The sequence below is a fragment of the Streptosporangium sp. 'caverna' genome (assembly GCF_003203775.1).
GTDB classification, from domain to species: Bacteria; Actinomycetota; Actinomycetes; order Streptosporangiales; family Streptosporangiaceae; genus Streptosporangium; species Streptosporangium subroseum.
Map to the genome: position 1 here is coordinate 223258 of NZ_CP029711.1, position 230686 is coordinate 453943.

Annotated in this window: 213 protein-coding genes, 3 tRNA genes and 1 pseudogene (2 of these 217 running past the window's edge); 114 read left to right on the forward strand and 103 right to left on the reverse strand. The window is 68.0% G+C overall.

Annotated elements, in window-relative coordinates; translation table 11 throughout:
- Window positions 1-276, reverse strand: partial view of a helix-turn-helix transcriptional regulator gene (locus DKM19_RS01110; protein WP_110694081.1) — the 5' portion only. Its footprint begins 591 nt before the window's first position; the window shows 276 of its 867 coding nt (coding positions 1-276); the start codon lies at window positions 274-276; the stop codon falls past the left edge of the window.
- A 49-nt stretch (window positions 277-325) separates the two neighbouring features.
- On the opposite strand from DKM19_RS01110, the gene DKM19_RS01115 reads away from it, so the two are divergent.
- Window positions 326-868 (forward strand): TIGR03086 family metal-binding protein, encoded by a 543-nt coding sequence (locus DKM19_RS01115; protein WP_162641179.1) that lies wholly within the window; start codon window positions 326-328, stop codon window positions 866-868.
- Window positions 869-1165: 297 nt separating this feature from the next.
- Here DKM19_RS01115 and DKM19_RS01120 read toward each other — a convergent pair whose 3' ends face one another.
- The gene (locus DKM19_RS01120; RefSeq protein WP_162641180.1) at window positions 1166-1393 is read right to left on the reverse strand and encodes a hypothetical protein; all 228 of its coding nucleotides are present in this window, start codon (window positions 1391-1393) and stop codon (window positions 1166-1168) included.
- Window positions 1394-1849: 456 nt separating this feature from the next.
- Between DKM19_RS01120 and DKM19_RS01130 the strand changes: the two genes are divergently transcribed.
- Window positions 1850-2341: a GNAT family N-acetyltransferase gene (locus tag DKM19_RS01130; RefSeq protein ID WP_089213513.1), complete on the forward strand. Its 492-nt coding sequence runs from the start codon at window positions 1850-1852 to the stop codon at window positions 2339-2341.
- Between the two features lie 226 nt (window positions 2342-2567).
- Here the strand turns inward: DKM19_RS01130 and DKM19_RS01135 are convergent, their stop codons facing one another.
- Together DKM19_RS01135 and DKM19_RS01140 are read right to left on the reverse strand one after the other, a co-directional pair.
- Window positions 2568-2924 carry a DUF742 domain-containing protein gene (locus DKM19_RS01135; protein WP_110694084.1) on the reverse strand — a complete coding sequence of 119 codons (357 nt, stop codon included), beginning with the start codon at window positions 2922-2924 and terminating at the stop codon, window positions 2568-2570.
- Window positions 2921-4834: a sensor histidine kinase gene (locus DKM19_RS01140; RefSeq protein WP_162641182.1), complete on the reverse strand. Its 1914-nt coding sequence runs from the start codon at window positions 4832-4834 to the stop codon at window positions 2921-2923. Before DKM19_RS01140 ends, DKM19_RS01135 begins: the two co-directional genes overlap by 4 nt.
- 335 nt (window positions 4835-5169) lie before the next feature.
- Here DKM19_RS01140 and DKM19_RS01145 point away from each other — a divergent pair, with 335 nt between their 5' ends.
- The 18 genes from DKM19_RS01145 to DKM19_RS01225 all read left to right on the forward strand — a co-directional run bounded on the left by DKM19_RS01145 (window position 5170) and on the right by DKM19_RS01225 (window position 22239).
- The gene (locus DKM19_RS01145) at window positions 5170-5508 is read left to right on the forward strand and encodes a hypothetical protein (RefSeq protein ID WP_110694086.1); all 339 of its coding nucleotides are present in this window, start codon (window positions 5170-5172) and stop codon (window positions 5506-5508) included.
- Between the two features lie 380 nt (window positions 5509-5888).
- A complete protein-coding gene (locus DKM19_RS01150) occupies window positions 5889-6875 on the forward strand; it encodes a DMT family transporter (protein ID WP_110694087.1) in 987 nt (328 codons plus the stop codon).
- A gap of 41 nt (window positions 6876-6916) precedes the next feature.
- Window positions 6917-7540, forward strand: coding sequence for a GntR family transcriptional regulator (locus tag DKM19_RS01155; RefSeq protein ID WP_110694088.1), 624 nt, complete (start codon window positions 6917-6919; stop codon window positions 7538-7540).
- Window positions 7541-7610: 70 nt separating this feature from the next.
- Window positions 7611-7961, forward strand: coding sequence for a hypothetical protein (locus tag DKM19_RS01160; protein ID WP_089213519.1), 351 nt, complete (start codon window positions 7611-7613; stop codon window positions 7959-7961).
- Between the two features lie 242 nt (window positions 7962-8203).
- Entirely contained in the window at window positions 8204-9658 is a 1455-nt protein-coding gene (locus tag DKM19_RS01165; protein ID WP_110694089.1) for a sugar transferase, read from the forward strand.
- A gap of 2 nt (window positions 9659-9660) precedes the next feature.
- Window positions 9661-10728 carry a glucose-1-phosphate thymidylyltransferase gene (locus DKM19_RS01170; RefSeq protein WP_110694090.1) on the forward strand — a complete coding sequence of 356 codons (1068 nt, stop codon included), beginning with the start codon at window positions 9661-9663 and terminating at the stop codon, window positions 10726-10728.
- Window positions 10725-11765 (forward strand): dTDP-glucose 4,6-dehydratase, encoded by a 1041-nt coding sequence (gene rfbB, locus DKM19_RS01175; RefSeq protein WP_110694091.1) that lies wholly within the window; start codon window positions 10725-10727, stop codon window positions 11763-11765. Before DKM19_RS01170 ends, rfbB begins: the two co-directional genes overlap by 4 nt.
- On the forward strand, window positions 11762-12652 hold the full coding sequence (gene rfbD, locus DKM19_RS01180; RefSeq protein WP_110694092.1) for a dTDP-4-dehydrorhamnose reductase: 891 nt from the start codon (window positions 11762-11764) through the stop codon (window positions 12650-12652). Before rfbB ends, rfbD begins: the two co-directional genes overlap by 4 nt.
- Window positions 12639-12767 carry a hypothetical protein gene (locus tag DKM19_RS52455; RefSeq protein WP_255415494.1) on the forward strand — a complete coding sequence of 43 codons (129 nt, stop codon included), beginning with the start codon at window positions 12639-12641 and terminating at the stop codon, window positions 12765-12767. Before rfbD ends, DKM19_RS52455 begins: the two co-directional genes overlap by 14 nt.
- Before the next feature lie 2 nt (window positions 12768-12769).
- Entirely contained in the window at window positions 12770-14005 is a 1236-nt protein-coding gene (locus DKM19_RS01185; protein WP_110694093.1) for a class I SAM-dependent methyltransferase, read from the forward strand.
- Entirely contained in the window at window positions 14002-14778 is a 777-nt protein-coding gene (locus DKM19_RS01190; protein WP_110694094.1) for a sugar phosphate nucleotidyltransferase, read from the forward strand. The genes DKM19_RS01185 and DKM19_RS01190 overlap by 4 nt, the downstream gene beginning before the upstream one ends.
- Window positions 14775-16091, forward strand: a complete 1317-nt coding sequence (locus DKM19_RS01195; RefSeq protein ID WP_239514027.1) for a DUF4910 domain-containing protein — start codon at window positions 14775-14777, stop codon at window positions 16089-16091. Before DKM19_RS01190 ends, DKM19_RS01195 begins: the two co-directional genes overlap by 4 nt.
- A complete protein-coding gene (locus DKM19_RS01200; RefSeq protein ID WP_110694095.1) occupies window positions 16088-17074 on the forward strand; it encodes a hypothetical protein in 987 nt (328 codons plus the stop codon). The genes DKM19_RS01195 and DKM19_RS01200 overlap by 4 nt, the downstream gene beginning before the upstream one ends.
- A 33-nt stretch (window positions 17075-17107) precedes the next feature.
- A complete protein-coding gene (locus DKM19_RS01205; protein WP_110694096.1) occupies window positions 17108-18001 on the forward strand; it encodes a glycosyltransferase family 2 protein in 894 nt (297 codons plus the stop codon).
- A gap of 258 nt (window positions 18002-18259) precedes the next feature.
- Window positions 18260-19036: a glucose-1-phosphate cytidylyltransferase gene (locus tag DKM19_RS01210; RefSeq protein WP_089213529.1), complete on the forward strand. Its 777-nt coding sequence runs from the start codon at window positions 18260-18262 to the stop codon at window positions 19034-19036.
- Window positions 19033-19680 carry a PIG-L deacetylase family protein gene (locus DKM19_RS01215; RefSeq protein ID WP_110694097.1) on the forward strand — a complete coding sequence of 216 codons (648 nt, stop codon included), beginning with the start codon at window positions 19033-19035 and terminating at the stop codon, window positions 19678-19680. The genes DKM19_RS01210 and DKM19_RS01215 overlap by 4 nt, the downstream gene beginning before the upstream one ends.
- Window positions 19680-20699 carry an NAD(P)-dependent oxidoreductase gene (locus DKM19_RS01220; RefSeq protein ID WP_110694098.1) on the forward strand — a complete coding sequence of 340 codons (1020 nt, stop codon included), beginning with the start codon at window positions 19680-19682 and terminating at the stop codon, window positions 20697-20699. Before DKM19_RS01215 ends, DKM19_RS01220 begins: the two co-directional genes overlap by 1 nt.
- A 10-nt stretch (window positions 20700-20709) precedes the next feature.
- Window positions 20710-22239 carry an oligosaccharide flippase family protein gene (locus DKM19_RS01225; RefSeq protein ID WP_239514028.1) on the forward strand — a complete coding sequence of 510 codons (1530 nt, stop codon included), beginning with the start codon at window positions 20710-20712 and terminating at the stop codon, window positions 22237-22239.
- Here DKM19_RS01225 and DKM19_RS01230 read toward each other — a convergent pair.
- Entirely contained in the window at window positions 22196-23401 is a 1206-nt protein-coding gene (locus tag DKM19_RS01230; RefSeq protein ID WP_110694099.1) for an acyltransferase, read from the reverse strand. The genes DKM19_RS01225 and DKM19_RS01230 overlap by 44 nt on opposite strands.
- A gap of 377 nt (window positions 23402-23778) precedes the next feature.
- Here DKM19_RS01230 and DKM19_RS01235 point away from each other — a divergent pair, with 377 nt between their 5' ends.
- Window positions 23779-24600 (forward strand): hypothetical protein, encoded by an 822-nt coding sequence (locus DKM19_RS01235; protein WP_162641183.1) that lies wholly within the window; start codon window positions 23779-23781, stop codon window positions 24598-24600.
- 5 nt (window positions 24601-24605) lie between these two features.
- On the opposite strand, the gene DKM19_RS01240 is transcribed toward DKM19_RS01235, so the two are convergent.
- Entirely contained in the window at window positions 24606-25472 is an 867-nt protein-coding gene (locus DKM19_RS01240) for a DUF6492 family protein (protein WP_110694101.1), read from the reverse strand.
- 207 nt (window positions 25473-25679) lie between these two features.
- On the opposite strand from DKM19_RS01240, the gene DKM19_RS49190 reads away from it, so the two are divergent.
- Both DKM19_RS49190 and DKM19_RS49195 read left to right on the forward strand, forming a co-directional pair.
- On the forward strand, window positions 25680-26399 hold the full coding sequence (locus DKM19_RS49190) for a hypothetical protein (protein WP_162641184.1): 720 nt from the start codon (window positions 25680-25682) through the stop codon (window positions 26397-26399).
- Window positions 26396-27751: an O-antigen ligase gene (locus tag DKM19_RS49195; RefSeq protein WP_162641186.1), complete on the forward strand. Its 1356-nt coding sequence runs from the start codon at window positions 26396-26398 to the stop codon at window positions 27749-27751. Before DKM19_RS49190 ends, DKM19_RS49195 begins: the two co-directional genes overlap by 4 nt.
- Here the strand turns inward: DKM19_RS49195 and DKM19_RS01250 are convergent.
- From DKM19_RS01250 to DKM19_RS01315, 13 genes are all read right to left on the reverse strand, one after another.
- A complete protein-coding gene (locus DKM19_RS01250) occupies window positions 27744-28643 on the reverse strand; it encodes a hypothetical protein (RefSeq protein WP_162641187.1) in 900 nt (299 codons plus the stop codon). The genes DKM19_RS49195 and DKM19_RS01250 overlap by 8 nt on opposite strands.
- A gap of 11 nt (window positions 28644-28654) precedes the next feature.
- On the reverse strand, window positions 28655-29479 hold the full coding sequence (locus tag DKM19_RS01260) for a glycosyltransferase family 2 protein (RefSeq protein WP_110694105.1): 825 nt from the start codon (window positions 29477-29479) through the stop codon (window positions 28655-28657).
- Entirely contained in the window at window positions 29476-30663 is a 1188-nt protein-coding gene (locus DKM19_RS01265; protein WP_110694106.1) for a glycosyltransferase family 4 protein, read from the reverse strand. Before DKM19_RS01265 ends, DKM19_RS01260 begins: the two co-directional genes overlap by 4 nt.
- Window positions 30644-31960, reverse strand: a complete 1317-nt coding sequence (locus DKM19_RS01270) for a nucleotide sugar dehydrogenase (protein WP_110694107.1) — start codon at window positions 31958-31960, stop codon at window positions 30644-30646. Before DKM19_RS01270 ends, DKM19_RS01265 begins: the two co-directional genes overlap by 20 nt.
- A complete protein-coding gene (locus DKM19_RS01275) occupies window positions 31957-32874 on the reverse strand; it encodes a glycosyltransferase family 2 protein (protein ID WP_110694108.1) in 918 nt (305 codons plus the stop codon). Before DKM19_RS01275 ends, DKM19_RS01270 begins: the two co-directional genes overlap by 4 nt.
- A 198-nt stretch (window positions 32875-33072) precedes the next feature.
- Entirely contained in the window at window positions 33073-34140 is a 1068-nt protein-coding gene (locus tag DKM19_RS01280) for a GNAT family N-acetyltransferase (protein ID WP_239514030.1), read from the reverse strand.
- Window positions 34119-35030 (reverse strand): glycosyltransferase family 2 protein, encoded by a 912-nt coding sequence (locus DKM19_RS01285; protein WP_110694110.1) that lies wholly within the window; start codon window positions 35028-35030, stop codon window positions 34119-34121. The genes DKM19_RS01280 and DKM19_RS01285 overlap by 22 nt, the downstream gene beginning before the upstream one ends.
- A 1-nt stretch (window position 35031) precedes the next feature.
- The gene (locus tag DKM19_RS01290; RefSeq protein ID WP_162641188.1) at window positions 35032-35697 is read right to left on the reverse strand and encodes a polysaccharide deacetylase family protein; all 666 of its coding nucleotides are present in this window, start codon (window positions 35695-35697) and stop codon (window positions 35032-35034) included.
- Between the two features lie 40 nt (window positions 35698-35737).
- A complete protein-coding gene (locus DKM19_RS01295) occupies window positions 35738-36346 on the reverse strand; it encodes a class I SAM-dependent methyltransferase (RefSeq protein WP_110705414.1) in 609 nt (202 codons plus the stop codon).
- A 332-nt stretch (window positions 36347-36678) separates the two neighbouring features.
- Complete coding sequence (locus DKM19_RS01300; protein ID WP_110694112.1) at window positions 36679-38460, reverse strand: DUF4082 domain-containing protein; 1782 nt, start codon at window positions 38458-38460, stop codon at window positions 36679-36681.
- Between the two features lie 539 nt (window positions 38461-38999).
- Complete coding sequence (locus DKM19_RS01305; protein ID WP_110694113.1) at window positions 39000-39983, reverse strand: 2-oxoacid:ferredoxin oxidoreductase subunit beta; 984 nt, start codon at window positions 39981-39983, stop codon at window positions 39000-39002.
- A gap of 82 nt (window positions 39984-40065) precedes the next feature.
- Entirely contained in the window at window positions 40066-41919 is a 1854-nt protein-coding gene (locus tag DKM19_RS01310) for a 2-oxoacid:acceptor oxidoreductase subunit alpha (RefSeq protein WP_110694114.1), read from the reverse strand.
- Between the two features lie 358 nt (window positions 41920-42277).
- Complete coding sequence (locus tag DKM19_RS01315; RefSeq protein WP_162641189.1) at window positions 42278-43774, reverse strand: polysaccharide deacetylase family protein; 1497 nt, start codon at window positions 43772-43774, stop codon at window positions 42278-42280.
- A gap of 224 nt (window positions 43775-43998) precedes the next feature.
- Between DKM19_RS01315 and DKM19_RS01320 the strand changes: the two genes are divergently transcribed.
- From DKM19_RS01320 to DKM19_RS01350, 7 genes are all read left to right on the forward strand, one after another.
- Complete coding sequence (locus tag DKM19_RS01320) at window positions 43999-44370, forward strand: NADH-quinone oxidoreductase subunit A (RefSeq protein WP_110694116.1); 372 nt, start codon at window positions 43999-44001, stop codon at window positions 44368-44370.
- Window positions 44371-44497: 127 nt separating this feature from the next.
- Entirely contained in the window at window positions 44498-44980 is a 483-nt protein-coding gene (locus DKM19_RS01325) for an NADH-quinone oxidoreductase subunit B (protein WP_218825804.1), read from the forward strand.
- Between the two features lie 266 nt (window positions 44981-45246).
- On the forward strand, window positions 45247-45786 hold the full coding sequence (locus DKM19_RS01330; protein ID WP_110694117.1) for an NADH-quinone oxidoreductase subunit C: 540 nt from the start codon (window positions 45247-45249) through the stop codon (window positions 45784-45786).
- Window positions 45779-46732 (forward strand): NADH-quinone oxidoreductase subunit NuoH, encoded by a 954-nt coding sequence (gene nuoH / locus DKM19_RS01335; RefSeq protein WP_110694118.1) that lies wholly within the window; start codon window positions 45779-45781, stop codon window positions 46730-46732. The genes DKM19_RS01330 and nuoH overlap by 8 nt, the downstream gene beginning before the upstream one ends.
- A gap of 163 nt (window positions 46733-46895) precedes the next feature.
- The gene (locus tag DKM19_RS01340; RefSeq protein ID WP_110694119.1) at window positions 46896-47834 is read left to right on the forward strand and encodes a hypothetical protein; all 939 of its coding nucleotides are present in this window, start codon (window positions 46896-46898) and stop codon (window positions 47832-47834) included.
- 225 nt (window positions 47835-48059) lie between these two features.
- Window positions 48060-48398, forward strand: a complete 339-nt coding sequence (locus DKM19_RS01345; protein WP_110694120.1) for a DUF6247 family protein — start codon at window positions 48060-48062, stop codon at window positions 48396-48398.
- Window positions 48399-48404: 6 nt separating this feature from the next.
- On the forward strand, window positions 48405-48659 hold the full coding sequence (locus DKM19_RS01350) for a hypothetical protein (RefSeq protein WP_110694121.1): 255 nt from the start codon (window positions 48405-48407) through the stop codon (window positions 48657-48659).
- Between the two features lie 199 nt (window positions 48660-48858).
- On the opposite strand, the gene DKM19_RS01355 is transcribed toward DKM19_RS01350, so the two are convergent.
- Complete coding sequence (locus tag DKM19_RS01355; protein ID WP_162641191.1) at window positions 48859-50163, reverse strand: serine/threonine-protein kinase; 1305 nt, start codon at window positions 50161-50163, stop codon at window positions 48859-48861.
- A 430-nt stretch (window positions 50164-50593) separates the two neighbouring features.
- Here DKM19_RS01355 and DKM19_RS01360 point away from each other — a divergent pair, with 430 nt between their 5' ends.
- From DKM19_RS01360 to htpX, 7 genes and pseudogenes are all read left to right on the forward strand, one after another.
- Window positions 50594-51724, forward strand: a complete 1131-nt coding sequence (locus DKM19_RS01360) for a 4Fe-4S binding protein (protein WP_239514567.1) — start codon at window positions 50594-50596, stop codon at window positions 51722-51724.
- Window positions 51721-52257 (forward strand): NADH-quinone oxidoreductase subunit J, encoded by a 537-nt coding sequence (locus DKM19_RS01365; RefSeq protein ID WP_089213549.1) that lies wholly within the window; start codon window positions 51721-51723, stop codon window positions 52255-52257. Before DKM19_RS01360 ends, DKM19_RS01365 begins: the two co-directional genes overlap by 4 nt.
- A gap of 1 nt (window position 52258) precedes the next feature.
- A pseudogene (gene nuoK, locus DKM19_RS52880) lies at window positions 52259-52555 on the forward strand (NADH-quinone oxidoreductase subunit NuoK); the annotation flags it as partial.
- A 221-nt stretch (window positions 52556-52776) separates the two neighbouring features.
- Window positions 52777-54714, forward strand: coding sequence for an NADH-quinone oxidoreductase subunit L (locus DKM19_RS01375; RefSeq protein ID WP_110694125.1), 1938 nt, complete (start codon window positions 52777-52779; stop codon window positions 54712-54714).
- A gap of 237 nt (window positions 54715-54951) precedes the next feature.
- Window positions 54952-56562 carry a NuoM family protein gene (locus tag DKM19_RS01380; RefSeq protein WP_110694126.1) on the forward strand — a complete coding sequence of 537 codons (1611 nt, stop codon included), beginning with the start codon at window positions 54952-54954 and terminating at the stop codon, window positions 56560-56562.
- Window positions 56559-58217 carry an NADH-quinone oxidoreductase subunit N gene (locus DKM19_RS01385; RefSeq protein WP_110694127.1) on the forward strand — a complete coding sequence of 553 codons (1659 nt, stop codon included), beginning with the start codon at window positions 56559-56561 and terminating at the stop codon, window positions 58215-58217. Before DKM19_RS01380 ends, DKM19_RS01385 begins: the two co-directional genes overlap by 4 nt.
- Before the next feature lie 74 nt (window positions 58218-58291).
- Window positions 58292-59143: a zinc metalloprotease HtpX gene (gene htpX / locus DKM19_RS01390; protein ID WP_110694128.1), complete on the forward strand. Its 852-nt coding sequence runs from the start codon at window positions 58292-58294 to the stop codon at window positions 59141-59143.
- A gap of 235 nt (window positions 59144-59378) precedes the next feature.
- Here htpX and DKM19_RS01395 read toward each other — a convergent pair whose 3' ends face one another.
- Together DKM19_RS01395 and DKM19_RS01400 are read right to left on the reverse strand one after the other, a co-directional pair.
- Window positions 59379-59954 carry a pyridoxamine 5'-phosphate oxidase family protein gene (locus DKM19_RS01395; protein WP_110705415.1) on the reverse strand — a complete coding sequence of 192 codons (576 nt, stop codon included), beginning with the start codon at window positions 59952-59954 and terminating at the stop codon, window positions 59379-59381.
- Window positions 59955-60103: 149 nt separating this feature from the next.
- A complete protein-coding gene (locus DKM19_RS01400; protein ID WP_110694129.1) occupies window positions 60104-61042 on the reverse strand; it encodes a LysR family transcriptional regulator in 939 nt (312 codons plus the stop codon).
- 164 nt (window positions 61043-61206) lie between these two features.
- On the opposite strand from DKM19_RS01400, the gene DKM19_RS01405 reads away from it, so the two are divergent.
- Both DKM19_RS01405 and DKM19_RS01410 read left to right on the forward strand, forming a co-directional pair.
- Window positions 61207-61602 (forward strand): hypothetical protein, encoded by a 396-nt coding sequence (locus tag DKM19_RS01405; protein WP_110694130.1) that lies wholly within the window; start codon window positions 61207-61209, stop codon window positions 61600-61602.
- A 10-nt stretch (window positions 61603-61612) separates the two neighbouring features.
- Complete coding sequence (locus tag DKM19_RS01410; RefSeq protein ID WP_110694131.1) at window positions 61613-62476, forward strand: alpha/beta fold hydrolase; 864 nt, start codon at window positions 61613-61615, stop codon at window positions 62474-62476.
- A 351-nt stretch (window positions 62477-62827) separates the two neighbouring features.
- Here DKM19_RS01410 and DKM19_RS01415 read toward each other — a convergent pair whose 3' ends face one another.
- The gene (locus tag DKM19_RS01415; RefSeq protein WP_110694132.1) at window positions 62828-63322 is read right to left on the reverse strand and encodes a YajQ family cyclic di-GMP-binding protein; all 495 of its coding nucleotides are present in this window, start codon (window positions 63320-63322) and stop codon (window positions 62828-62830) included.
- Window positions 63323-63621: 299 nt separating this feature from the next.
- Between DKM19_RS01415 and DKM19_RS01420 the strand changes: the two genes are divergently transcribed.
- Window positions 63622-63703, forward strand: a tRNA-Tyr gene (locus DKM19_RS01420).
- A gap of 1439 nt (window positions 63704-65142) precedes the next feature.
- Window positions 65143-65928, forward strand: a complete 786-nt coding sequence (locus DKM19_RS49200) for a hypothetical protein (RefSeq protein ID WP_162641192.1) — start codon at window positions 65143-65145, stop codon at window positions 65926-65928.
- Window positions 65929-66261: 333 nt separating this feature from the next.
- Here the strand turns inward: DKM19_RS49200 and DKM19_RS01425 are convergent, their stop codons facing one another.
- The 3 genes from DKM19_RS01425 to DKM19_RS01435 all read right to left on the reverse strand — a co-directional run bounded on the left by DKM19_RS01425 (window position 66262) and on the right by DKM19_RS01435 (window position 72035).
- Window positions 66262-67680 (reverse strand): HEPN domain-containing protein, encoded by a 1419-nt coding sequence (locus tag DKM19_RS01425; RefSeq protein WP_162641193.1) that lies wholly within the window; start codon window positions 67678-67680, stop codon window positions 66262-66264.
- 87 nt (window positions 67681-67767) lie between these two features.
- Complete coding sequence (locus tag DKM19_RS01430; protein ID WP_110694134.1) at window positions 67768-68664, reverse strand: hypothetical protein; 897 nt, start codon at window positions 68662-68664, stop codon at window positions 67768-67770.
- Window positions 68665-68723: 59 nt separating this feature from the next.
- Window positions 68724-72035: a type ISP restriction/modification enzyme gene (locus DKM19_RS01435; RefSeq protein ID WP_110694135.1), complete on the reverse strand. Its 3312-nt coding sequence runs from the start codon at window positions 72033-72035 to the stop codon at window positions 68724-68726.
- A gap of 524 nt (window positions 72036-72559) precedes the next feature.
- Between DKM19_RS01435 and cutA the strand changes: the two genes are divergently transcribed.
- A complete protein-coding gene (gene cutA / locus DKM19_RS01440) occupies window positions 72560-72820 on the forward strand; it encodes a divalent-cation tolerance protein CutA (protein WP_239514032.1) in 261 nt (86 codons plus the stop codon).
- On the opposite strand, the gene DKM19_RS01445 is transcribed toward cutA, so the two are convergent.
- On the reverse strand, window positions 72786-74279 hold the full coding sequence (locus tag DKM19_RS01445) for a helix-turn-helix domain-containing protein (protein ID WP_239514033.1): 1494 nt from the start codon (window positions 74277-74279) through the stop codon (window positions 72786-72788). The genes cutA and DKM19_RS01445 overlap by 35 nt on opposite strands.
- A gap of 664 nt (window positions 74280-74943) precedes the next feature.
- Between DKM19_RS01445 and DKM19_RS01450 the strand changes: the two genes are divergently transcribed.
- The 10 genes from DKM19_RS01450 to DKM19_RS01495 all read left to right on the forward strand — a co-directional run bounded on the left by DKM19_RS01450 (window position 74944) and on the right by DKM19_RS01495 (window position 82728).
- Window positions 74944-75231 (forward strand): hypothetical protein, encoded by a 288-nt coding sequence (locus tag DKM19_RS01450; protein ID WP_110694138.1) that lies wholly within the window; start codon window positions 74944-74946, stop codon window positions 75229-75231.
- 179 nt (window positions 75232-75410) lie between these two features.
- Window positions 75411-76106 (forward strand): GntR family transcriptional regulator, encoded by a 696-nt coding sequence (locus tag DKM19_RS01455; protein WP_162641194.1) that lies wholly within the window; start codon window positions 75411-75413, stop codon window positions 76104-76106.
- Window positions 76107-76228: 122 nt separating this feature from the next.
- Entirely contained in the window at window positions 76229-76654 is a 426-nt protein-coding gene (locus DKM19_RS01460; RefSeq protein WP_110694140.1) for a plasmid replication, integration and excision activator, read from the forward strand.
- On the forward strand, window positions 76651-76977 hold the full coding sequence (locus DKM19_RS01465) for a hypothetical protein (protein WP_110694141.1): 327 nt from the start codon (window positions 76651-76653) through the stop codon (window positions 76975-76977). Before DKM19_RS01460 ends, DKM19_RS01465 begins: the two co-directional genes overlap by 4 nt.
- Before the next feature lie 82 nt (window positions 76978-77059).
- Window positions 77060-78484, forward strand: coding sequence for an FtsK/SpoIIIE domain-containing protein (locus DKM19_RS01470; RefSeq protein ID WP_110694142.1), 1425 nt, complete (start codon window positions 77060-77062; stop codon window positions 78482-78484).
- On the forward strand, window positions 78481-78675 hold the full coding sequence (locus DKM19_RS01475; protein ID WP_110694143.1) for a hypothetical protein: 195 nt from the start codon (window positions 78481-78483) through the stop codon (window positions 78673-78675). Before DKM19_RS01470 ends, DKM19_RS01475 begins: the two co-directional genes overlap by 4 nt.
- Window positions 78672-80375: a replication initiator gene (locus tag DKM19_RS01480; RefSeq protein ID WP_110694144.1), complete on the forward strand. Its 1704-nt coding sequence runs from the start codon at window positions 78672-78674 to the stop codon at window positions 80373-80375. Before DKM19_RS01475 ends, DKM19_RS01480 begins: the two co-directional genes overlap by 4 nt.
- On the forward strand, window positions 80372-80626 hold the full coding sequence (locus DKM19_RS01485) for an excisionase family DNA-binding protein (protein ID WP_110694145.1): 255 nt from the start codon (window positions 80372-80374) through the stop codon (window positions 80624-80626). Before DKM19_RS01480 ends, DKM19_RS01485 begins: the two co-directional genes overlap by 4 nt.
- Window positions 80626-81795: a site-specific integrase gene (locus tag DKM19_RS01490; RefSeq protein WP_110694146.1), complete on the forward strand. Its 1170-nt coding sequence runs from the start codon at window positions 80626-80628 to the stop codon at window positions 81793-81795. The genes DKM19_RS01485 and DKM19_RS01490 overlap by 1 nt, the downstream gene beginning before the upstream one ends.
- Window positions 81796-82134: 339 nt before the next feature.
- The gene (locus tag DKM19_RS01495) at window positions 82135-82728 is read left to right on the forward strand and encodes a DUF4291 domain-containing protein (RefSeq protein ID WP_110694147.1); all 594 of its coding nucleotides are present in this window, start codon (window positions 82135-82137) and stop codon (window positions 82726-82728) included.
- Between the two features lie 166 nt (window positions 82729-82894).
- On the opposite strand, the gene DKM19_RS01500 is transcribed toward DKM19_RS01495, so the two are convergent.
- The 5 genes from DKM19_RS01500 to DKM19_RS01520 form a co-directional block, all read right to left on the reverse strand.
- A complete protein-coding gene (locus tag DKM19_RS01500) occupies window positions 82895-84037 on the reverse strand; it encodes a pentapeptide repeat-containing protein (RefSeq protein ID WP_110694148.1) in 1143 nt (380 codons plus the stop codon).
- A 287-nt stretch (window positions 84038-84324) separates the two neighbouring features.
- The gene (locus DKM19_RS01505) at window positions 84325-85008 is read right to left on the reverse strand and encodes a tyrosine-type recombinase/integrase (RefSeq protein WP_204358611.1); all 684 of its coding nucleotides are present in this window, start codon (window positions 85006-85008) and stop codon (window positions 84325-84327) included.
- A 64-nt stretch (window positions 85009-85072) separates the two neighbouring features.
- On the reverse strand, window positions 85073-86083 hold the full coding sequence (locus tag DKM19_RS01510; protein ID WP_110694149.1) for a phosphotransferase: 1011 nt from the start codon (window positions 86081-86083) through the stop codon (window positions 85073-85075).
- 43 nt (window positions 86084-86126) lie between these two features.
- On the reverse strand, window positions 86127-86309 hold the full coding sequence (locus DKM19_RS01515; RefSeq protein ID WP_110694150.1) for a hypothetical protein: 183 nt from the start codon (window positions 86307-86309) through the stop codon (window positions 86127-86129).
- 54 nt (window positions 86310-86363) lie between these two features.
- Window positions 86364-87548: a hypothetical protein gene (locus DKM19_RS01520; protein WP_162641196.1), complete on the reverse strand. Its 1185-nt coding sequence runs from the start codon at window positions 87546-87548 to the stop codon at window positions 86364-86366.
- 268 nt (window positions 87549-87816) lie between these two features.
- On the opposite strand from DKM19_RS01520, the gene DKM19_RS01525 reads away from it, so the two are divergent.
- On the forward strand, window positions 87817-88713 hold the full coding sequence (locus DKM19_RS01525; RefSeq protein WP_110694152.1) for a hypothetical protein: 897 nt from the start codon (window positions 87817-87819) through the stop codon (window positions 88711-88713).
- A gap of 184 nt (window positions 88714-88897) precedes the next feature.
- Window positions 88898-89257 carry a hypothetical protein gene (locus DKM19_RS51485; RefSeq protein ID WP_239514035.1) on the forward strand — a complete coding sequence of 120 codons (360 nt, stop codon included), beginning with the start codon at window positions 88898-88900 and terminating at the stop codon, window positions 89255-89257.
- Between the two features lie 90 nt (window positions 89258-89347).
- On the opposite strand, the gene DKM19_RS01535 is transcribed toward DKM19_RS51485, so the two are convergent.
- Window positions 89348-90352: a YafY family protein gene (locus DKM19_RS01535; protein WP_110694154.1), complete on the reverse strand. Its 1005-nt coding sequence runs from the start codon at window positions 90350-90352 to the stop codon at window positions 89348-89350.
- A gap of 70 nt (window positions 90353-90422) precedes the next feature.
- On the opposite strand from DKM19_RS01535, the gene DKM19_RS01540 reads away from it, so the two are divergent.
- From DKM19_RS01540 to DKM19_RS01560, 5 genes are all read left to right on the forward strand, one after another.
- Window positions 90423-91223, forward strand: coding sequence for a DinB family protein (locus DKM19_RS01540; protein WP_110694155.1), 801 nt, complete (start codon window positions 90423-90425; stop codon window positions 91221-91223).
- Between the two features lie 2 nt (window positions 91224-91225).
- Entirely contained in the window at window positions 91226-91912 is a 687-nt protein-coding gene (locus DKM19_RS01545) for an alpha/beta fold hydrolase (protein ID WP_110694156.1), read from the forward strand.
- 278 nt (window positions 91913-92190) lie between these two features.
- Window positions 92191-92757, forward strand: a complete 567-nt coding sequence (locus DKM19_RS01550) for a GNAT family N-acetyltransferase (protein ID WP_110694157.1) — start codon at window positions 92191-92193, stop codon at window positions 92755-92757.
- Between the two features lie 266 nt (window positions 92758-93023).
- On the forward strand, window positions 93024-94067 hold the full coding sequence (locus DKM19_RS01555; protein WP_110694158.1) for an amidohydrolase family protein: 1044 nt from the start codon (window positions 93024-93026) through the stop codon (window positions 94065-94067).
- Window positions 94067-94381 (forward strand): NifU family protein, encoded by a 315-nt coding sequence (locus DKM19_RS01560; RefSeq protein WP_110694159.1) that lies wholly within the window; start codon window positions 94067-94069, stop codon window positions 94379-94381. The genes DKM19_RS01555 and DKM19_RS01560 overlap by 1 nt, the downstream gene beginning before the upstream one ends.
- 241 nt (window positions 94382-94622) lie before the next feature.
- Here the strand turns inward: DKM19_RS01560 and DKM19_RS01565 are convergent, their stop codons facing one another.
- The 5 genes from DKM19_RS01565 to DKM19_RS01585 form a co-directional block, all read right to left on the reverse strand.
- Window positions 94623-95570: a LysR family transcriptional regulator gene (locus tag DKM19_RS01565; RefSeq protein ID WP_110694160.1), complete on the reverse strand. Its 948-nt coding sequence runs from the start codon at window positions 95568-95570 to the stop codon at window positions 94623-94625.
- Window positions 95571-95816: 246 nt separating this feature from the next.
- A complete protein-coding gene (locus DKM19_RS01570; RefSeq protein ID WP_110694161.1) occupies window positions 95817-96542 on the reverse strand; it encodes a S9 family peptidase in 726 nt (241 codons plus the stop codon).
- 213 nt (window positions 96543-96755) lie between these two features.
- On the reverse strand, window positions 96756-98468 hold the full coding sequence (locus DKM19_RS01575) for an amidohydrolase (protein ID WP_110694162.1): 1713 nt from the start codon (window positions 98466-98468) through the stop codon (window positions 96756-96758).
- Complete coding sequence (locus tag DKM19_RS01580) at window positions 98468-99436, reverse strand: GTP-binding protein (protein WP_162641198.1); 969 nt, start codon at window positions 99434-99436, stop codon at window positions 98468-98470. The genes DKM19_RS01575 and DKM19_RS01580 overlap by 1 nt, the downstream gene beginning before the upstream one ends.
- A gap of 163 nt (window positions 99437-99599) precedes the next feature.
- Window positions 99600-100019, reverse strand: a complete 420-nt coding sequence (locus tag DKM19_RS01585) for a RidA family protein (protein ID WP_110694164.1) — start codon at window positions 100017-100019, stop codon at window positions 99600-99602.
- 141 nt (window positions 100020-100160) lie between these two features.
- Here DKM19_RS01585 and DKM19_RS01590 point away from each other — a divergent pair, with 141 nt between their 5' ends.
- Genes DKM19_RS01590 through DKM19_RS01615 form a run of 6 tightly spaced genes read left to right on the forward strand, consistent with a single transcriptional unit; the run spans window position 100161 to window position 106875 of the window.
- On the forward strand, window positions 100161-100982 hold the full coding sequence (locus DKM19_RS01590; protein ID WP_110694165.1) for a fumarylacetoacetate hydrolase family protein: 822 nt from the start codon (window positions 100161-100163) through the stop codon (window positions 100980-100982).
- An 11-nt stretch (window positions 100983-100993) separates the two neighbouring features.
- Window positions 100994-101479, forward strand: coding sequence for a cupin domain-containing protein (locus DKM19_RS01595; RefSeq protein WP_110694166.1), 486 nt, complete (start codon window positions 100994-100996; stop codon window positions 101477-101479).
- Window positions 101476-102414 carry an acyl-CoA thioesterase II gene (locus tag DKM19_RS01600; RefSeq protein WP_110694167.1) on the forward strand — a complete coding sequence of 313 codons (939 nt, stop codon included), beginning with the start codon at window positions 101476-101478 and terminating at the stop codon, window positions 102412-102414. The genes DKM19_RS01595 and DKM19_RS01600 overlap by 4 nt, the downstream gene beginning before the upstream one ends.
- Window positions 102414-104072: an AMP-binding protein gene (locus DKM19_RS01605; RefSeq protein ID WP_110694168.1), complete on the forward strand. Its 1659-nt coding sequence runs from the start codon at window positions 102414-102416 to the stop codon at window positions 104070-104072. Before DKM19_RS01600 ends, DKM19_RS01605 begins: the two co-directional genes overlap by 1 nt.
- Before the next feature lie 11 nt (window positions 104073-104083).
- Window positions 104084-106459, forward strand: coding sequence for a bifunctional salicylyl-CoA 5-hydroxylase/oxidoreductase (locus DKM19_RS01610; protein WP_110694169.1), 2376 nt, complete (start codon window positions 104084-104086; stop codon window positions 106457-106459).
- Window positions 106456-106875 carry a thioesterase family protein gene (locus tag DKM19_RS01615; RefSeq protein ID WP_204358612.1) on the forward strand — a complete coding sequence of 140 codons (420 nt, stop codon included), beginning with the start codon at window positions 106456-106458 and terminating at the stop codon, window positions 106873-106875. The genes DKM19_RS01610 and DKM19_RS01615 overlap by 4 nt, the downstream gene beginning before the upstream one ends.
- A gap of 126 nt (window positions 106876-107001) precedes the next feature.
- Here DKM19_RS01615 and DKM19_RS01620 read toward each other — a convergent pair whose 3' ends face one another.
- On the reverse strand, window positions 107002-107811 hold the full coding sequence (locus tag DKM19_RS01620; protein ID WP_110694170.1) for a PaaX family transcriptional regulator C-terminal domain-containing protein: 810 nt from the start codon (window positions 107809-107811) through the stop codon (window positions 107002-107004).
- A 238-nt stretch (window positions 107812-108049) separates the two neighbouring features.
- On the opposite strand from DKM19_RS01620, the gene DKM19_RS01625 reads away from it, so the two are divergent.
- Window positions 108050-108640, forward strand: coding sequence for a DinB family protein (locus DKM19_RS01625; protein WP_110694171.1), 591 nt, complete (start codon window positions 108050-108052; stop codon window positions 108638-108640).
- A gap of 99 nt (window positions 108641-108739) precedes the next feature.
- Here DKM19_RS01625 and DKM19_RS01630 read toward each other — a convergent pair whose 3' ends face one another.
- Window positions 108740-109591: a 3-methyladenine DNA glycosylase gene (locus tag DKM19_RS01630; RefSeq protein WP_110694172.1), complete on the reverse strand. Its 852-nt coding sequence runs from the start codon at window positions 109589-109591 to the stop codon at window positions 108740-108742.
- Between the two features lie 346 nt (window positions 109592-109937).
- On the opposite strand from DKM19_RS01630, the gene DKM19_RS01635 reads away from it, so the two are divergent.
- From DKM19_RS01635 to DKM19_RS01680, 10 genes are all read left to right on the forward strand, one after another.
- Entirely contained in the window at window positions 109938-111200 is a 1263-nt protein-coding gene (locus DKM19_RS01635) for a glycosyltransferase family 2 protein (protein WP_204358613.1), read from the forward strand.
- A 1-nt stretch (window position 111201) separates the two neighbouring features.
- A complete protein-coding gene (locus DKM19_RS01640) occupies window positions 111202-113487 on the forward strand; it encodes a right-handed parallel beta-helix repeat-containing protein (protein WP_110694174.1) in 2286 nt (761 codons plus the stop codon).
- Complete coding sequence (locus DKM19_RS01645) at window positions 113484-115448, forward strand: right-handed parallel beta-helix repeat-containing protein (RefSeq protein ID WP_162641200.1); 1965 nt, start codon at window positions 113484-113486, stop codon at window positions 115446-115448. Before DKM19_RS01640 ends, DKM19_RS01645 begins: the two co-directional genes overlap by 4 nt.
- A 3-nt stretch (window positions 115449-115451) precedes the next feature.
- Window positions 115452-116648 carry a right-handed parallel beta-helix repeat-containing protein gene (locus DKM19_RS01650; RefSeq protein WP_110694176.1) on the forward strand — a complete coding sequence of 399 codons (1197 nt, stop codon included), beginning with the start codon at window positions 115452-115454 and terminating at the stop codon, window positions 116646-116648.
- 37 nt (window positions 116649-116685) lie between these two features.
- Window positions 116686-118017, forward strand: coding sequence for a UDP-glucose/GDP-mannose dehydrogenase family protein (locus tag DKM19_RS01655; protein WP_204359016.1), 1332 nt, complete (start codon window positions 116686-116688; stop codon window positions 118015-118017).
- 143 nt (window positions 118018-118160) lie between these two features.
- A complete protein-coding gene (locus tag DKM19_RS01660; RefSeq protein ID WP_110694178.1) occupies window positions 118161-119219 on the forward strand; it encodes an LLM class flavin-dependent oxidoreductase in 1059 nt (352 codons plus the stop codon).
- A gap of 247 nt (window positions 119220-119466) precedes the next feature.
- Window positions 119467-120543 carry an LLM class flavin-dependent oxidoreductase gene (locus DKM19_RS01665; RefSeq protein ID WP_110705417.1) on the forward strand — a complete coding sequence of 359 codons (1077 nt, stop codon included), beginning with the start codon at window positions 119467-119469 and terminating at the stop codon, window positions 120541-120543.
- Window positions 120540-121157: an FMN reductase gene (locus DKM19_RS01670; RefSeq protein WP_110694179.1), complete on the forward strand. Its 618-nt coding sequence runs from the start codon at window positions 120540-120542 to the stop codon at window positions 121155-121157. The genes DKM19_RS01665 and DKM19_RS01670 overlap by 4 nt, the downstream gene beginning before the upstream one ends.
- Before the next feature lie 331 nt (window positions 121158-121488).
- Window positions 121489-123327 carry a BTAD domain-containing putative transcriptional regulator gene (locus DKM19_RS01675; RefSeq protein WP_162641201.1) on the forward strand — a complete coding sequence of 613 codons (1839 nt, stop codon included), beginning with the start codon at window positions 121489-121491 and terminating at the stop codon, window positions 123325-123327.
- Window positions 123328-123860: 533 nt separating this feature from the next.
- The gene (locus DKM19_RS01680) at window positions 123861-127406 is read left to right on the forward strand and encodes a S8 family serine peptidase (RefSeq protein WP_239514036.1); all 3546 of its coding nucleotides are present in this window, start codon (window positions 123861-123863) and stop codon (window positions 127404-127406) included.
- 276 nt (window positions 127407-127682) lie between these two features.
- Here DKM19_RS01680 and DKM19_RS01685 read toward each other — a convergent pair whose 3' ends face one another.
- The gene (locus DKM19_RS01685; RefSeq protein ID WP_239514037.1) at window positions 127683-128063 is read right to left on the reverse strand and encodes a helix-turn-helix domain-containing protein; all 381 of its coding nucleotides are present in this window, start codon (window positions 128061-128063) and stop codon (window positions 127683-127685) included.
- A gap of 132 nt (window positions 128064-128195) precedes the next feature.
- On the opposite strand from DKM19_RS01685, the gene DKM19_RS01690 reads away from it, so the two are divergent.
- On the forward strand, window positions 128196-129068 hold the full coding sequence (locus DKM19_RS01690; protein WP_110694183.1) for an SDR family oxidoreductase: 873 nt from the start codon (window positions 128196-128198) through the stop codon (window positions 129066-129068).
- Between the two features lie 21 nt (window positions 129069-129089).
- Here the strand turns inward: DKM19_RS01690 and DKM19_RS01695 are convergent, their stop codons facing one another.
- The 7 genes from DKM19_RS01695 to DKM19_RS01730 all read right to left on the reverse strand — a co-directional run bounded on the left by DKM19_RS01695 (window position 129090) and on the right by DKM19_RS01730 (window position 133973).
- The gene (locus DKM19_RS01695; RefSeq protein ID WP_110705418.1) at window positions 129090-129695 is read right to left on the reverse strand and encodes a maleylpyruvate isomerase family mycothiol-dependent enzyme; all 606 of its coding nucleotides are present in this window, start codon (window positions 129693-129695) and stop codon (window positions 129090-129092) included.
- 111 nt (window positions 129696-129806) lie between these two features.
- A complete protein-coding gene (locus DKM19_RS01700; protein WP_110694184.1) occupies window positions 129807-130463 on the reverse strand; it encodes an alpha-ketoglutarate-dependent dioxygenase AlkB in 657 nt (218 codons plus the stop codon).
- Window positions 130463-131041, reverse strand: coding sequence for a hypothetical protein (locus DKM19_RS01705; protein WP_110694185.1), 579 nt, complete (start codon window positions 131039-131041; stop codon window positions 130463-130465). The genes DKM19_RS01700 and DKM19_RS01705 overlap by 1 nt, the downstream gene beginning before the upstream one ends.
- 241 nt (window positions 131042-131282) lie before the next feature.
- Window positions 131283-132041 (reverse strand): 2OG-Fe(II) oxygenase, encoded by a 759-nt coding sequence (locus DKM19_RS01710; RefSeq protein WP_239514038.1) that lies wholly within the window; start codon window positions 132039-132041, stop codon window positions 131283-131285.
- Window positions 132038-132655 carry a methylated-DNA--[protein]-cysteine S-methyltransferase gene (locus DKM19_RS01715; protein ID WP_110694186.1) on the reverse strand — a complete coding sequence of 206 codons (618 nt, stop codon included), beginning with the start codon at window positions 132653-132655 and terminating at the stop codon, window positions 132038-132040. The genes DKM19_RS01710 and DKM19_RS01715 overlap by 4 nt, the downstream gene beginning before the upstream one ends.
- Window positions 132656-132672: 17 nt before the next feature.
- Window positions 132673-133146 (reverse strand): RNA polymerase sigma factor, encoded by a 474-nt coding sequence (locus tag DKM19_RS01720; RefSeq protein ID WP_110694187.1) that lies wholly within the window; start codon window positions 133144-133146, stop codon window positions 132673-132675.
- 326 nt (window positions 133147-133472) lie between these two features.
- The gene (locus DKM19_RS01730) at window positions 133473-133973 is read right to left on the reverse strand and encodes a methylated-DNA--[protein]-cysteine S-methyltransferase (protein WP_110694189.1); all 501 of its coding nucleotides are present in this window, start codon (window positions 133971-133973) and stop codon (window positions 133473-133475) included.
- Window positions 133974-134290: 317 nt separating this feature from the next.
- Here DKM19_RS01730 and DKM19_RS01735 point away from each other — a divergent pair, with 317 nt between their 5' ends.
- The 3 genes from DKM19_RS01735 (at window position 134291) to DKM19_RS01745 (ending at window position 137499) form a co-directional block, all read left to right on the forward strand.
- Window positions 134291-135088 carry a helix-turn-helix transcriptional regulator gene (locus DKM19_RS01735; protein ID WP_204358615.1) on the forward strand — a complete coding sequence of 266 codons (798 nt, stop codon included), beginning with the start codon at window positions 134291-134293 and terminating at the stop codon, window positions 135086-135088.
- Between the two features lie 384 nt (window positions 135089-135472).
- Window positions 135473-136243 (forward strand): isocitrate lyase/phosphoenolpyruvate mutase family protein, encoded by a 771-nt coding sequence (locus DKM19_RS01740; RefSeq protein WP_110694190.1) that lies wholly within the window; start codon window positions 135473-135475, stop codon window positions 136241-136243.
- A 215-nt stretch (window positions 136244-136458) separates the two neighbouring features.
- Complete coding sequence (locus tag DKM19_RS01745; RefSeq protein ID WP_110694191.1) at window positions 136459-137499, forward strand: DUF4331 family protein; 1041 nt, start codon at window positions 136459-136461, stop codon at window positions 137497-137499.
- Window positions 137500-137694: 195 nt separating this feature from the next.
- Here DKM19_RS01745 and DKM19_RS01750 read toward each other — a convergent pair whose 3' ends face one another.
- Both DKM19_RS01750 and DKM19_RS01755 read right to left on the reverse strand, forming a co-directional pair.
- On the reverse strand, window positions 137695-137901 hold the full coding sequence (locus DKM19_RS01750; protein ID WP_204358616.1) for a hypothetical protein: 207 nt from the start codon (window positions 137899-137901) through the stop codon (window positions 137695-137697).
- Window positions 137902-138071: 170 nt separating this feature from the next.
- Window positions 138072-138383, reverse strand: coding sequence for a hypothetical protein (locus DKM19_RS01755; protein ID WP_110694192.1), 312 nt, complete (start codon window positions 138381-138383; stop codon window positions 138072-138074).
- A 307-nt stretch (window positions 138384-138690) separates the two neighbouring features.
- On the opposite strand from DKM19_RS01755, the gene DKM19_RS01760 reads away from it, so the two are divergent.
- From DKM19_RS01760 to DKM19_RS01795, 8 genes are all read left to right on the forward strand, one after another.
- Window positions 138691-138763 (forward strand) — tRNA-Thr (locus DKM19_RS01760).
- 204 nt (window positions 138764-138967) lie between these two features.
- Window positions 138968-139041 (forward strand) — tRNA-Met (locus DKM19_RS01765).
- Between the two features lie 77 nt (window positions 139042-139118).
- Entirely contained in the window at window positions 139119-139283 is a 165-nt protein-coding gene (rpmG, locus tag DKM19_RS01770) for a 50S ribosomal protein L33 (RefSeq protein ID WP_030921771.1), read from the forward strand.
- A 259-nt stretch (window positions 139284-139542) separates the two neighbouring features.
- Window positions 139543-139989, forward strand: a complete 447-nt coding sequence (locus DKM19_RS01775; protein ID WP_110694193.1) for a MaoC family dehydratase N-terminal domain-containing protein — start codon at window positions 139543-139545, stop codon at window positions 139987-139989.
- Window position 139990: 1 nt separating this feature from the next.
- The gene (locus DKM19_RS01780) at window positions 139991-140419 is read left to right on the forward strand and encodes a MaoC family dehydratase (RefSeq protein WP_089210639.1); all 429 of its coding nucleotides are present in this window, start codon (window positions 139991-139993) and stop codon (window positions 140417-140419) included.
- A gap of 100 nt (window positions 140420-140519) precedes the next feature.
- The gene (locus DKM19_RS01785) at window positions 140520-141971 is read left to right on the forward strand and encodes a hypothetical protein (RefSeq protein WP_110694194.1); all 1452 of its coding nucleotides are present in this window, start codon (window positions 140520-140522) and stop codon (window positions 141969-141971) included.
- 36 nt (window positions 141972-142007) lie between these two features.
- Entirely contained in the window at window positions 142008-143045 is a 1038-nt protein-coding gene (locus tag DKM19_RS01790; protein ID WP_110694195.1) for a UDP-N-acetylmuramate dehydrogenase, read from the forward strand.
- A gap of 361 nt (window positions 143046-143406) precedes the next feature.
- Window positions 143407-143976: a TMEM165/GDT1 family protein gene (locus DKM19_RS01795; protein WP_089210667.1), complete on the forward strand. Its 570-nt coding sequence runs from the start codon at window positions 143407-143409 to the stop codon at window positions 143974-143976.
- A 62-nt stretch (window positions 143977-144038) separates the two neighbouring features.
- Here the strand turns inward: DKM19_RS01795 and DKM19_RS01800 are convergent, their stop codons facing one another.
- Window positions 144039-144896 carry an alpha/beta hydrolase gene (locus DKM19_RS01800; protein ID WP_110694197.1) on the reverse strand — a complete coding sequence of 286 codons (858 nt, stop codon included), beginning with the start codon at window positions 144894-144896 and terminating at the stop codon, window positions 144039-144041.
- Window positions 144897-145469: 573 nt separating this feature from the next.
- On the opposite strand from DKM19_RS01800, the gene DKM19_RS01805 reads away from it, so the two are divergent.
- Window positions 145470-146447 carry a helix-turn-helix domain-containing protein gene (locus DKM19_RS01805; RefSeq protein WP_110694198.1) on the forward strand — a complete coding sequence of 326 codons (978 nt, stop codon included), beginning with the start codon at window positions 145470-145472 and terminating at the stop codon, window positions 146445-146447.
- A gap of 113 nt (window positions 146448-146560) precedes the next feature.
- Here the strand turns inward: DKM19_RS01805 and DKM19_RS01810 are convergent, their stop codons facing one another.
- The 3 genes from DKM19_RS01810 to DKM19_RS49210 form a co-directional block, all read right to left on the reverse strand.
- On the reverse strand, window positions 146561-149425 hold the full coding sequence (locus tag DKM19_RS01810) for a LuxR family transcriptional regulator (protein WP_110694199.1): 2865 nt from the start codon (window positions 149423-149425) through the stop codon (window positions 146561-146563).
- A gap of 110 nt (window positions 149426-149535) precedes the next feature.
- Window positions 149536-149688, reverse strand: a complete 153-nt coding sequence (locus tag DKM19_RS49205) for a hypothetical protein (protein WP_162641202.1) — start codon at window positions 149686-149688, stop codon at window positions 149536-149538.
- A 125-nt stretch (window positions 149689-149813) separates the two neighbouring features.
- Window positions 149814-149975 carry a hypothetical protein gene (locus DKM19_RS49210; RefSeq protein WP_162641203.1) on the reverse strand — a complete coding sequence of 54 codons (162 nt, stop codon included), beginning with the start codon at window positions 149973-149975 and terminating at the stop codon, window positions 149814-149816.
- 377 nt (window positions 149976-150352) lie between these two features.
- On the opposite strand from DKM19_RS49210, the gene deoC reads away from it, so the two are divergent.
- The 3 genes from deoC to DKM19_RS01825 all read left to right on the forward strand — a co-directional run bounded on the left by deoC (window position 150353) and on the right by DKM19_RS01825 (window position 153846).
- A complete protein-coding gene (gene deoC / locus DKM19_RS01815) occupies window positions 150353-151291 on the forward strand; it encodes a deoxyribose-phosphate aldolase (protein WP_089210649.1) in 939 nt (312 codons plus the stop codon).
- A gap of 3 nt (window positions 151292-151294) precedes the next feature.
- Window positions 151295-152719, forward strand: a complete 1425-nt coding sequence (locus DKM19_RS01820) for an aldehyde dehydrogenase family protein (RefSeq protein ID WP_110694200.1) — start codon at window positions 151295-151297, stop codon at window positions 152717-152719.
- 191 nt (window positions 152720-152910) lie between these two features.
- Entirely contained in the window at window positions 152911-153846 is a 936-nt protein-coding gene (locus DKM19_RS01825) for an aldehyde dehydrogenase (RefSeq protein WP_239514039.1), read from the forward strand.
- Window positions 153847-154071: 225 nt separating this feature from the next.
- Here the strand turns inward: DKM19_RS01825 and DKM19_RS01830 are convergent, their stop codons facing one another.
- From DKM19_RS01830 to DKM19_RS01865, 9 genes are all read right to left on the reverse strand, one after another.
- Entirely contained in the window at window positions 154072-155253 is a 1182-nt protein-coding gene (locus DKM19_RS01830) for a globin domain-containing protein (RefSeq protein WP_110694201.1), read from the reverse strand.
- Window positions 155254-155325: 72 nt separating this feature from the next.
- Window positions 155326-155754, reverse strand: coding sequence for an Rrf2 family transcriptional regulator (locus DKM19_RS01835; RefSeq protein WP_110694202.1), 429 nt, complete (start codon window positions 155752-155754; stop codon window positions 155326-155328).
- A gap of 47 nt (window positions 155755-155801) precedes the next feature.
- Window positions 155802-157193, reverse strand: coding sequence for an amidase (locus DKM19_RS01840; protein ID WP_239514040.1), 1392 nt, complete (start codon window positions 157191-157193; stop codon window positions 155802-155804).
- 62 nt (window positions 157194-157255) lie between these two features.
- A complete protein-coding gene (locus DKM19_RS01845; RefSeq protein WP_089210651.1) occupies window positions 157256-157453 on the reverse strand; it encodes a hypothetical protein in 198 nt (65 codons plus the stop codon).
- Window positions 157446-158297, reverse strand: a complete 852-nt coding sequence (locus DKM19_RS01850) for an SPFH domain-containing protein (RefSeq protein ID WP_110694203.1) — start codon at window positions 158295-158297, stop codon at window positions 157446-157448. The genes DKM19_RS01845 and DKM19_RS01850 overlap by 8 nt, the downstream gene beginning before the upstream one ends.
- A 316-nt stretch (window positions 158298-158613) precedes the next feature.
- Complete coding sequence (locus DKM19_RS01855; RefSeq protein ID WP_110705422.1) at window positions 158614-161343, reverse strand: ATP-dependent RNA helicase; 2730 nt, start codon at window positions 161341-161343, stop codon at window positions 158614-158616.
- A gap of 128 nt (window positions 161344-161471) precedes the next feature.
- Window positions 161472-161609: a hypothetical protein gene (locus DKM19_RS49215; protein ID WP_162641204.1), complete on the reverse strand. Its 138-nt coding sequence runs from the start codon at window positions 161607-161609 to the stop codon at window positions 161472-161474.
- Between the two features lie 73 nt (window positions 161610-161682).
- Window positions 161683-162354, reverse strand: a complete 672-nt coding sequence (locus DKM19_RS01860) for a response regulator transcription factor (protein ID WP_204358618.1) — start codon at window positions 162352-162354, stop codon at window positions 161683-161685.
- A gap of 22 nt (window positions 162355-162376) precedes the next feature.
- Window positions 162377-163576 (reverse strand): sensor domain-containing protein, encoded by a 1200-nt coding sequence (locus DKM19_RS01865; protein WP_110694205.1) that lies wholly within the window; start codon window positions 163574-163576, stop codon window positions 162377-162379.
- A 134-nt stretch (window positions 163577-163710) separates the two neighbouring features.
- Here DKM19_RS01865 and DKM19_RS49220 point away from each other — a divergent pair, with 134 nt between their 5' ends.
- On the forward strand, window positions 163711-163875 hold the full coding sequence (locus DKM19_RS49220) for a hypothetical protein (RefSeq protein WP_162641206.1): 165 nt from the start codon (window positions 163711-163713) through the stop codon (window positions 163873-163875).
- Window positions 163876-164012: 137 nt separating this feature from the next.
- Window positions 164013-165524: an alpha/beta hydrolase gene (locus DKM19_RS01870; RefSeq protein ID WP_204358619.1), complete on the forward strand. Its 1512-nt coding sequence runs from the start codon at window positions 164013-164015 to the stop codon at window positions 165522-165524.
- Window positions 165525-165635: 111 nt separating this feature from the next.
- Here DKM19_RS01870 and DKM19_RS01875 read toward each other — a convergent pair whose 3' ends face one another.
- The gene (locus DKM19_RS01875) at window positions 165636-166106 is read right to left on the reverse strand and encodes a helix-turn-helix domain-containing protein (protein ID WP_110694206.1); all 471 of its coding nucleotides are present in this window, start codon (window positions 166104-166106) and stop codon (window positions 165636-165638) included.
- 96 nt (window positions 166107-166202) lie between these two features.
- Between DKM19_RS01875 and DKM19_RS01880 the strand changes: the two genes are divergently transcribed.
- Window positions 166203-166856, forward strand: coding sequence for a DUF899 domain-containing protein (locus tag DKM19_RS01880; RefSeq protein WP_110694207.1), 654 nt, complete (start codon window positions 166203-166205; stop codon window positions 166854-166856).
- Between the two features lie 216 nt (window positions 166857-167072).
- On the opposite strand, the gene DKM19_RS01885 is transcribed toward DKM19_RS01880, so the two are convergent.
- Complete coding sequence (locus DKM19_RS01885; protein WP_239514041.1) at window positions 167073-168542, reverse strand: PLP-dependent aminotransferase family protein; 1470 nt, start codon at window positions 168540-168542, stop codon at window positions 167073-167075.
- Between the two features lie 118 nt (window positions 168543-168660).
- On the opposite strand from DKM19_RS01885, the gene DKM19_RS01890 reads away from it, so the two are divergent.
- Together DKM19_RS01890 and DKM19_RS01895 are read left to right on the forward strand one after the other, a co-directional pair.
- Window positions 168661-169248, forward strand: coding sequence for a TIGR03086 family metal-binding protein (locus tag DKM19_RS01890; protein WP_110694209.1), 588 nt, complete (start codon window positions 168661-168663; stop codon window positions 169246-169248).
- The gene (locus DKM19_RS01895; RefSeq protein ID WP_162641207.1) at window positions 169242-169649 is read left to right on the forward strand and encodes a hypothetical protein; all 408 of its coding nucleotides are present in this window, start codon (window positions 169242-169244) and stop codon (window positions 169647-169649) included. The genes DKM19_RS01890 and DKM19_RS01895 overlap by 7 nt, the downstream gene beginning before the upstream one ends.
- A gap of 245 nt (window positions 169650-169894) precedes the next feature.
- Here DKM19_RS01895 and DKM19_RS01900 read toward each other — a convergent pair whose 3' ends face one another.
- The 3 genes from DKM19_RS01900 to DKM19_RS01910 all read right to left on the reverse strand — a co-directional run bounded on the left by DKM19_RS01900 (window position 169895) and on the right by DKM19_RS01910 (window position 174361).
- A complete protein-coding gene (locus tag DKM19_RS01900) occupies window positions 169895-170734 on the reverse strand; it encodes an undecaprenyl-diphosphate phosphatase (protein WP_204358620.1) in 840 nt (279 codons plus the stop codon).
- A gap of 478 nt (window positions 170735-171212) precedes the next feature.
- Window positions 171213-172724 (reverse strand): M28 family peptidase, encoded by a 1512-nt coding sequence (locus DKM19_RS01905; RefSeq protein ID WP_110694211.1) that lies wholly within the window; start codon window positions 172722-172724, stop codon window positions 171213-171215.
- An 86-nt stretch (window positions 172725-172810) separates the two neighbouring features.
- The gene (locus DKM19_RS01910; protein ID WP_239514042.1) at window positions 172811-174361 is read right to left on the reverse strand and encodes a M28 family peptidase; all 1551 of its coding nucleotides are present in this window, start codon (window positions 174359-174361) and stop codon (window positions 172811-172813) included.
- 229 nt (window positions 174362-174590) lie between these two features.
- Between DKM19_RS01910 and DKM19_RS01915 the strand changes: the two genes are divergently transcribed.
- Window positions 174591-174776 carry a PspC domain-containing protein gene (locus DKM19_RS01915; RefSeq protein WP_089212554.1) on the forward strand — a complete coding sequence of 62 codons (186 nt, stop codon included), beginning with the start codon at window positions 174591-174593 and terminating at the stop codon, window positions 174774-174776.
- Window positions 174777-174791: 15 nt separating this feature from the next.
- On the forward strand, window positions 174792-175430 hold the full coding sequence (lipB, locus tag DKM19_RS01920) for a lipoyl(octanoyl) transferase LipB (RefSeq protein ID WP_089212546.1): 639 nt from the start codon (window positions 174792-174794) through the stop codon (window positions 175428-175430).
- 161 nt (window positions 175431-175591) lie between these two features.
- Here lipB and DKM19_RS01925 read toward each other — a convergent pair whose 3' ends face one another.
- Both DKM19_RS01925 and DKM19_RS01930 read right to left on the reverse strand, forming a co-directional pair.
- Window positions 175592-177151: an amino acid permease gene (locus DKM19_RS01925; RefSeq protein WP_110694212.1), complete on the reverse strand. Its 1560-nt coding sequence runs from the start codon at window positions 177149-177151 to the stop codon at window positions 175592-175594.
- Window positions 177148-178101: a phosphotransferase gene (locus DKM19_RS01930; protein WP_162641208.1), complete on the reverse strand. Its 954-nt coding sequence runs from the start codon at window positions 178099-178101 to the stop codon at window positions 177148-177150. Before DKM19_RS01930 ends, DKM19_RS01925 begins: the two co-directional genes overlap by 4 nt.
- A 75-nt stretch (window positions 178102-178176) precedes the next feature.
- Here DKM19_RS01930 and DKM19_RS01935 point away from each other — a divergent pair, with 75 nt between their 5' ends.
- Entirely contained in the window at window positions 178177-180900 is a 2724-nt protein-coding gene (locus tag DKM19_RS01935) for an FAD-dependent oxidoreductase (protein ID WP_162641209.1), read from the forward strand.
- A gap of 269 nt (window positions 180901-181169) precedes the next feature.
- On the opposite strand, the gene DKM19_RS01940 is transcribed toward DKM19_RS01935, so the two are convergent.
- The 10 genes from DKM19_RS01940 to DKM19_RS01985 all read right to left on the reverse strand — a co-directional run bounded on the left by DKM19_RS01940 (window position 181170) and on the right by DKM19_RS01985 (window position 189989).
- Window positions 181170-182477: an MFS transporter gene (locus DKM19_RS01940; protein WP_110694214.1), complete on the reverse strand. Its 1308-nt coding sequence runs from the start codon at window positions 182475-182477 to the stop codon at window positions 181170-181172.
- Window positions 182474-183079, reverse strand: coding sequence for a helix-turn-helix domain-containing protein (locus DKM19_RS01945; protein ID WP_110694215.1), 606 nt, complete (start codon window positions 183077-183079; stop codon window positions 182474-182476). Before DKM19_RS01945 ends, DKM19_RS01940 begins: the two co-directional genes overlap by 4 nt.
- Window positions 183080-183351: 272 nt before the next feature.
- Window positions 183352-183957 (reverse strand): HAD-IA family hydrolase, encoded by a 606-nt coding sequence (locus DKM19_RS01950; protein ID WP_162641210.1) that lies wholly within the window; start codon window positions 183955-183957, stop codon window positions 183352-183354.
- Window positions 183935-184636: a hypothetical protein gene (locus tag DKM19_RS01955; protein ID WP_110694217.1), complete on the reverse strand. Its 702-nt coding sequence runs from the start codon at window positions 184634-184636 to the stop codon at window positions 183935-183937. The genes DKM19_RS01950 and DKM19_RS01955 overlap by 23 nt, the downstream gene beginning before the upstream one ends.
- Window positions 184637-185278, reverse strand: a complete 642-nt coding sequence (locus DKM19_RS01960; RefSeq protein WP_162641212.1) for a hypothetical protein — start codon at window positions 185276-185278, stop codon at window positions 184637-184639.
- 332 nt (window positions 185279-185610) lie between these two features.
- Window positions 185611-186417: an STAS domain-containing protein gene (locus DKM19_RS01965; protein WP_110694219.1), complete on the reverse strand. Its 807-nt coding sequence runs from the start codon at window positions 186415-186417 to the stop codon at window positions 185611-185613.
- A 174-nt stretch (window positions 186418-186591) separates the two neighbouring features.
- The gene (locus DKM19_RS01970) at window positions 186592-187548 is read right to left on the reverse strand and encodes a hypothetical protein (RefSeq protein ID WP_110694220.1); all 957 of its coding nucleotides are present in this window, start codon (window positions 187546-187548) and stop codon (window positions 186592-186594) included.
- A 154-nt stretch (window positions 187549-187702) separates the two neighbouring features.
- Window positions 187703-188491, reverse strand: a complete 789-nt coding sequence (locus DKM19_RS01975; RefSeq protein WP_239514043.1) for an aminotransferase class IV family protein — start codon at window positions 188489-188491, stop codon at window positions 187703-187705.
- Window positions 188492-188578: 87 nt separating this feature from the next.
- The gene (locus DKM19_RS01980) at window positions 188579-188863 is read right to left on the reverse strand and encodes a YiaA/YiaB family inner membrane protein (RefSeq protein WP_110694221.1); all 285 of its coding nucleotides are present in this window, start codon (window positions 188861-188863) and stop codon (window positions 188579-188581) included.
- Window positions 188864-189026: 163 nt separating this feature from the next.
- Window positions 189027-189989 carry an oxidoreductase gene (locus DKM19_RS01985; RefSeq protein WP_110694222.1) on the reverse strand — a complete coding sequence of 321 codons (963 nt, stop codon included), beginning with the start codon at window positions 189987-189989 and terminating at the stop codon, window positions 189027-189029.
- A gap of 123 nt (window positions 189990-190112) precedes the next feature.
- Between DKM19_RS01985 and DKM19_RS01990 the strand changes: the two genes are divergently transcribed.
- Window positions 190113-190691: a TetR/AcrR family transcriptional regulator gene (locus DKM19_RS01990; protein ID WP_239514044.1), complete on the forward strand. Its 579-nt coding sequence runs from the start codon at window positions 190113-190115 to the stop codon at window positions 190689-190691.
- A gap of 610 nt (window positions 190692-191301) precedes the next feature.
- On the opposite strand, the gene DKM19_RS01995 is transcribed toward DKM19_RS01990, so the two are convergent.
- From DKM19_RS01995 to DKM19_RS02010, 4 genes are all read right to left on the reverse strand, one after another.
- Window positions 191302-192030 carry a lasso peptide biosynthesis B2 protein gene (locus tag DKM19_RS01995; protein WP_162641213.1) on the reverse strand — a complete coding sequence of 243 codons (729 nt, stop codon included), beginning with the start codon at window positions 192028-192030 and terminating at the stop codon, window positions 191302-191304.
- 59 nt (window positions 192031-192089) lie between these two features.
- Window positions 192090-193940 carry an albusnodin/ikarugamycin family macrolactam cyclase gene (locus DKM19_RS02000; RefSeq protein ID WP_162641214.1) on the reverse strand — a complete coding sequence of 617 codons (1851 nt, stop codon included), beginning with the start codon at window positions 193938-193940 and terminating at the stop codon, window positions 192090-192092.
- Window positions 193941-194128: 188 nt separating this feature from the next.
- Window positions 194129-195283 carry an ROK family transcriptional regulator gene (locus DKM19_RS02005; RefSeq protein WP_162641216.1) on the reverse strand — a complete coding sequence of 385 codons (1155 nt, stop codon included), beginning with the start codon at window positions 195281-195283 and terminating at the stop codon, window positions 194129-194131.
- Between the two features lie 226 nt (window positions 195284-195509).
- Entirely contained in the window at window positions 195510-197081 is a 1572-nt protein-coding gene (locus DKM19_RS02010) for an amidase family protein (RefSeq protein WP_204358621.1), read from the reverse strand.
- 398 nt (window positions 197082-197479) lie between these two features.
- Between DKM19_RS02010 and DKM19_RS02015 the strand changes: the two genes are divergently transcribed.
- Window positions 197480-197755, forward strand: a complete 276-nt coding sequence (locus tag DKM19_RS02015; RefSeq protein WP_239514045.1) for a hypothetical protein — start codon at window positions 197480-197482, stop codon at window positions 197753-197755.
- 262 nt (window positions 197756-198017) lie between these two features.
- On the opposite strand, the gene DKM19_RS02020 is transcribed toward DKM19_RS02015, so the two are convergent.
- Both DKM19_RS02020 and DKM19_RS02025 read right to left on the reverse strand, forming a co-directional pair.
- Window positions 198018-198872 carry a TIGR03619 family F420-dependent LLM class oxidoreductase gene (locus DKM19_RS02020; RefSeq protein ID WP_239514046.1) on the reverse strand — a complete coding sequence of 285 codons (855 nt, stop codon included), beginning with the start codon at window positions 198870-198872 and terminating at the stop codon, window positions 198018-198020.
- A 465-nt stretch (window positions 198873-199337) separates the two neighbouring features.
- Window positions 199338-199709, reverse strand: a complete 372-nt coding sequence (locus DKM19_RS02025) for a helix-turn-helix domain-containing protein (protein WP_110694229.1) — start codon at window positions 199707-199709, stop codon at window positions 199338-199340.
- 122 nt (window positions 199710-199831) lie between these two features.
- Here DKM19_RS02025 and DKM19_RS02030 point away from each other — a divergent pair, with 122 nt between their 5' ends.
- Window positions 199832-200782 carry an alpha/beta hydrolase gene (locus DKM19_RS02030; protein WP_110694230.1) on the forward strand — a complete coding sequence of 317 codons (951 nt, stop codon included), beginning with the start codon at window positions 199832-199834 and terminating at the stop codon, window positions 200780-200782.
- Here DKM19_RS02030 and DKM19_RS02035 read toward each other — a convergent pair.
- From DKM19_RS02035 to DKM19_RS02055, 5 genes are all read right to left on the reverse strand, one after another.
- Window positions 200779-201588 (reverse strand): SAM-dependent methyltransferase, encoded by an 810-nt coding sequence (locus DKM19_RS02035; protein ID WP_110694231.1) that lies wholly within the window; start codon window positions 201586-201588, stop codon window positions 200779-200781. The two genes, DKM19_RS02030 and DKM19_RS02035, sit on opposite strands and share 4 nt — an antisense overlap.
- A gap of 151 nt (window positions 201589-201739) precedes the next feature.
- Window positions 201740-202684, reverse strand: a complete 945-nt coding sequence (locus tag DKM19_RS02040) for a ribose-phosphate pyrophosphokinase (protein WP_110705428.1) — start codon at window positions 202682-202684, stop codon at window positions 201740-201742.
- Between the two features lie 306 nt (window positions 202685-202990).
- Window positions 202991-203245 carry a hypothetical protein gene (locus DKM19_RS02045; protein ID WP_110694232.1) on the reverse strand — a complete coding sequence of 85 codons (255 nt, stop codon included), beginning with the start codon at window positions 203243-203245 and terminating at the stop codon, window positions 202991-202993.
- Complete coding sequence (locus DKM19_RS49225; RefSeq protein WP_162641217.1) at window positions 203242-203628, reverse strand: hypothetical protein; 387 nt, start codon at window positions 203626-203628, stop codon at window positions 203242-203244. Before DKM19_RS49225 ends, DKM19_RS02045 begins: the two co-directional genes overlap by 4 nt.
- Before the next feature lie 35 nt (window positions 203629-203663).
- Window positions 203664-204350, reverse strand: a complete 687-nt coding sequence (locus DKM19_RS02055; protein WP_110694234.1) for a response regulator transcription factor — start codon at window positions 204348-204350, stop codon at window positions 203664-203666.
- Between the two features lie 218 nt (window positions 204351-204568).
- Between DKM19_RS02055 and DKM19_RS02060 the strand changes: the two genes are divergently transcribed.
- From DKM19_RS02060 to DKM19_RS02070, 3 genes are all read left to right on the forward strand, one after another.
- Window positions 204569-204823, forward strand: coding sequence for a cell division protein SepF (locus DKM19_RS02060; protein ID WP_162641218.1), 255 nt, complete (start codon window positions 204569-204571; stop codon window positions 204821-204823).
- Window positions 204824-204826: 3 nt separating this feature from the next.
- Complete coding sequence (locus tag DKM19_RS02065; protein ID WP_110694236.1) at window positions 204827-205390, forward strand: GNAT family N-acetyltransferase; 564 nt, start codon at window positions 204827-204829, stop codon at window positions 205388-205390.
- A 226-nt stretch (window positions 205391-205616) separates the two neighbouring features.
- Window positions 205617-206099 carry a GNAT family N-acetyltransferase gene (locus DKM19_RS02070; protein WP_162641220.1) on the forward strand — a complete coding sequence of 161 codons (483 nt, stop codon included), beginning with the start codon at window positions 205617-205619 and terminating at the stop codon, window positions 206097-206099.
- A 132-nt stretch (window positions 206100-206231) separates the two neighbouring features.
- Here DKM19_RS02070 and DKM19_RS02075 read toward each other — a convergent pair whose 3' ends face one another.
- Together DKM19_RS02075 and DKM19_RS49230 are read right to left on the reverse strand one after the other, a co-directional pair.
- The gene (locus tag DKM19_RS02075) at window positions 206232-206774 is read right to left on the reverse strand and encodes a GNAT family N-acetyltransferase (RefSeq protein ID WP_110694238.1); all 543 of its coding nucleotides are present in this window, start codon (window positions 206772-206774) and stop codon (window positions 206232-206234) included.
- A 40-nt stretch (window positions 206775-206814) separates the two neighbouring features.
- Window positions 206815-207174: a DUF1801 domain-containing protein gene (locus DKM19_RS49230; RefSeq protein ID WP_162641221.1), complete on the reverse strand. Its 360-nt coding sequence runs from the start codon at window positions 207172-207174 to the stop codon at window positions 206815-206817.
- A 385-nt stretch (window positions 207175-207559) separates the two neighbouring features.
- On the opposite strand from DKM19_RS49230, the gene DKM19_RS02085 reads away from it, so the two are divergent.
- Complete coding sequence (locus DKM19_RS02085) at window positions 207560-208393, forward strand: alpha/beta fold hydrolase (protein ID WP_204358622.1); 834 nt, start codon at window positions 207560-207562, stop codon at window positions 208391-208393.
- Window positions 208394-208623: 230 nt separating this feature from the next.
- Here the strand turns inward: DKM19_RS02085 and DKM19_RS02090 are convergent, their stop codons facing one another.
- The 9 genes from DKM19_RS02090 to DKM19_RS02130 all read right to left on the reverse strand — a co-directional run bounded on the left by DKM19_RS02090 (window position 208624) and on the right by DKM19_RS02130 (window position 223493).
- Entirely contained in the window at window positions 208624-211950 is a 3327-nt protein-coding gene (locus DKM19_RS02090) for an AAA family ATPase (protein ID WP_110694240.1), read from the reverse strand.
- A 139-nt stretch (window positions 211951-212089) separates the two neighbouring features.
- Complete coding sequence (fxsT, locus tag DKM19_RS02095) at window positions 212090-215980, reverse strand: FxSxx-COOH system tetratricopeptide repeat protein (RefSeq protein WP_110694241.1); 3891 nt, start codon at window positions 215978-215980, stop codon at window positions 212090-212092.
- A 4-nt stretch (window positions 215981-215984) separates the two neighbouring features.
- Window positions 215985-217214 carry a TIR-like protein FxsC gene (locus DKM19_RS02100; RefSeq protein WP_110694242.1) on the reverse strand — a complete coding sequence of 410 codons (1230 nt, stop codon included), beginning with the start codon at window positions 217212-217214 and terminating at the stop codon, window positions 215985-215987.
- 123 nt (window positions 217215-217337) lie between these two features.
- Entirely contained in the window at window positions 217338-219722 is a 2385-nt protein-coding gene (locus DKM19_RS02105) for an FxsB family cyclophane-forming radical SAM/SPASM peptide maturase (protein WP_110694243.1), read from the reverse strand.
- Complete coding sequence (gene fxsA / locus DKM19_RS52885; protein WP_110694244.1) at window positions 219646-219819, reverse strand: FxSxx-COOH cyclophane-containing RiPP peptide; 174 nt, start codon at window positions 219817-219819, stop codon at window positions 219646-219648. Before fxsA ends, DKM19_RS02105 begins: the two co-directional genes overlap by 77 nt.
- 1269 nt (window positions 219820-221088) lie before the next feature.
- Window positions 221089-221286, reverse strand: coding sequence for a hypothetical protein (locus DKM19_RS02115; RefSeq protein ID WP_110694245.1), 198 nt, complete (start codon window positions 221284-221286; stop codon window positions 221089-221091).
- A gap of 10 nt (window positions 221287-221296) precedes the next feature.
- Window positions 221297-221668: a hypothetical protein gene (locus tag DKM19_RS02120; RefSeq protein WP_110694246.1), complete on the reverse strand. Its 372-nt coding sequence runs from the start codon at window positions 221666-221668 to the stop codon at window positions 221297-221299.
- A gap of 191 nt (window positions 221669-221859) precedes the next feature.
- Complete coding sequence (locus DKM19_RS02125; protein ID WP_110694247.1) at window positions 221860-222396, reverse strand: NUDIX hydrolase family protein; 537 nt, start codon at window positions 222394-222396, stop codon at window positions 221860-221862.
- Between the two features lie 305 nt (window positions 222397-222701).
- On the reverse strand, window positions 222702-223493 hold the full coding sequence (locus tag DKM19_RS02130; RefSeq protein ID WP_110694248.1) for a neutral zinc metallopeptidase: 792 nt from the start codon (window positions 223491-223493) through the stop codon (window positions 222702-222704).
- Between the two features lie 143 nt (window positions 223494-223636).
- Here DKM19_RS02130 and DKM19_RS02135 point away from each other — a divergent pair, with 143 nt between their 5' ends.
- The 6 genes from DKM19_RS02135 to pgi all read left to right on the forward strand — a co-directional run bounded on the left by DKM19_RS02135 (window position 223637) and on the right by pgi (window position 229278).
- The gene (locus DKM19_RS02135) at window positions 223637-225091 is read left to right on the forward strand and encodes a pentapeptide repeat-containing protein (RefSeq protein ID WP_110694249.1); all 1455 of its coding nucleotides are present in this window, start codon (window positions 223637-223639) and stop codon (window positions 225089-225091) included.
- Between the two features lie 191 nt (window positions 225092-225282).
- Entirely contained in the window at window positions 225283-225639 is a 357-nt protein-coding gene (locus DKM19_RS02140; RefSeq protein WP_110694250.1) for a helix-turn-helix transcriptional regulator, read from the forward strand.
- Window positions 225636-226103, forward strand: a complete 468-nt coding sequence (locus DKM19_RS02145; RefSeq protein ID WP_110694251.1) for an SRPBCC domain-containing protein — start codon at window positions 225636-225638, stop codon at window positions 226101-226103. Before DKM19_RS02140 ends, DKM19_RS02145 begins: the two co-directional genes overlap by 4 nt.
- Window positions 226104-226113: 10 nt before the next feature.
- On the forward strand, window positions 226114-226896 hold the full coding sequence (locus DKM19_RS02150) for an alpha/beta fold hydrolase (RefSeq protein ID WP_110694252.1): 783 nt from the start codon (window positions 226114-226116) through the stop codon (window positions 226894-226896).
- 243 nt (window positions 226897-227139) lie between these two features.
- On the forward strand, window positions 227140-227472 hold the full coding sequence (locus DKM19_RS02155) for a hypothetical protein (protein ID WP_110694253.1): 333 nt from the start codon (window positions 227140-227142) through the stop codon (window positions 227470-227472).
- Window positions 227473-227643: 171 nt separating this feature from the next.
- The gene (gene pgi, locus DKM19_RS02160; protein ID WP_110694254.1) at window positions 227644-229278 is read left to right on the forward strand and encodes a glucose-6-phosphate isomerase; all 1635 of its coding nucleotides are present in this window, start codon (window positions 227644-227646) and stop codon (window positions 229276-229278) included.
- Window positions 229279-229595: 317 nt separating this feature from the next.
- On the opposite strand, the gene DKM19_RS02165 is transcribed toward pgi, so the two are convergent.
- Entirely contained in the window at window positions 229596-230069 is a 474-nt protein-coding gene (locus DKM19_RS02165; protein WP_110694255.1) for a hypothetical protein, read from the reverse strand.
- A 282-nt stretch (window positions 230070-230351) separates the two neighbouring features.
- On the opposite strand from DKM19_RS02165, the gene DKM19_RS02170 reads away from it, so the two are divergent.
- Window positions 230352-230686: the 5' portion of an N-acyl homoserine lactonase family protein gene (locus DKM19_RS02170; RefSeq protein WP_110694256.1), read on the forward strand. 583 nt of this gene lie beyond the right edge of the window; 335 of the gene's 918 nt are visible here — the first part of the coding sequence; the start codon lies at window positions 230352-230354; the stop codon falls past the right edge of the window.

Below are 230686 nucleotides of genomic sequence, written 5' to 3' on the forward strand. Positions count from 1 at the left end.
CACGCCAAGGACCCGGCCCCTGCCGGTGAGCACCTGGTGGAACGGCTCGCGGATCACGCCCTTGACGTTCGCCCCATCCGGCAGGAAGGTCATGTTCACGGCGGGATGGGGCAGCACGCACTGCTCGTACGGCTCCCGCAGATCCCATTCGACGTGCCAGTAATGGGCGACGAACGGGGTGAGGTCATCCGCCGGTGGCCGGCGGTCGATGTGGAAGCGGGCGACGGCGTTCGTGGGATTGAGGATGCCCCGGGTGCCTCCGTACTGCGGTCGCATGTCGCATTTCTTCAATACGGGGACGATGGACGTCCATAGCGTAGCCGCCATGGAGTTTTACGAGCTGATGCGTGAGGCGGCCCGAGGCGCCGTCACGGTGGTCGAAGGGGTCAAGCCCGACCGTCTGGGCGATCCCACGCCCTGCGACGACTGGAACGTGGGGGCGTTGATCGAACATCTGGTCACCTGGGCCGGGCACGGCTCGGAGCTGGCCGCACGCAAGGAGCCCTTCGACGGCACGCCATACCAGGCCGACGTCGCGGAGCAGCTGGAGAGAACGGCGGCGGCCTGGGAGGAAACGGGCGCGCTCGAAGGAATGAGCTACATGGCCATGGCGGAGATGCCGTCCCTGGTCGTCGCGAAGCTGTACCTGACGGAGTTGGTCGTCCACGGCTGGGACCTGGCGCGAGCAACCGGCCAGGAACTGGTCGTGAGCGAGGATCTCGCGGCGGCGACCCTCGAAGCGGTGACGATGACGGCCGAGCAGGGCCGCGCGTACGGCATTCTGGGCCCGGAGGTGACCGTCCCCGCCTCGGCCTCCACCCTGGACAGAGCCCTCGCCATGAGTGGCCGCGACCCCCATCCGTCGTGAACGGCCAAATCGGTCCCGCCCTGGACGGAGTCCCGGCCATGAGCGGGCGCGACCCTCATCCGTCGTGAACGGCTAGATCAGCCCCGCCCTGGGCGGGGTCCCGGCCATGAGCGGCCGCGAGCCCTATCCGTCGTGAACGGCGAAAAAACGAGGAACGACTCTCCTGCCATCGCTCAAACCATTGGGCAGACGACGTTCGAGGCAGCGCACGGTGATCTTCGAAGCAGGCGGGCGAAGGCCACCACCGGCCTGGTTCCGCAGCGCGATGTGCCGGTGGCGGAGTGATGCACGCAGGGCTCAGGTTTTGCTTCTCCGTGTGGTGGGAGTCCGCCGATCCGCCTCATCGGCGAGCTGGTTCTCCACGATCGCGCACCAGCGGTGCCAACGCGCCAGATCAAGGTGCTCCTCGATGTCACCCACACCCGCGTCGGCCATGAGCTGATGATTGTCGGCCGCGGTCTCATGCGCGTTGACCAGCGCATGGTGGCCGTGATTGGCGAGTGATTCGCTGACCGCCAGAGTCACGGCCACCTCTCCCATCGTCTTCGGCCGGTTCAAAGGTCCGTTGCCGACACGGTTTCCGCAGAAGTCATGGTTCTTCGAAGCGTCACTCATAGTTGCTGAGTGCCCGCCAGATCGTAGATCTATCTGGGATTTCCGATTCAAACGCCGACACGCCGCGTATCGCCCTCCACACGGCGGCTCCGAAAAGGAGCCTGGACCAGGTGACACCGCGCTTGGAGACGGGGGAGCCGCCTTTCGCGAAGATTCTGGATGTGATCGATTCGGGGGAGGTCGCAGACGCGAAGACCATCACGTCGCGGTGCGCGGTGCGCGGTGCGCGGTGCGCGGTGCGCGGTGCGCGGTGCCGTCCGGTCCGTTTTCCGGCCGAGGTAGGTGAGGGGGCCGGGGTCGGCGACCGGGATCTCATGGAAACCCGCCGGACTCCGTGGTCTTTCCAGGGCGAATAACCTGCACGGCATGATTGAAGTGGAATTGCGTGGGTGGCATCCCGACGACGCGCCGGCCCTGCTGGACGCGTTCAGCTCTCCGGACATGGCGCAGCAGGCGGCGCGCCCGGTCGACACTCCCGCGGCGGCGCTGGAGTGGATGGGGTTGTGGGGGTTCCGGGACGACGCGAAGGCGTTCGCCGTGGTGGTGGACGGTCAGGTCGTGGGGAACGTCGCGGTGAGCAACATCGACACGCACGACACCGGTTGGGTGTCCTACTGGACGTCACCGCACGCCAGGGGGCGCGGAGTGGCCGCGGCCGCGGCCAGGAAGCTGGCGGAGTGGGCGTTCAAGGAGCGGGGGCTGTTCCGGCTGGAACTGGGACACCGGCTCGACAATCCGGCCTCCTGCGCGGTGGCGACCAGGGCGGGTTTCCTGGTGGAGGGGATCGAGCGGGCCAAGCTCAACTACGAGGGCGTGCGATACGACGTGGAACGGCACGCCCGGCTGGCCACCGACTGACTTCCCCCGACCTCCGCCGTCGTGAGGTCACGTGCTCTGATCGGGCGGTCGAGCCGGAGTGCCGTATCCCTGATCGGGCGCCTGGGCCGGGGACGTCACGGTGTTCTGATCTGGTTGGGCCGGGGACCTCACGGTGTTCTGATCGGGTTGAGCGGGGGACGTCACGTATTCTGGTCGGGTTGGGGCGGGGACGTCTTGTTCTGATCGGGCGGCCGGGCAGGGGATGTCACAGTGCTCTGAGCCCGGCGAGTACGTCGCGGAGAAGGCTCTCCCTGGGAGCCGTGACGGGGCCCGTGGGGAGCCGGACGGTGATCAGGCCGGCGTCGCGCAGGTCGCCCAGGAGCACCTGGATCACCCCGATGGGCAGGCCGGTCTCCGCGACCACCTCCACGACCGAGGTCGGCACGCGGCAGGTGTTAATGATCGACATATGTTCGGGGGGCAGGTCACGTCGCGTGGTCCTGGTCGCCACCACCATGGCGATCAGGTCGAACTGCGCACCGGTGGCCTTGGTCCGGCCCCGGGTGACCGTGTAGGGGCGGACGATCGGGCCCGCCTCCCGGTCGAGCCAGCGCTCCGTCATGGCGCCCCGCTGTCCTGCTCGGCGCGGTGCCATCCCTCACGGAACGACGTCAGCGCGCTGTTCGACGCCGATGCCGGCGCCGGTCTGGATCCCGGTTCTGGCGCTGGTTTCCGCGTCCGCTCCGGTAAGGAATGGCGGGTCCGCCGGGGAAGGCCGCCCGAGGCGACCTGCTCCACCTCGACCGAGTGGGCGAACCGGGGCATGGACGTCTCGGCCATCAGTTCGCTCGGCAGGAGCACGATCGCCGTGGTGCCGCCGAAGGGGGAGGAACGGAGGGAGACGCGGATGTTGTGGCGGGCGGCGAGCTGGGTGACGACGAACAGGCCGAGCCGGTCGCTGTCGGCCAGGTCGAACTCCGGAGGATTGGCCAGTCGCTCGTTGAGCTGGACCATGTTGTCCGGTGGGATGCCGAGCCCGCGGTCCTCCACCTCGATGGCGTAGCCGTTGGCCACCAGCTGGCCGTTGACGCGTACCGAGGTGTGCGGGGGCGAGAAGACGGCGGCGTTCTCCACCAGCTCGGCGATCAGATGGATCACGTCGGTGACGACAGTGCCGATCACGGCGGGCCCCTGCGGCACGCTTACCGCCACGCGCAGGTAGTCCTCGACCTCCTCGACGGCGGCGCGGACCACGTCGTAGATCGTGACCGGCACCCGCCAGCCCCTGCCGGGGGTCGAACCGGACAGGATGATCAGGCCCTCGGAGTGACGGCGCATGCGCGTGGTCAGGTGGTCCAGGCCGAACAGGTCCTCAAGGGTCTCCGGATCGCTGGCCCGCTGCTCCATCGCCTCCAGCATGGCGAGCTGGCGGTGCAGGAGGGACTGGTTCCGCCTGGCCAGGCTCACGAATACCTTGTTGAGGCCCTTGCGCATGTGGGCCTGGCCGACGGCGGCCTCGACGGCGGTCCGCTGCACCGAGGAGAACGCCTCGCCGACGCTGACGATCTCGGTGGTGCTGCCGTAGTGGAGTTCGGGCACCTCCGAGCGGACGTCCTCACCCCGGCGGAGCCGTTCGACCACCTCGGGCAGCCGCCGGTCCGCCAGGTCGAGGGCGGCCCGCTGGAGGCCGACGAGCTCGGCACTGATCCGGCGGCCGAACCGTACCGAGACGAAGATGGAGACCGCGACCGCGACCAGGCCGAGGCCGCCGGCGAGACCGATCTGGATCAGGATGCCGACGGCGAGCGGCATGGATCGTTCGGTGATGCGCCTGCTGACGTCTCCGCCGAGTTTGTCGAAGCTGTCGGAGAGGGGCGCGGCGACCGTCATCCAGAAGGTTTCCGGATTCGCCTCCGCGGCGATGGCGTTCTCGATCCGTTCGAACGAGGTGTAGGCGGGGGAGTCCTGCAACTCCCTGTACAGCCCCCGGAACTCCTCGTCGAACTGGTTGAACCCCACCGAATAGAGCAGCCTGCGGCCGGTGACCAGCTCCCTGAACTTGGCACGTTCCTCGTCGCCCATGACTTTCGCGGCCACGGCGCCGGAGATCAGCGCGGCCTGCTGGCTGAGCATCTCGCGGCTCCGCCCGACCATGACGACGGCCCGGGTCTGGTCGTTCAGCTCGGTGTCCGAGGACACCCGGATCCTCTCGTAGACCTCGAAGGCCGCCGCGATGATCGCGTTGTAGCCGTTCAGGGTCTGCAACGGGGTGGCGGAACGGGCGTCCACTCCGCTCCGGAGCTCGGTGACCCGGCCCAACATGGTCAGCAACTGGTGCAGCCGGTTCCACACGGCCGGACTCAGGCCCGTCTCAAGCGCGGGCGCCAGCCGTTCCAGCTCTGTTCGCGCGGCGTTCGTCCGGATCCGCTGGGCGTCCAGAGCGCCGCGCGAGATCATGTCGTCGCCCAGCACGGACAGGGAGAGCAACCGCTCGTGCTGGAACGCGGTGGTCATCGCCCGGGTGGGGACCACCCCGTACTGGTAGCCCTTGCTGGCGCTGAGTAACTGTTGACCGTCCTGGACGGTAAGGGTCGCCGCAAATACCCAAATCGCTATAAGGGAGACAATCGGCACCAGTAGCAGGGTGAAAATCTTAGCCCTGATCGAGTGTTTGCGGCTAGCCATAATGCCTCGCATTACCGATATGCGCGTTTAACGGTGGCGAAACCCTAGCAACGTGGATGATCGGCGACCAGACGTGCGGGCGATTTAGATCAAGAAAGGATTTATACCTTCATATTGATCTACGTAGTGATTAGGAACCACCAGCCCTCCCGGTACGTCTTTCTAGATAGAGAGGGGCATCCATGCAGAGGATCGCGGATCTGATCGGAGCGGAGGCGGACCGCGCGGATCAGGTGACATTGGCGCACGGTAATGAGCTGGAGAAGTCGGGGGCGGTGCAGCTGGTCAGGTTCAGCCCGCCGCTCGTGACCGCCGAGGTGGCCGACGGTGCTGCCTGCGTGGAGTTCCGGATCGTCGACGGAGCCTTGCGCTGGTACTGCACCTGCCTTGAGGGCCGGAGTGGGACCTTCTGCGCGCATTGCGTGGCGACGGCCCAGTCGGTCAGGGTAAGGGCGGACAGAAAGGCTTCTCCGGAAGAGCCGCCACCGGCACCGGAGAGCACGTTCCCGATCGCGTCGTAGGCCGAGTGGCCGCGGATCGGCGGGTTGGCCGGTCGCCGCGGAGTAGATGCCGGGGCGTCCGTAACATCGCCTACGGGCATGCCTGCAGTGCCATGCCGTGACACATATGACCGTTCGATCGCGCGTATGGCCACGCCTGTAACACCACGCTGTGTCACATATGGCCGTGCCGCCACATGTATGGCCTCGTTGCCGCGCCACGCTGTGCCAAGTAACGCCACGCCAGGCCGTTCGGCAGCGGTGATGCGTGTCAAGGGCTGCGCCGAAACAGCCGGACAGTCGCGACTTTTCGGTCATAGCTTCCGTGTCTCGACAGGGGGACGGGCCTGTCGCCGGCAGAGGACTGGACAGATATTGTCTGGTTGTCAGACAATCCTTCTATGAAACTCGCTGTCGTCGGAGCCGCCGTGCTGTGGGGCACCGCGGGAACCGCCGGACTGCTCGTCGCCGGGGTCGATCCGGTCTCCCTGGCCGCGGCCCGCCTGGTGATCGGTGGCCTGGTGCTCGTGATCGCCGCCGGCCCGGCGATGCGATCGGCGGCCTCACGTCGTATCGGCACCTCCCCGCGGGCCTCGCTCCGTACCGGCACGCCTCCGGTCTCGCTCCGTACCGGCACATCACCGACCTGGTTCCGTATCGGCTCCCTGGCACCGGCCTCGCTCCGCCTCGGCGCGCTCCTGCCGGCCGCGGTGGCCGTGGCCGCCTACCAGCTCTGCTACTTCGCCGCGGTCAGCCGGACCGGGGTGGCCATCGGCACCGTCGTCGCCATCGGCAGCGGTCCCGTCTTCACCGGTCTGCTCTCCTGGATGCTCGACCGGGTGCCGCCCACCCGGCGCTGGGCGGGGGCGACCGCGGTGGCGATCACCGGCTGCGCCGTACTCACCGGGGGAGGAGGCGAGGCACGGGCGGACGGCATCCTGCTCGCGCTGCTCGGCGGCCTGCTCTACGCGTTCTACGCGGTCACGGCGGCCCGGGTGATCAGCGGGGGAGCCTCCTCCGACGCCGTGATGGGGGTGATGTTCGGCGGGGCCGCGGTTGTCATGGTCCCCGTCCTGCTGTGGACGGGCACCGGCTGGCTCGCCGAGCCGCGCGGTCTGCTCACCGCCCTCTATCTGGGCTGCGCCACCACCGCGCTGGCCTACTTCCTGTACGGCAGGGGCCTGCGCACCACCCCGGTCGCGACCGCCGCGACCCTCGCCCTCACCGAGCCCGCGGTGGCGGCCCTGCTCGGCGTGGCGGTGCTCGGCGAACGGCTCACGCTCGTCTCCGTCGCCGGGCTGTTCCTGCTCGGCGCGAGCCTGGTCGCGGTGGCCCTTCCCGAACGCGTAGGCAGGACGGCCGGTGAGACGGTGCCGGTCGCGCAGTGAGCAACGCGATAAGCGACGCGGCAAGCAATAAAGTCGTCGGCGTGACTCTTCCGCTCCATCCCGTCTCCGCGGTCGGAGCGCTCGCCGACGCCCTGCGACGGCGAGTGCTCTCCGGCGAGATCGCGCCGGGCACCGCGCTGCCGGAACAGGAACTCTCCACCCTGTACGGCGTGGCCCGCCCGACCGTCCGTGAGGCGCTGGCCGTGCTCGTGCACGAGGGGCTGCTCCGGCGCGAACGCCACCGTAGCGCGCAGGTGACCCAGGTGACCGAGGCGGACCTGGACGACCTGATGTTCGTCCGGCGCCCGCTGGAGGACCTGATGGCCACGGCACTGGCCGGACGCCGGGTCGAGGAGGCCGATGGGGCGCTGGAGCGGATGGCCTCGCTGCCCGGTGACGCCCCCTGGTCCGACGTGGTGGCCGAGCACATGGCCCTGCACCAGGCACTGGTCGTCGCGGTGGGCAGTCCGCGGCTGGAGCGGCTCTACGCCGCCCTGGCCGTCGAGACCCGGCTCGGCCTCGTGCGGCTGCGCACCGTCTACTCCGACAGGGACCTGCTGGTCGCCGAGCATCGCGACCTGCTCGACGCGATCGGCCGGGGCCCGGCGGAGGCCGCCAGGAGGGCCGTCGCCGCCCATCTGGACCACAGCTGGGGCACACCTTAATCGCCGGTTAACCGCCGGAGTTACACGCTTCTCTTGCACCGGACACCCTGAAGTCGTCACAATCGCGGCCATGCACGGCAACTCAGTGCCGGACTCCTACGTTTATGTCACCGAAGAAGGCGTTACCCGCCATTACGCGGACGGCAGCGTCGACGCCCTCGCGTGGGAGGACGTCGTCGAGGTGCGGGTCGTGGGCGATACGGACTCGGACATCCTGTACATCCTCCTCGACCGAGACGGCCAGGGCTGCGTGGTGCCCAAGTCGGCGACCGACGCGTCCTTCCTCACGCGTCTCCGATACCTTCCCGATTTTGATCTTGACCGGCTGGGTGCGGCGGTGGAGGCTGCGCATGATGACTACGTCGTCGTCTGGCGCAGCCCGGAACCCCCTTCGACACTCCCGGATTTCGAATATGACTAATCACTAGTTAATCGGCTAAATGGGACGGACAAACCTACACGTTTGGACCGTTCCGTCAAGGTGTTTTCCCTGCTCAAACTTGGGCCAGTAGTGGACAGGAGGCGCTGTTCCCCTGGTGGAAGTTGATCACTAGTATTTCCATGGGTATCCACGCTCTTGATGCATTCGGGAAAGCTGTCAACCATTGAACCGGGATGGGCGTCTACTTATCCGTTAACGCTGGGGTGTTTGGGCGGAGTGATATGAGGGTGGGGCTTGAGGAGCCTGTTGTTGCGCTCCTCGACAACGCGGTACGCACTGCTCCGAGCATCTGGACGCGGTCCTATGCCCGGATCCTGCTGGCCGGTGATCTTGCATGCGCGGTGGTGGCCTGCGAGTCGGTTCTGGGAGTCCGGCTCTGGCTGGGTGCCTTCATCCCGGAGACGGAGGCGCTGCTGGGGCTCTGTCTCGCCCTGGCATGGCCGCTGGCTCTGGCGGCGGGAGGCGCCTACCGCAAGCGCACACACGGCGAGGGAACGGATGAGTTCCGAGCGGTTTTCGACGGCGGGATCGGTCTGACGGCCGCCGTCGCGATCGGGGCTTATGTCACCCAGACGCCGATTGCCCGAAGTTTCGTCATGGCCATGTTCCCGCTGGCCCTGATTCTCACGGTCTTCTTCCGATACCGGATGCGCAAGCGGCTCCACCGGCGGCGCGCCCACGGCGAGTACATGCGCCACGTGGTCGCCGTGGGGCACCGGGAGTCGGTGCTCGACCTGGTGATGCAGCTCCGCAGGCAGCCGCATCACGGCATGACCGTGGTCGCCGTCTGCCTGCCCTCCGGTTCCGACATGGTGGAGGTCAACGGAGTCCCGGTGCTCGGAGGTTTCTCCGACGTCGCCGAGGTGGTGAGCAGGGTGAACGCCGACGCCGTCGCGATCCTGGCCTGTCCGGAGCTGGACGGCGCGGCGCTGCGCAGGCTCGCCTGGGGCCTGGAGGACGCCCGCACCGACCTGTTCGTGGCGCCCGCGCTCATGGACGTGGCCGGTCCGCGCATCAGCATCAGCCCGGTGGCGGGGATGCCGCTGCTCCACGTCGAGCATCCCGACTTCCGCGGTGCCAGACAGCTCGCGAAAAGCCTGTTCGACCGGGTCAGCGCCGGTCTCGCTCTTCTGGTGCTGGCCGTTCCCATGCTGGTCATCACCGCGCTGATCCGTACGACGAGTCCGGGCCCGGCGCTGTTCCGGCAGATCAGGGTGGGCAAGGGCGGCAAGGAATTCCAGGTCGTGAAGTTCCGCACCATGGTGATGAATGCCGAACGACTCAAAATGAATCTCGAAAGAGAGAACGAGTTCGACGGGGTCCTCTTCAAAATCAGGAACGATCCACGGATCACCCGGGTGGGCGCATACCTGCGCCGTTACTCCCTCGACGAGCTGCCGCAACTGCTCAACGTGCTGCGCGGCGAGATGTCGCTCGTCGGGCCGCGGCCTCCCCTGCCGGAGGAGGTCAGGCAGTACGGCGAGGACGTTCGCCGGCGCCTCGTCGTCAAGCCGGGAATGACCGGCCTGTGGCAGGTGAGCGGCCGTTCCGACCTGAGCTGGGAAGAGTCGGTTCGTTTGGACCTCCGTTACGTCGAGAACTGGTCGCTCTTCCTGGACCTGCAGATTCTCTGGAAGACCTGGAGCGCCGTCACCGGCGGAGAAGGGGCCTACTAGCCGTGAAAGCACTCGTGCTCGCCGGGGGGTCGGGCACCCGGCTGAGACCGATCACCCACACCTCGGCGAAACAGCTCGTCCCTGTCGCCAACAAGCCCGTGCTCTTCTACGGGCTCGAGGCCATCGCCGCCGCCGGGATCCGGGAGATCGGGATCGTCGTGGGCGACACGCAGGCCGAGATCGAGGCGGCCGTCGGCGACGGCTTCGCGTTCGGCCTGCAGGTCACCTACATCCGCCAGCAGGCCCCGCTGGGGCTCGCCCACGCCGTGCTGATCGCCCGCGACTACCTCGGCGACGACGACTTCGTCATGTATCTCGGAGACAACTTCATCGTCGGCGGCATCAACGACATCGTGGACCGGTTCGCCCAGGAGCGGCCCGCGGCCCACATCATGCTCACCCAGGTCGGCGATCCCCAGCAGTTCGGCGTCGCCGAGCTCGACGCCCGCGGCAGGGTGGTCGGGCTGGAGGAGAAACCGCCCAATCCCAAGAGCGACCTCGCGCTCGTCGGGGTCTACCTCTTCACTCCCGCGATCCACGAGGCGGTGGCCGAGCTCAAGCCGTCGTGGCGGGGAGAGCTGGAGATCACCGACGCGATCCAGTGGCTGATCGCCGAGGATCAGTGGGTCGAGTCGACCGTCATCTCCGGCTACTGGAAGGACACCGGCAACGTCACCGACATGCTGGAGGTCAACCGGCTGGTCCTGGAGTCCCTGGACGCGCGCACGGACGGCACGGTGGACGGCGCCAGCCAGCTGATCGGCCGGGTGGTCGTCGAGGCGGGCGCCGTGGTCGAACGGTCCCGCATCGTCGGGCCCGCGATCATCGGCGCCGGAGCCCGGATCCTGGACAGCTACATCGGGCCGTTCACCTCGATCGCGGCCGACTGCACGATCAGCGGCAGCGAGATCGAATACTCGATCGTGCTGCCCAGATCCTCGATCTCCGGGGTCTCCCGGATCGAGGCGTCCCTCATCGGTCACGATGTCGAAGTCACCCCCGCCCCCAACACCCCCCGAGCCCACCGTTTCGTGCTGGGCGATCACAGCAAGGTTCAGATCAGTTCATGAAGGTCTTGGTCATCGGTGGGGCCGGATTCATCGGCTCCCACTACGTCCGCGCACTCGCCGCGGACGGTACGGCTGTGACGGTCATCGACAAGCTCACCTATGCCGGCAACCCGGCGAACCTGGAAGGTGCCGCCCACGACTTCGTCCACGGCGACATCTGTGACGCGGCCCTTCTGGCCGAGCTGGTCCCGGGGCACGACCTCGTCGTCAACTTCGCGGCCGAGTCCCACGTGGACCGGTCGATCGACGGGGCCGCGGACTTCGTGCGGACCAACGTGCTCGGCACGCAGGCGCTGATGCAGGCGTGTCTCGACGCGGGCACCCCGAGGGTGGTGCAGGTCTCCACCGACGAGGTCTACGGGTCGATCGACATCGGTTCCTGGAACGAGGACGCACCGGTCCGGCCGCGCTCGCCGTACTCCGCGGCCAAGGCGGGGGGCGATATGATCGCCCGCGCCTACGCGGTCACCCACGGCCTGCCGGTGTCCATCACCCGCTGCGGCAACAACTATGGACCGAACCAATATCCGGAGAAGATGATCCCCCTCTTCATCACCAACCTTCTCCGGGGTCGCAAGGTTCCGCTCTACGGCGACGGCGGCAACGTCCGCGACTGGGTCCACGTCGAGGACCACTGCGCGGGCATCCGGCTCGTCGCGGAGCTGGGCGAGCCCGGCGAGGTCTACCACATCGCCGGTACGGCGGAGCTGACCAACGTCGAGCTCACCACCCGGCTGCTCGCGGCCTGCGGCGTCGGCTGGGACATGGTCGAGTACGTCGAGGACCGCAAGGGACACGACCGCCGCTACTCCCTGGACGACTCCCGGCTCCAGGCACTCGGCTACCGGCCGGCCGTCCCGTTCGAGCAGGGGCTGACCGACACGGTCCGCTGGTACGCCGACCACCCGGACTGGTGGGAGGCCGCCGTCGCGAGCGAGCACGGCGGAAACGGCGAGCACGGCGAGCACGGCGGGGACGACGGGGACGGAGCCCCGCCGGGCGCGAGTGGCGAGCCGTCACGGGAGGACGTTCGATGAGCCGGTGGTTGGTCACCGGTGCTTCCGGCATGCTCGCGACCGAGCTGCTGGGCCGCCTGGCGGCCGGGAAGCACTCCGTCCTCGCGCTCCGCAGAGAGGAGCTCGACCTCTGCGACACGTCCGCCGTACGTCATCTGGTGTCGGCGTGCAAGCCGGACATCGTGGTGAACTGCGCGGCGTGGACGGCCGTGGACGACGCCGAGACGCACGAGGCGGAGGCGCTCGCCGTCAACGGCCTGGGGGTGCGGGCGCTGGCCGAGGCGTGCGCGAGCCTCGGCGCGCGGATGGTCCAGCCCTCCACCGACTACGTCTTCGACGGGACCGCGCTGGACCCCTACCCCGAGGACGCGGCGACCTGCCCGGTCAACGCCTACGGCCGCACCAAGCTCGTGGGCGAGCGCGCCGTGCTGGAGCTGCTGCCCGACACCGGTTACGTCGTGCGGACGGCCTGGCTGTACGGCGCGGCCGGCCCGAACTTCGCACGCACGATGGCCGGCCTCGAAAAGGACAGGGCGACCGTGGACGTCATCGACGACCAGTTCGGCCAGCCCACCTGGACCGGTGACCTGGCCGACCGGATCGTCCGGCTGGCACTCTCCGAGGCGCCGCCCGGCATCTACCACGCCACCAACTCCGGCCGGACGAGCTGGCACGCCTTCGCCAGGGAGATCTTCACGCTGGTCGGCGCCGACCCGGACCGGGTCAACCCGGTCTCCTCCAAGGAGTTCCCGCGCCCCGCGCGACGGCCGGCCTACAGCGTGCTGGGACACGACGGGTGGAGCCGGGCGGGGCTGCCGCCGATGCGGGACTGGCGAGAGGCATTGCGAGAGTCCGATGTTTTTGCCGGCGGTCAGCGGCGACGGGATCGCCGTGATGACCAGCGGTGACGGAGCCGCCGTGACGGTCGGCGGCGACGAGATCACCGCGGTCGGCCACGCGCGCGCGATGGCCGATATCCAGTCGAAGACGAGTCGAGCCGCGTTCAGCGGCGAGGGAGCATAGTGATGACAGCATGCCGGCTGTGCGGCTCGACGAGCCTGGCCAGCGTCGTCGACCTCGGGGCGACCCCGCCCTGTGAGCGGTTCCTGACCGCGGAGCAGCTTGAGGAGCCCGAGGTCACCTACCCGCTGCATCTGCGGGTCTGCACCGGCTGCTGGCTGGCGCAGATCCCGCCGATGATCACGCCGGAGGACACCTTCACCGAGTACGCCTACTTCTCGTCGTACTCGACGTCGTGGGTGGAGCACGCGCGGGAGTTCGTGCACGGGGCGGTCGACCGGCTCGGGCTGGACGACGACTCGTTCGTGGTCGAGGTGGCCAGCAACGACGGCTACCTGCTGCGGCACGTGATCGACCAGGGGATCCGATGCCTCGGCATCGAGCCGTCGAAGAACGTCGGCCAGGCGGCCAGGGACGGGGGCGTGCCGACGCTCACGGCCTTCCTCGGGCCGGAGACCGCCGACACGGTGCGCCAGGAGTACGGGCCCGCCGACCTCGTGGTGGCCAACAACGTCTACGCCCACATCCCGGACGTCATCGGCTTCACCCAGGGCCTGCGCGCCCTCGTGGCCGACGACGGCTGGGTCTCCATCGAGGTCCAGCACCTGCTCACCCTGATGGAGTTCAACCAGTACGACACGATCTACCACGAGCACTTCCAGTACTACACGGTCGCCTCCGCGCAGCGCGCCCTGGCCAGTGGCGGGCTGACCCTCGTGGACGTCGAGACGCTGCCGACCCACGGGGGCTCGATCCGCCTGTGGGCGCGGCCCGCCGAGGTCGCCGGCGAGCCCGGCGAACGGGTGGCCGAGCTGCTCGCGGCCGAGAAGGCCGCGGGGCTGCACGAGCTGTCCGGCTACGCGGAGTTCCGCGAGCGGGTGGCCCGCGTACGGCGGGACCTGCTGAAGTTTCTCGTCGGGGCCGCCGAGGAGGGCAAGACGGTGGTCGGCTACGGAGCACCGGGCAAGGGCAACACGCTGCTCAACCACTGCGGCATCCGGGCGGACCTGCTCTCCTACACGGTGGATCGCAACCCCTACAAGCACGGCAGGTTCACCCCGGGCGCGCGCATACCGATCCTGCCGCCCGAGCGGATCGCCGAAGACCGGCCCGACTACGTGCTCGTCCTGCCGTGGAACCTCCGCGAGGAGCTCATCGGCCAGCTGTCCTTCATACACGCCTGGGGAGGCCGGCTGGTCTTCCCCATCCCGAGCCTGGAGATCGTGGAGGTGAATCCGTGAAGGTCGTTCTTTTCTGCGGCGGGTACGGGACGAGGATGCGCAACGGCACGCCCGGTGAGGCTCCCAAGCCGATGCAGCTCGTGGGCCCCCGGCCGCTCATCTGGCATGTGATGCGCTACTACGCGCACTTCGGGCACAAGGAGTTCATCCTCTGCCTCGGCTACGGGGCGAACCACATCAAGGACTTCTTCCTGCACTACCAGGAGACGACCTCCAACGACTTCGTCCTGCGCGAGGGCAAGGTCGAGCTGCTGTCCACCGACATCTCGGACTGGTCGATCTCGTTCGTGCAGACCGGGATCGAGTCGCCGATCGGCGAGCGGCTCCGGCGGGTCCGCGACCGCCTCGACGGCGACGAGATGTTCCTGGCCAACTACGCCGACGTGCTCACCGACGCGCCGCTCCCGGAGATCGTCGACCGCTTCGCCAGGTCCGACGCCGGCGCGTCGATGATGGTGGTGCCTCCCTCGGACACCTTCCACTGCATCGAGCTCGGCGAGAGCGGGATGGTCGACGGGATCACCCCGGTCAGCCAGATGCCGCTCTGGGTCAACGGCGGATACTTCGTGCTCCGCCAGGAGGTCTTCGACCACATCCCGGAGAACGGTGACCTCGTCGCGGACGGCTGTGCCGAGCTGGCCAAGCGCGGCCGGATGCTCGCCTATCCCTACCGGGGATTCTGGCGGCCGACCGACACGGTCAAGGAGCGCTTCGCACTGAACGAGCAGTACGCGCGCGGCCTGCACCCCTGGGCACTCTGGGAGAACGCGTGAACGATCCGGACAGAGCGGGTAAGGAGATGCACGCGCTGGTCGAGCGCCTGCATCCGATCTGCCGCAGCATGACCGGCGACGGCGTCCGGCGCACCCTGGAGATCATCGGCGAGTCGATCCCGCTGGACGTGCACGAGGTGCCGACCGGGACGCAGGTGCTGGACTGGACGGTCCCCCAGGAGTGGAACATCCGGGACGCCTACGTCAAGGACGCCTCCGGCCGCAAGGTGATCGACTTCGCCGAGACCCCGCTGCACGTGGTCGGCTACAGCGTGCCGGTCGAGGCGACGATGCCGCTGTCGCAGCTGCGCGAGCACCTGCACACGCTGCCCGACCAGCCCGGCCTCGTCCCGTACCGGACCGGCTACTACGCGGCGAACTGGGGTTTCTGCCTCAGCGAGGACACGCTGCAGGAGCTGCAGGACGGCGAGTACGAGGTCAGGATCGACGCCACCCTGGCCGACGGGCACCTCACCTACGCCGAGCACGTCGTGCCGGGCGAGCTGGACGACGAGGTGATAATCGTCTGCCACACCTGTCACCCCGCTCTCGCCAACGAGACGCTGGCGGGCATCGCGGTGGCGGTTCAGCTCGCCCAGGCTCTCGCCGAGTCCCGCCCCCGTCACACCTACCGGTTCGTGTTCGCGCCGGGCACGATCGGGTCGATCACCTGGCTGGCCCGCAACCGGGACAGGGTGGATCGCATCAAGCACGGATTCGTGCTGGCCTGCGCGGGTGACCCCGGCCATCTCACCTACAAGCGCAGCCGCCGCGGCGACACGCTCATCGACCGGGCCGCCGCCCACGTGCTGAGCACCCGCGAGCACGAACTCCTCGACTTCACCCCGTACGGCTACGACGAGCGCCAGTTCTGCTCGCCCGGCTTCAACCTGCCGGTGGGCCTGCTGACCCGGTCCCCCAACGAGGCGTACCCGGAGTATCACACCTCGGCGGACGACCCCGACTTCGTCACTCCTGAGGCGATGGCCGACACCCTGGCCGCGGTGCGGGAGATCGTCGAAGTCATCGAGGGGAACCGCACCTATCTCAACCTGCAGCCGTACGGCGAACCCCAGCTCGGCAAGCGCGGACTCTACCGTTCACCGGCCCTGCACAAGGACAACAAGCAGCATCAGATGGCCATCCTGTGGATACTTAACTATTCCGACGGTGACCATAGCCTTCTGGACATCGCGGAGCGGTCGGCGATTCCCTTCGCCGCCCTGGTGGAGGCGGCACGGGCACTGTCCGAGGGCGGTCTCCTGGACGAGGCGACCCAGCAGCCATCACAATCCCATGGGGAGCGAGCATGAAGGCCATGAAGACCGCCGAGTCCTTCAAAGTCGGCGATCTGGTGGAGGTTCTCAGCGCGGAGGACATCCTGGCGACGCTTGACGAGAAGGGCGAGCTCGACGGGCTGCCGTTCATGCCGGAGATGCTGGAGTTCTGCGGCAGGAAGCTCACCGTGTACAAGGTGGCGCACAAGCTCTGCGACACCATCGACCGCACCGGCCTGCGCCACATGACCGAGGCCCTGCACCTGTCCGGCTCCCGCTGCGACGGCGCCGCCCACGGTGGCTGCCAGACCGCGTGCCTGTTCTACTGGAAGACCGCGTGGCTGCGCAGGGCCGAGGGCGCCCTGGACCCGCCGCCTCCGGCCAAGCCGGTGGACGTGCAGATCCTGCACCGCAACGCGGTCAGGGAGCCGTTCGACGACGGCGCGCCGCGTTACGCCTGCCAGGCCACCGAGATCCTCCGCGCCGCCCCCGGTCGCCTGCCGCTCAAGGACATGCGCCAGTACGTCTGGGACGTGCGTTCCGGAAACGCCACCACCTGGGAGACCGTGCGGGCCTTCCTCATCGGCCTGTTCAACCGCGTGCAGAGCCTGAGCCAACGCGTTCTGCCCAAGCGCCTCCTGCTGAAGGAGGGACTGGCCTGGGGGTTCCTCAAGGGCCGCGCGATCGGCGGCACCCCGGTGGCCACCCTCGACCTGCAGCCGGGCGAGTTGGTCCGGGTCAAGTCCAAGGACGAGATCGCGGCCACCCTGGACCCGAACCTCCGCAACCGGGGCATGGGCTTCGAGGTCGGCCTCACCGCGTTCTGCGGCCGGACCGCCAAGGTCGTCGGCCGGGTGGAGCGCTGCATCGACGAGCCGACCGGCCGGATGCTGGAGATGAAGACCCCGTGCATCCTGCTGGAGGATTTCGTCTGCCCCGGCGTCCCCAATATGAACTGCCCGCGAGGGCACCTGCCGTTCTGGCGCGAGATCTGGCTGGAACGGGTCGAATCGCGCTGACCCCCTGATGAACGACCCCCCGAGGAGAGACAGATGCTAGTGTCCATCGGCCTGCCGGTCTACAACGGCGCCGACGTCATGGAAGGCGTGGTCCGATCGGTCCTCGCGCAGCAGTACGGCGACGTCGAACTGGTCATCTCCGACAACGCCTCGACCGACTCGACCGAGGAGCTCTGCCGGGGCCTGGCCGCGCAGGACAGCCGCATCTCCTACCACCGCCAGCCCGAGAACCTGGGCATGCTGCGTAACTTCGACTACGCCATCCAGGTGGCGAAAGGCGACGTCTTCCGGTGGATCGGGGACGACGACCGGCTCGACCCGACCTATGCCACCAAGTGCGTCGACGCCTTCACCGCCGACCCCCGGCTGCTGATGGTCACCACCCAGATCTCCTACACCGACACCCGTGACGGCGTGGTGCGGACCCAGCGCTACGAGGAGGCCAATCCCGGCTTCGGGCTCGGCTCCGACGACCCGGCCGAGCGGGTGACCGAGCTGCTCCGCCTGCTCAACGAGAGCTACCTGATCATCGACCCGCTGTACGGCATGGTCCGCCGCGAGCCCGTGGCCGCGATGACCCGCCGCAACATGCCGCGTGAGGACCAGGTCTTCGCCACCCGTCTGGCCATGGCCGGGCCGTGGGAGCACATCAACGAGGTGCTGGCCGAGCGCCACTGGGACATCAAGCACCGCGGCAAGCTGGCCCGCCGCCTCGGCGTGCCCACCTGGAAGGGCTACTGCTCCACGCTGCTGCAGTGCCGCGAGACCCTGTTCTGGGCGCACGCCCAGGTCGAGGACGGCACGCTCACGGCCGAGCAGTACCGCCGGATCCGCAGCGCGGTCCGCGCCCTGTACGTGCGCAGGCACCGGCAGACCGCGGTGCGCCGGGTTCGCAAGGTCACCCGGATGGCCGTCGGCCGTTCCTGACTCCTCCGGATCGGTGTGGGGCGGGCAAGACACAGGGGTGTCGGCCCGCCAACCTTTCCCGCCTCGGCCGCGTCATGGATATGCCGGCCGCGGGTCGGTCCCGCCGGTTGCGCGGGCGCCGGTTGTATCGCGGTGGATCGATCGGACGATGTATTGGTGCTCCCCTGCGAATGTGACGGGGGAGTTGGTGGAGAAGTTGTTTTATGTCCGTGAATGGGGAGGCAGACTTGTCTTCCCGGTTCCGTCTTTGGAGATCGTGTGAAGGTCGTCCTGTTCTGCGGCGGGTACGGCACACGGATGCGCAGTGGCGCGCCCGGTGACGTCCCCAAGCCGATGCAGCCGGTGGGCCCTCGACCGTTGATCTGGCATGTGATGCGCTACTACGCGCATTTCGGCCACACCGAGTTCGTGCTGTGCCTGGGCTACGGCGCGCATCACATCAAGGACTTCTTCCTGCACTACGAGGAGACCACGTCCAACGACTTCATCCTGCGCGGCGGCCGGGTGGAGCTGCTGTCCACCGACATCTCCGACTGGTCGATCTCGTTCGTGGACACCGGCATCGACTCCCCGATCGGCGAGCGGCTGCGCCGGGTGCGCGGCCATCTGGAGGGTGAGGAGATGTTCCTGGCCAACTACGCCGACGTGCTCACCGACGCGCCGCTGGACGACATCGTGGCGCGCTTCGCCCGCTCCGACGCGGGGGCCTCGATGACCGTCGTCCCGCCGTCGGACACCTTCCACTGCATCGAGTTGGGCGAGGACGGCAGGGTCGGCGGCATCACCCCGGTCAGCGACATGCCGCTCTGGTCCAACGGCGGCTACTTCGTGCTCCGCCAGGAGATCTTCGACCACATTCCGGAGAACGGCGACCTGGTCGCCGACGGCTGCGCCGAACTGGCCAAGCGCGGCAGGCTGCTGTCCTATCCCTACCGGGGATTCTGGCGCCCGACCGACACGGTCAAGGAACGCGTCGCGCTCAACGAGGAGTACGCCCGCGGCGAGCGTCCCTGGGCACTCTGGGAGCGCGCGTGATCGGCCTCAGGTCGCCGGGGATCGCCAGGGTCGCCGCGCTCGCGGCGCACTGCGACGACCTGGCCATCGGTGCGGGCGGCAGCCTGCTCACGCTCTGCAGGGCACGGCCGGGCATCCGGGTGGACGCGCTCGTGCTCTCCGGCGGCGGCACCGAGCGCGAGGACGAGGAGCGCGCCGCGCTGGAGGCGTTCTGCCCCGGCGCCGACCTGCGCGTCACCGTGCTCAAGCTGCCCGACGGCCGGTTGCCCGCGCACTGGGACGAGGCCAAGGCGGCGGTCGAGGAGCTTCGGTCGAGGACCGATCCCGACCTGCTGTTCGCGCCCTGGAGCAAGGACGCCCACCAGGATCACCGCGGTCTGGCCAAGCTCGTGCCGACCGCGTTCAGGAACCATCTGGCGCTCTCCTACGAGATCGTCAAGTGGGACGGCGACCTCGCCGCTCCCTCGGTCTACCAGCCGCTCGCCCCGGACATCGCCGAGGCGAAGGTCAGCCTGCTGCAGGAGCACTACCCCTCGCAGCGGAGCAAGCCGTGGTATGACCGCGAGGCCTTCCTCGGGCTCGCACGCATCCGCGGGATCGAGTGCCACGCGCGCTACGCCGAGGCGTTCCATGTCAACAAACTGACTCTCGATCTGGAGAACTGATGCGGGTATTGCTGACCGGACACCAGGGTTACCTGGGCAGCGTCATGTCCCCGGTGCTCGCCGCGGCCGGGCACGAGGTGGTCGGTCTGGACTCCGGCCTGTTCGCCGACTGCCTGCTCGGGCCGGCTCCGGCCGAGATCGAGACCTACGCGGTGGACCTGCGCGACGTCGGGCCCGAGCACCTGGCCGGGTTCGACGCGGTGATCCACCTGGCGGCGCTGTCCAACGACCCGCTGGGCGCGCTGGCCCCCAAGCTGACCTACGACATCAACCACCACGCCTCCTCCCGCCTGGGCAGGCTGGCCAAGGACGCCGGCGTCAAGCGGTTCCTCTACGCCTCCACCTGCTCGGTCTACGGCGCCTCCGGCGGCGACAGCCTGCTGACCGAGGACGCGCCGCTGCGCCCGGTCACGCCGTACGCCGAGTCCAAGGTGCGGGTCGAGGACGATCTGCTCGCACTGGCCGACGACGACTTCAGCCCGGTGTTCCTGCGCAACGCCACCGCGTTCGGTTTCTCACCCCGGCTGCGCGCCGACATCGTGCTCAACAACCTGGTCGGGCACGCCTACCTGAGCGGCCAGGTCAAGGTGATGTCGGACGGCACGCCGTGGCGGCCGCTGGTGCACGCCGAGGACATCGCGGACGCGTTCGCGGCCTGCCTGGTCGCGCCCAGGGACGCGGTGCACGGTCAGGCGTTCAACGTCGGCTCCGAGCAGAACAACCTGACCGTCGCCGAGATCGCCGCCGAGGTGGTCGAGGCGGTGCCCGGCTCGGCCCTGGTCATCACCGGCGAGTTCGGCGCCGACCCCCGCTCCTACCGCGTCGACTTCTCCCGTATCCGTACGGCGCTGCCCGATTACGAGGCCGGCTGGACGGTCAAGGCGGGCGCGGTCGAGCTGATCGACGCCTACCGGCGCTTCGAGCTGACGCAGGACGCCTTCGTCAATCGGTTCACCAGGCTCGCCCGACTCTCCGCCCGGCGCGCGGACGGCACGATCGACGATTCGCTGCGCCCGTGAGGAGAAGGTCGTGACCGGCGAACAGGCCGCACAAACCCCGGCGGCTGTAGCGGCTGTGACGTCCACAGCGGCCGGCACGGCCGACCCGCCCCCCGCGTCGCTGCGCCGCAAGGCCGGGCGCGGGCTGGGCTGGAGCCTGCTCGGCAACCTGGTGATGAAGGCCGGGTCCTTTGTCATGGGCCTGGTGCTGGCCCGCCTGCTGGCCCCGGAGGACTTCGGCATCTACGCGGTGGCGCTGGCCGCGACCAACATCGTCATGGTGGTCAAGGACCTGGGCATCATGGCCGCGACCATCCAGTGGCGCGGTGAGATCGAGGAGATGGCGCCCACCGCGACGCTGCTGAACCTGTTCTCGGCGACCGCGCTGTACGGGGTGTTCTGGGTGGGCGCTCCATACTTCGCGGCCACCGCGGGCAACCCCGAGGCCACGCCGGTGGTGCGGCTGCTGACCGCGGTCATCCTGGTGGAGGCGATCACCGCCGTCCGGACCGGGGCGCTGCTGCGGCGCTTCCAGCAGGACAGGAGCAGCATCGCGATCCTGGCCGGGTTCGTGGTCAACGCGGGCGTGGCGATCGCGCTGGCGGCCGGTGGCGCCGGGCCCTTCAGCTTCGCCTGGGGCCAGGTGGCCGCCGCCGTGGTCACCGGCGTGCTCGTGCTCTTCTTCGCCAAGATGCCGTTCCGGGTCGGCTTCGACCGGGAGATCGCCAAGCGGCTGCTGCGCTTCGGCATCCCGTCGGCGGCCGGGATCGGCCTGGAGACCGTCCTGGCCAACGTGGGCTACGTCATCGTCGGCAACATCATGGGCAACGACCGCCCGTGGCTCGGCTACTACCTGCTGGCCTTCAACGTCTCCAGCTGGGTGCCGGGACTGGTCGGCACCGCGATCAGACAGGTGTCGCTGGCCGGGTTCTCCCGGCTGGCGGAGGGCGAGGACGACGAGCTCTCGCGCGGCGTGCAGGGCTCGGTCGCCCTGCTGTTCGCCACGGTGTTACCCCTGGCCGTGCTGATGGGAACGCTGGCGCACCCGATCATCCACGTCCTGTACGGCGTGGAGTGGAGCCAGTCGGCCGGTGTGCTGCGCTTCCTCGCGCTGCTGATGCTGATCCGGATGATGACCTCCTTCGCGCTGGACATCCTCAACGGCCAGGGCGCGACCCGCTCGACGGTGTGGATGAACATCGGGTACGGCGCCGCCATGGTGCCGACCGTCATCGTCTGCACACAGCTGGAGGGCATTCGCGGCGCGGCCTTCGGCCAGGCCGCCGCCGCGCTGCTGGTCGCGCTGCCGCTGGCGATCCTGGCCGTCAACAGGGCCGGGGTGCGGCTGCTGCCGGTCCTGCCCATGCTGGTCCGGCCGCTTGTCGGCGGTCTGGCCTGTTTCGGCGTCGCGATGGCGCTGGCCTACCTGACCGCCGGCAACGCGTTCGTCACGCTGTTCGTGGCGGGCGGCGCGGGCATGCTGACCTACATCGTGATCGTGGTGCCGCTGGACAGGATCAGGTCGTTTGCCGAGCGGGGGATTCGTCTGATGGCGCGCTAGCCCGGTCGCGCCGCCGCCGTACCCGGGCCAGCATGGCCGCACGCAGGGCGGGCCAGTTCCTGTGCCGCTGGAAGGGCAGCTCGAACACGGCCGCGAAGCCGCGCGCCACCAGCAGCGTCACCGGCACGCACAGCGCCAGCGTGGCCAGGAACGCCGGCGTGCCCGGCGGCACGTTCGGCGCGATGACCAGCGCGTGCAGCGCGACCACGATCGGCGCGTGGGTGAGGTAGAGGCTGTAGGAGAACGACCCGAGGGCGCGGAGCGGCCGGGTGTCCAGCACCCTGATCAGCGGCGCGGGACGGCCCGCCGCGATCGCCGCGAGCAGGCAGCCGACGGCCGGGCCGAGCGCCAGGTCCACCCAGTAGAAGTTCTCCGCGGTCCAGACCGAGCCGCGCGTCACGACCAGCACCATGACCGGGATCACGGCCAGCACGGACAGCCGGCCCCATGGCACCCGCAGCCAGTGGCCCCCGGCCACGCTCGCCACCACCGCCCCGATCGCGAACAGCACCGCGAACTGCGGCGTGAAGCGCATCAGCATGTCGACCGCGGGAACCGAGGGCGCGAGCAGGCCGATGGCCACCACCACGACGGTGACCGCGCCCAGCATCACGACCATGCCCGCCCGGCGCACCATCAGCAGCAGCAGCGGGAAGACCAGATACAGCTGGGCTTCGATGGCGATCGACCAGAACGCGCCGTTCGGGCTGGGCGAGCCGAACACGTCCTGGATCAGCAGCCCGTAGAAGAGCACAGACTTGGCGTTCGGCGCGCCCTGACCGGGCTGTGGGATGAGCGTCCAGGCGATGATGAGGCTCATCGCCAGAGCCGGCCAGTAGGGCGGCAGAACACGCCACAGTCGCCGGTGCGCGAACCTGCGGAGGCCGCCCAGCTCCCAGTTGCGCCGGGCGGGGGCCACCGCCAGTGAGAAGCCGGACAGGACGATGAACACCGCGACCGCGAAATGCCCATAAAGCAACCAGTCTGTCCATTTTGGGCCGGTATTAAGTGGGAAACCGGGGAACGACGACAGCCAGCAGTGGTGCAGCACCACAAACAGGGCCGCCAGCCCGCGGATCCCGTCCAGCCCGACGAGGCGTCTCTGCCCGTCCTGGCCCGGTGGTGCCGACTCGGTCGCCGCACCATCCGTCGCTGACGTCATGTGGTCCTCTCCCCCGACAAGCAAGTCCTCCGTAGGTTTATCGGAGAAGACGCACCGCGTATAACCGTTGCAGGGAGTGCGTAGGCTAGAAAGTCGGTGGATAGTTGGTAGGTCAGTGGATAGCTGTAGATGGTCACTGGTGAGTTGCGGATGTAACGATCAATAGGTGTAGGGCGATTCCTACCGTGTAGGGTCGGGGCCGCCCGAGGCGCTCCCGTGCGCCATGACACTGGGCGGGGGAACAGATGGAGTTTTGGAAGATCATCCTCGGCCTAGCTGCACGGAAGATGGTGGGGCCGCCGTTGGTCCTGCTCTCCCTTGCCGTGGCCGCGGCCTCTTTTTATTTTGTACCGGTCCACTACACCTCGAACGTCTTGATGGTCTTGACCACATCGGCCAAGGGGGCGTTCACGGATCCCACCAAGCCGGCCGGGCTGACCAACCCGCTGCTGCAGTTCAGCGACGGGCTCAAGACGACGGCGAGCATTTTGATCCAGTCGATGAACACACCGGACATAAAGAGTGCTCTTGGAGCGCCGGTGGGTGGCACGACCGACCTGGTGATCGACGACGGCCGCACCGATCCTGATCTTCTTGACATCAGTGGCCCGTACATCTACATCTCGGTGGACGCCAGGACCGCTGCGCAGGCCAGTAGCGTGGTGGACAAGGCCCAGACGATGATCCGCGAGTCACTGGACACCCGCCAGAAGAGCCTGGGCGCGCCGCGCTCCACTTTCATCATGGTGGCCGGGATCGTCCCCGCCTCCGAGCCGGAGATGGAGCTGGGCGGCAAGTGGCAGGCCGCCGCCGTGGCGTTCGTGCTGACCCTCGCCGGGACCTTCGGCATCGCGTACGCGTTCGCGCGCTCGCGGATGGTCAAGCGGCCCGTGCCGGTCTCGCAGCGGCCGGACCCGGACATCTCCCCCTGGCCGGACCGGGAGGACATGACCGCCACCACCCAGTGGCGTGCCGACCGGCTGGTGCGTAAGCCGTACCCGCCGATGATCAGCAACACGACCGTGGAGCGGGTGGACGAGGAGAGGGTGGACGATCTCCGCGTGGCGCCCGTCGTCCGCGACGACGACCGCTACGACGACGAGACCATCGTCATCGTGCTCTCCGACGGTGACGACGGTGTCGGGACGGGCGGCTGGGTCACCAAGAACGGCTCCGCTCCCGACGATCGGCAGTCCTGACTCCTTCATTTTCTCGCGACCTCGACACAGCGCCGCTCGGCGGTCCTACGGACCTCGAGGGGCGTGTTCGAGTGTGAAGAGATCATCATGCCGACCGCGTCCTGGCCGATCCCGTCACCGAAGGCCAGCGCGCCCGCCTCGTCCATCGGCCGGCGGTCGTAGCTGCTGTGGCAGATGAGCGGGCTGCTCGGCGGGCGTTGTTTCATGAGCTCGTCGGCGTAGACGCCGTACACGATGAACTCGGAGATGTGCAGTTGCTGGGTGAACGCGTCCACCCAGTGCTTGCCGGTGATCTCGGCGATGCGGTCCTGCATCGCCCGGACGACGACCGGGTCCCAGAAGATCAGCGCGTCCACGTAGTCGTTCAGCGGCGGGGGCGGCGCGGCGGGCAGGCCGAGCAGGTCGCGGGCCACCTGGTGCCAGCGCACGTGCCGGTCCATGCCGTCGTGCACCGCGTCCGGCTTGCGGAACAGCGACAGCTCGCCGTCCACCCGGAAGTTCGCGGCCTCGACCGGGCGGACCAGCACCACGTCGGAGTCGGCGAGCAGGATCGCGTCGGCGTCGATCATCCCGGCGGCGGCGATCTTGGCGGCCTGCTGCATGACCCAGCCGCGGACCGGTGGCCACGGATGGCCCGCGTTCAGCCAGGTGCCGCCGGGCATCCGCCAGTAACGGCGGGGCAACAGCTCGGGATGCGTCCAGATCCGGCAGCGGGGGCCCGCGTATCCGCTGAAGGCGCTCTTGTGGGCGGCCGGCACGATCACGTGATGCACGGTGTCATCGGAGGTGAACTCCAGCACCGACCGGTGCAGCTCGGCGAAGAAGGCTCCGTCGGGCTTCCACGTCGGCGTGATGACGGCCAGCTCAGTCATGGGCCGGTGGCCTCCAGTCTTTCTGACGCTTTTTCTGTCGCGAACGTGCGACATCGACCAATGTTCAACGGTGAGCGAACGGCTAGGCTATGCCCCCTGGGCAGCTTCTCATCTGCTATCGGCCTCATCATCTGATTCGTTACGGATAGGCGTAACACCACCCGCATCAAGCCGCGATAGAAATGAGAGGTTCGGGGAAGGAATCATATGGACTTCTGGGGGACGGTCCTCGTCCTGGTCCGGCGCTGGTATATCGCCCTTCCCATGTTGCTTCTGGGGCTGGGCGGCGCGGCGATGGCCTATCTGACCATTCCGCCGACCTACATCTCCAACGGTGTGATCGTGCTGAGCATCCCGACCACCGGAGGAACGGTCCCGCCGGATCCGAAGCTGCCCAACCCGATCACCAACCCGCTGCTGAACTTCGACTACGGCCTCAACATGACCGCCTCGATCCTGATCCAGGCGATGGGCTCCCCGGAGATGACCGCCGAGCTCGGGGTGCTGCCCGGCGACCCGACCTCCTACAAGGTCACCAACGGCAGCACCAACCCGGAGAGCATGGCCAGCAGCCCGTTCGTGTTCGTGGAGGGCGAAAGCGACAGCGCCGAGGGCGCGCGCCAGATGGTCGCCAAGGTGCTGGCCAGGACCAAGCAGGAGCTGGTGCAGCGGCAGACCAAGGTGGGAGCGCCGCGGCAGACCTTCCTCACCGCGATCGAGGTGGTCGCCCCGACGACCCCGCAGCCCCAGCTCGGCAGCAAGGCCAGGGGGGCCGCGGCGGCGGCCGGAGTGGGCGCGCTGCTGAGCCTGTGGAGCACGTTCGCGGTGGAGAGCTACCTGGTCGACCGGCAGAGGCGCAAGCAGTCAGAGCCGGGCAGGTCGTCCTCGGAGCCGCGCGGCGCGCAGCCCCTGGGCGCGATGCGATGACGACGGCATCCCCCCGGATCCAGATCGCCTCCCTGGACAGCCCACTGCAACAGCGCGCCGACGGCGCGACCCTGATGTGCGTCTACGTCATGGTGATTCTGCTGACCCCCGCCCGGCTGATCCTGCGCGGCCTGCCGATGTCGCTGACCCCGGCCGACGTGCTCGGCCTGTTCACGATCACGCTGTGGTTCTGCGCGCACTTCACCACCACGCTGGGCGTCGCCAAAGGCCCGAACGCGGTCCGCCGCGGCATGTTCACCTACGGCTTCGCCCTCCTGTTCGTGTACGGCTACGCGACCTTCGCCTACCTGCCCAGCGACGAGCTCAATTCGGCCGACCACTCGCTGGTGCTGGTCGTCGCCAACCTGGGGCTCGCGCTCGGGATGGTCGACGGGGTGCGCGGGCGCGAGCGGCTGGACTTCGTGCTGAAGGCCATGGTGGTCGCCGGGGTCGGGATGGCGTTCATCGGAGGGGTCCAGTGGATCTCCGGGATCGACCTCACCGTCTACATGGAACTGCCCATCCTCCACGCCAACGACGTCGTCGTCCAGGCGGTCGAGGCCAGGTCGGGCATCCAGCGGGTGCCGGCCACCACCGGCCACCCGATCGAGTTCGGCGTGATCATGGCGATGATCCTGCCGTTCGCCGTCCACTACGGTTTCCACGCCCGGGACCGGGGACAGTCCCCCCGCCGCTGGTGGATCGCCGCCGTGATGATCGCGATGGGCCTGATGTTCGCGGTCTCCCGCTCCGGCATCCTGGCCATCGCCACGGTCGGCATCGTGCTGTTCATCGGCTGGTCGGGCCGGCGCAGGCTGCAGGCGATGGGGGTGGTGGGGGCTTTCCTGGTCGTCGTCCAGGTGCTGTTCCCCGGCCTGCTCGGCACCTTCTACAACCTGTTCACCAGCATCGGCTCCGACGACAGTGTGCGCTACCGGGTGCACGACTATCCCAACGCGACCGCCGAGTTTCTGCGCCGCCCCTGGTTCGGCCGCGGCATCGGCACCTGGTACGCCCCGAAGCACCAGGTCTTCGACAACCAGTATCTGCTCACGCTGGTCGAGGCGGGCATCGTGGGCATCACCGTGCTGGTCGGCATCGTCCTGATCGCGGCGTACGGCGCGTCCAAGGCCCGCTACCTGAGCGTCGACCCCCGCGACCGCAACCTGGCCCTGACCCTCGCCGCGACCGCGATCGTGCCCCTGGTCGGCGCGGTCACCTTCGACCTGCTCGCCTTCCCGCAGGTCACCGCGCTGATGTTCTTCCTGATCGGCGCCTGCGGTGCGATGCTGCGCATCGTCGAGGACGAACGCAAACAGTCGCGGCAGCAGGCGCCGTCCGCGCCTAGGTAGGACAGGCCAGCGGCCCGACGGTGGAGGTGACGTTGTAGTCGTCGTCGATGGTGACCAGGGAGTTGCCGGACCAGTCGGTGTTGGCGCAGTCGATAGAGGCCGGGCCGAAGTCCCACGAGCGGTCCACCACGGCGTTGTTCCGGGCGACCGCACCGGGCGCGGTCCTGATCTGCACCGTGTACGTTCCACCGATCAGCAGATTGTCGGTGACCGTGACGCCCTGGGTGCGGTCGACCAGGAAGACCGGGGCGGTGTGCGACGGAGCCTTGCGCTGGTCGACCGTGTTGTGGTGGAAGGTGAGGTTCTTGCTGGCGCCGACACTCTGGATGCCGTCGGAGTGGTCACCCGAGTTGCTGCACAGCAGGACAAAAGAGTCCTTGATCGTCACATTGTCACCGGAGACGCTGAATCCGTCACCGTGGCCGCGGATGTGCACCCGGGTCGCGGTGAAGCCCGCGTCCAGGATGCCCGGCGCGGTGTCACAGCGGTCGGTCGGGCCGACGGTGGAGTCACTGACGTCGAAGGTGTAGCGCTTGTTGTCGTAGACGCCCATGATCTGGCCGTCGATCTGGCTGTTGGTGATCGTGACGTCATTGGCGGTGATCAGCAGGTTGCCGGGCACGTGCACGGCGTCGAGGACGGTTCCGGGCTTGGTGATCCGGAGCGTCTCGCCGTCCATGTTCAGCTTGAGCTCGGTGAGCTTCGTGCCTGGCGGCACGCCTGTGCACGCCGGGGTCGGATATTTGCCGCAGCCGGCACTGGGGCTGGGCGAGGGAGTCACCGTGACCGTGGGGGTCGTCGGCGGGCTGGTGGTCGGTGGCGGAGACGTCTGGGTGCAGGCCGTGGCGAGGAGCGCGCCGGCCAGTAGTGCGGCCATCAACGGCCTCCGCATGTGTGATCCCTTCACCGGCTGCTGACGTCCGTCGCCCACGATACTCGGGTACCGCGCCGGGCGAGCGCCTTGTCCGCGAGCAGCACGGCCAGGTAGCAGGCCGCGTCCAGCGGGCTCACCGACCGCCGCCGGACCAGCACGCCCAGCGCGCCCAGGCCCAGCCTGCCATCGGGGGCGGCGAAGCCCAGCTCGGTGAGCTGGCGGTTGCCCTGCCTGACCCTGACCCTGCGGCGCAGGTGCGCGCGGACGGTCCTGGCGGGCCGGACCAGCGACCTGGCCTCGGCCACCACCGCCCGCTCGGCGGGGGCGAAGTTGCGGTGCACGAGCTCGTCGTCGGCGACCACGTCGGGCATGGGGAAGACCCGTGCGTGGCCTCGCTCGTTCAGCGCGTACGCGCCGACTCCGGCCAGCGCCCGGCGCGGGCCGATCAGCCGGTCGTGCACCCGGTGCACGCGCCGTGCGACCGGACCCGCACCGGCCAGCTCCCAGTCCGGCGAGGGAGCGGCGGCCATCACCCCGGGTTCGGCCAGCGCGGTGGCCAGCGACCGCACCGAGGCGGCGGAGAGCTCCACGTCCGCGTCGAGATAGACGCGGGGGAACGCCCGGCATTCGGCGTCGCCGAGACGCAACGCGTGCGCCTTGCCCGGCACGGCGGTCTCGACCACCCGCACGCCCGCGCGCCTGGCCACCTCGGCGGTCCCGTCCGCGCACGCGTTGGCGACCACCACGACGTCGAACTCGCCCGGCGCGGCACCGGCGAGCAGCCGGCCCAGCGTGCGGCCGAGCACCGCCTCCTCGTTGTGCGCGGGGATCACCACGGCGGCCACCGGCGTCATTCGACGGCGGAATCGTAGGCGGCGATCAGGGCCTTCCTCGAGTGCTCCCAGGAGAGCGGGCCTCGCACCCGGGCCTGGCCGAGCTCACCCATCCTGCGGCGCTCGTCCGGGTCGTCCAGGAGCAGGGCGATCAGCTTGGCGAACTCCGACTCGTCGTTGGCGGGGGCGTACACGGCCGCCTCGCCCGCCGAGACCCGGGCCTCGCGCAGCTCGAAGGAGACGATCGGGCGGGCCATCGCCATGTACTCCATGACCTTGTTCATCGTGGAGACGTCGTTGAGCGGGTTGAGCGGGTCCGGCGACAGGCACACGTCGGCGCTGGACAGGTAACGCACCAGGTCCTCGTCCGGGATGCGCCCGGTGAAGTCCACGGAGTCCTCCAGGCCGAGCTCGCGGGACAGCTCCACCATCGCGTCGAAGGTGTCCCCGCCGCCGACGAAGGCCGCGTGCCAGTCGGTGCGTCCCTGCTCGTCGCGTAATTTGGCCAGCGCCCTGAGCGCGTAGTCCACGCCGTCCTGCGGGCCCATCACGCCCAGGTAGCAGAGCAGATACGGCTTGCCCTTCTTGAGCGACTCGTCCGGCTCGACCTCGTGGAACCGTTCGATCGCGGGCGCGCTACGCACCACGAACACCTTGTCCGGCGACTTGCCGCCCCGGCTGAGCGCGACCTGGCGGTAGCTCTCGTTGGTCGCGATGACCACGTCGGCGGCCCGGTAGGTCGCGCGCTCCATCCGGCAGACCGCACGGTAGAGGAAGTCCTCGCCCCGGTCGAACCGCGACAGGTACAGCTCCGGCACCAGGTCGTGCTGGTCGAACACGAACCGCGCCCCGCGCCTGCGCATCGCCCGGGCGACGAGGAAGAACAGGTCCGGCGGGTTGCACGCGTGCACCACGTCCACCTTGCCGACCCGCCTGGCCAGCCGGTAGGTGTGCCAGAGCGCGGAGCCGTACTCCTTGAGGTAGCCGAGCGGGCCGCCGGTGGCGGCGCGCAGCGGGTAGCGGTGGATCCGGATCCCGTCGATCTCCGCGTACGCCTCGGTGTCCCGCTTGGCGCCACGGGGGCAGATGACGTGGACCTCCCACCCGGCGTCGCGCAGCGCGGTGCTCTCCTGCCACACACGCCGGTCGAACGGTACGGACAGGTTTTCGACAAGAATGAGCGCCTTACCAGCCAAGTCCCACATACCCAGGTCGTTGCCGACGCGCTTCCGCGTCGGGCAGGCGGACGAGGTCGATGATCGCGCGGTCCTCGCTGCCGGCCAGGGCGGTCAGCACCGCCGGGTCCTTGCAGCCCACCACGCACACTTCCGCGTGGTCCAGCACGTCTTCGACCGAATTGCTCAGTAGATCACCCAGATGGGGCAACCTGCCCTCAATGTAGTCGCGGTTTGCCCCGATAAGCCGGGAAAGAGAGACATTCGCGTCGTAGATCCGAAGGTCGTATCCCTTGCCGAGAAGTCGCTCGGCCAGCTCGACCAGCGGGCTCTCCCGCAGGTCGTCGGTGCCCGGTTTGAACGACAGCCCGAACAGCCCGATCTTGCGTTTGCCGGTCACCGCGACCAGGTCGAAGGCGCGCCGCAGGTGCTCCTCGTTGGAGGGCAGCACGTGCGAGAGCAGCGGCACCGCCACGTCGGCGCGCCTGGCCGCGTAGACCAGGCCGCGCAGGTCCTTGGGCAGGCAGGAGCCGCCGAAGGCGAACCCGGGGCGCAGGTAGGCGGCGCTGACGTTCAGCTTGGTGTCGGCCAGGAAGATGTCCATCACCCGGTGCGAGTCCAGCCCCAGCGCGGCGCAGATCGCCCCCAGCTCGTTGGCAAACGCGATCTTCACTCCGTGATACGAGTTATCCGCATATTTCGTCATTTCAGCTACGGCGATGGGGACCCGGAAGACCTCGCCGGGCAGGCCGTCGTACAGGGCCGCCACCCGGTCGCCGCTGGCCGGGTCGAGCTCGCCGATCACGGTCTTGGGCGGGTCGAAGAAGTCCTTCACGCTGGTGCCCTCGCGCAGGAACTCCGGGTTCACCGCCACCCCGAAGTCCACGCCCGCGGTCAGCCCGGACGCCTTCTCCAGGATCGGCACCAGCAGCGTCTCGCAGGTGCCGGGCAGCATCGTGCTGCGGAAGACCACGGTGTGGCGGCCCTCGTGGTCGCGCAGCGCGGCGCCGATCTCCTCGGCCACCCGCTCCAGGTATTCGGTGGACAGGCTGCCGTTCGGCGCCGACGGGGTGCCGACGCAGACCAGCGAGACGTCGCTGGTCCGGATCGCCTCGGCCACATCCGAGGTGGCACGCAACGCGCCCGAGCTCACCACCTCGGCGGTCAGCTCGCCGATGCGCTCCTCGACGACAGGAGCCCTGCCGCTCATGATGAGCTCGATCTTGACGGGGTTCACGTCGACGCCGACGACCTCGTGACCCTGGGCCGCGAGGCAGGCCGCCGACACGCAGCCGACGTAGCCGAGTCCGAAGACGCTGATCTTCACTGTGGTAGCTCCTGGATCCGGCGTGATGGGAGAAGGAGAGCCGCGAGCGCGGCCCTGGCCGTACGGCTGCCCGCGAGCGCCCGCACCGACTGGCCCAGCACGATCGACAGGTAGTAGGCGAGCGAGGCGATCCGCCCCCGGCGGCGGCGGAACAGCCGCACCTTGTTCACAATGAGAAGAGCGGCGAGCATCGGGTTGGTCCCGGACTCGCCGCCGACATGTTCGATGACGGCCTCGGGTTCGTACCACAGCGACCAGCCGAGGTCGGCGGCGCGCAGCGCGTACTCGGTCTCCTCGCTGTAGAGCAGGAACGACTCGTCCCAGGGACCGAGTGCTTTGATCGCCTCGGCGTTCAGCAGCATCGCCGCGCCGGTCGCCCAGGCGAACGTGCCCGGCTGTTCGTAACGCCGGGGGTCGGTGATGACCTCGCCGAAGGCTCCGATCCTGCCGGACAGGGTGCCGCCGATCACCGCCTCGGCGAACGCGCCGTGCACGGTCGGGGCCCGTCGCAGCGACGGCTGCAGCGTCCCGTCCGGTTTGGTCAGGCGCGGTACGGCGATGCCGCGCCCCGGCACCCCGAGCGTCCCGGCCAGTACGGCCAGCGCACCCGGATGCATCTTGCAGTCGGGGTTGAGCACGAGCACGGCGTCGAGCTCGGACAGGTCCAACGAGGCGACTCCGGCGTTGATGGCGGCGGCGTACCCGGCGTTGCGGCCCGTCTGCACGATCTCCGCGCCCGCGCCCTTGGCGATCCGCACTGATTCGTCCTGCGACGCATTGTCGGCCACCACGACGTTGGTGAGGTTCACCCCTCGGGAGCCTTCGGGCAGCGCGCCCAGGCACTCGGCCAGGACGGCTGCGCTGTTGTATGTCACGATCACGATCGCAATGCGTGCCAGCCCGAAAATACTCATCTTCAAAGCGGTCTGCCCTTCGTCGTACAAACAGGGCAGCGGGCAATTCCCTCGCGCAGCCCCCGATCCACGTCCTAATGTCGTCCGAGGCGTGTGGAACGTTACCAATGGCGGCTTTCCCGAATCACCCTTTTAAGGGAAATCTGCTAAACGCCTGGTCAGCGCCCATTGGATATCTTTTCTGTGACCGGTCGGTTTCTATCGGTTTCTGAACCGCCTGACCGACCGCAGGAGGGCGGGCCCCACCGCCGATGATCTTACCGTGGACACCAGCGACTCCCGCGTCCGGCGCAGCAGCAGCCTGGCCCGGTTCCGGGTGACCAGGCCCTGGGCGACCATCGTCTCGCCGGTCTTGGCCCGCCGTTTGTACTCGTCGTCGCCCCGGCCGAGATCGATCCGGGTGATGCCCATCTCGGGTGCGGCGGCGATCAGCTCGCGGAGGAGCATCCAGCCGGGCGCGAGGTTGCCGAACGCCGGATCGTAGACCGGGAACCACCAGTGCAGCACGCCGCCGGCCCGCATGCCGAAGTGCGCGGCCAGCAGGTGCGGCCCCGCGTGCAGGGTGGACAGCACGCCGCCGAAGGAGGTGTCGCGGGTGTGCATCAGCCGCGTCAGCAACTCGGCCCTGCCCGGTTCGGCGAAGTAGTCCAGGGCCCCGGTGGCCTCGTACTGGGCACGCTTGAGCTCGATCACCCTGGCCAGCGACTCCGCGTCGACGGCGTCGGCCGCGAAGCGCACCTCTCCGTGGACGCGGCCCGCCTTGGCCGTACGGCGGCGGGCCTGCCCCATGTTGTCCTTGCCCGAGCGGGAGGCCCGGCCGAGGTAGCCGTCCAGGCCGCCGGTGACGTCGATGAACGGAGAGGGCCGCCGGGAGAGGATCCACGGCTCGGCTTCGGCCAGGCCGTCCACCAGGTGGTCGAACGCGAACGCGCGCACGCCGCCGGTGAGCAGGCCGCGGGGGTCGAACGTCGTGCCGGGGGCCAGAATCGGGCCCTGGAAGTCGGCGCCCGGCCAGCCGACCGGTCGCAGCGTCGAACCGTCCCGGTGGCAGGGCAGCAGCGCGGTCACCTCGCCGTGATCCTCGTGGTTCTCACGCTCCACCACGACCTGGACGGGGTTCGACACGTGCACCGCCGCTGCGAAGCCGGGGTGGAAGTACGGGCTGTCCAGCAGCGGGTTCTTGGCCCGGAGGGCGTGCCAGGCGTCCAGCTCCGCGCCGGAGAGGTCGGCGAAGTCCTTGATGATCATGTGGGTAGCGTCGTCCACCGCCGGGACGGTCGCAGCAACCAGACCACCGACTTCTGGGAGACCTTACGCCCGGCCGCGGCTCGTACGGACTCGCCGAGCAGGACCGCCAGGTAGTACGCCGCGCCCGCCAGCGGACCGCGGCGGCGACGGAACAGCTTCACCTTGTTGACCAGCAGCAGCGCGGCCAGCGTCGGGTTGACGCCCGAGTCGCCGCCGATGTGCTCGATCAGCGCGTCCGGCTCGTACCAGAGCGACCAGCCGAGGTCGGCGGCCCGCAGGGCGTACTCGGTCTCCTCGCTGTAGAGCAGGAACGACTCGTCCCACGGCCCGACCGCGCGGATCGCGGGCACCGAGATCAGCATCGCGGCCCCCGTCGCCCAGGCCACGGGGCCGGCCTGCTCGTACGCGCGCGGATCGGTGATCAGCTCGCCCAGGCGGCCGATCCGGCCCGCCCTGTCGCCACCGATGACCGCCTCGATCACGGCCCGGCCCACGGTCGGCATCCGCCGCAGCGACGGCTGCAGCGACCCGTCGGGGTTGACCATCCGGGGCACGGCGATGCCCACGCCCGGCCTCCGCAGCGCCGGGGTGAGCGTCGCGATCGACTTGGGGGGCAGGCGGCAGTCCGGATTCAGCACGTACACCGCGTCGAGCTCGGCCAGATCCAGCGAGGCCACGCCCGCGTTGATCGCGGCGGCGTACCCGGCGTTGCGGCCGAGCCGCACGACGTCGGCGCCCTCCCCGGCGGCGATCTGGGCCGAGTCGTCCCTGGAGGCGTTGTCGGCCACCACAACGGCGCTCAGCTCCACACCGTCCGATCCCTCCACGAGGGAGGCCAGGCAGCCCGAGAGCACGTCGGCACTGTTGTAGGTCACGATGACGACCGCGACCCTCGGAATATCGCGCATCTCAGCCGCGTACTCGCTTGACCGTCCGGCCGGCCAGCTTCCTGGCCATCAGCACCGGCGAGGGAGGCACGTCGAGCAGTCCCCGAGTCCACTCCGCGTCCAGGTCGCGCACCAGGCTCGTGCGCGGCTGCAGCCAGGTCCCGAGCCGGGCCTGGCCGCCGTCGCTGGTGTAGGCGCGGGTCACCCCGGCCCGCCGCAGGCGGCGCAGCACATGCCGGTCGTAGGAGCCGAACGGGATCGCCACCCGGGACACCGGCCGCCCGGTCAGCTCGGTGAGCGTCCGGTGTGACTCGGTCAGCTCCTCCTCGGCCTGCCGGTCGTCGATCCACCGCCAGTCCCGATGCGACCAGCCGTGGGAACCGACCCGCATGCCCGCTCCGATGAGGCGGCGCACGTCGTCCGCGGTCAGCCGTCCCGGCTTGCCGAGCAGCCCGGCCAGCACGAAGAACTCGGCGGTCAGGCCGCGGTCGAGCAGCCGGGGCAGTGCGATCGCGACGTCGGAGGTGTTGCCGTCGTCGAAGGTGACCCGCACGTCGTCGCGGCCGACCACGGCGTCGAGCACCCGCTCGAACTGCTCGATGCTCACCCAGGTGCCGTCCTCGCACGGATCGAGCTCCCGCTCGGCCGGTCCGATTCCGTGCACCGTCAGGTTGATAACCCTCCCCACGCGCGCCATGCCTCTTTTATCTAGGTGTGTACGGGTTCCGTTACGCGGTTATCGAATAAATTCGCGTCGTTCCGAAAATGTCGGTTTCGGTTGCCCGGCCCCGGGTGATCGTACGGAGATGCCGGAATCGGCCGGTGCCCAGCAAGAACGGCTCTTCGACCGGGTTGAAGTAGATGACCTTGACCGGGCGCGGGCTGCGGTCCACCGAGGCGAGCAGGTTCGTGATCGCGGCCGCGAAGATCTCACCTCGGAACGGGTTGTTCAGGAAGACCACGGTGACGTCGTCCGGGATCCGGTAGTCGAGCACGTCGGATTGGACCAGGTCGACCCGGTCGCTGCGGACCCGGAGCCGGGTCGACGCGAGGTTGGCCCGGGCCACCTCGGTCAGCTCCTCCGTCAGCTCGACGCCGATCACCTTGCGGAACGGGAAGCGGGCGGCGGCCTCCAGCACCATTCGGGCCTTGCCCGAGCCCAGATCGACGAAGACGTCGTCGGCGCAGACCTCGTGCGCCGGGAGGGCACGCCGGAGGGTGCCCCAGTTGGCGGGCGAGTAGTAGACGCGCTCGTGGTGGGCCAGCCCGAACTGGTCGAGGTGGGCGAACTCCGAGGTTTCGACGCCGTAGCGCCGGTCGAAGAGCAGGCGGCTCATCCGTTGGCGGGCCGACCGGATATTGCCAACCAGTAAACCGCTGAATGCCCCGCCGACCTCTTCGGTGGAAAGCTCCAGAAAAGGGACAGCATCCAGCAGAACGGTCACTTCGCCTCCACGAATCGGCTGGAACGATGCAGAGAATCTACCGCTGTCGCGCGGTGCGCGACAGCGGTAGCTCCATGAATGTCCCTGTCCACGAGTAAATCGGGGCCGATCTTAAATCAGGACGTAATCCCGTTATTGGCTGACCTGTTGCTATCTCGCTGCGTTCGTCCTCGAGAATCTCTCGATCGCCGAGGACGAACGCGACCGGACGGCGTCGCCCGTGGCTACTTGGGACAGGGCAGCGGTCCGACGGTGGAGGTGACGTTGTAGTCGTTGTCGATGGTGACCAGGGAGTTGCCGGACCAGTCGGTGTTGGCGCAGTCGATCGAGGCCGGGCCGTAGTTCCACGAGTCGGCCACCACGGCGTTGTTCCGGGCGACCGCGCCGGGCGCGGTCCTGATCTGCACCGTGTACGTTCCGCCGATCAGCAGGTTGTCGGTGACCGTGACGCCCTGGGTGCGGTCGACCAGGAAGACCGGGGCGGTGTGCGACGGAGCCTTGCGCTGGTCGACCGTGTTGTGGTGGAAGGTGAGGTTCTTGCTGGCGCCGACGGTCTGGATGCCGTCGGAGTGGTCGCCGGGGTTGCTGCACAGCAGGACGTAGGAGTCCTGGATCGTCACGTTGTCGCCGGAGACGCTGAATCCGTCGCCGTGGCCGCGGATGTGCACCCGGGTCGCGGTGAAGTCGGCGTCCAGGATGCCCGGCGCGGTGTCGCAGCGGTTGGTCGGGCCGATGGTGGAGTCGCTGACGGTGAAGGAGTAGCGCTTGTTGTCGTAGACGCCGATGATCTGGCCGTCGATCTGGCTGTTGGTGATCGTGACGTTGTCAGCGGTGATCAGCAGACTGCCGGGTATGTGCACGGCGTTGAGGACGGTTCCGGGCTGGGTGATCCGGACCGAGTCGCCGTCCATGTTCAGCTTGAGCTCGGTGAGCTTCGTGCCGGGCGGCACGCCGGTGCACGCCGGGGTCGGATAGCCCGCGCAACCGCTGCCTCCACCGGGAATCGGGGAGAGCGTCGGGCCCGGAGAGAACGTCGGGCGTGGGGAGAACGTCGGGCCGGTGCTCCGCGTGGGTGTCGGGCTCGGGCTCGGAGTGGGGGTCGAGTCGGGTGCCTGGCTCACACTCGGGTCGGCGCTCGCGGTGGGCGTCTGGCTCTCCGTGTCCGTCTGGTCGGAGGGGGTGTCCGGGATCGCCGTGGTGTCCGGGTTCGCCGTGGCGTTCGGATCCACCGTGTCGATCGGGGGCTCCGACGGCCGGGGCCTGGGAGGCCTCGTGTTCCACGGGTTCGGATCGCGGTCACGCCAGCGGAAGATGACGTCCACCCAGTAGTTGTAGCCCTTGGGGTTCGACTGGCGGGGGAACCTGCTGTCGCCGTATCCGAAAACCCCGGCATTGCGGGACGCCGTGTTCAGCGGGCCCGAGCGGGCGGAGGTGAAGCCCCTGCTGCCCACGTAGGTGCCGTTCTTGCTGTGATAGGAGACCGTGTAGACCTGATCGGCCTGGAGTTCCACGGGCTCGGCGAAGCGGGCCTCCTGCCAGCCGGACTCGCTCTCCTCGTCGAACCTGACGCTCGCCAGCCGCTGCCCGTCCGCGTTCCACAGGCTTCCGACGTGCCGGCCCTTCTCGCCCTCGGCCTTGTAGAACCGCACTCCCGCCACCGAGCCGTTCTCGGTCGGGGTGAAGCGCATGCCCAGCTCGACGGGCGCGCGGTCCGCGTGTTTCGGGACGTTCACCTCGGTGGTCGTGGACCAGAAGCTCGTCTCTCTGGGCGCCTGCTCCTCGAAGGGCTCCTCGGTGAACTCGGAGGGCTCTTCGGTGAATTCGGGCTGGTCCACGGCTGCCTGCTGCACGGTGACGGTGTCACCCGTGACGATCCAGGCCACCGGGACGGATGCCGCCAGCAAGGCCAAGGTCAGAGCCGGTAGGAGACTCCGGCGTGCTCGCCGGCGGCTGGGTAACCTGCCCTTGGCGTCGCCGCCGGGGTCTTGCGGGTTTGTACTGGCCATTTCGCTGACCTCCGCGCCGATGGGGATCGGCTCGATAATGTGTCTGTTTTTGCCCTTGTACAGAGGTCATTGTTACGGCTGGGACCCCGGATACGCATCGGCTTCGCGAGTATTAGCCCTTAAATGTCGCCAAATATCGACTTTATGTCTACGCCGCTTCTTGATATTCCCATGATGAATGATCGCTAAGTCATTGTCGGCAACCGAGATTCACACCGGGGCAACCGCGCGGGCATCCGGCTCGTCCTCGTCTTCGTCGCGGAGCAGGGCTCGCCCGGCGAGGTCTGCCACATCGCCCATGCGGCAGGCCGGTCGGCGTCGAGCTCACCACCCGGCCGCTCGCTGCCTGCGGCGTCGGCTGGGCCGTCGGTACGCAGGACTCTGAAACCGGGATCGACCCGCATACGGGACGGGACCGGCGGGTCCGGCAGGACAAAGGGGTCTCCGGCTCTCCACCGTGAGGCGCTTCCCCGGTTTTCGGCCGTGGAACAGAAAGGCCGGAACCCCGCAGGGCCCCGGCCTCTCCGTCGATCGGTCGATCAGTCGATGCGCCAGGTGTCGCCGGCGAGCAGCAGGTCGTCCAGGTCGCCCGGGCCTCGCTCGTCGATAGCCTCCTCGAGCTGTTCCGCCATCAGTTCGTCGTAGGACGGGCGGTCCACGCTACGGAAGACGCCGATCGGAACGTGGTCGAAGGCGGGCTCGTCCAGCCGGGACAGCGCGAAGGCCAGCGACGGGTCGGCGCGGTGGGCGTCGTGAACGAGGATCTCGTCCTCGCTCACCGACGACCTCGGGACGACCTCGATGCCGCCGTCGGCCGCACGCCGTACCGCCTTGGAGGCGGAGGCGATCGGCCGGCCGTGCTCCAGGCGCAGCGTGATGTCGTCACGCTGGGCCGGGTCCTTCAGCTGCTCGAAGGCGTTGTCGTTGAAGATGTTGCAGTTCTGATAGATCTCTACCAGGGAGGTGCCCTTGTGCTCGACGGCCTCGCGCAGCACCGACTGCAGGTGCTTGCGGTCGGAGTCGAGGGTCCGGGCCACGAAGGAGGCCTCGGCGCCGATGGCCAGCGAGATCGGGTTGAACGGCTTGTCCAGCGAGCCCATCGGGGTGGACTTCGTGATCTTGCCGATCTCCGAGGTGGGGGAGTACTGGCCCTTGGTCAGGCCGTAGATCCTGTTGTTGAACAGCAGGATGTTCAGGTTGACGTTGCGGCGCAGCGCGTGGATCAGGTGGTTGCCGCCGATGGACAGCGCGTCGCCGTCACCGGTGATCACCCAGACCGACAGGTCGGGGCGCGAGGAGGCCAGGCCGGTCGCGATCGCCGGGGCACGGCCGTGGATCGAGTGGAACCCGTAGGTGTTCATGTAGTACGGGAACCGGGAGGAGCAGCCGATGCCCGAGACGAACACCATGTTCTCGCGCTTGAGGCCGAGTTCGGGGACGAAGGCCTGGACCGCGGACAGGATCGCGTAGTCCCCGCACCCCGGGCACCAGCGAACCTCCTGGTCGGTCTTGAAGTCCTTCATTCCGAGTTTGATATCGGACTTCGGGACCAGGGACAGTCCCCTGCCGTTGGCGACGGCTTCGTGGGGAGCGGACAGGTCAGCACTACTCACTGTCGATCACGTCCTGAATCACGCCGGCGAGTTCTTCGGCCTTGAACGGAAGCCCGCGCACGCGGTTGTAGCTGATGATGTCGACCAGGAAGCGGGCGCGGAGCAGCAGCGCGAGCTGGCCGAGGTTGATCTCGGGGAGAAGCACCTTGTCGTAGGAGCGCAGAACCTCTCCGACGTTGGCGGGCAGCGGGTTGAGGTGCCGCAGGTGAGCCTGGGCGACCTTGCCGCCGGCCTTCCTGATCCTCCGTACGGCCGCCGCGATCGGGCCGTAGGTGGACCCCCAGCCGAGCACCAGCACGCGGGCGTCCCCGTCGGGGTCGTCCACCTCCAGCGCCGGGATGTCGTTGGCGATCCCGTCGATCTTGGCCTGGCGGAGCCGGACCATCCGATCGTGGTTGTCGCCGTCGTAGGAGATGTTTCCGGTGTCCTCGGCCTTCTCGATGCCGCCGATCCGGTGCTCCAGACCGGCGGTGCCGGGAATCGCCCAGGGGCGGGCGAGGGTCTCGGGGTCGCGCTTGAACGGCAGGAAGGTCACGCCGTCCTCGTGGTTCGGCCCGCCGGCGAACTCGGTGGAGATGTCCGGCAGCTCGGCCGCGCTGGGCAGTTTCCACGGCTCGGAGCCGTTGGCCAGGTAGCCGTCGGAGAGCAGCATGACCGGCGTGCGGTACTTCACCGCGATCCTGACCGCCTCCACCGCCGCGTCGAAGCAGTCGGACGGCGTGGCCGGCGCCACGATCGGCAGCGGGGACTCACCGTTGCGGCCGAACATGGCCATGAGGAGGTCGGTCTGCTCGGTCTTGGTGGGCATGCCGGTGCTGGGGCCCGCGCGCTGCACGTCCACGACGATCAACGGCAGCTCGGTGGTCACGGCCAGGCCGACGGTCTCGGCCTTCAGCGCCACGCCCGGCCCAGAGGTCGTCGTGACGCCCAGGGCTCCGCCGAAGGCGGCCCCGAGCGCCGCGCCGACGCCCGCGATCTCGTCTTCGGCCTGGAAGGTGCGGATGCCGAACCGCTTGTGCTTGGACAGCTCGTGCAGGATGTCGCTCGCCGGAGTGATCGGGTAGGACCCGAGGAACAGCGGCAGCTTCGACTGCACCGAGGCGGCGATCAGGCCGTACGCCAGGGCCTGGTTGCCGGAGATGTTGCGGTAAACGCCGGGGGCCAGCTTGGCCGGCTTGACCTCGTAGGAGACCGAGAAGGACTCGGTGGTCTCACCGTAGTTCCAGCCCGCCTGGAAGGCCGCGATGTTGGCCTTGGCGATGTCGGGCTTCTTGGCGAACTTGTTCTCGAGGAACTTGATCGTCGCCTCGGTCGGCCGGTGGTAGAGCCAGCTCAGGAGCCCGAGGGCGAACATGTTCTTGGACCGCTCGGCGTCCTTCTTGGACAGCGAGAAGCCTTCGAGGGCCTTGACCGTCAGCGAGGTCAGCTGCACCGGGTGGACCCGCCACTCGGCGAGCGAGCCGTCGTCGACGGGGCTGCCGTCGTAGCCGACCTTCTGCAGGTTGCGCTTGGTGAACTCGTCGGTGTTGACGATGATGTCGGCACCGCGCGGCAGGTCTCCGAGGTTGGCCTTCAACGCGGCCGGGTTCATCGCGACCAGGACGTTGGGCGCGTCGCCGGGGGTCAGAATGTCATGGTCGGCGAAATGCAGCTGGAAACTCGACACACCCGGAAGCGTTCCTGCGGGAGCGCGGATCTCGGCGGGGAAGTTGGGGAGGGTCGACAGGTCGTTGCCGAACTCCGCGGTTCCCGCCGTGAAGCGGTCACCGGTCAACTGCATGCCGTCGCCGGAGTCACCGGCAAATCGGATGATCACGCGGTCGAGTTGCTGAACCTGCTTGGTCACAGCTCAGTCCTCCTCGACGCGACAGGGCGCCGTTGCTGATAGCACATTCTTTTTTCCATGCTAGATCCTCGGGGTCACGCGTAGTCTTTCGCGTTCCACTCGGCGGAGAGGAGAGTGACATTTGTCGCACGTTCTCGGCGACCGCTGAGGTGGAGTCTGGGGCGCGAACGGTGCGGCCATTCCATGGCCTACCTGAAGGTCACGATCGCGAACAGTTAGCCCGACACAACCCGGCGACAAGCCGGCACAGGTCTATGTGCAGGCGGCCGAAAAGGACAGTTAGGGTCACGTTGCCTAACTATATGTCCCGCATACGGGCCGGTCTCATCACCTCTGGCTATGGACCCATAGCCAGAGGTTATGGCATCGCCTGCCTGTGGAGGGCGGAGGAGGTGCTCGCGGAGTCATATGTCCTGCCCGCCAGGGCTCCCCGAGCACCATACAACTCCGGAACGGTGACAAAGGTGTATCCCTCGGCCGTCAGACGCCGCAGGATCTCGGGAGTGGCGTCGACGGTCGCGCCGTGAACATCGTGCAGGAGGATGATCGCGCCGGGGACGGCTCTGGAGACCGTCCGGTCGGCGATGGCCCGGGGGTCCGCGTCGCGCTCGTCCTGGGTGTCGACGTTCCAGCGGATCACCGCGAGGCCCAGGGTGCCCGCGATGGAGGTGACCTGGGTGTCGGTCGCGCCGTACGGCGGGCGCATCAGCGTGGGAACCTGCCCGATCGCATGGGTGATCTCGCGCTGCGTGCGGACGAGCTGGTCGGCGATCTCGATGGGGGACATGGCCGTGAGGTCGCGGTGGGACCAGGTGTGGTTCGCCGCCAGGTGCCCCTCGTTCCGCATCCGCTGGAGCAGTTCGGGATGGGCCGCGGCGTTGGAGCCGAGACAGAAGAAGGTCGCCCTCGCGTTGTGGTCGGCGAGGATGTCCAGCAGCCGTCCGGTCTCGGGCCCCGGTCCGTCGTCGTAGGTCAGCGCCACGCACTTGGCCTTCGCGCAGTCCACACTGCCGGTCAGGGAGCTCGCGGCCCGGGGCTTGGCCGTGTTCTCCGCGTCGATGGACTCCTTCGGCGCCGACGCCGCGGCCGCCGGCTTCGTGGCCGCCCGCTGGGCCCGTAGCCCGGACGCCGACAGCAGTGTGTCCGCCTGCGCGTGGGACAGGGCGACCGCCACCCGGCCGAGGGACTCCGGTCCCACCTGACGGTCGTCGAACTCCACGACGAGCTCGCCGCGGGGGTTGAAACCGAGGGAGTCGAACATCTTCGGGTCCGGCCTGACCGAGGAGGGATTCGTCTCCGGTCCCCGCTGGGCCAGCTTGACCCTGACGAGGGCGGCCAGCGTGTTCAGCGCGGCCTTGTCCTTGAGCAGGCCGGTGGAGTCCAGGGCGCGTTTTGAAGTCCGGTCGTACCAGATCGTGGTCCGGGCCTCGGACCAGCTGGATCCCGTGGACGCCCCGAAGCGCAGCCGTACGCCGACGGCCTCGGGGGACACGGCGGAGAGTTGCCATTCCACGTTGAACTCGGGAGGGGGCAGGACGCCGGCCACGCTGCCGCTCCCGGGATCCCGGGGGTTTCCGGTGCTCCGGGCGGGCACGGTGGACTCGGTGAACCTGTTGAGCTCCTCGTTCACCGTCCTGCGAAGCTTCTCGTTGAGGAGGGGGGCGTCGGCCAGGGAGGGATAGACGACGTGCACGTGCCGGGTGTCGAGGTCGCCTTCCGACATGGTCTGGGTGCTCAGGCCGGAGACCTGGGAGGGGTCCACGTAGTCGATCAACGTGGGTTCGGAGGGGATGGGGCCTTCCACGCCGGGAGAGGTGCTGTTTATGCCACAACCGGCGACCGCTGCGGCGATCAACGCGATTCCTCCCAAGACTCGGGCTTTAGGCATAGATGTCACACTAAACGTGGGTTGATCCCATTTGCTCTGTTTTGGGGTTAAGTGGGCGCAGGCTTTAGCGGCGCGGCGGTTTGGCGAATCCGGCGGGTGACGGGGCCGGTGGATGCTGCTAATACTGCTAGTAGCCGACGGGCGGAGCGGGAGACCTTCGCGCGGCCGGGGCCTTCCTGAGAGGTGGAGCCATGGGCGGATATTTCAGCTCTTATGCGGCGGTCCTCGTGCTGTTCGCGATTGGCCTGGTGATCGTCGCGGGGGCCCTGTCCGTCAACCGGCTCCTCCGTCCGAGCCGCCCGACCCCGGAGAAGCTGCTCAGCTACGAGTGCGGCGTCGACCCGGTCGGCGGCGACTGGGCCCAGTCACAGGTCCGTTATTACGTCTATACATACTTGTACGTGGTGTTCGCGGTGGACGCGGTCTTTCTCTTTCCCTGGGCGACGATCTTCGCCGCGCCGGGCTTCGGGATGACCACCCTGGTCGAGATGTTCGTCTTCCTGGGTTTCATCGCGCTCGGGATCCTGTACGGCTGGCGCAAACGCGTGCTCACCTGGACCTGAGGGTCCGGACAGGTGGACGTGGACCTGAGGGCTCGGGCAGCCGGGCGAACGTGGACCTGTAGAGCCCGGGCGGCCGGGCGGACGCGATCGACTCCGAAGGAGAATACGGGCCATGACGGATCTCCCGATGCCCACGCTGGGGCCGGTCTCGCGGCTGGCCCCCAAGCCCATGCGCTTCATCCTCAACTGGGGGCGCCGCTACTCGCTGTGGGCGTTCAACTTCGGCCTGGCCTGCTGCGCGATCGAGTTCATCGCGACCTCGATGAGCAGGCACGACTTCATCAGGTTCGGCGTCATCCCGTTTGCCAACGGCCCGCGGCAGGCGGACCTGATGATCGTCTCGGGTACGGTGACCGACAAGATGGCCCCCGCGGTCAAACGGCTGTACGAGCAGATGCCCGAGCCGAAGTATGTGATCTCCTTCGGCGCCTGCTCCAACTCCGGCGGCCCCTACTGGGACTCCTACTGCGTGACCAAGGGCGTCGACCAGATCATCCCGGTGGACGTCTACGTCCCGGGCTGCCCGCCCCGGCCCGAGGCCCTGCTCCACGGCATCATGATGCTCCAGGAGAAGATCGCCGCCGAGAACATGGGCGAACGGTATGCCTGATCCCGGCGCGCGGATCCCGACGCCCGAGTTCCTCCGGCCGGACCCGATACCCGGGTCCCTCCGGCCGGACCCGATGCCCGAGCCCCGTCGGCCGGACCCGATGCCCGAGCCCCGTCGGCCGGACCCGATGCCCGAGCCCCGTCGGCTCGATTCCCGATCCCGATATCCGAACCTGACTCCGATGTCCGATCCTGATTCCTGAATCCGATGTCCGATCCGGCGAGGAGCCGAGCGTATGCCGAGCAGCGAGGGGTGGTGAGCGGCCGATGAGCGCCGGTCCGATCGAGGAGCGATACGGCACGCGTGTCCAGGTGTCGGAGTCCTTCGGCGAGATCACGGTCGACGTGGCCGCCGCCGACTGGGTCGATCTGCTGGAGTTCGTCCGTTCCCAGGGTTACGAGTTCTTCGACTGGCTGACCGGCGTGGACGAGCCGCCGGACGAGTTCGGGATCGTCGCCCACGTCTTCGACCAGGCCTCGCGCCGTCACCTGCTGCTGCGCACGCGGGTGCCGCGCGCCGACCCCCGGCTGCCCAGCGCGGTCGGCGTCTTCCGCGGCGCGAACTGGCACGAGCGCGAAACCTTCGAGATGTTCGGCGTGATCTTCGAGGGGCATCCGAACCTGATCCCGCTGCTGCTGCCCGACGGCTTCGAGGGATTCCCCCTGCGCAAGGACTTCGTGCTGGCCGCCCGGGTGGCCAAGGCCTGGCCGGGGGCCAAGGAGCCGGGCGAGTCCGATCACGGCTCGCCGAGCCGCCGCAAGACCCTCCCGCCCGGCGTGCCCGCGGACTGGGGGCGTGATGGCTGAGGTGCTCGACGTCGCGGTCCGGCTCGTTGTGATCATTGCGATCTTCCTGGTGCTGCCGCTGGTCGCCGGGCAGATGGAGCACAAGGTCATGGCGCACATGCAGGCGCGCCTCGGCCCGATGTACGCCGGAGGCTTCCACGGCTGGGCCCAGCTGATCGCGGACGGGGTCAAGTTCATGCAGAAGGAGGAGGTGATCCCCACCGCCGCCGACCGCCGGGTCTTCGTCCTGGCGCCCGGGGTGGCGCTGATCCCCTACCTCGTGGTGATGATCGTCATCCCGGTCGGCCCCGGGCTGGTCGGGGTGGATCTGGACGCCGGCCTGTTCTTCGTCCTCGCCGTGATGGGGGTCGGCGTGCTCGGCTCGATCATGGCCGGATGGTCGTCGGGCAACAAATACTCGGTCCTGGGCGGGATCCGCTCGGCGGCCCAGCTCATGTCCTACGAGCTGCCGCTGGTCCTCGCCGCCTCCAGCGTCGCGATGGCCGCCGGCACGCTCTCGCTGCCGGGCATCGTGGAGTCCTGGCAGTGGTGGTGGCTGCCCTGGCAGGCGATCGGCGGGGTGGTCTTCTTCACCGCGGGGCTCGCCGAGCTGCGCCGCCCGCCGTTCGACATGCCGATCGCGGACTCCGAGATCATCATGGGCCCGATGACCGAGTACACCGGGATGCGGTTCGCCCTTTTCATGCTGGCCGAGTACGCCGGAATCATTGTGATCTCCGCGCTCACCAGCGTATTGTTCCTGGGCGGCTGGCACGGCCCCTTCCTGCCCGGGCCCGTGTGGATGCTCCTCAAGGTGTTCCTCCTGGTGTTCGTGGTCATCTGGCTCCGGGTGAGTTACCCCCGGCTCCGTGAGGACCAGCTCCAGAAGCTCGCCTGGGTCGGCCTGGTGCCGCTGGCGCTGGTCCAGCTCGCGCTGACGGGGGTCGTCAGGGTCCTCGCTGGATGATCTCCGTTCGCCCCGCCGGATCGAGGCGGGCACGGCCGCGGGCCTGCGGGAGGGGCGCGCCGTTTCGCCGTACGGACCCTGCGGACCGCTGCGACGTTCGAAGTGCGCACACTGGGCAGGAAGGCACACACACGTGTGACATCACAGGTCAGGATGGGAATGTATGACCCTCGCGCTTGCCGTGGAGAGAGACGAGCTGATCGTCGACGTGCCGGAGCACCGGCCGGTACGGCTGCCGCTGGCCGGGCGGGACCGGGTGAGCACGCTGCTGTTCTTCGGCTACCCCGGTAGGGGCAGGACGAGGTACGGCCTGGCGATGCTCGACCAGTCCGGTCTGGTGATGCTGCAGGCGCCGGGTTCCCGTTCGCGCGGGGCGGTGCAGGCGTTCGCCGCGGAGAGCGGCCTGACGTTCGAGGCGCGGGTGTTCGACACGGCGCAGCAGGCCAGGGTGGCGCTCGCTCGCAGGTCACCGCGCTGGCAGGGGGTGACCTGGCGCAGGCCGCCCCCGCCCCTGCCCCGGATCCGGGTGCCCGGGGTGAGGAGCCTGCGTCCGCCGATGAGCTCGCCGAAGGTCTGGTGGCGCGAGCAACTGCTGTACGGGCTCATGTGGCTGGTTCTCGCCTACGGCGCCGCCTTCGTGGCGCTGGTCGTCATCAACATGACGGACACCCGCGCCGAGGTCACCCGGGGTATGGGCCCGCTCGGGATCGTGGCCCTGGTCCTGGCCGCGCTGACGGTCGCCGGCGCCGTCGTCGTGGTCGGCGTCGGCCGTCGCCGCAGTCGCAACCAGACCACCCAGGGACGCGTGCTCCGGCGCCTGGGCGACCCGCACTGCCGCCTGGTGGCCGTCCACGGCCGGTTGCTGCTGGAGACCGCGCGCAGGACCCGCGAGATCGACGCGTCCACGTTGCTGCTGTACTCGGTGGAGTCCGGGGTGACGGGGCTGGTGATGGGCGACGGGCTGTTCCACCTGCCGGGATACTGGGATCCCCGGGAGACGGAACGCTTCGCCACACGGAACGGGCTCGCCCTCACGACCCGCACGCTGAGCCGTGAGGAGTATCTCGACCTGACCGTCCAGATGAAGGACGCGGTGCCCTGACGTTCCAGGGGGCCGCCCGGTTGCGGGAAGGGGTTTCCCGGGCTTGACGGCAACTCGTCGGTGCATTCGACGCCGCGATGCAGGCCTTTCCGAAAGGCCATGATCGCGCAGCGCGCAGGCGGGTGAACAAGTATCGGCGCACTTTAAGGCCACCTCTACGCGCGTGCGCGAGACGGTGCGCCTGTCGCGGTTTAGGCTGGTGGCAGGACGCAAAGGAGATACCTGGTGACCGCTCAGCCACATGGCCCCGCCCCCACCCCGGTTCCTGAGCGCACGCCCAAGGCCATCCGCGCCGCGCTCGCGCCGCAGCACGTTGAGGCGTTCGACCGGGAGTACCGGGCGGCGATGGCCCAGGCGACCGAAGAACTCGACCTGGCCCCGGCCCTGGACTTCATTGAACGCTGGTGGCCGATCGCCGTGCTGTGCGCTCGGGGGGAATACCAGCGGGTGACGGAGATCGCCGCCGGTATCGCAGGACGCGCCGACCGTGGCCAGGACCTTGCGACGGTCTCGTGGGAGGTCGCTGAGACGCGGCTGCGCGCCCGGATCGCGGCTGGCGAGTAGCGGTAGGTGTATCGGGTCGAGCACGACCCCGACGTCCTGGCCCAGCTCGACGCGCTGCCCGTCGAGGCGCTGCCGTTCTACCTGGAGCTGTGCGCCGCGTTGGAGACCGCTCCGTGGGGGTTGCCGTCCGCGTCCGCGACCAATCCCGACGAGCCGTTGCGCTCGGCCGCGTTCGGCGACCACAAGCGTGGCCTTGCCTTCTTCCTCATCTTGGAGGATCAACGGCGGGTCGCTGTGATCAAGATCCTCTGGGTCGGCTGAGCCCGGTTGAGAGTAAGGGTTAACGGGTCGACGCGTTCGCCGAGGCCACCAAGAAGCTCATGCTGGACACACGTAATGAGGACCTGTCCCCATCTTTTGCGCTGATCGGATGGCAGCAGCCCGCCGCGAACGTGAAAGCCCACTGCCTGAGGTGCGCCCACCTGACGTGCATCTGGCTGACGCACGCCCGGCGCACGGGTCAGTGCACGATTCGCAGCATGACGTCGGCCGCGGTGGGCCTGTTGCCCGGCTGCTTGTCCAGGCAGGAGGCGGCCAGCGGGCGCAGCGAGACAGGCAGGGATGACAGGTCCGGGTGATGGTTGATCACCCGGTTCAGGATCGCGGGAATGGTGTCCTCCCCGAAGGCCGCACGGCCGGAACCGGCGAAGATCATGGTGGCCGCCCAGCTGAACACGTCGGACTCCGGGCCGACCGCGCTTCCCGCGAGCTGCTCGGGGGACATGTAGGCGGGGGTGCCCATGATGTTGCCCGACGTCGCGGTGACCTGGTCCAGGGCACGGGCGATGCCGAAGTCGATCACGCGCGGCCCGTCGGAGCCGATCAGCACGTTGGCCGGCTTGAAATCCCGGTGCACCACGCCCGCCCGGTGGATCGCGGCCAGCGCGCCCGCCGTGGCCAGGGCCAGCCGGGTCAGCCCGTCCTCGTGGCGCGGCCCCCGGTCGCGGATCAGCTCCTCCAGCGAGACGCCTTCCACGTATTCACTGACGATGTACGCCTGGTTGTCGTTGATGTTCACGTCGAGTACCCGGGCCGTGGAGAACGTCGCCACCCTGCGCGTCGCCTCCACCTCCCGCAGGAACCGTGCCCGCACCACCGGGTCGCCGCTGAAGCGCTCGTGCAGGACCTTGACCGCGACCTTCTGCCCCTGCGGGGTGAGCGCGAGATGGACCGTTCCCTGACCGCCCTCGCCCAGTTTGCCGATCAGCCGGTACGGCCCGATCCAGCCCTGGGGCCCCTGGGGCCGGCGGTCGTGGGCCTGGTGGTCCTGACCGTGATGCCGCTGGTTGGTGGGGGCCGGCACGCGATGAGCCTGGCCGGGAGGGACAGGTGTGTGGTGAGCCTGGCCGGGAGGGGCGGGTGTGTGGCGGTCCTGGCCGGGGTGACCCTGACCGTACCGGCCCTGGGGCCGGTCGTGCTGCGTCTGGGGCCGGTACGCGGGCACGTACGTGTCCGGGCGACCGGCGCGGGCGATGGAGTGAACGGAACCCGGTACCGGAGGCGTGCGCTGCTGGAACACGGCGCCCCTGATGATCAGCGCATGGCCCAGCCCGCCCAGCCAGCTGCCGAACAGCCCGATCGTCCCGAGGGCGTCCAGCCAGGCCGGGATCAACTCCGAGTCCTCGTAGGCCACCGCGCCGACCATGAAGCTCCCGATGCCGAGACCGTAGAGGACCGCGGCGAATACCAGCCAGGGGCTCCGCAGCCGGTATGCGGCATGGCCCATGATGACCGGGGTGCCGATGCCGCAAGTGAAGATGGGCACCAGCGTCCACACCACACTCCACCCCGTGTTGGATCGCGAGGGCGGCTGCGGATACCAATCGGGTCCGTACTGGTGGGACATGTCGCGAAGAATACGTATTTTTTAAGGTCCTCGTATCCCGCTTGAGATTGATTGGGCGATGAGGCTCAATAGTCGAACACACAGACTGTGGATAACTGCTGTGGATAACTTGGGAAGATTGAGGGCGATCCCTTTCCCGGGTCTGCCGCATTCCCGAGCGCCCCGCCGTACGTCATGATGTTGAGTTGTGGCACGCATACCAGGAGTGGGGTTGGCAAAGGGACTATCCATCACCCTTCGCCACATGCTGAGCCGATCCGTGACCCAGCAGTACCCCGAAGTCCAGCCGGAACTTCCTCCCCGGAGCCGGGGAGTGATCGGGCTGGTCGAGGAGAACTGCACGGTATGCATGCTCTGTGCCCGTGAGTGTCCCGACTGGTGCATCTACATCGACTCCCACAAGGAGACCCTCCCCGCCCCCGAGGGCGGCCGTCCCCGCGCCCGCAACGCGCTCGACCGCTTCGCGATCGACTTCTCCCTGTGCATGTACTGCGGGATCTGCATCGAGGTATGCCCATTCGACGCGCTCTTCTGGGCTCCGGAATTCGAGTACGCCGAGGGCGACATCCGCAACCTCATCCACGAGAAGGACAAGCTCGCGGGCTGGATCCAGGCCGTCCCGCCGCCGCCGGCCCACGAACTCAACGCCGATCCCCCGAAGGAGCTGTCGGCCGCCTCCCGCCCGGTCCGCTCCGGCGCGGGAAGGACGGCGCCCGGCGCGCCGCCCAGAACGGCCGCCACCGCCCCGGACGTCGCCCCGAGCAGCGCTTCCGACGCGTCTGACGCGGCCGCAGGCACCGCCGGCGATTCCGGTACGGCGAGCGGCCCCGGTACGGCGGGCGGCCCCGGTGCGGCGGGCGGCTCCGAGGCGGCCGGAACGGCACCCGGCGCGAAACCGGATAGGCCTGCTAGACCAGATAGACCGGTGAGGCCGGCGCGAGGGACTTCGGCGGGACATGCGAATGTCCGGGCCATCCGCCCGCCCGGATCCCTCCCGAAGAAGGATGATCCGCCCACGGGCGGTTCATCCACAGACGCCCCATCTGCAAGCGGCTCCTCCACAGACGGCCCGCCCGCAGGTGCGTCGTCCACAGACGGCCCGCCCGCAAGCGGCTCATCCACAGAGGGCCCCTCCGCAAGTGGCTCCTCCACGAGCGGTTCGTCCGCGGGTGAGTCATCCACAGAGGGCCCGCCTGCAAGCGGCTCATCCATGGGCAGCCCGCCCGTAGGTGGCTCATCCACAGATGACTCGTCCGGGGATGAGCCATCCATGGACGGCCCGCCCGCAGGAGAGCCATCCACAGGTGGCCCGTCCACGGACGAGTCATCCACAGGTGGCCCATCCACAGACGAGTCATCCACAGGTGAGTCGCCTACCGGAAAGTTATCCACAGGTAAAGGCGGCGTACCTCCGGCGGCAGGAACATCAGGGCAGACTTCGGCGACGGATCCGAGTGGAGAGCCGGAGGAGAAGCCGTGACCGAGGTGCCGTCCTATCTGCCGCCGACCGGGCAGGAGATCATCTTCCTTCTGCTGGGTGTGGTGGCCGTCGGGTCGGCACTGCTCGTCGTGACCACCAAGCAGGTTGTCCACGCGGCCCTGTGGCTGGTCGTCTGCTTCGGCGCGCTGGCCGGGTGCTATCTGATCCTGACCGCCGAGTTCGTCGCCTGGGTCCAGGTGCTGATCTACGTCGGCGCGATCGTGGTCCTGCTCCTCTTCGGCATCATGCTCACCCGCGCCCCGATCGGCAGGACCGCCGACCTCGACAGCCGAAACCGCCCGGCCGCCGCGATCGTGGCGATCGCCACGGCGGCCGTGCTGGTCACCGTGGTCATCGATGGCTTCCGCGCCGCCTATGCCCCCCTCGAAGCCGGTGGGGGGTCGGCCAAGGAGCTCGGCTCCAGCATCTTCCGCAACTGGGTGCTCCCCTTCGAGGTGCTCTCGATCCTCCTGCTGGCCGCCCTGATCGGCGCCATCGTCCTGTCCCGCACCGACATCCGCGGGAGGGACTGACGTGCACGTCGTCTATCCGACGGTTGTCTCGGCGCTGCTGTTCTCCATCGGCGTGTACGGCGTGCTCGCCCGTCGCAACACGATCCTCGTGCTGATGTCCGTCGAGCTCATGCTCAACGCCGTCAACCTCAACCTGGTCGTGTTCGACGTGTGGCTGCGTGACCGGCTCCACGGTGGCCAGGTTCTCACGCTGTTCGTCATCGTGATCGCCGCCGCGGAGGTCGGGCTCGGCCTGGCGATCATTCTCGCGCTCTACCGCAACCGCCAGACCATCGACCTCGACCGCCTCCGCACCCTGACCGAACCCGCCGATTCCGGCACCGACCCGGAAGGCGGCTCGGCCCCCGGCACCTCGGCCAACGCTCCCACCTCCGGCCCCGGCCCCGATGCCGGCCCGGCCCGGGGGGCGGCCCCGGCCGGCGCACCCAGCGGCATCGTCTCCCCAGGCAACCTCCTCGACAGCGCCGCCGGCCGGGCAGAGACCAACTCAGAACCGATCATCCGGCCAGGTGAAACCTCGTGATCACCATTGCCGCACTTGTCATCCTGCTGCCGTTTGTCGCGGCGGCTGTCGGGCTTCTCGGTTCCCGGTTTCCCCGGGGCCTCCGTGGCGGAGCCGCCGATGCGGCGGCGAATCGCCGGGCGGCCTGGATCGCCGTCGTGCCCACCGCGATCTCCGCGGTGCTGGCGATCTGGCTCGCCTACTCCAATTGGGCCGGCATGGGCGAGGGGCGCGGAGAGCTGCTCCCCGTCCCCGCCGGATCCGGGGGCTCGGCGGGGATCGAGGGCGTCACCGCCACGTTCGACGTCATCGAGACGGGCTCGGTGTCGATCTCGGTGGGGCTGCTCGTCGACGGCCTCGCCGCCTCGATCGCGGTGCTGGCCGCCGTGGTCGCGCTGGCCGTGCAGGTCTATTCGATCGGCTACATGCGCGACGACCGTCGTTACCCGTCCTACAGCGCGTTCATCAGCCTGTTCACCAGCGCCATGCTCCTGGTCGTCTACGCGGCGGACCTTCTGGTCCTCTACGTGGGCTGGGAGATCATGGGCCTCTGCTCCTACCTGCTGATCGGGCACTGGTGGGAAGACCGGGCCAACTCCCGGGCGGCGATCAAGGCGTTCCTCGTCACCCGGATCGGCGACGTCGGCTTCCTGTTCGGCATCTTCGTCCTCGGGACGGCGGCCGGCAGCTTCAGGATCGCCGACGTCATCGCCAAGGTTCCCGAGATGTCCTCCGGCACGATCATCGCCGCGACCATGCTGCTGCTCGCCGGAGTCGCGGGGAAAAGCGCCCAGGCTCCGTTGCACGTCTGGCTACCCGACGCGATGGCCGGACCGACCCCGATCAGCGCGCTCATCCACGCGGCCACCATGGTCGCCGCCGGCATCTTCATCGTCGCCCGGCTCTACCCGGTTTTCCTCGGTGCCCGACCCACCCTGGACGTGCTCGCGGTTATCGCCGCGCTCGGCATGCTCGGGGCCGCCCTCGCCGCCCTGGCACAGGATGACCTCAAACGCGTCCTCGCCTACTCCACGATCAGCCAGCTCGCCTACATGGCGGGTGCCCTGGCCGCCGGATCCGACCGTGCGGCGATCTTCCACCTGATCACCCACGGTGCCTTCAAGGCGCTGCTCTTCCTCTGCGCGGGAGCGGTGATCCACGCGGTCGGCTCCAACCTCATGAGCGCGATGGGAGGCCTGCGCCGGGAGCTCCCCATAACCTTCGTCACGATGACGATCGGCTTCGCCGCCCTGATGGGTCTGCCTCCGGCCAGTGGCTTCTTCAGCAAGGACGAGGTGCTGGTGGCCATGGAGCAGGCGCTGTCCAGCGGACCGCTCACCGACGCGGCGGCCCTGCTGCTGTACGGCTGCGCGCTGGTCACGGTCGCGGTGACCGGCGCCTACGCCACCCGCGCATGGCTGCGCACCTTCTTCGGGGAGCGTCCCATTATCGCCCTCCCCGAGCCCGCGCCCGGTACGGCCCACGTCATCGACGTTCACGAGGCACCGGCCACCATGCGCTGGCCGATCATGATCCTCTCCGTGCCGGCCCTGCTCCTGGGCTTCGTCGGGATCGCGGACGTCCACTGGGGCGCCGCCGCCCTCAGCGTCGTGATGGCGCTGCTGGGCGCGGGCGTGGTCTACGTCGTGTGGCGCAGCGACCCTCTGAGCGACCCGGCCCGCATGCTCGGCCCCTTCCGTGCCCCCTGCGAGCAGGCCTTCTACGTCGACTCCGTCTACAACGCACTGTTCGTCCGGCCGGTGCTGGACCTCGCCCGCCTCGTCGTCCGTACCGACGACCACCTGGTGGACGGCGCGGTGCGCGGCTCGGGCCGGGCGACCATGAGCCTGTCGAGGCTGGTGCGTCTGGTACAGAACGGCAACGTCCAGCTCTACATCACCGGCCTGCTCTCGGGTGTCCTCCTCATCGTGGCCTGGGCGGTGATCTTTAGATGATCTCTCTGCTCTTTTGGGGAATCGTGGCCGCCGTCGTGTTGCTCCTGATCCGTCTGGCGGTGATGCGCCGATGAGCGCGGACTCGATCGCGTCACCTGGGCGATACGCCCGAATCGTCGTGTCGCCGAGGCGGCATGCCCGAATCGTCGTGTCGCCCGGACAGCATGCCCGAATCATCGTGTCGCTCGGGCGACACGCCTGGATCGCCTCCCCGACGCCGGGAGAGGTGGCCGAGTCATGAGCTGGGTGCTGATCGCGCTTCTCGGGGTGCCGCTGGCCGGTGCCGCCGCGCTGCTCGCGCCGTCCAGGATGGACGCCGTGGCCAGGGGGCGGCTGCTCAGGGTGCACGGTCTGGCCGTGTCCGGGGTCACGTTCGCGCTGTCCGTGGTGCTGGCCGTCGGGTTCGACTACGGCGACGCGGCCCGGGTGCAGTTCTCGACGGACCTGGCCTGGATTCCCGGGCTCGACCTCAGGTTCCACCTCGGCCTGGACGGCATCTCGCTCCCGCTGGTCGTGCTGACCACGCTGCTGACCTTCCTCTGCTTCGTCTACCTGTGCTGGGGCAGCGCCGACGGCCCCGGGCAACTACTGCGGCCCAAGGCCGGCGGCAACCGTCCCCGGGCGCTGGTGTTCACGCTGCTCATCCTCGAAGTAGGCATGATCGGTACGTTCCTCGCACTCGACCTGCTCCTGTTCTTCGTGTTCTTCGAGGTCGTCCTCATCCCGATGTATTTCGTCATCGCCATCTGGGGCGGGCGAGCCCGGCGGGCGGCGGCGATCAAGTTCATCCTCTACACGCTGCTCGGCTCGGCCGTTCTCCTGCTCGGTCTGCTGCTCATCTGGGCGCAGACCGGGACCCTGGACATGGTCGCCCTCGCGCGGGCGCAGGGGGCGGGCATGTCCCGCTCGGTGCAGATCATCGCTTTCATAGCCGTCGGCATCGGCTTCGCGGTCAAGACCCCGATGTGGCCGCTGCACACGTGGCTGCCCGACGCCCATACCGAGGCGCCGACCGTCGGCTCGGTGCTCCTGGCGGGTGTGCTCCTCAAGATGGGCACGTACGGCTTCGCCCGCATCGCGATCCCGGTCCTGCCGGACGGCGCCGCGGCGGCCGCCCCCTGGCTCGGGGCCTTCGCCGTGATCGGCATCATCTACGGCTCCCTCGCCTGTCTCGCCCAGCGCGATCTCAAGCGGATGATCGCCTACTCCTCGGTCGGGCACATGGGCTTCGTGCTGCTGGGGTTCGCCACACTCACCCCGGTCGGCTTCAACGCCGCCCTGTTCGGCAACATCGCCCACGGCCTGATCACCGCCCTGCTCTTTTTCATCGCAGGAGCGATCAAGGAGCGCCACGGCACCTCCGTCATGCCCGCGCTCGGTGGCGGCATGCTGTCGCGTCTGCCGCACCTCGGCTCCCTGCTGACCTTCGCCTGCATCGCCTCCCTGGGGCTGCCGGGACTGGCGGGTTTCTGGGGCGAGATGCTCGCCCTCTTCGGTGCGTTCCAACCGGCCGCCGGCCTGTCCCGCTCCCTCTACCTGACCTTCATGGTCATCGGAGGTCTCGGCACCGTGCTGACCGCCGCCTACTTCCTGCTCATGCTCTCCCGGGTCACCCACGGCCGGGGCACCGAGACCATCCACGCCCCGGTGCTCGCCGCGGTGGGCGGAGGAACCGATCCCTCCCGGGTCGTGGTGGGTGCCGGAAACGCGCGCATGCGCGACGTCACGAGCTACGAGCTGGCCGCCTGGGTGCCGCTGGTCGGGTTGATCCTGCTGTTCGGTCTCTGGCCGAAGGCGCTTCTCTCCCTCACCGATCCGGTGGTCCACACCCTCCTGGGGGCGCCGTGATCCAGTCAATCGACTACTACGCGGTCGCACCGCTGCTGATCCTGGCCCTCACCGCCGGGCTCGTGCTGCTTCTGGATGCCTTCCTGCCTCACCGGCCGTATGTCCGGCGGGCGCTCGGCGGGGTCACTCTGGCCGGTGTGACCGGCGCCCTGGCCGTGGTGGTCTCCCAGGCCATGCGCACCGGAGGGCCGCTGAAGACCTTCTGCGTGCCGGACGGGCTGCTCGGCCCCTCCGGCGGCGCGGGCGGCGGGACCGCACTCCTGACGGCCCCGCCGGTGGCGGGCCAGGTCGCCGCGGCGCCGTGCTCGTTCGTGGTCGACGACTTCACGCTGATTTTTACGGGCCTCGCGCTGGCCGCGGGGATCGTCGTGGTGCTGCTGTCGGCGGCGGAGCTCGCCTCCGGAGACATCCCGGTCGGCGAATGGTACTTCCTGCTGCTCTGCATGCTCGCGGGTGCCGTCGCCCTACCCGCCTCCCGCGATCTGATCATGTTGTTGGTCGCGCTGGAGCTGGTCTCGCTGCCGGTGTTCGCGCTCACCGCGCTCAAGCGCTACGACGGCCGAAGCTCCGAGGCGGCGGTCAAGCTCTTCCTGGTCTCGGTGGTCTCCACCGCGGTGATGCTCTTCGGGGTCTCCCTGCTGTACGGAACGACCGGGACCGTCTATCTCGACCGCATCGCCCAGACCCTGCGGGAGGGCGTTCCCCCGTCCATCGCCGGTCTCGGCCCAGGCCAGGGCGTCGCCGGCGTCCACTCCTCCTCGCTGGAGATCAGCCACGACCTGCCCGTGGTGGTCACCGCGGCCGTGGTGCTGGTTCTCGCCGGGTTCGCCTTCAAGATCGCGGCGGTGCCGTTCCACGCGTGGGCGGGCGACGTCTACCAGGGCGCTCCCATCCCCGTCGCGGCCCTTCTCTCCGTCATCTCCAAGGCTGCCGGGTTCGCGGGCCTGATCCTCATCCTGGTCATCGCCCTGGGGAGCCAGGCCGCCACCTGGGTCCCGCTGATCGCGATCATCGCCGCGCTGACCATGACCGTGGGCAACCTGCTCGCCATGCGGCAGCGCCACGCCGTGCGCCTGCTCGCCTGGTCCTCCGTCGCGCAGTCGGGCTACATCCTCGCCCCCCTCGGCGTCCGGAACGACGAGGCGATGAGCGCGTCGATCGCCTACCTGGTGTTCTACGCGGCGATGAACATCGGGGCGTTCGCGGTGGTCATGCTGGTGTCGAGACGGTCCGCGCGAAACGAGCTGGACGACTACCGGGGCCTGGTGTTCCAGAACCCCGCGGCCGGGCTGGCACTGGCCTTCTTCCTGATCTGCCTGGCCGGCCTGCCCCCGGGACTGGCCGGACTGTTCGCCAAGATCGTGGTGTTCCGGGAGATCGTCGACGGCGGCGGAGGCTGGCTGGCCGTGGTGATGGCGGTCAACACGGTCATCGGCCTCTACTACTACGTCGCCTGGGCTGTGCGGATCTTCACTCCGGCCCCGGTGACCACGGGCGGCGTCACGGCCATGACCGCCGGGGCGGGCGGCAGCCGTACCGGGTGGGTGCCCGCGGGCGTGGCGATCGCGCTGGCCGCAATCATCGCGGTGGCGTTCTCGATCGCCCCCCAAATCGTGCTCGATCTCCTGCCGGCGGCGTTCATTACCCCGGGCTGAACACTCAGGGGAACGTTCGACCTGGCCGGAGACGTTGGACTGGTGAAACAGCATCAACCGATAAGGGGGATGTAGTGCACCACAACGGTCTGCGTACGGCGATCCTTCTCGGCGCACTGTCCGCGGTGATCATCGCGGCGGGAGCGTGGCTGGGAGGCGGTTCCGGCGTGCAGATCGCGGTTCTGATCGCGCTGGCGACGAACGGCATCGCCTACTTCTTCTCCGACCGTATCGCCCTGTCCGCCATGCGCGCCCGGCCGGTGGGCGAGGTCGAGCAGCCGACGCTCTACCGGATCGTGCGTGAGCTCTCCACCGAGGCTCGCCAGCCCATGCCCAGGCTGTACGTCTCGCCGACCATGCAGCCCAATGCCTTCGCGACCGGACGCAACCCCCGCAACGCCGTGATCTGCGTGACCTACGGGATCACCCAGCTGCTCGACGAGCGCGAGCTGCGCGGGGTCATCGGGCACGAGCTGTCCCACGTTTACAATCGGGACATCCTGATCTCCTCGGTGGCGGGGGCGCTCGCCACGATCATCACCTACCTCGGCTACGTCGGCCTGTTCTTCGGTGGCGGAGACGACGACGAGGGGCCAGGCTTCATCGGCGCGCTGCTCATGATCGTGCTCGGTCCGGTCGCCGCCGGAGTGATCCAGATGGCCATCTCCCGGTCCCGGGAGTACCAGGCGGACGAGTCCGGAGCCCGGCTGACGGGCGATCCGCTGGCCCTCGCCTCGGCGCTCAGGAAGATCGAGATGGGCACCCGTCAGCTGCCGCTCCCCGAGAACGGCCGCCTGGCCTCCGCCTCTCACCTCATGATCGCCAATCCCTTCCGGGGTGCCGGAATCGGCCGGATGTTCTCCACCCATCCACCCACGGCCGAGCGCGTCGCCCGCCTGGAGCGGATGGCGGGCTACCGCCGCTGACGCCGTCGCCCGGTCCCGCATGGCGGGCCGGGGACCCCTTGTCCTCCTCCGCCGTGGCCCAACCCGACAGCGATGATCATTCCGGCGGAAGCGGCGGGCAGGCGCAGCAACCTCATCGAGCGCCTCCTGACCTCTCGGACAGGGGGCCCGCCACGTACAGACTTACCGGACGCCGCGTGGGATGCCGGCCGACGGCGCCGTCACACATGTCGTCGGGATCAGGGCGGTCCCGATTTCAGGAATGGTGGGCTACCGGATTGGTCTCCTCCGGGGAGAGACCGGGGATGCCGTCGATGCTCTCGCGGTTGTTCTTGGCGCGGTAGGCGCGCTGCTGCTGGACCTCCTTGCGCCCCGCCCATTCGTCCAGGAGCGTCCGGTCCTCGTCGAAGGACATGAACGGCACCGAGAAACCGCAGGAGTCGGAGATCCGGTCGCAATTGACGATGATGATCGACCTGACGCCGGGGTGCGGGCCGAAATTCTTGATCAGCTCGGAGAACTCGGAGTCCTCCGGCACGACGACCCGGCCGGTGCCGTACAGGCGAAGAATGTTGGGGGGACCGGAGAAGGCGCAGAACATGACCGTGATGCGGCCGTTCTGGCGGAGGTGGGAGATGGTCTCCACGCCGCTGCCGTCCAGATCGAGATAGGCGACCGTGAGGTCGTCGAGGATGGCGAAGGTGTCGGCGTATCCCTTGGGGGAGACGTTGACGTGACCACCCTTCTCGGGGGCCGTCGCGATGAAGTAAACCGGCTGGGCTCCGATGAACTCACGTAGCCGATCGTTGAGCTTGTCGTGAATTTTCCCCATGAACATGAACATAGTTTGTCGTCGCTCACCTGACAGCCCCGGGTCCACAAGTTGCCGTTTCCGTCCACCGCCTGCCGGGAACATCGCCGTCTACCGCCTGCCAGGAACATGGCCGGTCAGGAACGCCGGCCGGTGGCGATGCCGACGAACTACGAGGCAGCGCTTCTCCACCCGTCACCCGGAGCCGACATCCGGCTCCCGTCGATTTCGGCGATCTCGCGGGCGACCCGTACGAAGTCCCGCACCAGCGGGGTTTCGTGATCAGCGCACCAGGCCACGACGACGGAGGTGGGGGGTAGCCCCGTGGTGGGGACGAAGGCCAGTCCCGGGCGCGCGTAGAAACGTTGCGCCGAGGCCTGCGCGAACGCCACCCCCGCGTCCATGAGAATCGACTCCAGGCATTCGTCCACCGTGACGACCTCTCGGCCGATGCGGACCGGGTGGCCCTTCCGCTGGTCCAGGGCAAGCCAGAAGTCACGACAGGGCTCCGGCGCTCTCCAGGCGACGAACGGCTCGTCGAGCACGTCCTCGACACTCACCACATCGCGACCGGCGAGGGGGTTGGCGGCGGAGACGATGAGCACACGCGGCTCGGTGAAGAGGGTCTCGGTGTGCAGCCACGGGATGTGCCCCAGCGGAGGCCGGGTCAGCGCCACATCGACATGGCCGGTGCCGAGTCCCGCGAGCGGCTCGCGGAAGTCGTACTGGTGCATCTCCACGCTGACGCCGGCATGGTGGTCGCGGAAGCGCCGTGTGATCAGCGGGGTGAGTTCGGCGGCGGCGTTGGCCACGAACCCGATCACAAACGTCTGTGCCCGTTCCTCGGCCACTCTCCGGGTGACCACGACCGCCTGCTCCCAGGCGGCGAGGACCGTACGGGCCTCGCCCTCGAACTCCTTGCCCGCGGGGGTCAGGATGACTCCGCGACTGGTGCGTTCGAACAGTCGCACGCCGAGGTGCTGCTCAAGACGGTGGATCTGATCACTGAGCGTCGGCTGCGAGACGAACAGGCGTGCGGCGGCCCGGCGGAAGTGCAACTCCTCGGCGACCGCGAGGAAGTAACGCACCAGCCGGAGGTTCTCGTCCACTCTTCCACGGTAGAACTCGTCCCTCGCGGACCCGATGCCGGGTGATAGACCGCGTCTATCACCCGGCCCGGATTCGCTATTGGACTTCGGCAGACGGCGTTCCTAGCGTCGGGAACGTACGGGGAACCCATCCGTGACCGGGTCCGGAGCGGGGAGGGACGTCCATGAGCACCACGGCTGTGGCCGACCGCTGGGCGGCGGAATTCCAGCGCGTCTCCGACGACGACGCCGAGCTTTCGGCGCACGGGAGGTATTTCTCGTGCGACTACCTGCTCGACATGGGCGAGCGAAGCTACATCGTGCGCGTCCACCGAGGAAAGATCGAGGAGATCGTCATCGACCCGGGCCCGCTGGAGGCCTACCAGTTCGCACTCCGGGCGAGTGCCGACACCTGGCGGAAGTTCTCTCAGGACCCGCCTCCGCCGATGTTCCACGGAATCTGGGCAGCCTCGTTCAGGGAGGACATGAGCCTTGAGGGCGACCTGCTCGTCCTCATGCAGAACCTGCGATGCCTGACCCGCCAGCTCGAACTGCTGCGCGTCACCGGCGCGCCGGTGTGAGGGGGAGACGATGGCACGGGGAGTCATTTCGCCCGTCACCGGGCACTACGTCACGATCGACGTACAGGGCGACCGATGCAAGGTCTTCTACCTGGAGAACGGCCGGGGCCGCCCGCTCGTCTGCCAGCACACCGCGGGCTGCCACAACCACCAGTGGCGCGACCTGCTCGAGGACGAGGAGATCACCCGCGACTACCGGGTGATCGCCTACGACCTGGCCCGGCACGGCAAGTCCGACCCGCCGCACAACACCGAGTGGTGGAAGGAGGAGTACAGGCTCACCGCCGACTACTTCGTCGACTTCATCACCGAATTCTGCGACGCCCTCGAACTCGAAGACCCGATCTTCATGGGCTCCTCGTTCGGCGGCAACGTCGCGCTGCAGCTCGCACTTCGCCACCCGGAACGCTTCGCCGGAGTCATCCCGGTCGAGGCCGCCGACTACTCACCCGGCTTCTACCTCGACTGGTGGCAACACCCTCACGCCAACGCCGCCCAGGTGTGCGCCAGCGGGGTCTGGGATCTCATGGCGCCCCAGTCGCCCGAGATGGATCGGCGGCTCACCTGGTTCTACTACAGCCAGGGCGCGGAGGCGTTCAAGGGCGATCTGTACTTCTACTCGGTGGATCACGATCTGCGAGGCCGGCTCCACGAGATCAACGGGGAGGAATGCCCGGTCGTGCTGATGACTGGAACCTACGACTACCTCACGACGCCAGGGGACAGCCGGCGCAGCGCCCAGCAGATCAAGGGCGGTCATTTCATCGAGATGCCGGACATCGGCCACTTCCCGATGAGTGAGAACTACCCGGTGTTCAGGATCTACCTTCAGGAGGCGCTGCGCCATATCGAGGGGGCGACGCCGAAGCGATAGGCCGGTCCGTACGCGGAGAGGTCCGAGACGCGACGGGACGACGCCGAAGAGACAAGCCGGGCCCGTACGCGGAGAGGTCCGAGACGCGCGAGATGCGAGACACGATGGGGCGACACCGAAGCGACAAGCCGGGCCCGTACATGGAGAGGTCGGAGACGCGGTGTGTGAGACGCGAGGCACGACGGTGAGGCCCGAGACGGGGGAGAAGAAGGCGGGCACGGTGGGAGGCCCGAGGCACAGGAGAAAACACGCGCCCTGATGGACGATGCCCTCAGCCGTGTGCCCCGGATGTGCCCTCCCGAGCAGAGCAAACCCTGAACATGCAGCCCAGAGCCCTGATTGCCCAGCCTGCTATCTGTAGTTCGTGAACTGAAGGGCGATCTCCAGGTCCTTGCCCTTGAGCAGGGCGATGACCTCCTGGAGCTCGTCTCTCTTCTTGGAGCTCACCCGCAGCTCCTCGCCCTGGATCTGGGCCTTGACGCCCTTGGGCCCCTCGTCCCGGATGATCTTTGAGATCTTCCTGGCATGATCCTGGTCGATGCCCTCCTTGAGGGTGACCAGAAGGCGGTAGTCCTTGCCTGACAGCTTGGGCTCATCCGCGTCCAGGATCTTGAGCGAGAGATTCCGCTTGATCAGCTTTTCCTTGAACACGTCAAGGACCGCGTTGGCGCGCTCCTCGCTGTTGGCTTTGATCTCGATGGCCTTCTGGCCGCCGGACCAGGCGATGGTCGCGCCGGTGCCCTTGAAGTCAAATCGGTGCCCGACCTCCTTGACCGTCTGGTTCAGCGCGTTGTCGGCCTCCTGGTGGTCGATCTTGCTGACGATGTCAAAACTGCTGTCGGCCATGCGTCGACTATCCTCTCTAGCTCTCTTGTCGACCCTAGCGCTTCGCTTATCGGCTCACGATGAAGGTGACCGTCAACATCGAGGCGACGGCGCCAAGGGGCCGATTTTCCTGCCCTCTCCACGTCGGATCGGGGCGAGGAGCGGCAGGGGCTCATCCCCGCGCAGGGCCGTCATGAGGGGCGATGTTGGTCGCAAAAGTCCTGGTTGGGCAGGCTATCGGCGGGGGGACTCCGCGGATGTCACGTCACGCCCCGAAGTCCGCTATTCTTCTTCCTGTCGCCGCCGAAAGCGGAGGACGCGGCAGGTTGCCCGAGTGGTCAAAGGGAGCGGTCTGTAAAACCGTCGGCTCAGCCTACGCAGGTTCAAGTCCTGCACCTGCCACACCAGCGTAAAGAGGCCCCTCACCAGCAGAGATGCGGTGAGGGGCCTTCTTCGTTCTTGATCCGTGAGTCCCCGTGATTCCCCGTTGTTTTCCGCGAGATCTGGCACGCCTGTGGCACGTGATCAACCCTCAGATCATGCGCGAAGGCGTTCGCTTCCTCGGCCTGATCTTCCCGTCGTCTCGACCCACCGCGAAGCGGCAGCGGGCCGGCGACGGAAGGGCAAGCCCGTCTTCGTGTGTTCGTTCACCGGCGGATGTTCCTCGATCATGAGATGCCAACGGTTACAGACGGGCTTGAGCCGGAGGAGTTGGCCTGCTGGGCTTGCCTGGGTCGCGGCAGACGGGATGATCAAGCCCACCTCAGCCACATACGACCCTGTGGTCGCGTACTGACGATCATCTCGGAGCCAAGTGCCCCCGCCGGAGGCACGGCGGTTTCAAAAGGGCGTAGGTCCCCAAACGATGTCCGTCCTCGCCCTGCGCCCTAGGCACGCCCGAATAGGGCAGGGTGGAGATCACCTTGGGAAAGATGAGCCCCACCCTGTCTCGCTAGCCGATCGTCTTAGTGATGGTCGACCACGCTCATGAGGTAGTAGTCGCCACGACCGCAGCCCGCAGCCCGCGGTCCGAAGTCCAGGGCTTCGAACTGAGAGTAGTGATGGTGTGCGCCACCGCAGAAGGCGCAGCACTCAACGATCACGAGCGTCCTCTTACGCCGACCTGCCGGAGGGTAGGCCAAGCCGACGACGGCCCGGATGGTCGGACATGACGTCGCCCATTGGACCGTAATGGGATCTTTAGCGGGGTCGGTCTCACCGTCGAAGGCATGGTGAGTAGAATCAGACATAGAGCTCCTTCGAAAACGATCATTTCGCGATGACGGTTTTGGGTCGGAGCCTCGGGCCTGGAGAGGGATACCGGAGTGCTGCTAACACTCCGCCTCACCAGGCCCTTACTCGTTCCCGGGTCGGGCCGACCTCGTCTCCAGGCGTCTGGGCACACTTATGCCGCCGAAGCCTCGGAGGGGTTGATCTACGCTCAATATAGGGCATGGGAGCCTCGAACACACTTCCACCGCGCCCGTGTCGTCACAGATCAGTTGCATGGCTAGGTTTCGCCCTTGCGCCGACGCAATGACTGTGACTCAGGCCACACGGCTGGCCTTCGAAGGTGAGCATGTCTCATGAAATGGGGCCGCGGCCCCCTTCCCGTTGACCGCGCCCCCAAAGAAGACGTGCATGCGCCTGCGGAATTTTGTTAAGTGACTACACAGAGGAGCCCTCTCGCTCCACTTCTCACCTAGATAGCCGCCAGAGCTACGAACGCCTGCCACGCCTGTTCAAATCCCAGTATTTGGCAAGCATCACGAGTTTCCGTTGCGTGCACGCAACGTACTGCCGTAGCCTGACTGCGTTCGACTAAGGCAAGGAGGTCACACATGCCACCGAGCGACAAAAGTCGTCAACAGGCACCAAACTCCTTCTGGGACTGGCTAGATCCAACCTCGCGAGGCCTGGGGTACACCTCTGAAGCTGCGCTTGCTCGAGCGCTTGAGATCAGCCCAACCACCGTGATGCGATGGCGTCAAGGCAGCAAGCCAAACATCCGGCAGCTTCTGACCGTGAGCCGCGTGTTTGGAGTGAAACTCGAACCGCTACTTGTGCTGGCCGGCCTAGTGCCGCCTGAAGCGGTCGGTAACACAGACCTGCCCGAGTCACCATCCTCCGTCACTCCTATTGAGCGAGCGATCATAGAGGCGGACCTGGATGAACATCTTCGCGAAGTCCTAGCCTATTACTGGAAAGAAAGAAGGCTAGAGGAGCTTAATCGCATAGAACGGCTCATCGCCTTACTGAAAGAAACAAAAATCCCACTTAGCGAAGAGCGCTATAGCGGAGATATCGGTAGGATATTTCAAACAAGTTTGTCGACCCAAGTATCCAAAGTAATCGCCGAGTGGACATCTCATCGAATGGGTGAGCAAGCTTCACGCAGGCGACGCAAGCCCTTTGAGCCAGATGCCCAATTCGTAACGAGATTCATTAGCAGAATCAGCGACAGCGTGAGAATTGTGGAACAGGAAAATGAATATTCATTTGAGGTTTTAACGGGCGGGAAGAAAACCTTGAAGGCGGGTCCATTCTCCACATTAGAGAATGCAGAAAGAGCACGCGAAGCTTTTTTGGAACAAGCAGGAGAAATGCTAAAAAGCAGACTTCCATAGTATTCTAAAGTCATTTGTCGATTTTATTTTTCCATCATGGAACCCTTGTTTGATAAGAGTCGATAGTAGCTCTATCGGAGAGGTTTTATCTCCTCAGTTGAATAGATTCAGGAGTATTTGTCCGGGCATTCAAGGTCCGGACGTCATTCGCGTACACCATCTCCAGATGGCCTTACTCGCCCACTAGTTCCCTGCCCGCGCGATGACGGCGCAGATTGACAAGGCTAATTCTGGGACGGAGATCCACGCTTTTCCTTCCTTCCCGTGTGGGCGTCAGCGTGATTACGCTTGCGCTGACGCCCGCTGGGTTTCGCTCTACAAGTAGACATGAGGTCAGAAGAGCGCCCACTCACCGCAGTCGATTGCTCGAATCAGGGCAGTGTCAGGGACATTGAGTTTTTTAAGTGCCAGCCCGATGGTGAGGGTATCCGCGAGGCGGACAAGCGGGAGCAACTGGTCGTCTGTGTGGATTGTGCCGCCGTGGCCAAGGTTATTGCGGACCTTGCCCATAACGTTCCAGACGTCGACGTCGCCACCCATGAAATCCAGCTCAGGTGGCAGTGAGGTGATCCGGGTTTGGATGCGATCACGCAGCTCTGGTGAGAGCTCATCGACGAGCTCGCGCAGCCGCTTGTTGAGCGGGTAGCCCGGTCGGTCATCGATCTGTTCCTTCACCCACTTCACCGTATCCGAGTCCGCTCCTGCCTGTGTGAGCTGCTCCAGGACAGCTTTACGCTGAGCACGGTGCTGTTCGCGAGTGACCGTCCCATCTCCTCGTTCGCCTGAGTGATAGCTCTCCAACGCCGGCACCAGCAGCAGCAGTCTGGACCGCAACGAGGTATCTCGTTGGTGAGGCTGATCCGCGAACACATCGAAGAACGTCTCGTGCTCCTCATGCAGCCGTTGCCACCTGTCGATCAGCGTAGCCAGAGAAAGACCGGTTGCTCCGAGTCGCAACAGGGTGGTGAAGAATCCGACTTTGGGTTCTTGTGCCTCGTACGGCTCCTGGGCGATGTCCGCGGCAAATAGTTGCGCTCGGTAGTTGCGCTCGTTCTTACCCTCCAGCGTGATCCAAGAGAGAGGTTGGCGACGTGCCGTGGCGAAAGATGTGATCTGGCGAACTGGATAGACGTAATCCTGCATCCACTGGCCTGCAGTACGGTACTCACCCTCCACCGTGATGTATGGGTGTGTCTTGACGTAGTACTCGTAATGATCGGTCATCTTGTTGATGGCTGTGTAGCCAAGAGTGATCTTGTCTCCGTTGAGGGCCGTCCATTCCTGGTCTACATCGGAGTTCCAGACCATTTTGAATTCTGTATCGGGAGCGGCGAGAGAAGCGGGCCTGTAGGTCTCTTTGATCGGAGAGGCACCAGAAAGCTCGGTGAGGCCGCCGACTTGGAAGGTGATCGAGCCGAATTTCGGCTGGTCCTGGCCAGATGGGAGCCCGAGGCCGACCAACGCTGTACCACCCGTTACCAGTGCCCGGTCGTGCATCCAGCGTGTGAGTGTGGCATCGAGCAGGACAACGTCATGGTTGGTTCGTAACTTGCCGCGCAAGAACGCCACACGCTCATCGACAGGTCCGGAGAAGACCTTGGTTCCCGGTGCGCCAGCGACCCAGTTGTCCAAATCGTACACATGACCTTTAGGGCGCTTCAATGGATGCAAGCTCACATCACCAGCGACGTTGCTGCCATCCACTGACCAGACACACGGGTATTCATCAGGTACCACCGGAAGCTTGCGCATCCAGTGAGATTAACCTTGATCGCGCCCAACTGCTTGATCACCAGATCAGCTTAGATAGATAACGCATCATTCACCTTGGCAAGCGAGTTAAGTATCGATCCCCGGGGCAGTTGCTCTCAGGCTGACCGCTAGATCGCTGATCTGGTCATGTAACATGCCGGGGACCCTGCCCCAGTACACCCCGAGGGTGTTCCCGGCTTTTAAGATCGCGTCGGCGACGTCGGCAGCAAGCTCAATGTGTGCGCCTTCCTGACGCGTGGAGTTCACCCAGAGTCCGCCGCCGTCTGCGGCAAGCTGATGCCGAGTGTTTGGGCCAAGCACCCACGGAGCGTGATGGGCTGCTCCACTCCACCGGCGATAAAGCTGCTTGCCCCATTCGCCAAAAGCCGAGTCGATCACCTCGGTGTGACCGAACGATTTGCCAACTACTAATTGGCCGCGGCGGCCCGAAGCGACAGTAAAACCGGCTCCTTCGATGATGGTTTTCAGGTCCTGCGGTGTCCGATGCGTCTGCCGGCGCTCGGCCGGATCGGCGGAGAGCTGCCACTGGTTATCGTGGTGAGCTGACCAAAGGATCAGCCGTGCGGAGCGCTCGGCGCGGTCATGGTGCGCTACGTCGGCATCGAGTAGCCATCGGACCAACGCAGTGCCTTCAAGGATCGAGCGGGCAATGGTGAATGCGGCGAATCCTGGCCAGTAGTCGGGATCGACCGACCCTCCGCGCGTCGCTACGTCGGGATAGGCATTGACCAGGGTCCGCAGGTGCTGCAAAACGCCCAAATTCGCATTGTAAGCGGACAGTTCGGCTACCTTGAGTATGGTTTCCCAGTTGGTAGCCGGTATTCCTTCAAGAGAATCAGGGCGCATCCACTGAAACGCAGGCGCGTCGTCGGATTTTGACGTATCGGAAATCCACCCCTGCCATATGTCCCTCATTACGGTGTAGGAGTCGTGTAATCCGTCGATGGCAGTGTAGTCACCCATGAATGTTTCTCTCTAAATCATGCTCATTTTCGGAGGTCCAAGTCCATCAGTAGGCATCATCAGATCAAAGTCAGCGCAGTACCATCAGCGTCGGGTGGTGGACTTTTAAGGCTGTAGCGGGGCTTGCGGTCATTGGGCGTCTTTGGCCAACGGACACCATCGGCCGCCAATTCCTCGGCGATCAGGAGTGGTCCCGTCATTATCTTCTCAAGGATTTCAGCCTGAGCCTGCTGAATTTCGACGAGGCGAGTCAGGACGGTAAGCATGTCGATGAAATCGCCCGTCCATTCGGAGGGCCAGGCATTGACATGGATATCGTTTAATGGTGAGCCAGCTCGTCCGCCTGGCTCCTTCTTACGATAGTTGAACCATGAGTTGATGACGTTCCGGCCCCCTACGGCGTACTCCCATACCTCTGGGAGTACTGGCCCGAACTCGCCATCTCCGAGAATGATGACCTGCCGTTCCGCATCGAAAGCAATGGTTTGCGGCATCGCGCCGATCGGGACACGTGATAGCGGTTGACGAGAATCACCGGTTGGGTAGCGGACAGATTCGGCAGGACGTTCCGGCCCAGCGAAAGCAATCCCATAGGTATGCAACCAGAGAACGTAGCTACCAAGCTCGACGGCGCTATTCCAGTAGGAGGCATTGGCGGTGATCGGCACGCGTATACCCGGAGTGGTGAGCTCGTCAGCGAAGGTAGCGGTAAATCGCGGGTGCGCAGTAATTCCTGCGATATAGGAAAGTACGTCCGTGGCCTTAACGTCAATTCCGAGTCGTGTCGACAGCGCCTGAATTAGTACCGGTGCAAGGTTCGGTGACCCATCCGGGTGGAGCAGCGGCATCGTGCGACCCCCCCGACCATTGAAGTAATCAAAATCGGGTATTAGCGCACTGAATATAAGTGCAGGACCTGTTGCGATGACTCTTCGATGTTGTTCGACACAGAATATCTGCCTCGGGATTCGTGCAGCCCACAGATCCTTGCGGGGCATGTCCATGAGGCGAGAATCAGCGATAACTCGTTGACGATCGAAGGCCCGATAGCCGACACGAACACTGGTCGCTGTAGGGTCGGATTCCCGACGGACTGTGATGCCGGTTGTCGAGTGAGTGTCGCTGCCAGGTAAAGGTGGTTTGGCTTTGTCGAGGTTCGCATCACGTCCCTCCTTGAATAAGAGGGATTTGCGGTCAGGGTCATCCTCACCGATGAGTTTTGCCCATCGCTCATCGAGAGTGTCGCGGCTGGGAGCGTACACCCACGTCCGGGTGGGAAAAATGCCGGGTGAGTACCAAGGCAGCAGATCATCTAGTGCCGGATAGGCGTCCCACTGGCTTGTGGCCGCGGGAGTAAGGGGAGCATCCCATTCCGTGCGGCAGTCGCGCCAGTTGTCGCCGTCGAGCTTAAGTTCGGCGAGTTGTGCGAACTTCTCGGCTTGGCGGCCATGGATGGCTCGGTAGTGGATTCGAGCGGGCTCATCCTTTGGAGTGCCGGCTTGACGGACGAAGATGCCGATCGCTAGTGGCTGGCGGACCCCAGGAAAGATCCGGGTGGGGATATCAGGAGTCTGACCCTCGGGAGTCAGGTCAATAATCCAGCCTTCGGAGGCATGCATGCGCAGATACTTGCGCATCCCCGTGAAGGCAGGTCCGGTGAGGTAGCCAGATGTGGTAACGAAACAAATGACTCCTGTCTCACCCTGGGACTGATTCGGGGTGGACTCCCATACTTTCCAAGTGGCCCAGCGCCAGAAGTAGATGTACGAATTCTTGAGTTTTGCCTTGAACCGGCTGCTGTTGGGCGCGTACCAATCTTCAAGGATTGGACGCCCACTCTTCCCGTTGCTACCGTTCTCTACCCAACCTCCCGCGCCATTGGCGAGCTCAGCATAAGGTGGGTTACCGATGACTACAGTGACAGCAGTGCTGGCCTTAATCTCATTAGCTCGCCGACGGGTCTGAGAAATGAGTTTCAGGGCATAACTGAGCTGTTCTTCGGCTGCATTTGGGTCGTCGAGAGTGTCGGTGACGTACAGTTTCATTCCTCCGTGTGGAGGTTGAGCGCCGTGCAATGCGAGCAAGTCGGCGGCACGCAATTCAGCCACTGCGTATGGCCCCATTTGCAGTTCGAAGCCGATTGTCCTCTCGGCGGCTCGCTCGACCTCGCCTCGTACTGAGCCGAGGCCGTCGCGGACGACAGCGTTGGCGGCAATCCGCTCAAGAACGGTCTGAAGGTAAGTACCGGTGCCCATTGCTGGATCGACCGTAAGTACATTCGGATCGGCGAAACCACGTGCCCTATCTAGTCGCGTGACGAGCACGCTTTCAGTAAGCCGGACCATCTGCTCGACCAGCTCGATGGGGGTGTAGTAGGAGCCGGATGCCTTGCGTAGCTCAGGATCATATTGATCCAAGAAGTGTTCATATAAGTGAAGGTAAGTATCACGCCGTCCGCGGCGTACGCGGGGCCAGTCGACTGCGTCGATGACTCGGGCGAGTAAATCGAGCGTGACTTTGAAGTCGGTCGCAACGTCGTCTGTAAGTAGTTGGAGAGCTTTTCCCATCAAAGAGTGTTCGGCCCGTAAGTCCTCGCCAATGACGTGCAAGCCCTTACCAGCCACAGCAATATCGTTTGTGCGCGCCAACAGCAGTGCAAAGGTGACGGTCTGGGCATAGCCATCGGCAAAAGTGGCGTCGTCCGCCTGGGGAAAAAGCATCTTGCGCCAGTCCTGAGCTAGACCTAGGAATGGCTGAATGGTCGCATCGGCACCGCCGCGTACGGCTGTACGCTCGGCCACTATCTGGTCAAGGACCTCGCCACGTAGCAGCCGCGTCAGCGGAGCGACGGCACGCACCAAAGCAGCGACGCTGGTTATCGGAGCTGGCTTCCAACGCAGGAAATCAATCAGCAACTTCTCGAATGCTGGAGGTGCAATGACCTTACCGCTGTCCAATTCGCCTACGAACTGGATCGGCGTATCGACCAGCTCGCTGTCGCGGTAGAGCCGCCACTCGGTGCCGTTGGTGTACAGCAGATTGGGCAAGTCCCGTTGCCGTTCCCACTGCCTTTTGTCATGTCCGCGCAGGCTGGAAGGGCCGATGGCCTTTCCAGGTGCCTTGACTTCGACGTAGCCGGTTATGGCTCCGTCGATGCTGACCCCGTAGTCGGGGCGCACCTGGCGTTGCGTATCGCGTACTTCGTCATGGAACGCGGCCGTGAGCTTGAGTTGTTTGCCGGCGGCACCCAGTAGCGCTTCGATTGGGCTGCGAATCGCCGCTTCGCGCTCACCCGGACCAGCGAGTTTGCTTGCGCAGGCAGCACCGTACGTACGGACGGCAAGGTCAAGCCAACTCAAAGCGTCCGTCATCCAAGCTCCCGGATCATGATGGGTCCGAAAAAACTACTTATGGATCCCGTAAGGTCCCAGTAGATCATCTTGGATTTCTGGCTCGTCCGCCAGGTGCTCAGGTCTCTATCCCTGCACGATGCGCAGGAGATCAACCACGTTCCCCGGTGAGCCAGGGTGAGGAACGAACCCTGGATCTTCGATCGCCCCCGACCATGACAAACCTCGGCCACGATGAGGCGATCGTTAGGGATGCATAAGGGCGGCGGTGCGGCCACGAGCCAGCGAGGACGTGGGTACGGCGCGGTGAGCGTGCGGCGACGGCCCGGAGTCCTGCGCGCGTGCTGGGACCGGCCCCCAGGCCGCATGCCCGGCGCGCGCTGGCAGGCGCAGGGCCGGGCGTCGGCGCGCAGCGCCGCCGCCCCTTGATACCTATGAGAACAATTCGGCAGTGTGTTGGCATGATCGAAAAAACTTCGGATTGCATCGAGGTTCGCGTCACTGCCAGCAGTCGGGATGAGGCCGATCGAATTTGTTCGGCAGTTGTGGAGCGTCGGCTAGCCGCGGGGGCGCAGATCGTCGCGCCGATCGAGTCCGCCTACTGGTGGGCCGGGGAGATCCAGCACTCCGGCGAGTGGCTGTTGCTGATGACGACCACCACCGAACGGTTCGAGGATCTGGCTCGGTGTGTACGGGAACTGCACTCCTATGAAGTGCCTCAGATCGTCGCCGTTGCACTCGTGGCCGGCACGGCTGACTACCTGGAGTGGATCAGGCGGGAGACGATCCCTCGTTCCGGCGCGTAGCGGCGATGTCGCCGAGAAGCTCGCGAACAGTGTGATCGGCGTGGGGAGCCAGGGCCTTCTCCACCGTGGCGAGGTGCTGAATTCCCCAGGTGGATTCGCTGCGTTGGGCGGATTCCAGGGCGCGGCGGGCGTACGTCACTCCTTCGGCAATGTCGCCGATCTGGAGTTGGGCCTGGGCGATGTCGGCGTAGACGATCGCCGCCTTCTTGTGGTCGCTTCCCTGGGCAACCGCGGACAGGGCGGTCTGTCCGGCTTCGATGACGTGATGTTCGTCGCCGAGTCTTACGTAGGTGGAGAGCTGGAAGGCGGCCATCCGGCCAGGGTCCAGGAAGCGGGTCCAGGCGCGTTCGCGGTGCGGGCGGGCTCGGCCGTATGCCTCTTCGGCTTGGTACAACACCTCGATGGCGCGGCGGTCGCCGAGGGCTGCCAGTTCTTCGGCTTCGCGGCTGAGAAGCCATGCGCGGGTGGCGTCGTCGCCCTGGGCGGGGAGGAACTGCTGGGCTTGGCGTATGGCTTCGTAGGCGGCTCGGCCCTCGACGGCGTACGACTTGTAGGCGTGGGTGCACGCCTGGATGATCTGGTGTCCGCTTTCCTTGGCGGCCAGGGCGGAGACGCGCTCGAAGGAGGCGGACTGTCCAGGCTGTTTGAGATCCCAGGCGATCCAGGAGGCGAGGGTGGCGGCTTCGCCGGCGGTGGCAGCCAGGCGGCGGCGGAAACGATCGGGCGGGCCGCTTTGGAGCAGGGTGCTGAGTTCGTTGATGTGGGTGGTGAGTCCCTGGTAGATGGCTCGGGCGGGGAGCACGTACTCCAGGCGGTGAAAACCGATGGTGCGTGCTTCGAGACGCTCGATGGTGTCGTCGTCCAGTGCCTGAGGTCCGGTCAGGGCGCGGGAGAGTCGTTCCCAGGGGTCGGTGATGGTGGCTGCGGCTTCGGCGGTCATTCCGGCAGCGAGGAGAAGCATCGTTCGACGGTCCACGTGTGAGTCCAGCCTTCCCACGATCCAGGCCAGCGTTGGTAGGTCGACGTCCCAGGGATCATCGAGCTGACGCGGGCCGACAGCAACAACGCTCTCCACGTTAAGCAGGGAGCTTGTTGGCGTTCCATCCCGAGACGGGATGACCGCGTCGGGATGAGTGGAGGTGGCGATCACTCGGGGTGGCGCGGTGTGGGTGGGGGCGAGTCCCAGGGCCATTCGGGCGGGGTTGGGCATGTCCAGGCCATCGGCGACGCGCTCGAAGACGTCGAAGGCGGTGACCTTGACGGCTCCTTTCATGATCTCGCTGATCTTTCCTTGGCTGAGATTCACAGCGGTGCCAATGCGGGTTTGGCTGACTCCGGCGTATTGGCGGATTAGGCGAAACACCTGGCCGATATTGCGGTTTTGGAGGGCCGTTAGCATTTCGGGACGCTGCCACAGCTCCGGCAGGATAACGACTGGTTTAGTCGCATCTGCGGGCATATGTGATGTCTCCCTTAGTGGCCTCGGATTACGGATATACAACGCTTGCCGCTGAGAGTTATCCCGTCAAGGGATATCGACTATTCAGGGCAAGGATTCCGGCTCGGGATGGGTTGGGTAACCCCAGGTGACGAACCTTGGTCCATGATTGCCGAGGATGAGCCGACCGACGAGGGTTGCGGTGCCTGCTGTGGTCGTGGCTGGCGTTGGATCCGCCGGAGCCGCGCAGATGTCGAATGCCGCATTAATGGCCAGGCGGTAAAGCCGGTCCGGATCAAGTGCTTTGACTGCATGGGTTCTGGCGAGGTGGCGGCCTGATGAGCGGGAATGAGATTCCGGCCGTCAGCCGGCGGAAAGCAATCACGCCTGTAAGAGCAGCTCGGCGCCTGCGAGATGAGCTTTCCGCGTTGAATATCGCCTCGGATGTTCACGACGGGTACGGCCTGGCGCTGGTGTCGGTCTGGTTTGGGCTGGTCGTGTGGACCGATGGCCGGGTGTTTCGCTGGTGGACGGGTCAGGAGATAGGGCGGGCTCGCCTTCGACGGTACGCCTTCTGCCCTGCGGGGGATCCGGTGACGGCCGCGCGCCGGGTGGCTGATCGCTGTGTCGAGCTTCGCAGGCAGGATCCTGCCCCGATTCCCGGCCCGAGCGGTTGTGATCCGCAGTGATCGAGCTGAAGGGCTGCCTGAGTCCGCACGTGTCAATGGCGCAGCGTGATCACACACGGCTGGCCTGGCTGGCTTCGGACAAGGGGGTGACACGTCTGCGGGTGATCACCTGGACTTGCCAGTGCCGGGCCACGCTGTATGAGCTGTGCCAGGCCGGAGGGCAGGGGTTCATCCGCCGCACGCTCCAGTTGGACGGCAGCCCAGAAGTTCACGAGACCTATCGATGGCCGATCCGGCAGGCCAGCGATATATGGAGGGCGTTGCTCTCCGGTGAGGCCCGATAGGCGGGCGCGGCGGCACGGCCGGCCTCTGTCTGTCGTGTCGCCGCGTTGCGGGTGAGAACTTCCTGTCGATCGAAGGGCTTCGCATCCACAACATGCGCTGATAGCCTGCTTGGCTAGGCAAGCATGTTGAATGTGAGGCTCTAATGTCGTTTGAGTACACGCCTCCCAAGTACGCGCAGTTGATCGCCGAGCTTGAGCGGCGCATCGACTCCGGCGAGTATCCGGTGGGTTCGCTGCTTCCCAGTGAACACACGCTCATGGCGGATTTCGGCATGGCGCGTCCCACCGTGGTCAAAGCTCTCGGCGTTCTGCGCGATCAGGGATGGATCGTCACCCAACAAGGCAAGGGCCGTTTCGTGCGCGGTCGCCCGGCGATCCCCAAAGACCAAAAGGCACGCACGGGTCGCGAGCTCCTCGACCGGACAGAGACCCAGGCCGCGAGCAAGCTGCTGACGGCCGGACCGGTGGAGGCTCCTAACCGCATCGCCGCTTATCTCGGCCTGGAGCCGAAATCCCCCATGGTGCTGCGCAAGATCCTGGTGGAACGCGACGGCGAACCTACCGAGATCTCCGCCACCTGGGTACCGGCCGGTATCGCCGAAGGTACGGCCCTGGCGGAGTCGGCCGATCTAAGACAGGGCCTCCGGCGCTACGTGGAGAGTGCGGCCGGCGTCTCCCTGGATCACATCATCGAGCACATCACCGCGCGCAACCCTACGGCCGAGGAACGCACGCTCCTGGGCGTGAAGAACTCGGCCGCGCTGCTGGTCGTGTACGCCGTCGCCTGCGATGCGACAGGCAAGCCATGGGTGGTCGTGGAGACCGTACTCCCCGGTGATCTTCACGAGCTGGAAGACGCCTACCCGATCCGGTAATCCAACTTTCCTCACGAAGCCCGCTTGGTGCACTTGACTAACCAAGCGGGTTTCGTGCTTAATAAAGATGCAACTTGGTCAGTCAAGCAGGCTGTCCAATCAAGAAGAGGAGTTGTTGCGCTATGGCCATCCAAGGCCCCATCCCGATCAACTTCCACCAGGTCTTCCCACACGGCTGCTACATCGTCGGCGAGGTCGAGCAGGTCAAGGACTTCGACGCCTCCAACAACGGACGCACCGTCTACGCCAAGGACAAGAACACCGGCGAACTCATCTGGCAGGTCGCCGTCATGGACGCCGACCCCACCGTCAAGGCCGGACAGAAGACGGTCTCGGTCAAAATCCTGTCCCCGGTGCAGCCGATCGTCCCGGCTGCGCTGCCCGGCCTGCCATTCGTACCGGTGGAGTTCGACGGCATGACCGCCACCGCCTACGTCGGCCAGAACACCGGTCGGCTGGCCTGGTCCATCCGGGCAACGGCGATGCACCCTCCCCGTTCGACCGCGGTTCCGGTCAAGGCTTCGAACGGTAAGGACGTGGCCGCGTGAGGAAACACCTGCCCTACACCCGCGCCGTGGTGACCCTGGATGAGGACGGCACCCGGCTCGACACCTCGTTCCGCACTCCCTACCTGTCGGTCAGTGCGCTGGGCGCTGAGGGGGAGCGGCCGTTCCTGCACCTGTCCTCCCGTGAGGCGCAGGTGGTCATCTCCACCACCGGCGGCGGGCCGGTCACCGAACAGGACATCACCCTCGCCCGGCAGATCGCCGACGCCGCCACGCGCTACCTGGCCGACTGCGAGCGCATCCACACCGAACAGTCCACCAACCCCGACCAGGCCGGCGAGTCCGAGCAGGGCAAGGCGGCCTGACATGAAGCGGGGCCGCTGGAACTGGCATTCCGGCGGCCCCTCGGTTCTCCCCAGACGCGAATCAAGAGAGGGCTCAAGCCTAATGTTCAAAAAACTGCCCGGCGACGAGGCGCGCACCCTCGTCACCACCACCCCCGACACCGCCATCGTCTTCCGCCCGGCCGTGGTTCGAACCCCGGCCATCTTCACCATCACCATCTTCCTGTGGCGGCTGTTGGCCGGAGTGATCCGGCTCCTCTGGCGTCACCCGATCGCGGTGACCGTGCTCGCCGTTCCCACCGTTCTCGGCGTCCTGTACGGCTGGCGCATCGCCGTGATCGCGGTCACCGTCCCCGTTTCGATCCTGGCTCCGTGGTTGTTCTTCGATCGGTCCTCGTTCAACCGCTGGATGGGCTGGCGACTGCTGGCCTGGTGGCGGCTGGTGTGGATCTACCGGCGGCACTGGCAACCGGTAATGGTCATCTCCGGACTCGGCCGTCACCTGCACGGCCGGGACTACCTGCCCCGCCTCGCCGGTGTCACCTGCACCTCGTGGGCCGACCTGGTCACGGTGAAGATGCTCACCGGCCAATCAGTCAAAGACTGGACCGACCGCATCGAGCACCTGGCCCACGGGTTCGGCGCCACCTCCTGCCGGGTGACCGTTGCCCGATCGGGCCGCCTGCTGCTGACCTTCCCTCGACGTGACCCGCTGGCCGTCCCCCTACCCGCCTTACCGATCCCGGAGGTGGTCTCGGTCGGGCCGGTCGAGATCGGCAAATGTGAGGACGGCACCCCGTGGCGGCTCACGGTCCACGGCACCCATGTCCTGGTGGCCGGCGCCACCGGATCAGGCAAGGGCTCGATCATCTGGTCCACCATCCGCGGCCTGTTGCCTGCGGTGCGGGCGGGCCTGGTCCAGGTCTGGGCGCTGGATCCCAAGCGCATGGAACTGTCCTTCGGACGCGACCTGTTCGGCGATCGCTATGCCGCGAGTCCGGCGGCCTGCGCCGATCTGCTGGAAGCGGCGGTGAAGATCATGCAGGAACGGGCCGATCGGTTCGCCGGAGTTCAGCGCAATCACACTCCCACCCTCGATGACCCGTTCGTCCTGGTGGTGGTCGACGAGGTGGCGTTCCTGACCGCTTATCAGTCTGACAAGGGTCTCAAGGTGCGCATCTCGGCTGCCCTGGCAACGCTGACCACCCAGGGCCGTGCGGTCGGGTTCGGTGTGATGGCGGCACTCCAGGATCCGCGTAAGGAGGTCATGAACGTCCGCAATCTGTTCCCCGACAAGATCGCCCTGCGGCTGGATGAGTCCGAGCAGGTGGACATGGTCCTCGGCGACGGTGCACGCAATAGGGGAGCGCTGGCCGATCATATCTCCCCGGTTCCTACGCAGGGGGCGGGCATCGGCTACGTCCGGTTGGAGACCTCACCCGATCCCATCCGCGCCCGTGCCGGCTACGTCTCCGATGCCGACATCCGCGCCATGGTCCGTGACTTCGCCGAGGGAGCAAACCGATGAAGATCATCATTCAGGGCACCCTCGCTGAGATCGACGCGATCCCGTTCCGCCTCCTCGGCGCTCTGTCCGACTCTCCGGCGCGCTTTGAGCTGGTGCTCTCCAACCTGGTCAACATCCGGTTGCGCCGTGACCCCTACAGCGCCTCTTACCGGTTCACCGCCGACGTGCTCGACCGAGAGGAGGACATGTGACCGACACCCCCGTCCCCTCGCCGCACGGCTCCGACCGCACCTTGCCCCGCCTCGTCCGTGACACCCTGCCCTTCGCCCTGGACGTCGCGGTGGAGGTCGCCAAGAACAACGGCGTCTGCATCCGCCCCATCGAACTGCGACGCCTGGACACCCACACCGGCATGACCGAGTCGTTCAACATCCCCTGCAGCGCCACCCAGGAAGCCAAGTGCCCACCGTGTGCTCAGCGCAACAAGCAGCTCCGCAAGGCCCAGTGCCGCGAGGGCTGGCACCTGGAGGCCGAACCGATCGCCGAACCCCACCCCTCCACCGAAGACCAGAAATGGCTGATCGAGTTCCGGGCCGACCTCCAAGCCAAGCGCGATGAGGCCGAGCGGGACGGGGAAGAGACCCTCGACTGGGACGAGGCCATCGCGGGCATCGACGCAGAGATCAACGCCGCTGGGATGCGCGGCAACGTCCTGGGCGGCCGAGCGACTCCCAAGCGCTCCCGCTCCACGCGGCGGCGCCAGGATGCCCCGGACCTGCCCAAGCGGGCCAAGCAGGACACCACCCTCGGGCGGACCTTCATCGCCTCCGATGGCAAGGTCTACCGGCCTTCCCTGTTCGTCACGCTGACCCTGCCCTCCTACGGGCGCGTGCACAACGGCGTCCCGATCAATCCGGCCACCTACGACTACGCGGCGGCGGCTCGGGACGCGCTGCACTTCTCCAAGCTCGTCGACCGGTTCGTGCAGAACCTTCGCCGGGTGGCCGGCTACGACGTGCAGTACTTCGCCTCCGTGGAACCGCAAAAGCGGCTCGCTCCGCATCTGCACATGGCCATCCGCGGCACCATGCCGCGCGCGGAGGTCAAGGCGATCGCTGCCGCGACCTACCACCAGGTGTGGTGGCCATCGGTCGATGAAGTCCGCTTCGACGGTGACCATCTGCCGCTCTGGAGTGAGCGGGCCGAAAGCGCTGAGCCCTACCTCGATGGACAGGCCGGCGACTACCTCGACCCTGCCACCGGAGAACTGCTGCCCACCTGGGACGAGGCACTCGACCAGCTCGACACCGACGAGACGGCCGAACCCCTGCACGTGGTCCGCTTCGGCGCTCAGGTCGACGTTCAGGGTGTGCTCGCTGGATCGCCCGACGCTGACCAGTGCCTTATCTATCTGTCCAAGTACCTGACCAAGAACCTCGGCGACCCCCTCGACCTCGACGACGTCGGCAACCATGCTCGCCGTGACCATGCCATCCGGATGATCGAGGCGCTGCGCTACGAACCCTGCTCACCGGCGTGCGCGAACTGGCTCCGCTACGGAATCCAGCCCAAAGGAGCCAAGGCGGGCATGCTGCCGGGCCGGTGCCGCGGCAAGGCGCACAAGGCCGAACACCTTGGTTACGCGGGCCGTCGCGTCCTGGTCTCGCGTAAGTGGTCCAACAAGACACTGCGCGAACACAAGCAGGACCGGCGGGCCTGGGTGCTCGACATGCTCGGCCTTCCCGACGACGCGGTGACCGACCCGCACCGCTACGTCTGGCGGCCGGTCTCCTCCAAGGATCCCAACCGCACCCCGCTGGCCAAACGGCTGCTGCGCGAGGTCGCCAACCGTCGGCGCATCCGCGCACGCCTGATCGAACTTCAAGCCAGAGCAGACGGAAAACCCACCCCAGGGCTTTCAGCGATTACAGGACTGGAGGTGGCGGCATGACCAGGAAGGCTACGCAAGATTCTGTCTCGCTCCTCCCCGAACTGGCGCGGGGCCGGCTGCTCACCGTTGAAGAAGCGGCCGAACGGCTGAACACCTCGGTCCGCTTTCCTCGTCGCCTGATCGAGGAACGCCGAATCATCTTCATTCACGTCGGACGCAACGTCCGCATCCCCGAAGCGGCGCTAGAGGCGTTCATTGCGGCGGGGCTGGTCGAACCGATCACCACCACACGACGTAGGAGAGCCGCGTAATGGCCAAGCGGAGTTTCGGCAACACACGAGAGCTGCCCTCGGGGCGGTGGCAGGCCCGATACCGGGGACCGGACGGACAACTGCGTTCGGCTCCGAAGACGTTCGCGAAGAAGCGGGATGCGGAACGCTGGCTCACGCTCAAAGAGGCTGACGTGGCACGCGGGGAGTGGATCGACCCTGATGAAGCGAAGATCACTATCAAGGAGTGGGGAGAGCGCTGGCTGTCCTCGGTAAGCCCGTCTCTCAAGGCCAAGACACGCGCCTCGTATGGCTCTCTCCTTCGGACACTCATAGAGCCGCGCTTCGGCAAAGCTGAGATTGGGCAGGTACGCCCGATCATGATCAATGAGTGGGTTGCAAGCATGATCAAGCGGGGACTCAGCCCTTCGCGGGTCCGGCAGGCATACCGGCTCATGTCCCAGATCATGACGGCTGCCGTGAACAACGAACTGATCAAGTCGTCGCCATGCCGGGGCGTACGGCTGCCCAGGATGCCCGAGACTGAGCCGCACATTCTCACAGGGGAAGAGGTGGAACGGCTGATCGCGGCCATGCGGCTGCCTCACGGTCTGCTCGTGCAGCTTCTCGCGTACGGCGGTCTTCGGATTGGTGAGGCATTCGCGCTGCGGCGTCGGCATGTCGAGATCAAGAGGGGATGCTTGATCGTCGCGGAATCTCTAGCGGAGATCGCGGGGCGGCATGTCTTCGACACGCCTAAGTCACATCAGCGCAGGGAGATCGCGCTTCCCGATTTCGTGATCATGGCGCTTGGGTCTCACCTGGATAGGTTGTCAGATGATCCCGACGCTCTGCTGTTCACGGGTAAGACGGGCAAGCCGCTTCACTACAACGCGTGGCGTCGCTGGCACTTCGATCCAGCAGTCAGGGTGGCCGGACTGGAGGACGTCACACCGCATGATCTACGCGCCACACATGCCACCTGGGTTGCTGACCGTCACGGCGTCATGGCGGCTGCTCGTCGGCTCGGCCATGCCAACGCGAGTGTGACCACTCGGCACTACGCGCGGGCCGTGGAAGGACGAGACAGAGAGATCGCGGAAGGGCTCGACATCGACCATGGCATGGAGAACGGCCCGAAAGACCATCTGGCACGTACGTGGCACGGAGAGGAGGACGAGGATCCTCCGGGCGTGCTGGCCAGGGTCTGACCAGGCGGGACGCGAAAATGCTGAAAGAACTACAAGGCATCTGTAAAACCGTCGGCTCAGCCTACGCAGGTTCAAGTCCTGCACCTGCCACACCAGCTTTTCCCAGCTCAGAGCCCCGCAAGGGGCTCTTTTGCTTTTCCGGGGTATGCAGCCGAATGCCGCTCTGAGCGGCCTCATGTCGGTGGTCGCGTAATATACGCGCAATGATCTTGAGGCCGTTTTCCCAGGTTGCGACGGGCTTTCAGAGCGGTTCAGGGGCGAGAGCCAGCCGGTGAAGCCGAAGAAGGCGGCTTCTAAATCAATGGCCCTCTCCAAGCGGTCGGCCTCATCCTGTCCCCTATGGAAGAACCAAAGCACAGGATCCGGGCGGTCCACACCGCATCCACGGTCACCGTCTACCAGGCCTACACCCCGGAGATCGGCCTCCCCGCCGCCCGTCGCGGACGCTTCCCCACCGCCTGGAAGCGAGACCGGATGACGTGGGTCAAACCATCGTTCCTGTGGATGATGTACCGCTGCGGATGGGGCACCAAGGAGGGGCAGGAGACCGTCCTCGCCATCGAGATCATCCGCGAAGGGTTCGAATGGGCCCTGCGCCACGCGTGCTTGTCGCACTATGAGCGCGGGCTTCATCCCGACCGGGATGCCTGGAAGCGGCAGCTGAAGTATGCGCCGGCCCGGGTGCAGTGGGATCCCGAACGCGATCTCCGCTTACAGCCGCTGCCCTACCGCTCACTGCAGCTCGGCCTCTCGGATGAGGGCGCACGCCAGTACGCAGATGAGTGGATAGTCGCCATCACCGACGTGACTCCGCTCGCTCGCGAGATCCACACACTCATGCGTAACGACGAGCCGGATACCGCGGTCCGGCTCTTGCCCGAGGAGCGTCCTTACCCCGCCGGGGACGAGCTTCTGGCTCATCTACGTCCGTAATCCGCTCATGACTCCTAAAGGCTGTCTCGTAACTCGGTGGGCGGACTGACGTTGGACCTGGTGTGCAGATGCTGTCGGCGGAGCGTCGTGAGCTCATCGAGGTGTTCACCGGGCTGAGCCCGGCCCAGTTCCGGCCTGAATTGATAAATACCTACCCCAGTAGGGCCTACTTGGCTGGAGGGTCGTTCTCAGCGATTGCCGCCTGGACCGCGAACTCCTCGTAGGTCCTGGGACGGATGGGCGAGAGCGATCGCCGCCGTACTGGTCTGAGGTGGGAGAAGTCGAAGCCGTCGGGCCACACGGTGGTCTCGTCGAACACCACGTGTTTCAGCGAGGCGCCCGTCAGAACGGCTCCGGTCAGCGTGGCTCCTCGGAGGTCGCCGTAGTCCAGGCGGGCGCCGCGCAGGTTGGCGTTCCGTAGCTCGGCCTTGGTCAGGTCGGTGCCCCGGAGGTCGACGCCCTCGGCGATGGCCCGGGTTAGGACGGCATCGCGCAGGTCGGCCTGGTAGAGGACCGCGTCGACAAGGATCGCCCCCGCCAGTCGCACTCCGGTGAGATCCGCACGAGTTAGGTCGGTGCCGACAAGGGAGGCTTCGGCCAAGTCGCTGAAATGGAGGTCCACGTCGTGAAGCCTGGCGGAGGCGAGGTTAGCCTTGGGCAAAACCATGCGGTCAAGGCGGAGCACCTGGTTCCGGACCGGGTCCCGGCGGCCGAGGACGGTCAGTGCCGCGTGGATGTCAGGGGCGCGGAGGGAGAGGTTGATAGCGCTGTCCGGTGCTGTGGTGGCGTGACACGCGTGCTGGATGTCTCGTTGGGGATCGCGGGCTCGGTTGCCGATGAACGCGGCGAGGATCTCCCCGATGACCCGGCGGTCGGTTGTAGAGGAGCGGGAGATACGTTCCAGGGCGTAGATGCCGCCTAGGCGAACGTCCACGCTCGAGTCACCCAGATGCGCGATGGCGGAGGAAAAGGACTCGGTGGCCTGCCCGTGGCGGCTGAGCTGTAATTGGCGCCAGGTGAGATAGGCGCCGATCAGGAGCACGAGGCCGCCGACGCCCTGAAGCAGGGCCGTGCGGATGTTGTTCACAGCAGCGGCGTAGTCGGCTGGCGGCTTTGCCGTACCCAGGTCCCATGCGAGCAGGTATCGGGGGAGGAAGACGGCGCCGGCCAAGGCGGCGAGTCCCAGGAGTGCGGCAAGGGTGAAGGGACCCGAGACCCGGGACAGCACGGAGGGGCGGGCGCCTGCAATCTTGTCCGTTCGCACGGGGTGACCGGGGAGAGGGGGGACGTGATCTTCGAAGCGCTTCATGGACTCACCAGAGATCGGCTTCCGGGGCCTCCAGTGTCGCGTGGGAACGGCCGTAACGGCCAGGGCATCCGAATGATCACGACTCAGGTGCATGCTTGGCTGAAGGCCGTCTCGTCGACAAGCTACACGGCAGCGTCGACTTTACGAGACAACCTTTAGACAGGTTCCAGCCGCACCACTGTGTACTGTTTGGCCAGCACAAACGGGCCTCTCAACAATCGAAACAACCTCGAAATGCCAAAGGGTCCCGGATGGTGTCCCGGGACCCTGGTCGTACGGTGTGCGTCTCATACGGTCAGTGCGTCACTGATCCGCTGGTTGGCGATCTCTTTGTGCCCGTCGAGGCACTTGGCGTAGATCCGCAGCAGGACATCCACGCCATGGCCCGCTCGTTCGGCCACGTCGGGGACGGAGACCCCCACGTTGAGCCAGAGGGAGACCGCCGCGTGCCTCAGGTCGTACGGTCTGCGCGCGAGGGGAGACGCGATCTGAGCGGGAGTAAGGGCGAGCGCCCGAGCCTCCTGCCAGACCTCGGTGTAGGCCGTCGAGCCGATCACACCGCCGCGCTCACTGCGGAAGAGCCGCCCGTCCGGGCCGGTCCCGTACTCCTCGATGTGCTGCCGGAGGATCTTCACCAGTTCGGGAGGGATCGGCACCGGTCGCACATCGGCACGGCCCCGATGCTTGAGGCCCCGTTCCTCGTGAGTACTTCCGCTGTCGGTCCACTTCGTGTTGACCTCGGGCCGGGAGACATCGATCGTCAACCGCCCCCAGCCTTTGGCAGGCAGATGGCAATCCTGGAGTCGCAGGCCGACCGCCTCAGCCGGACGCAGAGCCGCGTAATACATGCAGGCGAACAGTGCCATGAGCCGCCGGCCCCGATCGCGTACGCCCACGTAGGTCACCATCGTCGGGAGTTCCTGAGCCTGTCGAGGGTTGACCACAATGCGGGGATCAACGGTCTGGGACATCGCCGGGCACCCAAGCGTCCCATCGCATAGGGCGCCGCACCGCCATCCGGACTGCAGGTCAGCTCTAGATGGGTTTGAGATAGTTGGTGAGATAGGTCCACGACGCGGCGATGTCCTCACCGGTGCCGTGCGGCCGGCGCAGCTCGTCGACGTAGATGGCGATGTCGGCGAGCTGCCACCAGAGAGGATAGAGAGCGAGGCCGGCCGGTGTGACGGTCCGGCCGGTGGCCCGGGTGTAACGGACGAGTACGTCGTCGACGTCGCCGACCGGGTCATCGCCGAGCATGCGGGCGAGGGCGGGGGTGAGCATCCACAGGTCCCGCTCCGGCGGAGCGATCTGTACGGTATTCCAGTCGATGAGCCGCAGGCCAGCCGGGGTACGCATAATGTTCCCGGGGTGCGGTTCGCCGTGCGTGACCACCCAGACCGCCGCGGTGTTTCGTACTTGGTCGACCCGCCGGTCGAAGTCGGCGAGCAATTCCTGGACGTGCCCGGCATAGACGGACAGCAGCTTACGGACCGGCTCGGCATAAGGCCCGCCGGTCCACTCCCGATCGAGGTCCCGCAGCGCCTCCTCCAGCTTGTCCCGACCGGGCAGCACCAGGTCAGCCCGTAATACGGTGTCCGCCACGATCGGGGTTGCCTCGTGCAGCTCGGCCAGCAGGTCGATCACCTCGACGCGGTCCTCGAGCCGGTGCGCGCCGAAATGTCCGGCGGCACCCGCCACCATCGGAAACACCGACAGGGCGTATCGCGAGGTTAGCCGCCGGACCGCAGAGTCGGTCGCGGTCGGGGTCGGCGCGAGGACGAAGTCGAGCCCCGCGTCCCGGCGCAGCGCCAGGGCCGCACCGAACGATCGGCCGAGCCGGTCGAACGCATCATCACGTCCGGCGTCCTCGACGCCGAGGTCATCGACCTTGACGAACCACGCCGTCCCACGCTGATCCACAACCGACCAGTGGTAGCTACCTGCGCCTACCGGGAGATACTCAACCGAGTGGGGCTCGATGCCCCAGCCCTCGGTCAGTGCCGTCACCAGTTCGGCCTCCGCCAGACCCGCCGGTTTATCCCTCATGCGCCGGTATTCTGCCTCACTCGCCGCAGGGTCGCAGATCATTTCAGGGAGGGCTATTGAGGGAGAGGCCAGCGTTTTCGCGGAGGTCTGGCGGGCCGCTGGGGTAGGGGTGCCGACGGTACTTCAACTCGAGGACCTCGTTGCCGGAGGCGGTGCCGTCGAGCCGGTAGGGCTTCGGGACGTCGTCGAACAGCCGGGTGTCCTCGCCCGTAACGTAGGGGTACAAGCTCAGGTGCCACTCGTCGATCAGGTCGGCCGCATGAGCGACCGCCAGAGGCCCTCACCGGTTGAGTCGCCACAAGGCCGAGAACTGGGTCCCGCGCGGGTCTCTGATGACACCCAGCGCATAGACGGTCGTACCGATGACGGCAAGGTCGTTGATCTCGTACGGCAAGCCGTCGGTAACCGGTAGGAATTCCCTGGTCCAGCGGCCTTCGGCCAGGTGCCACATCTCGTCCTGCCCGTCGAAGACGTGTTGCGTCCGAAGGGTCGTCCAGAGGCCGCCGGAGCCGTCGGGTTCGGCATCGGAGAAGCCCCTGTTCTCCCTCGAAGCCGGCCCCCACGTGCATGTCCATCTGCCGTTGGCGTGGCGGAGCGCGACGGGCCTGGCCGGGCTCACCGGCTCATCGCCGTCCGGAGGGTGCTCGTCCCAGCGGTAGTCGCCCAGTACCCAGAACTCGCCGTCGCCCGTCGGCACGACGCCGCCCAGGAGCAGCCGGCCCATATCCGAGGGCAACGGCTTGGCATCGCGGGGCAGCGACATGGCGGGGAGCTGAACCTGCTGCCATGCCGTACCGGTCCACCTGGCCAGCTCCGCGACCAGTTCGTTCTCTCCCCGGGCGAAGAATCCGCCCAGCAGCCAGGGCGCCTGGTCGGTTCCGCTCATCCTGCCACCGCTCTCGATGGGCAACGGGGCGAGCTGCCAGGCCGTGCCGTTCCAGTAGGCCGATGTGGTGTGGTTGATCGCCCAACGACTGCGGGCGGCGTGCACGGAGCCGTTCGCCTCATCGAGTGGGGGAGATTGCTGCCGCCATGCCGCACCGTTCCAGAACTGCACGGGCTGGGCGAAGACCCATACATGTCGGGCGTCGGCGACCGAGTACGGCCACAGGGCGCTGTCGCCCGGCATAACCGGCAGCTCGGTCCACGTCCGGCCGTCCCACCGCATAAGGATGATCTTCGAGTCTTCGGCCGGGGGCAGGTGCATGGCCCACAGAGAGCCGTCAGCGGCTGTGCCGGCGTTCAGGCCCCCACCGGGCGCGCTCCACACCAGTTTCCAGCCGGAAGCCGCCTCCCGTGGGGAAAGCTGGTTCACCCGCCGGGGTGGGCTGGGGCAGGACCCCGTCGTTTCCAGGGGGTCGGCCATGGCGGTGGCCGAGGGGGGCGGCGTGACGGTGGGCCGTACAGGCGGTGGGTTGGCGCTGCAGCTTGCGACGAGCAGAGCCAGGACCAGGACTCGCTTCATATGTGAACAAGTCTGACAATGAAGGGGGCACCTTGCCAGCTGTCTCGTCTCATTGGAACCAGGCGGTCTCATCCAGCCAGCCGTCCGAGGATCCGACCGGCAGGCTCATCAGTTACACGCTCGGGGACGATCTTTACATGATCGATCTGGCCAAGATCCGGTAGCCCGCCGACGGCCCCCTCTGAGGTTCACCATCACAGCGGGCGGGGTTCTGTCGGTGTCGTAGGGCATGCTGCCTCCGGACACCCCGATGACGCGAAGGACACCATTGGCCCGCCTGCTCCGCCACCTCGACGACGAGCTCTACGTGCAGTACGGCGCGCTCTGTCTCTACGGCGGCATCGACTGCCCGGAGTTCCGCGACGATGAGTCGGAGGCCCTCCACTACACCGCACCCCTCCGCCTGGAGGCATGGGACGCCGAACCGCCGGACCCGGGGTCCTCCTGGAGGCCGATCGAGCAGCCGAACTTCACGGCCGAGACCGGAGTGATCCAGATGGGCGTGGTGGAGGAGAGCGGCCGTGAGTTCCTGATCGGCCCGCCCCTCTTCGAGTACGGCCTGACCGTGCACGTCGACGTCCCGGATGATGGCCGGTGGTTGTTTCGGTTCTGGCCGATCCACGATGTCTTCGACCCGCTCATTCATATGAAGCCGAGGGAACCGATCGGATCCGCGCCACCGCTGGAGCCCCGCCGAGCGCCCATCCCCGTCACGACGGCCGAGCAGTGGGCGGCCATGCGGCCGGACAGGTCCCGGCCCTCGGGAAGGAGCGTGCGGTGGGAGGCCACGCCGATCGCGGTGGGACTGTACGACGCGATTCGCCAACCGTGGTTGCTCGGCGAGGATCCGCTCTCCGGCGCGTTGAACCCCGATCATGCGCCTACCTTTCTGATGCCCTCCGAGGAACTCGACCTCCGGGACAAGAAGACGGGCGGCACCTACCGGATGTGGCGCTGGGAGAGGGATGTCGCCGATGGCGATCCGAAGGACGGCACCCTTCTGACGGGCAGGATCGTGCACGTCCGTGACTCCCACGGCCGCCGTGTCCTCGCCTCGGGCATCGTGACGATGCTCGGCGTGGATGACGGGCGTTACCTCGTCCGCGACGCCGAGCCCCACGAGGCCGCCCGGGTGCTCCGCTCCAAGGAGACCTGGCCGGACTGACCTCGTGGTTACGCACGTCCACGGCTGCCACCCGCACGTCAACCGGGTGATCATTCACGTCGCCTCACCGGTGGCACAGGGACGGGCACAGAGCGGTCGCGAGCTCCTGACCGACCACGCCCTGAGGCCGGGACCTGCCTTACGGATCTCGCCGGGTAGGTCGGAAACCCCATCGACCTTGGTCTTGGCATGGGCCTACCCTGGCCGTATGGCCCATGCCAAGACCTCATACGTCTGCCTGCCTTGCCGAGCCTCGTACAAGCAGCCCTACCCCGGTCCCGGCCACGACGACCGGTCCTGCCCGCGCTGTGCCGAGCCGCTGATCCACGTCGGTTCCGCCTTCGCGGCACCACGTCGGAGAGACGTCGCAGGCTGGCGAACGCTCTCGGTGCTGCTGCACGCGGGTGTTCGCTTCCACAAGAGCTGTTGTGGCGGCCCCGGCTACCGCCCGCGCACGCTCAGAGAGGTACGCACGCGGATGGCGCACGCCCGGACCACCGGGGAGCCGTTCGCCCGGGCGCTGGTACGCCGCGAGCTGCCCTAGGCGCGACAGCCCCGGCGAGATCAGCGCAGACGGCACCCGTCGAACCCGCCCGGGACACGCCCTCGGCAACCGCGGGTCGGGCGGTTGTTGTCAGGCTTCCTCATCTGGGTTCCCTGAGGCGGCCGGGTCCTTCGATGCCGGGTCCGCCAGGGCAGCGGTGAAACGCGCCGCGACCGTCGCGACCGCGGCACGGAGCTCCTGCCCGCCGTCGACGCGGAAGGCGAACGGCACGGTCGCCAGCCATTCCTGCGCGTACATCGCCGGATTGTTGGTGCTGCCGACGAGCACGCACCCGTCTCCCGATGGTTCGAGCCGTCCCATGGGAGGCCGGATCCACGGGGCCACCTCAGCCAGAGGAGCGTCGAACACAACGCGCGTGGAGAACTCCCACCCAACGCCCAGGTGCTCCTCCAGCGCTGCCACCGGGTCGAGGCCGTCGGGCAGCTCGAACCTGTGCGTGGTCTGCTGGACCGCGCGGACCCGGTCGACCCGGTAGGTGCGGATCGCGTCCGCACGATGGGAGTGACACAGGAGGTACCAGCGCCCGTAGCGGGTGACGACCGCCCAGGGATCCACCTCGGCCTCCCACTCGTTGCCGGACTCGTTCCGATACGTGATCAGCACGCGACGTCGGGCCGCGACGGCGGCGACGAGTGCGCTGGTGATGGCGGGATCCGGAGGGGCCGAGTAGTGGTCGGGCGCGGCCGACGCGTGCTCTCGCAGCGCCGCCGCCTGCCGGCCGACGGTCTCGGGCAGTGCCTGGATGACCTTGCCCAGGGCGGAACCGACGAGGTCGTCGACGTCGGCGGCTGTCGGCTGGCCGTCGAGCACCGCCATGACCAGACCGAGTGCCTCGGCCTCCGTGAAGACGACCGGAGGCAGCTTCGTCCCTCGCCGAAGCCGGTATCCGCCGTGGGGGCCCCGGGTCGACTCGACGGGGATGCCGGCCTCCCGGAGGATCCCGACGTATCGACGCGCGGCTCGCTCCGTGACACCCAGTCTCTCGGCGAGTTCGTCGGCCGTCGTGCCGGGGCGGATCTGGAGGATCTCGAGGGCACGCAGAGCTCGTGCGGTGGGGCTGAGATCGGTCGGCACACGAGCAGATTAGAAGCTCACAGAACAAACCGGAAGCAGAACGTCCGGAACTGGTCCTAGCGTGATCCCCATGACCGAGTTCCGCGAGCAGGACCTCACCGGAGCACGCTTCGAGCGCGTGAGCCTCCGGGGTGCCACTTTCACCAAGGTGTATCTCAACAAAGCCGACATGCACGCGGTCGACCTCACCGGGGCGCGGCTCCACGGCGTCCTGTTCAACGAGAGCCGGATGCGCGGCGTCGAGCTGATCGACGTCGAGATCAGCGGCGTGTTGCATAACGTCGTCGTGAACGGCGTCGACATCGCACCGCTCGTCGATGCCGAACTGAACCGTCGCATGCCCGAGCGGGCGAAGATGCGCCCCGACGACGGCGACGGGTTCCGTGAGGCGTGGGCGATCCTGGAGCGGCTGTGGGAGGGCACCGTCGCGCGTGCGAGGACGTTTCCCGAAGCGGCGCTCCACCGTGGCGTCGACGACGAGTGGTCCTTCATCCAGACTCTGCGGCACCTCAACTTCGCCAGTGCCGCCTGGGTGGACCGGATGATCCTCGGCAACCCCTCGCCGTGGCACCGGCTGGACCTGCCGTGGGACGAGGCGCCCGGGTGGGACGGCATCCCGTGGGACCGCGAGGCAAGGCCCTCGCTCGACGAGGTGCTCACGGTCCGACACGAACGCCAGGCGACGGTCCGCCGCGTCATGGAGTCGCTCACCGACGAGCAACTCGCCTCCGAGGTGACTCGCACCGAGCCGGGATGGCCCCAGGAGGAGGGCGTCCCGTTCAAGGAATGTCTCCGCATCGTCCTCAACGAGGAATGGGAGCACCGGCTCTATGCCGAACGTGATCTGACCGCACTGGAGAAAGAGAACTGATTATGGACATCCTGCTCATCGGCGGCCTGTGGCTCGACGGATCCGCATGGGACGACGTCGTGTCCGCACTTGAGCCGCTCGGCCACCGCCCCGTGCCGCTCACCCTCCCGGGTCAGGGTGACGGAACGGCGTCCGCCACGCTCGACGACCAGGTGGCAGCGGTGCTCGCCGCCGTGGACTCGGCGTCAGGAAAGCCCATGGTGGTAGGGCATTCCGCCGCCTGCACGCTGGCTTGGCTGGCCGCCGACGCGCGGCCGGAGCGGGTCGCGAAAGTCGTCCTCATCGGCGGCTTCCCGTCCGCCGACGGGGACTCCTACGCCGACTTCTTCGAGGTGAAGGACGGCGTCATGCCCTTCCCCGGCTGGGGCCCGTTCGAGGGGCCGGACTCCGCCGACCTCGACGAGGAGGCCAGGCGGACCATCGCGTCCGCTGCGATCCCCGTCCCCGAGGGGGTGGCCAAGGGCGTGGTGCGTCTGGCGGACGAGCGACGCTTCGACGTTCCGGTCGTGCTCGTGTGCCCCGAGTTCGCCCCTGCCCAGGCCAAGGAGTGGATCGACGCCGGTGACGTGCCCGAGCTCGCCAAGGCCAAGCACCTCGACCTCGTCGACATCGACTCGGGCCATTGGCCCATGTTCAGCGAGCCGATCGAACTCGCCCGGCTCCTCGCCGCGGCGGCCTCCGAGGCCTGACACGGAGCCGCAGCCGGGGGCCGGATCCGCTTCCGAGGCCTGACGTGGAGCCACAACCGGGGGCCGGATCCGCTTCCGAGGCCTGACGTGGAGCCGAGGCCCGGGGGGCCGGGCACGTCGCGCGCCATCGACGAGGAACTCCGCCGCAGGTTTTCCGACCGCGTTTCCCGACGCCGGGCTCACAGCGGTGATCGACCGGCCGGGCGGCGAGCGGTTGTGCGCGTCGAGCTCGCGAGCAGGGAAGAGAAGATGGAGCGCACGCGCGAAAGGACTCAAGGATGTCGTACGTGATCCGGCCCCTGGACGCCTCTACGTGGGCCGCCTTCGCGGAGCTCGTCGAGCGCAACAACGGGGTCTTCGGTGGGTGCTGGTGCATCGGTTACCACCTGGAGCGCGGCCAGAAGGAGATCAGCCATCGCGCGGCCAAGGAGGACCGGGTCCGGACAGGTCGCGCTCACGCCGCGCTCGTCCTCGACGAGGACGGCGCCGCACAGGGGTGGTGCCAGTACGGCAGCCCCGAGGAACTTCCCGGCATCAAGCACAGGCGCGAGTACGAGAAGGACACGCCGCCCCGTCCGGACTGGCGGATCACCTGCTTCTACGTCGACAGGAAACATCGCGGCCAGGGCGTCGCACGGGCGGCGCTGGAAGGCGCGCTCGATCAGATCGCCCAAGCCGGCGGCGGTCTCGTGGAGGCCATCTCCGAGGTGACCACCGGCCGCGAGGCGCCGGGCCGTTTCCTGTTCAGCGCGACCGTCGAACTCCTCGAGCAGTTCGGATTCACCCGCGGCCGGCAGGTCGGCAAGCACGCATGGGTCGTGAACAAGGTGGTCGATCCGGTGTGAGGATCCGCCACCAGGCCTCTGCCACGCTCTTCCCACTCTGCGGATTCCGCACGCCCATGCCGCAGAGCGTGTGCGTCGAGTCGGCCAAGCATCCGGTGGGTGCGGGTGTCAACCGTCTGCCTTCCATCGAATGTGACCTGAGCCATAACTAAAGTCAGTCGGACCGCGCGGAAACAGTATTGGATGCCCCGATCCCCGGACTCCTACGTTGGGAAAAGCAGCCTGTTCCATGAGGCGATTCGCCTCAGCACGTAAAGGGAGTCCTTATGATCGGCGACACGTTTGTCTTCGACTGCGTCTGCCACGTTTACGACTTCTCACCCGCGAACCAGCGTAAGGAACTGCGGGAGATGGAGCCGATGATGTACGGCTGGCGCATCGCCATGGACTCCATGAAGTACCAGCCGCAGATGGGCGAGTTCGCCGGTGACTTCGACTGGGAGACGAAGTTCACGACCGAGCAGATGTACGAGATGGAGTTCGTCCAGTCGCCGGTCGACATGGCGATGGCCTGCGCGGTCCCGGTGTGGGACTGGTTCCAGGACTCGTTCTCCTCCATCGAGGCGCAGCACGCCTTCGCCTCGGCGTACCCGGAGAGGGTGCTGCTCTCGGGCGGGGTGGACCCGATCCACCACGGTCTGCACGGAGCGAAGGTCGAGATGATCCGCCAGAGGGAGGAGCTGGGCGCCCGCTCGTTCAAGTTCTACAACGGTCACATCGACAAGTCGTGGCGCTGCGACGACCGGGAGCTCGCCTACCCGCTCTACGAGCAGGCGATGAACCTGGGCGTCGACGTGCTCCAGTTCCACAAGGGCCTCCCGTTCGGCATGTGGGACGTCGACGTCCTGCGACCGGTCGATCTCCAGAGGCCGGCTCGTGACTTCCCCGACCTGAAGTTCGTGATCCACCACCTCGCGCTGCCTTACTTCGACGAGGTCGTCTCGATCGCGTCGCGGTTCCCGAACGTCTACCTCGCCCTCTCCGGCGTCCTGAGCTTTTACAAGGTCGCGCCGCGTCAGGTGCAGGAGCAGATGGGGCGCCTTCTCATGGAGGTCGGCCCCGACAAGCTGATGTGGGGCTCCGAGGCCGCGATGACGGGCGCGCCGGCTCCGTTCCTCGAGGACTTCGTCAACCTGGAGATCCCGGACGACCTGCGCCAGGGCTACGGCTACCCGCAGATCACCCACTCCGACAAGGAGAAGATCCTCGGCCTCAACATGGCCCGCCTGTTCAACGTCGACGTCGAGGCGAAGAAGGCCGAGCTCAAGGCGCTCGGCGAGCCGGCGTCCCAGGTGAGCGGCGGGATCTGATGGGCGGCGCAGGCGTCGATCGCGAGGCGGTCGAGCGTCGTGTCCGATCGGTGGACCGGATGATGTTCGTCCACCGCGGTGGTGTCGAGCTTGCCGACGTCGACGACCAGGGCAACGTCGAGGTGAGGTACACCGGCATGTGCACCGGGTGCACCTATCGCCCCGTCTGCTCTGAGGTCACCGTACGGCCCGCTCTCCTGGCGATCGAGGGCGTCGTCTCGGTGAAGATCCAGGGCGGACGGATCGACGAAGGCAATCAGGCCCGCTTGGTGGAGGATCTGGAGAGGTGGCGGCGCGAGAACGATCAAGGTTAGTGGAGTGCCTCCGAACCTGGGTGGCTGGTGTTGAACGGCCTTGCAATGATCATGGTGGAGTGTCATACCCACGATCTGGCTGCCACCGGGGTCGGGTTCGCTCCAGAGGGGAGCAGCTAGGCCCTATCTGGGCTTTTTGCGGGCCCGGTGAAGGGACCAAGATTACTTGACGCGAAAAACGCCGGTCTCCCAGACCGGATGTTTCGGGGCGGACGCCGCTGCCGATCACGGGAAAACCCCGTCACCTTGTGTGCGGTGCCGCCGGCTGGGCGCTCTGATGCCGTACGGGCCGCAGGCCGCCGGAGGAATCCAGTGCGGCCCGGGCAGCACTGCGCATGTGGACGACCGCCGGGGACGCGTCCTCGCCTTCGCGCCAGGCGAGGGCGACGGTGGGGCTCTCCACATCGATGACCGGGATGAACCGGACGGGCCTGCCCTGGTAGTTGCGCTCGACCCACGCGGGTGCGATGCCGACGGCTTCGGCGGCGGCGACGAGCTGAATGAACTTGTCCATCGTTCGTACCCGGTGATGAACCACCGGTGGCACCATGCGGTGGCTCGCCGCGAGCCAGTAACCGCGGCAGATCTCGTCGGGGGTGTCCGTGGAGACCCAGGGCTCCTCAAGGATTTCGCCGATGGACAGGCTCGACCGGTCGCTGAGCGGATGCTCGTCGAAGAGGGTGGCGACCACACCCGGCTGCTCGAGCGGCATGAAGCTCAGGTCTTCCTCGTGCATCGGGAGCACGACGAAGGCGACGTCCGTCTCGCCGGCTCGCAGACCGGCCGAGGGCTTGTCGAATGTGTACTCGACGAACTCGATCCGGCTCCCGGAGGCGACCTGGCGGAATGCCCGGAGCACACGGGAGATGATGTCGACCTGGGTGCCGACGATCAGCCCGACCCGCACGACGGAGTGGACGCCCGTCGCCGCGGCCCTGGCGGCGTCGACGGCATGCTCCAGTTCGAGCAGGGAGGCTCGGACGTGAGGGAGGAACGCCTCGCCTGCCGGGGTCAGATCGACGCCCTTGGCGTGCCGGGAGAACAGCGCGACACCGAGTTCGGCCTCCAGCGCGCGGATCTGCGAGGAGAGCGCCGGCTGCGTGACGAAGAGTGACTGCGCGGCGCGCGTGACGTGGCCGTGTTCGGCCACGGCGATGAAACATTCGAGCTGGTGGATCCGCAGAGTCATCGGGTCACCTCCCCATTGTCCGCATCCCCCTCAGGATAGGCACGAAATGTGACAGGGGCGTTCCGGACGCCGTACGCGGAGGCTCGGAGCGCCGCCGCCCCGCCGCACGCGGAGGATCGATGCATGTCTGCCCCGCCGCCCGTGGAGGATCGGAGCGCCGCCGCCCCGCCGCACGCGGAGAATCGGGACGTCGCCGCCCCGAGACGTCGTACGTGGAGGCTCGGGGCGTAGCGGCCCCGGGTGCGGTCACACGTGGGAGGAGATCCACTCCACCACGAGCCCCGCGGTGGCCTCGCGGCAGTCGTCGCCGTAGTAGACCTCGAAGAAGTGCCCGGAGCCGTCGATGATCTCCAGGCGTGTCTCGGCGTTGCCGTGCTTCACGAGGGCGTCGCGCATCAGGACCGAGTGGTGCATGGGCGAGTGCATGTCGGCCGTGCCCGCGATCAGGAGGGTCGGGGCCTTGATCCGGTCGGCGTAGTTGATCGCGGCGTAACGTTCGTACGGCGTCGGGTCGATGTCGGGGTCGGCGCCGCCGAACCGTGCGACCAGGGCGTCGAAGCGGGCGGGAGCATAGGTCCGGGTCGCCCGGACATAGCCGAGGAAGTCGGTGACCGGGTGGACGGCGCCGACGGCCTTCACCCGCGCGTCCTTCGCGGCGGTACGGAGGCTGACCATGGAGCCCCGCGAGTGACCGGCCATCGCGATCCGGTCGGCGTCGATGCTCTCGTGAGCCGCGAGGTAGTCGAGCGCGGCGACGACGTCATCGTCGTCGTCGAGCAGGTCCATCCCGCGGTAGCGGATGGCCAGAACGGCGAAGCCGGCCTTCAGGAGCGCGTCGCGGATGAACCCGAGACCCGCGATGTCGCGGGTCAGGCCGGGGCAGAGAAGCACCGCGGGATGGGCGGAGGCGCCCTCGGGCAGGTGCAACTGTCCGTCCATGCCGGTGCCGGCGACGTTGATCGTGACGTCCATCGGATTACCTCTCGTGTTTCAGTGTGGGTCCGACCAGCCGACTTTCAGTGAGGGCTCGGACCGGCCGACTTTTCCGCATGGGTGGGCCGGTCGGCTTTCAGCGTGAATGGGCCGGCCCACCTTTCAGCGTGGGTCCGGGTCGATCGACTTGGCGTGGGGCCGGGCCGGTCGAGGCCGATCGGGGGAGTCTGCCAGGGTGGCTCGTGCCGGGTGTCAGCCTCGCTCATAGACCGTTTTTCCACCCACGACGGTCTCGGCGACCTTCAGGGACAGGAAGTCGGCGTCGGGGGTCAGCAGGGGATCACCGGTGAGCACGGCGAGGTCGGCGAGCTTGCCGGGTTCGAGGCTCCCCTTGAGGTGCTCCTCGCCGGTCGCGACGGCGTTGTTGATCGTCCAGATCCGCAGGGCGGTCTCGCGGTCGATCTTCTCCTCCGGCATGAGGACGCCGGCGAGCGTCTCCTGGGAGAAGGTCGCCCACAGCCCGAGAAACGGGTTCTCGGAGTCGTAGGCCACCGCCGGGCAGTCGCTGCCTCCTGTGACGAGGTGGCCGGCGCCGATCCAGGTGCGGATCGGCTGGCCCCAGCGCAGCACCGTTCGCCGGTGCTCGGTCGTGACGCCGGGGGGCTCCTCCAGGTGGAGGCTCTGCAGGGCCTGCTGCATCGCCGCCGAGCGTCCGGCTCCCACGTAGGACAGATGGGGGTTGGCGGCGATGGTGACCCCGAGATCCAGCAGCCGGCGCTGGTGGTCGGGGTTCACCAGCCCGAACGCGTGCTCGTACGACCACCGCGCTCCGTCGATGGCGTGCTCCCGGTGGGCCTCCTCCATGGCGTCGAGGAGGATCTCGATGTCGTTGCCGAGGTCGCCCGGAGTCCCGTGGATCGCGAAGGACCATCCCAGGCGGTTGCCCTCGACGAGCAGGGCCCGGATCTTCTCGGGATGCATCGACCAGTAGCCGTAGTTCTGTGCGACGACCTTGAGGCCGCCGATCCTCAGCCATTCGTCGCCGAAGCCCTGTTTGGGACCCATGTACGCGCGCAGGGCCGCGATGATCTGATCCGTCGGCAGATACTGAACGGGAAGCCCGAGAACGAGGTTGGTACGGACCGTCGCCTCGCCCCGGCGTACGAGCTCGACGTACGTGTCGATCTCCCGGGGGGCGACCCCCATGTCGCGGACGCCGGTGATCCCCGCGGCGTTGAAGGTGCGCATCTGCGCCCGGAGGGCCCTGAGGTTCGTGTCGACGTCGAAGTCCAGGAAGTCCCACATCTTGATGGGCTGCCCAAGGCGTTTCCACCAGTTCAGGCGTGCTCGGTCGCCGGCGCCGACGATGAGATGCCCTGTCGGAACACCCGCCTCGTCCCGCACGATGTGCCCGTCCGCGAGTTCGGGGTCGCCTTCGGGCTCCGGGGTGTTCGCGTCGATCCCCGCGAGTTCGAGCGCCCGGGTGTTGACGATGATGTTCCGGCCGCCGTCGGCCACGTAGACGGGGTTGTCCGGTGCCGCCGCGTCGAGGTCGTGTCTGTTCGGGAACCGGCCGTCCGTCAGCGCGCCACGGAACAGACAGGAGGTCGTGATCCATTCGCCGGGCCGTACCCGGCGGGCGCGCGCTGCGATCAGAGCCTGGATCTCGGCGATCGAGGTCGACGAGGCGACGTTGACCTTCGCTCCCGCCTCGGCGCTGTCGAGGCCGGCCATGAGCTGGTGGGTGTGGTTGTCGATCAGTCCCGGGATGACGCTCGCGCCGTGGAGATCGGACACCCGTGTCCCGCGTCCCGCCAACGGCAGCACGTCCGCATCGGTGCCCACCGCGACGATCCGGTCGCCTTCGACGGCGATCGCCTCGGCGATGGTGGACACGCCGTCGAGGGTGATGACGTGGGCGTTGTGCAGGACGGTGTCGGGGACGAGGCGTCCATCTTCGATCATCACGCTGTCTCCTGGTCGGACGGCTCCATGGCGGCCAGATCGGCCCTTATCGATTCGGCGGCGATGCCCTTGCCGATGACGACGACCCGTGTGTGGCCGTCCCCCGGTTCTCGGCGGGCGGCCGGCGAGGCGAGCACGGTCACGCGTGCTCCGACGCGGTGCAGCGCCACGTCCGCCTCGCCCTGCCGGATGAGCGCCTTGACCCGGTAGACGCTCGGCGGCAGGGCCTCCACCCAGGCGAGCAGCGGCTCAAGGCCGATCTCTCGGTCGACCTCCCACGCGACGCTGTCGTAGCCGGGCTCCGTGTGGACGGCCCGCCGCCGGGTCGAGATCGTGGGGACCCCGGCCACCTCGCCGAGGAGGCCGGCAGCCGACCGGCCCCCGTCGGACGGCAGGACGGCCGCGCGTGGGTTGAGTCTGGCCAGGCGTCCGCCGATGGCGGTGACCACCTCCGGCGCCACGAGGTCCGACTTGCCGACCACAAAGAGGTCGGCGCTGACGATCTGGCTGTACGCGGCCTCCGCGTCGGCGAGGTTGCGGTCGAAGTTCTCCGCGTCCACCACGGTGACGACCTGACTCAGCCGGAGGTCGGTGGGGAAGACTCCGTGTGCGAGGAGGTCGGCGACGCCCAGCGGATCCGAGACGCCGCTGGTCTCGACGACGATGGCGTCCAGCTCCGAGGCCCTCTGGGCCAGCAGGGCGAGCGCCCTGCCGACGTCGCCGCGGCTCTCGCAGCACATGCAGCCTCCGGGCAGCTCGATCACCGACTGCGCGGCCCCTTCCAGGAGCGCGCCGTCGATGCCGAGCTCGCCCAGCTCGTTCACGATGACCGCGACCCGGGTGCCGCCGCCCGCGTCGAGCAGCCCTCTGACAAAGGTCGTCTTGCCGCTGCCGAGGAACCCCGTGACGATCGCGACCGGCAGCGCCGTGGCCCCGGTCACCGGGGCGAGCACCTGGTCCGCCTTCACTGAGTCAGCCTCTCGGGTCTGGTGACAGCCGCCGGTACGCGGAGGCATGCGCGTCAGTGGCGAACTTATTGCGTCATAGCGATCATCGTCTACGACGCAATACATTCGTTTTTAGCGTCGCCTCATTCGAGAACCGTTATGACGCGCCCCGGTCGCTGTTCGGTCACCGGCCGGGGTGGAGGAGACGCGACTGCGGAATGACAGCCACGCCGACGATCTCGACCATTGCCTCGGGCTGCCAGAGGGCGGTGCAGCCGATGCCGGCCATGGCGGGGTAGGTCGGGCCGGCCAGTTCCTTCCACACCTTTCCGATCTCCCTGCCGTGAGCCTGGTAGTCCGGGATATCGGTCAGGTATATGGTCACGCTGACGAGGTCTTCGGGCTCGCCGCCGACCTCGCGGAGCGTGACGACGACGTTCGACAGCGCCTGGCGGAACTGTTCGACGATGCCGCCGGAGACGATCTTCATCTCCGCGTCGAGGGCCGTCTGGCCGGCCAGATAGAGCGTGTTCCCGGAGAGGGTCCCGTGCGAGAAACCGCTGGGGGCGGGCAGGGCATCGGGGTTGACGGCAACCGGTCGCATGGCGGTCTCCTTGCGCTGTGGGTGGGCCTGGCGAGGCATCCGAGCATTCGAGATTCTATTGACATTTTCTGACGCTCGTGAAGAATACGGCATACATATTGTCTCGTACAGACCTGATCGATCACTGCGAGGAGGCCGGTAGTGAAGCTGGCGACGCTTGCCGACCGCCACGGCGTGACCGCTGCCGCCATCTGGGTGGAGGGGCACTGGCGCCGGCTGCCGTTCCCCGATCTGAACGACCTCCTGACGCACACGGGCGCCGCGATCGACACGGTCGCCCACCTTGCCGAGGAACCTCTCGAAGGCAGGCGTCTCGCCTGCCCGCTGCCGCGGCCGGCGAAGGTCGTCTGCTGCGGACTCAACTACGCCGATCACATCCGGGAGATGGGCCGGGAGCTTCCGGCGCATCCGACCCTCTTCGCCAAGTACGCCGACAGCCTGATCGGCCCCGAGGACGACATCGCGCTTCCCACCGGCGTCGACGTCGACTGGGAGGCGGAGCTCGCCGTCGTCGTCGGAGCGGACCTCGAACGGGCGGACGTCGTCACCGCCGGTCGGGCGATCGCGGCGTACACGGTCGCCAACGACATCTCCGTGCGGGACTGGCAGAACCGCACCCTCCAGTGGTTCCAGGGCAAGGCGTGGGACCGCTCGACCCCGCTCGGCCCGGTGCTGGTCACCCCTGACGAGATCGACGTGGCAGCCGGTGTCGACGTGATCTGCCGGGTCAACGGGGTGCAGCGCCAGCGAGGCAACACCGGGGCCCTCGTCTTCGACCCGGCGGCGCTGCTGGCCTACGTCTCGACCTTCACCCGGCTGCGCCCCGGCGACGTCGTCCTGACCGGCACACCCGGCGGCGTCGGGATGGGGATGAAGCCGCCCCTCTACCTGGCCGATGGCGACGTGGTCGAGACCGAGATCCCCGGCATCGGCACCCTGCAGAACCGTTTCACGACCCGTTGAGGAGCAACACGATGGAACCCGATCCGAGCAAGTACGAACTCGAGGGCGACAACTCGATGTACGCCGGCGCGAGCGGCCTCGTCGTGCCGGTGGTGACCCGAGGGGGGCTGGAGGTGGGCGACACCGGCCAGTCCGCGGGTGCCACGCGCGTCTCCGGCGTCAGCGTCCAGCACACCCCCGCGACCAAGCTGTGGTTCGGCAAGGTCAGCAACGATCCGGGCTACCGGTCGGTGACGCATCACCACGGCGAGGCCGAGACCGGAGGCTACGTGCTCTCCGGCCGGGCGCGGATCTACTTCGGCGAGCGGTTCGAGGACTACACCGACATGGAGGAGGGCGACTGGGTCTTCGTCCCGCCCTTCATGCCGCACATCGAGTGCAACCTGGATCGCAACAAACCGCTGACCTGGATGACGACCCGCACGCCCGAGAACATCGTCGTCAATCTCGCGGACGTCCCCGACGCGGACCTGCGTGACTGGCTGGACCGGCCGTGACCAACCCCGCGGGTCCCACCAGCGAGATCTTCACGGCCGCCGTCACCCTGAAGGCCGCCGAGCCCGAGCACCTCGACCTCGCCTTCAGCGCCGTCACCCAGCCCTGCCCCTGGCCCAAGGCGTACGGCGGTGACATGGTCGCCCAGGCGGCGGCCGCCGCCATGCGGTCGGTGCCCGGGGGAGAGGGCGGCAAGACCCTGCACTCGATGCACTCCTACTTCCTGCGGCCCGTCGACATCGGCGCCGAGGTGCGCTACGAGGTGGAGCTGCTGCGCGACGGCCGCGGCTACGCCACCCGGCAGGTACGCGGCTTCCAGAACGGCAAACCGGTCTACGTCTGCCTGGCCAACTTCGCCGCCGGCGAGCCGGGCGGCAGCTTCACCGCCGATGCCCCGCTCGGCGTTCCCGCCCCCGAGGAACTGCCCGGCTCCGCGTCGTACCTCGCCGGCTTCGGGCTGGAGGGAACGATGACCGAGCAGTCGCGGGCCTACTGGGCCGGCGGCCGCGGCTTCGACATGCGCCACGTGCCCGGCCCCGTCTATCTCGCCGTGGAGGGGGAGCGGGTCCCGCACCAGGCCGTGTGGGTCAGGCCGTTCGACGCGCTGCGTCCCGTCGAGGGTCTCAGCGACGAGCAGCGCGACCTGGCCGCACTCGCCTACGTCTGCGACTACACCATCCTCGAGCCGGTGCTGCGGGTTCTCGGCCTCGCCTGGGCCGATCCCGGCCTGGTGACGGCGAGCCTCGACCACTCGATGTGGTTCCACCGCGCACCAGGCCCCGGCGTCGTCGACGACTGGCTGCTCTACGCGCAGGAGGCCGGCGCCGCCGAGTCCGGCCGCGGGCTGGCCACCGGCCGCTTCTTCACCCGAGACCACACCCACCTGGCCACCGTCGTCCAGGAAGGCATGATCCGCACCCCCAAAGGACGACCCTGATGGATCTCAGGCCCTCTGCCTACTCCGACACCTTCGCCCGTGACCACCTGCCGCCGTACGAGCAGTGGCCGGTGCTCGAGTTCACGACCGAGATGGTGCAGTACCCCGAGCGGCTCAACGCCGCGACCGAGCTCATCGACGTTCCGGTGGCACGATTCGGCGCCGGCCGTCCGGCCCTGCGGACGCCGGCGGGCGAGATCTGGACCTACGGCGAACTGCAGCGGCGTGCCAATCAGGTCGCGCAGGTGCTCACCGAGGACCTCGGCCTCGTACCCGGAAACCGGGTGCTGCTGCGATCGCCCAACAACCCGTGGACCGTCGCCGCCTGGCTGGGCGTTCTCAAGGCCGGCGGCATCGTCGTCACCACGATGGCCGCCCTCCGCGCCCGCGAGCTGGCCCCCATCGTCGAGAAGACCCGGCCGGCGATCGCGCTGGTCGACCACCGCTTCGTCGAAGACGTCGAGACCGTCCGCGACACCGTCAGCCAGGGGCTCACGATCATGGCGTACGGCGGTGAGGGGGCGGACGACCTGACGCGGCGGGCCACGGTGAAGTCCGGCGAGTTCGTGAACGTCGCGACCGCCGCCGACGACATCGCGCTCTTCGGGCCGACCTCCGGCAGCACGGGCGTTCCGAAGATCACCACGCACTTCCACCGCGACGTCCTCTCCATCGACAACACCTTCGGCCGCAACATCCTGCGACTGCGCTCCGACGACCTGGTCTCGTGCACCGCGCCGTTCGCGTTCACCTTCGGCCTCGGCATGCTCGTCGTCTTCCCCCTGCGGGTCGGCGCGTGCGCCTTCCTCACCGAGTCGGCCACCCCGGTCCAGCTGGCCGACCTCGTCGCCACCTACGGCGTGACCGTGCTGGCGACCGCGCCCACGGCGTACAAGCAGATCCTCAAGTCGGGCAACGCCAAGCGCCTGAGCAGCCTTCGCTCGGCCGTCAGCGCCGGCGAGCACATCCCGCGGAGAGTCTGGGAGCAGGTCCGTGACGAGCTCGGCCTTGAGATCATCGACGGTATCGGGGCGACCGAGATGCTGCACATCTTCATCTCCGCGCGGGGGGCGGACATCCACCCCGGGGCGACCGGGAAACCGGTGCCGGGCTATCGGGCGACCATCCTCGACCCGGACGGCGAAGAGGTCGGTCCCGGGGTGGAAGGCATGCTCGCCGTCATCGGTCCGGTCGGCTGCCGCTACCTCGACGACGAACGGCAGAGGCAGTACGTCGTCAACGGCTGGAACGTCACCGGCGACACCTTCGTCCGGGACGAGAACGGCTACTTCTTCTACCGGGCCCGCACCGACAACATGATCGTCTCCTCCGGTTACAACATCGGCGGCCCCGAGGTGGAGGCCGCGATCGACACCCATCCCGACGTCGTCGAGTCGGCGGTCGTGGCCGAGCCCCACGCCGAGCGAGGCTCGATCGTCTGCGCCTTCGTGGTGCTTCGCGAGGGCGTCGCCGGCGATGCGGCCAAGGTCCGGGAGATCCAGGACCACGTCAAGAGCCAGCTCGCGCCGTTCAAGTATCCGCGCGACGTCCGGTTCATCGACGCGCTGCCGCGCAACCGCAGCGGCAAGCTGCAGCACTTCGTGCTCCGCCACATCGTCGAGCAAGAGCAGGCCGACGTTCCTGCCGCCTCCCAGTGAAAGGAACTCCTTTGAAGATCGCCATCGTCGGCGGCGGCCCCGGGGGCCTCTACCTCGCCGCCCTGATGAAGGGCCTCGACGCCACGCACGAGGTCACCGTCTGGGAGCGCAACGCACCCGAGGACACCTTCGGCTTCGGCGTCGTCTTCTCCGACGAGACCCTGGGCGGCATCGAGAGCGCCGACCAGGTCATCTACCGGAAGATGGAGAGCCGGTTCGCCCGCTGGACCGACATCGACATCGAGTTCAACGGCCACCCCTTCACCGTCGGCGGACAGGGCTTCGCGGCGATGAGCCGCAAGGAACTGCTGCGGTTGCTGCAGGAGCGCGTCGCCGAGCTCGGCGTCACCGTCCGCTACCGCTCGATGGCGCCCGACGTGGACGAGCTCAGATCGGCGTACGACGTCGTCGTCGCCGCGGACGGGCTCAACTCCACGGTCCGGGCGAAGTACGCCGACTTCTTCGGCACCACCCTGGATCACCGGCGGAACAAGTACGTCTGGCTCGGCACCGACCTGGTCTTCGAGGCGTTCCAGTTCTTCGTCAAGGAGACGGAGTGGGGAACCATGCAGATCCACGGCTACCCCTTCTCGGAGCAGGGCTCGACCTTCATCGTCGAGATGCACGAGGACGTCTGGCGCCGCGCGGGGTTCGACCGGACGGAGAGCGAGGAGCTCCCGCCCGGCACCAGCGACGAATACGCCGTCGCCCGGATCAAGGAGATCTGGGCCAAGGAGCTCGACGGCCACGAGATCCTCACCAACAACTCCAAGTGGCTCAACTTCACCACCGTCCGGAACACCGGCTGGCATCACGGCAACGTCGTGCTGCTCGGCGACGCCGCCCACACCGCGCACTTCTCGATCGGCTCGGGCACGAAGCTCGCCATGGAGGACGCGCTCGCGCTCGCCGCGTGCCTACATGAGAACCCGACGGTCGAGGCGGCGCTTCAGGCGTACGAGAGCGAGCGTAAGCCGGTGGTGGAGTCGACCCAGCGGGCCGCGCAGGCATCGCTGGAGTGGTTCGAGAACATCGGCATGTACACCGGCCAGGAGCCTGCCCAGTTCTGCTTCAACCTGCTCACCCGCAGCCGGCGGATCACCTTCGAGAACCTCAGGGATCGCGACGCGGGCTTCGCGGGACTGATCGAGGCGGATTTCGCGAGGGTCAGCGGGAGCGACCAGGTCGCGCCCGCGATGTTCCAGCCGATCCGCATCGGCGAGCTGGAGCTGAAGAACCGCGTGATCGTCTCGCCGATGGACATGTACTCGGCGGTCGACGGCCTCGTGAACGACTTCCACCTCGTCCACCTCGGCTCGAAGGCACTCGGAGGCGCCGGGCTGGTGATGACCGAGATGGCGTGCGTCTCCCCGGAGGGAAGGATCACGCCGGGCTGCGCCGGCCTGTGGACCGACGAGCAGCGCGACGCGTACAAGAAGATCACCGACTTCGTGCACACCCGCAGCACCGCCAAGATCGGCGCCCAGATCGGCCACTCCGGCCGCAAGGGCTCGACCAAACTGATGTGGGAAGGCCTCGACGACCCGCTGACCGAGGACAACTGGGAGGTCATCGGCCCCAGCCCGCTCCCCTACGGCGCGGGCTGCCACATGCCCCGCGAGGCCACGCGCGCCGACCTGGACAAGGTGGTCGTCGACTTCGCCGACGCCGCGCGGCGCGCGGTCGACGCCGGCTTCGACCTCATCGAGCTCCACGCCGCACACGGCTATCTGCTCTCCTCGTTCCTCTCCCCGATCGCCAACAGGCGCGTCGACGAGTACGGAGGAGCGCTTCCGAACCGGCTGCGCTTCCCGCTTGAGGTCTTCGACGCCGTCCGTGCGGTGGTGCCGGGGCACATCCCGGTGACGGTCCGCATCTCGGCGACGGACTGGATTCCGGACGGCAACACCGAGCACGATGCCGTCGAGATCGCACGTGCGTTCATCGAGCATGGCGCGGCCGCCATCGACGTCTCCTCCGGTCAGGTCGCCAAGGAGGAGAAGCCCGCGTTCGGCCGCTCCTACCAGACTCCGTTCGCCGACCGGATCCGCCACGAGGTGGCCGCGCCGGCGGGGGCGAAGGTGATCGCGGTCGGCGCGATCAGCTCCTACGACGACGTGAACTCGATCCTGCTCGCCGGCCGCGCCGACCTGTGCGCTCTCGGTCGCACCCACCTCTACAACCCGCAGTGGACGCTCCACGCCGGGGCCGAGCAGGAATACCGAGGTCCGGGCGCAGACTGGCCGCTGCAGTTCAGGGCCGGCCGTCGCAGGCCGCCGACCTCGCGCACGGACAAGATCCCGCCGCGCCTGGCGCTGCTGCGAGCGGACCAGGACGACCAGGTCCACGTACGGTGGACACCGGACCGTGCCACGGGGTCCGCGTGAGGGAGACGGGAAAGCAGGGGCCGGTCGGGGTCCACCGCACCCGGGTGGAGTGGGTCGACACCGACGCGGCGGGCATCTACCACAACACGGCGGTTGTGCGTTTCGTCGAGTCGGCCGAGGCGGCGCTCATGCGCGAACGGGGGCTCCACGACTATTTCCCGAAGGCCCCCCGCGTGCGATACGAGGTGGAGTTCGAAGCCCCACTGCGGTTCGGTCAGGAGGTCACCGCCGTCGTCGAGCTGACCAGGATCGGCGCCTCGTCGATGACGTTCTCGTTCGAGGTCTGGGGTGAGGAGTTCGAGGGTCGGCCGCGGACGCGAGCGGCGCACGGGTCGTACGTCACCGTGCATGTCGCGGACAGCCACCGTCGGAGCTCCCGCTGGCCCGTCAGCTGGCGAGCCGCGCTCACCGCGTGATGAGCCCATACCCTTCCCCGTCCCGGGGCGAGCAGCGCTCACCACGTGACGAGCGCATGCCTTTTCCCGCCTCGGGGCGAGCCGCGTAACGGGCTCACACCCCCTCCCACCTCGGGGCGAGCCGCGTCAGGAGTGGATCGTCCTGATCGCGTGCTCTCGTGCAGGTCGGCGCAACAGCGCGTCGAGGTCGGCGAACAGGTTCTCGGCGCGACTGCCGATCCAGCCTTCGGGGAGCAGCTCGAACGGCAGGCCAGGATCTCGGTACGGCAGGCGACGCCACTCGGTGAGCATCGGAACGTAGATCTCGAACGCGGTCCTCGGGCCGTCGGCGGCTGCCGCGAACCGCTTCGGGGCGTCCTGGAAATGACAGACGAACTCGTTGTACTCCGACTCGATCGCATCGAGATCCCACCACTCGGCGACCCGCTCGCGAAGGTCGCCGAAGGCTCGGTGGTGCGCGATGAAGAGGTCGACGTAGCCGGTCAGACCCATTCGCTCGACCGTGCGGACCGCGTGCTCGTGGAGCGTTCCGGGCGCGACCCAGACTCCGGGCGCGGCTGTTCCGAATCCCATCTCGCCGAGGGTGGAGCGCAGGGCGTGACGACGGTCGCGCTCGGATTCCGGGATGGAGAAGACCACGAGGACAAATCCGTCCGTCAGCCGGGCTCTCGGGTGGGAGAAGATCCGCACATCGCCCTCGCGCAACAGCTCGAGGGCGCCGGGCGAGAGACTGTAGCCGGCGGTCCGCTCGATCTTGAGCGCCTCAAGCACACCGCGCCGCTTGAGGCGCGAGATCGACGAACGCACGGCGGCCGGGTCGACGTCCACGTCGCTCAGGAGCTTGACGACCGAGGCGACCGACAGCCAGTTGTGCTCGTCCCGGGCGTACAACCCGTACAGCGTCAAGATCAACTGACGAGGCGCAATCTCCGGCATGCGAAGAACTCTAAGGTGGAAGTGTCCGATCCGTAGCAATCGGCAACGGGCGTGGCTCGGCGGACGGTTCCCATCGATAACGGCGCCGGAACCGGAAGCCGGTGACTCTCTGCACCGAAGGGTGCGGCGGGCGCGGAGCATGGCCACGGCCCGGGACGCCGCCGGCCGGGAGGCGAGAGCTTTCAGGCACCGTATATCGCGATGCCGATTGTCGGTGCCGGGTGGGAGGATCTCCGCCATGACTGGATCAGACCCGAAGTCGGACCTCCACCGCTACCTGCAGACCGCCCGTGAAGCCCTGCTGTGGAAGCTTGACGGGCTCTCGGAATATGACATGCGCCGCCCGCTGACGCCGACCGGCACCAACCTGCTGGGGCTGGTCAAACACGTGGCCGGCGTTGAGCTGGGATATTTTGGCGGCACTTTCGGGCGGCCGTTCGCCGAGACGATCCCCTGGATCGAAGACGACGCCGAGCTCGGCGCGGACATGTGGGCGACCGCGGACGAGTCGCGTGAAGAGATCGTCGGGCTGTATCACCGGGCGTGGGCGCACTCGGACGCGACGATCGAGGCGTTGACGCTGGACGCGATCGGCCGGGTGGCGTGGTGGCCGGAGGACCGGAGTGAGGCGACGCTGCACCGGATCCTCATCCACGTGATCGCCGAGACGAACCGGCATGCCGGGCATGCCGACATCGTCCGGGAGCTCATCGACGGAGCCGTCGGACTGAGGAAGGACGGCGGCAACATGGCGCCGGGTGACCAGGCGGCGTGGGAGAGCTACCGCGAACGACTGGAGAGCGTGGCGCGGGAAGCCGGCCGGAGCTGAGCCTGCGCTCCGGCCGGGATGGTGCGAACTCCGGTCACCCCGGCGGGGGTGGTGCGAATTCCGGCCGCTGTGGATCAGATGAACTCCGGTCACCCCGGATCAGGGGGCGGCGAGTAGCCGTTCGCAGACGTCGAGCAGGCGTTGCCGCTGAGGCCGTGCCCGTTCGGCGAACCCCCGCTGCTCGGCGGCGTACTCGGCCCGCCCCTCGGGCGTCTCGATCCGGATCGCCCGATGGCCGAGCGAGCTCAGGTCGTACGGGCTGGCCCGCATGTCCACGGCGCGGATGTCACGGGCCAGCATGAAGCAGTCGGCGACCAGCTCACCGCTCACCAGCGGTGACAGCTTGTACGCCCACTTGTACAGGTCCATGTTGGCGTGCAGGCAGCCCGGCTGCTCCAGCTCCTCCTGCTGCTGCCGCGTCGGCTGCAGCACGTTGAGCGGACGCGCCTCGGGGGTGAAGAAGCGGAACGCGTCGAAGTGGCCGCACCGCACGCCCCGCTGCTCCACGACCTCCGCGATCTCCTCGCCGCTGAGCCGCAGCGGCCAGGAGTCGTGCCGTACCTCCACGGCCTTGTAGACCATCGCCCACTCGTGCAGGCCGAAGCAGCCGAGAAACGCCGGCCGTGCCGCGGTGGCGGCCAGCAGTCGCGCGATCCACTCGACGGCGGGCCTGCGCCTGTCCATCAGCGCCGCGGTGTCGAGCGTGACGCCCTCGGGGGTGTCGAGGTAGTCGCGGCCGAAGTCGTGCGCCCCCTTCAGCGCCACCCCGGTGCCCGGATGCCACTGCCGCAGCCGCGCCGGCCGGTGCCCGTAGTAGGTGAACAGGAAGTCCTCGATGGGATGGGACTCGCCTCGCGCCCTGCGCGCCAGGTGCGGCGCCGCCCATGCCTCGACACGTCGCCGGTGGGCCTCCGCCCGAGCCTGCCACTCCTCCGGCTCCAAAACTTCCACCGATGAATGGTATGTGCGGGCCGGTGGTGCCCGGCAGGCAGCCCGGATGTCCAGGCCGGATCCCGTTCCACCTCACCCGGCAGGCCTTGTACGGGGAGCGCATCCGATGACGTGATCACGCCGCGGACACCGTTCCCCCTCGTGTCGGATGTGGCCCGCTGAACACACGGTGACCTCGACTCATCCGCCCCAAAGACAACATGTGACGATTCCTTCAGTTTTGTAACGTTTGCAACGTTCCAAATGACTTGATGAAACTGGACCGTTAATGTCGCTGTCTGTCTGTGGAGGGGTTGTTTGCCCGGAAGCATTCGGGCATATCGGGGCAATTCGCCCAGGAGGATCCGTGGCATCTGTGTCGGACTGGTTTGATGCTGCTTACGAATGGGTCGTTCGCTCCACCTCCAACGGGAGTTGGCGAGACTTCATCCCGCTGGGCTTGGCGGGCCTGCTCGTCTGGGGCCTGTGGCTCTACCGGGTGGTGCTGTCCCGGCTGGCCAAACCGGTCGTGAACGGCTACCGGACCACGGTCTCCGTAGTCGTCCCGTCCTACCGGGAGGATGCCGAGATCCTGGTGCGCTGCCTGGCCAGCTGGCTCTCCCAGGACCCGCTTGAAGTGATCATCGTTGTGGACATCGCGGACACCGAATGCCAGGCCAAGCTCCAGGAGGTGACGGACCCTCGGCTGCGCGTCCTGGTGTTCGAGCATTCGGGTAAGCGCTCCGCGCTCGGGGTGGGCATCCGGGCGGCCCAGGGCGAGATCGTGGTCTTCGCCGACTCCGACACCTGGTGGCAGCCCGGCCTGCTGGACGCCGTGCAGATGCCCTTCGAAGACCCGACGGTCGGCGGGGTCGGCACCCAGCAGAACGTGTACCAGCGGACCACCAGCGTCTGGCGGCGCATCGCGGACTGGCTGGTCAACCTGCGCTACTACGACTACGTGCCGGCGATGGGAAGCAGGGGCGGGGTGGCCTGCCTGTCCGGCCGGACCGCCGCCTACCGGCTTTCGGCCATCCTCCCGGTCGTCACCCACCTGGAGAACGAGTTCTTCCTCGGCCGCCGGTGCATCGCCGGCGACGACGGCCGGCTCACCTGGCTCGTCCTCGCCTCCGGATACAAGACCGTGCACCAGGCCTCCGCCCGTGCCATCTCGATGTTCCCCGACTCCTTCAGCGCCTTCGTCAAGCAGCGCGTCCGGTGGAGCCGCAACTCCTACCGCTGCTACCTGACCGCGCTGTGGAAGGGGTGGCTGTGGAAGACTCCGCTGGTCACCAAGGTGACCGTGCTGCAGATCCTGCTCACCCCGGTGACCATGGGCGTCACGCTCGCCTACCTGTTCTTCAGCAGGCTGGAGCTCACCGCGGTGAGCATCGGGCTCGCGGTCGGCTGGCTGGTCCTGGGCCGGGGCATCCGCGGCTGGTCGCACCTGCGCCGCCACCCCTCGGAGATCCTGCTGCTGCCGCTGCTCTGCCTGGTGGTCATCATGATCGCGCTGCCGATCAAGCTGTACGCGTTCCTGACGATGAACAAGCAGGGCTGGCTCACCCGTACCTCCGACCAGGTGGGCGGGGCGGGCCAGAGCGCCGCCACGCTCAAGGGACTGGTTTGAGATGGCACGCGCCATCCCCGTCCTCCTGACCGTCGCGGCGCTGGCGTTCGGACTGGGGACCGGCCCGGCGGCCGCGGCCTTCCTGTCTCCCACCTCGCCGGACGGGCCGGACGTGGTCTCGGGGATCGACCCGGCTCCGGGGAGCGACGCGGATCCGGAGGACACCCCGGGTCCGGCGGACCCGGTTCCCGAAGCCAGCCCGACCCCGAAAGCCAGCCCGACCTCGAAAGCCGGCCCGACTCCGAAAGCCGGCCTGACCCCGAAAGCCGGCCCGACTCAGACAGGCGGCCCCGCTCCGAGAACCGGCTCGACCCCGAAACCCAACCCGGCACGCGGCCCGGCTCCGACGACCAGGCAGGCTCCCAAAAACGACAAGAAGCCGGCGGAGGGGCCGGCCCTGGTCGAGGACGCCATCATGGCGGACGACGCGATCCTGGCGGCCGGCACGATTTCGGCGGACGACGCCGAGACGCAGGCGACCCTGGTGGACGTCGAGGACCAGCGGATCGTCCAGACCCGTGCCGCGCTCACGGCCATGCTGCAGACCGGCGGCGTCGAGGCCGCCCAGCGCAAGCAGCCCCAGGTCTTCGCGTCGGAGCACGGCAGGACGCTGGTGCTGCCCGCGCGCAGCACCGAGACCCCGTACACCCTCAAGGATCTGGCGGCCGTCGAGAAGGGCCGGTATCTGCGGCGGCTGAAGGACGGCTCCTACCTGCTCGGCGTCCACGTCTTCGTCGCCGACGGGGCGCGCCTGCAGTTGCGCGGCCCGCTGACGCTGCGGATGGGCAGCCTGCCCGGCTCGTTCAGCTCGATCGTCGCGTTCGGCGGCAACATCGAGATCAAGGGCACCGCCAAGAGGCCGGTGCGGATCACCAGCTGGGACGTGCGGACCCAGAAGCCGGACCTGAACACGACCGATGGCCGCGCCTACATCCGGGCGGTCGGCGGCGAGTTCGAGATGAGCTACACGGAGGTCTCCCACCTGGGCTTCTGGAGCGGCCGTACCGGGGGCATCGCGCTCACCGGCACCGAGCGACCGGCCAGCGCCTACCGGCACCGGACAAAAGACCAGCGCCATCAGGACAAGCGGGAACGGCTGGCGAACACCCAGGAAGATCGGGGCGGGGGCAGCTTCGGCGACGTGGAGACCATTCCGGTCGGCCCCGGCACCGCCTCGCACGTGCTCGCCGACGAGCTCGTCTCCGGGTCGATCCAGCACAGCGTCATCACCGGCGACGCCTACGGGCTCTTCGTCTCCGGCTCGAACCAGACGCAGATCATCGACAACAGGATCGTCGACAGTCTGGTGCACGGCGTGTTCATGCACCGGTTCGCCAAGAACGCGACGATCGAGAGAACCAAGGTGATCGGCAGCGGCGGCGACGGTTTCGTTCTGTCGCGGGCGACCGTGAAGGTGCGGGTCAGCGACTGCCTGGCCGAGCGGAACGGGCGCAACGGCTTCACGCTCAACGGGAGCGCACTCGCGAGCGGCCCGTCCGCGAGCGGCGAGTCGCTGGCCGTCTACGGCGACAGCTCGGTCAGCAACAGCGTCGCCCGCGACAACAAGAGGTACGGCATCGAGGTGCTCGGCGGCAGCCGGCTGGCCGTGCAGACCAGCGAGGTCATCGGCGGCGACATGGGCATCGTGGTGCGGGAGGGCGCCAGCGAGGTGCAGATCTCGGGTAACAGGCTGGCGGACCAGCGCCGCCAGGCGATCGCGCTGCGCGACGGGGCGACCGGAGCGTATGTGGCCGGCAATACGGTTACGGGGACCGTAACCGGGGTCTATATGCGCGACTCCAATGGCACTATCGTCGGAAACAAGATCACGACCCTGCCGGTTCCCAAGGCTCACGGGATCACCGTGATCGGCGACGCCGGAGGCTCCGAGATCACCCGTAACACCCTCGTCGGCTGGGGGACCAGCGCGATCAGCACCGCGCGGGCCGCCGACAGGCTGAACAAGCACAACAACGACGAGGACCGGTGGGATGACACATCGTCGTTCTGGGTCAAGGCCAAACGCTACGTCAAGCCCATGAACGTGATCTGGGCCGGGGTCATCCTCCTGGTGGTCGTATCGGCGGTCCGATCCCGCGGCACCGTCATCGAACGGCGGCGACCCAGGGAGATCCGCAACCCCTACGCGCTCCAGAAGTTGCTCGAGGAGGGACGGCCCATCCTGCTGCGCCATGCCCCCTCGCCGGATCCGGCACCCGCCGTTGAGCTTTCCTCGCGGCAACGGGAGCCGGCCGGCTCGACACCCGTGGCAGGGGGCAGAGGATGAGCGGGCCACCCCGGCGGAGAGGCCGTACTCTCCTCATGGTCCTGGTGCTGATCCTGTCCGCGGTCGGCACCTGGACCTACCTCTCCTACGTCGAGGGCTCCGCCCCGCCTCCCGGGGTCAACGAGGTGCCCCAGGCGGAGGCGCAGCAGCAGTCGACCCTGGTCGACCAGGAGGATCTGCGGATCATGGAGACCCGCGCGGCGCTGGCCTCGGCACTGGCGCGGGGCGGACCCGCCGCCGCGGAGGCCCGCGTGCCGCACATCTCCAGTTCGGCCAACGGCCAGACGCTCGTGCTGCCGCAGCGCCGCGATCCGTACCGGGTCGCCGACCTGGAGCGTCTGGGCCAGGAGCTGTTCCAGAAACAGTCGGATGGCTCCTACGTGCTCGGCATCAACGTGTTCGTCGGTCCGGGGGCCAAGCTGGTGCTCCAGAACGCGACCGGCCCGCTGGTGATCCGGATGCACAGCGAGCCCGGCGCCTTCGTCTCGATCGTGAGCTTCGGCGCGAGCGTCCGGATCAACGGTTCGACGCAGAATCCGGTGCGGCTGACAAGCTGGGACCCGAATGCCAGGACGGCGGACACCAAGGTCTCCGACGGGCGCGCCTACCTGCGCGCGATCGGCGGGGAGCTCAAGGTGAGCCATGCGGTGGTGGAGTATCTCGGTTTCTGGAGCGGGCCGACCGGCGGGCTGGCGCTGACCGGCAGTGACCGGCCGACCCAGACCGCGGAGCGGGTCCCCGTCACCGCCCTCCCGAAGGCGCCCCTCCCGAAAAAGACGCCTCCTCCGAAGAAGACCCCCCTGCGGGAGCAGGCCGCCGCCCAGCCGCGGGTGCTCCTGCCCAACGGCCTCCTTGTGCCGGGCAGAGGCGTCGACGGCCAGGTCGAGATCACCGACGGAGCGGGCCGGGGGAGGGTCTCCTACCAGATGCCCGACGCCAACCTGGTCACCGGCGACATCACCGACACCACGATCACCGGCAACGCGTACGGAATTTTCATCACGGCCTCCAACGAGACCCGGATCACCGACGTCTCGATCACCGGGAGCCTGGTTCACGGGGTGCTGCTGCACCGGTTCGCGCGCAACGCCTCCATCGAGAACACCACCGTGACCGACAGCCGGGGTGACGGGTTCGTCCTGTCCCGGGGCACGCAGAACGTCACGATCACCGGTTCGAAGGCCGAGCGCAACGGCGGCAACGGCTTTACGATCAGTGGCCTGCCGCTGGCCCGGGGACCGTCGGCGTCCGGGGAGTCGCTGCGCAGTTTCGGCGGCAGCTCGGTGATCAGCAGCGAGGCGCGGGACAACGGCCACTACGGCGTGGAGATCCAGGGAGGCGTCGAACTCGCCGTGCAGACCACAGAGGTGATCGGCGGGGAGATGGGCATCGTGGTGAGCCAGGACGCCACCGGCGTCCGGGTCTCCGGCAACCGTCTCACCGGCCAGCGCAGCCAGGGGATCGTGCTCCGCGACGGCGTACGGTCGGCCCGGGTCAGCGGCAACATCGTACGGAACACCCAGACCGCGATCTATCTCCGCGACGCGGAGGCCACCATCTCCGGCAACACGGTCGAGTCCGCCTCACTGCACGCGATCTCACTGCTCGGCGCGGACGGAGGCACCGAGATCACCGGCAACACCCTGGGCGGTGCCGGCCGCAGCGCGCTCGACACCGGCCGCGCGACGGGAACCACGACCGTCACGCAGAACAACACCGGTGGCTGGCAGGACACGGCCAGCTTCTGGACGACGGTTGAGCGGCTCGCCAAGCCGATGAACCTGATCTGGCTGGGTGTGTTCTCCCTGATCGTGATCTCGGCGCTCCGGGCGGTGCGCGGCGACGGCCCGCGGGTCGGTCGCCGATTTGTCCATCCATACGAGAAGCAGACGCTGCTGGAAGGGCGACCGGCTCGGCTTCTGACGACCGACGCCGCCCCGACTCCGGCGGAGAGGAGCTGAGCGATGCGCCTGGACATCGACCGAAAGACTCTGGTGGGGATGCTGGCCGGAGCGGTCATCACGATGATCGTCGTGGTGCTGCTGCGCGGACTGTTCGGCGGCGGAGAAGGCCCGGGCACCCCGATCGAGGACATCCGGCCGAAGAGCGCGGGCACGCCTGCCTCGCAGGAGGACAACGCTTCGCAGCAAGAGGACGACGCTTCGCAGAAGGATGACAACGCTTCGCAGGTGGACGACGAGGAGGAAGACGTGGAGGAGTTCACCGCATCGCAGCAGCCGCCCGACATCGCCGTCCCCACCGGGGAAGGATTGATCGACTGCCCCGAGGCCACGGTGACCGTCGGCGACGCCGCCGGGCTCGCCGAGGCGTTGGAGGCGGCCGAACCGGGCACGGTGATCAAACTGGAGCCCGGTGTCTACGCCGGCCGGTTCGTGGCGACGATCCCGGGGACGAAGGCTGACCCGATCTTCGTCTGCGGCCCGCCCGAGGCGATCATCGACGGCGGCGGGGTCAAGAAGGGCTACGCCTTCCACCTCAACGAGGTCGACCACTGGCGGCTGGTCGGTTTCACCGTCCGCAACAGCCAGAAGGGTGTGATGGCCGACCGGACCACCAACACGATCATCCAGGGGCTGACCGTCCACGACATCGGGGACGAAGCGATTCACCTGCGCAACTTCAGCACTGACAACACCGTTCAGTACTGCATGATCTATGCGACCGGCCTGCGCCGGGAGAAGTTCGGTGAGGGCGTCTACCTCGGCACCGCCGAAAGCAACTGGGCGACCTACTCCGGCGGGAAGATGGACCGCAGCGACCGCAACCTCGTGCGCGGCAACGTCATCCGGTCCACCGCCGAGGCGATCGACATCAAGGAAGGCACCTCCAACGGGCGCATCGTCGGCAACATCTTCGACGGTTCCGGCCTCAGCGGTTCCAAGCACAACGACTCCTGGGTCGACGTCAAGGGCAACGGCTACGTCATCGAGGGCAACACCGGCAGCAACACCAACGCCGACGGCTTCCAGACCCACAAGATCGTGGACGGCTGGGGTACCGGCAACGTGTTCCGGGCCAACATCATCGATCTCGGCAATTCGGGCGGTGTCGGCATCAATGACACGGCCGGCGGAAACAAGATCGCCTGTGACAACAAGGTCACCGGCGGCATGCTCACCAAAAAAGATGTCTGTTCCTGAGCACGGGCTCGAGGACGAGTAGATGGGAAAGACAGACATGGGCGGAACCGAGCTCCCACGGCTGACTGTGATCGGAACCGGTTATCTCGGGGCGACGCACGCGATCTGCATGGCGTCGCTGGGGTATGACGTGGTCGGCCTCGATGTGGACAGCAAAAAAATCGAGCAACTGCAGTCCGGGGAGGTTCCGTTCTTCGAGCCGGGCCTGCCCGAGTTGCTGAGCAAGGCCCTGGCATCGGGCCGGCTCCGGTTCACCACCTCCTACGCGGAGGCCGCCGAACACGGCGACGTTCACTTCGTCTGCGTCGGCACCCCCCAGCAGCCGGGCTCGGACGCCTGCGACCTGAGCTACATCGACAGCACCATACGCAGCCTGGCTCCCCACCTGACCCGGCGCTGCCTGGTGGCCGGCAAGTCGACCGTCCCGGTGAACACCGCCGCCCACCTGGCCGACCTGATCCACGAGCTGGCCCCGGCCGGCGAGGAGGTGGAGCTGGCCTGGAACCCGGAGTTCCTGCGGGAGGGCTTCGCGATCGACGACACGCTCCGGCCCGACCGGCTCGTGTTCGGCGTCACCTCGGAGTGGGCGCGCGACCAGCTGACCGCGGCGTTCCAGCCGATCATCGACCTCGGTACCCCGGTGGTGGTCACCGATCTGGCCACCGCGGAACTGGTCAAGGTGGCCGCCAACTCGTTCCTGGCCACCAAGATCTCCTACATCAACGCGATGGCCGAGGTCTGCGAGGCCACCGGGGCCGACGTCCGCGATCTGGCCAAGGCGCTCGCCTACGACGACCGGATCGGCGGCCGGTTCCTCCAGCCGGGGCTGGGCTTCGGCGGCGGCTGCCTGCCCAAGGACATCCGCGCCTTCGCGCACCGGGCGGAGGAGATCGGCGTCGGCCAGGCCGTGTCCTTCCTCCGCGAAGTCGACGCGATCAACCGGCGTCGCCGTTCCCGGACCATCGACCTGGTCAGGGAACTGCTCGGTGGCCAGCTCGACGGCAAGAAGATCGCCTGCCTGGGTGCGGCCTTCAAGCCCAACTCCGACGACATCAGGGACGCTCCGGCGCTGGACGTGGCCCGGACCATGCACGGGCTGGGCGCCACCGTCCGGGTGTACGACCCGGCCGCGCTGGACAACGCGCGCCGCGCCTACCCGGAGCTCAGGTACGGCACGAGCGCGCTGGACGTGGCCCGTGACGCGGACGTGGTGGTCCTGCTCACCGAGTGGACGGAGTTCCGCGAGATCCAGCCCTCGGCGCTGGAGCAGGTGGTCAGGCACACCCGGATCGTGGACGGCCGGCACGCGCTCGACGCGGGCGTCTGGCGGGCGGCGGGCTGGGAGTACCGGGCGCTGGGCTGCCCCTGATCCGGATGACGGCCGGCCGTCATATGGGTCGGGGCCGGCCGGTGTGATCCTGATCGCGCGTCGGAATTCTCGCCACGGCGCCGGGGTTCCTCTACTGCTCACGCCGTAGAGAGCCGTAGAGGCCGCAGAGAAAGAGACGAAGGATGTCCGCACCACTTGAGTTCGCGATCGACACGTTCGGGGACGTCACCTTCGACGCGGACGGGAACCGGCTGCCGTACGCGCAGGTTATCCGCAACGTCGTCGAGGAGGCCGTGCTCGCCGACAGCGTGGGGATCGACGCGATCGGCATCGGGGAGCATCACCGGGACGACTTCGCGATCTCGGCACCGGAGATCGTGCTGGCGACGATCGCCGGCCGTACCGAGCGCATCCGTCTGGGCACGGCGGTGACCGTGCTCAGCTCGGATGACCCGGTGCGCGTGTTCGAGAAGTTCGCCACGCTGGACGCGGTGTCCCAGGGCCGGGCAGAGATCATCCTCGGCCGCGGCTCGTTCACGGAGTCGTTCCCGCTGTTCGGTTTCGACCTCTCGCAGTACGAGGAACTGTTCGAGGAGAAGCTCGACCTGCTCTCCCATCTGCTCAAGGAGGGGCCGGTCACCTGGCAGGGCCGGCTCCGTCCCGGGCTGAAGGACCAGCACGTGTATCCGAAGACGGAGTCCGGCCGGCTGCGCACCTGGATCGGAGTCGGCGGCAGCCCCGAGTCCGTGGTCCGCGCGGCGCGCTACGAGATGCCGCTCATGCTCGCGATCATCGGTGGTGCGCCGGAGCGGTTCGCGCCGTACGTCGACCTGTACCACCAGGCCCTCGCCCAGCTTGAGGTCCAGCGGTTGCCGATCGGCGTGCACTCGCCGGGCCACATCGCCGAGACCGACAAGGAGGCACGCGACGAGCTCTGGCCGCACTACCGGGCCATGCACGACCGCATCGGCCGCGAGCGTGGCTGGGGTCCCACGACCCGCGGCCGCTTCGAGGCCGAAGCCGACGAGGGCTCGCTCTACGTCGGATCGCCCGAGACGGTGGCCACGAAGATCGCAAAAACGGTGGGTGCGCTCGGCGTCGACCGCTTCGAGCTCAAGTACAGCTCCGGGACGCTCGCGCACGAGAAGCTCATGACCACGATCCGCCTCTACGGCGAGGAGGTCGTGCCGCGGGTGAGGCAGATCCTGGCCCAGACCCCGGCCGCGGCGGGACAGGCATGAACGACGCGTGATTCGGACGTGCGCACGGGTGTGAGCGGGACGTGATTCGGGTGTGCGCACGGGTGTGAGCGGGACGTGATTCAGGTGTGCGCCCAGGCGTGAGCGGGACCTGATTCAGGTGCACGCACAGGCGTGAACGGCACGTGATTCAGACGTGCACGAGGTGTCAACGCCGCGGCGCTTTCATGGGGACGTGACCGGAATGACCGGTCACGGATGACTCAGGAGGGGCTGAGCGATGAGCGCCATGCAGTTCGGCATTTTCACGGTCGGCGACATCGCGCCCGATCCCGCGACCGGGCGTGCGCCGACCGAGCACGAGCGGATCAAGCGGATGGTCGAGACGGCGCTGAAGGCGGAGGAGGTGGGCCTCGACGTCTACGCGGCGGGCGAGCACCACAATCCGCCGTTCGTGCCGTCCTCGCCCACCACGCTTCTCGGCTACATCGCGGCGCGGACCAGCAGGATCCTTCTGTCGACGTCGACGACGCTGATCACCACGAACGACCCGGTGAAGATCGCCGAGGACTACGCGATGCTCCAGCACCTCGCGGACGGCCGGGTCGACCTGATGATGGGCCGGGGTAACACCGGCCCGGTGTATCCGTGGTTCGGCAAGGACATTCGCGACGGGGTCGCGCTGGCGGTGGAGAACTACGCGCTGCTGCGCCGGCTGTGGCGAGAGGACGTGGTCGACTGGCAGGGCAGGTTCCGCACGCCGCTGCAGTCGTTCACCTCGACCCCGCGCCCGCTCGACGGTGTGCCGCCGTTCGTCTGGCACGGCTCGATCCGCAGCCCGGAGATCGCCGAGCAGGCCGCCTACTACGGCGACGGGTTCTTCCACAACAACATCTTCTGGCCGAAGGAACACACCCGGCAGATGATCGACCTGTACCGCACCCGGTTCGAGCACTACGGGCACGGGCCGGCGGACCAGGCGATCGTCGGGCTCGGCGGGCAGGTGTACATGCGGCGCAACTCGCAGGAGGCGATCGCCGAGTTCCGCCCGTTCTTCGACAACTCCCCGGCCTACGGCAACGGGCCGTCGCTTGAGGAGACCATGCGGCGGACGCCGCTGTCGGTGGGCAGCCCGCAGGAGGTCATCGACCGGACGCTCCAGTTCCGGGAGCACTTCGGCGACTACCAGCGCCAGCTGTTCAACGTGGACGGCATGGGCCTGCCGCACAAGGCGGTGCTGGAACAGATCGACTTCCTCGGCGAGGAGGTCGTCCCCGTGCTCCGTAAGGAGTTCGCGGCGATGCGACCGGCGCACATCCCGGACGCGCCGACACACGAGTCACTGAAGGCGGCGGAAATCGGATGAGGCGCACCATTGCCGTGGTGTCCGCCGGGCTCGGCCGCCCGTCGTCGAGCCGGCTGCTCGCCGACCGGCTGGCCGCGGCCGTCGAGCGGGAGCTGCACGAGAGGGGCGACGAGACCGAGGTGCGCGTGGTCGAGGTCCGTGACCACGCGCACGACCTGGTCAACAGCCTGGTCAGCGGCTTTCCGGCCCCGGAGTTGCAGGGCGCGTTCGACGTGGTGACCGGAGCCGACGGGCTGATCGCGGTGACGCCCACGTTCGCCGCCTCCTACAGCGGGCTGTTCAAGGCGTTCTTCGACGTTCTCGACCTGCTGGACGACAACGCGCTGGCGGACAAGCCGGTGCTGATCGGCGCGACCGGCGGCACCGCGAGGCACTCGCTGGTGCTGGAGAACGCGATGCGGCCGCTGTTCACCTATCTGCGGGGTGTGGTCGTGCCGATGTCGGTGTTCGCGGCTCCGGAGGACTGGGGTGGGGCGGCCGCCCCGGACCTCCTGGCCCGCCGGATCGACCGGGCCGCGGCCCAGCTCGCCGTGGAGATCCACCGGCGGGACGCGCCGGCCGTCCGCGACCCGTTCGAGCCGACGCCGTTCGAGGACCTCCTCGGCGCGGGCTGACCAGCAGTACCGTCCGTACGCTCCAGCACACAGGGGGTGGGCCGGCCCGGGATACCGTCCGTACGCTCCAGCACACAGGGGGTGGGCCGGCCCGGGATACCGTCCGTACGCTCCGGGGCCACCCGGGGACCTCCTCGGCGCGGGCTGACCTGGAACCGTTCGTAGGCTCCGGCGCCGCCTGAGGACCTTCTTGAGATGGGCCGACCTGGAACCGCCCGCAGCTTCCTGCGACGCCAGGGGACCTCCTTGACGTGGGCTGATCCGGAATACCGCCTATATGTCGGTCGTTGGTCGGTCTGGGGTATGCGGTCGGTTTCGGAGGGGGTCCCCGGTGGGCGAACGGCTGCGATTCGAGGTGCTCGGTCCGGTGCGCGCCTGGCGCGGTGACGACGAGATCGAGCTGGGCTCCCCGCAGCAGCGGGCGATCCTCGCGATCCTCCTGCTGCAGGCCGGCACCTCCGCCTCACCCGACCAGCTGATAGCGGCGATCTGGGGCGGTGCCGCGCCGCGTGCCGCGATCGGCATGGTCCGCTCGTACGTGTCCCGGCTGCGCCGCGTGCTCGACCCCGGCCACCCGGCCGCGGTGATCGAGTCGATGGGCGGCGGCTACGCGCTGCGCGCCGAGGACCTCGACCTCACCGAGTTCCAGCGGTGGCTCGGCGTCGCCAGGGAGGCCCGCCGCGCCGGTGACGTGCTCGCTGCGGCGACCGCGCTGCGCACCGCGCTCGGTCTGTGGCACGGCACGCCGCTCGCCGGTGTCAACGGTGACTACGCCGAATTCGAACGTACCCGGCTCGGGCAGTTGCGGCTCACGGCGATCGAGGACCTGGCGGCGGCCGACATCGAGTCGGGCCGGCACGTCGAGGCGGCCGCCGAGCTCGCGGAGGTGGTCGCTGAGCAGCCGCTGCGGGAACGGCCGCGCGAACTGCTGATGCTCGCCCTCTACCGGTCCGGCCGGCAGGCCGACGCGCTGGCGGTGTTCGAGCAGGTGCGGCGGTTGCTCGCCGACGAGCTGGGACTGGACCCCGGCCCGGACCTACGGGAGATGCAGCGGCGGATTCTCGTGTCCGACCCGGCGCTGGTCGGCCCCGCCGCACCGGCGCAGGCGGCCGCGTCGCCGCGTAACCCCACGCAGCTGCCACCGGACGTACCGGACTTCGTCGGCCGCGACGAGCCGCGGTCCCGCATGGCCGACGCCCTGACCCCGTCCGGCGCGAGCGTGCCGGTGATCGGTGTCGAGGGGCTCGCCGGCGTCGGCAAGACGACTCTCGCGGTGCACGTCGGGCACGCGGTCGCCGCCGGTTTCCCCGACGGTCAACTGTTCGTCGACCTCGGCGTGGCCATGGAGCCGCTGGCCGAGCTGCTGCGTGGCATCGGCGTGCCGGACGCGGGGCTGCCCGAGTCGTTCAGCGAGCGCGTGGCGTTGTGGCGGACGCTGACCGCCGGCCGCCGGCTGCTCGTCGTGCTGGACGACGCCCGCGACGCCGAGCAGGTACGGCAGCTGCTGCCCGGCTCCGGTGGGTCCGCGGTCGTGATCACCGCGCGGCAGCGGCTGTACGGCCTGGCGTACGTGCACTGGCTGAAGCTGGGCGGGCTGGGCGAGGACGACTCGGTCGCCCTGCTGGAACGGATCATCGGCGTCGACCGGGTGCGGCCGGAGCTGGCGGACATCCGCGAGATGGTCCGGCGCACCGCCGGTCTGCCGCAGGTGCTGCAGGTGCTCGGCACGCGGATCGCCTCGCGGCCGGGATGGACCATCGCGGAGGCGAAGCGGCGGCTCGGCAGGCCCGACCCCGGCTCGGAGGTGCTCCCGCCGGAGTGCGGGGCCATCGAGCGGCCGTACGCGTCAGCGATGGAGCAGCTGTCACCCGCGCAGGCGAGGGCGTTCCGGCTGCTCTCCCTTACGGACGGGCCGGACATCTCGCCCGCCGCCGCTTCGGCCGTGCTGGACCTGCCGCTCGGCGACACCACGGCGCTGCTGGAGTCCCTCGTGGACATGCACCTGCTGGAGTCCGGAGGCCTGGACCGGTACTACTACCACGAGCCGCTACGGGCGTTCGCCCGCAGTCGCGCGTTCGCCGACGACGGGCCCGAGGCGAGCCAGGCGGCGCTGACCAGGCTCGTCAGGTTCCACCGCTCCGAGGAGGGCCGGCTCCGCGCCGGTGTCTAGGGTCGTCCGGCGCGGGCGGGCCGGGGTGTGCGGTCAGAGGTCGCGCCACGTGGCCGAAGCGGTCGAGGGGTGCGTGGTCAGAGGTCACGCGCTACGTGGCCGAGGTGGTCGGGGCGGCCTCACCATGACCCACCCGACGCGTCCCGGGTTCATCCGCGACGCCTGATCCGCCGGTCGTCGGTTCACCGCCGTCGTCGGCGCGACCCGGTTTCCACCTGTCCGCCCCCGCTCGTCGTGTCGTGTTCCGTCATCTGTCCGGAATACGACACCCCTGAAGAAGCTCCCCGCCGCCGAGCTCCGAGCCGCGGTCAGGACGAGTAAAACCACAGGTCAATGCATCTTTCGCGGAGTCCGTACCCCGGTGAATCCATTCGTCCCCCGCGAGCGAATGTTAAGCCCTCATGACATTTTTCGCCCTTTATTACAAGCAAATGCAACATCCATTCACTATCCTCCCCGGGGGTTCCTAAAGATCCCTTATCACCCATTTTGCTTCCCCCCGCGGGCATCCCCATGCCCGTGAAGGAGATCGTGTGTTCACAGCCCGCCCCTGGCGAATGGCCCTGATCGGGACCATCGCCGTCGCCTTCCTGATCCCCCAAGGCGTGGCGTACAGCGCCACGCAGGCCGCACCCGAACTCGACAAGATCGACCGGGTGGTCCAGGCCGACCTGTCCACGGACGACAAGGCCACCTTCTGGGTCCGCCTGAAGGACGACGCCGACCTACGGACGGCGCGTACGGCGAAGACCAAGGCCGAGAAGGGCAAGCAGGTCTACCGGGTGAAGACGGAGACCGCCGCCTCCTCGCAGACGAACCTGCGCAAGCTCCTCAAGGCCGCGCACGCCGACTTCACCCCGTTCTGGATCGTCAACGCCGTCAAGGTGACCGGCGACGCGAAGCTGGCGGCCGGGATCGCCAAGCTTCCCGAGGTGGCGGCGATCGAGCCGTCTCGGGTCGTCCCGCTGCCCGAGCCGCAGCCGGCCAAGGCGGTCAAGGCGACCGCCGCCTCCGTCGAGTGGAACATCGACCGCATCAACGCCCCCAAGGTGTGGGACGAACTCGGCGATCACGGCGAGGGCGTCGTCGTCGCCAACATCGACACCGGCGTGCAGTGGGACCACCCGGCGCTGATCTCCCATTACCGCGGCGCGACCCCCGGTGGCAGTGTCGACCACGCCTACAACTGGTTCGACCCGGGCGGCGCATGCCCGACCGACGCGCCATGTGACGACCGGGGCCACGGCACCCACACCATGGGCACCATGGTCGGCGGCGACGGCGGCGCCAACAACGTCGGCGTCGCCCCCGGAGCCAAGTGGATCGCGGCGAAGGCATGCTTCGCCGTCGGCGGGTGCCCGGACTGGGCCCTGCTCGCCGCCGGCCAGTGGATGCTCGCGCCCACCGACCTGAACGGCCAGAACCCGCGGCCCGACCTCGCGCCCGACGTCATCAACAACTCCTGGGGCGGCGCCGGCCTCAGCCTCTGGTACGACGAGATGATCCGGGCCTGGGTCGCCGCCGGCATCTTCCCCGCCTTCTCCAACGGGAACGAGGCCCTGAAGTCGCCCAACCCCTGTGACAGCACCGGCAACCCCGGCGGGGACGTCGCCGCCTACAGCGTCGGAGCCTTCGACTCCAGCGGGCGCATCGGGGACTTCTCCTCCCGCGGTCCCGGCGAGAACGGCGAGATCAAGCCGAACATCACCGCACCGGGCGTGAACATCCGCTCGTCCTGGAACGACGGCGGCTACCGCCCTGACTCCGGTACGTCGATGGCCGGTCCGCACGTCGCCGCCACGGTGGCGCTGATGTGGTCGATGTCGCCCAGCCTGAAGAACGACGTCGAGAACACCCGAGCCCTGCTCGACGGGACCGCTGCCGACATCGACGACACGAGCTGCGGCGGCACCGCCGCGGACAACTACACCTGGGGCGAGGGCATGCTCGACGCCTACGCCGCGGTCAGGGCGACCCCGGCCGGAGAGCTGGGCACGCTGACCGGCACGGTCACCTCGGGCGGCACTCCCATGGCCGGCGTGACCGTCGGCGTCTCCGGACCGGTGAACCGTACGGTCACCACCGGGCAGGACGGGTCCTACACGCTGCCCCGCCTCCTGAGCGGCGACTACCAGGTCACTTTCAAGAAGTTCACCTACGACGACGTCACCGCGACCGTCACCGTCACGACCGACCAGACGGTCACCGAGGACGCGTCGCTGGTGGCGCAGGCCCTGAGCACGGTGTCCGGGACGGTCACCAGCGTCGGCCTGCCCCAGGTGGGCGCCACGGTCACCGCGGCGGGCACGCCGGCCGGCGCGGTCACCGACGCCCACGGCCACTACGAGCTCACACTGCCCCGCCAGGGCTTCGACCTGAAGGTCAACGCGGAGTCCCGATGCACGCAGAACGCCACCGTGCCCGTCACGGTGACCGGTGACCTGACCAGGGACATCGAGCTGACGAGCTACACCGACTCCTTCGGCTACACCTGCAGGAGCGGCACCGAGCCGTACGTCGAGGGCACCGTCAAGGAGCCGCTCGGCGGCGACGACGAGAGCCAGAGGATCACGCTGCCGTTCGCCTTCCCGTTCTACGGCAAGACCTACACCAGCGGCGCGGCCGGTACCAACGGGTTCCTGACCTTCGGCACCAACACCTACTCCATCCCGAGCAACACCTCTCTGCCCTCCGGAAACGACCCCAACGCCGCTATCTACCCGTACTGGGAAGACCTGGCGATGTGGGACGAGAGCGGGCTCTACACCGCCACCATCGGGACCGCACCGAACCGCACCTTCGTCGTGGAGTGGCGCAACGTGCAGTTCTACGACTCCGACGAGCACTTCTCGTTCGAGGCGCTGCTCGGTGAGGACGGTTCCATCGGGTACCGCTACCGCGGAATCGACACCACCCACGAGGCGGGCACGACCGCGACGATCGGCATCGAGAACGCGGACGGCACGGACGCGCTCCAGTACTCCTACCTCACCGATCCCAACCCCTCCATCGCCGACGGCCAGAGCCTGGACTTCGCCGCCCGGCGGCACGGGCTGGTGACCGGCGCCGTCACCGACGCCAACGACGGCAAGCCGCTGGCGGGCGCGACGGTCAAGGTGGGCGACGTCGCCACCCTCACCTCCGGAGCCGACGGCACCTTCTTCGGGCAGATCCCCGCCGGGGACTACCAGGTGGAGGTCTCGGAGGAGAACTACGGCACCCTCACCAAGGCGGTCACCATCACGGCCGGTGAGCGGAACCGGCTCGACACCGCCCTGGCCACCGGCCGGGTGACGGCGTCGACCGGCGAGATCACTCTCGTGATGCCGCCCTCCTCCACCAGGAAGGGCACGGTCGAGCTGTCCAACCTGGGGGCCGACACGGCGTACACCGTCGAGATCGCCCCCGGCCAGAGCGGGCTGAGCGTGACCCCGGCCAGTGGGCAGATCAAGGCGGGCGGGTCCGTGACGCTGCAGGTCACCGCGTCCAGCGCGGGTGTCCAGCCGGGCGGTGTCCGTACCGGCACGCTGGTCGTGCGCTCGGCGAGCGGCCGCAACCCGGCGTTCCCGATCACCGTGTCCGTCGTGGTGCCGAAGTTCCAGGTCGCCGTCGAGGCCGGTGGCGACAGGAAGGTGACCGACGCCGCGGGCGACGTCTGGGCGGCCGACCGGAAGTACACGCCGGGCGGCTACGGCTACGTGGGCGACGGCAAGGCGCACACCTCCGGCAAGGCTGTCAGGGGCACCGTCGAGCAGGCGCTCTACAGGAGCGCCCGCGAGGACATGCGGGAGTACCGGTTCGACAAGGTGCCCAACGGGGTCTACACCGTCGAACTGGGCTTCGCCGAGACCCGGAACAAGAAGCCGGGCAAGCGGGTCTTCGATGTCAGCATCGAGGACAAGATCGCGATCTCGGCGCTCGACCTCGCCCGGGAGGCCGGAGAGAACACCGCGGTCAGCCGCCAGTACACGGTGAAGGTCACCGACGGCCGGCTCGACGTGGGGTTCACGGCGCGGAAGGGCGATCCCATCGTCAACTCCATCCGCGTCAGCGAGCGTCCCGACAAGACCGCCCAATAGGCGCACCCACCGTCGACCGGCCCGGCCGGTAGGCGCACCAGCACGTCGGCCGGCCCGTCCTGACCGGTAGGCGCATCAGCACGTCGACCGGCCCGTCCCGCTTCGAGCGGGGCGGGCCGGTTCCCGTTACGGGACGGCGACCTCGGCAGGCTCCGCTTCCTCGTCGCCCGGCAGCGTGACCATCCGTGTCCGCGGCTCACCCCGGCGGAGCACGATCAGGCGACAGCCGGCACTCCACAGTCGATCGTTCTCGGCGCGTTCCCGTGCCGATCGGTTCTAGGACTCCCGTGCCCCGTCGTACGCCTCGCGTGCCTCGAAGACGTTGTCCAGCCTGCTCTCGACCCACCGGCTCAGCGTCCACACCTGCTCGGCGACCTCGTGGCCCATGGGCGTCAGCGAGTAGTCGACGCGCGGTGGGATGACGGGCTTGGCGTCGCGGTGGACGAAGCCGTCGCGTTCGAGGGCCTGGAGGGTCTGCGCGAGCATCTTCTCGCTCACCCCCCCGACCTGGCGGCGCAGCTCACTGAAACGGTACGAGCGCTCCAGCAGCGCGGCCAGGACCAGCACGCCCCAGCGGCTGGTGACGTGTTCGAGCACCAGTCGTGAGGGGCATTCCGCGCGATTGACATCCGGCGGCGGCACGAGCGTCGCGGACACCGGCTGCTCCCTTACGTTCATACCAGTAACTTACTTCAAGGTGGGTACTTACGACAACGACAGTACTGATCGTAGGGTGAGCTCCGAGTGCGGGACCTGCACTGATGAAATCCAACGGGAAGAAGCACTTCGATGAGCATCATCATCACCGGGGCGACCGGCCAGCTCGGCCGCATGATCATCGCGGACCTTCTTGCCGCCGGCGTACCGGCGGACGAGATCACGGCCGTCGCGCGCAGCGAGGAGAAGGCCGCCGATCTGGTGGCGCGGGGCGTCCGGCTGCACGTCGCCGACTACGACCGGCCCGAGACGTTCGCGGGGGCGTTCCGGCCCGAGGACCGGGTGCTGCTGATCTCCGGCACCGACGTGGGCAGGCGCACGGCCCAGCACGGCGCGGTGATCGACGCGGCGAAGGCGGCGGGCGTGGCACAGCTGGCATACCTCAGCGTGTTCGGCGGTCCCAAGGCCGACTTCCTGCTCGCGGGCGACCACCGCGAGACCGAGCGGATGATCCTCGACTCCGGCCTGCCGTACACCTTCCTGCGCAACAACTGGTACTCGGAGATGTATGTCGGCGACCTCCCCGGCACGGTGGAGCGCGGTGCCATCGTCACCAACGCTCCCGCGGGGAGCCGCATCGCCACCGCCCCGCGTACGGACTACGCCGCGGCCGCGGCGGTCGTCATGAACGACGACGGGCATCTGAACAAGGCGTACGAGCTGGGCGGCGACACGGCGTGGTCGTTCGAGGAGTTCGCCGAGGAGGTGTCGCGGCAGACCGGCACGAAGGTCGTCCACACCTCCGTCACCGCCGCCGAGCGCCAGGCGATCCTCACCGGCGCGGGGGTTCCCGCGGCCTTCGCCGAGATCCTCGTGGACGTGGACAACGCCATCGGCCGGGGCGCGCTGGCCTCCACGCCGGGCGACCTGTCACGGCTCATCGGCCGCCCGACGACACCGATCGCCGACTCGATCGCGGCGGCGCGGGCGTCCCTGGTGTCCTGAGACATCCGCCGGGAAAACGGTTCAGGGTGCCGTTCTCTCGGTCAGCGGGGCGCCGTGCCAGCGCCACCGCTGCGGTCGCGGACGGTCGGGGAGCTCGATGCGGCCCGTGGACCACAGCAGCGCGTGCCATGGGTCAATGGCACCGAGGTCGACCGCGGCCTGCGGAAACATTCGAGCGAGCACGCGTGTGCACACCTCGCGTGGCGGGTCGAAGGGGAGACCGAGGCCCTGCGCGATGTCCTGGCCATGGAGCAGGGCCTCCACGCAACCCATGGCGGCGAAGCCTTCGGGATCGGCCATCCCGGTGGGATGGTACGCCCGCGCATGCGGTGGGGTCGTGCGCACCGTCGCCGCCAGGATGCGTGCGCCGGTTTCGGCGAACTCCAGCACCTGGGCGGGAGAGGCTTCCTTCTCGGCGCCGGCCATGAAACGCACGTATCTGTCGGTGGGCTGTGCCACGAGCTGGCCGGCGTATGACATCAGGCAGTCGCCGATGTGGTCGGCGGTGTCCCGGCAGCTCCACTCCAAGGTGCCCGCCGGCACGGACCAGTCGCCGTCGGTGGCCGGGCTCAGGGTGGCGACCACGTGGGAGATCGCTGTATCGACGTCGTCGGCGGTGACCGTCATGCGGACCTCCACGGATCGGATCTCCCAAGGTCGAAACAATCTAGCCTGCCGGAGGCGAAGGCGGGGGCGGCCGGTCGGATGCGGCGGGCGACTGCCCGAGCGTGGCGGCGGTCAGCTCAGGCCGGTTTCGCGCAGGGTGATGTTGATGCGGCCGGCGTCCACGCCGCATCCGTCGGGTGCGGTGCCCGGATAGGTCGTGGTGACCCCGTGGTAGGCGAAACGGGAGGGGCCTCCGAAGACGAACAGGTCACCGGAGACGAGCTCGACGTCGGTCCAGGGCCGGTTACGGGTGTGGGTGTTGCCGAAGCGGAACCTGCAGGAGTCGCCGAGGCTGAGGGAGACGACCGGCTGGTCGGTGCGTTCGTCCTTGTCCTGGTGCATGCCCATGCGCGCGGCGTCGTCATAGAAGTTGATCAGGGCGGTGTCCGGCCGGTAGCTCTCGGCGGCGGCCGGGTCCCGATAGGCGTCGGCGAGCGCGGCACGGCCCAGGTCGGCCAGCCACCCGGGAAGGGGGGCGACCTGCCCGCCGCCGGCGTCGTCGGCGGTGCGGGTGTAGCGGTAGGGCTGCCAGTGCCAGCCCAGGCACACCGTACGCACCGACATCACTCCGCCACGGGGCAGCCGCGCGGCCCGCGCCGGAACCGGACCGCGAGCCCACGCGTGGCAGGCGACGGCCAGCCGCCGCTGCTGGGCGAGATCGAGCCAGCCCGGCAGGTGGAGCGCGCCGGGCGCTATCTCCCGGGGTCCCGTGCTGGGAAAGGAGAACATCAGGCCTGCCCGGAGTGCGTGTTCGGGTGATCGTCGCGCAGCGTGCGGAAGACGGACCAGGTGCCGCCGTCGCGGTGGGCGCCGCACAGGTGATCGAAGGTGCCGATGCCGCCGTGGGCGATCAGGTCATCGACGGCGAGGGAGGCGGTGGCGACGGTGCGGGCGGGGTCCCAGTCGGTGGACAGGGCCAGGCGGCGGCCCATCTGTACCCACCCCACGGGCCGGCCGGTCACGATCCACGCGTCCGGGGCCTGGGCGGTGAACCGGCGGGCCTGACGCAGCCAGGAAGCGGCCTCCTCGGGCCAGTCGAGGATGTCCGGCACCGTCCCGCCCCGCTCCCGCCACGCGGCGGCGAGTTGCTCCGCGGCCTCGCGCGAGACGGCGTCACGGGAGGAGCCGATCACCACGGTGAGCGGGCGGGGCCGCTTCTCCTCCAGCAGTCGCATGACGGCGGCCTGTTCCGCCCGGGTCAGCGGCCGGGGTGGCGGTCCCGCGAGCATTCCTCGCGCCAGGGGTGATGAGCCCGGGACCGTTCGGGCCGGCGGTCCTGCGAGCGTGTAGGTCTTGCCGCTCGTCATCGTTCTGTCCTCCTCCTTGCTCGATCGTACGGTCGAGCTCAGGTGGCGTGGGGCGGGCCTGCCGGTTCTGGGTCGAGCTCAGGCGGCATAGGCGGGCCCGCTGGTCATACGGTCGGGTTCAGGTGGCGTGGGGCGGGCCTGCCGGTTCTGCGGTCGGGCGCCGGCGGCGTAAGGCGAGCTCGCCGGTCGTACGGTCGGGTTCAGGTGGCGTGGGGCGGGCCTGCCGGTTCTGCGGTCGGGCTCAGGTGGCGTCGTGGAAGACGAGCCCGAGGGTGTGCCTGCTTCCGGAACGGATCGCTGACACCCCGTGTCGCACGGGAGAGGCGGACCAGCCGCGCTTGGACGCGACGGGCCGGTCGCGGGTAGTGAAGATCAGGCCGTGTCCCTGCGGGATGAGGGTGGCCGTCCCCCGGGACTGGGCCCTGGGACGCTGCTCGACCAGCAGGAACTCGCCGCCCGTGTGGTCCTCGCCCGGAGCGTTCAGATTGATCACGACCTGGAGAGGGAACACCTTCTCGCCGAAGACGTCCCGGTGCAGGGCGTTCCAGTCGCCCGCCCCGTAGCGCAGCATGATCGGCGAGGGCCGCCCCTGGCCGGCCTCGTGACAGATCGTGAGCCACTCCTCCAGGGTGTCGGGCCACTCCGCCTCGCGGCCGAGCTTGCCGTACCAGTCGCGGGCGATGAGCAGCAGCCGCGGATACAGCTCCTGGCGCAGCCTCTGGACGGGCTCGGGGAAGGGATGGTCGAAGTAGCGGTACTGGCCACTGCCGAACCGGTGGCGCCCCATGTCGACCGTGGAGCGGAACCGATCGGTCTCGTCGTACAGTCCGGCCAGGTCGGCGCATTCGGCGGGGGTGAGCAGCCGCGGCAGCAGCGCGCACCCGTACTCGTTGATCTCGCCGGTCACCGCCTGCCAGTCGGCTGAGGCGACTCGGCGGGCGAACACGTCCTCGCCGGGTTCGGTGGCGGTCTTCCTCTTCATGGTCGTGATGGCGGTCATGCCGCTGCCTCCAGGGTCAACAGGGTGTGCTTGGCCTCGGGTCCGCCGGCGTAGCCCCCGACGCTGCCGTCGGAGCGCACCACCCGGTGGCACGGCACGACGAGGGGCAGCGGGTTGGTGGCGCAGGCGGTGCCCACCGCGCGGACCGCCCGGGGGCTGCCGGAGGCGGCCGCGACCTGGGCGTAGCTCTCGGTGTGGCCGTAGCCGATGTCACACAGGTGTGTCAGCACCTCGCGCCGGAATCCCTTCGACAGCCGCCAGTCCAGCGGCAGGTCGAAACGGGTCCGCCGGCCGGTGAAGTACTCCTCGATCTGCCGGCTCGTCTCGTCCAGGCGGGCCGGGGCGTTCAGGATGCGGGGACTGATGCTGTCGGCCAGCTGCCGCAGGACGGCGTCGTGGTCCTGGACGGCGTAGGCGACCTTCACCAGGCCCTGGCCGGTGGCGGCCAGCAGGAGCCTCCCGACGGGTGTGTCCAGCGTGCGGTAGGCGACGTCGAGGATCCCCTCGCGCTGGGCCTGCTCCACGAGCCGTTCGTGCAGCCGGGCCATCGCGGGGGCGTCCTGGATGGGAAGCGCCGCGAACAGGCGCCCGGTCTGTGGGTCGGATGCGGTCATGATCGGGCCACTCCCCTCTAATCAGCAGGTCTCGGATAGGTGGTGCGCAGGGTCTTGATCCCGTCGGCCGCGGCCCTGCGCGCGGCGTCCGTACTCCCGCCGCACAGGTCGGCGATCTCCTTGTACGGCAGCCCGGCCAGATAGTGGTAGGCCACCGCCTGGCGCTGCCGGTCGGGCAGCGCCCTGAGCACCTGCCACAGGTCGCCGTCCCAGTCCTCCGGCCTGCCGGTGCGGCTGGGACGTTCCGGCAGCGTCTCCACCGGGGTGGGCCTGCGGGCGGCGGCCCGGGTGACGTCGATGGCCTTGCGATGGGCGATCGTCACCAGCCACGCCTCGACATTCGCGTCGGGCGGCAGGTCCGGGTATGCCTTCAGCGCCGAGAGAAAGGTCTCCGACCAGGCGTCTTCCGCCTCCTGAGGTCCGAGGACGGCCCGGCACACGCGCAGCACCACGGGACCGTAGTCGGTCACGATCTGCTCGAAGGGTTGCATGGTCACATCCTGTAGACGCCCCGGCCCATCGGAACGTGAGATCTTCACCCGGAGTCGGTCACGATCTCCTCGAAGGGTCGCACGGTCACATCCTGTAGACGCCCCAGCCCCTCTGAACGTGAGACCCTCACCCGGAGGGACATGATCTTCTCGAAGGGCCGTACGGTCACATCCTGGAGACGCCCCAGCCCCTCTGAACGTGAGACCCTCACCCGGAGGGTCACGATCTTCTCGAAGGGTCGTACGGTCACATCCTGCGGGCGCCCCGGCCCTCCGAAACGTGAGCGTTCCGGGCACGCCCGCCCTCCGAAACGTGAGGCCGCCGCTCAGAACAGCCTCGCCGCCTTCTGCTCGGCCGGCTCCTCCAGATCCAGCAGGAACCGCTTGCGGTCCAGCCCTCCGGCGTAACCGGTCAGGCTGCCGTCCGCGCCCACCACCCGGTGGCACGGCACGATTACGGACAGTGGGTTACGGGCGTTCGCGGCGCCGACGGCCTGCGCCAGCGACACATTGCCCAGCTGTCGCGCCAGGTCCCCGTAGCTGCGGGTCTCGCCGAAGGGGATCTCCCTCAGCAGCTGCCACACCTGCTGCTGGAACTCATCTCCCTGAGGCGCCAGCGGCAGCTCGAAGTGGGTCCGCTCACCGGCGAAGTACTCGCCCAGCTGGCGGCGGACCTCCTCGAAGCCCGACTCGCTGTAGGTGCCCCGCTCCTCGGGCTTGGGGCCCCGACGGTGCCGTTCGAAGTACAGTCCGCTCAGCACGCCGTCCTCGGCGACCGCGATCAGGTCGCCCAGCGGCGACGGGATGACGGTGTGGGTTCTGGCCATGATCGTTTTGTCCTTCCCGGAGCGGTGGGGCCGCCGATGCGGTCCTCTCATACCCTGAAGACGCCCGGGGGCCGGAAAACGTGAGATTGCGCCGCGCGCACCGTCGGCTCGGTCCGTGCGATCGGACCCCTGCCGGAGAAACGGGTGTGACCGGCTCACCGCCGGGAATCGGTCGGGACGCCGCCCGCGCCCGGTTCGGGCACCGGCGCGATCGGTCATGCCACGGTGTCTCCCTGCTGCGGGGCGGTTCGATACCCCGATGTTGTCCCCAGAACACTTCGATGACCGTCGAATCGAGGCGGGTCTAGCCTGGTCTTATGAGACAGCAGCCAACCGAATCCGCGCCACCCCAGGCCGTGGCCGGCGGAGACACCGACATCGCCGCGATCGGCGCGCTGGTCGCCGACCCGGGGCGCTGCCGGATCCTGCTCGCTCTCGACGACGGCCGCGCCCTGCCCGCCACCCGGCTGGCCGCCGAAGCCGGGGTCAGCGCCGCCACCGCCAGCAGCCACCTGGGCAAGCTGACAAACGCGGGACTGCTGGCGGTCGAGGCCCATGGACGCCACCGCTACTACCGCCTGGCCGGACCCGCCGTCGCACAGCTCATCGAGGCGCTGCAGCAGCTCGCACCCGCCGTGCCGATCCGCTCCCTGCGCCAGGGCACCCGCGCTCAGGCGCTGCGCCGGGCCCGCACCTGTTACGACCACCTCGCCGGACGGCTCGGCGTCGAACTCATGTCCGCGATGATCGAACGCGGGCACCTGACCGGCGGCGACGGCGCGTTCGACCCCTCTCGCGCCCAACGGGACCATCGCACCGGCTACGGCCACGACGTCGGTTACGCCCTCACCGAGTCCGGCAACGACTTCCTCACCGACTTCGGCCTGCGTATCCCCGCGCGCCGGCGGCTCATCGGCTACTGCGTCGACTGGAGCGAACAGCGCCACCACCTCGCCGGAGCACTGGGGCGCAGCCTGCTCGACCGGTTCACCGAGGCGGACTGGATCCGGCGGGCCGAGGCCACCCGCGCCGTCAACATCACCGACACCGGCCGGCAGGGACTGCACGACACCTTCGGCATTCGCCTGGAACGGCACGCCGAGCCGGCGCCGTGATCGGCGTTGCGACCTCACCTCTGTTCAATGGAGCGGACGGATCAAGAAGCAGACGGCACGGCAGGTCGTCACCGTGACCTCGCCTCCGTTCAATGGAGCGGGCAGACCAGGAGCACGGCACGGTGAGCCTTCATCGTGACCTCGCCTCCGTTCAATGGGACGGGCAGACCAGGAGCACGGCACGGTGAGCCTTCATCGTGACCTCGCCTCCGTTCAATGGGACGGGCAGACCAGGAGCACGGCACGGTGAGCCTTCATCGTGACCTCGCCTCCGTTCAATGGGACGGGCAGACCAGGAGTACGTCACGGTGAGCCTTCACCGTGACGGGCGCCGTGACCTCACCTCCGTTCAGTGAAGCGGGCAGATCAAGGAGTACCGGGCAGATGACTTTCCATGACCTCCACCACGGCGACAGGCCCCTGGTCCTTCCCAACGCCTGGGACGTGCCCTCCGCGCTGGCCTTCCTCGACGCCGGTTTCGAGGCGATCGGGACGACCAGCTTCGGGGTCGCCTCCAGCCTCGGCCATCCGGACGGCGGGCGGTCGATAGGGGAGGCGAACCTCTCCCTGGCCCGCCAGCTGTCGCGGCTTCCGTGTCACATCAGCGTGGACATCGAAGACGGCTACGCCGACGAACCGGGGCGGGTGGCCGATTACGTCGCCGAGCTCAACGTGGCGGGCATCAACATCGAGGACAGTTCCGCCGGGAAGCTGATCTCACCGGAGGCACACGCCGCGAAGGTGGCGGCGATCAAACGCCGCTGCCCCGACCTGTTCGTCAACGCCCGCGTCGACACGTACTGGCTTGGCGAGGACGCCACGGTCGGGGCGACGCTCGAACGCGCCGCCCGGTACGTCGAGGCGGGCGCGGACGGGGTTTTTGTCCCCGGTGCGTCGGAGCCCGCCGTACTGCGCGAGCTGATCGGGAACATCGCGGTTCCGCTGAACGTGCTCGCGATCCCCGCGCTCTCGCTCGGCGAGCTGGCGGAGCTCGGCGTGCGCCGCGTGAGCACCGGATCCCTGCCGTACCGTGCGGCGATTCATGCCGCCGTCGAGGCGGCAGGCGCCGTCCGTGACGGCCGGACCATCCCCGCCGCGACGCCGTACCCGGACATGCAGGCCCGGCTTGTCCGTTACGAGCGGACGGGGGGTTGATCCGGCCTGTCAACCGCTCGTGAACCACCGGCGTTCAGGTAAAAGAGAGTTCAGGTAAAAGGGCTCAGGTAAAGGAAAGAGGACGCGCGGCGCGTCAACAGCGCACCAGGCGACCTGACGCTTGATCTAACTTTGAATACCTAACCATCCGATTCAACTAAAGAGTGATGAATGCTGTCTCGTGAGGCAACTACGCGAATCCGAGAGGTCGTCTCATGTCGCATCATCTTGACTGTGAGCAGGCTCGCAGGGACTGTCGGCTCGACATCACTGACAATTACGTCTTTCGCGGTGAGACGGGAACCGTCTTCGTCATGGATGTCAACAGCTCGTTGGCGGGGCCCGGCGCGCAGCCGGGATTCCACCCCGAGGCACGATACGAGTTCAAGATTCATACGGACGGCGCGGCGGCCGAGGACCTCACCTATCGGGTGACCTTCGACCCGCGCGACGGGGCGGGTGAGCAGACCTTCGCACTTCACGTCCTGACCGGTCCGGACGCACGGGACGACGCGGCGATCGGCGATCATCTCGCCGAGGGGCGGACCAACAGCGTGGTCTCAGGCCCGGACGGTCTGCGGATGTGGGCCGGACAGGCCCTCGACCCGTTCTACGTCGACCTGACGCAGGTCCGCGCGATCAACGCCGCCGTCAAGAACGGCGCCAGGGTCGAACTGCCGGGCTGGGGCCCGAACGCGGCCAAGAACAGTTTTGCCGGCTCGACCGTCAACTCGCTCGTGCTGGAGGTCGCCGACCAGGATCCGCGCCTGGGCACGGGCCGGCACATCGGGGTCTGGGTCACCACGAAGCTGGCCACCGACGCGGGCGGCTGGCGGCAGATCAACCGAGAGGGCCACCCGATGGTCTGGCCGATCTTCCGTCCCGATGACAGCGAGTACGCCGGCGGCGCGAACAAGGTCCATCCCGCCGACGAGATGAACGGCGAGAGCGAGCACATCGCGCGGCTCGTCGCGGGGGTCGTCGCCACGAACGGCACCCTGGACGATCCGGTCGCCTACGGCAAGGCCGTGGCCCAACGCCTGTTCCCCGACCTGCTGCCCTACCGGACGGGCACCCCGGCCGGTTTCGGGTTCGCCGGGCGCAACGGGCGCACCCTCGCCGACAACGCACCCGAGGTGATGTTCTCCCTCGTCCTGAACTCGGCGATAAGCACCGGTCTCACGCCTGAGCAGTTCGCGGACACGCGGAGCAGCGGGTTCCCGTACGTGGTGGCGAAGCCGGCCACCACCGGGTGATCCACACACGGAGCGGCTGGTTAGCGTGCGCGGTGGTGATGCCGGCCACCGCCGGGTGATTCACGTACGGAGCGGCTGGTTCCCGTACGCGGTGGCGAAGCCGGGCACCGGGGTGACCCGGCCGCCGGGGCGGTTCACGCCTGCCCCAGGGGCCCTCTCGACCGGATGCCCGTCGAGAAGGGACAACTCCTCGACCTACGCATCTGCGTCGCGGGCGACCACCAGATCGCGGGCGTATTCGATGTCGGTGGCGGTGTAGCTGGGGATACTCCGGTCAAGGTGGCTGAGCAGGCCCATGAGGGCCTGCTTCTGCGCCAGGTGCCGCACGGGGACCTGATCAAGGTCCACGCTCATGAGCCAGTCGAACAGGACCACCGCATCGGCGGTCCATAGATTCAGCACAGTCCTGTCCGTGGCGGCCATTCTCAGGCCGGGCGTTCCGCTCATGCGAGCAACTTACTGTGGGACATAGGCGGAGTGATCCGCTTTGTCGACTCCAAAATATCGGCCACCGAGAGGCAGGTCCTCCACGGCCGGACGGGGCATCGAGGAGGGCGCGCCCACCGGCCGGCTCACTGGCTGAGCGCGTCCCACAGGGTGCCGAACTCCTCGGCGGTCAGGGAGTTGAGGCCGAAGTCGTCCGGGTAGATCGGGCCCTCGGCCAGGAACCCGTGCTCGTCCTCGATGTGGCTCCACGAATACCGGCGGGCAAGGCCGTCCGAGCCCAACTCGGCGTGCCGGACGGGCCAGTACTCCCCGCCGTCGTCGATGACGGTCTCGAACAGCCACACATGGCCGTCGCCGTCCACCCCGTGCCAGTACAGGTGAGGCCTGTCACTCTCGTCCAGCATCCGAATCGCGTCCCTGCGACGGTTCTGCAGCATCGTGCTCCCCAATATCAACGAGAAGGCACCAGAGTGCCGTACGCGGCGGCGGCGGTCTTCCCCGGAACGGGGTTTCGGGTGGTCGCGGGCCCGACCGGGGGCCTGCTTGTGGATCTACGGGCGGCCCTGTCCGAGAGCTCGGCCGAGGACCTGTCCGGCCGCCGTCCGGGGTGTTGATCGCGGGCTTGGCCCGGGGTCTCCCCGCGGTGGACGTGCGGCGATCCGGATGGTCCTCGATTGATTTCGCATCGCACTCCTGAGCCGTGTATGGTTACACCTGTCCGCAAGGCGAAAGCAACGCAGACAGGCCCCCTTAGCTCAGTCGGCAGAGCGTCTCCATGGTAAGGAGAAGGTCTACGGTTCGATTCCGTAAGGGGGCTCAAAGCCTAAAGGCCCTGACCATATGGTTGGGGCCTTCGGCTTGGATAGGCCCTAGTGGTCATCCAGAAAATGCTCGAGGTTCCCGGTGAATGAGTGGGCATACTGGGTAAAACTCAGAAGCGATGGCCCTGACCTGCACAAGTACGCAGGCACTCAACGGGTCGGGTATCCTTGCGGGGTCGGTCGATTTCGTCGGCCCCAAAGGCGGAGTAGCTCAGCCAGGCAGAGCAAACGGCTCATAATCGTTGTGTCGCCGGTTCAAGTCCGGCCTCCGCTACTACCCTCCCGGGTTCCCCTCACAAGGGACTCCGGCGTGGGTTGTCCACTGTCCCGAACGTAGAAAGGCACTCCCAAGTGGCTGCCACCGACGTTAGGCCCAAGATCACGCTGGCCTGCCAGGAGTGCAAGCACCGCAACTACATCACGCGGAAGAACCGGCGCAACGACCCGGATCGGCTTGAGCTGAAGAAGTACTGCCCTAACTGCAAGACGCACCAGGCGCACCGCGAGACCCGCTAAGTCTCTGCGAAGCCTCCCGCGTCTCCGTGGGAGATGGGTTCTTCAGTAACACTCGCATACTCAACGTAGACCGGCGTTCTCCTCGAGGGCGCCGGTTTGTCGTATCCGCACAGCATTCCCTTCCGAGTGTTGACCATGGTGGACAGCAGGTGCCCGAGTGGCCCGGGTTACGGTTTCCTGGTGGCACTCCGGGAGTGTGACCCCGAATATCATTCTGTTACTGTCGGCCTCACCAGCTCGGTATCCGCAAAGGAGCACGATGGCTCTGAATCGTGATTTTGTCGGGCGGGCGTCCGCGCCTTCCTCGCCCTACGAGGTCAGTCGCGTGAAGATCAAAGAGTTCGCGACGGCGATCGGCGACAACAACCCGATCTACCGGGACAGGGAGGCCGCCCAGGCCGCCGGTCACCCGGATGTGATCGCGCCGCCCACCTTCCCCATCGCCATCGGCCAGGACGCCGGAGCGCTTCTGGCCGATCCCGACCTCGGCCTCAACTTCGCCATGGTGGTCCACGGCGAGCAGCGCTTCGAGTACCGGCGGCCCATCCACGCCGGTGACGTGCTGGTCGGCGTCGCGACCGTGACCGACATCCGCAGCGTCGGCCGCAACGAGTTCATCACCGTGAAGAGCGAAGTGTCGACCGTCGAGGGCGAGCTCGTCTGCACGGCCTACAACACCATCGTCGAGCGTGGAGGGGCGGGCTGACATGGCCGCGACAGTCAGATACGACGAGGTCGAGACCGGCCAGCAGATCCCGGCCGCCGAATACCCGGTACGCCGGGCCAACCTAGTGATGTACGCCGGGGCCTCCGGCGACTTCAACCCCATCCACTGGAACGAGCGCTTCGCCAAGACCGTCGGCCTGCCCGACGTCATCGCGCACGGCATGTTCACCATGGCCCAGGGCGGCCGGTTCGTTACCGACTGGGCCGGCGATCCCGGCGCGGTCATCGACTACGGCGTCCGGTTCTCCTCCATGGTGGTCGTCCCGGACGACGACCAGGGCACCGTCATCACCGTGAGCGGGGTCATCGAGGAGAAGCTCGAGGACAAGCGCGTGGTGGTCGCGCTGACCGCCAAGGCCAACGACTCCCGGGTGCTCTCCAAGGCCCGCGCGGTGGTCCAGCTGTCGTAGAACGGCGCTCGGGCGGTCGTGGGCACGGCTCGCGGACCGGAGACCGAATCTTCTCCCGGTCCGTGGGTAGCGTCCGTACATGAACGAAGCACCATCTCACGTGACCGACCTCGCGGAGCAGTGGGCCGAGGCGCGAGCCGAGCGTGACAACGCCACGGCCGACGCGCTCCGCGGCGAAATCGAAGCCGAGGGCTGGCTCGTCCACGACACGGCGGGCGGATTCGAGCTCACCCCCCGGCCGCCCTTCGAAGTGTGGCCGACGGTGGGTTCCGTGCCCGAGACGGGCGGCGGGGCGAACGGGCGGGCCGCCTCGGCGGGCCCGGAGCCGACGAACCCCTCGGAGCCGACGAACCCCTCGGAGCCGACGAACCCCTCGGAGACAGCGGACCGCTCGACGGCGACGGACCGTTCGGAGGCGATCAACCGCTCGACAGCGGCTGACCGTTCGGGGGTGACCGATCACTCGACGGCGGCAGACCGTTCGGAAGCGACGGACCGCTCGGAGGAGACCGACCGTTCGACGGCGACCGACCGCCCGGAGACGACGGACCGCTCGGAGGAGACCGACCGTTCGAAGGTGGTGGACCGCGATACCTCCGCCGACCCCGGCCGGGTCGCCGAGGCCGCGGACCCGGGCAGCAGACCCGAACGACTCGGTGACCAGGAGGCCGGCCGGGTCGCCGAGACCCAGGCCGCACCCGCGCAGAAGCCTGAGGGCTCGGAGCTGGTCGGCCGGTCAGATGAGCCCGTCGGTCATCCCGAGCGGATGGTCTCCTCCCAGCTGCTGTGGGACGCGAGCCTGTCGGTGTCCCGGCTCGACGAGTCGATCACTCCCCCGGTCGGGGCCGCGGAGGCGGAGGTCACGCCACCGACCGTGACGGTCGGGCTCGTGGTCGACGGCTGGCCGGACGATCTCCGTGAGTGCGTGCGCGCCCTGGTCGCCCGGACCGAGGCCAAGATCCTCGCCCTGGATCTGGGAGACGTGGACGGCGCGGGGACGGTTCTGAACGAGCTGGTCAAGGAGTTCCCCCGCCGGGTGGAAGCCTGGCACGTGGCCGAGACGCCGCACTGGCGGGGAGGCACGGCAGGGTGGGGCGAGAGCCGTACGAAGCTGCTGAAACTCGATACGGCGGACGTGCACGTCGTGATGGAGACCTCCACGATCCTGGACGGCGACGCGATCACCCCGCTGGTCGAGGAGCTGAAGGACGACGTGACCGGGGCGGGCTGGAAGGGCGTGAACCCCCGCGAGGACGGGCACGAATGGGTGGACGCGGAGCCCGGCGAGGTCCGCGGGCTGCTCGGCACCCTGTTCGCGGTCAGGCGTGACGCCGCGCTCGCCGCGGGCGGCTTCCCCGCCGACGCCCGCTACTACCGCAACGCCGACCTGGAGTTCTCCCTCGCGCTCCCCGGCACCCTCGTCGCCCTCGGCAAGGATCTCCCGGTCCACCAGGAACGGCACCGCGGCTACCACGACGTCGATCCCGCCTATCGGGACAGGGAGTCCCGCCGGACCTACGACCGCGTGCTGGGGCTGCTCCGCGGCCAATAAGCTGGTCGCGAGTTTGGGCGGGATGTGGGGAAGCGCATGACTGAGCGGTTGGCGGGGGTACGGCTGGCGCCGTACACGACGTTGGGGCTGGGCGGACCGGCCAGGGCGTTCGTGACGGCCGAATCGGCCGAGGAGATCGTCGAGCTGGTGGCCGCGGCGGATCGGGCGGGCGAGCCGGTGCTCGTGCTCGGCGGCGGCAGCAACCTGGTCGTCTCCGACGAGGGCTTCGACGGGCTGGTCGTGAGCGTCGCCTCGCGGGGCGTCGAGGTCGACGGCGACCGGATCACCGTGCAGGCGGGGGAAGACTGGGACACGCTGGTGGCCCGGGCGGTGGCGGAGGGCCGGTCGGGGATCGAGTGCCTGTCGGGGATCCCGGGGCGGGTCGGGGCCACGCCGATCCAGAACGTCGGGGCCTACGGGCAGGACGTGTCGCAGACGCTCGCCGGGGTCCGGGTCTACGACCGCCGGACCGGCGAGCTGGGCGACCTGAGCGCGCGGGAGTGCGGGCTCACCTACCGGCACAGCGTGTTCAAGGAGGATCCCGGGCGATACGTCGTGCTGGCGGTCACCTACGAGCTTCCCAAGGATGAGCTCTCCGGGCCGGTCACGTACAAGGAGCTGGCCGTCCGGCTCGGGGTCGCCCTGGGCGATCGGGCGCCGCTGGCGGAGGTCCGCGCGGCGGTGCTGGAGCTGCGCAGGGGCAAGGGAATGGTGCTCGACGCCGACGACCCGGACTCCAGGAGCGCGGGTTCGTTCTTCACCAACGCCATCCTCTCCGCGGAGGAGGCGGCCGAGCTGGATCTACGGGCTCCGGGGTTCCCCCGCTGGGACATGCCGGGCGGCTCCGTCAAGGTTCCGGCGGCCTGGTTGATCGAGAACGCGGGATTCCCGAAGGGCTACCGGCGGGGCCCGGCTCGCATCTCCACCAAGCACACCCTTGCCATGACAAATCCGGAACTGGCGGCAACGACCACCGATCTTCTCGACCTGGCCCGCGAGGTCCGCGACGGCGTGTGGGAGAAGTTCGGCGTCACCCTCGTCAACGAGCCCGTGATGGTCGGCACCCGTCTCTGAGACCCTCAGCCCGGCGGTGATCCGTGAGGGCGGGGTTCTCGCACGGACGGTCTGCGCCCGTCCCTGAAACCCTCAGCTCGGCCGTGATCCGCAGAGGTGGGATCCCCGCACGCGGGAATCGGTGCAGCAATTAGGCTGTTAAGGTCTCATGGAAACACCCGAAGGGGAGTAGTCCCAATCGCGTGATCGACATGCTGGCGCCTCAGGGCGCCCGGTCACGCGGGCCTCGGATTCGGTTCGAATCCCAGGCGGACGAGACCTTCGGCCTGGCAGGCATACACCAATGCTGCCGGGCCGAAGCCGTGCCCGACTCCCCGGGTGCCCCCTTCTGGCCCGGCCGCGTGCGCGGAAGGGCATCTCGTTGGAAGCATTCTGGATCAGTCTCGCCGTGATCTTCGTCGCCGAGCTCGGCGACAAGAGTCAGCTCATGGCGATGACCTTCGCCACCCGGTTCAAACCCTGGCCGGTCCTGATCGGGATCACGGTGGCCACGGCGATCGTCCACCTGGTCAGCGTCGCGGTGGGCGGGCTGGTCGGCGATTTCCTTCCCACCACGGCCATCACGATCGTCGCGGGCATCGCGTTCCTCGGCTTCGCCATATGGACGCTGCGTGGCGACGAGCTGACCGACGAGGAGGCGGAGAAGGCGCAGCGCACCACCCGATCGGCGATCATCGCCGTGGGTGTCGCCTTCTTCCTCGCCGAACTCGGCGACAAGACCATGCTCGCCACCATCACGCTGGCCACCCAGCACGGCTGGCTCGGCACCTGGATCGGTTCGACGGTCGGCATGGTCGCCGCCGACGCGCTGGCCATCGTGGTCGGCCGGATGCTGGGCAAGCACCTGCCCGAGAAGGTCATCCGGTACGGCGCCGCCGCCGCGTTCGCCGTCTTCGGGATCATCCTCCTGGTCGAGCCCCTGGTCGCCTGATCAGGCCGGAGACTCTCTGATCCGGGACGATCCCGGGGTCGGCGGCAGTCCGCGCTGTGGTCCTACTTCACGAACCGCTGGATGAAGGCGAGGGCGGTGTCGGCGACTTCGCGCCAGCCGCTGTCGACGGTCAGCGCGTGGCCGCGGCCGGGGATCTCGGCGAACTCGGTCACACCCTCGTTACGCTGCTGCTTGTCGTAGGTGGCGTCGGAGATGGCTCGCGGGACGGTGTGGTCCTTCTCGCCGGAGATGATCAGTAGTGGTCCTCGGTCGGGGTTGGCGGTGTCGACCTTGGCCTCGGTCCAGGGATTGAGATTGGCGGTCGCCGCCTGGAAGAGCGGCGCGCCCGCCGCGGGGACGGCGAAGGTGTCGTACAGCTGTTTGGCCTCATCCTCGCTGACGGCGTTGGCGAAGGCGTAGCGGAACTGCTCGTAGGTCAGCGGCACGGCCCGGTGGCGGTTGGCGAGGTTTCCCAGCACCGGCAGGGAGGACTTCAACGCCGAGATCGGCAGTGGCAGCACTCCGCGGAACGGTGCGGCGTCGATGGCCACCGACGCGGCCGACAGGCCGCGGCCGGCGATGATCTGTGCGAGCAGGCCGCCGAAGGAGTGCCCGATGACAACGGGCCGCCTGTCGAGCTTGCCGATCACCGCGGAGTAGTGGTCGGCCACCTGGCCGACGGTCTTGTTGGCGAAGACCTCGGGGTGGGCGTTCGCCTCCTCGACGGTCTCGGGGTCGTCGGGCCATCCGGGGGTCAGCGGTGCGTAGCCGGCCTCCTCGAAGACCGTCGCCCACCGGTCCCAGCTGCTCGGCAGCAGCCACAGACCGTGGATGAACACCGCCGGGGTACGGCCTGTCGCGTTGGCCTGGTTGATCTCGTCTTCCGTCCAGGCGGGGATCTGTTGCGGGTGCTCGGACATGAATTTCTCCTTGATCGGGCGCGCCGGCGGCGGTGGGTCGCGTAGGCGAGACCCGTTGTCACGGGCCCGCGTCGTGTTCCGGTGAGCCGTCGGCGCTGAGGTCGTCCGGATCCTCTGGCGAGGGAGTGCTCATGCCAGAAGACCGAAGCAGGTAACTTCGGTGGTGAATGCGGAAATGGGCGGAACTCGTGCCGGTCGGTCCCGCGTTCCGTACGTAACCCTGGCCGAGCTGTGAGGGTCACTCGCTGCGGCAGAGGGTGCAATGCTCCGTGCAGCGATGGGACATGTGTGGAAAGCAGGGCCGGCCGTTCAGATCGTCAGGACGAGCCGTGAGCCGTCCCTGGCCGACACTAGGTTCTATCTGCCCCGATGGGGTCTGCGCGGTGTGCTGAGCTCTCTGCACGTCGTGCACAGGTTTTTCCCACGAGACTCTGACTTCGTCCGTTGAATACACTTATATAGCCCCATTAGTGCTATTTGAGTAGTGAATTGGGTGAACCCCTCAGTGCCGTCTCCTCTGACGGACCTTTCCTCCGAGGGCGCCGAGCGAGAAGGTCGGGAGATGGTGGCCGGATGGTCGTGGTCCTTGACGCTCAACAGGTAATTCCGGCCGATCGCGCCGAGGCGATCCGGGAAACGATCTGGAACACGGTTGTCCGAGTGGAGATCGAACACCATCCGGAGCCGGGCCGGATCGCCGCCCGCGGCACGATCACTGACATCGGCCGGCTGAACGTCTGCTCGATCAGCTCCAATGCGACGACGGTCCGGCGCACGCCCAGGCTCGCCAGCGACGATCTGCCGCCGAGCGTGTTCTTCGGACTACAGGTGTCCGGCTCCAGCATGGTCGTCCAGGGTGACCGGCAGGCGGTCCTGCGACCGGGTGACCTCGCCCTGTACGACACCAGCGTTCCGTACACGTTGGTCAACAAGGACGGCATTCATCAGCACTTCTTCCGTATCGCCCGCAGCGACCTGGCACTGCCGGCCGACGCGATCAGCCTGCTGACAGCGCTCCGGTTCAGCAGGGACGACCCCGTGGTCGACCTGGCCACGACCTATCTCCACCGGTTGGTCGGCCACCTGAGGGCCTCGGCCCTGCTCGTCGCGGATGCCGTCAGCCAGCCGAGCATCGAACTGCTTCGCGCGGCGATCACCACCCGGCTGCCCGACCCGCGCATGGCCCGCGAGCCGCTCGAAGCCACGTTGGAAGTGCGGATCATGGAATACGTGCGCGCGCATCTGGCCGATCACGATCTCACCGCGACGCGCATCGCACGGGAACACAGCATCTCGGTGCGGCACCTGTACGCGACCCTGGCTCGCTCGGGCATCACCCTGGGCGACTGGATTCGCGTGCACCGCCTGGAGCAATGCCGGAAGGACCTCGCCAGGCCAGGCATGAGGTCCCTGACCATCGCCTCGGTCGCGCAGCGGTGGGGTTTCGGCAACGCCAGCCATTTCGGCCGCGCCTTCAAAGAGGCCTACGGAATGTCTCCGCGCGAATGGCGCGAGCGCAGGCAGGGCGACCACGAGGGCGGGCGACGGTGACGGGTGGTGCCCGGCAACGTGCTCCATCCCACCTCCCCGCCGAACGCGGCCGGGTGATGCGCCAAGGATCCGAAGATCAACCGATCAGGGCGAGCCGTCGGCCGCGCTGAAGATCAGCCGATCAGGGCGAGGCGGTGAGCCGCCGCGGCGGCCTCGCCTCGGGTGGAGACGCCCAGCTTGCTCAGGATGTTCGAGACGTGAACGCTCACGGTCTTGGCCGAGATGAACAGCTCGGCGGCGATGTCGCGGTTGGACCCTCCCTGGGCGACCAGCCGGAGCACCTCCTGCTCACGGGGGGTCAGCAGGGTTTCCGCGACCGGGGCCTCCTCCGTGAGGGAGACCCCGATCCGGCGAGCCAGGGACTCGATCTCGGTGACCAACGGCTGGGCCGACAGCGCGAGGGCGATCGGATGGGCCGTTCGCAGCCGTACCGCGGCACAGTCGCGATCACCCGCGCCCGCCGCCGCTCGCCCCGCGTGGAGCAGCGACTTGGCGCGGAGGTAGGGGCGGTCCAGCCGTTCCCAGGCGGCTGCCGCGGCGTCGTGGTCGCGGATGAGGCCGAGCCGGTAGGCCTCGGCGACCGGGGTGTCCACGGTCATCGTGGCCCAGACCTCGTCGATCTGGGCGCGCAACGCCGCCACCCGCTCGGGCGCGATCGCCTCGACCGTCTCGCAGAGACCCGCCAGCAGGCCGAGCATCCGCCACCCCAGCATGGGCTTGCTCGTGATCCGGGACTCGCGCGCGATCTGCTCGGCCACCTCCAGCGCGGCCAGCGGCTCGCCGCTGAGCAGGTGAACGCCTATTTTGAGCCGGGCGTTGGCGATCACCTCCTGGGTGAACGTCTCCTGGACGCTGAGGGCGTCCTCGATCAGGATGGACCTGAGCAGGTCGATCTCGCCCCGTGCGACCGCCACGTCCGCGCGGACCCGCCGCAGATGATGCCGGATGCGCAGGGTCGGATCCATGGTGAGAGCCTGCTCGACGACCTCGACCGCCTCCCCGAACCTGCCCAGCGCCTCCAGCGCCTCGGCGCGGTTGTTGGCGATGAACGTGCCCGAGACGCGGTAGCGGCCGTACGCCTTGGCGAGGCGTTCCCCTTCGAGTGCCAGCTCGACCGCCTCGGCGGAGCGGCCCATGTTGTTGAGCGCGTCCACGTTGTTGGCGAGGGCGCGGAGGATGATGCGGCCGGAGCCGACGCGCTCGCCGATCGCCTGCGCGGTGGTGTTGACGGTTATCGTGACGTCGAGGCGTCCGGCGATCGAGTGGCTCAGGGCGAGGTTGAGCAGCAGGTCGGCCTCGAGAGAGTCGTCACCGTGCTTGCGGGCGATCCGCAACGCCTCCTCGGTGAGCGCGGTCCCCTCGGCCGTCTCGCCGCTGAATATCAGGAACGAGCCCAGCTTGGACAGCACGTGGGCGCGGTCCAGCCCGGGTTCGGGGACCAGCCGCTCGGCATAGCGGAGGTCGTCGAGCACCCCGGACCTCCGCTTGGACATCTTGAACAGCGACAGCCGTACGAACAGCTCGGCCACCCGCTCGGGCTCGGCCTTCTCGTCCAGCTCGGCCAGCGCCGCCTTGACGAACTTCATGCCCCGTTCGATCTCGCCGCAGCAGTTGGCCGCCTCCGACGCCTGTTCCAGGATCCTGGTGTGGTCCACGCCGATCCGCTCCGCGGCGTCGGGGACCTTGCTCCACAGCGCGAGCACCCGCTCCAGGAGCTGCATCTTCTCGTTGTAGGCGAAGGTCTTGGAGGCCTTGCCCGCGGCCTCCCAGGCGGAGACGAGGGCCCAGAGGTCGTCGCGGGCGGAGTACCAGTGGTGGGCGATCTCGATGGCGGCACGGCCGGGCGGGACCAGCGTGCGGTCCCTGCTGATCTCCTCGGCGTAACGGGCGTGCAGCCGCCCGTGCTCGCCGGGCAGGAGTTCGTCGTGCACGGCCTCGCGGATCAGCGAGTGCCGGAAGACGTAGGCGTTGCCGTCGGCGACCTGCAGCACGTTGGCCGCGACGGCGGTCCGCAGCGCGGCTTCCAGGTCGACGTCGGACAGACCGCTGACCGCGGCCAGCAGATGGTGGCTTGTCCGGAGACCGCCGGCCGCCGCGATGCGCAGCACCCGCTGGGTCTCGTCGGAGAGCTGCTCGACGGAACCGATGATCAGATCGTGCAGGGAGTCGGGGAAGGTGCAGTCGCCGCCGCACTCCATCAGCGCCTCGACGAACAGCGGGATGCCCTCGCTGCGCTGGAAGACCTTGTCGACCTGGGCGAACTCAGGCGCGGAACCGAGGATGCCGGCCATCTGGGCGGCCACCTCGGTCTGGGTGAGCCGGGGCAGGTCCAGCCGGAGGACCCCGTCCAGCCTGCCGAGCTCGGCGAGCACCGGACGGAGGGGGTGCTGGCGGTGCAGGTCGTCGGAGCGGTAGGTGAGGATCATCAGGACGGGCGCGGTGCGCAGGTTCCGGCTGAGGAAGGCGATCAGGTCACGGCTGGACCGGTCGGCCCAGTGGATGTCTTCGATGATCAGTATCACCGGGCGGCGTTCGGCCAGCCGTTCCAGCAGGGTGAGGATCTGCTCGAAGAGCCGGGCACGGGCGGTGTCGCCCTCCATGTCACCGCTCGGCTCGCCGAACTCGGGCAGCAGCCGGGCCAGGTCGCGCGCCCCGCCCTCCGGCAGCAGAGCAGCGACCTCCTCGGCGCTGGACTCGCGGACGAGCTGGCGGATCGCCGCGGTGAACGGCGCGTAGGCGAGACCCTCCGTGGACAGCTCCACGCAGCCGCCGATGAGCACGTGCGCGCCGTCGTCCGCGGCCCGCTCGGCGAAGCACCCGATCAGCCGGGACTTGCCGACCCCCGCCTCGCCGCCGAGCAGCACGGTCGCCGCAGCGTTCTTGCGCACTTGCTCGAAAGCCTCGGCCAGGTCTGCGAGTTCGGTCTTCCGCCCCACGAAGACAGGACTTACCGCCCGACCCATCATGTCTGCCAGCATGTCATGCCTTACCGATAGTCCTCTTCCTATTTATCGTTCGGCGAAACGGGATTACGGGGGCTGAGAGGCCCGGCCGGACGGGAGGAAGCGGCCGGGCTCTCGTGTGACGGTCATGCGGGGATGATTTTGCCGAAGAGGCTCCGGCGAGGCTTGGCCTCCGGGTGCTTCTTGGCGGCCTCATGGACGAGGCGGTAGTCGGCCGCCTCCTGGCGGAGCTCGGCAATGCGGTAGGCGATCATCTGGGAGTGAAGCTCGGGACCCATGTCAGGTTCTCCTTGAGTGTGTAACCGGGTGGTGGGGTCTGCCTTTTGTCGTTCGGCGAAAGGGGACTACGGGGGCTGAGGGGCCCGGCAGGGCTGGGGAAGGCGGCCGGGCTCTCCTGAGATGGTCATGCGGGGATGATTTTGCCGAAGAGGCTCCGGCGGCGCTTGGCCTTCGGGAGCTTCTTGTCGGCCTCCTGTACCTCGCGGACGAGGCGGTAGGCGTCCGCCTCCGCGAGAAGCTCGTCGAGGCGGTAGGCGATCATCTGTGAGTGGAACTCGGGGATCATTTCTGGTTTCTCCTTGAGCGTGTAACCCTGTGGTGCGTTTTCCCTACAGACTCAAGGTTCGTCCTAAGGCCCCCACCCCCACATCGGGCGGATGCCTTATCTCGGGCGGATCCCCGCCCTAGGAACTACCTAGGCATACCGATTCGCCGCCTTAGACGGGCCCGGGCGGGTCACGGCGGAGGGGTCTCACCGGTGGCGGGCGGTCGCGGGCGGAGATCTTTCGCGTCCGGACGCGGAGGGTACGGAGGCGACGGGACGGCGACATGTCCGGTCCTGTCGTTGAACCCGGCGAATGTTGACGAAAACGAGTGGTGGTGCTGGGCGAGGTCCAGTTTGGAAGTAATCACACCAGTCGGCATGCTGGGGTGGTGTCAACTATGACTACTTCGCTCGCCGACGTGGCTTCGTCCAACGTCACGCTGCGGACCTTCCTGCATGGCCTGCCCGGTGTCGACCGCGTGGGCGCCGACCAGCGGGCCGCGATGCTCGGAACCCGATCGATCAAGACAACCGCCAAGGCGGAGGCCATTGACCTGGCCATCCGCATGGTGGACCTGACGACCCTTGAGGGCGCCGACACGCCGGGCAAGGTCCGTGCGATGTGCGCCAAGGCCGTTCACCCCGACCCGGGCGACCCCTCGGTGCCGAAGGTGGCCGCGGTGTGCGTCTACCCCGACCTGGTGGCTCAGGCGGTGGACGCCCTGAAGGGGTCCGGCGTCAAGGTCGCCAGCGTCGCGACGTCCTTCCCGAGCGGGCGTTCCTCCCTCGACGTCAAGACCACCGAGACCGCGTTCGCGGTGGCGGCCGGGGCCGACGAGATCGACATGGTCATCGACCGGGGCGCGTTCCTCGCGGGCGACTACGTCAAGGTCTTCGAGGAGATCGTCGCGATCAAGGCCGCGTGCGGCGCCGCGCACCTGAAGGTGATCCTGGAGACCGGCGAACTCTCCACCTACGACAACGTACGGCGTGCGTCCTGGCTGGCCATGCTGGCCGGCGGCGACTTCATCAAGACCTCCACGGGCAAGGTCCAGCCCGCCGCGACCCTCCCGGTGACGCTGATCATGCTGGAGGCGGTCCGCGACTTCCTCGCCACGACGGGCCGCAAGGTCGGGGTGAAGCCCGCGGGCGGCATCCGGACCACCAAGGACGCCGTCAAGATGCTCGTCCTGGTCAACGAGACGGTCGGCGAGGGCTGGCTGAGCCCCGACTGGTTCCGTCTCGGCGCGTCCACCCTGCTCAACGACCTGCTGATGCAGCGCCAGAAGATGGCCACCGGCAGGTACGCGGGCCCCGACTACTTCACCCTGGACTGAGCGATGTTCGAATACGCACCGGCCCCCGAGTCCCGCGACGTCGTCGACATCCAGCCGTCCTACGGTCTGTTCATCGACGGCGAGTTCGCCGACGGGACGGGAAAGTCCTTCAAAACGATCAACCCCGCCTCCGAGGAGGTCCTGGCCGAGGTGGCCACGGCGTCCGAGGAGGACGTGGACCGAGCCGTTCGGGCCGCACGCAAGGCGTTCGGCACCTGGTCGGCGATGCCCGGATCCGAGCGGGCCAAATACCTGTTCCGGATCGCGCGCATCATCCAGGAGCGCTCGCGCGAGCTGGCCGTGCTCGAGTCCCTGGACAACGGAAAGCCCATCCGCGAGTCCCGCGACGTGGACCTCCCCCTGGTGGCGGCGCACTTCTTCTACTACGCGGGCTGGGCCGACAAGCTCGGACACGCCGGATACGGCGCCGACCCGCGTCCGCTCGGCGTGGCCGGTCAGGTCATCCCCTGGAACTTCCCGCTGCTCATGCTCGCGTGGAAGATCGCCCCCGCGCTGGCCTGTGGAAACACGGTCGTCCTCAAGCCGGCCGAGACCACCCCGCTGACCGCGCTGCTGTTCGCGGAGATCTGCCGGCAGGCCGACCTCCCGCCCGGCGTGGTCAACATCGTGACCGGCGCGGGTGAGACCGGCGCGGCCCTGGTGAACCACCCCGACGTCAACAAGGTGGCCTTCACCGGCTCCACCGAGGTCGGCCGTCAGATCGCCCGGTCGGTCGCCGGGTCGGGCAAGAAGGTCACCCTGGAGCTCGGCGGCAAGGCCGCCAACATCGTGTTCGAGGACGCCGCGCTCGACCAGGCCGTCGAGGGCATCGTCAACGGGATCTTCTTCAACCAGGGTCATGTCTGCTGCGCGGGCTCCCGGCTCCTGGTCCAGGAGTCGATCGCGACGGAACTGCTCGACTCGCTGAAGCGGCGGCTCGGCACGCTCCGCCTGGGCGACCCCCTGGACAAGAACACCGACATCGGCGCGATCAACTCCGCGGCCCAGCTCGCCAAGATCCGTGAGCTGTCGGACGCGGGCGAGCTGGAGGGCGCCGATCGCTGGTCCCCGGCGTGCTCGCTGCCGGACAAGGGCTTCTGGTTCCCGCCGACCATCTTCACCGGCGTCGCCCAGTCGCACCGCATCGCCCGCGAGGAGGTCTTCGGCCCGGTCCTGTCCGTCCTGACCTTCCGTACGCCGGCCGAGGCCGTGGAGAAGGCCAACAACACACCGTTCGGCCTGTCGGCGGGCGTGTGGACGGAGAAGGGCTCGCGCATCCTGTGGGTGGCGAGCAAGCTCCGCGCCGGCGTCGTGTGGGCCAACACCTTCAACAAGTTCGACCCCACCTCCCCGTTCGGCGGCTACAAGGAGTCCGGGTACGGGCGTGAGGGCGGGCGGCACGGGCTGGAGGCGTATCTCGATGTGTGACCATCACGGTTCCGGCAGGGCCAGACGCCGCGAACGCCGCGCCCAGAGCACGCGAGGCCACGACTTCGCCCGCGCCGGGCGTCCGAGGCTGCGGGGCTGGTTCGCCCACCGGTGCGGCGTGAGCCGTTGCGGTCAGATCTTCGTTCCGGCACGGCTGGCAGAGCAGGAAAGCATGTGGAGAGGGCCGGGAAATGAGTAAGACGGAGAGGCCGAGCCGGGCGCGAGCGAGCGCGGAACGGGCCGCCGAAGGTCCGGGCGAGCGTGCTCAGAGCCACGATTCCGTACGGCTGGCCGTGCGCAAGACGTACAAGCTGTACATCGGCGGGGCGTTCCCGCGTTCGGAGAGCGGAAGGTCCTACGTCGTGACCTCCTCCAAGGGCGACTTCCTGGCCAACGCGTCCAAGGCCTCCCGCAAGGACGCCCGCGACGCGGTGACCGCCGCGCGCAAGGCGTTCGGAGGCTGGTCCGGCGCGACCCCGTACAACCGGGGGCAGATCCTCTACCGCATCGCCGAGATGCTGGAGAGCCGCAGGGCCCAGTTCGTCGCGGAGCTTTCGGAGAGCGGGACGAAGAAGGCCGGGGAGGTCGTGGACGCGGCCGTCGACCGGCTGGTCTGGTACGCGGGCTGGGCGGACAAGATCGCCGCGGTTACCGGGTCCACCAACCCGGTCGCCGGGCCGTACTTCAACATCTCCTCGCCGGAGCCGACCGGCGTGGTCGCGGTGGTCGCCCCCGACGAGCCGCTGCTCGGGCTCATCTCGGTGATCGCCCCCGTGATCGTCACGGGCAACACCTGCGTCGTGATCGCCAGCGAGCGGGCGCCCCTGCCGTCGATCACCCTGGCCGAGGTGCTGGCCACCTCCGACCTGCCCGCGGGGGTGGTCAACATCCTCACCGGTTCGGTGAAGGAGATCGCCCCCTGGCTGGCCGCGCACATGGACGTCAACGCCCTCGACCTCACCGGGGTCGGCGACGAGAACCTGGCGATCACGTGCGAGGAGGCGGCGGCGGAGAACCTCAAGCGGGTCTTCCGTCCCACCGGGGCCGACTGGTCCGCCGACCCCGGCACCAGGCGCCTGACGGCCTTCCTGGAGACCAAGACCGTCTGGCACCCCACCGGCGCCTGACCGTCCCCACGGGCACCGGCGTGTGAACCGCCGGTGCCCGACCGCTCCAACCGGCGCCGGCGTGTGAAACGCCGGTGCCTGACCGTCTCGACCGGTATCAGCGTGCGAGTCGCCGGTGCCCGACCGCTCCAACCGGTACCGGTGTGCGAACCGCTGGAGCCCTGACCGTCTCGACCGGTACCGGTGCGCGAACCGCCGGTGCCGGTACGGCGGCGCCTCGCGCGGTCAGTCCCTTCCGAGCCAGAGGTCGGGGCCGAACACCTCGTAGTGGATGTCGGAGGCGGGCACGCCGCGACGGAGCAGCTGGGAGCGGACGCCGCGCATGAACGGCAGCGGCCCGCAGAGGTAGGCCACCAGCCGGTCGGGCAGATCGATCCGAGTCAGGTCGACGGTGCCGACGTTGGGCGCCGGAGAGCAGGAGCACTCGCAGGGCGTCTCGTACCACCGGTGCAGGGCGGCGCCGGGCAGGTCGTCGACCAGCTGCTTGAGCTCCTCCCGGTGGGCGTGGTCCGCCGGGGCGCGGTCGGCGTGGACGACGGTGACCTGACGGGCGGAGCCGGTGGCGGCGAGGTGCTCGACCATCGACAGGATGGGAGTGGCGCCGATGCCGGCCGAGGCGAGGAGCAGCGGGGTGTCACCCGGCGGAAGGACCAGGTCTCCGAACGGCGCGGAGATCGTCAGCACGTCCCCGACCTGGACGTTCGCGTGCAGCCAGTTGGACACCTCGCCCTCCGGGGTGTCGCCGCCGCGCACCCGTTTGACGGTGATCCGCCAGTCGTCCCGCTCGGGGGCGGACGACAGGCTGTACTGCCGGATCTGCCGCGCGCCGTCGGGCAGCGTGACCGCGACACTGATGTACTGGCCGGGCGTGAAGGACATCGGGACCGACGGCCGCAGCGTGAAGGAGAGCGCGTCCGCGCTCTGCTCTTGCCGCTGGAGCACGGTCGCCTGGAGCCAGCCCTCGACCGTGTTGCTGAGGAGCCTGGCCTCCAGGGCGATCAGCGCGTTGGCCATCAGCCAGTAGACCTCGTCCCAGGCCTGCGCGACCTCGGGGGTGACGGCGTCGCCGAGCACCTCGGCGATGGCGCCGAAAAGGTATTTGTGGACCACTACGTACTGCTCGGGGGCGATGCCGAGCGAGGCGTGCTTGTTGGCGATCCGGGAGAGCATCGCGTCCGGCCGCTCGTCGGGGCGCGTCACCAGGAGCGTGGCGAAGGCGGCGATCGATCCGGCGAGCGCGCTGCGCTGCTCGCCGTTGGCCTGGTTGCCCCGGTTGAACAGGTTTCGCTCAAGCTCGGGATTGTCGGCGAACATCGACGCGTAGAAACGCGCGCTGATGGTCTCGATGGCGCCGCCGACCACGGGCAACGTGGCACGGACGATCGTGGTCGATTCCGGAGAAAGCACAACAGCCCCCAAATTGGTAAATGATCTTCATGTTTGAACTCGTGCGTCATCGACCGGCCGCATGCCGGTCGATCACCCGAGGCTGAGCAGGACGGGCCCGGTCGGCGAGGCGACCAGGTCGTCAACGGTGAGCGGGTCCATCGAGGCGTAGAAGGCCTGCTGCGCGTTGCGCAGCGCGCCGCGCAGGCGGCAGGCGGCCCGCAGTGGGCACGGGGTCTCGCCCTCGCAGGTGACGACCTCCTCCTCGCCCTCCAGTTCGCGGACCAGCCAGCCCAGTGACGCCGTATGGCCGAAACCGGTCAGCTCCAGGCCGCCGCCGTTTCCCCGGCGGGCCTCCACCACCCCGAGGTGCTGAAGCCGGGCGATGGTCTTGGCGGTGTGCGTGTAGGGAACGGCCATCGCCTCGGCCACCTGCCGGGTGGTGAGGGTCTCTCCCCGCTCCATCACGGCCAGGCGCATGATGACTCGCAGGGCCAGGTCCGTGAACTTCGTCAGTCGCACGAACCGAGAGTATCAAATTGGACTATTGCGCACCAATTCGGGGCGTTTCAGTCGAGGGGGGCGTGGCGGAGCCAGGGGTGGGCGGCCTCCAGCTGTCCGGCGAGGGCCAGGAGCTGGGACTCACCCCCCGGGGCGGCGATGAGCTGGACGCCGATGGGCAGGCCGCTGGAGTGCCGGCCGTACGGAATGCTCATGGCGGGCCAGCCGGCCATGTTCCAGGCTCCGGTCACCGGGGCGTACGTCAGGTTGACGCGGACGTTCGCCAGGAGCCCGCGGCGGCCCCAGCGCTCCGCGGCCGGGGGGAGGGCGGCGAGCGTCGGGGTGATGAGCACGTCGGCGTTGCCGAACCACTGGTCGGCCCCGTAGGCGCGCCAGCGGTCGCGGCCCGCCGCGCCGTCCATCCCGAGCCTGGCGAGCCGCCGGCCGGCCTTCGCGAGGGACCTGGTACGGCGTTCCAGCTTGCGCGGGTTGAGCCCCGCCCCGTTCTTCCTCGCGCACGCGAACCAGGTGGCGACCGTGGCGGTGCCGAGCCACGTGGGCAGCCGCTCACCCTGGTCCACCATGGTGTGTCCCGCGGCGCCGAAGGCGTCCGCCGCCTGGATCACCGCCCTCTGGAACTCGGCGTCCACCGTGAATCCGGGCGGCAGCGGCATCGGCGCCACCGCGATCCGCAGCTTCATCGGCTCCGAGGGGACCAGCCCGCCGGGGTAGTCGTCGATGGCGCTGCCCACCCCGAGGGACTCGATCTCGCCGGGCGTCGCCAGGGACATGTCTCCCGCCATGACGGCCAGGGCCAGGGCGAGGTCGGCCACGGTCGTGGCCAGCGGGCCGTTCTCCGCCATCCCGTACCAGTCGTGCTCGGGCGGCGGGACCACATCCTGGCCGGGCTTGATCGAGACGACTCCGCAGCAGGCGGCGGGGATGCGCAGCGAGCCGAGCGCGTCGTTGCCGTGGGCCAGCGGCACCATTCCCGCGGCCACGGCCGCCGCGCTCCCCCCGGACGACCCGCCCGGAGTGCGCCCGAGGTCCCATGGGTTGCGTGCCGTGCCGTACACGCTGTCGGAGAATCCGGCCAGGCAGAGCTCCGATACGTTGGTGATTCCGACGACCACGGCGCCCGCCGCCCTGAGCCTGGCCACCACCGGATGGTCATCGGCCGCCGGCGCGTCCGGCGTCGCCGCGGAGCCGTTGCGTGACGCCTCGCCCCGGATCGCGACGTTGTCCTTGATCGCGATCGGCACCCCGGCGAGCGGCAGCCCGGCCAGATCCTCCCGGCCCTGTAAGGCCCGCGCCTCGGCCAGCGCCTGCTCGACGCGGACCTTGCGGAAGGCCCCGATACGCCCGTCGCGCACGGCGATCGCGTCGAGGTGCTCCTCGACGACCACGGGCGCGGTGACCTTCCCCCGTCGCACGGCCTCCGCGATTTCCGTTGCGGACACTCCAACCCACGACATGAACCGAGTGTGGTCCGGCAAATGCGGAAGGGGAAGCTTCCCACGTCTCAATCAGATGACTTGTCCGGCTCGTCCGCGTTATCGCGCTCAACCTGTCGGGGGTCGCGGCCCGCGCCCCTGAGCGCCAGGCGCAGTGCGTACTCCAGCTGCGCGTTGACGCTCCTCAGGTCGTCGGCCGCCCACTTGGCGACCGCCTCGTAGACGGCGGGGTCGAGCCTGAGCAGGATCTTCTTCCGCTCAGCCATAGATGCTGCCGGTGTTGATCACCGGCTGCGTTGCCCGATCGCCGCACAGGACGACCAGAAGGTTGGACACCATCTGGGCTTTGCGCTCCTCGTCGAGTTCCACCACGTTCTCCTCACGCAGCCGGGTCAGTGCGAGCTGAACCATGCCTACCGCACCGGCGACGATCTGTGTGCGCGCCGCGACGACCTGGGTGGCCTGCTGTCGGACCAGCATCGCCTGGGCGATCTCCGGCGCGTAGGCGAGGTGGGTGATCCGCGCCTCCAGCACCTCCACCCCGGCCAGCGTGGTGCGGTCGCTCAGTTCGACGGTGAGCTCGGCTGCCACCTCGGCGCCGTCGCGCAGGCTGGTGCGGCTCTCGTCGTGGGCGTCATAGGGGTGGGTGGTGGCCAGGTGCCTGACCGCGGCCTCGGACTGGATCGCCACGTACTGCTCGTAGTGGTCCACGGAGAACGCGGCCTTGGCGCTGTCGATCACCTTGTAGACGACGACCGCCGCGATCTCCACGGGGTTGCCGTCGGCGTCGTTCACCTTGAGCTTGGCCGTCTCGAAGTTGCGCACCCGCAGGGAGATCGACTGCTTGCTGGTGAACGGCAGCAGCCACTGGAAGCCCGCCCGGTCCACCGACCCGACGTAGCGGCCGAGGAACTGGACGACCCTCGCCTCGTTCGGGTTGATCACCGCGAACCCGGTGAACACGAACAGCGTGACGACGATCCACGCGATCGCGGCGATGGTCTGCGGCGTTGTCCCCATCGACATGGTGACCACGGCCAGAACGGCTCCGAGCAGCACGAGCCCGGCCAGGACGGCGAATCCACTTGTACGGAAAGCACGTCGTTCCATGAGTCCCTGCCTTTGATATCGAAGTGATATCACTACGATAGCGCGCGGTCGGACATACCGCCAGAGCCATGGGGGCTCGGAGGGCGTGGAGAGAAGGCTCGCAGGAACGCCGGATGAAGCTCTCGGCGGAGAGAGAAGCCCCGACCAGTACCGGGATGGGGTCGGAGGAGCGCCGGGAAACGGGTGGCGGGGTACCGGGATGGAGTCGGAGGAGCACGTGGGGAGAAGGGGGCAGGGCGTCGGGATGGGGTCGGGGGAGCGTTTGGGGCAGAAGGGTGACGGGCCGCCGGCAGGGGGTTCGGAGGAGCGCCGGGGGTCAGCGGCGGGGGTTGATGCGGCGGGTGGCGACGGCGGACAGGGGATCCTCCGGCCAGGGATGCCTGGGATAGCGGCCGCGGAGTTCGGCGCGGACCGCGCGGTAGCCCTCGCGCCAGAAGGAGGCCAGGTCGGCGGTGACGGCCGCCGGACGGCCCGCGGGGGAGAGCAGGTGGATCACCAGGGGGACCCCGGCGATGCGAGGGGCCTCGGCCCAGCCGAACAGCTCCTGGAGCTTGGCCGCCAGGACCGGCTGGTCGCCGGAGTAGTCGACCCTGATCCGCGACCCGCTCGGCACCTCGATCCGTTCGGGGGCGGTGTCCGCCAGGCGGACGCTCCACGGGACCAGACGGTGCAGGGCGGAGGACACGTTGAGGCGCTCCAGGTCGGAGCGGCGGTGGGCGCGGGACAGCTCGGGCTCCAGCCACCGGTCGGCGGCGTCGATCAGCGCGCCGTCGTCCGTCGCGGGCCACGGGTCGCCGAGCGTACGGTGGCAGAAGGCCAGGCGTTCGCGCAGGGCGACGGCCTCGGGCGTCCAGCGCAGGATCGACAGACCCTCGCTGCGCAGGCCGTCCAGGATGGCAGGGCGGACGTCGGCGTCGCGAAGCCGGGAGGCGGACAGCTCGATCGCGCCCAGCCGTTCCACCCGGCGCGCCGAGACGTCACCGCGTCGTTCGCCCGGCGGGACTCGCCAGCCGACCTCCTGCCCGCTGCTGTGGAGGGGGGCGGCGGCGAACCTGGCGATCTCCTCGTCGATCACCACCGCCTGCCTGACGCGGGCGGACGCGGCCCCGGTCGGGCGGTCCGCGACCGCCACGGCCAGCCACTCCGCCGTCCCCAGCCGCGAGCCCCCCGGCAGCTCGGCGGCGGTTCCCGACGCCATCAGATAGGACCCGCCTCTGCGCCGGGCCACCCGTTCGGGGTAGGCCAGCGCCACGACCAGTCCGGCCACGGCGTCGTCACTCGGCCCCGATCCCGCACCCCAGCCGGGCGGCACGGAGGCGCCGTTCTCGCCGGGAGGGCTCTGCCGGTCCTTGCGGGGGACGGCCCGGGCCAGCCGTTCCGTCTCCTGGCGCCACCGGGCGGAGAACCCGCCGCCACCACTGCCACCGCCCTGCCGGGCGGACCGCCAGACCGCGACCAGGTCGTCGCTCGCGTCCCTGGGAAGTTGCTCCGACAGCAACGCCACGACCTCGGCGGCCCGGGGGCCGACGTCGATCAGGGCCCGGGCCAGGCGGGGATGGACTCCGACGCCGGCCATCCGGCGGCCTCGGGCGGTGATCCGGCCGTACCGGGCGCCTGGAGAGCGCGGGCCGCTCGGGGAGCCCGAGGAATGCGCGGGATCCGAGGAGCGCGAGGGGTCCGAGGAGTACGCGAGGCCAGGGGAGTGGGAGCCGTCGGGCGAGCCGAGGGCGCCCAGGGCGTACAGGGTCCGCTGGGCGGCGTCCATCGCGGCGGGCGGAGGCGGGTCGAGCAGGGCCAGTCCGGTGGCGGCCGGGTCGCCCCAGCAGGCGGCCTGCAGGGCGAAGCCGGTCAGGTCGGCGAGGGCGATCTCGGGCTGGGCGTGCTCGGAGAGGCGGTCGTGCTCGGCCTGTGACCAGCATCGATACACCACGCCCGGTGCCTCGCGGCCCGCCCGCCCGGCGCGCTGGGTGGCCGAGGCCTTGGACGCGCGGACGGTGGTCAGCGAGCCGAGGCCGCGGGCGTGGTCGGTGCGGGGCTCGCGGGCGAGCCCCGAGTCGACCACGATCCGGACGCCCGGCACGGTCAGGCTCGACTCGGCGACCGAGGTGGCGAGCACCACTCTCCGCTCCGCGGAGGGGGACAGGACCGCGTCCTGGACGTGAGCCGGTGCCTGGCCGTGGACCTGGAGGACCTCGACGCCGGAAAGCATCGCGGCCACCCGGCCGATCTCGCCGACCCCCGGCAGGAAGCACAGCACGTCCCCCTCGTGCTCGGCCAGCGCACGCCGTACGAGGTCGGCGACGTGAGACAGGAAGGCCGGGTCCACCCGCAGGCCGTGGGGAGGGGTCACGGGTCTGGTGGGCGGAGCCCAGATCGGCGTGACCGGGTGCATGGTGCCGGAGGCGTGCACGATCGGCGCGGGGCCGTCGGGATCGTCCGAGGTACCGGAGTCCGCCGGGCGGTCCCGGGCGGCGGCGTCGCCGGAACCCGGGTGACGGGTCGGGGGAGTGGCGTCGCCGGAGCCGAGTAGCCGGGCCCAGGGGGTGGCGTCGGCGGTGGCGGAGGTGGCGATGATCCGCAGGTCGGGACGGAGGGTGGCGCGGACGTCGAGGAGGAAGGCCAGGGCGGTGTCGGCGTCCAGATGACGTTCGTGGCATTCGTCCAGCAGGACCACGTCCACGCCGTCGAGCTCGGGATCACGCTGGAGCCGCTGGAGGAGGACACCGGTGGTGACGACCTCGACGAGGGTCTTCGCGCCGGTCCTGCGCTCACCGCGGATCGAGAACCCGACCTCGTCGCCCACCTTCGACTCCAGCAGCCAGGCCATCCGCTTCGCCGCGGCCCGTACGGCCATCCGCCGGGGCTCGGCCACGATCACCCGCTTCGGCGCGGACCCGTCGAGGAGCCCGGCCAGCGCGAGCGGGACGAGGGTGGTCTTGCCGGTGCCCGGAGGGGCGGTGAGCACGGCGACGCCACGCCGGTCCAGAGCCTCGGTCAGCTCGGGCAGGACATGACGGACGGGCAGGTCGTACCAGTCGGAACGCACCCGACCAGTCTCCCCGAGTTCGGTGACCCGCAGGACGGCGCCGGTGTCCACCCCGGCGCCATGGAGATCCTCAGGGCGGTGGGCTCATATCTGCGGGCGAAGGCAACCGCAACTCATCGCCGGCCGGCTCACCGGTAGGTGGCCGGACGCAGGTAGGTCTGATCGACGTGGGAGAGCCGGTCGAGGGCCGGCGCCTTCGCACCGCCGATGCCCGGGGTCATCGGCGACGTCGCAGCCGTGTGCCACCAGCGGCGCGGTGAAGGCACCAGGGCATCCGAACCTTGCGTCGGATCGGATGCTTCAACGGCAGGGACCGCTGAACCCCGTGGAATCGATCATCTAGGGATCTTCCGGCCGGGCCGCCTGGAGATAGGTGAGGACCGCCAGAACGCGCCGGTTGCCGTCTTGGGCCTGGAGACCGAGCTTGGCGAAGATGTTGCCGATGTGCTTGACGACCGCGCCCTCGGTAATGTGCAGGCCCGCGGCGATGTGGGCGTTGCTCTCCCCGGTCGCCATCCGGCCCAGGACCTCGCGTTCACGCTCACTGAGCGTGTCGAGCGCGTGAGGGCGCCCGGAGGACATCAGGTGCCCGACGACCTTGGGGTCGATGACGATACCGCCGCCCGCGATGACGTCGAGGGAGTGCATGAAGTCGGTGACCCTGCCGACACGGTCCTTGAGGAGATAGCCGGCGCCGCCGCCGCGAGGCCCGTTCGCGGGCTCGGCGATCAGTTTGGCCGCGTAGGCGTCACCGAGATACTGCGACAGCACCAGGATGCCGATCCCCGGATGCTCGGCGCGGATCGCCAGCGCGGCCCGCAGACCGTCGTCGAGGTTACGCGGGGGCATCCGCACATCGGTGATCACGACGTCGGGACGGTGGTCGGAGACGGCCAGCAGCAACTCGTCGGCGTCTTCGGCCGCGTGCACGACCTGGTGGCCGAAGCGTTGCAGCAGGGCGGTCAGACCTTCCCGCATCAGGGCCGCATCTTCGGCTATCACTACACGCATGGTGCCATTGTGTGACATGTGATCAGTACGGGCGCGGGATGTCGGCGATGATCCTGGTCGGCCCGCCCGGTGGGCTGTCGACGATGAGCTCGCCGGACAACAGGGAGGTCCGTTCGTACATGCCGACCATCCCGGTGCCGTGCGCCGAGTTCGCGCCGCCGAGGCCGTCGTCGGACACCGTCAGCATGATCCGGTCGAACGTCGCTGCCAGCTCGATGTGAATGTGGTCCGGCGTCGCGTGCTTGATCGCGTTGGTGACGGCCTCGCTGGCGATGTAGTACAGCGACGACTCCACCGGCAGGGCGAAGCGCCCGACGCCCTCGGCGTCGACCGTGGCGTTGATGGGCACGCGCCGTGCCAGCTCGCGCAGGGCGGCGCCGAGCCCGTCGTCGATCAGCGTGCGCGGCCGCAGCCCGTGCACGACGTCGCGCAACGTGTCCAGCGCCAGCTCGGTCTCCCGCCGGACCGCCTCCAGCGACTCCAGCGCCGAGTCCTGCTCCGGCCCCGGCGGGAACGTCTCGCGCACATCCAGTTCGAGCATGCCCAGGCGCATCGCCGAGGTGGCCAGGTGCTGCTGGGTGCCGTCGTGCAGGTCGCGTTCGATCCGCTGCCGCTCGCCCTCGAACCGGTCGAGCTCGGCGATGTTGGCCCTGGCCAGCGATGCCACCTGCGTCTGCAGTTCCTCGGCTCGGGGCGAGAGCAACGCCGTGGCCAGCGCCCCCTGGACGTAGGCCAACAGCGTCACGGCGTACGGCGAGGCGACCACGATCAGCAGCCCCACCAGCACCAGGAGCGGCGCTTGTGAGGGGTTCTGTATCAGCGGCGTGTCCATGCCCGCCAGTACGAACACCGCCACGATCGCCGCGAAGACCAAGACGGTGCCTGTGATCAGGGCGACGAAGGAGAACAAACCGATCAGCATGTGCGCCAGCGCGAACGCGATCTCACGCCACAGCAGCGGCTCCTGCAGGCCGGGGATCCCGGCTCCCGGCGGGCGGCCGGGGATCGGCCGGAACCCGGCCAGCCGCACCCGGCGGCGTTCGGCGGTGGCGATCCAGCGCGCCCAGTAGGGGATGGTGCCGATGAACGTGAAGGCCGGCAAGGTGAAGATCCAGAGTATGGCGCCTATCGCCAGATACGCCAGCGACGTCCAGGGCCAGCGGGTGAACCAGAACCGGACGGGGGAATTTCGTAACGCGGCCAGTGCGGCAGAGTGGTACATGTCTGGAGAGGCTACGCATCGCGGGATCTTCGGGCAGTGAGGGTGCCCGGACTCTTCCGAGTGGGCTTTTGCCTACCTCGGCCCTCGACATACCTGTAGTGACCGCAGGCGGGGCCTTGCGGTGCGATGAACGCATGGCATCCACCCCCGCCACCACCTTGACCGCCACCGGCCTGCCCTCCACCCCCGCGACCGACCTGCGCCAAGCCCTGACACTGTGCGCCGTCGCGCTCGCCGGCCTGATGGCGGCCATCACTGCCCTGCGAGGCGATGCCCGGCAACTCCTCGCCCCCACCTGAACCCCGCCCGCCGGCCAGGAACACCCGATCTTGAGCGCTGACGTCGAACCCTGGTCCACACCGACGGCGCTCACCCGCGGCAGCCATCAACCAGGAGCTTGCCGGATGGCCTACTCCCAGACCCGTAAGGACCCTTCGTGCGAAAACCCGTTCTGATCGGCGTCCTGCTCGCGCTCCTTCTCCCCCTGCTCGCCGCACCACCCACGGCTGCGGCCTCGGCCATCGCCCCACCAGCGGCTTCCGCCGCGATCACGTGGACGCCATGCGCGGAGAACTCCGCCGTCGAGTGCGGCACACTGACCTTGCCCGTGGACTGGAACGCCCCGACGGGCGAGACGTTCGAGCTGGCGCTCGCCCGCCGCAAGGCCACCGACCCGGCCGCCAGGATCGGTTCCCTTGTCGTCAACCCCGGCGGGCCGGGCAGCTCCGGCGTCCGCGCCGTGTTCGAGGAGACGTTCGGCTTCACCTCGGAGCTCACCAGCCGCTTCGACATCGTCGGGTTCGACCCGCGCGGCGTCGGACGCAGCCATCCGATCCTGTGCTCGGTGGCCCTCGCCGGACAAGCGCCTGAGGTCATCATGCGCAGCCAGGCCGACTTCGACCGGTGGCTGGCCTACAACGAGCAGGTCAGGCAGGACTGTCGAGCCCGTACGGGGCCGCTGTTCGACCACGTCGACACCGGTAGCGTTGTCCGCGACCTGGACGCCTTGCGTGCCGCCCTCGGCGACGACAAGCTCACCTACTACGGCCTGTCGCATGGCACCCTGCTCGGCCAGCAGTACGCCGAACGCTTCCCCCACCGAGTACGCGCCCTGGCCCTCGACAGCAACTTGGACCACAGCCTCGACACCACCGCGTTCCTGAAGGCCGTGGCGTGGACCGCCCAGGACTCCTTCGACGAGTTCGTCACCTGGTGCGCCAAGGACACCGCCTGCGCACTGCACGGCCAGGACGTTCGCGCGTTCTGGGGGAAGCTGCGGGCCCGCGCCGACCGGGGCGAGTTGCACATGCCCGGCCAGCCCGACACGCCGCTTCCTCGGATGACCCTCGAAAACGAGGTGATCGGCGCTTTCTACGGGCCCTACTGGAAAGAACTGGCGGAGGTGCTGGTGGCGATCGACACCAGCACCGCGACCCCGCAACTGATGCCGGCGGCCCCCGCACCGGCGGAGGAGACGTACAACAACACCGTCCAGATCATGTGCCAGGACTTCGATCTGCCGATCCACGACTACCGCGAGTACTACAGCTACCTGCGCACCGCGGCCAAGATCGCGCCGGACATGCGCTACGGCCCTAGGGCGATGTCGCTGACCGTCAACTGCCTGGGCCAGCCCACCCCGATCCCAAACCCGCAGCGTCGCCTGCACGTTGATGCGCCCCTGACGCTGCTGCTCGTCAACGCTCTCCACGACCCTGCCACCGGATACCCGTGGGCGGTGAGTACCGCGCGGCAGATCGGCCGCGAGGCCAGGCTCCTCACCTACGAAGGCTGGGGCCACCACATCTACGGCCGGGGAGAATGCGTCACCAGCGCGTTCGACCGCTACCTGGTGTCGCTCACCGTGCCCGCCAAGGGGGCGCGGTGCGCTGCCGTACCGCCGGACCAGGCATCCAGCTATCCCGCCAGGTTCGGGCCGAAGAGCTGACTCGACACGGTTGCCGTGCACTGCCATGACCTGATCAAGCCGAGGTCGGCCAGGGCGACGACGGCCGCGGACACCGGGGAGAGCCTGGCCACAAGTGACCGTGGGCGAGGTTCAGGCGGGGGCCGTCTCGGCCTCCGCTCCGGGGCCGGGCAGCACGTCGATGTCGGTGGCGTGCATCGGCCGGTCACACACCGAGCAGTGCAGCTCGACGTGGCTGATCTCGCCGCAGGCGTGGTGCCGGTAGAGCACCGGTGGACCGGCCTCGCCCGCCGTCCACCGGTCACCCCAGCGCACCATCACCAGCAGCAGGTCGCAGAGCTCCAGGCCCTTGGTGGTGAGCGTGTACTCGTGGCGCGGGGGCCGGCTCGAATACTCCTGCCGCTCCAGCACGCCGTTCTCGACCAGCCATCTGAGCCGCTCGGCGAGCACCTTGCGTGAGATGCCCAAACCCTGCTGGATCTGCTCGAAACGGGTAATTCCTACGTAGATGTTGCGCAGGATCAGCGGCGACCACGGCTCGCCGATGACATCCATCGTGCGGGCGATCGAGCAGGCCATGTCGCCGAATCGGGTTCGCTGCATGGGTTCAGTTTAAGCGAGAGGGTTCCCTCAGGGAACGGTGCCCTGTTAGCGTTTCCCTGTCAGTTCCCTAAGGGAATGTATCGGAGGGAGTGCACCATGAACCGTCCCCAGGTCGTCTCGGCGCAGGAGTGGCAGGCCGCGCGGGAGGCGCTGCTGGTGAAGGAGAAGGAACACACCCGCGCACTGGACGCGCTGGCCGCCGAGCGGCGCAGGATGCCGATGGTCCGGCTGGAGAAGGACTACCGGTTCACCGCGCCGGACCGTACGGCGGTCGGACTCGCGGACCTGTTCCAGGGCCGCCGCCAGCTGGTCGTCTACCACTTCATGCTGGAGCCGGGCCAGGACTGGCTCTGCGGCGGCTGCTCCTCCTTCACCGACAACATCGGCGACCAGTCGCACCTCAACGCCCGGGACACCACGCTGATCCTCATGGCCCGCGCGCCGCAGGAGGAGATCGACCTGATCCGGCGGCGGATGGGCTGGACCGTGCCCTGGTACTCCTCCCACGGCAGCGACTTCAACGACGACATCGGCCTGGGCGGAGGCTTCGGTCTGAGCGTGCTGCTGCGCGACGGCGAGGAGTTCTTCCGCACCTACTTCACCAACGGCCGCGGGGTGGACCGGCTCCGGCTGGACTTCAACCTGCTGGATCTGACCCCGTACGGCCGGCAGGAGGTCTGGGAGGACTCCCCGGAGGGCTGGCCGCAGGACCCGACCATGAGCTGGCTGAAAATACGCGACGAATACTGAGCCCGGCATTTCCCCGCCGAGGGGCCGGACGACACCGCGTTCGATGCCCTCGCGCCGCCTTTCGTTTCGGGGATTCGGAGAGACGGGCCACGTGGCAATGAACACCGGCTTGGCACCGGCGCCAAGCCAGGTGACCCACCCGGGTGGAGCTCATGCCAGGCAGGAGGAGCCAAGCTCGGACGAGGTCTTCTGCACGTCCACGGCCGTTCGGGAGCCTTAGCCCAGGCAGTGGCGGAGCAGTCGCAGGCCCTCGTCGATTCGCTCCAGGGGGATCGCTCCATAACCGAGGACCAGTCCGGCCCGGTCGGGTTCGCCCGCGTAGAAACGCGACAGCGGGTAGACGGCGACGCCCACCGCGCGGGATCGCTGGATCAGCGTCCTCATGTCCGGCGCCTCAAGCGTTCCCGCGTCCGGGAAAAGCGCGCTCAGGTGGATTCCCGTCGCGGAGGGAATCGGGCGCAACCACCCGTCCGGTTGGGCGAGCAGTTCGATGATGCGCCGGTGCCTGGCTTGGTATTCGTTGCGCATCTTGCGGATGTGCCGGGCGAAGAGGCCCTCGTCGATGAAATGGGCGAGCGCCACCTGCGCGGGAAGTGAGGCGTGCCAGTCGGAGACGTACTTCGCCGCCCGCAACGCCCGCCGCAGGGAGGGCGGGGTGAGCAGGAAACCGAGGCGCAGTGTCGGCAGCATCGTCTTGGAGAAGGTGCCGACGTAGAGGACGCGCTCACCTGTGTCCAGGCTTTTCAGGGTTTCGAGGGGGCGTCCGCCGAGGCGGAACTCGCTGTCGTAGTCGTCTTCGATCACTGCGGCACCACGTCGTTCCGCCCAGGAAAGCAGCGCGATCCGCCGTGACAGCGACATCGGCATGCCCAGCGGGAACTGGTGGGACGGGGAGACGTACACCAGCCGGGCCTCGTCCGGGATCGCGTCCACGACCAGGCCTTCTGCGTCGACGGGTACGGGAACCACGCGTGCGCCCAGGGATTGGAGCAGCAGCCGAGGAGGTGGGTAGCCCGGTTCCTCGACGGCCACGCAGTCGCCCGGCTCGAGCAGCACGCGTCCGATGAGGTCGATCGCCTGCTGCGTCCCGTTCGTGATGACGATGTCGTCCGCGTCGGCCTGCACGGCCCGGGAGATCCCGAGGTGATGGGCGATCGCGGCGCGTAACCCGGTGTGGCCCGCGGGCTCGCCGTACATCGCGGCCCGTACGGCCGAGGGCCGCAGCTCCCGGGACATGAGGCGGCGCCAGCTCTCGAACGGGAACAGGCGGGCATCCGGTATGCCTGCCCGGAAGTCGTACGCCGGTTCGTCCGTCGGCACGGGCGGCGCGGGGATGTCATCCCAGCCGGGACGAGGGCGCAGGGCCTGCCTGGAGGAGGGCTTCCGCTGACGGGGGTCGTCCGTGGCGGCCCCACGCGCCCTGTCGCTGTCGAGGTCGCGCACCGTCGTGTTCCTGCCGGCGAGCTCGCACACATAGGTCCCCGCGCCGACCTTGCTGTCCAGGAAGCCCTCACCGGTCAGCCGGTCGTAGACGACTCCGACGGTGTTGCGGGAGACCTCAAGACGCCGTGCCAGCTCGCGTGTGGGCGGAAGCCTCTCCCCCGAGCGCAGCCGGCCATCGAGGATCGCGGCCCGTATCTGCCGGTAGATCTGCCCGGAGAGGTCGTTGCGCCCGTCCAGACTCACATGGAAATCCATCGCGTCGAATCTAAATTGGTCCGGTGCGAATCGTCAATTTTGGATCTTACGGTGGTCCTCTGGCCTTTTCTACGATCGTGGAGAACGAACGATTCAAGGGGGAGCTTTGGACATCCGGGACATCGATCGGCGGTCGCTTCAGATCGCCGGTGCGACCATCGCCCACGTGAAGGCCGATCATCTCGATCTTCCCACCCCCTGCGGTGACTGGACGCTTCGCGGCCTGCTCCGGCATCTCGTGAGCGAGAACGAGGGCTTCGCCGCGGCGATGGGAAACGGCTCGGCACCTCGCACGGTCTGGGACGGCGGCCGGCTGGGGGACGATCCGTATCGCGCGTACGAGGCGTCGGCGGAGCTCGTCATCTCCGCGTTCGCGCCCGATGACGCTCTCGACCGCGACATGGAAGTGCGCGAGTTCGGGATCTTCCCGGGGCGGGTCGCGCTGAGCCTGCACGCCGTGGACTTCCTCGTGCACGGGTGGGACGTCGCCGCGGCCATCGGCGTGCCGTACGAGCCGGACGACGAGCTCGCGGCCACGGCGCTGAAGGTCGCGTCGCGCTGGCCTGACGCGCCCGAGACGCGCGGCCCCGGTGCCGCGTTCGACACCCGCGTCGAGGTGCCCGCGGACGCCCCTGACTTCCAGCGCCTTCTCGGCCTTCTCGGTCGCTCTCCCCAATGGGCGCTCCCGTGCTGAGAACCGACTGGAAACAGGGGCCGACCACCGGCGAGCGAGGCGCGGTGCTTGTCAGCGTCACCGACTTCACCGCGAGCAGACCGCTGGACATGCCGGGGATCTTCCGGGCCGGACTCCGGCTGCGCCGCGAATGGCCGCGGTTGGACGGGGCGGTCGGCATGTGGCTGTGGGCCGAACCCCACCGGCTGAGATGCGGCTCGGTATCGGTCTGGGAGAGCGAAGAAGCTCTCCACCGGTTCGTGGCCTGGCCCGTACACGTGGACATCATGCGCAGGTACCGCGGGCGGGGGCAGCTGAGATCGACTATCTGGAGCGCCGAACGATTCGATGCCACGGCAGCCTGGAGAGAGGCCCGCCGATACCTGTCGGGAGCGAGAGAGCAGGGTGAGCCTCGCCGGTGAAATCGGACGCCGCGATGCCGGTCGCACCAGCATCAAGCTACGCGACCCATCTAGGTCCTGAAAAAGATCCTCCTACTGCTGGACAAACTCCACCGTCCAGCGGCGGAAGGCGTCAAGGCGGTCGATGAGCGTGTTGTCCAGATCAAAAAGGGTGAGCCGCTGTACAGCGGCTCACCCTTTTCGGACGGACGGCGACGACGTGGATTTCCCGTTCGCGGGTCTCGAAGGCTGGAGAGGGCGGAGGGCTAGGCGTTGGGGGTCAGGACGCCGAAGCTCACGAGGGCGATGATGAAGATGCCCAGGGCGATCCGGTAGATCACGAAGCCGGTGAAGCGGTGGCTGCTGATGTACTTCAGGAACCACGAGACCGCCAGGTAACCCACGATGAACGAGATCACGGTGGCCAGGATCGTCGGGCCCCAGGCGGGGGCGGCGCCATCGCCGATCTTGGCCAGCTCCAGGAAGCCGGCGCCCAGCACGGCCGGGATGGCCAGCAGGAAGGAGTATTTCGCGGCCTCCTCCCGGCGGTAGTCCAGCAGCAGGCCGGCGCTGATCGTGCCGCCGGAGCGGGAGACACCGGGGATCAGGGCGAGCGACTGGGCGAAGCCGTAGACCAGCGCGTGGGTGAAGCTGAGGTTCTTCTGCAGCGTGAGCTTGTTGCGGGCGGTGCGGTCGGCGAATCCGAGGACCAGGCCGAAGACGATCAGGGTGGCGCCGATCAGGCGCAGGTCACGGAAGGCGTTCTCGATGGAGTCCTTGAAGACCAGGCCGAGGACGACGATCGGGATGGTGCCGATGATCACGTACCAGCCCATCCGGGCGGCGTGGTGGCTGCGGAGGTCGGGCGTCCACAGGGCCCGGACCCAGGTGGAGATGATCTCCCAGAGCTCCTTGCGGAAGTAGATCACCACCGCGGCCTCGGTACCGAGCTGGATCACCGCGGTGAACGCGGCTCCGGGGTCGGGCCAGCCCGCGAGGGCCGACACGACCCTGATATGGGCGCTGGAGGAGATCGGCAGGAACTCCGTCAACCCCTGAACGAGCCCGAGGACCACTGCTTCGAACCAGCCGATCAACTTAAGCACCTTCCATACCAGCACGTGCGTGACTAGGCGAGGCTAGCGGAGGGACAGGGCGCCCGTAACTCGGTCATTCGGTTGAGGTCGCCGAGCGAGGGTGCGAGACCCGATTGAGACAGCACGGCTGGTCCCCGCAGCGAAGAAGGTCCGGTTCTGCGGTGAACCGGTCTACCGGATCATCGCGAACACGCGTGCCTCGTCGGCTCGAACGGCCGGCAGGGGAACGGCGGCTGCCCGCCGGCCGGCCTGAACGGTCATGCGTCGGCTTGAGCGGGTGCGTGCCGGTTCGAGCTTGCAGGTGCGTGTGTCGGCTCGAACGGACCGGCAGGGGGAACGGTGGCCCGCTCGCGGAGCGGGCGATGAACGATCTCGCCGAGAAGCCGGATCCCGGCGGACGGGGTGCGGCCCGCCTCGGGTAAGCCGCCGAGACCGAGCGGTCTTCGGCGGCTTACCCGAGCAGGTGCGGGCCGCACCCCTTGCCCGACTATCGAGTGATCTTGACGTCGTCCACTCCGGCCTCGACCAGCGAGGCGCCGGAGGCGTCACCGGCCTCGATCAGGATGCGGACACTCTGCCCGGCGAAGGCGGAGATGTTGGCCGTGGCCGTGGCCCAGGCGCCGTTGCGGTTGGCGGCCGCGCCGAGCTGCTGGAACACCTGGGTGGTGGTGGAACCGACGACCTTCACGCGCAGGAAGTCGGCGCTGGAGGCGTTGGAGCCGTGCGCGAGATACCAGGAGAACGACAGGTTCAGCGTTCCGCTCGGCAGGGTGATCGCGGGTGAGCGGACGCTCGTCGTGCCGCCGTCGAGGTCGTAGTCGCCGGCGGCCGTTCCCGCCAGTCGTCCGGTGACCAGGTCGTTGACGCCGCTGACGGTGGTGCCGAGCTGCTTGGCGCCGCTGGAGGTGGTGGCCGCGGGGTCACCGCGCTCCCACTGGCCGAGCGTGGCGGTGTCGGTGGCGCCGGGGTTGGTCGTCCAGCCGGTCGCCGTCTCGAAGGTGTCGGAGTAGACCGTCGTCGGCTGGGTGGGCGGGGTGCCCGTGGCGATCGTCCACACCGCGTTGGCGATCGCGTCGGCGTTGCGGTTGAGCGCGGTGTCGTTGATGTTCGCCGTGGTGTCGCACGCCCGGTGGTAGCAGGCGTCGAACGCCTGCCCCGCCGTACCGCCCCAGAGGGTCGCCTGGGCGCTGGACTTGATGCCCTCCGCGCCGGTGAAGGTGCCGCCCGCCGGGATTCCCACGCTGATGAACGGCCCGTAGTCGGAGCGGCCGTCGAAGTCGGTTCCGCGGGTGGGTACGCCGATCGAGGTGAAGTAGGCCTGGAGCGTCGCCTCCAGCTGCGCCGAGCCCGCCGGGCCGGGGCCCGATCCGGTGCCGTCGGAGTTGTCCCCGTCATAGAGGAAGTAGCCGGGGTTGGGCGAGCCGATCATGTCGAAGTTCAGGTAGCCCTTGATCTTCGTCCGCTCGGAGGAGGGAAGGTTGTTGACGTAGTACTGGGAGCCGCGCAGGCCCAGCTCCTCGGCTCCCCACCAGGCGAAACGGAGGTGCTTGGTGGGTGCCAGCGCCTGGCGGGAGACCTCGAGCGCGGTCTCCAGGATGGCGGCGCTGCCGGAGCCGTTGTCGTTGATGCCCGGCCCCGCGGTCACGCTGTCGAGGTGCCCGCCGACCATGAGGATGTCGTTCGGGTCGCCGCCCGGCCAGTCGGCGATGACGTTGTAGCCGGTCGCGCCGCTGTAGGTGAACGGCTGGAGGGTGGTGGTGAACCCGGCGCCGTCCAGCAGGCCCTTGACGTAGTTGGCCGAGGCCAGGTGCCCCGGCCGGCCATGAGCGCGGTTACCGCCGTTGGCGGTGGCGATGGACTGCAGCTGGGTCAGGTGTGCTTTCACGGCGGTCAGAGAGATGTCCGGTGGGACGGCTGCCGACGCGGCCGTTGTCGGTGCGGTGAGTGCCAGGGGGATGGCCAGGATCACTGCCATGCCCATGGCCTTCGGACTGCGCATCATGCTCCTCGGGTTGGGAGGGTGGGGGGTCCCCGAGCGGCGCGCATCCCTTGCGGGGATGCGCGCCGTACAGCGTGGTGGTGCGCTTAGACGGCCGCGCCCTCAGGCGCCTGTGCGGCGGGCTTCGCGGCGAGCTTGGAGAGCGTCGCGGCGGGGGCGGGGATGGAGGAAAGGTCATAGGCGAAGTACGCGGTGGCGTAGCCGATGGCCTTGGAGTTGCGGTCGAGCGCGGCGGCGTTGATGTTGGTGATGCCGTCGCAGTCGGCGTGGTAGCAGGGGTCGTAGGGGGCGTCCGCCGTACCGCCCCAGATGGCGGCCTCCTCGGCGGTCTTGACGCCCTCGGCGCCGGTGAAGATGCCGCCCGACGGGATGCCGTTCGCGATGAAGGCGCCGTAGTCGGAGCGGCCGTCGAAGTCGGTGCCCTTGAAGGGCAGGTGACGCTTGCCGTAGAACTTCTCGAGACGCTTCTCGATCTGGGCGGAGCCCGCCGGGCCGGGGCCCGCGCCTTCGGCGTCGGAGTCGTCACCGTCGTAGAGGAAGGTGACGTCGTTCGGCGAGGCGATCATGTCGAAGTTCATGTAGACCCGGATCTTGGCCCGCTCGGCGGGGGAGAGACCGGCGACGTACTGGTCGGAGCCGAGCAGACCCAGCTCCTCGGCGCTCCACCAGGCGAAGCGCAGCCTGTTCTTGGTGGGCACGTTGGCCAGCTTGAGCGCGGTCTCCAGGATCGCGGCGCTGCCGGAGCCGTTGTCGTTGATGCCGGGACCCTCGGGAACGCCGTCCAGGTGGGCGCCGGCCATGACGACCTGGTCCGCCTTGCCCCATCGGGATTCGGCGATGAGGTTCTTGCTCTGGCCGACCGTGGTCTTGGCGTCGACCTTCAGGTGCACGGTCGTGTTCGGGCTGTCGGCCAGATCCAGGCCGACGGCGGTGCTCGTCATCACGATCGGGAAGCCGAAGCGCCACTCGGAGATGTCGAAGAGGAGCGGGTCGGTACGGCCCGGCTGACCCTCGTTGAAGAAGATCACACCGCTCGCGCCGGCCGCCTTGGCGTTGGTGGCCTTGTCGATGAACGGGCAGGTGCCGCGCTGGAGCAGCGCGATCCGGCCCGGAACGAACCCGGCGAAGTCGGCGGTCTCGCAGCCGGAGGTGGAGGTGTTGGGGACCGGTGCCGGCGGGAGGATCAGGTCGACACCCTGGACCTGCGCCGTGACGTCACCCGAACCGGAGGAGATCACGGTCACGTAGTCGGCCGGGTTGGCGTAGGTCTTCACCTCGGGGGCCGTCTGCTGCAGCACCGAGGGGCTGAGCTCTTCCCAGTTGAGCGGGAACTCGACATTGGTCGTGGAGGTCTTGTAGCCCGCCTTGCGGAGCTTGTCCTGCACGTAGGCGAGGGAGGCCGCGTGGCCGGGCGTGCCCGCCGCGCGGTTGCCGCCGTTTGCGTTCGCTATTTCCTGGAAACGGTCCAGGTGCTTTTTGACGTTCGAACCCTTGATCTGGGTGGCGAAGACGTTGGCCAGGACGTCCGTGACGTCGATGGAGGTGGCACTCGCCGGAGGGGAGAAGGCGAGGGGGAGGGCGACGGCCGTGACCAGGGCGGCGGTCCGGACCATGCTGCGTCGTAACGTCAGGCGCATAACGCTCCTTGGGATGGAACGCAGGGAGAAATCCCTACAGGTACAAAGCGGAACGTACAGGCAGTAACCGTCTCCGTATAGGTGTTCTGTATAGATGTTCTGACCCCGAGTTGCGGTGAATGGTCGCGATCTCAACCCTGTCAGGGTTTTCTCAGGGATACTGAGGGAACGGGAGCATCTCCTCCATCCGTTGGATCGGATGAAGAACATCGATTCGGGGAGAGGCAACGTGCACCGTTCAAGAAACCACAAGATAATCGCCGGCGTCTGCGGCGGGATCGCGGACAGCCTCGGCTGGTCGCCCACGGTCGTCCGGGTGCTGTGGCTGCTGCTCTCGCTCATCCCGGGACCGCTCTGGGTGGCCTACGTCCTGATGTGGATCTTCGTCCCCAAGGCGCCCGCAGCCCGATACTGAAAATAAGCTGATGGCATGAGGCAACGACCCCTGTCCCTGATCCAGGACGACCTGGTCGACTACGAGAAGGCCATGGAGCGGATGGCGGAGCTGGTCGGCGAGCGGCAGCGCGACGAGCGCTCCGACACGCTCTGGCTGCTCAGCCATCCGCAGGTCTACACGGTCGGCAGGCGCACTCTGGAGCAGCACCTGCCCGACCCGTCCCACGGCATCCCCGTCCTGAGCACGGGACGGGGCGGCCAGCTCACCTACCACGGCCCCGGTCAGCTGGTCGGATACCTGATCGTCAAGCTCGGCGAGGACGAGGGGATCGTCGACTACGTCCGCGAGGTCGAGCTCAGGCTCGTCAGCGCGCTCGACGCGCTGGGTGTCCCGGCCGAACGCCGCGACACCCCGCCCGGCTCCGAGCTGCTCACGGGCGTGTGGACGAAGGAGACGGGCCGGAAGATCATCTCGATCGGCATGCGGCAGAGCCGCAGCGTGACCAGCCACGGGTTCGCCCTCAACGTCGACGGCGATCTGACCCCGTGGGACTGGGCGGTGGCCTGCGGCATGCCCGAGGTCGACATGACCTCCATGGGGCGGGAGGCCCCGGCCACCGCCGCCATGGATCGGGTCCGGGCGGCGGTGGCGGAGGCCTTCGAGGCGAGCTGACCGGCCTCCCGGCTTCCGGGCGGTTTCGAGGCGGCCCGGATCCGTTCTGGTCGGTCTTTGGGGTGACTCGTCCTCGTGGCAGGCCTTGAAGGCGGTACGGGTTCGCGCGGTGGCCGGTCCGGCCTCGGGGGGCGGGCCGGTCACCGCGTGACCGGATCCGGTCAGCCGATCGTCTCCTTGCCGCCCGGGTCCGCCGGAGCGACCGGGTCGGACGCGTCGACCGTACGACGCGGGCCGGTGAACCAGTGCTTGGCCGACAGCGCCCACCACAGGCCCACGGCCAGCACCATCGCGCCGACCACGATCGGCGCGTAGTTGACCGCGGTCCAGGTGAACTCGGAGCTGAACGGCACGGCGGCCGGGACCAGCGGCATGATGAAGTAGATCGAGACGATGACGATCTCGACGATGGCGATCCAGCACATGACCTTGTACTTCGACCCCAGCGTCCAGGGCCCCGGCTGGAACCGGTCGCCCATCCGCAGCCGAAGCCAGATCGGGATCGCGAAGGCGATGTAGAGGCCGATGACCGCCACCGACACGACCGCGTAGAAGGCCAGCGGCAAGCCACCGGGGGCCTCGTACAACGCGGGCAGGGTGAGGACCAGTGCGGCCACGCAGCCGAAGATGATCGCGTTGACGGGGGTCCGGTTGGCGTCCACCCTCGACCACAGGCGCCAGCCGGGGATCGCGCCGTCCCGGGAGAACGCGTAGGTCATGCGGGACATCGAGGTCACGCAGCTCATCCCGCAGAAGAACTGGCCGATGGTGGAGATCGCGAAGATCGCCGTGGCCAGGTTGCCGGGGAGCGCGCTGTCGAAGATGGCGCCGACGAAGCCGCCCGCGCCGTTGATCGCGTCCACGTCGGTGGCCGCGAACAGGAAGGCCAGCAGCAGGACCCAGCCGCCGATCGCCGAGTAGAAGATCGACTGCCACAGTCCCCTGGCGGCGGCGGTGGAGGCGCCCTGGGTCTCCTCCGACACGTGCGCGCACGCGTCGAACCCGGTGATCGTGTACTGGGTCAGCAGGAAGCCGAGCGGCAGCACGTAGAACCAGTAGGACGAGTCGGAGAAGCCGGAGTTGTTGATCGTCTCGGTGAAGACGAACGACATCGACTGGTGCGAGTCGGGACCGAAGACCAGGATCAGCACGACCACAGCCGCGCCGAACACGTGCCACCACACCGAGACGTTCTGCAGCGTCGCGATCAGCCGGTGGCTGAAGATGTTGATCAGGCCGTGCAGTACGAGGATGACCGCGAAGAGGATGAACGCGTTGGTCAGGGTGGGATCCCAGCCGGGGAAGAACCGGTTGAGGGTGATGTTCAGGAAGGTCGCGCAGCCGTAGTCGACCGAGGCCGTCACCGCGATCAGGCCGATGAGGTTGAACCACCCGGTGAACCAGCCGTGGATCGGCTTGCCCATCTTGGCGGCCCACCAGTAGATGCCGCCGGCGGTCGGATAGGCCGACACCAGCTCCGACATGCAGAGACCGATGATCAGAATGAAGATCGAGATCAGCGGCCAGCCCCACGAGATGGCGACGGGACCGCCGTTGTTCCAGGCCTGGCCGAAGGTGGTGAAGCACCCCGCCAGGATGGAGATGATCGAGAAGGAGATGGCGAAGTTGGAGAAGCCGCTCCAGGTTCTGGAGAGTTCCTGTTTGTAACCGAGCTCAGCGAGCCGCTTCGCGTCCTCGTCGACCGATGTTGGCTTGGTCATTCAAGCCTCCTTGCATGGTGGTGCGGGGGGTGGGGAGATCCGGGGCGAGAACCTCGGACGTCATCGATGAGCCGCCCGAACTCCGGGTCGTCCAGGTCTCGTACGGCTTGCTCGAACTTGTCGGCCGCCTCGGCGTCGTAGTCGAAGTCGGCGTCGGCCGCCTGCTCCTTCAGCAGTCCGTGGTGCACGGCGAACCAGAGCGTCCAGGTCAGGTTGGACATGATCAGGTTGAGCCGGACCCGGGAGGTCAGCCGCGACTCGTCCCGGCCGAAGTAGGCGCGGGCCAGGCGCAAGGTCAGGTCGGGGTCGTAGTCCGCCTCCGCGGCGATGTCGCCCAGCTCGAAGGCCGGGTCGTTGTTCCCGGAGAGCTGGTAGTCGACGATCCTGATCTCCGTGCCGCACCGGATGAGGTTCGCCGGCAGCAGGTCGTTGTGGCACGGCACCGTCGGCAGCGGATCGGCGGCCAGCGCGCGCTCGATTTCGGCCACCACCGGCAGCAGGTCCTCGTAACCCTCGGGTTTCGGAAGCTCGTGGGTATGACAGAGCGCGAGGAACTGGTCGAGCTTGCTGAAGATGGAGAAGTCGTTGACGAATCTGGGGCCGGCGTGCAGGCGGCGGCAGGCGGCCGCGATGGGACCGGTGAGCGTCCGCACGGTGTGCGCGTCCAGCGTGGTCCCGTCGAGATACTCCAGCAGCAGGGCCTCGGGCATCCGGTGCAGCACCTTCGGGCCGACCCCCGCGTCGGCCGCGCGCAGCGTGTTGGCGATCTCCTGGTCGAGGGGGATGCCGAGACCCGCCTCGGAGACCCGTGGATCGAGCACTCGCAGCAGCCATCGCTGTCCGTCGGCTGCGTCCAGCCGGGCGATCCGGTGGCTCAGCCCACCTTTGATCGGCGTCTCGATTATGGACTGTCCGGCCCATTTTCGGACGTCAGCGAGAGCATCTGGCATACGGCACTCCTTTGGCCTACCTTCGTACCATTGATCAGATTCTGAGTACAGGTTGTTACAGAGGGGTTGCCGGCCTTGAAACTTCCCAACTCTGCGCGAGCCGTCGTGATCGGTGGTGGGGTGGCCGGGTGCAGCGTGGCCTACCATCTGGCACGGCTCGGCTGGACTGAAGTGATCATGGTCGAGCAGCACGAGCTCACCGAGGGGACCACCTGGCACTCGGCCGGATTCGTGGGCCAGCTCCGCTCGACCGTCACCCAGACCAAAATGATTATGTATTCGGCCGGTCTCTATCCCGAGCTCGCCGACCTGACCGGATTGGACCCCGGCTGGCACGGAGTCGGCGGGCTCCGCCTGGCGACCACGCCCGAACGGGTGGAGGAGTCGCTGCGACTGGCCGGGGCCGGGGAGACCTACGGCCTGGGTCTGGAAGTGCTCTCCGGCGCGGAGGCGGGGGAGAAGCTCCCGCTGCTCGACACCGGCGACGTGCGCGCCGCGCTCTGGCTGCCCGGCGACGGCTGGCTTGATCCGGCACTGCTGGCCAGGGCCCTCGCGGCCGGGGCGGAGAAGTTGGGCGTACGGATCTTCACCGGGGTTCGCGTGGTGGGACTCGACGTGGCGGGCGGCGAGATCTCCGGGGTGCGCCTCGCGTCGACGGACGCTTCGGACGCTTCGGGAGCCGAGGAGTGGACGGTTCAGGCCGAGACCGTGGTCATCGCGGCGGGGGCCGCCAGCGGACGGGTCGGGAGACTGGCCGGAGTGGACATCCCGGTCGTGCCGATCAAGCACCAGTATGTCGTCACCGAGTCGTTCGACGTTCCCACGTCAACGCCCACGGTCCGGGACCCGGACAACATCGTCTATTTCCGGGAAGAGGCCGGCGGGATCCTGGTCGGGGGATACATCCGGACTCCGGAGATCTGGGACACGGCCCATCCGCTGGAGGAACCCCGGACGCTGTTCCCCGCTGATATGCCGAAATTTCAGGAATCGTGGGAGTCGGCGGTGCGGAGAGTCCCCTCGCTGGGCGAGGCCGCGATCGCGAAGGTCGTCCACGGGCCGGAGGCGTTCACCCCGGACGGCGAGTTCCTGCTGGGCGAGACCGCGGTCCGCGGGTTGTGGGCGGCGGCGGGATTCTGCGTCCACGGGCTGGCGGCGGCGGGCGGCGTGGGCAAGGTCATGGCCGAGTGGATCGTGGAAGGCTCGCCCGAGTACGACGTGTTCGGCATGGACCTGCGCCGGTTCGGCGGCCACGCCCGCTCTGCGTCATGGGCCCGCGCCAAGGCGCTGGACTCCTACTCGAAGTACTACGACATCGTCTACCCGGGCGAGGAGCGCACCGCGGCCCGGCCGCTGCGCCGCTCCCCGGCGTGGGTACGGCATGCGGAGCTGGGCGCCGCCTTCGGCGAGAAGTCGGGCTGGGAGCGGGTCAACTGGTTCGAGTCCAACGCGAGCCCCTCACAGGAGGCGGGCCCGTCGCAGGAGGCGCGTCCGGAGGGGTGGGCGGGCAGGATCTGGTCCTCGGCGGTCCGGCAGGAGTGCCTGGCCACGCGGGACGCGGCGGGACTGTTCGACCAGACGTCGTTCTCGAAGCTGGAGGTGTCGGGACCCACGGCCCTGACGGGGTTGCAGCGGGTGTGCGCCGGGCAGCTCGACAAGCCCGTCGGCTCGATCGTCTACACCCAGCTCCTGAACGAGCGCGGCGGCATCGAGGCCGACCTGACCGTCACCCGCCTGGCCGAGGACCGATTCCGCCTGGTCACCGGCACCGCCTTCGGCGTCCACGACGCCGCCTGGCTCCGCGGCCACGGCCTCGACGTCCGGGACGTCACCTCGGCCCACGCCTGCTACTGCCTCTGGGGGCCGCGGGCGCTCGACATCCTCGGCTCCGTCTCCGCCGACGACCTGACCTTCGGCTACATGAAGGCCAGAGAGATCAGTGTCGGAAACGTCCCCGTGCTGGCCCAGCGGGTGACGTTCGTGGGCGAGTTCGGCTGGGAGCTGTACTGCCCGTCGGAGTACGGGCTGACGCTGTGGGACACGCTCATGGAGGCGGGCGCGCCGTACGGCATGCGACCTGCCGGGTATCGCGCGATCGACTCGATGCGCCTGGAGAAGGGCTACCGCGTCTGGGGGCTGGACATCACCCCGGAGACCACCCCGTACGAGGGGGGCCTGGGCTTCGCGGTGGCCAGGGACAAGGATTTCCTCGGCCGGGCCGCGCTTGAGGCGGCCGCCCGGCGTTCCCCGCGGCATCCGTCCACCGAGGACGCGCCGACTCCGACCGGGGACGCGTCGGCTCCAGATCGGAACGCGTCAGTTTCGACCGGGGACACATCGGCTCCAGAACGGAAGGCATCGGCTCCGACCGGAGACCCCTCGATTCCAGACCGGAACGCGTCGGTTCCGATCGGGGACGCATCGGTTCCGGACCGGAAAGCGTCGGCTCAAGACGCGGACGCATCGGCTTCGGATCGGGACGCATCGGCTCAGGACACGGACGCGTCCGGCCGGCGCCTGGTCTGCCTCGTCCTGGACGACCCCCGCCAGGTGTGCCTCGGCGGCGAGCCGGTCCGGGTCGGCGGCCGACCGGCCTCGCGAGTGACCAGCGGCGGGTACGGCCACCGCGTTGACCGCTCGATCGCCTACGCCTACCTGCCGGCGGGGGCCGCCCCCGGCGATCGCGTCGAGGTCGGGGTCACCGGCACGTGGGTCGACGCCACCGTCACCGCCGAACCCCTCTACGACCCGTCCTCGACACGGATCAGGCGCCTTCCGGACCGGCCCCCGCTGGGGTGACCAGCCGAGTCGCCGGATATTCAGGGCGGATGCCTCCAGGGCGGAGAGGAAGCACCTTTTGTGTTCTCGCTTGGTGCGTGGGTTGGGCTCGGTAGGGCCGAGGTGTTCCGCGATAACCAAGCGGGGCATGTGTTTGTTTGAGCGCGGCAGGGCGTCGCCTCCTCTGCGCGGGAGGCTTCGGGGTTGCCCGGGCCGGTGAACCGCGAACCGACAGACCCGGCCGGAAGGCCGGGTGCTGGAATCCCCGGTTTGAAAACCGGGGGAGGACGTCAAACCGAGGCGGTCTCGATACTCGCCGAGACCGGGGGCTCCTCCGACGAGTCCTCCCGGGGGGATGCCGGTAGGTCCCGGACCCGGCGGACCGGGGAGAAGTAGAGGATCAGCGCGGCCAGCGGGACCCCCGCCGTCATGATCCACATCGCCGGGCGGACGCCGAGGGCGGTGCCGAAGGCGCCACCCAGCAGCGCGCCGAGCGGGATCGTTCCGTAGTTGAGGAACGCGGCGCTCGCGGTGAGCCTGCCGAACAGGGAGGGCGGGCAGTACGCCTGCTGGAAGCTCGACTTGATGACGTTTCCGGCCACCACACCGGCGGAGACGCAGAAGCTGCCGACGACGTACAGAAGCAGTCCCGCGCCGCCGACGGTGAGCGGGATGAGCAGGGCGAACACGGGGAGACCCAGTTCGAAGAGCAGCGTCGCGCGGGCGGTGCCGATCCGGGCGGCGACCCGGCGGGCGGCGAATGCCCCGGCGATGCCACCGGTGCTGGCGGCCGCGATCAGTCCGCCGACGGCGCCGGAATCGAGGCCGACGTCTCGGACCAGGAAGACCACCAGGATCGACTGATAGCCGACCAGCGCAAGGTTGGAGGCGGCCCCGAAGAGCGTCAGCGTACGGAACCAGGGATCGCGGGCGACCAGCCGCAGGCCTTCGCCGACCTCTCTGACCAGCGCCCTGGGCGGACGCTCGACCTTGGCGACGGGTGGTTCGCGGTGCCGGATGCCCGACAGGCAGAGCAGGGACACGAGAAACGTCGCGGCGTTGGCGAACAACCCGTTCACCGCGCCCGCCACCTGCGCGATCAGACCGCCGGCCCCGAGTCCGGCGATCTGCGCGGCGGACGCGCTCCCGTGCAACTTGGCATTGCCCTCGGACTGGTCGGCGGGCTCCAGAATGCTGGGGAGATAGGCGCTGTAGGCGGTCTGGAAGAACACGGCGGCCGTGCCGGCCAGCAACGTGACGGCCAGCAGCAGACCGATGCTCAGCCAGCCGTACCACGCGGAGATCGGGACACCGATGAACAGCAGGAAGGAGACGGCCGCGGCGGCCAGCATGATCGGCCTGCGGCGGAACCTGTCCACCCATACGCCGACGGGAAGGCCGATGATCAGCCAGGGCAGCCATGAGGCGGCGCTCAGCAGGCTGACCTCGAAAGTGCCGGCGTTCAGGGTGGAGACCGCGACCAGCGGCATCGCCACACCCGTGACGGACGCGCCGAACTTGCCGGCCGTCTCGCCGCACCAGAGCAGTCGGAAATCACGGTGGCGACGGAGCAGGCCACCGCGTGCGCTGTCGCTCATCGGGTGTCGCGTTCCTTCCGCGGGAATGACTGAAACTGCACGATGATGGGTAGCGCGCCCGGCTCGGGCTCGGCGCCCGGTGCCGGGAGATAGCGCTCGACGACGGCGGTCAGTTCCTCGTTCAGCGTCTTGAGCTGAGCCGGCGTCATCCGCAGGTCGCTCCAGGCGGAGAGGGTGCCGACGTTGCGCCATTCGTCGCCCCAGTCCTCGCCGATGTAGTCGATGACCCGGTTGAACTGCTGGTTCACCAGTTCGTGCAGGTAGACCGAGAGTGCGCCCCGGGTCTCGGGGTTGTCGCGGAAATCGACGGTGTTCAGCACGCTCTGCTGCTTCACCACTCGCCACCAGCGCTCGCGTTTGGTGCCCCGCCCGGTCTCCTCCTCGATGAAGCCGTGCTCGGCGAGGTGGCGCAGGTGCCAGCTGACGGTTCCGGTGTTCTCGCCGAGCCGCTCGGAGAGCCCCGTGGAGGTGGCGGGGCCATCGAGTTTCAGCAGCTCAAGCAGTCTTACTCGCAGGGGGTGCGCCAACCCGCGCAGGCTGCGTGCGTCGATGCGCCGGGTGGATTTGGCATGTTCGGGGGTGCTTTGGGGGTCGTCGGTCATGACAGTGACAATAATTTGCAGAGGACTCTCTGCATAGGGGTCTCCGCAGAGAACTCTCTGCAAGTTGTCGTCACCGCGCGAAGGCGTCGTGCGGTGACTCCACTACGCGGTGACTTAACAGCGCGACTCCACTACGCGGTGACTTAACAGCGCGACTCCGCTGCGGGGCGGCTCCGCGGTGGGGCGACTCCGCTGCGCGCTGGCTCCGCTGTGGGGTGACTCCACGGCGCGGGGACTCCGCTGTGCGGTGACTTAACCGTGTGGCGACGGTTCTAGACGGTGCCGAGGTCGGCGACGGTGCGGTGAACGGGGATGCCGGGGGTGGGAGACGCTCCGGTCCGGTTCACCCAGCAGAAGTCCACGCCCGCGGCCTCCGCGCAGCCGCCGTCGCTCACCGGTGAGTCGCCGACCATCAGGGCGTCGTCCGCTTTGGCCTCCAGCAGGTTCAGGGCATGGTGGAGCAGCTCGCCGTCTGGTTTGCGTAGTCCCACCTCGGGCGCGATCACCACGTGCTCGAAGAATCCGCCGATCCGGGTGCGGCTGAGCTTGGCCCGCTGAACGTGGGCGATGCCGTCGGTCACCAGTGCCAGCCGGAACCGCCGTGACAACCGCCGCAGGGCGGCGCGCGCCTCGGAGAAGAGGGTCACGTTGCGACCCAGCGCGTCTTCGAACGCGGAGGCCACCGGGGGCAGGGCGCCCATCCGGGCCCAGCGTTCCAGCCGCAGCTCGGCAAGGGTGATCCGGTGCTCGCGGTAGGCCGCCCAGAGCGGTTCGTTGGCAGCGTGAAACTGTCTCAGGAACTCGGATCGGCCGGTACGGAAGAACCGGCGGTGGATCTCGTGGAGGGCCAGACGCTCAGTCTGGGCGTAGTCGACCACGGTCCCGTCGAGATCGACGAGCAGGACCTGGTGTCGACTCTCCCTCGCCGAGCCCATCGTGCTCCGACAGCTGGAGAATCTTCTCGACCGTCACCTCGTCCGCGACATAGATGTGAGGAACGTCGACGAAGACCCTCATTGACCCACAGCTCACGCCGAGGTCACCGGCGACCTCGCTCTGGATACTACGCAGTGGCACGTAGTTCAGATAGGCCGTGAACGCGTTCTGCGACCGGAAGGCGGCGGTCATGACCAGCCGTCCGGCGCGGAGCCGGAAGGCCAGGCTGGTCAGGCAGGGAACCGCATCGGGAGACTCGCCCGGGACGGTGAGCGAGATCCAGCCACTCTTGGTGTACGGCTTGGCGCGGAGCACATCGGTGATCCAGCGGAGCTGGTCGACGCCGAGGAGCTGGCGGAGCCGCCCGCCGTAGCTGTACTTGAACGGCGGCACGACCGTCCGTTCGCTGAACTTGCTGGCGTACAGCGGGATCTTCCCCGCGTCGCCGTAGGACTTCAGGACCGGATCGTCCCAGGCCAGCCCGGTGATCTCGAACAGCACCGCCGAGGCTTCGATGATCGGGCCCCGGTCGTCCTCGGCGGGCCCGCCGTTGTTTCTCACGTGTCGCATCAGCCAGATCCACGTCTCCCCACAAGACGCGAATCTGAGGAGGTCGGGCATTCAGGTCTCCACATTGGGGAAATGGTAGGGATTGTGTGGGAGTCGGCGCTGCCGGGAGACATTGGCGCGTACGTAGTAGACGAAATAGTGGATCAGTGCGAGCAGTCCGATGATCACCATGAGCAGAGCCGCGTTGGGCTCGGCTCCGATCAGGCCGAGCACGCCGACCGCGATGTAGGAGCTGTTGACCAGGGCCAGCATCATGACGTTGATCCCGGGCCAGGCCAGTGGCGCGTAGGTTTCCGGATATCGGGGGTCAACCGGCAGGTTGGGGGTCCAGCCGAGGGCTGAGAAGTGGTCCTTGAGCTGGACGACGTAGAGCAGGCGAAAGTTGTTGAGGGCCCGCGCGGTCCTCATGTGCGCGTTGACCGCCTCGATCAGCCGCAGGAAGGGCAGCACGTTGAGCACCCCGAACCCGGCTACCGTCGCGAAGAGGTACGCGGGGACGGCGTGCCAGGTGGTGAGTGCGATCGGGCTGACCACCTTCGCGCTGACCAGCGCGATCGCGGCGGCGAACGGGGCGGCGAGCAGGCTCATGGAGAGCCGGGTCATCTTGATGCGCTCATCCTTGGCCGCGAGGTAGACCTGGTAGGTCCCGGTGAAGTCCACGGAGATGAGCGCGAGGAATTCCCTGGGTTCCACGGGTAGCTCGTCCAGCCTTTCAGGCAGGGACTCCGCGGTCATCCGAGGCGACATCTTTCGCATCGGGACCCCACTTTCGAGGGCTAGTGGATTTTCCCGGTAAGAAGATATTGACGCACTTGTCAGGCCAATGAGTGTGTTTTAGCGACATACGTCTCAGAACTTCTTGGAGGAAGATTCTCTCCGCCGCGGTGGCCTGACGAATGGGTCCGGCGGCTGATCTACCGGTCCTGCGACCTGGTCGAGATCCCTTCCACGCCGGCGACCGGCACCATCCTTGGCCCGTTGGCCCGTTGGCCCGTTGTCTTCCGTCGCCCCGGATCTTCTCCCCCTCAGGGAGTTCTGATCTCCTCTACCTCTTTCAGGGCGTCCTCCACGGAGGCATACATGGTGAAGTAGGGCAGGAGCCCGGTTGTGGCCAACATGTGGCGCAGCGTCCGCGTCACCCCGGCCAGAACCAGGCGATTCCCTGTCTCCTGGCTCCTGCGCAGAATCCACAGCAGTTCCGCCAGCCCGGTGGAGTCACAGAAGGTGAGCCCCGCCAGGTCGAGGATCAGCCATGGAGCGGTCTCCGGCTGGAGCGGGGTGCCGGGCGACGTCTCGAGAAAGAGCGAAGCCTGCGGCGAGAAGGTTCCAGGGGAGAGCGGTGAGGGGGCCTCAGGGGAGAGCGGTGAAGGAGCCTCGGGGGAGAGCGGCGAGGGCGTCTCCGGCGAGAAGGGTGATGGGGTCTCCGGGGAGAACGGTGACGGCGTCTCCGGTGAGAGCGGCGAGGAGGCCTCGGGGGAGAACGGTGACGAGGTCTCCGGTGAGAGCGGTGAGATGGCCTCGGGGGAGAACGGTGACGAGGCCTCCGGCGAGAGCGGCGAGGAGGCTTCGGGGGAGAACGGTGACGAGGCCTCTGGGGAGAGCGGTGAGATCGCCTCGGCCGGGAGTGAGAGCGGGGATGGGCCGGAGAGTGGAGACGGAGGCCCAGACGGAAGCGGAGACGCGGCATCGGCGCCCATGTCCCAGATCTGGGTGACCTCCCTCCGGAAGATCGGCGCGTAGTCGTAGTCGAGCTCCCCGGTTGCCCGGACCACGATGGCGGTCCCGTGCACACCGGACGAGATGGAGAGCGTGTTCGCACTCTCGGGTGGCATGGAAGGCTCCTTAGACCCGCGGTTCACAGGGCGGGCGTTCCCTCCGTCCTACCAGGTATGCAGATTTGGCAGCCCGGGACGGCGAGGAATTACAGTGTACCTGGGGGACTTCGTCCCATCCTGCGTACGGGGAAAGAGAACGGACCGTACCTGCCCCAGGTATGAACCCGTACGTCATTCGCCGATGAGCCGCTCGACGCCGATGCCGCTGATCAGCAGTCGCTCCTTGCGGTTGCCGAGCAGCTTCTGCGTCCAGCCGACGAAGCCGCCGTCGCCGACCTCCCTCCACTCGTGGGCGACGGTCGCGAACACCTTGAAACACAGCCCGGTGTAGTAGCCACGACCGCTTGCGCGGTCCGGATCCTTTACCACCAGGACGTCGGACCGCCCCGAGAGTGCCTTCTCGATCCCTTCGACCACCGGCGCGAAGCGTTCTTCAAGCATGGTCAGCCGTATCTCTGTGCCCTGGCCGCCGGCGGCACCCACGAGGTCGGCGGCGAGGCTCAGGTGCTCGATGGCGTGTTGCCGCTCGAACGCGAGGTTGCCCGTGTCGCGGCCGGCCGACACCAGGCCCAGCAGGGTGAAGTGAGCGCTCATGGAGGCTTGGCCAAACGACTGGGCACGTACCACGCGCTGGATCGCGCCGAGCCGTACGCAGTCGGCCGAACGTGGATCGTCCTGCGACAGCCGCTGGCGTCGCAGGGCCGCCTCCAACGCGAGGGCGTTTGTCGGGTCGGCTGCCACCTCGCTGCCCCGGATCGTCGAGACGACCTTGTTCTGATCGACCGTCGCGAGCACCGAGTGCGTTCCCAGCGGCGCGACCGGCGACAGCGTGACCATCTCGAACTCCGCGGGCATGGCGGACAGCAGGGCGTCCTCGACCTGGCGCAACCGGGCGAACGGGACCGCCGAGGGTGAGACGAAACGATCACTTTGGTGGCGGCGAAACACGTCCGCCGGTGTGAGGCCACGCGCGCGGACACGCATGGTCTCCAGCAGCAGCGTGGTCAGATCCGCTCCCGAGAGCCGGGCCAGCGTGTCGAGGACCGCCGCATCACCGGCCTGCCGCAGGATCCGGCCCAGCGCCGTGTCGTCGTTGTTTTTCCGGGAAGGCGGGGTGGCGTCGGTCATGCCTGTAACAGGTATCAGCGCACTCGGCGGTTCCGCAAACGACTTTCACGCGCGTACGGCATCGCACGCCACCCCTCTCCGCTGTCGTGCGATGGGCGAGATCGGAGAATTCATGATCGGTAGGACGTCGGTTCCGGCCGATGAGGTTCGACGGTCAGATCGTGTCCCAGGGAACGGTCTCGTAGACCTGGGCCAGCGTTTTCATGAGGTCCACGCCGACGGGGAAGGTCAGGTCGTCGATCTGTCCGACGGGGGCGATCCCTTGGGAGTTGGTGATGAAGGCCGCTTCGAAGGAGGGCAGGTCGGCAAGGCCCACCGTGCTCCGCCGTGACGGCAGGCCGGCGCCGTCCAACCTCGGCTCAAGCAGTTGCAGGGTGATTCCCTGCAGGGCGGGCGCATCGGGCCAGGTGACCGTGGTCCCGTCGAAGAACCCGATATTGGTGATCGCGCCCTCGGCGATGACCCCGCCGGGGCCGGTCAGCAGCGCCTGGTCGAAACCGTCACGTTCGGCCAGACGCCCGTAGTAGATCTGCCCGAAGCCGCCGATGTGCTTGATGTGCGGGACGGGGCGCTGGTAGGGGACGGCTTTGAGACGGTGAGGAGCGCTCGGCATGGTGGCCGGTCCGCGTACGGTGACCATGATGGAGACCGTGTCAGCCGTGTCCGGCCCGAAGACGTAGACCCGCACGGACGCGTCACTGATGTCGTCGCCGAGAGCGTGCCGGATGTGGTCGCGGACGCGGTCGTGGTCAAGCTCGGCGTCGAACAGTTCCCGGGTGGACGCGTCCAGCCTTTTCAGATGCAGATCCAGACCGCGCACCTTCCCGCTCCTGACCTGCATGGCAGTGAAGTGGCCGTAGTTGACGAGTGCGGGGAGGCGCAGTTGCTCGGCCGAGGCGGGCCGACCGTCAAACTCGATTCGCAAGATCGCTGGATTGCTCACGATTCTCACGATAGCCAGCGATGTGGACAATGCTCGGCGTGCGTCCGGCGGATGCCTGAGGGTCAGGTTTCGTGCGAGCTTGACGGGTCAGTCATTTTTGAAGGGGTCGTGCTCGGCCAGCAGTTTGTCCAGCCTGGCCTGGTCGACTCGGCTGACGACGGTGGCCTCCTCGTTCCGGTCCCGGACGCACTTGGCGAGGGTGAACGTCGAGGTCACCACGTAGAGCAGTCCGAGGCCCATGAAGGATCGGACCCATGTGGTCACGGGCAAGTAGGTGATGCCGACAGCGAGAGCCGTCAGGGACAGCCCGAACGAGATGACGGCCTGCACGTAGAACGCGGTCGTTGTCGTGGTTTTCACCTGTTGTGTCATGCATCCATCGTCGAGACGGTTCGCCCCAGGGGCATGAGCGCGACTACTTAGTTACCGGTGAGTACGAACGGGTCGACACGGTTGGGAACCCCGGCCTGGAGGGCCCGCGGTCGGTGGGCGCGCATCTGGCCGGTGCCGTCGAGAACGGTCGGAGACGGAGGCCTCATGCCTGTTCCCGGGCGGGGGCCTGCTCCGAGATCGGATACGTGACTCGGGTCAGCCGTTCGGATTCCGTCCACAGCCAACGCTGGAGATCGACGTCGTGGGAGCGGGCGGTGGACTCGACGTGGACGGGGAACCCGGTCCATTCGCCCCATCCGTCGGGGCCGTAGTAATCGCCGCCGCGAGCGGACGGGTCGATCGCGGCGCGTAGCGTCGTCAGGGCGCTCAGCCGTGCGTCCTGGACGAGCTTCGAGACGACGGGGGCCAGGAGGCGGTTCGCCCCCAGCCGGTTGTGCAGAGGGCTGTGGCGCATCAGGTCGGTCCGTGAACCCCCCGGATGCGCTGCCACCGCGATGGTCCGCGCATCGGTGGCGGCCAGGCGCCGCTGCAGTTCGTAGGTGAACAGCAGGTTGGCCAGCTTGGACTGGGCGTATGCGGCCATGCGGCGATACTTCCTGCGCTCCCACAGCAGGTCGTCGACGTCGAGGACGCCTTGCTTGTGGCCGTTGCTGCTCACCGTCACGATCCGTGAGCCGGGAACCTCCAGCAACAGGTCCAGCAGCAGCCCGGTGAACGCGAAGTGCCCGAGGTGGTTGACGCCGAACTGCAGCTCGAAACCGTCCTCCGTACGGCCGTAGGGCGGGATCATGATTCCCGCGTTGTTGATGAGCAGGTCGAGGCGGGGATGGCGGGAGCGGAGGTCGTCGGCGGCCTGCCGTACGGAGGTCAGGGAGGCCAGGTCCAGTCCCAGCGTCGTGACCGCGCCGCCGATCCGCGCCGCCGCGGCCTCGGCCTTGGCCGTGTCGCGGCATGCCAGCACGACGGTGGCACCTCGCTCGGCGAGCACCTTGGCGGTCTCGAAACCGATGCCGGTGTTGGCACCGGTGATCACTGCCGTACGACCGCGTAGATCGCCGATCTTGTCGGCCGTCCATCGTTCCGTCGTACGTGTTCGCTGCCTCATCAGGCGCTCCGTTCGTCATCAAATAACCGGAATGGCTATCCCGTTTTGACGATACGGAATGACCGTCCCGCTTGTCTAGAGGCTTAGAATCGGAGTCCTGTCCCGATTCGAGGGAAGTGGGCGGTGAGCGACAGCGACGGCGGATCCGCCCGGCCTCTGCGTGCGGACGCCAGGCGTAACCGGGCGCGGGTGCTGGAGGTGGCGGTCGAGATATTCGCCGTTGAAGGCCTGTCCGTGCCGGTTCACGAGATCGCCCGCCGGGCCGGAGTGGGCACGGGCACCGTCAGCCGGCACTTCCCGACCAAGGAGTCGCTGTTCGAGGCGATCGTCCTCGATCGCGTCGAGCGCATCGTGGGCCGGGCCCGCGAGCTCACGACGGCCCAGGATCCCGGTGCCGCGTTCTTCGAGCTGTTCACCATGCTGGTGGAGGCGGGGGCCACGGACCGTGGGCTGGCCGAGGGGTTCGCCGGCATCGGGTTCGACATGGACGCCGCCGCGCTGCGCGCCGGATACGACGTGATGGGCGTGATGCGCGAGCTGCTCGTCCGTGCCCAGCGAGCGGGGGCGGTGCGAGCCGACCTCGAGGTGGCGGATGTGAAGGCCCTCATGATGGGCTGTCTGGCCAGGGAGAGTGGCGCCATGGATGTCGAGGTGCGTAACCGCATGATCGCGATCGTCTGCCAGGGCTTCCGTCCCGCTTAGGCGCGGAACCGGCCGGATCGCATCCCTTTCAGCCTGAGGAGAGAGCGCGAATCCCTCCGCGCGGATCGCCGGGCCCGTCGTCAGGCCACCGCCAAGGTCATCTTGTCCCTACCGGTCCGCGAAGTCTTCATGGAAGTGGATGCCCTGGGGCAGTGCGGCATCCACTTCGCTTGACCACTACGGAACCCTTAGTCGTCCTTTTCTTTCTGTGATGACAGAAGGTCGTTGAGGAGCGCCGCGACTCCGACGGCGATGGTAGCGGGGACGGCGAGAGACGGATGGAGGATTACGAGACCCCCCGCGCCCAGTGCAGTGGAGACCACTGCCAACGGCCGCCACGAGAGGGGACGGCCGGGCTCACGGAAACGGCGCAGGAAGCGCCTCATGGAGTATCACCCTTTTCGGATAGCCGATTCTGTGAACATTTTTAGTTTTGCAATCCTTTGGGGAGATCGTATTCTCGATCTCTCTAGAGAACAACGCCCCTCCAGTCGCTATGACAAGGGCCATAACATGGTTGATCGATAATCCGGCTGATGTTATGGGCAACCCATTTGAAATAGGTGTTCATCGCGGGAGCGAGGGGTAAAAATCGTTCGAAACGAAGAAGCTACTTTTTTGTACCTACGGGGGCCAGGCGATGGTATGGAGGTTCGAGGGAGCGATCTTCCTCGGTCTCGATTCGCTGCCCCTGCGCCTCGACCCAGGCATGAAAGTTGTACGGATCGGGGAAGACTCCCAAGCACCAGTCCACCTGGCGGCGGGAAGAAGCAGCCCAGAGCACGGTCGCAAGCGACACCTCAAGGCAGGCGGCTCGGAAGGGGAACATCGCGGCGGTCCGCTTCACCGTGGACATCATTCTCTCCGCCTCGGTTACGGTGAGAGGTCTGCGATCGCGTCGACGGTGAATGCCCCTCGCCACCCCGTAGGTGATCCTGAACGGCAACGCCAGCAACAGGACCGCGAAGACCAGGAAAACCATGCCGGTGATGCTCGGTCTTCCCCCGAGTCGGCTGGCCATGGGGACGCCCGCAGGGTCAGTGCCTAGTGCGCCGTCAACACCGTCTCTGTGCGTTTCGGCGATTTTGTGCTCCTCCAGGAACTCCACTGTCGGCGGCCGTTGCCGATGGTCGGCCGACAGCAGGCCGGCGTGCCGCATGTCGTCGGCGAGCGCGGCGACATCGGCACGGAGGCGATCACGTGATTCAGCCGGATACTTGGCGGCGAGTGCGATCACGGCATCCTGCTGCGTCCCTCCGGTCTTGAGTACCTCCCAGACCATGGAGGCCGAGGCGTTCATCGCATGGCAGTCCTCGGTTCGCACGTCGACGATCACCATGCCGCGCTCCTCGTCGGCATGGTGGGACTGATCGGGCTTCGCATTCGTCTTCATGGTGGTCAGATACCGCGGAGCCATGTTTCCAGAGAGAGCAGCCGATTAAGCGAACCCAGGGGAACGGCGGCTCCTGCGTAGAGGCGGGTAAGTGTGGAATCCAACGCCACAGGGTCGACAATTCCGAGGGCGACCAGGCGAGACTCGGCCATGAGGGCGGTGATGTCGCGGCGGGCGCGCCGGGCACCGAGATACTCCTCGGCCTGGTAGGCGCCTTTGGTTCTCCTGGACAACACGGCGTGCGGGACGACACCGCTGAGCGCCTCCGCGAGCAACGGTTTGAATCTGGATGGGTCGGCCCGAAGGCGAGCCGGCACCTTCAGGCATGTGTCGACCACCGCGCTGTCCAGATAGGGAGCATGTACGGCGAGTCCGATCGTGGTGCCCAGCTCCCGCAGGAAGCGCTGCGCCTGTGCGGCCGCCCGTAGCTCGGCTAGTGCCGCGTGGTCTGCGGGCCCGGCTCCTTCAGGCATGTGCTTGACGGTCGCGGGATCTGTGGCTATCTCGCCGAGAGCGGTCCGCATGCGAGGCGTCAGCCATCCGGCCGACTCGCCCGAGACGCTCCACCAGGACACCGCCCGCGCGGGTGACGACGGGCGAGCGTGCGGATACGCCAGGTCTTTACCCAGTCCGCGCAGGGCATCGGCGGGAGTGGTTCCGGCCAGCCGTACCGCTCGAACGGCGAGGCCCGCTGCGGAGACCTTTCGCAACCGCGCCAGCGTGGCGCTGTCCCTGGCCAGCCTGAACACGGCCCCGGTTCGGACCAACTCGGCGAGGTAGGAGGGCGCCGGATGGAGCAGGGCGTCGGCGCCTTCACCCGTCAGGTGGAGAATGGAGCCGCTCGACCGGGCCCAGTGAAGTCTGAGCATCGCGCGCCGGTGTGCGAGCGCACCTACCGCGGGCCAGTCCATCCTGGGATGTGGCTTGTGCAAACCCTGGTAGGGAAGAGTGTTCGTGCTGCCATGGACCGTCGACAGGACGATGCGGTCATTCAGTGCGGAAGCGCGCACCGCCTCGGCTAGATCAGCCGCTGGCGCGGGCGGATAGTGGTAGACGACCGCCCTGACTTTCGAGGTGCTGAAGCGGGTGGCCATCAAGGCGAGCGACGTGGAGTCGATTCCTCCGCTGAAGTCCGAGGTGATGATGCCTGCCCGGCAACGAAGACGCACGCCGTCTGTGACGGCGGAACGCAGGGCTGCGACGCTCGCTGCGACGTCAGCATCCTTTTCTGGAAGGCTGGCATGATATTTCCGCACATGAAGCTGGCGTGAGATCGCGGAAAGGACGCAACCTCCTTCGATCTCTTCAACGTCCTGAAAAAACGTCCTCCCGGTAGTCATCGGGAGGACGTTGGGGCAGACGATCTGAATGGCGGCGGCAAGCGGATCGGGGCCCCTGCCGTGTAGTGCGGCGATCAGCGAGGCGTGCTGTGCGATGAGCGTCCGGTCGCCGCGTGTCGAGAAGTATGCGGTGAACTGGCCGGCGAGATCGGCATAGACCCGCACTTCGTCACCCCGGACGAGCACGCAGCCGTAGGCGCCGGAAAAGCGTGTCAGCAGATCGGGATCATCGCGCTCGATCGCGGTCGCAAGCCGGTCCTCGACCTGTGCCTGCGAGGCCAGGCAGTGTCCGAGCACGAGCAACCGGGCGGGGCCGTACTGCCCGGTCAGGACGTGTTCTCGTAGCCATGGGCCATAGAGTCGAACGCCCCCGACGCCAGGCCAGACGGGCGCACCGGGGAGATCGGGCTCATCAGTCAGACGGTCGCCCCTGAGGTGGATGAGGAATCCCGCCGAAATCGGCTCACCAGTAGTACTGGGAGTTCGCGTCGGCGTTGCCGCTTGAGGAGTTTCCACGGAACAAGTCCTTGATGCGCCCCAGATGAATGAGGCTGGGTGGTTCATAGGTGGGCTCCTGCGAAGGCAGAACAGTCTCGTCGGGAGACTGAACATCTGGCATGTCGACCAACCTCTTATTGAGAGTCGAACTCTGGATAGCTACGGACTCTACTAACAGGAACCCCGGTGATCCGGGATTTGCGGCATCAGTGCAGGTGACTTGTGAGTCCGAAGAGCAAGGCGCCTTGGGCCGATGAGTCCACATCTCCGAAATGTAAGCGGATCTTACGCGTCCACTCGGAACGATCCAAGTCGCGATTGCCTCGATTCAGCACTAGGGCCAGCCCAGGTGCGACCGTTCCCCCGATCACGATCGCATGCGTCTTGGCCATCTTGGAGGCCTCGATGAGTACACGGCTGAGTTGGGCGGCCGCACTCCGCAGCACCTCCAGGCAGATGGGGTCGTGAGCCTCTGCCCGAGCGATGAGTTGCTCAATGGACATCGGCGGCTCTGTCTGCTGGGCACGGCACTTGACGAAGGCCTCCTCCAGCAGGATTGAGGAGTTGACGTAACGCTCCAGGCATCCCCTCTCGCCGCACCAGCAGTCCTTACCCGCGAAGTCCGCTTTGAGATGACCCACGTTGGTAGCGCTGCCGTCTGCTCCCTTGTGAAGGAGGGGTCCCTGCAGTTGACCACCGAGAACGTGCGCTGAGATCTGGACGAAAAGCAGGGTTTCGTAGGGGTAGTTGTAGGTCTGTTCGTAGAGGGCTGCCACGCGCGCGTCTGTTTCGACCACCACCTTGATCTCGTCATCTGGCGGATGGGTGAGCTTCTCCGCGACCAACTTGCCGATCGGCCTGCTGTCCGCCCAGGGCGGCGCGGGTCCGCCGGGCATGAGGGTGCGTGGGTCCACGCTCCAGGGAACCCCCATGCCGATGGTGACGATATCCGAGCGGTGCTCTCCGATCTTTCCGACGATCTCGTGGATGGCATTCGCCGTCTCCGTCATCCATTCGTCACCGCCGGACACACCCAGATCGATTCGCCTGAAGCGTGTCTGATTGGGCGCCTCATGGACAAGGCGACTGGCCACCGTCACCTGCCGCAGGCCCACCGAGACACCGACGGCGACGCCCGTCGCCGCTTTATTGATCCGGAGTTCCCGCTTTGTTGTTTCTGTGATGATGCCTTCTTTGATCATTCCCCTGGCAGCGACCGACACCGTGGCGACCGACAAGCCGGTCCTTTTTGCCAGATCGGCCTGGTTGCCCGGGTTGCACATGATGGCCCTGATGACTTTGAGGCGACTTTCTTTTTTCGCGCTTTCCAAGTCGCACAGAAATTTTCGTGCGTTGTGCACGGGCGCCTCGCGGTCGGGAGTCAGAATTCTGAGGTGCGAGACCTCGATCGTGCCACACGTCTTTCGATTCGAAAAGGCGGCCAATTATGCCTCGGCGTCGAAGGCATGACGCGTCGCCCGACGGACAACGCGCCGTGAGACGGTGGATGGGTGGTCATCGGGCCGTGACGCAGACCCCCGCCTCGCGCCTACCCGGAGGCGGGAGGCGCGAGGCGGGAGGCGAGAATCAGGGGGCGCAGTCCCGGGGCTGCTTGCCCGGCTGGGCGCACCGGAACAGGGACGGGTTGATCACCGACGGCGGGCGCCACTCGTGCGAGGCCTGCTCGTAGGCATAGGCGTAGGCGAGGAGCTTGGCCTCGGTGTAGGCCGTCCCGAGGAAGGTCATGCCGAACGGGCGCCCGTTGGCCGGGTCGTATCCGATGGGCACGGCGACCGAGGGATACTGCGCCCGCGCGCCGATGCCCGCCGAGCCGGGGCCGACGAACAGGAGCGCGTCGAAACCGCCGGACTGCAGGGCCGAGTCGATGCGCTGGCGGGAGCCGGAGATGCCGTTGTCGCGGTCGGCCTCGTAGGCGGCCTTGGTCGCGGGGTCGTCCAGGTTGATGTTGTTCGAGGTCTCCAGCAGGGTCTGGCCGAACTTGATCGACCCCTCGCCGACGTGGGCGAGGTTGAAGCGCACGACGTCGTCCAGCGTCTTCATGGGAGAGCGGGCGGGCAGCCGGGCGAGGTAGGCGTTCAGGTCGCGCTTGAACTCGTAGTTCAGGATGCTCGCCGGCAGTCCGCCCGTGTCCACCGTCGCCGGGGCGACGGTGGCGCCCTGGGCGCGCAGCACGTCGACGGCCTTGGTGAAGGCGACGCCCTGGTTGCCGGTCGGCGTGCCGACGACGCCGATCCGCACGTTCTTGAGCGCGTCCTTCGACAGCGCCGCCGTGTAGTCGGTGCCGACGACGTCCTTGCTGGTCGCGGTCGCCGGGTCCTCGGGGTCGATGCCGGTGAGCGCGGTCAGCAGTGCCGCGGCGTCGTACACGGAACGGGCCATCGGTCCGGCCGTGTCCTGGCTCGCGGCGATCGGGATGATTCCGGTCCGGCTGACCAGTCCGACGGTCGGCTTCACGCCGACGAGCGAGTTGGCCACCGACGGGCTGAGGATCGACCCGGAGGTCTCGGTGCCGATGGTCACCGCCGCGAGCGAGGAGGCCGCCGCCACGCCGGAGCCCGAACTCGATCCGCTCGGGGTCTGGCTGACGTCATAGGGGTTGAGGACCTGTCCTCCGAGCCCGCTGTATCCGGACGGCATCCCCGCGGTGGTGAAGTTCGCGAACTCGGTCAGGTTGGTCTTGCCGAGGATGACCGCCCCCGCCGCCCGCAGTCGCTTGACGAGGAAGGCGTCGTCCTTGGGATAGGAGTTGGCCAGTGCCTGCGCGCCCGCGGTCGTCGGCAGCTGCCTGATGTCGGTGTTGTCCTTCACCAGCACGGGGATACCGTGCATCGGGCCGCGTACCCTGCCCCTGCTGCGGTCCCTGTCGGCCTGTTTTGCCTCTTCCAGAGCGTCGTCATTGAGCACCCGGACGGCGTTCAGGCCGGGGCCGCGGGTGTTGAGTGCTCGGATGCGTTCGATATAGGCGTTGACGAGCCACTCAGACGTGATTTTCTTCGCGCTCATGGCCTGCTGCAGCTGCGCCACCGTCGCCGTTTCCAGGTTGATGGAGAACGAGGGCTTGTTGGACGCGGCTTGGGACGGCGAGACGAGTGCGACCGTTCCCAGGGCCACGACGGTGGCGAACGACGTGACATACACGCTGGTACGGGAGGGTAGACGGCGTAATCCAGATCGGAAACCAGAACGATTCATTGAGGCGTACGTCCTTAGGGGGGTCCCATCTCGGCTGGACAGCCCGAGAAACCGATGATCACACAGGGATGATCAAACAGGAAGGGTGCAATGCACGCGTTATACCTACATTTCGGATGTGTTGCATCCGTCGCCGGTCCGGCGTGAACGGCGCTCATGGCTCGACGGCCGACGTCAACGGGGTCGGCGGTGGTCAGCCGAGATCGTGAAAGCGGATGCGACCCTGCCGAGCTATCTTGGGAGGGGTGGAAGAGAACCGTGCACGACGGATTGTTGACGCACTACGCGAACGTGGCGTGAACGGCCACCTGGCGAGGGTCGGGGTGTATCAGTTCGGGATACGCGTGTCACTGCCCGACGGGCGTGAGGCCGAATGGGACACCGACGGTACGGCGGGCCTCGAAGCTCAGGTGATGCGGAACGGCATGCTGGTCGGATTTGTACCCGTGATCGAGGGGTCGGAGGACTTCGACGAGCAGCAGGTCCTCGATGCCATCGTGCGGACCGACTACGACAAGCCCATCGCCCGGCAACGCTCGGTGGCTCCGCCACCGGCCCCGCCCCTGCCTCGGGTGGGCGGTGTCTTCCGTCGTTTCCTCGACGGCTTCCGTTACCGATGACGGTGCCGAGGGCGGTCTGACGGCCGATCCCGGCACGACGAACCGGGTGGTCGTGCCCGAGCGCATCGCGAGGCCGGGCACCTTCGAGGCCGGACGACAGTCGGCGGAGAGCCGACCGATGTCGCCGGCGGGTGAAGGTCCCATCCGAGGCCGGACGACAGTCGGCGGGGACCCGGCCGATGTCGCCGGCGGGTGAAGGTCCCATCCGAGGCCGGACGACAGTCGGCGGGGACCCGGCCGATGTCGCCGGCGAGTGAGGGCCCTACTTCTTCAGCTGGGCGATGAGGGTGGCCAGCGCGCTCCAGTGACGCTCCGGATGGCGGATCTCCTCGGGGTCGCCGCCGAACGGGTCCAGGACGACGGTCCCGGCGCCGAACTCCCGCAGCTCCTCCAGGTCGGCGCTGACCTGTCCGAGCGTGCCCTCGCCCGCCCGCCGGTCCTCGGCGGTGAGAGGCGTGTCGGTGAGACGCAGCTTGATCCGCGGGGCGAGGGCGACCTGCCCTTCGGCCCGCAGGCGGACCAGCGCCTCCCGGAACCAGGGCATGGTGAAGCTGATCGGATGCCAGGCGTCGCCGTACCGGATCGCGCGGCGCATGGCCGCGTCGCTGTTGCCACCGATCCAGATCGGCAGTCCGTCCGGCCGTGGCGCCGTTTGAACGCCGGCGAAGTCGGAGAACGACCCGTGATGCTCGGCGACGTCCTGGTTCCAGTGGGCGCGCACCGCCGCGAGGTAGTCGTCGGTCATCGCGCCGCGCCGGTTGAACGGCACCCCCAGCGCCTCGAACTCCTGTCGTGCCCATCCCACGCCGACGCCGAGGACAAATCTCCCCCCGCTGAGCAGGTGGAGGTTCGCCGCCATGCGGGCGGTCAGCAGCGGATGCCGGTACGGCATGATCAGGACCGTGGTGCCGAGCCGGATCCGCTTCGTGATGCCCGCCAGCCACGCGAGCGTGGTGAACGGCTCGTAGAACGGCGCCGGATACTGCTGGGCGACGTCGGGAGTCACCGTCACGTGGTCGGACACCATGAGCAGATCAAAGCCGAGCCCCTCGATGACCCGCGCCCACTGCTCCAGAGTGGCGGGGTCGGTACCCGGACCAAAATTTGGGACGTTCACGCCTATTTGCACTGAATACTCCATTTATCAATTGTTTGAGCTATCTGTCGCTTTATTTCGTCACATGCAAACGGATCGCATGGCGGTGTTCGATGTGATCAACCGGCCAAACCAGGATTCCCGGCTCCCGCTGTCACCCGGCTGACGCGTTCCGGTGGCCGCCACCGGTCGCCGCGTGGCCTGCTCGCGGAGCGCCGCCCAGAACCGCTCAGCACCCCGCTCGGAACCTCTGGGAGTCGAGCCTAAACGGTGCTTACCGCCATGTGAACGGACTCTTCGCGGCATTGCGGGAGTATCAGCGGGGATCCTTCGGTCTTTCCGCTCCATGACCGTGACTCAACCTTCCGGCTCCGTGACCGTGACTCAACGCGCGGAGATCGCCGGGCCGGATGGTCCGCCCGTCATGGGGTCCGGCCCCACCGCGCTCTGGAACGGGAACGCGGAGATCCCGACCCGGGAACGTTCTCAGTGCGAAGGCCGCCGGGCCTGCTCGGGTGGGGGCCGATGGGGGTCGGCGTGTGCCGCGGCCCAGTCGCAGATCGCGGCCAGCGGCTCCTGCAGCGTCTTTCCCAGGGCGGTCAGCGAATATTCGACGTGCTGCGGTGCGGTCTCCTTCAGGACGCGCCGCTCGACCAGCGCGTCGGACTCCATCCCCCGCAGCGTTTCGGTCAGGACCTTCTGGGTGATGCCGGGTAACCGGCGGCGCAGCTCGGCGTGCCGCTGAGGACCGGCCAGAAGCGCATAGATCACAAGCACCCGCCACTTCGCCGCGAACCGCTCCAGAGCCTGCCGGGTCGCGCAGCTCTCCTCCAGCACCTCTGGGATCACCAGGGCCATCGGACCTCCCCGTCACCGCGGCCGTTCGCCGGGCATGGGCACCGGAAAGTGCCTTCTGGCCGGTGAATTCGGCTCAGCCTAACGTCGAGATCAACGATACGCGCGGAAGGGATCTCCCCACCATGATGGACGACCGCAACCGCAGTGACATTCGCATGGAGAAGGTTGGTTTTGTCAGCGAGGGCATCGAGCTGGCCGGGATGCTCCGGCTTCCCGCCGCCGACGGGCCCGTGCCCGCCGTCGCTCTCACCGGGCCGTTCACCGGCGTCAAGGACCAGGTCGCCGGGGTGTACGCCGACCGGCTCGCCCGGGCCGGTTTCGCCACCCTCGCCCTCGACCACCGCGGCTTCGGTGAGAGCGGCGGCCGGCGGGGGCACGAGGACAGCCAGGGCAAGCTGGCCGACCTGCGGGCGGCGGTCGGCATGCTGATGGCGCGAGACGAGGTTGATCCGGACCGGATCGGCCTGGTCGGGGTGTGCCTGGGCGGTGGATACGCGGTGCGCGCGGCGGCGGAGGATCCGCGGGTGAAGGCCGTGGTGGGCATCGCCGGCGCCTACAACAGCCCGGCCTGGTTCGCCCGGCGGATGGGCCCCGGTCCCTATCGGTCGGCACTCGGGTCGTTCCTGGACCGCTACGACGAGTATCTGCCGGTGGTGGCCCCGTCCGGAGGCGAGGCCGCGATGGGAGGCGACGAGCCGTACGCCTACTACGGCACGGCCCGATCCGCCTCACCGCACTGGGAGAGCAGGGTGACGAGGGGATCTCTCCACTCGTTGATGACCTTCGACGCGCTCGGCGCCGCGCCGCTGCTCGCCGATACTCCCCTGCTTGTCATCCACGGCAAGGTCGACGCCTACTGCTCACCGGAGCTCGCCGCGGAGTTGCACGAGAGCACCGGCGGTGACAGGGAGATCGTCTGGCTGGACTGCGACCGGCACATCGATCTGTACGACGTGGAACCTCACGTCACCCAGGCCGTCGAGGCCGCCACCGCCTTCCTGCGTCGCCTGTGGGGGAGCACGGGTCGCGGCGCCCTTCTCACCGGCCCCCTCCACACCGCACCCGCCCGCTAACGGAGCAGACCTACGCCGCTGTATCCGTTGACGCCGGGGAGCTGGGGAAGGCCGGGCAGGTCCGCCTCCGGACGCCACTCTTCGGTGGGCACCAGGCCGGGCTCCACGAGCTCGAATCCGTCGAAGAAGCGCAGGATCTGTGCCCGTGGGCGGGGCGTCGCGGAGCCCGCGGACGTACGGGTGTAGAGCTCGCGGCCCTCGCGCAGCTTGTCCTCGTCGAGATCACCGAAGGAGAGGTGGCTGATCACCAGGCCGCTGCCGGGAGCCAGCCGCTTCCGCAGGGTCGCCATGACGCTCTCGGCGACGTCGTCGGTGGGAATGAAGTGCAGCACCGCGAGCAGGAGCAGGCCCACCGGCTGATCGAAGTCGATGTGCTCGCGGATCCGCGGGTCGTCGAGGATGGCCTCGGGGGTCCTCAGGTCGCCGTCCACGACGATGGTCTGCCCGTTGTCCGCGAGAAGGGCGCGGCCGTGGGTGAGCACGATCGGGTCGTTGTCGACATAGACGACACGGGAATCCGGGGCCGCGCGCAGCGCCACCTGGTGCACGTTCTCCTGGGTGGGCAGGCCGGCGCCAATGTCGAGGAACTGGCGTACCCCGTTCTCTACCAGCAGGTTCACGGCACGGCTGAGGAAGCGCCGGTTGGCCTGGACACCCTCCCTGACGTTCGGCGTGAGCTCGATGAGCTTTTCGGCCGCCGCCCGGTCGGAGGCGAAATTGTCCTTGCCGCCAAGAAGGTAGTCATAGATGCGGGCAACGCTGGGAACGGTCGGATCGATCCCCGCTGGTGCCTGTTCCGTTTCCATTTATACCGTCCTTTAATGGATTAATCAGACCCGTATTATGGCCCGCCGGGGTGAGCCGGAGAGTCCATATCCGGACAACGAAGCACATGCTCTTTCCGTCCCGGCGTCGGTGTTCACCCGCCGGAGGCGTGGAGTCGCTCTGCGGGAGGGGTCAGGGGGTGTCGAACAGGGTGCTGACCGATTCGCCGTCATGGATGCGGCGCATGGCTTCGGCGAGCGCGGGGGCGATCGACAGGATGCGCAGCTTGGAGCCGGGCTTGGGGTTGGGGAAGGGCACGGTGTTGGTGCAGACGATCTCCTGGACATCGGGCTGGTCGCCGAGGCGATCGATGGCTCCGTCGGTGAAGAGACCATGGGTGCAGGCGACGCGTACCGACTTGACCTTGCGTTCGCGGAGGCGGTCGAGCAGCTCGATGACCGTCGTGCCCTTGGCGATCTCGTCGTCCAGGACGATGACGTCCTTGCCCGCTACGTCGCCGATGATCGAGCTGATGATGACGCGGTCGTCGCTGAGCCGCTGCTTGGCGCCCATGGCGACGTCGACTCCCAGGAGGCGGGCGAAGGCCGCGGCCTCCTTGGCGTTGCCCAGGTCGGGGGAGACGATGACCGTGTTGGAAAGGTCGTACTGGCGGAAGTGGGCGGCCAGCTCACGCCGGGCGTGCAGGTGGTCGACCGGGACGCTGAAAAAACCGTGCACCTGGGGTGAGTGCAGCGTCATGGTCAGCACCCGGCTGGCTCCGGCGGCCACCAGGAGATCGGCGACCAGGCGCCCCCCGATGGAGATCCGCGGGGCGTCCTTCTTGTCCGATCGGGCGTAGGCGTAGTGCGGCATCACCACGGTCGTCCTGGCCGCGGAGGCTCCCCTGGCGGCGTCCAGCATGAGGAGCAGCTCGACGAGGTTCTCCTGGACCGGGGGCACAAGGGGCTGGATGAGAAACACGTCCCGTTCCCGGCAGTTGGCCTGCAACTGCACCTCCAGGCAGTCGTTCGCGAAACGCTTGACCCGGACCGGATGCAGCGGGGTCTCGAGGTGAGAGCAGATTTCGGCGGCCAGTTCGGGATGGGCACTACCGCTGAACACGGTGATGTCTCGCACGAGACGCTCCTTGCTTGTGGACCGGTTCCGGATCGGCCAGGCGAGCGGCATGTTACAGGTGGTCCATGCCCACCTCATCACTGGTGTGGGGGTGGGAGGCCATGATCATCTCCATGGAATCCAGGCGGTCGGTCGCCGGCGCGAAACGATTCGGGTGAGTCCGCCACGCGCTCATGAAAGGACATCGGCTGAAAATGTGGAGAGTTGATTTTTGCAGGCGTAGTGAAACGGATAGGGCCTCGGATCACGGACGATGCCCAGCCGAATCGATAAGCTGGAGGACAGGCGTCGCCGAGAGCCCGGCCCCTATTTCCTCGTCTTGAGGCGCAGTTCGTCTCGGAGATGGAAGGTCCTCGCCGGAGGCAGCTGTTCCATATTCGGCAGTTCGGCAAGTGCCGCCACACCTGCCGCGAGCATGAAGCTGATTCCCACGACGCCCATGGTGACCGGTCTGCCGAAGTGGCGCCATCCTTGGTTTCCCGCGGCCTGAAACCCTCCCACGATGAGAGCGATGGACCCCAAGCCAAAAAGGTGCAGGAGGATTTCGCGGTCGGTCATCATGCCGAATGATCGTAATGGCGATAATCGGGTGTGGCTGCCGTATTCAGCGAAGCCGCCGGGGAGGAGACGGAAAGGTCGCCTTCGGCCGCGGAGCGGTGAACGGGACGGCGCGCGTCGGGGCGGCTCGATCGGCCGGGTTCGTGCCGGCGGCGCCCGAACACCATGGCCGCCGTGCCCGCCGACAGGGTCTGGACGGTGCCTCCGCCGGCGAACGGCTCCGAAACGATCAAGGCATGGTCTGGAATCAGACTTTGAAGTATGGTCCCGCTGTGCGCCTCATCGTGCTCGGCATGACGCTCGTCCTTGTCGCCCTGGTGATCGGTACCGAGCCCGCACTGGCGCCACGACCGCCGATCAGAGCCGACCTGAGCGGCGGCGGCCATAGCGGTGCCGAGTCTCCCTCCGCCGTGGGAGCGATCTACTCTCCGGGAAGGATGAGGCCGGACTCGTAGGCACGGATCACGGCCTGGACGCGGTCGCGCAGGCCGAGCTTGGACAGCACGTTGCTCACGTGGGTCTTCACGGTGTGCTCGCTGACGACGAGATGCGCGGCGATCTCCGCGTTGGAGAGCCCGCGGCCGAGCAGTTGCAGGGTCTCCTTCTCGCGGACGGTGAGCACGTCCAGACCGGTGGGCGCGGGCTGCCGCCGTGGCCCCTTGCTCACCATGTCGCTGATCAGGCGCCGGGTGACCGAGGGCGCGAGCAGCGACTCCCCGGAGGCGACCACCTGTACGGCGTGCACGAGGTCGGCGCGGCGCACGTCCTTCAGCAGGAAGCCGCTCGCCCCCGCGTGCAGGGCGTCGTAGACGTAGTCGTCCTGGTCGAACGTGGTGAGCATGAGCACCCGGCACGCGGTCTCCGCGCACACCACCGCCGCCGCCTCGATGCCGTTCATGCGCGGCATGCGGATGTCGAGGAGGAGGACATCGGGCCGGTGTTCCCGTACGGCCGCGATGGCGGCGTGCCCGTCACCCGCCTCGGCGACCACCTGGATGCCCGGCTGGGCGTCGAGGATCATCGCGAAGCCGCCGCGGACCAGCTCCTGGTCGTCGGCGACCACCACCCGGATCGGTTCGTCGCCGGCCGTACCGTCTTGACTGCTCATCGAGTATTCCTTACGCATCGGGGCCCGTACGAGCGGTCTGTTCCGCGATCACGACGGTCATCGGCAGAGAGTAAACGGTCGCCGGCGGGGAGCGGGAGGAACCCCGTCACCTCCGCCCGCCCTCGATCCGTCCGCGAGGAGAGCCCGGAACCGGGGAGCAACGCGCTGAGCGCGTCCATGAGGTGGAACTGCCGCCGCAAAGTGTGGAGACTGGGGCGGTGTTCAAGACACTCTGTCCTCAGAACTACAACGAGGCGCTCTACGTCGGGCACTTCTTCCGTACGGGTGTTCCCGTGGTGATGGACCTCACCGAGATGCCGGACGGCGAGGCCAAGCAGTTCGTCGACTTCGCCGCCGGTCTGGTGTTCGGCAGGGGCGGGGACATGGACCGCCTGGCTCCCCGGGTCTTCCTGCTGATGCCCCACGGAATGGCCGCCCGCGGACCGGACGCCGATGAAGTCGATAAATTGTGACGTATGGAGATCTTTCTGGAGACCGACCGTCTGACGTTGCGTCGCTTCACCGAGGCCGATGAGGACAACCTGGTCGAGCTCGACGGTGATCCCGCGGTCATGCGTTTCCTCAACGGAGGCCGGCCCACTCCCCGTGACGAGATCCGGAGCAGGGTCCTCCCGGCGTTCCTCGGCTACTACGGCCGGTTCGAGGGATTCGGCTTCTGGGCGGCGGAGGAGAAGTCCACCGGCCGGTTCCTGGGCTGGTTCCACTTCCGGCCGCGGCTGGACGAGCCGCGAGACGGTGAGATCGAGCTCGGCTACCGGCTGCGCGCGTCCGCCTGGGGCAAGGGTTACGCCACCGAGGGGTCGCGCGCGCTGATCGGCAAGGGCTTCACCGAGCTGGGGGTGGAGCGCGTGTTCGCGGGGACGATGGCCGTCAACCTCGGTTCCCGGCGCGTGATGGAGAAGTGCGGCCTGACGCTGGTGCGCACCTATCACGAGGACTGGCCGGACGTCATCGAGGGTTCCGAGCATGGAGAGGTCGAATACGCGCTGACCAAGGCCGACTGGGAAGCGCGTCCCTGAGGTTCTCCCGCCCGGGCGGGGAGACGCCCCCGGCGCGAGAACGGCCGGCCGCCGGCTCGACGGGAATCGACCGGCTCCGCCCAGGACGGAAGGGCCCGAGCGGCCCTGATACCCGTCCGAACCAAGGCCGGTGTCACGGCCCAGGACGGAAGGGCCCAAGCAGCCCTGAGAACCCACAGCGCAAGATCCAGAATTTCCGTACGCCCCCATGCTGAGGAGCAGCGCCGTGCATTCACCACAGATTCGCCGGGCGACCCTCGACGACGCCGCCCTGCTCGCCGAGTTGAACCGCTTCGTGCAGGACATCCACGCGGAGCACCGGCCGGACCTCTTCAAGGGAGATCCGTCGAGCGAGGAGCTCACCGCAGGGTTCAGGGACCTGCTCGGCCGTGAATCGGTCCGGGTCCTCATCGCCGAACTCCCTGACGGCCGGCCGGCGGGATATGCGATGGCGACCCTCAACGAACGTACCGGCAGCGCGCTCACACACGCGGGCTCGTTCATTCTCCTGGACCACCTGGCCGTGGCCCCCGAGGCGGTTCGCCGCGGAATCGGGACCGCCCTGCTGAACGCCGTTCGCGAGACAGGCCGGCAGGCCGGGTGCACACGCTTCATGACGGAGGTCTGGGACTTCAACTCCACGGCGGTGGCCTTCTTCGAGGCGTCGGGCTTCTCTCCGGCGTGGCGACGGCTTGATCAGCCCCTGTGAACGGGGGAACCACCAGCGCCCTGGCGTGACGCACGCGCCTCTGCCGGGCCGATCACGGGCCTGAAGGCGTCTGCGCGCCCCGATCCGGCCTCCGCGTCGAATCGGGGTTCACATACGCGGGCCCGAAGGCGCCTACGTGCTCTGATCCGGCCTCTGTGCCGAACCGGGGCTCACGTAGTAGTGCACCAGGGCGTTCTCGCCCGCCGCGTTCAGCCAGTCGGCGCGGGCGCTGGCCACGCGTTGCCATCCGGCACGTTCGTACAGGGCGATGGCCGCGTGGCCGTCGTCGGACACGTTGAGCGTGAGGGGCAGTCCGAGGTCGCTCGCCTCCCGGCAGACCACGTCAAGCAGGTGGACGGCGTGTCCGTGGCCCCGCCCCCGGGGGGTGACGAAGAGCCGGGTGATCGATCCGACGACACCGGTCGGCGTGCCGAGGGCCAGGGCCAGGGGCGGTTCAAACGTTGCCACGTCAATGAAGGAGAGCCCTATGTGGCCGACGATGTCGGAATCCTCGACCGCCACCCACGCCCGAACAAGATCCAACGGTGTCAGCCATCCCTGAGGATCGGAGGGCCAGTTCACCGGGTAACCGTCGGACGCGTGCACCGCGGCGAGAGCATCGACACAGGCGCACAGGTCCTCGCTGGATCTTGGGCGGATCAAGGACGTCGTCATCGGGCAATCCTCGCAGAAAGGATTAAATGCCCAAATCGGATCAGGTGATCTGTTCTCCGTCCAGCTTCACGGCCTGCGCTATGTAGTCGCGGAGGGCGTCCCGGTCCATGGAATCCAGTTTCTTGATCTTGACGTGTCGCGTCTTCTTGCCCACGCCCGCCAGCAGGCCGTGGGCATCCTCGAACTCGGCGCCCCGCTCGAAGGCGAAGGTGATGTGCGTCTTGCTGGGGCTGATGATCGCCAGAGGCTTGTTGCCCTTCCAGGCGGGGGACCCGTAGATGATCGTCTCGGCCGCCTCCGGTGCGCACTCCGCCATGAGCTCGCGGAGAACTCTGACGATGTCCTGGTGCTCCGGGATGACCCTGGTCTTCACATATTCGTCCACGTCTGCGCTGCTCATGGACCCTCCTTTGAATTGCCTGGTTCGGGCCTGCCACGCGGCGTCCATGTCCCGGCGTGGTGCACCCTCCGCGGGCGCCTCCCGGCACCGTGGAAGCCGCGCCCGTACATAAAGCATTGACGGTGGGGGCGCTGTCAAGATACGTAGGACAACGCCGTATATGTCACTCCATACGGCGTTCGGATGGGGAAGGTCTTGGCCCGCTCCCCGTAGAGGGCGAATCGACGTATGCCGAGGTGCTGTGGTGACGGCGCCGTTCTCCGGTGCGGCCCGGATGTCTCCGTATGAAATTGATATGGGACAAAACTCGCGATAAAGAGAAAATTGGTCTGGAATGACACGGGGAGGCATTTTGACGAGGCTCGTACGGATTAACAATGAAAGGGTGCTCGCGGTCGACGAGAGGGGTGAACCAGGGGGAAAGCCGGTCTTCCTGCTGCACGGAACGCCGGGCAGCAGGGTCGGCCCGTTGCCGCGCGCATCGGTCATCTACCGGCTGGGGGTTCGGCTGATCACCTATGACCGGCCGGGATACGGAATGTCCGACCGCAGGTTCGGCCGGACCGTGGCCGATGTGGCGGAGGATGTGGCGGCCGTCGCCGACGCCCTGGAGCTCGACTCGTTCGCGGTGATCGGCCGGTCGGGTGGCGCGCCGCACGCGCTCGCCTGCGCGGCACTGCTGCCAGGCCGTATGACGAGGGCGGCGGCGCTGGTCACGCTCGCCCCGCCGGAGGCCGAGGGGCTGGACTGGTTCCGGGGCATGTCGGCGTCGAACGTGATCGAGCACACGACGGCGGCGAGCGGCTCCGGGCCGATCACGGCGCTGCTGGCCCCCGCCGCCGCCCGGATCAGGGCCGACCCGACCGACCTGGTCCCCGGGCTCGACGACGACCTGCCCGAGCCGGACCGGAACGTGGTGGCCGACTACGGCATCCGCAGGATGCTGGCGCACAACTTCGCCGAGGCGCTGCGCAGCTCGACCGCCGGATGGGTCGACGACGCCCTGGCCTTCTGCTCGCCGTGGGGCTTCGATCCCCGGAACATCACCGTGCCGACGCTGCTCTGGCACGGCGACGCGGACGTGTTCTCTCCCGTCGAGCACTCGCGCTGGCTGGGCCGCCGCATTCCGGGCGCCACCGTGGTCATCCAGAAGGGCGCGGCCCACTTCGGAGCGCTGCAGGTTCTGCCCGACGTGCTCGCCTGGGTGACGGAGGCGTGATCCGGGAGGGCTGATCTTCCAGGTCCCGCCCGGCGTGGTGGACGTGACCTGGAAGATCTTCCCGCGGCCCGGGCAGGTGGGCAGGCAGGCCTCGACCCGGCCGGCGCGTGGGCCGGCCTTCCGCTTCGACAGGACCCCGGAAAGCTACCCGGCCGGGCTCCACCTGCGAGGCGCGACCCTATGGCCCGGAAGCCTCCGGCCCACCTGAAGATCCGAATTTCGAACAGGCCCTAGCCGTGATCCGCGTGTAGGCCCAGAACGTCGTCGTAACCGTTGCAGGGGAGTTCGGCGAGCAAACCGTTGGCGCGCGCTGCGAAAAGGTGGGCTCCGCGCTCCTGCGAAAGGACGAGCGCTCGATGGGCGGTGCGCCTGGCGGACTGGACGTCGCCGCCGGCTCGGAGCGCCTTCGCACGGATGAGGAAGACCAAGCCCTCTGCATACCGTTCGCCGTACGTGTCGATGAACGTCGCGGCCTTGTCCAACGCGGTCATGGCGGCGGAGACGTCGTCGGCGCAAAGTCGGATCTCGGCAAGAAGCGCGTACCAGGTGGCCAGGTTCGATCGAGGTGGGTCGACCAGTGTGGTCTCGATGATGCGCTCCATCTCCATGGCCGACGTGACGGGGTCACCGCCGGACATGGCCTTCGCCCAATGCCTCGCGAGCCGCGGGTAGCTGCCGGAGAACGTGAAGGAGAAGTCCGGATCGGCGTCGATCGCCGTCTCAGCCGCCCGCAACGCCCAGGCGAAATCTCCCGCGGCGGCCGCCGCGGTGACAGCGAATGAGCCCCAGATGCTGATGGCATAGGGGTCGTCGCCGGCGTCGAGCTCCACCACGTCGAAAAGGTGGCGCGCGGCGACCAGGTCGCCGTGCAGCGCGGTGTTCAGCGCCAGCATGACCGGCGTCGTCATCTGCAGCCGGTGTCGCAGCGGCTCGGCGTCTCTCTCGGCACGGATGAGCGAATCGGACTGGCTCAGGTTCCGGTAGGCCTCACCGATGTTGCCTGAACTCCACTGGTGGACTCCCCAGGCGTGATGGCCGGAAGCCTGGACGACAGGGTCCGAGGAGCGCTGACCATGATCCAGCAGCCGGCGCGCGAGGCGCCCGGCAGCGTCGAGCTGGATGCCCTGGGCGTGAGCCAGGAACCGGGAGAAGAGGAAGCCGGTGGCCTCCCGTTCTCGGCCGAGCGACCGCGCGACCTTCTCGGCGCGGTCCAGATGATCCATGGTGGCTCCGACGAAACCGGCGTGGATACCCGCGACGGCGGTCAGCTCGGTGAGCGCGGCCAGCTCAAGGCCGGGGAGTCCGGCGCTGCGTGCGATGTGGGCCGCGGCGTCGAGGTGCTTCTCCGCAGTCTCGTAGGCGGATCGTCTTGCCGCGATGCGGGCCGCGACGATGAGTGCTTGCGCCGTCTGCTCCGGCTCGGCGAGCGGGCCCGCCGAGCACAGGTGGTGGGCGAGTGCCTCACCATGACGCTCGGCCGGTTCCTGGGTCTGCGCGAGCGCGGCCGCGATGCGCAGATGGAGGTGGCTTGCATCTGATCGGGACGTCGAGCGGGCCACCGACTCGCGGACGAGATCGTGCACGAACCGCCAGTCACCCAGGGAGCCGGAGGTCACCTCGACCAGGCCGAGCGCTTCAAGGGTCTCCAGGCGAGTGAGGCACTGCGACGCGTCGAGGCCTGATGCCCTCGCCAACAGGCGGGCGTCGATGTCGCGGCCCATCAGGGCTGCTGTTTCGATGAGGCGACGGTCCTCGTCGTCGAGCTTGCTCGTCCGGTCGCGGACGATGTCGCGCACCGTGGACGGGACGGCGGCCTGGGCTGCCGCCTGGTCGGACAGATGGTCCTCTTCGGCCAGGAACCTCGCGAGCTCGCGCACGAACAGGGGGTTGCCTTCGGTGCGGGCCTGGATGTTCCGCGCGACGCCGGGACTCGGAGACTGCCCAGTCTCCTGGTGGACCAACTCGGCGACATCAGATGGGCCGAGGGGACCAAGAGCGATGCGTCGGTGGCGGTCCTGGCGCGCGACCGCCGCCAACATGCGCCGCAGGTGTTGGCTGGGCGTCGGTGCATGGCCGCGCAAGGTGCCCATCAACACGCTCCTGTCCGGGAGCGACTCGGCCAGGTGCGCGAACAGCTGAAGCGAGGCCTGGTCCGCCCAGTGAAGGTCATCCACGACGACGACCAAGGGCTGACGTGCGGCGGCCGCGTTGAACAGTGCGACGACGCTGCCGTACAAACGGAATTGCGCTCCGGCATCCGGCCGCGCCAGGACTTCGGCATCGTGTGCGGGGTGCTGCAGCAGGTCGCCGAGTTCGGCGGTCCAACGCGCCCGGTCGTCCTCCGGCAGTGCCGCGATCAGGGCCTCGACGATCTGGACCCAGGGCCACATCGACGGGGCGCCTTCGCCCTCGTGGCATCGGCCCCAGAAGGTGAGGGCACCGTTCGCGGCGGCCTCGTCGGCGACTTCGGCAAGCAACCGGCTCTTGCCCACTCCTGGTGGACCCTCGACGAGTACGATCTGCGCTCGGGCGATGGCGGCCGAGTCGACGGCATGGCGGAGGAGGGCGAGCTCCTCTTGTCGACCCACGAGACGATCGGACCGGCTGTCGGAAGGTTTTCGCGCTCCGCTCGTGGAGTGCGCGCCGGACTTGGATCCGGGCGCGACTTCCGGGAGAAGGCCGGCGACGCGTGGTGTGAGGACAGCCCCGGCCTGTTGGAGAACCTGCCGGTGCGCCTCGCGGAGCGCTGGACCGGGATCGATGCCCAGCTCGGCCAGCCGTGCTCGCACCGTGTCGAACACGGACAGGGCCTCCGCCTGCTGTCCCGACGCTGCCAGGGTGGTCATGAGCGTCGCCTGAACGGTCTCGTCGAAGGGCGCGATCCATGCGGCGAGGCGCAGCGGTTGCAAGATGCGTTTGGCATGACCGCGAGGCACGATGGCGTGAGCGGCCTCGACGCAGGCGTCGAGCAGTTCGCGGTTGACGGAGGCGAACAGGGGATAGGCGGCGGCGCTGAGGGTCAGCCCGTCGCCCGCGGACCCTCGCCACCGCGACAGAGCCTCTTCGTAGGCATCGGCTCCCTCCTCGAACCGGTGAGCGTCCAGTGCGGCGCGGGCGAGGCCGAGAAGCCGGCGGAATTCGGTCAGGTCGAGTGCCACGTGGCTGTCATCGAACTGGTAGCCGCTGCTGCGGTGGTGGAGGTAGGAGCCGGGCGCCCGCGCGGGCAGATTCGGTTCGAGCAGCCGTCGCAACGTCCCGACATATTTTTGTACGATGTTCAACGCCGACGTCGGCATCTTGTCGTCCCAGACGAGGTCGATGAGCTCGGAAGAGCTGACCGGTCGACCCACATGCATCAGCAACAGGGCCAGCAGGTAGGTCTGCTGCCGCGGTCCGGTGTCGACCTCGACGCCGTCACGCCACACCCGTAAGGGACCGAGGACCTGGACGGTCAGCGAAGCGGCGCCGTCTCCCGGACGGGCCACGGGGGCGGCGGCGGGTACGACGGGCGTCGGTTCGGTTCCGATGCTTCGTCGGGAGGGGGAGGCGTCGGCCATCGAGCTCTTCCTCGGACTGGGTGGATGTTGAGGAAAGGCTACGCGCCGGCCTCGGCCGTTCGACTCCGCCGGGTAGGGCCTACTCGAAGGCCGGCGGCACCGCGTAGGCGAACATCATGATCTGAATCCCGAACAGACCCTAGAAGGGCTGAGGTTCCAGATCCCGGTTGATCCGGCGCCAATCCCTGAGGTTGCCCAGGGTCGGGTGGGTCTCGCCCAGGACCCGGGCCATCACCGGCAGCAGCCGTTCGCGCTGCCGCTCCGCCGGATCGGCCTGTCCGGATGTCCACAGGGTCACCGACAGGTTGGCCTCGCAGGCGAGCGCGTCCGGATGCTCGGACCCCAGCTTGACCCGTAGCGCGTCGAGGGTCTGGCGTTCGAGCTCCTCGGCCTTGGCGGTGCTCCCGTCGTCACCGAGGCAGTTCGCGTAGTTGATCGCGGCGGACAGGGTGAACGGGTGGGTCTCGCCGAGCTGCCGGCGCAGTCCGTTCAGGGCGATGTTCGACTGGGCGAGGGCCTCGCGCAGCGCGCCCGTCCCCCGGAGGTAGATCGTCAGGTTGTTGAGCGCGATGAGCGTTCCCGGATGGTTCTCGCCGAGATCCGCCCGGTATGTGCGCACGATCTCGGCGGCGAGGTTACGGGCGCCCACCTTGTCGTCCAGGGCGGACAGGCAGCAGGCGAGCTCCAGGGTCGAGGCCTGCGCGTCCGGAGTTCCGGGATAGTGCTGCTGGTAGCGGTCGTACGTCTCCTTGGCCAGCTCCAGCGCCTTCTCCTGGTCGCCGGCCCGGCGCAGGGACACCGCGAGGCTCTTGGCCGCCCGGAGCGTGTCGACGAACCGTTCGCCCAGCGCCTCCCGGTAGTGCTGCAGGCTGCCCTGCAGAAGCTCGACCGAGTCCCGGTAGAGGCCCACCTCGCGCAGGTCACGCGCGAGCTGGACGGCGGAGAACAGGGTGTAGGGGTGGTTGACGCCGAGCACGCGGGTCCGCCGCTGCAGGGTGTCCTCGTCGAGCTCGCGGGCGCTGAAGCCGTCGCCGACCAGCCGGTAGCACACGGCCAGGTTGTTGGCCGCCGCGAGCGTACGCGGATGGTCCTCGCCGAACAGCGTCTTCCACCGGGCATAGGTGACCTTGTCCAGCTCCAGCGCGCCCTCGTAGTCGCCCTCGGCGCGGAAGTCGGCCCCGAGCCCGCCCCGGGTGAGCAGGGTGTGGGGATGGTTCTCACCGACCACGCTCCGCTGCTGGTCGAGCACCCACCCATCCAGCTCCTTGGCCTTGGCGTAGTCCCCCTGGGAACGGGTCACGTTCGCGATGTTGAACAGCAGGTGCAGGCGCTGGCGGTCATGGATGCCGAAGATCAGCTCCCAGTAGTCCGCGAGGCGGTCGCCGAGGGAGCGCGCGGAGGCGAAGTCGCCGCGCTTCCACAGGTAGCGCACCCGATCGGTGAGCAGCTGGCGGGTCTCCTCCTCGGTGCACTCGGTGGCCCGGCAGGTCTGCAGGTGCTGCCAGATGAGGTCGTACCTGATCCAGTTCTCCGGGTCGTCCACGTCGCCCTGGCGCGGCCTCGCGCCGACGAGGATCCGGTGCACCTGATGGCAGACCTGCTGCTGCTCCTCCTCGCTCATCTGGCTGCGGATGACCGCCTGGACCAGCCGGTGCACCTGGATCGTGTTGTTGCCCTGGTCCACCTTGGCCAGCGCGAACCTGCCGATCTCCTGGATGACCCGGCCGAGGACGAGCTTCTCGCGCAGCGTGTCGTCGTACGGCAGGAGCGCCTCGACCATCTCGTCGCTGTAGAGGAGCTGCATCGAGATGGGCTCGGGGGCGAAGAACGCGCAGAGCTGGAGCAGCCGGACCGAGGCGGGCGAGCTCTCCTGGAGCTTGGCGAGGGAGAGGTTCCAGGTCACCGCCACCGGGTGCGGGTAGTCGGCGGGCTGGCTGAGCGACAGGACGCGGGCCGTCTCGGTCTCCAGCTGCTCCAGGAAGGTGCCGGCCGGCATGCCCGTCTCCGCCAGCCAGGCGGCGGCCTGCTCGACGGCGAGGGGCAGGTTGCCCAGGGCGTCGGCGACGCGCACCGCGTCTTCGGCGGCGAGGCCGGGGACGCGGCGGCTCAGGTGCTCCAGGCTCTCGTCCCGGCTGAAGACGTCGACCTCCAGCGGCGCCGCCACCGTCGACCACGCCTGGTTGCGCGAGGTGATCAGGACATGGCCCGACGAGCCGCCGGGGAAGAAGTCCCGCAGCTCCTCCGGCTCGCCGGCGTTGTCGAAGATCAGTAGCCAGCGTCCGTGGGGTTCCCCGCGCCGCAGTGCCTCGCGGACCGCGGTGACGACCTCCGCGACGTTCTCGCTGACGGGGATGCGCAGCTGCCTGGCGAGTTCCTCGAAGGTCGAGTTGATCCGCTCCCGGTCCTCGGAGGAGATCCACCAGACGAGGTCGTAGTCGGCGCGGAACCGGTGCGCGTACTCCAGGGCGACCTGTGTCTTTCCGACTCCGCCCAGACCGTAGAGCGCCTGGGGGAGCACCACGGCCGAGTTGCCGCCGACGAGCTGGCTGCGCAGCGTGTCGAGCGCGGCGCCGCGCCCGGTGAAGGCCGCGTTACGGGCCGAGACGTTCCACACGGTCGGCTCGCTGCCGGGGAAGCGCGCGCCGAGCGCGGTCGTGTCGAGCGCGGCGCCGTCCTCCGTCCGGCCGAAGGCCTTCAGCAGGGTCTCGGCGGCCGCGTGCTCCCCGATCCTGGTGAGGTCCGGCAGGGCGCGGTCGCCGAACGGGGAGGGATAGCGCGACTCCGTGACGCGTACGGGGATCAGCTCGACGCGGTTCGCGGATCCGGTGCCGGTCAGCCGCTGCCACACCTCAAGGGCACGGGGCGATCGCACGTACGCGTTGGACAGCACGACGATCGTCCGAGGCGCGTCCCCCGCGAAGTCGGCGGCGTTCTCGGTCTCGATGCCGCGCAGCGAGACGCGGTAGCCGTACCGGTCGAGCAGGGCCGCCATCCAGTCGGCCCACATGCGGTCCTCGGAGGCGTAGCTGACGTACACGTCGGTCTGGTACGTCGGGTCGCGGCGGACGAACGCCTTCAGATGGTGCAGCCGTACGGACTCCTCCATCTGCGGGAAGGACGTCACCGCGCCCTCGGTGACCGCCCCGGTGAGCCGTTCGAACGCGGCCAGTATGGAGCCCGGCCGGTTCGGCTCGTCCCCGAACGTCGCCAGGATCTCCTCGAACGCGTAGAAGGGTGTGTACGGAACCTCCACCGCGCCCCAGTAGTGGTTGACCTCCTCCGGAGTCATCCCCTTGGGAAACCGGTCGAACTTGCGCTTGGCGAGGTTGCGGCCCGCGTCGCACTTCTCCTTCTCGCCCGTGTCGATGCGCATGGGGACCGGCAGGATCCGGATGTTGCGGTCGCGGTAACGGTCGTCGATGTGCCGCGCCACCGACGAGGCGCCGTCGATGCCCTGGTCGGAGAGGGTGAAGCAGTCGACGAGGACGTCCGGCATCTGCACGGTGCAGATCTCCGCGATGTCGCTCAGCCCGGTGCGGCTGTCGATGAGCGTGTAGTCGTAGCAGGCCTTCATGTCGTCGCGCAGCGCGTCGAAGAACTGGCCGCCGCCCTGCCGCTCGTAGAAGTTGTCCCAGTCGAAGCTGGAGACCAGGGACGAGTAGTCGCGGTTCTGCCGCCCGGCCGAGACGAAGTCGAGGGTGCCCTCGCCGGGAAACTCGAAGTCGAGGGAGACGGCGTGCGGCTCGACCCTGGCGTATTCACGGTGCCAGTCGCGCGGCCGCGCCTCGTTCTTCATGGCCGCCCACTGGTAGGTGGTGATCAGATCGATCACTCCCGACGTGTTGGCGACCATCCCGTTGTCGAGAAAGGGCCGGAAGAACTTGTGCAGGCCGGGGGACTCCAGGTCCCAGTCGAGGACGAGCACCCTGAGGCCGCTACTCGCGAGGATCCACGCCGTGTTGGCCAGCGCCATCGTGCGCCCGGTGCCGCCCTTGTAGCTGTAGAAGGTGACGATCCGGCCCTCGCTCATTGTTTTACTCCTCCGGCCCGATGAGCCTGGGTCTGTCGACTTTGCCGCCCTCCGGCGGGTAGGCGGGGGCGTGCTTGAAGTACTGCTGGGCAGCGCGGTTCAGCGTGTCCGGCAGGTGGCTCTTGAAGGCGTCAAGGGTGGGGATGTCGGAGACCGCGGCGGGCTCGGTGAGCTTGTTGCCGAGGGCGGCGGTCAGGTGACTGCGCAGCTGCGATTCCCGCGCGACGGTCTCGGTGTCCTCGCGGTTCCACGGGACCATCACCGCGATCCACTGGCGGCCGGGCCGGTCGATGGGGCGCAGCGTCGCCCGGCACTCCTCGCGCGTGGTGGCCCACGGGTCCACCAGCATCACGCCGGGCGAGCGCGGCTCCTCGGCGGCGAGCGCCTCCGCGTGGTCCTCGAGCGATCCCACCTCGGGCAGGAAGCCCCGGGAACGTGCCAGTTCGGTGGCGAAGTCGGCCAGTGGCCGCATGCCGTTCCGGCTCCGGTACGGGTCCCACTCGTGCGGGGTCCTGCCGTAGTGGTAGGCGTCCCGGCCGTCGGGGAGGCTCTGCATGTCGGGCGCGACCACGGTGAGGGTCATCGGCCGCTCGGGGGTGTTGTCGGTGAACGCGCTGGGCATCTCCCGGTAGTCGTCCACCCGGCCCACCGGCATCGTGACCTGCTCGGCGACTTCGATGATCCGCTGTGCGAGCCGCAGGGTCGCGTCCTGGTACTGGTTCCGGTACTTGTTCAGCTTCATGATCCCGTAGAAGCCCTCTTCGGCGTACCGGGCGCCCAGGTCGGCGTGGTTGAACTGGATGTCCTCCGCCGCCTCCGGCAGCGCGACGCTCCGCATCGGCGTCCAGATGGCGGGCACGATCGCGGCGGGCAGCGGCTCCCCGTGGCCGTGGGTGCGGTCCAGGAAAGCGGCCCATTCCTTTCCGCAGTGCTCGCTCTCGAAGTAACGCGGAGAATAGAGCGGGACGAACACGCGGCACGTCGAAAGCTGTTTGGAGAGCGTGAGCGCCCAGTCGTCCCCGGTGCGCAACGCGCGGTCCATGTATCCGGCCGATCCCGCCGGGACTTTGGTGAGGTGCATGATGTGCCCGCACAACACCCGGAAGAGCTTCTCGACCCACTGGTTGGGATCGCCGCCCCCGTCGGTAAGGTCGTACGGCGGAACGTGCGCGTAACTGAGAAAGAAATACGGTCCGGCTGATTCCTTGTCGGCGGGCAAGCGCGGTACGGACATCCGCCTCCTTCCCCCCGGGATCTCACTATAGGAACGTGGCCTATGGCAGGAAAGTGCCACCGGGAAAAAATATAGGCGCAGGGCACAATTGCGGATCGCAACGCGAAGAATTATCGGGCGGTTTCAGCCCGCGATCCACTTCGCGTGGTGCTCGCGGGCCAGCAGCGCGGCCGCGGCCGCGGCCTCCTCGGACACGGGCTCGGCCAGCCAGGGCGCGACCGACCTGCGCATCCCCGCCACGAAGAGCTCGCCGAGCGGTGTCATCGACCCGGACTCCGCGAGGCTCTCGATCGCCTCGGCCGTCTGCTCCCGCCAGCGGGCGAACTGAACGTCGCCCCGGGCCGGCGCGACCCGCCGCCGCACCTGCCAGTAGTGGGTGACCGCGATATGCGCGTATGTCCCCTGGAGCAGGCCTTCGAGCGGCCTCGGGTCATCTCGCCAGGGCGCGTAGAACAGCCGGCTGTCCGACTCGTCGAACAGGCTCACCGCGTCGAGCACGGCGCCCAGCTTGACGTGCTGGAACTCGTGGATCATGAGGAGCGCGAGGGTCGAGGGGTCGGCGGGCAGGGCGGCGGCGATCGCGCCGAACGCCTGCCGCGCGGTGGAGCTTCGGTCCCCCGCCTTGCCCGGCGCCAGGGGCATCAGCGTGGTGAGCCCCTCGCGCAGGCCGGGCGCGTAGTCCGGGTGATCGGCTTCGACCATCGCCCAGGCCTGCTCGAACGCCGCCTGCCATGCCGCGGCGTCCTCCTCCGACAGGCGCGCGGTCGCGGCGTGCGCGTGGCAGTCGCGGAACGGGTCGGTGTCCTCCAGGGCGACCGAGAAGTCTCCCGCGGTGAGCCTGCGCAGGGGATGCCACACACCGGGCTCGCGGCCGGGCAGCGTGAACCGTCCCCCGGCGATGTCGAGGCGCGCCGTACGGCCCGCGCCGGCCTTGAGCACGCCCAGCGTGGGCAGGTGGATCGAGCCGTCAAGGATCTGCACGTCGATCGAGGCCTCGATGCCCGCCCGGATCGCGGCGGCGGCGGCGATGTTGGCCAGATGCCCGAGGTGTCCTGGCTCGCGCAGGCACTCCACCGCCCAGACCCGGACGTACGGGTGGGCGAGCACGGCTTCGACCGCCTCGCGATGCTCGGCGTCCAGCCGGGTGAGCAGCTCCCACGCGGCGCCGGTCTCGCCCCGGGCGTGGACGGCGGCGAGCAGCGCGCGGCGCAGGCTGCGCTGCGCCTCGGCGAGCCGGGCGACGTCGCCGGCGCCGCCGAAGCCGCCGGCGAGCGCGTCGATGGTCTCGTACGGCACGGTGTGAACGGGCATCTCGGTCCTACGACGGACGTGGGTGATGAGCGCGAGCAGGTCGTCGCTGTAGACGCTCGGATTGGCGAACCCGGAACCGGTCCGGAAGCGGTGGGCGTAGAGGCCGCCGCCGCAGCTGTCGACCACCGGGCAGGCGCGGCAGGTGTCGCACAGCCCGTCCAGGCCCTGCTGCCGGGCGAGGATGCCGGTGTGCCGGGCCACCGCGTCGAGGTCGTCCCGAAGCACGTGCAGCCCGGTGGCGGGCGCGCCGTCGTAGGTGGTCTTCAGCGAGTCGGCCTGTTCGTACGCGCCGTCGGTCTCGATCACCACCAGGTCGGACGGCTGGAGCCCCAGGGACTCGGTCAGGCTGGACTCGCCGCGGCTGGTCCTGATGATGGACTCGAACATCCGGACCGGGGTCCGGCCGCCCTCGGCGAACCAGGTCTCGAAGATCGCGATGAGCCAGTCGGCGTATGCCGTGGGCGTCGGCCGGGCGGGAGGGTCGTCCCAGGTCGCGTGGGGCAGGAGGAAGTCGATGCGGGGCGGGTCGAGATCGGCCAGACCGCGGTAGACGGCGATCGGGTCGTTGGCGACGTCGATCGTGCACAGCAGCCCGGCGTACAGCTCGGGCCGCCCGCGCAGCAACTCGATCGCGCGGATGACCCGGTCGTAACTGCTGCGCCCGTCGCGGTAGCGCCGGTGCCTGTCGTTGGCCGCGCGGTCGCCGTCGAGGGAGATGCCCACCTTCACGTCGTGCTCGGCGAAGACGTCCAGGAAGCCGTCGTCAAGCAGCACGCCGTTGGTGTGGATCCGCAGATCGAGCTCGCAGAGCGGGCCGACCTGGGTGCGTAGATCGCCTGCGATCCGGCCGAGCCGGTCGCGGCCCGCGAGCAACGGCTCGCCGCCGTGGAGGACGATGTGCACGCGGTCGAGCGCGTGCTCCTTGACATGCTCCGCGATGCGCAGCGCCGACCAGGTGATGATCTCGTCCGACATCACTCCGGGACGGCCGCGCCAGCTCTGGTCCGCATGTTCGTATACGTAACAGTGGTCGCATGCGAGATCGCACCGACTGTGCACTTTTAGTACGAATTGCCGGAATGGCACGAAGGGCCTGATCACGGCGGCCCTCCTCGGGGGATCAGATCGACGAGTTGAAGGCTGCCACGGGGACGGGCGGAACGGCGGAGGACGTGGGAACAATCCTGCGGAGAACATCGCCGAGATCGTCTTCGCGGACGAGAGACAGCGGCACGTCTCGAAGGTCTTTGATGCCAGTTGAGACGCTTGCTGGCTTCTCTTCCGTAAGGTTCATAACCCCGTGCCAATACTCGAACGAGCATTCGAAGAATGCTGCAGATGGGCGAGAATTCTAATATCGCCACGCTACCTTGGACGGCACAGGTGCGCGTAGCCTTCCGTGGAAGTTATTCCACCGGCTTGACCAGGTCAAACGCCGGGCATTCGACATCGGGTACGACGGATAACCAGACCCGTGACGGCACTCCGCCACCGTTTGGGAACCATAAACCATAATATTCCGATGTAAAAACCCTATCTCAACTATGAGGCGTGATCCAGAGCGCCGTCTCCCGAATCATCCCGTCGAAGGCGCTCCGTGGGCAACGGATACGCGGGGCCGCCGGAGTAGAGCGGGGGCCGTGTGGCGAGGTGTTCCCGAGGCTCATGCGGCGGGCGGGGTGGGGATGGTGGGGGGAGGACGCGGGTCGAATTGAGTGAAATGTTCTCACTGTCGGAAATGTAATTTATTGTTCGATTTAAGACATTATGTGAGGTAGTTGACCGGCGGAGCCGTCAGGCGCGCAATCGGGTGTGGACGATCATCGGAATATCGGACACCCGAGCAGTGCCCGGAGCCCAATGGGGGTGCACGGTGCCGGAGGCCGGGACAGGCGCCTGGATCGCCCGGTTCGCCGGCGAGCGCCGCAGGCGTTCGACGGTGCGTGACGTCTCTCACCGGGATCGGTGTGGCGGGTCGTGCCCTGGTTCACAACCGGTTCACAAATGGAACCAGTGGATGCGGCGGCACGTACTGCATACAAAGCAGGTCGCGTCGCGGTTGGCCCAGTCAAGATTGAGGAATGACATCCCCGTGGTCTGCAGCTTCCATCGATGAGACTCGAAGAGCTGATTTTTACACGTGTCACAACTCAAGTTCTGGCCATGGGGAAGCGTGACAGGCTCAGGCATGCTGATAATGCTAGCCATATTCATCGGGATGTGCGGTCACGATATATTTCGGTGAGTAGTTCGGATCGGAGCAGCTCACCGGCCGCCGGACCGCTGGCGTGACGCTTTTTTCCTGTCGCCGTCCGGCCTGCGGACATGGAGACCGATCCAGTGGTGACGCCTTCAGAGGCCGATCACCGTCGCTGCCACCGCCGGAAGCACTTTCCGATCAATGTGATCGGACCCGCTGCCGAATCCTGACCGTCTCCGCGACATCTGTCTTCATTTTTCCATTGGGCCACTTCATGCCTTCGCCGCCATTGATCAGAGCGAAGGGGAGTTCGCCGAGTCGGCGAGGACTTCGGATCGTCCCGCCGCGCCCGCGAGTGGGATCTCAGCCCCAGGGGGTGTTGTCGGTGCCGCCGCCACCGGTGGTGGGCTGGGGGGTCGGGGTCGGGGTCGGGCTGGTAACCGGTACGACGGTGTCCGCGGTCGCGGAGGTGGCGAAGACGCTGCCGGCGCCGATGGCGCCGATCGGAATCAGGGCGGCGAAAGCGAGGCGGATGACGAGGGAGCGGAAGGTGCTGTTCATAGCCTTTACCTCATGTCTTTTGGCGCTGACCTGCGCGTTTGTCGAATAACCAAAAGATATTCGGGGCGAACATCCGATCCCTATCCGTTCGCTTCTGGTCCGGCATCGACCGGCGATGGTGTGGCGTCAGGGGGCGATGGCGTGGCGTCGACCGGCGGGAAGCCTGGCGTCGGAGGGTGGGAAGCCCGGTGTGAAACCGGGGGAGCGTGCCGGGGAAGAGGCGGCCCGCGAGCGCTTCCAGGGCGATGGCGATCTCCACGGCTTCCTCGACGGTGGGCGCGCCGAGGACCGCGACCACGGCGTCGTCGACCAGGGCCGACTCGGCCTCGATCGCGCGGGTGCATCGCAGAGGGTCGAACGCCGGGCGCGAGCCCGTCGCCATCGTCGGGGCAGGCCACCGCTGTGTGGGCGGCGTCACCTCACCGGAGGATCCGGCGGAGGGGCGGACGAACGGCAGGCGCGCTCAAGCCCAGGAGCGCGTCGGGACGGCGGCAGAGGCACCGTCGAACACACCCGGGCGCGCTCAGGCCCGGGGGCGGGTCCCCCGTGGACCGGGGTGCGGATCCCGTCCGTTCAGGAGAGGCCCCCGACGTGCGCGAGAGCCTGCATCAGCAGAACGCCCTGCCCGCCGGGCATCTCCTGCTGCACCAGCGGGGAGGCCGCCTCCTCCGGCGTGAACCAGACGAGGTCGAGAGCGTCCTGGCGAGGGCGGCAGTCGCCGGAGACCGGGACGACGTAGGCGAGGGACACGGCGTGCTGGCGTGGATCGTGGTACGGCGTGACGCCCGGTGTCGGGAAATACTCGGCGACGGTGAACGGCTGCGGAGAGGCCGGGATGTGGGGCAGCGCCACGGGCCCGAGGTCTTTCTCCAGGTGGCGCAGCAGCGCGTCGCGGACACGCTCGTGGTGGAGCACCCGCCCGGAGACCAGCGCCCGGCTGACCGCCCCGTCTGAGGCGATGCGCAGCAGCAGGCCAACGCGGGTCACCAGGCCGGTGTCGTCGACCCGCACGGGCACGGCGTCGACATAGAGGATCGGCATCCGTCCCCGCACCGACTCCAGTTCTTCCGGAGCAAGCCATCCAGGTACGGTTTCGGTCTTTTCGAACATCTGCTGATCGTACTTCCCCGTTGCGCCGGTGCGGTTGGAGCTGGGCCTTCTCCGTGTCGCGTCCGATGGTCGAGCCGTTCCGTGATCGGCAGCCTCGGCGGCCGGGCCGAGCGTGGGCCGGCACGCCTCCGGCTCCGCGCACCTGATCCGTCAGAGATCCTTCCGCCCAGGCCGGATGCCGTTTCGCGCCCCGGCCCGACTTTCCCGCCACCGTGACCGAACCCTGCCCCGGCAGGACGGGCCCGCCCCTTGCCACGGCCGTTCGCCACCTCGCTGCCGACCCGTGATCTCTTCACGGAGAAGGGTCAGGCAACCCTGGAGGCCGGGGCCTTGAAGGTGTTGCAGACGTCGGGGGACTCGGCGTTGAAACCACGCGTCTCCCAGTAGACCCGGTTCTTGAATGTGCCGTTGCCCTTGGTCTCGCCTTCCATGGCGTGCTGGCCGATGAACCAGTCGGAGCCGTGCGCCTTGGAGTGGCCCAGCGAATCCCAGACGCTTCCGACGAAGGCGCCGACGAAGCAGATGTTCTGCAGGGAGACCTTGCTGCTCAGGGCGACGGCCCCGGCCTTGGACAACGTCTTGGCGGCTCTGGTCTCCTGCGGGAGGACGCCGATCAGCCGCTGGACGTGGTAGCCGTATCCGATGGAGAGGCTTTCGAGCATGCGCGGGCTGTCGAGCTCGTTTCTCACGCCGTACTCGGCGACCATCACGTAAATGGTCTGGTTGGCCTTGCAGTACATGCTGAACACGTCATCCAGCTGGTAGGTACCGCAGGCGGTCTTGGCCTGTGAACCGTACGTGACCTTGACCTTCGGCTTGCTGTACCGGATTCCGGCCTTTTTCAGCTGTGGCCCCCACGCCCTGTCGAGACACTCGGACATGTTCTCGAAATAAAGCTCGACGGAATCGAAATGGCCGCCGCTGATGCCCGGTTCATCGCAGGTCTGAGACGTGAATTTACCGGTCTTGTAAATCGGGTTCTTGGTGAAGGCGGCGCTGCCGCTCGGAACGGGTCCGGCCGAGTCCGCGCTCGCCGCACCGGTGAGCGGCATGCTCATAAGTACGCCGGCCATCAGGGCGACAGAAAGGGTACGCATGCCAGCAGACCTTACTGACGGATCCTCACAAAATGACCAATGGGTGAGGTGCCGTCAGCGGCCGACCGCGGCGGCGAGGGGCGCCGATGCCTCGCGGAAGTCGCCGTGGCTTCCCCGTGAGGTTGCCGGTACCTTATCCAGTCGTGGCGAAGTGTGATCTTTGCGAAGAGGACAGCGGCCAGAACAACATATGCGTCAAGCACTACCTGCACGACACACGGCCACCCGACGCGGAGCCCCTCGTCGTCAAAGGCGCGGTCGACCTCTCCGGAGCCGTGTTCGACTCACGGATCACCATCAGGAATGTGACCTTCGAAGGCCCGGTCGACTTCCGCGGGGCCGGATTCGGCGAGTGGCTGCAGTTCGACCACGTCACTTTTCTCCACCCGGTCCGGTTCGCGCATGCTCACTTCGACCACCGGGTCAATTTCAACCACGTCCGGTTCGCGGACGACGCGGAGTTCAGTGACGTCGCGTTCGCTCGATATGCCCGGTTCACCACGGTCGCATTCGAGGCTGAGGCGTGGTTTCAGCAGGCGGTGTTCAGCGGAGGCCTGCTGTTCGACGAGGTCGCTTTCGACCGTAAGGCGCATCTCAGCCGGGTCACCTTCGCCGGTACCACCGTGCTGTCGCTGACCTCGCCCGACGCCGACTTCAGCCTCTCGACGTTCGATCGCAGGGCGCGGATCGAGGTCGGCGACGGACGGCTCTCCTGCGACCGGACCGTTTTCGACGCCGGAGCCCGGCTGACCGCCTCGGGACCCGCCGACGTGACCCTCCACGACGTCCACTTCGGCGCCCCCTCCACGCTGTCCGCCGCGGCGGACACCGTGGGGAGTTGGCGGATGGCCGACCGCCCCCGGCTGCACAGCGTCATCGGCACCGACCTGGCCGGCCTCACGCTGTCGTACGTCGACCTGTCGCGCTGCTCGTTCGGCGGTGCCCACAACCTCGACAAGCTGACCGTCGAGGGCTGGCAGTCCTGGGGCCACTCGCCGCGCGGCTTCTGGGTGACCCGCCGGGCTGTACTGGCCGACGAGCGCAGGAGGCGCGCCCGATCGGGTTCGCCGCGCTGGGCGATTCCCGGCGACGACCCCGACGCCGTGATCAGCGCCGAGGTCCAGGGCGACTACCACGCGCTGCGCCGCATGTACGACGCGGCCAAGGACGAACCGGCCGTCACCGACTTCTACTACGGCGAGATGGAGATGCGCCGCCGCGGCCTGTGGCAGGAGTTCCGCATCCGGGTCCGCGAGCGCTGGTGGCGCGGCCTGACCGGTTCGTTCGGCGAATGGCTGCTGGTCTCCCTCTACTGGCTGCTGTCGGGCTACGGCGTCCGCGCCTGGCGGGCGCTCGCGTCCCTCGCGGTTGTCGTCGCCGTCGCGTCGGCGGCCTTCGTGAAGTGGGGCTTCCCCGGCAAATCGGTCGCGTACGGCGACGCCGTGCGGTTCAGCGTCCGAGCGGCGACATCGCTGCTGCGCGGCACCGACACCCTTCTCACCCCGGCGGGCGAATGGATCGAACTGGTCCTGCGCCTGACCGCGCCCCTCCTCCTGGCCCTGGCCCTGCTCGCGATCCGGAGCCGCGTCCGCCGCTAGCGGACGTGCTCCGCGAATCCGGTCCGTCATCGACTCGCGGCAGCGCGCGTTCATGGGAAAAGCCCTGTGCCGGTGAGGATCGCCCCCGGCCGTCCACGCTCGACTCCTCTCGGCGAGGTTGAGGTCCTGGCCGGCATGTCTTATACAACCATTGGGTTGTGCAATCATGTGGTTGTGACTAGGGTCTGGGCATGGCAGTCGTTGAAGACGAGTTGAGCCTGGTGTTCTCGGCGCTGGCCGACCCCACCAGGCGCGCGATCCTGGAGCGACTGGCTCATGGTGACGCGACGGTGAACGAGCTCGCCGAGCCGTTCGCGATGACGCAGCAGGCGGTCTCCAAGCACCTGAAGGTGCTTGAGCGTGCCAGCCTGATCACGCGGACCCGGGCCGCGCAGTCGCGACCCTGCGTCCTGGACGCGGAGCACCTCGACGCGGCCGCCGGCTGGATCGTTCGGCACCGGCAGATCTGGGCCGGCCGCCATGACCGCCTTGACGAGCACCTGGCCGCCCTGCAAGCAGGGCAGCGCCGGGATGAGGGGACGACATGACGACCGAGACCGGCGAGCTCACCTACCGGCGCGTGCACCGGGCGTCGCCCGAGTTGCTGTTCGACTGCATGACCACGCCCGAACACCTCGCCCATTTCTGGGGTCCGGCCGGGACGACCACGCCGGTCGGCAACATCACCGTCGACCTGCGGCCCGGTGGAGTCTTCGAGACCACCATGGTCAACGACGCGGACGGCAGCACGCACACCATGCGGGCCGTCTACGTCGAGATACGCCGTCCCGAGCTGCTGGTGTGGATCGAGCCCGGCGTCGAAGGCGGCATGCGGACCACGATCACCTTCGTCGATCTGCACGACGGGCGCACCGAGGTGGTCACCCATCAGACCAACGTGCCGGCCGCATACCTCAGCGCCGAGGCGAGGGCCGGCTTCGCCACCGGCCTCGACCGTCTCGACGTCTACCTGGCCGGTCTGAACGCCGGGCAAGAACACCGGCACGAATAGGGAGCACGGAATGCCGACAGTCACGTCAGCGGACGGCACCACGATCGCCTACGAGCGCACCGGCAGCGGGCCGGCGCTCGTCCTCGTCGACGGTGCCATGTGCTATCGCGGCGCGGGGCCGATGCGGTCGCTCGCCGCGCTGCTGCAGGGCGCCTTCACCGTTTACGCCTACGACCGCCGCGGCCGGGGCGAGAGCTCGGACACCATGCCGTACGCGGTCGCCCGCGAGGTCGAGGACCTTCGTGCCCTCATCGCGCAGGCCGGTGGCGAGGCACACGTCTACGCCATCTCCTCCGGTGCGGCCCTCGCCCTGGCGACCGCGGCGGCCGGCCCCGGGATCACCAAGCTGGCGCTCTACGAGCCACCGTTCATGGCCGAGGTCGAGGACGGCACCCGGATCAAGGAGTACACCCGACGACTCCACGAGCTGCTCGACGCCGGGCACAGGGGCGACGCCGTGGCACTGTTCATGACATACGTCGGCGTACCCGCCCAGGCTGTCGCCGGCATCCGGGCACAGCCCGGCTGGGCCATGCTGGAGGCGATCGCCCCGACGCTCGCCTACGACGACGAGGTGCTCGCCGGCGGTGGCGTGCCACGTGACCTGACGGCGACGATCTCCGTTCCGGCCCTGGTCCTCGCCGGTGGTGCCAGCCCGCAGAGCCTTCAGCGGGCGGCGAAGGCCACCGCGGACGCGCTTCCCACCGCGGAGCACCGGACGCTCGACGGCCAGACGCACGATGTGGCCCCGCACGCACTCGCACCCGTGTTGGCCGAGTTCTTCGGCGCCTGACCACGAGCGGGCAGGGTGCCTCACCACGGATGGGTGAGGTGCGTGGCGGTGACCGCGAGTGCCGGCGGTTCATCTCGGCCGCGATGAAACCCACGGCCTCGGCACCGCGCAAATAATCACGCCGGAGCCGGGCGCCCCGCCGGAGACATGGATCGGGGGGTTGCATCCCGTACCCGGGTACAGGGTTACCGTCGTGCGGGAACCGCTCGCAGGAGAGTCGGGCGGCCGTCACCTGGAGGGCTCATGGAATGGGCGCCGGCTGAATGCACGCTTCCGACCGAGGAACGGCCGTTGCGGGCGACGGAGTTCGACGAACTGTTCGCCTCCGCGTTGCGTGGACTGCAGCGCGTGGGGCCGACCCACCTGCGGCTCAGGCTGAAAAACGGAGCACAGACGGAGGAGGCCACGCGAGACCTGGTGGCCAGGGAGACGGGCTGCTGCTCGTTCTTCGCCTTCGTCCTCACCCCCGGCGATGATGGCCTGATCCTGGACATCGAGGTCCCCGCGGTTCACGCGAAGGTGCTCGACGGGCTGACGGCCCGGGCGATCGAGGCGGCTCCCCAGGTCGCGTCATGACTGTCCCGAGCTTGACGGAGACCTCGGTGTGACCCGACTCCACCGAACTCGGGGTGCGTGGCGTCCACGGGGCGAGGTGCATGAATACGCTCTCATGGAGAGAAGACACAGTGCACTCGCAGGATCTGGCCCGTTTTGGGGCCATTCCGACAGCTAACGGAGGAATTACCGATGCCGACCGTCCCGCTCCGTGAGCGCGCCTCGTGGAAGGCGCTTGAGCAGCACCATGCCGAGATCGGCGGTCGCCACCTGCGCGAACTGTTCGCCGAGGATCCGGAGCGTGGCGAGCGCATGACCGCTGAGGCGGCCGGGTTGTATCTCGACTACTCGAAGAACCGCGTCACGGACGAGACGCTGCGCCTGCTGGTCGAGCTTGCCCGGGATTCCGAAGTGGAGCAGCGCAGGGACATGATGTTCCGGGGCGAGCCGATCAACACCTCCGAACACAGGTCGGTGCTGCATGTCGCGCTGCGGATGCCGAAGGGCACCTCGCTCGCCGTCAACGGGACCGACGTCGTCGCGGAGGTCCACGAGGTCCTCGACCGGATGGCCGACTTCGCCAGGCGCGTGCGCTCCGGCCAGTGGAAGGGCCACACCGGCAAGCCGATCAAGAACATCGTCAACATCGGCATCGGGGGCTCCGACCTCGGGCCGGTCATGGCCTACGAGGCGCTCCGCCACTACAGCAAGCGCGACCTGACGTTCCGGTTCGTGTCGAACGTCGACTCCACCGACTTCGTGGAGGCGACCCGGGACCTGTTCGCCGACGAGACGCTGTTCATCGTCTCCTCCAAGACCTTCGGGACGCAGGAGACCCTCACCAACGCCCACTCGGCGCGCGACTGGGTCATCGGCCAGCTGGGTACGGACGAGGCGGTCGCGCAGCACTTCGCCGCGGTGTCCACCAATGCCGAACGCGTCGCGGAGTTCGGCATCGACACCGCCAACATGTTCGGTTTCTGGGACTGGGTGGGCGGGCGCTACTCGATGGACTCGGCCATCGGCCTGTCCACCATGGTCGCGATCGGCCCGGAGCACTTCCACGAGATGCTGGCCGGCTTCCACGAGATGGACGAGCACTTCCGCACGGCCCCGCTCGCGGAGAACCTGCCGGCGCTGATGGGACTGCTCACCGTCTGGTACGCGAACTTCTTCGGGGCGCAGACCATCGGCGTCATGCCGTACGAGCAGTATCTGAAGCGGTTCCCGGCCTATCTCCAGCAGCTCACCATGGAGTCGAACGGCAAGCACGTGACCCGCGACGGCGACCCCGTCGACTACGACACCGGACCGGTCTACTGGGGTGAGCCCGGCACGAACGGTCAGCACAGCTTCTACCAGCTCATCCACCAGGGCACGAGGCTGATCCCGGTCGATCTGATCGGATTCGGCGAGAGCCTCAACCCGCTGCGCGACCACCACGACCTGCTGATGGCCAACGTCTTCGCGCAGGCACAGGCTCTCGCCTTCGGCAAGACGAGGGAGGAGATCCAGGCCGAGGGCACCGCGCCGGAAGTCGTGCCGCATCGGGTCATGGAGGGTAACCGTCCCACCAACGTGCTGCTCGCCGAGCGGCTCACCCCGCACGTGCTCGGCGCTCTCGTGGCACTCTACGAGCAGAGCGTGTTCGTCCAGGGGACGGTCTGGGGGGTCGACTCCTTCGACCAGTGGGGAGTGGAACTCGGCAAGGCGCTCGCCGGCCAGATCGCCCCGCAGTTGGAGAGCGACGCCGAGCCGGAGCTCACCCACGACTCCTCCACCAACGCCCTCATCCGTCGCTACCGGGGGCTGAAGAACAAGAAGTGATCGGGCAGACCATGGGGCCGGCGCACTCCACCCGTCAGAACCGCGTCGCAGCGGGCTCTGAGCGCTCGATCATGCCGAGCGCGTGCGCGCGGACCCGAGGGGAAGGCCGCCGCGGACCTTCGCCGGGTCTTCCCCGCTGATCGCGTCCCGGATGGCGTAGCCGGACCGGCCTCTATGGCTGGACCGGCCTCCATATGAGGAAGCTGGACCGGCCTCCATATGAGGAAGAGCGGGTGCTCCCGAGGGAGTACCCGCTCTTGGCTTCCTACTGTCCGCTTCCCCTCGGCGGGGGGCGGAAGGCTGGTTGTCGGGGCGGTTCAGAAGGAGTGGCGGTAGTAGTTGCCCCAGTCGAAGTCGCGGTTGTTGCCCTCGCCGATGTGGGTGCGGAAGCCGTCGAAGCCGCCGCGGGCGCTGATGTTGAACTTCCACTCGCCGTGGCCGCCGGTGGCAAACCGGCGGGTGTGCCAGCCGCCGTTGTCGTGGTAGCTGAAGTCGACGTAGGTGTTCTCCCGGTCGCGGTCGTGATCCCGAGCCTCGATGTCGAAGTAGTAGCGACCGTTCGAGTAGTACCAGTAGCCCTTGTACTCCGAGCGCTCCCCGCGCGACTCACCCCGGCCGAAGCTGGAGTAACCGGAGAACCAGTGCTTGGCGTACTGGGCCTGGGAGACCGAGGCGGTGCTCGCCGTGGAGACGGCAGAGGCGGTGGCGGCCTGGGCGGGGGCGGCGGCGATGCCTGCCGCAAGGGCGCCGGCCAGGGCGGTGCCGACAAGGACGCTGCGAAGCTTGCTCATGAGGGGATTTCCTTCTGGTGAGTGCGCTCGGGGGAGCGGGTGGGGCCTGGTGTCCGGTGAGCTTTGTGATGGCCGCTCGTTCCGGACAGCACTCACATTAGGCAGGCACGACGTCCCGTTCTGCGTACAAACGCACGTTCAGGGCCGAGCGTGCACTACGACACATCCACGACCTTTTCCCGGAGCGATGCCGCCGCGCTGATGCTCCTGCCGGGAGCCGTGTCGGCCGATAGCGGGTCATAAATTCTTGACACGACATATATGTCGTGTAATCTAACTTTCATGAGGAACGAGACAACAGGTGCGACGAGCACGATCAGTCAGGTGTCGGTGGTCAGCACAGGGAGGGTGTCGATCCACCCCGAGCATGTGGGCCCCACCCGCAAGTCGATGTACTGGTGGCTGCTCACCTCGCGCAGGTGGACCGCTCCGTTGCCGATCAATGTCTATGTGATCGAGCGCGGCGATGGGCTGGTGCTGTTCGACACCGGTCAGGATCGCGCGTCGGTGACCGATCCCGGCTACTTCCCCGGCGGCATCAACGGCCTGGTGTACGACAGGCTGGCACGCTTCGAGATCGGCTCTGCCGAAACTCTCACGAACAGGCTGGCCGCCAT

Coding starts and splice junctions, on each gene's coding strand:
- DKM19_RS01115 (WP_162641179.1), top strand. CDS start 326: ATGGAGTTTTACGAGCTGATGCGTGAGGCGGCCCGAGGCGCCGTCACG.
- DKM19_RS01130 (WP_089213513.1), top strand. CDS start 1,850: ATGATTGAAGTGGAATTGCGTGGGTGGCATCCCGACGACGCGCCGGCC.
- DKM19_RS01135 (WP_110694084.1), bottom strand. CDS start 2,924: ATGACGGAGCGCTGGCTCGACCGGGAGGCGGGCCCGATCGTCCGCCCC.
- DKM19_RS01145 (WP_110694086.1), top strand. CDS start 5,170: ATGCAGAGGATCGCGGATCTGATCGGAGCGGAGGCGGACCGCGCGGAT.
- DKM19_RS01150 (WP_110694087.1), top strand. CDS start 5,889: ATGAAACTCGCTGTCGTCGGAGCCGCCGTGCTGTGGGGCACCGCGGGA.
- DKM19_RS01160 (WP_089213519.1), top strand. CDS start 7,611: ATGCACGGCAACTCAGTGCCGGACTCCTACGTTTATGTCACCGAAGAA.
- DKM19_RS01165 (WP_110694089.1), top strand. CDS start 8,204: ATGAGGGTGGGGCTTGAGGAGCCTGTTGTTGCGCTCCTCGACAACGCG.
- rfbB (WP_110694091.1), top strand. CDS start 10,725: ATGAAGGTCTTGGTCATCGGTGGGGCCGGATTCATCGGCTCCCACTAC.
- rfbD (WP_110694092.1), top strand. CDS start 11,762: ATGAGCCGGTGGTTGGTCACCGGTGCTTCCGGCATGCTCGCGACCGAG.
- DKM19_RS52455 (WP_255415494.1), top strand. CDS start 12,639: ATGACCAGCGGTGACGGAGCCGCCGTGACGGTCGGCGGCGACGAGATC.
- DKM19_RS01185 (WP_110694093.1), top strand. CDS start 12,770: ATGACAGCATGCCGGCTGTGCGGCTCGACGAGCCTGGCCAGCGTCGTC.
- DKM19_RS01200 (WP_110694095.1), top strand. CDS start 16,088: ATGAAGGCCATGAAGACCGCCGAGTCCTTCAAAGTCGGCGATCTGGTG.
- DKM19_RS01205 (WP_110694096.1), top strand. CDS start 17,108: ATGCTAGTGTCCATCGGCCTGCCGGTCTACAACGGCGCCGACGTCATG.
- DKM19_RS01220 (WP_110694098.1), top strand. CDS start 19,680: ATGCGGGTATTGCTGACCGGACACCAGGGTTACCTGGGCAGCGTCATG.
- DKM19_RS01230 (WP_110694099.1), bottom strand. CDS start 23,401: ATGACGTCAGCGACGGATGGTGCGGCGACCGAGTCGGCACCACCGGGC.
- DKM19_RS01235 (WP_162641183.1), top strand. CDS start 23,779: ATGGTCTTGACCACATCGGCCAAGGGGGCGTTCACGGATCCCACCAAG.
- DKM19_RS01240 (WP_110694101.1), bottom strand. CDS start 25,472: ATGACTGAGCTGGCCGTCATCACGCCGACGTGGAAGCCCGACGGAGCC.
- DKM19_RS49190 (WP_162641184.1), top strand. CDS start 25,680: ATGGACTTCTGGGGGACGGTCCTCGTCCTGGTCCGGCGCTGGTATATC.
- DKM19_RS49195 (WP_162641186.1), top strand. CDS start 26,396: ATGACGACGGCATCCCCCCGGATCCAGATCGCCTCCCTGGACAGCCCA.
- DKM19_RS01250 (WP_162641187.1), bottom strand. CDS start 28,643: ATGCGGAGGCCGTTGATGGCCGCACTACTGGCCGGCGCGCTCCTCGCC.
- DKM19_RS01260 (WP_110694105.1), bottom strand. CDS start 29,479: ATGACGCCGGTGGCCGCCGTGGTGATCCCCGCGCACAACGAGGAGGCG.
- DKM19_RS01265 (WP_110694106.1), bottom strand. CDS start 30,663: ATGTGGGACTTGGCTGGTAAGGCGCTCATTCTTGTCGAAAACCTGTCC.
- DKM19_RS01275 (WP_110694108.1), bottom strand. CDS start 32,874: ATGAGTATTTTCGGGCTGGCACGCATTGCGATCGTGATCGTGACATAC.
- DKM19_RS01285 (WP_110694110.1), bottom strand. CDS start 35,030: ATGCGCGATATTCCGAGGGTCGCGGTCGTCATCGTGACCTACAACAGT.
- DKM19_RS01295 (WP_110705414.1), bottom strand. CDS start 36,346: ATGAGCCGCCTGCTCTTCGACCGGCGCTACGGCGTCGAAACCTCGGAG.
- DKM19_RS01300 (WP_110694112.1), bottom strand. CDS start 38,460: ATGGCCAGTACAAACCCGCAAGACCCCGGCGGCGACGCCAAGGGCAGG.
- DKM19_RS01305 (WP_110694113.1), bottom strand. CDS start 39,983: ATGAAGGACTTCAAGACCGACCAGGAGGTTCGCTGGTGCCCGGGGTGC.
- DKM19_RS01320 (WP_110694116.1), top strand. CDS start 43,999: ATGGGCGGATATTTCAGCTCTTATGCGGCGGTCCTCGTGCTGTTCGCG.
- DKM19_RS01325 (WP_218825804.1), top strand. CDS start 44,498: ATGCCCACGCTGGGGCCGGTCTCGCGGCTGGCCCCCAAGCCCATGCGC.
- DKM19_RS01330 (WP_110694117.1), top strand. CDS start 45,247: ATGAGCGCCGGTCCGATCGAGGAGCGATACGGCACGCGTGTCCAGGTG.
- nuoH (WP_110694118.1), top strand. CDS start 45,779: ATGGCTGAGGTGCTCGACGTCGCGGTCCGGCTCGTTGTGATCATTGCG.
- DKM19_RS01340 (WP_110694119.1), top strand. CDS start 46,896: ATGACCCTCGCGCTTGCCGTGGAGAGAGACGAGCTGATCGTCGACGTG.
- DKM19_RS01360 (WP_239514567.1), top strand. CDS start 50,594: ATGCTCTGTGCCCGTGAGTGTCCCGACTGGTGCATCTACATCGACTCC.
- DKM19_RS01380 (WP_110694126.1), top strand. CDS start 54,952: ATGAGCTGGGTGCTGATCGCGCTTCTCGGGGTGCCGCTGGCCGGTGCC.
- DKM19_RS01395 (WP_110705415.1), bottom strand. CDS start 59,954: ATGGGGAAAATTCACGACAAGCTCAACGATCGGCTACGTGAGTTCATC.
- DKM19_RS01405 (WP_110694130.1), top strand. CDS start 61,207: ATGAGCACCACGGCTGTGGCCGACCGCTGGGCGGCGGAATTCCAGCGC.
- DKM19_RS01410 (WP_110694131.1), top strand. CDS start 61,613: ATGGCACGGGGAGTCATTTCGCCCGTCACCGGGCACTACGTCACGATC.
- DKM19_RS01415 (WP_110694132.1), bottom strand. CDS start 63,322: ATGGCCGACAGCAGTTTTGACATCGTCAGCAAGATCGACCACCAGGAG.
- DKM19_RS49200 (WP_162641192.1), top strand. CDS start 65,143: ATGCCACCGAGCGACAAAAGTCGTCAACAGGCACCAAACTCCTTCTGG.
- DKM19_RS01425 (WP_162641193.1), bottom strand. CDS start 67,680: ATGCGCAAGCTTCCGGTGGTACCTGATGAATACCCGTGTGTCTGGTCA.
- DKM19_RS01430 (WP_110694134.1), bottom strand. CDS start 68,664: ATGGGTGACTACACTGCCATCGACGGATTACACGACTCCTACACCGTA.
- DKM19_RS01435 (WP_110694135.1), bottom strand. CDS start 72,035: ATGACGGACGCTTTGAGTTGGCTTGACCTTGCCGTCCGTACGTACGGT.
- DKM19_RS01445 (WP_239514033.1), bottom strand. CDS start 74,279: ATGCCCGCAGATGCGACTAAACCAGTCGTTATCCTGCCGGAGCTGTGG.
- DKM19_RS01460 (WP_110694140.1), top strand. CDS start 76,229: ATGGCCATCCAAGGCCCCATCCCGATCAACTTCCACCAGGTCTTCCCA.
- DKM19_RS01470 (WP_110694142.1), top strand. CDS start 77,060: ATGTTCAAAAAACTGCCCGGCGACGAGGCGCGCACCCTCGTCACCACC.
- DKM19_RS01475 (WP_110694143.1), top strand. CDS start 78,481: ATGAAGATCATCATTCAGGGCACCCTCGCTGAGATCGACGCGATCCCG.
- DKM19_RS01485 (WP_110694145.1), top strand. CDS start 80,372: ATGACCAGGAAGGCTACGCAAGATTCTGTCTCGCTCCTCCCCGAACTG.
- DKM19_RS01490 (WP_110694146.1), top strand. CDS start 80,626: ATGGCCAAGCGGAGTTTCGGCAACACACGAGAGCTGCCCTCGGGGCGG.
- DKM19_RS01495 (WP_110694147.1), top strand. CDS start 82,135: ATGGAAGAACCAAAGCACAGGATCCGGGCGGTCCACACCGCATCCACG.
- DKM19_RS01500 (WP_110694148.1), bottom strand. CDS start 84,037: ATGAAGCGCTTCGAAGATCACGTCCCCCCTCTCCCCGGTCACCCCGTG.
- DKM19_RS01505 (WP_204358611.1), bottom strand. CDS start 85,008: ATGTCCCAGACCGTTGATCCCCGCATTGTGGTCAACCCTCGACAGGCT.
- DKM19_RS01510 (WP_110694149.1), bottom strand. CDS start 86,083: ATGAGGGATAAACCGGCGGGTCTGGCGGAGGCCGAACTGGTGACGGCA.
- DKM19_RS01520 (WP_162641196.1), bottom strand. CDS start 87,548: ATGAAGCGAGTCCTGGTCCTGGCTCTGCTCGTCGCAAGCTGCAGCGCC.
- DKM19_RS01540 (WP_110694155.1), top strand. CDS start 90,423: ATGACCGAGTTCCGCGAGCAGGACCTCACCGGAGCACGCTTCGAGCGC.
- DKM19_RS01545 (WP_110694156.1), top strand. CDS start 91,226: ATGGACATCCTGCTCATCGGCGGCCTGTGGCTCGACGGATCCGCATGG.
- DKM19_RS01550 (WP_110694157.1), top strand. CDS start 92,191: ATGTCGTACGTGATCCGGCCCCTGGACGCCTCTACGTGGGCCGCCTTC.
- DKM19_RS01555 (WP_110694158.1), top strand. CDS start 93,024: ATGATCGGCGACACGTTTGTCTTCGACTGCGTCTGCCACGTTTACGAC.
- DKM19_RS01560 (WP_110694159.1), top strand. CDS start 94,067: ATGGGCGGCGCAGGCGTCGATCGCGAGGCGGTCGAGCGTCGTGTCCGA.
- DKM19_RS01565 (WP_110694160.1), bottom strand. CDS start 95,570: ATGACTCTGCGGATCCACCAGCTCGAATGTTTCATCGCCGTGGCCGAA.
- DKM19_RS01570 (WP_110694161.1), bottom strand. CDS start 96,542: ATGGACGTCACGATCAACGTCGCCGGCACCGGCATGGACGGACAGTTG.
- DKM19_RS01575 (WP_110694162.1), bottom strand. CDS start 98,468: ATGATCGAAGATGGACGCCTCGTCCCCGACACCGTCCTGCACAACGCC.
- DKM19_RS01585 (WP_110694164.1), bottom strand. CDS start 100,019: ATGCGACCGGTTGCCGTCAACCCCGATGCCCTGCCCGCCCCCAGCGGT.
- DKM19_RS01595 (WP_110694166.1), top strand. CDS start 100,994: ATGGAACCCGATCCGAGCAAGTACGAACTCGAGGGCGACAACTCGATG.
- DKM19_RS01605 (WP_110694168.1), top strand. CDS start 102,414: ATGGATCTCAGGCCCTCTGCCTACTCCGACACCTTCGCCCGTGACCAC.
- DKM19_RS01620 (WP_110694170.1), bottom strand. CDS start 107,811: ATGCCGGAGATTGCGCCTCGTCAGTTGATCTTGACGCTGTACGGGTTG.
- DKM19_RS01625 (WP_110694171.1), top strand. CDS start 108,050: ATGACTGGATCAGACCCGAAGTCGGACCTCCACCGCTACCTGCAGACC.
- DKM19_RS01640 (WP_110694174.1), top strand. CDS start 111,202: ATGGCACGCGCCATCCCCGTCCTCCTGACCGTCGCGGCGCTGGCGTTC.
- DKM19_RS01645 (WP_162641200.1), top strand. CDS start 113,484: ATGAGCGGGCCACCCCGGCGGAGAGGCCGTACTCTCCTCATGGTCCTG.
- DKM19_RS01650 (WP_110694176.1), top strand. CDS start 115,452: ATGCGCCTGGACATCGACCGAAAGACTCTGGTGGGGATGCTGGCCGGA.
- DKM19_RS01655 (WP_204359016.1), top strand. CDS start 116,686: ATGGGCGGAACCGAGCTCCCACGGCTGACTGTGATCGGAACCGGTTAT.
- DKM19_RS01660 (WP_110694178.1), top strand. CDS start 118,161: ATGTCCGCACCACTTGAGTTCGCGATCGACACGTTCGGGGACGTCACC.
- DKM19_RS01665 (WP_110705417.1), top strand. CDS start 119,467: ATGCAGTTCGGCATTTTCACGGTCGGCGACATCGCGCCCGATCCCGCG.
- DKM19_RS01670 (WP_110694179.1), top strand. CDS start 120,540: ATGAGGCGCACCATTGCCGTGGTGTCCGCCGGGCTCGGCCGCCCGTCG.
- DKM19_RS01690 (WP_110694183.1), top strand. CDS start 128,196: ATGAGCATCATCATCACCGGGGCGACCGGCCAGCTCGGCCGCATGATC.
- DKM19_RS01695 (WP_110705418.1), bottom strand. CDS start 129,695: ATGACGGTCACCGCCGACGACGTCGATACAGCGATCTCCCACGTGGTC.
- DKM19_RS01700 (WP_110694184.1), bottom strand. CDS start 130,463: ATGTTCTCCTTTCCCAGCACGGGACCCCGGGAGATAGCGCCCGGCGCG.
- DKM19_RS01705 (WP_110694185.1), bottom strand. CDS start 131,041: ATGACGAGCGGCAAGACCTACACGCTCGCAGGACCGCCGGCCCGAACG.
- DKM19_RS01710 (WP_239514038.1), bottom strand. CDS start 132,041: ATGACCGCCATCACGACCATGAAGAGGAAGACCGCCACCGAACCCGGC.
- DKM19_RS01715 (WP_110694186.1), bottom strand. CDS start 132,655: ATGACCGCATCCGACCCACAGACCGGGCGCCTGTTCGCGGCGCTTCCC.
- DKM19_RS01720 (WP_110694187.1), bottom strand. CDS start 133,146: ATGCAACCCTTCGAGCAGATCGTGACCGACTACGGTCCCGTGGTGCTG.
- DKM19_RS01730 (WP_110694189.1), bottom strand. CDS start 133,973: ATGGCCAGAACCCACACCGTCATCCCGTCGCCGCTGGGCGACCTGATC.
- DKM19_RS01735 (WP_204358615.1), top strand. CDS start 134,291: ATGAGACAGCAGCCAACCGAATCCGCGCCACCCCAGGCCGTGGCCGGC.
- DKM19_RS01740 (WP_110694190.1), top strand. CDS start 135,473: ATGACTTTCCATGACCTCCACCACGGCGACAGGCCCCTGGTCCTTCCC.
- DKM19_RS01745 (WP_110694191.1), top strand. CDS start 136,459: ATGTCGCATCATCTTGACTGTGAGCAGGCTCGCAGGGACTGTCGGCTC.
- DKM19_RS01755 (WP_110694192.1), bottom strand. CDS start 138,383: ATGCTGCAGAACCGTCGCAGGGACGCGATTCGGATGCTGGACGAGAGT.
- DKM19_RS01775 (WP_110694193.1), top strand. CDS start 139,543: ATGGCTCTGAATCGTGATTTTGTCGGGCGGGCGTCCGCGCCTTCCTCG.
- DKM19_RS01780 (WP_089210639.1), top strand. CDS start 139,991: ATGGCCGCGACAGTCAGATACGACGAGGTCGAGACCGGCCAGCAGATC.
- DKM19_RS01790 (WP_110694195.1), top strand. CDS start 142,008: ATGACTGAGCGGTTGGCGGGGGTACGGCTGGCGCCGTACACGACGTTG.
- DKM19_RS01800 (WP_110694197.1), bottom strand. CDS start 144,896: ATGTCCGAGCACCCGCAACAGATCCCCGCCTGGACGGAAGACGAGATC.
- DKM19_RS01805 (WP_110694198.1), top strand. CDS start 145,470: ATGGTCGTGGTCCTTGACGCTCAACAGGTAATTCCGGCCGATCGCGCC.
- DKM19_RS01810 (WP_110694199.1), bottom strand. CDS start 149,425: ATGCTGGCAGACATGATGGGTCGGGCGGTAAGTCCTGTCTTCGTGGGG.
- DKM19_RS49205 (WP_162641202.1), bottom strand. CDS start 149,688: ATGGGTCCCGAGCTTCACTCCCAGATGATCGCCTACCGCATTGCCGAG.
- DKM19_RS49210 (WP_162641203.1), bottom strand. CDS start 149,975: ATGATCCCCGAGTTCCACTCACAGATGATCGCCTACCGCCTCGACGAG.
- deoC (WP_089210649.1), top strand. CDS start 150,353: ATGACTACTTCGCTCGCCGACGTGGCTTCGTCCAACGTCACGCTGCGG.
- DKM19_RS01820 (WP_110694200.1), top strand. CDS start 151,295: ATGTTCGAATACGCACCGGCCCCCGAGTCCCGCGACGTCGTCGACATC.
- DKM19_RS01825 (WP_239514039.1), top strand. CDS start 152,911: ATGAGTAAGACGGAGAGGCCGAGCCGGGCGCGAGCGAGCGCGGAACGG.
- DKM19_RS01845 (WP_089210651.1), bottom strand. CDS start 157,453: ATGGCTGAGCGGAAGAAGATCCTGCTCAGGCTCGACCCCGCCGTCTAC.
- DKM19_RS01850 (WP_110694203.1), bottom strand. CDS start 158,297: ATGGAACGACGTGCTTTCCGTACAAGTGGATTCGCCGTCCTGGCCGGG.
- DKM19_RS01860 (WP_204358618.1), bottom strand. CDS start 162,354: ATGCGTGTAGTGATAGCCGAAGATGCGGCCCTGATGCGGGAAGGTCTG.
- DKM19_RS01865 (WP_110694205.1), bottom strand. CDS start 163,576: ATGTACCACTCTGCCGCACTGGCCGCGTTACGAAATTCCCCCGTCCGG.
- DKM19_RS49220 (WP_162641206.1), top strand. CDS start 163,711: ATGGCATCCACCCCCGCCACCACCTTGACCGCCACCGGCCTGCCCTCC.
- DKM19_RS01875 (WP_110694206.1), bottom strand. CDS start 166,106: ATGCAGCGAACCCGATTCGGCGACATGGCCTGCTCGATCGCCCGCACG.
- DKM19_RS01880 (WP_110694207.1), top strand. CDS start 166,203: ATGAACCGTCCCCAGGTCGTCTCGGCGCAGGAGTGGCAGGCCGCGCGG.
- DKM19_RS01905 (WP_110694211.1), bottom strand. CDS start 172,724: ATGCGCAGTCCGAAGGCCATGGGCATGGCAGTGATCCTGGCCATCCCC.
- DKM19_RS01910 (WP_239514042.1), bottom strand. CDS start 174,361: ATGCGCCTGACGTTACGACGCAGCATGGTCCGGACCGCCGCCCTGGTC.
- lipB (WP_089212546.1), top strand. CDS start 174,792: ATGAGGCAACGACCCCTGTCCCTGATCCAGGACGACCTGGTCGACTAC.
- DKM19_RS01925 (WP_110694212.1), bottom strand. CDS start 177,151: ATGACCAAGCCAACATCGGTCGACGAGGACGCGAAGCGGCTCGCTGAG.
- DKM19_RS01930 (WP_162641208.1), bottom strand. CDS start 178,101: ATGCCAGATGCTCTCGCTGACGTCCGAAAATGGGCCGGACAGTCCATA.
- DKM19_RS01940 (WP_110694214.1), bottom strand. CDS start 182,477: ATGAGCGACAGCGCACGCGGTGGCCTGCTCCGTCGCCACCGTGATTTC.
- DKM19_RS01945 (WP_110694215.1), bottom strand. CDS start 183,079: ATGACCGACGACCCCCAAAGCACCCCCGAACATGCCAAATCCACCCGG.
- DKM19_RS01955 (WP_110694217.1), bottom strand. CDS start 184,636: ATGCCCGACCTCCTCAGATTCGCGTCTTGTGGGGAGACGTGGATCTGG.
- DKM19_RS01965 (WP_110694219.1), bottom strand. CDS start 186,417: ATGCCACCCGAGAGTGCGAACACGCTCTCCATCTCGTCCGGTGTGCAC.
- DKM19_RS01970 (WP_110694220.1), bottom strand. CDS start 187,548: ATGACCGACGCCACCCCGCCTTCCCGGAAAAACAACGACGACACGGCG.
- DKM19_RS01980 (WP_110694221.1), bottom strand. CDS start 188,863: ATGACACAACAGGTGAAAACCACGACAACGACCGCGTTCTACGTGCAG.
- DKM19_RS01985 (WP_110694222.1), bottom strand. CDS start 189,989: ATGAGGCAGCGAACACGTACGACGGAACGATGGACGGCCGACAAGATC.
- DKM19_RS01995 (WP_162641213.1), bottom strand. CDS start 192,030: ATGGTGATCGTCGACGTGCGAACCGAGGACTGCCATGCGATGAACGCC.
- DKM19_RS02025 (WP_110694229.1), bottom strand. CDS start 199,709: ATGGCCCTGGTGATCCCAGAGGTGCTGGAGGAGAGCTGCGCGACCCGG.
- DKM19_RS02030 (WP_110694230.1), top strand. CDS start 199,832: ATGATGGACGACCGCAACCGCAGTGACATTCGCATGGAGAAGGTTGGT.
- DKM19_RS02035 (WP_110694231.1), bottom strand. CDS start 201,588: ATGGAAACGGAACAGGCACCAGCGGGGATCGATCCGACCGTTCCCAGC.
- DKM19_RS02045 (WP_110694232.1), bottom strand. CDS start 203,245: ATGATGACCGACCGCGAAATCCTCCTGCACCTTTTTGGCTTGGGGTCC.
- DKM19_RS49225 (WP_162641217.1), bottom strand. CDS start 203,628: ATGGCCGCCGCCGCTCAGGTCGGCTCTGATCGGCGGTCGTGGCGCCAG.
- DKM19_RS02055 (WP_110694234.1), bottom strand. CDS start 204,350: ATGAGCAGTCAAGACGGTACGGCCGGCGACGAACCGATCCGGGTGGTG.
- DKM19_RS02065 (WP_110694236.1), top strand. CDS start 204,827: ATGGAGATCTTTCTGGAGACCGACCGTCTGACGTTGCGTCGCTTCACC.
- DKM19_RS02075 (WP_110694238.1), bottom strand. CDS start 206,774: ATGACGACGTCCTTGATCCGCCCAAGATCCAGCGAGGACCTGTGCGCC.
- DKM19_RS49230 (WP_162641221.1), bottom strand. CDS start 207,174: ATGAGCAGCGCAGACGTGGACGAATATGTGAAGACCAGGGTCATCCCG.
- DKM19_RS02090 (WP_110694240.1), bottom strand. CDS start 211,950: ATGGCCGACGCCTCCCCCTCCCGACGAAGCATCGGAACCGAACCGACG.
- fxsT (WP_110694241.1), bottom strand. CDS start 215,980: ATGAGCGAGGGCCGGATCGTCACCTTCTACAGCTACAAGGGCGGCACC.
- DKM19_RS02100 (WP_110694242.1), bottom strand. CDS start 217,214: ATGTCCGTACCGCGCTTGCCCGCCGACAAGGAATCAGCCGGACCGTAT.
- DKM19_RS02105 (WP_110694243.1), bottom strand. CDS start 219,722: ATGTTCTCCGCAGGATTGTTCCCACGTCCTCCGCCGTTCCGCCCGTCC.
- fxsA (WP_110694244.1), bottom strand. CDS start 219,819: ATGAACCTTACGGAAGAGAAGCCAGCAAGCGTCTCAACTGGCATCAAA.
- DKM19_RS02115 (WP_110694245.1), bottom strand. CDS start 221,286: ATGAACAGCACCTTCCGCTCCCTCGTCATCCGCCTCGCTTTCGCCGCC.
- DKM19_RS02120 (WP_110694246.1), bottom strand. CDS start 221,668: ATGGCGACGGGCTCGCGCCCGGCGTTCGACCCTCTGCGATGCACCCGC.
- DKM19_RS02125 (WP_110694247.1), bottom strand. CDS start 222,396: ATGTTCGAAAAGACCGAAACCGTACCTGGATGGCTTGCTCCGGAAGAA.
- DKM19_RS02130 (WP_110694248.1), bottom strand. CDS start 223,493: ATGCGTACCCTTTCTGTCGCCCTGATGGCCGGCGTACTTATGAGCATG.
- DKM19_RS02140 (WP_110694250.1), top strand. CDS start 225,283: ATGGCAGTCGTTGAAGACGAGTTGAGCCTGGTGTTCTCGGCGCTGGCC.
- DKM19_RS02145 (WP_110694251.1), top strand. CDS start 225,636: ATGACGACCGAGACCGGCGAGCTCACCTACCGGCGCGTGCACCGGGCG.
- DKM19_RS02150 (WP_110694252.1), top strand. CDS start 226,114: ATGCCGACAGTCACGTCAGCGGACGGCACCACGATCGCCTACGAGCGC.
- DKM19_RS02155 (WP_110694253.1), top strand. CDS start 227,140: ATGGAATGGGCGCCGGCTGAATGCACGCTTCCGACCGAGGAACGGCCG.
- pgi (WP_110694254.1), top strand. CDS start 227,644: ATGCCGACCGTCCCGCTCCGTGAGCGCGCCTCGTGGAAGGCGCTTGAG.
- DKM19_RS02165 (WP_110694255.1), bottom strand. CDS start 230,069: ATGAGCAAGCTTCGCAGCGTCCTTGTCGGCACCGCCCTGGCCGGCGCC.